The organism is Roseateles chitinivorans (assembly GCF_050632235.1).
Lineage (GTDB): Bacteria > Pseudomonadota > Gammaproteobacteria > Burkholderiales > Burkholderiaceae_C > Roseateles > Roseateles chitinivorans_A.
The window spans coordinates 2602492-2828207 of record NZ_CP192584.1 but is presented as its reverse complement, the minus strand read 5'-3'; the positions used below and the strand labels follow the sequence as shown (position 1 = coordinate 2828207).

Here is a 225716-nt window from a genome sequence, read left to right as displayed (position 1 = left end):
CGCCGCCCCCGCCGACTTCAGCCACCACACGCCGATGATGCAGCAGTATTTCGGCCTCAAGGCCGAGCATCCGGACACGCTGCTTTTCTACCGGATGGGGGACTTCTACGAGGTGTTCTTCGACGACGCCCGCAAGGCCAACGCGCTCCTGGATGTCACGCTGACCACCCGCGGCCAGAGCGGCGGCGAACCGGTCGTCATGGCCGGCGTGCCGGTGCACTCCCTGGAGTCCTACCTCGCCAAGCTGCTCAAGCTCGGCGAGTCCGTCGCGATCGCGGAGCAGACCGGCGAAGTCGGCGCCACCAAGGGACCGGTCGAGCGCAAGGTGGTGCGCGTCGCCACGCCCGGCACCGTCACCGAGTCCGAACTGCTGGCCGACAAGCAGGACTCGATCCTGTTGTCCATCGCGACGCAGGGCAAGACCTTCGGCCTGGCCTGGCTCTCGATGACGCAGGGGCAGATCGGCCTGGCGCAATGCGGCGAGCGCGACCTGCCCTCGTGGATCGCCCGCCTGTCGCCGGCGGAGGTCCTGGTCGACCGCGAGAAGCACCCCCAGGCCGTGCTGGCCGCCAAGCTGCCCATCACCAATCGCCAGAGCTGGCAGTTCGACGCCAATCTGGGCGCCCGCAAGCTCTGCGAGCAGCTCGGGGTCGTCAACCTGCAAGGCCTCAACGCGCAGGACCTGCCCGCCGCCCATGCGGCTGCCTCCTGCCTGCTGTCCTATGCCGAGAGCACCCAGGGCACCCGCGCGCTGAAGCACGTGAAGGGCCTGCGGGTGCTGCGGACGTCGGACCTGCTCGACCTGCCGCCCGCCACGCAACGCAACCTGGAGCTGACACAGACGCTGCGCGGCGAGACCTCACCGACGCTGCTGTCGCTGCTGGATTCGTGCCGCACCGGCATGGGCAGCCGCGCGCTGCGTTTCTGGCTGCTGCATCCCGAGCGCGAACGCACCGTCGCCCGCGAACGCCAGGACGCCATCGCCGAACTGATGAGCACCGGTTTCGAGCCCCTTCGGGAAGCCTTCCGGCAGGTCTCCGACGTCGAGCGCATCGCCGCGCGCGTGGCGCTCCGCCAGGTGCGCCCGCGCGAACTGGCCGGCCTGCGCGCAACGCTGCTGATCCTGCCCGAACTGGCCCAGACCGTCCCCGGCGGCTCGGCCCTGCTCGAGCAACTGTCCGAAGGCCTGCGGGCCTCGCCGCACATCGCCGAGCTGCTGACCCGCGCGATCGCCGAGGAACCCCAGGCGCTGATCCGCGAAGGCGGCGTGATCGCCAAGGGCTTCGACGAGGAACTCGACGACCTGCGCGCCGTGCAGACCGACTGCGACCAGTTCCTGCTCGCGATGGAGGTCCGCGAACGTGCGCGCACCGGCATCGGCAACCTGCGGGTCAAGTTCAACAAGGTGCATGGCTTCTACATCGAGGTCACGAACAGCGGCCTCGAGAAGATCCCCGCCGACTACACGCGCCGCCAGACGCTGACGAACGCCGAGCGCTTCATCACCCCCGAACTCAAGGCCTTCGAGGACAAGTCGCTGTCCGCGAACGAACGCGCGCTGGCCCGCGAAAAGATGCTCTACGAGCTGGTCATCGACCAGCTCACCGAGGAGCTGCCGGCGCTGAGCCGGCTGGCCCGATCGCTGGCGTCGCTGGACGTGCTGGCCGCGCTGGCGGAACGCGCGGCGACGCTGAACTGGTGCCGCCCCGAATTCGTCCCGCATCCCTGCATCGACATCCAGGGCGGGCGCCACCCGGTGGTCGAGGCGCGGCTGCGCGAGACCGGCGCCGGCGAGTTCATGGCCAACGACTGCCGGCTCGACGCCCGCACCAAGCTGATGGTCATCACCGGCCCGAACATGGGCGGCAAGAGCACCTTCATGCGGCAGGTGGCGCTGATCGCGCTGCTGGCGGCCATGGGCGCCTACGTGCCGGCGACCGCCTGCCGGCTCGGCCCGATCGACGCCATCCACACCCGCATCGGCGCGGCGGACGACCTCGCCAACGCGCAGTCGACCTTCATGCTGGAGATGACCGAGGGCGCCGCGATCCTGCATGCCGCCACCGAGCAGTCGCTGGTGCTGATGGACGAGATCGGTCGCGGCACCTCGACCTACGACGGCCTGGCGCTGGCCGGCGCGATCGCGACCCATCTGCACGACAAGTGCCGCGCCTTCACGCTGTTCGCGACGCACTACTTCGAGCTGACGGAGTTCCCCGCCAAGCACCCGCAGGCGGTCAACATGCATGTGTCGGCGGTCGAGAGCGGCGAGGACATCGTCTTCCTGCACGAGATCCAGCCCGGACCCGCCAGCCGCAGCTACGGCGTGCAGGTCGCGCGCCTGGCCGGCATGCCAGGCCCGGTGGTGCGACAGGCCCGCGCGGCGCTGGAAGCCCTGGAGGCACGGGCCAGCGAGGGCGAAGCGCAGATCGACCTCTTCGCGCCGCCGCCCGAACCCGCGCCGGGCGCGGCGGCCGAGGAACCCTCCGAACTGCTGGACGCGCTGCGCGACGCTCGATCCCGACACGCTGAGCCCGCGCGAGGCCCACGCGGCGCTGTACCAGCTCAAGCTGCTGGCCACCGGCCGCGCCTGACCTCGACGCCACGCCCGCCCCATGGACGCCACCAGGACCATCGTCTTCTCGCATGCCAACGGGTTCCCGGCGGGCTGCTATCGCGTGCTGTTCGACCGTTGGCGCGAGGCGGGCTGGACCGTGCACGCGCTGCCGCGCATCGGCCACGATCCGCGGTATCCGGTCACCAGCAACTGGCCGCACCTGCGCGACGAGCTGCTGCACTTCATCCAGGACGAGGTCAGACCGACCGCGCCGGTGATGCTGATCGGGCACTCGCTCGGCGGGCTGCTGTCGCTGCTGGCCGCCTGCCGCAAGCCGGCGCTGGCGCGGGGGCTGGTGATGCTGGACTCGCCGGTGATCGACGGCTGGCGTGCGCACAGTCTGCAGGTCGCGAAGTCGGCCGGTTTCATCAAGCGCGTCTCGCCGGGCAAGGTCTCGCACCAGCGGCGCTACGAATGGCCCAGCCTCGACGAGGCACACGCGCATTTCGCCGCCAAGGGCAAGTTCGCGCGCTGGGATCCGCGCGTGCTGAAGGACTACATCGCCAGCGGCTTCGACGCGCACGAGGACGGCCAGGTGCGCCTGGGCTTCACGCGCGAGATCGAGACCCGCATCTACAACACGCTGCCGCACAACCTGCCACGCATCCTGAGGGGCCACGCGCCCAAGTGTCCGGTGGCGTTCATCGCGGGCACCCAGTCCGAGGAACTCCGGCAGGCCAACGCCGCCGGCTCCAAGGCGCTCGCCAAGGACCTGTTCCGCTGGTTCGAAGGGACCCACCTCTACCCCTTCGAAAGACCCGACGACACCGCCGAACTGGTGCTCCAACTGATGGACACCATCGCCGCCAGAAGGGCCGAACAAGGAGGCCCCTGAGGGCCGACTCATCAAGCGAAGCCCGTGGGTCGGCTCCGCCGAGCCACCGGGCTTGCCCCCTTGAGGGGGCGGGCGGAGCCGGTAGGGGGTGGGCCTATAATCGCGCTTTACCACCACGGCGTTTTCGGTTTCCCGCTCGGAAAACCGGCGCTGCAAGACAATGACCAAGTACGTCTTCGTCACCGGCGGTGTCGTGTCCTCTCTCGGCAAGGGCATCGCATCAGCCTCTCTCGCGGCCCTTCTCGAGTCCCGCGGCCTCAAAGTCACCCTGATCAAGCTGGATCCCTACATCAACGTGGATCCGGGCACGATGTCGCCGTTCCAGCACGGTGAAGTGTTCGTGACGGACGACGGCGCGGAGACCGACCTCGACCTGGGTCACTACGAGCGCTTCATCACCACGCGGATGAAGAAGAGCAACAACTTCACCACCGGACAGATCTACATGTCGGTGCTGGAGAAGGAGCGCCGCGGCGACTACCTTGGCAAGACCGTCCAGGTCATCCCGCACATCACCAACGAGATGCAGGACTTCATCCGTCGCGGCGCCGGTCACGGCACGCCGGACGCGGTGGACGTGGCGATCGTCGAGATCGGCGGCACGGTCGGCGACATCGAGTCGCTGCCCTTCCTCGAAGCCGCGCGCCAGATGAGCCTGAAGATGGGCCCGACGAACGTCGCCTTCGTGCACCTGACCTACGTGCCGTGGATCGCCGCGGCTGGCGAGCTCAAGACCAAGCCCACGCAGCACACGGTGCAGAAGCTGCGCGAGATCGGGATCCAGCCCGACGCGCTGCTGTGCCGCGCCGACCGCCGCGTGCCGGACGACGAGCGCGAGAAGATCTCGCTGTTCACGAACGTGCCCGAGTACGGCGTGATCTCGATGTGGGACGTGAACACCATCTACAAGGTGCCGCGCGTGCTGCACGAGCAGGGCCTGGACCAGCTGATCTGCACCAAGCTGCAGCTCAACACCAAGTCCACCGACCTGAAGCGCTGGGACACGCTGGTGAACGAGGTCGAGAACCCCAAGACCGAAGTCACCATCGCCATGTGCGGCAAGTACACCGACCTGTCGGACAGCTACAAGTCGCTGAACGAGGCGCTGCGCCACGCCGGCATCCACAACCACGCCCGCGTCAACATCGAGTATGTGGACTCGGAGACGCTGGACGCGGAACACTCGAAGCAGCTCGACAAGTACGACGCGATCCTGGTGCCGGGCGGCTTCGGCAAGCGCGGTGTCGAGGGCAAGATCCTCGCTGCCCAGTACGCCCGCGAGCACAAGACGCCCTACCTGGGCATCTGCCTGGGCATGCAGGTCGCGACCATCGAGTACGCACGCCACAAGGCGCACCTGGACGGCGCGAACTCGACCGAGTTCGAACCCGACGCGCCCCACAAGGTGATCGCGCTGATCGACGAATGGCAGGACGCGGACGGCTCGATCCAGAAGCGCACCGCCCAGTCGGACCTCGGCGGCACGATGCGCCTGGGCGCGCAGAGCTCCGACGTCAAGCCGGGCACGCTGGCCTACGAGATCTACGGTCCGGTCGTGAACGAGCGTCACCGCCACCGCTACGAGGCCAACGAGCAGTACCTGGACCAGCTCCAGGACGCCGGCCTGGTGATCTCGGCGATCACGCAGCGCGAGAAGCTGACCGAGATCGTCGAGCTGCCGCGCAACGTGCACCCCTGGTACATGGGCGTGCAGTTCCACCCGGAGTTCAAGTCGACCCCGTGGGACGGCCACCCGCTGTTCATCGCGTTCATCAAGGCCGCGCTGGAACACAAGGCCAAGGCCGGTCACGAGGTCAGCGCCCCCGCGGCGGCCTGAGCCCCTCGGGATCCGGGACGACTTCAGACACCAACGATCAGAGACACCGCCCATGCCCGCCTTCATCATTGCCGACGTGACCGTGACGGACGCCGACCAGATGGCCAAGTACCGCGAATGGAGCACGAAGGCGATGCAGGAGCATGGCGCGGAAGTGCTGGTCCGCGGCGGCGCGTTCGAGGTGCTGGAAGGCCCGTGGACGCCGAACCGCCTGGTGGTGCTGAAGTTCCCCGACCGCGAGGCGGCCAAGGCCTTCTACGCCTCCGAGACCTACCAGCATGCCAAGTCGCTGCGCGAGCACGCCGGCGTCATGCGCATGATCGTGGTCGACGGCGTCTGATCCCCCGCCATGCCCCGCACGAGCCATCGCGCCGCCAGCCTGTCCAGACGGACGGCGAGCGGTCCGGTGGCTTTTTTCGTCCCCCATTCAGGCCGCAGGTTGTTCAGCACAGGTAACCCGTTGCTGGCACCATGCGCGCCGACCGAGTTTTTTCACTTCTGGAGACTGTTCCCATGAGCGCCATTGTTGACATCGTCGGCCGAGAGATCCTCGACAGCCGCGGCAACCCCACCGTGGAATGCGACGTGCTGCTGGAGTCCGGCGTGATGGGCCGCGCCGCCGTGCCGTCGGGTGCCTCGACCGGCTCGCGCGAAGCCATCGAACTGCGTGACGGCGACAAGTCGCGTTACCTGGGCAAGGGCGTGCTGAAGGCCGTCGAGCACATCAACACCGAGATCTCGGAAGCCGTGCTGGGCCTGGACGCCTCCGAGCAGGCCTTCCTGGACAAGACCCTGATCGATCTGGACGGCACCGAGAACAAGAGCCGCCTGGGCGCGAACGCCATGCTGGCCGTGTCGATGGCCGTGGCGCGCGCCGCCGCGGAAGAATCGGGCCTGCCGCTGTACCGCTACTTCGGCGGCATGAGCGGCAACCAGCTGCCGGTGCCGATGATGAACGTCATCAACGGCGGCGCGCACGCCAACAACTCGATCGACCTGCAAGAGCTGATGATCATCCCCGTGGGCGCGCCGTCGTTCCGCGAGGCGCTGCGCTGGGGCGCGGAAGTCTTCCATGCGCTGAAGAAGATCATCGACGCCAAGGGCATGTCGACGGCCGTCGGCGACGAAGGCGGTTTCGCCCCGAACGTCGAGAACCACGAAGCCGCGATCCAGATGATCCTGGAAGCGATCGACAAGGCCGGCTACACCGCCGGCGAGCAGATCGCCCTGGGCCTGGACTGCGCCGCCAGCGAGTTCTACAAGGACGGCAAGTACGTGCTGGAAGGCGAAGGCGGCATCCAGCTGACGGCCGAACAGTGGACCGACATGCTGGCCACCTGGGTCGACAAGTACCCCATCATCTCGATCGAGGACGGCATGGCCGAAGGCGACTGGGACGGCTGGAAGCACATCACCGAGAAGCTCGGCGACAAGGTGCAGCTGGTGGGCGACGACCTGTTCGTCACCAACACCAAGATCCTGAAGGAAGGCATCGACAAGGGCATCGCCAACTCGATCCTGATCAAGATCAACCAGATCGGCACGCTGACCGAGACCTTCGCCGCCATCGAGATGGCCAAGCGCGCCGGCTACACGGCCGTGATCTCGCACCGCTCGGGCGAGACCGAGGACTCGACCATCTCCGACATCGCCGTCGGCCTGAACGCCGGCCAGATCAAGACCGGTTCGCTGTCGCGCTCGGACCGCATGGCCAAGTACAACCAGCTGCTGCGCATCGAGGAAGACCTGGGCGACGTGGCGGTGTACCCGGGCCGCGCGGCGTTCTACAACCTGCGTTGATCCCACGCCGGACGTCCGCTGCGCGGGCGCTCCCCGCGTTCGAAGGGCAGGCCCGAGGGCCTGCCCTTTTTCGTTGCAGCTAAACTCGCGGCCTGTGAAAGCCCTGGCCATCGTCCTCACCGCGTTCCTTGTCGCCATCCAGGCCCAGCTCTGGTTCGGCAAGGGCGGCCTGGCCCGCGGCGTCCAGCTGCGCGCCGAACTGCGCGAGCAGGCCGACGCCAACGAGAAGGCCCGCGCGCGCAATGCGCAGCTGCAGGCCGAGCTGCTCGACCTGCGCGAAGGCCTCGAGATGGTCGAGGAGAAGGCGCGCATGGAACTGGGCATGGTCAAGCCGGACGAGGTCTTCGTGCCGCTGCGCCGCTGAGGCGCCGGGACCACGCGACAATCGCTCTTCCGAACTTCCCCTCCCGCAGCCCCTCCCCGCAATTCCCGCATGCTTTCGCCGATGGATGCCGTGCTCGCCTGGGCGCTCTCGCCCGCCTTCCATGCCCTCGGGAGCCCGATCAGCTGGCTGGAGCTCGTCGCCTTCGCGCTCGCGATCTGGATGGTCGTGTGCAACATGCGCGTGCAGGTCATGGCGTGGCCGCTGGCGCTGACCAGTTCGCTGCTGTACTTCCTGCTGTTCTGGAGCGGCAAGCTCTACGGCGAGGCCTCGCTGCAGCTGCTGTTCGCGGGGCTCGCGCTGTGGGGCTGGTGGCAGTGGATGCGCGGCCGCACCGCGGACGGCGACACCTTGCACGTGCGCACGCTGGGTCCGAAGGGCCGCCTCACCGCCGTGCTGTTCACGCTCGCGGCCTGGCCGCTGCTGGGGCTGTTCCTGCAGCACCGCACCGATTCCCCCTCCCCTATTGGGACGCCCTCCCGACGGTGGCCAGCATCACCGGCCAGTGGCTGCTCGGCCGCAAGTACCAGGAGAACTGGCCCGTCTGGGTGATGGTCAACCTGGTCAGCATCGGGCTGTTCGCGCTCAAGGGCTACTGGCTGACGGTCGTGCTGTATGCGGTGTTCGTGCCGATGTCGGTGGCCGGTTGGCGCGCCTGGCAGCGCCAGTTGCGGCCGGCGGCGATCGCCGCTTGAACGCGCCCGATCTCGCGCCTCCGCCGGCCTGATGCGCTTGCGCCCACGCACTCCGACACCCGCCCCGCCATGACGCTGCACATCGCCCTGGTCGGCGCCGAGAGCAGCGGCAAGAGCCGCCTCGGCGTCGCGCTGCTGGAGCACCTGAGCGCTCAGACGCGGCTGCGCTGCGCGCTGGTCGACGAGTACCTGCGCGAGTGGTGCGAGCGCGAGTTGCGCACGCCGCGCCCCGACGAGCAGCGCGAGATCGCCGAGGAACAATGGCACCGCGCCGAAGCGGCCGCCGCGGACCACGACCTCGTCCTGCACGACACCACGCCGCTGATGACCGCCGTCTACAGCGAGCAGCTGTTCGACGACACCAGCCTCTACCCCTTCGCCATGCAGGTCCAGGCCCGCATGGATGCCACGCTGCTGATGGCGCTGGATCTGCCCTGGATCGCCGACAACATGCGCGACGGCCCGCACGCGCAGCAGCCCACGGACCGCCTGCTGCGCCGCGCGCTGCGCGACGCGGGCCTGGGCTACAGCCTGGTCTCGGGCAGCGGCCCGGAGCGGCTGCAGCAGGCGCTCAATGCGCTCGGCCCGCTGCTGAGGCCCCATCTCGGTCGCGAGGACGGCCTCTTCGGCCGCCTGCTCCAGCGCGAGGAAAGCCTGGGCGGCGATGGACGCTGGCTAGGCTGCGAACTCTGCGACGACCCGGCCTGCGAGCACGCCAGCCGCACCACCGAGCGACGGCCGCGCGCCTGAACGCCGCACTCACGGACCCGCCACAGACGCGAGGCACAATCCGCCGCTTCGCCACCGCAAACATTTGCGGAGCGCTGGCGTTTCGCGATTTCAGAGATTCACGGCGTTCCTGGAGCCTTCCCCGATGAACCGTCCTTCCGTCCGCCGCCCGTTGGGTGCCCTGTCGATGCTGCTGAGCGCGGCCCTGCTCGCCGCCTGCGGATCGCTGAGTTCCTCCGGACCGCAGGCACCCCTGCCGCCGTCGCTGGACGCGCCGGGCGCCGCCAAGACCCTCCAGGCCGCAAGACCTGCCACCGCGACGGTCGCCGTCAAGGTGCTGGCGATCAACGACTTCCACGGCAACCTGCTCCTGCCGGCCGGCGGCATCAAGCTGCCCGACCCGCAGAACCCCGACAAGACGATCACGCTGGATGCCGGCGGCGCCGAGCGCATGGCCACCGTCGTCGCGCAGATCAAGGCGAAGAATCCCAACCACGTGTTCGTGGCCGCGGGCGACCTGGTGGGCGCGAGCCCGCTGCTGTCGGCGCTGTTCCATGACGAGTCGACGATCGAATCGCTGGGCATGATGGGGCTGGACATCTCCTCCGTCGGCAATCACGAGTTCGACCAGGGCATCGAGGAACTGCTGCGCAAGCAGCGCGGCGGCTGCCACCCGAAGGACGGCTGCAAGGGACCGACCGAGTTCAAGGGCGCGAAGTACCAGTACCTTGCCGCCAGCACCATCGACGAGAAGACCGGCCAGTCCGTGCTGCCGGCCTACGCGATCAAACGCTTCGACGGCGTGTCGGTGGGCTTCATCGGCCTGTCGCTGAAGGGCACGCCGGAGCTGGTCAGCCCGACCGGCATCCGCGGCCTGCGCTTCGACGACGAAGCCGAGACGATCAACCGCCTGATCCCCGAGCTGGAGCGCCAGGGCGTGCACGCGTTCGTGGTCCTGATCCACGAAGGCGGCTATCCGACCGGCGGCATCAACGACTGCCCGGCGATCTCCGGTCCGATCGTCGACATCGTCAAGAAGCTGGACAAGCGCGTCGGCCTGATCGTGTCGGGCCACACGCACCGCGCCTACAACTGCCGCATCGACGGCCGGCTGGTCACCAGCGGCGACAAGTACGGCACGCTGGTCACCGAGATCGACCTGACCCTGGACCGCACCACCGGCACGATGACCGAGGCACGCGCCAACAACGTCGTGGTGCGCCCGGAAACCGCGAAGGATCCGCGCCAGACGCTGCTGATCAGCAGCTACCAGCACGTGGCGCAGCCGTTGATCGAGCGCCAGGTCGGCTTCCTCGCGCAGGCGCTGAGCAAGGAAGGCGACGACAAGAGCGACGGCGGCGGCACGACCATGGGCCAGCTCGTGGCCGACGCGATGCTGGCCGCGACGCGCGCGCCGGAGAACGGCGGCGCGCAGGTCGCGTTCCAGAACAACGGCGGCGTCCGCACCGGACTCATCCATCGCGCGGACGACACGGTCACTTTCGGCGATCTCTTCGCGGCGCTGCCGTTCTCGAACGCATTGGTCGTGGTGGAGCTGTCAGGCGCGCAGCTGCAGGCCGTGCTGGAAGAACAATGGTGGGCCAACGACCCGAAGAAATTCCTGCCGCTGCAGACCTCGCAAGGCTTCAGCTACCGCTGGGACAACCGCCGTCCGTTCGGCTCGCACGTGGTGCCCGGAAGCATGACGCTCAACGGCAAGGCGATCACGCCGGACCAGAAGGTCCGCGTCACCATCAACAACTTCCTGCAGGTCGGCGGGGACAGCTTCAAGACCTTCACGACCGCGCGGCTGGTGCAGACCGGGCCGATGGACGTGGAAGCGCTGGAGGCCTACTTCAAGGCCCACGGAAACCAGCGCGTGAAAGCCACGGCGCTGGATCGGGTCGTGCGCGTGGATACGCCCTGACGATCCGGACAACGACTTCGGAAAGCCAAGCGCGGGCTCTCCGCGACGCAGGGGGCATCGCGTCCGCGAACCCCCAGCATCACTCCGGCCCCACAAGCGCTCGCTGACCCCCGTTCTTGGCGCAGCGGCGCTGTGAAGCGTCGTCGTTATTGGACGTTCTTCGAGCCGGGGGCCTGGTTCTGCGGGTCGGTGAAGAGTTCACCGACATCCACCGGGTCGAAGACATAGTGGTTGCCGCAGAACTCGCAACCGATCTCGACACCACCGAGCTCCGCCAGGATCTCGTCGACTTCCTGTCTGCCCAGACCCAGCAGCATGCGGCCCACACGCTCGCGCGAGCAGGTGCACGCAAAGCGCGGGTACTGCGGATCGAAACGGCGGACGTTCTCTTCCCAGAACAGGCGGCGCAGGATGGTGTCGCTGTCCAGCGTCAGCAGCTCTTCCGCCGTCAAGGTCGCGGCCAGCATGCTGATGCGGTTGTAGGCATCCTCCATCTCCTCGCGCGCGACGCCTGACGTGGCCCCCGCCTCGAGGTTGCCCTCGCCCTCGATCGGCAGGCGCTGGATCAGCAGGCCGGCGGCAAGCTGGTCGTTGGCGGCCAGCACCAGCGTGGTCTCGAGCTGCTCCGACTGCCGCATGTAGTGCTGCAGCACGTCGCTGAGCTTCTCCAGCGGCTGCCCCTGCGGTCCGCTCAGCGGCACGACGCCCTGGTAGGGCTGCTGGCCCGGCAGGCGGTCCTTGGGATCGAGCGTGATCGCGACACGGCCCTGGCCGTGCACGTTGAGCATCTGCTGAAGGGTCGCGTCGTCGACCACCGTCTCGCGCGTCTTCGCGGTGGAGCGGAAGCTCGCGTCCGGCTGCACTTCGACGACCGCCAGCTTCAGCGGCCCGTCGCCCATCACCTGGAAGATCAGCGCGCCATTGAACTTGATGTTGGCCTGCATCAGCACGCCGGCCGCGGTCATCTGGCCGAGCAGGTCGCGCACCGCCTGCGCCAGCGGCTCCTTGCGGCGGCCGAGCAGTTCCTTCCAGCTGTCGTCGAGCCGGACCAGCATGCCGCGCACGGGCAGGCCTTCGAAGAGGAATTTGTGGAGCTCGCTCGGAGCGGGCTTGATGGTCGTGGCCATGGGGTTCCTTTGAATTCGAGTTATCTGGGGGCGGATTGAGGATCGTCAATGCGGACGAGTTCCTCGGCGTAACGCTGGCCGTTCCTGACGTAATGGGCGGCGCTCATGGCCAGGCCCTGGATCTGCTGCGGCGTGAGCTCGCGCACGACGCGGGCGGGCGAGCCGACGATGAGGCTACCGTCGGGGAATTCCTTGCCTTCGGTGACCAGCGCGCCGGCGCCGACCAGGCAGTTGGCGCCGATGCGCGCGCCATTGAGCACGACCGCGCCGATGCCGATGAGCGCGTTGTCGCCGACGGTGCAGCCGTGCAGCATGACCTGGTGGCCGACGGTGACGTTGCGGCCGAGGACCAGCGGCATGCCGGCGTCGGCGTGCAGGACGCTGCCGTCCTGGATGTTGCTGCCGGCGCCTATGGTGAGGTGCTCGCTGTCGCCGCGCAGGACGGCGTTGAACCAGACGCTGACGTCGTCCTCGAGCGTGACGCGGCCGACGACCTGCGCGCTCTCGGCGACCCAGACGCCGGTGCCGAGTTCCGGCGTGTGTTCGCCGAGGCGGTAGACGGCCATGCGGTTCTCCAAAAGGGATAATTCTACGAATGGAACTTCGATCCCGCGCGCTGCACGTGCTTCTGATCGCGGAGCCGCAGGCCAAGGCGCTCGCGGCCCGCGAGTTGTACGACGCGGCCATCGCCGCCGAGGCTGAGGCCAGCGAGCGGCAAGAGGCCGGCGACGACGACATGGGCGCTGTCGGCGCTGTCTCGCTCGACACCGCCGCCCTCCTGACTCCGGACACCGAGCCACCCGGCCGCCCGGAGCGGCCGCGGCTGCTCGCGGCACTGCAGGTGGGCTCGCGTTCTCCGTTCACGCCGGAGGGCCGCGCGGCGCTGATCCACGCGATCGCGCACATCGAGTTCAACGCGATCAACCTGGCGCTGGACGCGGTGTGGCGCTTCCCGGGCATGCCGCGCCAGTACTACCTCGACTGGCTGCAGGTGGCGTCCGAGGAGGCGCTGCACTTCACGCTGCTCGACGAACATCTGCGCGGTCTCGGCAAGTCCTACGGCGACTTCGACGCGCACGACGGCCTGTGGACGATGGCCATGCGCACGGCGGGCGACGTGCTCGCGCGCATGGCGCTGGTGCCGCGCACACTGGAAGCGCGCGGGCTGGACGCTACACCGCCGCTGCAAGCGAAGTTCGCCAAGGCCGGCGACGCCCGCGCGGTGGAGATCCTGGACGTGATCCTGCGGGACGAGGTCGGCCATGTGCGCATCGGCAACCACTGGTACCGCCACCTGTGCCGCGAGCGCGGACTGGACCCGCTGACGCTGTATCCCGAGCTCGTCGAGCGCTACGAGGCACCGAGGCTGCGCCCGCCGTTCAACGTCGAGGCGCGCAGCGCCGCCGGCTTCAGCGACGAAGAAATCGCCTACCTGAGCAGCTGACCGCAGCACTGCCTGCCAACTCCGGCTGCTGCTGCTGCTGCTGCTGCTGCTGCTGCTGCTGCTGCTGCTGCTGCTGCTGCTGCTGCTGCAAGCCTCCCCTGCCAGCCCAAGAAGGCTGACCCGCCCGTGCCATCCGGCGCGGGCACCGAGATCCCCGACACTCCCTCCCATGACCCGCATCCAAGCCAACCTGCTGCTGACCCTCATCGCGATGATCTGGGGCTCGGCCTTCGTCGCCCAGGCCCATGGGATGGAGAGCATCGGTCCGATGATGTTCACCGGCATCCGTTTCCTGATCGGCGCGCTGGTCGTGCTGCCGCTGATCGTGCGCGAGCGGCGCGCCCCGGGCGCGACCGTGCTGCGCGGCAGCGACGCGCTGAAGATCATGGGACTGGGCGCGCTGCTCACCACGGGCGCGGCGCTGCAGCAGATCGGCATCCAGTACACCTCGGTGACCAACGCCGGCTTCCTGACCGCGCTGTACGTGCCGCTGGTGCCGCTGCTGGGTTGGCTGGTGCTGCGCCACCTGCCGCACTGGTCGGTGTGGCCGGGCGCGCTGGCTTGCCTGGTGGGCGCCTTCCTGCTGTCGGGTGCGCATGAGCTGAACATCGGCGTGGGCGACGCCTGGGTCATCGCGTCCTCGCTGCCGTGGGCGGTGCACGTGCTGCTGATCGGCATGGTCGCGGACCGGATGAACGCGCCGTTCACCGTCGCGGGCGGGCAGTTCCTCTTCTGCGGCGTCGTGTCGCTGGCGTGGGCGCTGGGCTTCGAGTCGTGGAGCTGGGCCGGCATCGAGGCCGCGGCCGGACCGATCCTCTACACCGGCGTGCTGTCGGTGGGCGTGGCCTTCACGGGCCAGGTCGTCGCGCAGCGTTACGCGCATGCGGCGGACGCCGCGATCATCCTGTCGTCCGAGACGCTGTTCGCCGCCGTCTTCGGCTACCTGATGATGGGCGACCGCCTCAACGGCGCCGGGCTGCTGGGCTGCGCGCTGATCCTCGGCGCGATGCTGCTGATCCAGCTGCTGCCGATGCTGCGCGTGCTGCGGCCGCGCACGGCCTGACCCTCGCCGCCGAGCGTCGATCCGACGCCCAGTCCAACGCTCATTCCAACGGAAACGCGCTCGTCTTCTTGACGGTGCGCAGCACCAGCATCGAGTTCGCCTTCGCCACGCCGGGCAGCTGCATGAGCACGTGCGTGTGCAGGCGCTCGAGGTCCTCGGCGTCCTTGTAGGCGAAGCGCAGCAGGTAGTCGTTGCTGCCGGCAACGTAGAAGCAGTCGAGGATGTCGGGCGCGTCCTTCACCGCCTGCTCGAACTCGGCCAACGCGGCGGGCGTCATGCGCTCGACGTTGACGATGGTCCAGCTGGTGCCGGGCTTGCCGATCGCCTTCGGATTGAGCAACGCGACGACGCGGTCGATCACGCCGGAATCCTCCAGCCGCTTGACCCGCCGCAGGCAGGCCGAGGCCGACAGGTGGACCTGCTGCGCGAGGTCCTGATTCGAGATGCGCGCATCGCGCTGCAAGACCGCGAGGATCGCGCGGTCGATCGCATCCAGTTGCACTTCCTTGATCATGAGCGGCATTCTGTTCGAAGAATTTCGACCCAGGCCGCAGTAGATTGCGCCGCCTCGGGTTTTCCCGCCGCCGGAACGCTCACCGATTGCGCCTGGGCTTGCCTAGACTGGCTGCATCGACCACGCGCGCCGAACGCGCGCTCCGAACACGCTCCGGGAGTCCCCATGTCCACCTCCGCCCGCCCCGACCTCGACGCCTACTGGATGCCGTTCACGGCGAACCGCCAGTTCAAGCAGTCGCCGCGCCTGCTGACGCGCGCCGACGGCATGTTCTTCACCGACGACCAGGGTCGGCAGATCCTGGACGGCGTCGCGGGCCTGTGGTGCGTGAACGCGGGGCACAACCGGCCGCGCATCGTGAAGGCGATCCAGGAGCAGGCGGCGGAGCTCGACTTCGCGCCGCCGTTCCAGATGGCGCACCCGAAGGCGTTCGAGCTGGCGTCGCGGCTGGCGGAGATCGCGCCGGAGGGCATGAACAAGGTGTTCTTCACCAACTCCGGGTCGGAGTCGGTGGAGACCGCGCTGAAGATCGCGCTGGCCTACCACCGCGTCCGCGGCGAGGGCCAGCGCACGCGCCTCATCGGCCGCGAGCGCGGCTACCACGGCGTCAACTTCGGGGGCATGTCGGTGGGCGGCATGGTCGCGAACCGCAAGATGTTCGGCTCGCTGCTGGCCGGCGTCGATCACCTGCGCCACACGCACGACATCGCCCGTAACGCCTTCAGCGTCGGCCTGCCGCCCCACGGCGCGGAACTGGCCGACGACCTCGAGCGCATGGTCGCGCTGCACGACGCGTCGACGATCGCCGCGGTGATCGTGGAGCCGGTGGCCGGCTCGGCCGGCGTGCTGATCCCGCCGCAGGGCTACCTGCAACGCCTGCGCGAGATCTGCGACAGGCACGGCATCCTGCTGATCTTCGACGAGGTCATCACCGGCTTCGGCCGCACCGGCAGCCCGTTCGCGGCGCAGACCTTCGGCGTGACGCCGGACCTGATGACGGTGGCCAAGGGCCTGACCAACGGCTGCGTGCCGATGGGCGCGGTGTTCGCGCAGCAACGCATCCACGACACCTTCATGACCGGGCCGGAGCACCTGATCGAGTTCTTCCACGGCTATACCTACTCGGCGCATCCGCTGGCCTGCGCGGCGGGCCTCGCGACGCTGGACACCTACGCGGAGGAAGGCCTGCTGACGCGCGCGTCGGAACTGCAGGGCTACTTCGCCGAGCAGCTGCATTCGCTGCGCGGTGAGCCCAACGTCATCGACGTGCGCAACCTCGGTCTGGTCGGCGGCGTCGAGCTGTCGCCGCGCGCGGGCGAGCCGACCAAGCGCGCGTTCGAGACCTTCCTCGACTGCTGGCAGCAAGGCGTGCTGATCCGGACGACCGGCGACATCCTGGCCCTGTCGCCGCCGCTGATCGCGGAGCGGGAACACCTGGATCGAATGATCGATGCGATCCGCGTGGCGTTGCGGCGGTTGAAGTGAGGACGCTTTCCACCTTCAACAGCTCTAGCGTTGGCCGCCAGAGCGCAGGGCTGTCAGACCTTCGGTCCTCCAGCGCTCGTCGGCGTCGTTCAGTCCACTGGACTGAACTCGGTCCGCCTCTCCCTTGGCGTCAAGCGCCAAGACCCCGCGCTCTGCCGTCCCCGATCACTTGCTGACTGCCCGCAGTTCCTTGCGGACGACCAGCTTGAGCCCCGACCACACCTCGCTCACCGCACAGACCTTCACGTCGACCCAGCCGAGCGGCAGGCACTCCTCGCGGATGACGTCCTCGGTGATCGTGGTCGGGACCTTCGACGCCTTCTTCGGCCAGGAGATCCACAGCGCCGCGTCGTCCCGCAGCTTGGCGCGCAGCGCCTTGAGCTGATGCGCGATGTCCTGGCGCTCGACGAGAAACACATGCGCGACATCGACGGTCGCCGACGGCTGCTTCACGCGCGTGACGCCCTCGGGCATCGGCGCGAGCCAGTCCTCGTAGCCATCGGGCGCACTCAAGGTCCACAGCGTGCTGCCCGCCTGGATCCCCAGCTTGCGTGCGAGGGGCGTTCCCGAGTAGCCCGCCGCCGTCGTTTCCACCCCTGTCGCCATGCCTGATCCCTCCCTGCGTCGGGCATCATCACCCACCATGTCCAGCGCCACAACCGACCAGAAACCCGCAGCCGTCGAGGGCGCACACGGCCACCACGTCCCGTGGCTCTCCTACCTGAGCCTGGCCGCCAGCACCAGCGTGATCGGCAGCTACGTCGGCCTGTCCAAGCTGCTGGTCGTCGTCTTCCCGGTCTTCCTGCTGGCCTTCCTGCGCTTCGGCATGGCCGCCGTGTTCATGCTGCCCTGGCTCAGGCGCGGACCGGCCGAGAAGCCGCTCACCGGCCGCACGCGCTTCCTGCTCTTCCTCGAATCCTTCTTCGGCAACTTCCTGTTCTCGATCTGCCTGCTGTTCGGGATGAAGCACAGCTCGGCCGTCGTGGCCGGCGTGATCATGGCCGGCATCCCGGCGACCGTCGCGTTGATGAGCTGGCTCTTCCTGCGCGAACGCATCGCGCCGCGGACGCTGTTCGGCATCGCCATGGCGGTCGGCGGCATCGCGATGGTGGCGCTCGACCGCCACGGCGGCGGTGAACACCTGGGCGACACCTCCGCCTGGGGCGCGCTGCTGCTGGTCGGGGCCATGTGTTGCGAGGCCAGCTATGTCGTCATCGGCAAGAAACTCACCGCGGACCTGCCGCCGCGCCGCATCAGCGCGCTGATCAACCTCTGGGGCCTGGTGCTCGTCACGCCGCTGGGTCTGTGGCAGGCCGTCGACTTCGACTTCGGCACCGTCGCCGTCAAGGACTGGGGACTGCTGCTCTTCTATGCGATCGCCGCCAGCACCGTCACGGTCTGGCTCTGGATGAAGGGCCTGCAGCACGTCAGCGCCGCCAAGGCCGGAGTCTTCATGGTGTTCCTGCCGATCTCGACCGCGCTCGTCGGGCTGGTCCTGCTCGGCGAACAGATGAGCGGCATCCAGCTGCTCGCCTATGCACTGGCGCTCGGCGGCGTCGTGCTGGCGACCTGGCCGGGTCGCCCCTCCTCCTGAGCACCAACCGGTCTTGTCGGGGATTACACCGGTCTTCGTCTAGTTTTACTACCAATGTAATACCATTTGCGGAGCCGGCCCGCTAAGATGGGTCGATCGAACTTGCCCGGACGGCTGACGCCCGGGCCGCCAACGCCCCGCCGATGAACGCGAACGCCCCTTCCCCGGCTCCTACGCCTAGTTTTCCGACAACCGTCCGCCCCGCCGCCAGCCAGGCCGACTGGGAAAGCTGGATCGCCAGCTGGTATGCCGTCCTGCGGCAACCCGTGCGTACCGGTGTGAGTCCTTTGGCGCAGACGCCGGTCACGGATGGTTCCGGTACCACCTCCAGCGTTCCTCCTCAGCGTTCGCCGCACGTGCTCGTCTTCGCGCCGCATCCGGACGACGAGTGCATCGTCGGCGCGTTGCCGCTGCGGCTGCGCCAGGAGGCCGGCTGGCGCGTCACCAACATCGCCGTCACACTGGGCAGCAAACAGGACCGCCGCGCCGAGCGCTGGACCGAACTCGGCGCCGCCTGCGACGTGCTGGGCTTCGACCTGCGGCTGCTCGCCGCCGACGGCTTCGAGCAGGTGAAGCCGGAAGCCGCCGCCGCGCGCACGCCGCTGTGGCAGCAGCAGGTCCGGCTGGTGGCCGAACTGCTGGTCGCCGAGAAACCGGCGCTGATCCTCGTGCCGCATGCGGGCGACGGCATCCCGACGCACATCGGCGTCCACCTGCTCGTCAGCGAGGCGCTCGCGCAGGCCAGGATCTCCACCGTCTTCGCCCACACCGAGTTCTGGGCCACGCAGCCGTCGCCGACGACGCTCATCGAGACCGGTCAGCGCGACACCGCGCTGCTGGTGCGGGCGCTGGCCTGCCACCACGGCGAGATCGCCCGCAATCCGTATCACCTGCGCCTGCCGGCCTGGATGGCCGACAACGTGCGCCGCGGCGGCGAGCTGCTCGCCGGTCCGGGCGAGGCGCCGCCGGACTTCGCCTTCGGCACGCTGTACCGCCTGACGCGCTGGGTCGACGGCGTTGCCGTCGGCGAACTGCCGAACACGCATTGGTCCTGCGACGCAGCGCTCGACCCGTCCGCGCTGCTCGGCGGCTGAGCGACCGCCGCTCGGCGCCGCACCGCGCTTCAACTTCAACTCATCGCCGCCCGCGCTTTCGGCATACGCGCCGCGCACGCGGAAGCGACGCGCGGCCTCGTGCAGGCCTATGCTTCGGGTTCCTTCTTCGAGCCCTTCCGCCACGCCATGAGCGACGCCCGCACCGATCACCCGACCCACCTCCGCGTCCACCAGTTCGCCGGCCTCCAGCCCGGCCCCAAGCTGCTGGTGACGGGCGCCGTGCATGGCAACGAGATCGCCGGCGTCAACGGCATCCAGCGCGTCCTGGCGATGCTGGACGAGGGCAAGCTGACGCTGCTCAAGGGCACGCTGACGATGATCCCCATCGTCAACCCGCTGGCCCACCGCCTGCAGCGCCGCGAAGGCGAGCGCAACCTGAACCGCAACCTGCGCGTCAACCCGATCCCGCAGGACTTCGAGGACCGCATCGCCAACCGCCTGTGCCCGTGGATCGCCGCCAGCGACGTGCTGCTGGACCTGCACAGCTTCAACAACCCCGGTCCCGCCTTCGCGATGATCGGCCCGCGCGACAACGACGGCGAGCTGGAACCCTTCCGCCACCAGACCGCCGAGAGCGCGCTGGCGATGGCCGTGGGCACCTCCCGACTCGTCGAGGGCTGGCTGTCCACCTACGCGCTGGGCCTCAAGCGCCGCGCCGATAAGGCCGCGGACGGCTCGCGCAAGATGGCGCTGCAGCAGGATCCGCACTACGGCGTCGGCACCACCGAATACATGCGCAGCACCGGCGGCTACTGCATCACCTTGGAATGCGGCCAGCACGCCGATCCTCAAGGCCCCGAGGTCGCGTTCAAGGCGATCCTGCGCACGCTGGTGCTGCTGGGCATGATCGCGCCCGAGAGCGTCGAGCTCGCCGATCCGAAGCGCCCGGTCGAGCTGCTGCAGCTCTACGAGGTCGTCGACCGAGAGAGCCTGGACGACCGTTTCGAGCGTCCCTGGGCCAGCTTCGACGCGATCGCCGAGGGCGAGCGCATCGGCACCCGCGCGGACGGCACGCCGGTGCTGGCGCCCTCCGGCGGCCGCATCGTCTTCCCCAACAACAACGCGGAACCCGGCCACGAGTGGTTCTACCTCGCAAAGCCCAGCGACCGCGTGTTGTCTTGAGCTTCTGGCTAGAGTCGGCGGCATGAACGACACCACCGCTTCTTCCGCCCAGCCGCTGCAGCCGCTGCGCATCGATTTCGTCTCCGACGTCGCCTGCCCGTGGTGCGCCGTCGGACTGAAGTCGCTGGAGACCGCGCTCGCCCGCGTGCCGGACGTCAAGGTCGACATCCACTTCCAGCCCTTCGAGCTGAACCCGCAGATGGTTCCCGAGGGTGAGGACATCGAGGAGCACCTGACGCGCAAGTACCGCTCCACGCCCGAGCAGCGCAAGGACATCCGCGCCCACCTGAAGCAGCGCGGCGCCGACGTCGGTTTCACCTTCACCGAAGGCGCACGCAGCCGCGTCTGGAACACCTTCGACGCCCACCGCCTGCTGCACTGGGCCGGCCTTCAATCGGCGCAGGCGCAGCGCGACCTGAAGCTCGCGCTGCTGACCGCGTATCACACGAACGGCAAGAACCCGGGCGACCGCGGGACCTTGCTGGAGACGGTGCGCGAGATCGGTCTCGATGCCGCCGAAGCGGCCCGCGTCTTCGACAGCGGCGAATACGCCGACGATGTGCGCGACTCCGAATCGCTGTGGCAGAGCCGCGGCATCACCTCGGTGCCTGCGGTCGTGATCAACGAGAAGTACCTGATCTCGGGCGGCCAGCCGCCGGAGGCCTTCGAGCAGGCGCTGCGCCAGATCGCCTCCGAACAGGCCTGAGCGGATCCCGGTCGGCAGGCAGCGAGTGCCGCTGGGGCCGGAATGGTGCGGGAGGTTCGCGGACGCGAGGCCTCCTGCACCGTGGAGTGCCCGCGCCTGGCCTCCCGAAGTTCATCGGGAAAGGTAACGGTTCCAAACGCAAGGGGGTTGTTCCGCTGCCGTCACCGCCGCCAGAACTGAGACAATCCTCCCATCGTTTGAACGGGGCCCGCGTCCTCCGCGTGGCCCCGTTGTCTTTGCTGTTGCCCTGAAGTTGTCGGGAGATGTCGTCCGTATGTTCAAGAATCTGATCGTTTACCGTCTGTCCACCGACTGGCAGCCCAATGTCGAGAAGCTCGAGGACGCCCTCGAGAACGAGCGTTTCGTCCCCTGCGGCGCCACCGAAGCGCTGTCCGCCGGCTGGGTGCCGCCGCGTGGCGAACCGGGCGCCCGGTTGCTGGAAGAGGTCGGCGACCACTGGCTGCTGAGCCTGCGCATGGAAAAGCGCGTGCTGCCCGGCTCCGTCGTGCGCGAGAAGGTCGACGAGATGGTCGAGCGCATCGAGCTCGAGACTGGCCGCCGCCCCGGCAAGAAGCAGCAGCGCGACATGAAGGACCAGGCCACGCTGGAACTGCTGCCGCGCGCATTCACGCTGCAGTCCCACCTGAAGGTGTGGATCTCCCCAAGCAGGGCTTCCTGATGGTGGACGCGGGCTCGATCGGCAAGGCCGACGAGCTGATCACGCTGCTGGTGAAGGCCGACTCGTCGATCAACCTGCACCTGCTGCAGAGCGCCGAATCGCCGGCCGCCTGCATGGCCGCGTGGCTGATGGACGGCGTGCCGCCGGCGGAGTTCATCATCGACCGCGACTGCGAGCTGAAGGCCGCCGACGAGATGAAGGCCGCGGTGCGCTACGCCCGCCACAACCTGGACACCGACGAGGTGAAGGCGCACCTGACCAGCGGCAAGATGCCCACGCGCCTGGCGATGACCTGGAAGGAACGCGTGTCCTTCACGCTGACGGACACGATGCAGATCAAGGGCATCAAGTTCCTGGACATCGTCTTCGACGGCCGTGACAAGCCGGCCAAGGACGAGGCCTTCGACGTCGACGCGGCCCTCGCGACCGGCGAGCTCTCGCAGCTGATCCCCGACATGATCGAGGGCCTGGGCGGCGAGCTGGACTTCATCGGCCAGTCGGCGAAGATCGCGGCCGAGCACGCGCCGGGCGGCGCGGCGGCCAAGCCGGCTGCATCGGCATCCGCCTCCGACGCTGCCGTGGCGACGACGTCGAAGTCGGCCTCGCCTGCCAAGGACGAAGACCTCGCCGCCGAAGCGGCGCCCTGGGACTGAGCGTCCCGAGCCTGCTGCGTCTGCCATGACACACGCCAGCGCCGCGGACACCGACTGGGTGCGCCACGGCGCAGGCCAGGACGGCCTCGATCGACTCGAGGCCTTTTTCATGGCGAGGCCTACACGCCGCATCGCCATGACACCTATGCCATCGGCAGCACGCTGAGCGGTGTCCAGTCCTTCACCTACCGCTCGTCATTGCGGCACAGCCTGGCCGGGCACACGGTCGTGCTGCATCCCGACGAGCCGCATGACGGGCACGCAGGCACCGACGCCGGTTTCCGCTATCGCATCCTCTACCTGGCGCCTGCGCGGCTGCAGGAGATGCTCGGCGGCGTCGCCCTGCCCTTCGTGCCGGGCGGCGTGTCGACGGATCCTCGACTCGCTCGCGCGACGCGCGCACTGCTGGCGCAGCTCGCCGCACCGCTCGACGCGCTGGAGCAGGACGACGGGCTGCTGGAACTCGCCACCGCCTTGCAGCTCGCGGCCGGCTCGCCGCCGCGACCTGTGCGCGGCGACTACCGCGCCGCCCTGGTCGCGCGCGAATTCATGGACGACCGGCTCGACTGCGCCGTCACGCTGGATGAACTCGCCGATGCCGCAGGGCGCGATCGATGGAGCCTTTCGCGCGACTTCCGCGCCAGCTTCGGCACCAGCCCGTACCGCTACCTCACGCTGAGGCGGCTGGACCTGGCGCGCCGGCTGATGCTCGCAGGACAGCCGCTCGCGGAATGCGCGGTGCAAGCCGGCTTCGCGGACCAGAGCCACCTGACGCGCCAGTTCGCGAGCGCCTTCGGCGTCACGCCGGCGCGATGGCTTCGCATGTCCGGCGCGCCGGCGCCTCGCCGGCTGCCGTAGACGCACGATCGTTCAAGACGGGCCGTCGGCCGGTCGTCAAGATGGGCGCTCCGACAGACTCCTGCGCGCCGATCGCCTTGACCCCCATGACCACCTCGAACGCCACGAACGCCGACAGCACGACTGCTGCCGCCCCGGTCCCGCCGCGGGACTACCGTGCCATCAACCTCGCCGACAAGCTGTCGCTGCTGCATGAACAGTGGTCGCAGCGTGTCGTGGCCGAGATGAACGACTACCAGTTCAAGATCGCCAAGGTCGAAGGCGAGTTCCTCTGGCACGCGCATGCCGAGACCGACGAGACCTTCCTCGTCGTGGCCGGCGAGTTGCGACTGGAGTTCCGCGACGGCGCGGTCACGCTGCGCCCAGGGGAGATGTTCGTCGTCCCGCGCGGCGTCGAGCACAAGCCCAGCGCCGAGCAGGAGACGCACATCCTGGTCGTCGAGCCGCGCGGCGTGGTGAATACCGGCGCGGAAAGCAACGAGCGCACGCAGCCGAACGACCGGTGGGTCTGATCGGAGATCAAGGATCCGATCTCGAAAGACCGGAAGCTCGATCGCCCGGAAGCTCAAAAGCTCAGAAGTTCAGAACAGGTCCTGCTGCTCGCCGACCTGCTGCCCGGTCGCGCGCGCCTCGATCGCGAGGATCTTGAGCTTCGTCACGACGCCGCCCGGCGCGGAGAAGCCGGTGAGGTTCGCCGCCTTGCCGGCCGCGGGCGCGCCCATCACCCGATGGCAGGGCACGATCGGCGGGAACGGGTTGTGGCCTTCGGCGCGGCCGACCGCCCGCGCCGCGCTCGGTTGTCCGAGTCGCGTGGCCACTTCGCCGTAGGTCAGCGTCTGCCCGACCGGGATGCGCCGCGTGAGCGCGAGCACCTCGCGATCGAACGCCGGGACCGCGCTGTCGTCGAGTTCGATCTCGAGCAGGTCGCGCGGCTCGCCGTCGAGCAGCGCACGTACGCCGAGGCACGCCTGCTTCACCGTTTCGGGCAGGCGCTCGAAGTCCGCCTCCTCGCGCGCCGTGGGGAAGCGCACCCACATGCGATCGCGCGTGACGGACAGGCTCTCCTCCGGCAACTGCGACGCGACGATGCCGCGCTCCGTCCACGCGATGCCGCAGTGGCCGAGCACAGTCGGATAGCAATGGAAGAACACCTGCGGCGCCATGGGGCGATGCTGATCCGCGACGCGGTCAGTTCGTGACAGGAGCCGGCTTGACCGGCGAGGCCGACGCGATCGACGCCTCGACCGGCGGCTTGAAGGCGGGATGCTGCATCGCGATCTCGGCCGCCTGCACGCGCGCGTCCGTGGCGAGTTTGGCGACCTCGCGCGGCGCCATCGCCTTGAGCTTGTGGTCCGACCACACCTGGCGCCAGCGGCGTGCGCCCGGCAGGCCGTTCCACAGGCCGAGCGCGTGCCGCATCGCCTGCGACCACGGCCGGCCCAGCGCGACCTGCCTGTCCAGATAGACGAGCCATTGCGCCTCGACCTCCTCGCGGCTCGCGACCGGCGCCTGCGCCTCGCCGAAGAAGCGCTGGTCCCACTGCGCCATCTGCCAGGGCTCGTGATAGGCCTGCCGGCCGATCATCACGCCGTCGACATGGTGGAGCTGTTCCGCGATCTCGTCATCCGTCTTGAGTCCGCCGTTGATGGCGATCGTCAGATGCGGGAACTCGCGCTTGAGGCGATGCACCAGCTCGTAACGCAGCGGCGGGATGTCGCGGTTCTCCTTCGGCGACAGGCCCTGCAGCCACGCGTTGCGCGCATGGACGAGGAAGACCTCGCAGCCCGCCTCGGCGATCTGGCCGACGAAGTCGCGGACGAAGTCGTAGCTCTCGATCCGGTCGATGCCGATGCGGTGCTTGACGGTGACCGGGAGGGCGACCGCGTCGCGCATCGCCTTGACGCCGTCGGCGACCAGCGCCGGCTCGGCCATCAGGCAGGCGCCGAACGCGCCACGCTGGACGCGCTCGCTCGGGCAGCCGCAGTTCAGGTTGACCTCGTCGTAGCCCCACTGCTCGGCCAGCTTCGCGCAGGCGGCGAGGTCGGCGGGCTCCGAGCCGCCGAGCTGCAGCGCGACGGGGTGCTCCTGCTCGTTGAAATCGAGGTGCCGTGGCTTGTCGCCGTGCAGGATCGCGCCGGTCGTCACCATCTCGGTGTAGAGCAGCGTGTGGCGGGTCAGCAGCCGATGGAAATAACGGCAGTCGGCCGTCGTCCAGTCGAGCATGGGTGCGACGGACAGACGCCAGGGAGAAAACTTCGAGGACATGCGGCCGATTATCCCGCCGACGGCGTCATCAGCTGGGCGATGAGTGCTTCCAGGCGCTCCGGGGAGACGGGCTTGACCACGTGTTCATCGAATCCCGCCGCGAGCGCCCGCGCCCGATCCGACGCCAGTCCGTAGCCGGTCAGCGCGACCAGACGGGGCCTTTCGGAGGATCGTCCGCCGCGGGTCTGCGCGCGCAGCCGGCGCGCCAGCTCGTAACCGTCCATCATCGGCAGCCCGATGTCGATGAAGGCCACCTGGGGCTCCCGCTCGTCGAAAAGGCGCAAGGCCTCGTCGGGATGATGGGCGATCCTCACCGTATGCCCGCGTTCGACCAGCAATTGCCCCAGCAGGTTCGCGGCGTCTTCGTTGTCGTCGATGACCAGCAACTCCCTCGAAGGCGCCCGCGGCGCCGGCGTCGGCGTGGCACCGGCCCGTTCCTCGGACGACAAGCGGGAGCGCGGCATCCGCACCACCACCGCCGAGCCCTGCCCGACCCCGCCGCTGCGCGCCTCCACCGTCCCGCCATGCAGCTTCACGATGTTCCTGACGATGCTCAGCCCCAGCCCCAGGCCGCCCTGCGCGCGGTCCAAGGCCTGCCGCCCCTGCGTGAACAGGTCGAAAGCAGTCGTCAGCGCCTCGGCGGACATGCCGATGCCGTTGTCCCGCACGGTCACGACGACGTCATCCCCCTCGGCCGAGGTGACGGCGGTGGTGACGACCGTGATGAGTCCGCCCGGCTCGGTGTACTTCGCCGCGTTCGCCAGCAGGTTGGACAGCACCTGCGTCATGCGTGCGGCGTCGGCATCGATCGCCAGCCCCTCGTCGAGTTCGAGGACCACCCGATGGCGTCGCTGCTCGATCAGGGGGTGCACCATCTCCAGCGCCCGGTGGACGAGCGGCCCGATCTCCGTGCGGCGCAGGGACAGTTCGACCTTGCCGCTGCTGATGCGGGAGACGTCGAGGAGATCGTCCACCAGACGGATCAGGTGCTGCGTCTGTCGGCGCAGGATCTCGAGCGGCCGGTCCGGACCGCCGGCGCGCCGCTCCAGCAGCGTGAGCACCGACACGATGGGCGCCAGCGGATTGCGCAGCTCGTGGCCCAGCATCGCGAGGAACTCGTCCTTCACGCCGCTCGCACGTTCCGCGTCGGCGCGCGCGGCGGTCTCGCCCAGCAGGAGCAGTTTCAACGCGGTGATGTCGCGCACCGTGCCGATCGCGCGATGGGCGCGTCCATCCGCCTCGCGCAGGAAGTAGACATGCTCGCGCACGTGGACGGCGCGGCCGTCCACGTCCCGGAGCCGGTATTCGGCGTTCCAGGCGGAAGCGTCGCCGAGGAGCGCGGCGTCGAAGGCCCGGATCACCCGGTCCGCGTCGTCCGGATGGACGCGCGTGCGACGCCAGTCCGATCGCATCGCGCCGCGGCCCACGCCGCCGAAGAGCTGGTCGACGTGGCCGCCCCACCAGAGGTCGTCGAGGGCCACCTGCCAATCCCAGAGACTCTCCTCCGTGGTCTCGGAGAACAGCTGCATCCGCTCCTGGTCCCGGAGCGCCCCGGCGTGATGCCAGGCCGTCTCCAGCGCGGAGCCCGCGAGCGAGGCGATGGTCTGCAAGGTCTCGTCGGCACCCGTCGTCCCGTCCGGTCCGGCATGCCCCACCACGAGCGCGCCGGTCAGTCGTCCGGCGCGGTTGCGCAGCGGCACGACGCTCAGGCCGGGCGGCCCCTCGGGAAACAGGGCACGGAAGACCGCGGCCGTCTCGTCGCCATGCGCCAGCCGCAGCGGGCCGCCCGCCAGCGACAGCCGGCGATGCAGCGCGTGCAGCGCCGAGCGGACGGCGACCGCCGACACGCCGGCGGTCCCGCCCTTCGCGACGGTCGCCTGCTCCCAACTGCGCCCCGGTTGCAGATGCGAAGCGAAGGCCGGCTGTCCCGCCACCTCGCCGGCCGCGCGGCGGGCGTGCTCCAGCAGGTCCTGCGGGCGCCGCAGCGCCATCAGTTCCTGCACGAAGGACGTCAGCTCGAAGGTCACTGCGTCGCGGCGGGTCAGATCGGACCTGCGGTCGCGCTGCCGGTCAGATTCGCGAGTCGCGCTTCGAGGATGCCGCCGTTGCGATCCACGGCGAGGAAGGCCTGCGGCGGCACGTAATACATCGACGAGTTGTCGATGCCTTCGGTGTCCAGCAGCACGCGGGGGTGGGTGTGCAGCATGTCCAGCATGAGCTCCGCGTCGAAGCGCCGCTGGTCGTACTGGCAGATCGAATAGGTTCTGGCGCCGGTGGCGTAGAACTCGTTGAGCAGCGCCTCGTATTCCACCAGGCGTTCCGACCCCGGGTCGCCGTCCAGGGCCCAGGACATCTCGCCGGTGACGCGCAGCGCGGTATAGCCGGCTTCCAGCGCGCGGGTGGTCTCGCGGCCGAGCATCTCGATCATCATCCGCGGGTCGAAGACCCCGTCGATGAGGTAGACGTCCTTGGCCGCCTGGACGATCAGCTGACCGCTCGCGACCAGGGCGTCGACGTCGATCTCGGCCTCCAGCAGGGTCGCCCGCAGCCGCTCGGCGGTCTGCAGATGCACCAGATAGAGCATCTTCTCGCGGCGCTCGATGCCCAGGCGCACGAAGTCCACCGTGATCCTGCGCTGGTCCGCGTCGCTCCTGAAGATGCCGCAGTAGTGGTCACCCGGCTGCATCTTCTCCAGCGCCGGCAGGATGGACGTTCTGTTGCACATGAGAGCCCCTTGTCAGGCCCATGCGGCCCACGCCAAGTGTATTCGCGCGCCGACACCGGCCTCCCTGGCGCAGGACCGGCGCCCTGTCACCCCTCCTTCGAGGCAGAAGCTTGTTTCCAATTGCTTCAGGGCCCCTGAATGCGGCGACGCCAAACCTTGCGCACGTCGTACCATCCCAGCCGCCCCGCGGTCTCCTGCTCTCCTCGTCCGATGTTCCCGTCCTGTCGCCCGCCTGGCGCTGCCAGCGGCCTTCCGCACCTTCGCGGCCCCGTCCTCGCGCTGCTGATCGCCGCGGGCATGGCGTTGCCGTCGGCGCATGCGACCCAAGGAGCGGCACCGGCAGCAAAGACACCCCGGGCGGCAAAGTCGCCGTCGACGGGCAGCGGACCGGCCTCGAACCTGGCGAAGTCCGAGCTCGCCGACATCGCCGACCTCCGCAAGCGGATGGCGGCGAAGACAGTGGTCGTGACCCGGCATGCGGAGGTCGACGACATCGCCATCCAGGTCTGGGCACGGACGACGCTCCCAAAGAAGTACTACGTCGCCGTGACACAACAGGGCACGGTGCGACGCACGCTCACCGCCAACGACGAGGCGGAGGCCTGGCGGAGCTACGACAGCTTCCGCCGCATGGCCGGCCTGGGCGAGGTCGGGCGGCCGGTGCTGCTGGGCCAGATGACCGTGGAACCCGAGCCGTCGGCGCGCATCCCCTCGGTCATGGCTGCCGGCGCGGTCTTGGCGACCCCGGCGATCTCTTCATCGCCCGTTCCGCCGCAGACCGGCGTCCCCCTGCGGTGCTCGCCACGCCGCCCATGATCCAGTCCGCGATTCCGCCCCTGCCACCGACGCTTCGAGCGAACCCGGCGCCTGAGCTCGACGCCCTCGCGCGCGCACCCGGACCGAAGGCGGATGCGCCCATGGCGGCGCGCGAGATCTCGGCGACGACGGGCGAGGCCGTGATCTCGCGCGGCGATCCGCGCGTGGCTGGCTACGAGGTCGAGACGCTGCGCCGCGCACGCTTCGGCGACGAGGTGGCGCGTCTGGTCTGGAACGCGGAGAGTTCGCAATACTTCGTGTCGCTCACGCGCCAGGGCTCGGTCGTGGCGATGCTGCGCAGCCGCGACAGCGCCGAGGCGACCCGCGCCTACGAGGACTACGTGCGGCAGGCCGAGAAGCGGGCCGCCCTGCTGCCGGGACGTGCGGCGGGGGCGATGTCGTCGGCATCCCGCTAGCGGCAGCGCCTCGTCCTACAGACACCGATCCGGGAACGGCGAAGACTGGACGTCTGCGGCCCACGCGGCCGTCGCGCACCAGGAGCACGCCATGATCCGCAAGCTCAGCAACGGCCAGTACCGCCTGTACTCCCGCAACCCCGATCCCAAGACGGGGAAACGCCGCAATCTCGGCACCTTCGACACCCGCGAGGCCGCCGAGAAACACGAGCGGGAGGTGCAGTACTTCAAGCGGCAGTGAGCCCGGCATCGCCCTTCGGGCGATAGACGCGTTCAACCGGGGTGACCAGTTCCGACGACTCATCGGTCGCCCAAGGCCGCTGCGATGCGACGAACGGCGACATGTCGATCACCTCCAGCAGCCCCTCTTCGGACAGCGCCCTCAAGACCTTGCCACGAAGCCCGAGCTGGACCGCGCGCCGCTGGAGCTTCGCACCGCTCGGCGCGTGATCGGGGTCCCACTGAAGGCGGACATCCGACCGTTGCACCGCCTCCGCCCACGCGTCCCGGTTCGACATGCCCGAGGCGGCGAACGACGAGGCCACGGCCTGTCGCAGGACGTCGTCGAAGAACTCGCGGCGCAGGCGCAGTCCCAGAACGATCTCCTGCCCTTCCTTCATTCCCCAGCCGCAGCGATACATCATCCAGAGGAAGTTGGGCTTGATCCAGCTCATGCGGTCGAAGCTGTAGTCGGGACCGCCGAAGCGGCCATGCGCCAGCGCGTAGCGGCCAATGCTCGGCCGGTAGGCCTGATAGACGACGATCGACCGATCGTCGAAGTGCGCCAGCACATGCGCCCCCTCCCTGGGCCAATGCAGCGCCTGCTGCGTCAGGTGGGCCTCAACGGCCAATGGCGGCGGACTGACGACGGGCGTGGGATTCTTGGCATTCATCTTGTTGTTGTTCTTCGGTTGCTCTGCTCATTTTTCGCATTGACAGTTGTCCAATACAACTCTCAAGGTTGCACAATACAACCTACAACGATTTTCATCAAGTCCTGTTTCATTGCCGCGCGGTCCAACCATCCTGGGGGACAGACGCGACCGGGCCGGCGCTCTATGCTTCGACGGAGACGGCCCGCCCCCGGCGCGCCGACCACCAGAGCACAGGGAGACAAGACATGCGACTTTCCGATCGACGCGGCAGGAGTCCGCTGTATGCAATGACGTTGACGCTGGCCGTGGGATCGGCCGCGCTGCTGGCCGGCTGCGGCGGTGACGACGACAACGGCGATGGCCCCCCGCCTCCAAGTACAGCGCCGAGATCCGCCGCACCGCCATGGGCGTGCCCCACATCAAGGCCGCCGACTGGGGCGGCGCCGGTTACGGCTACGGTTACGCGCAGGCGCAGGACGACCTGTGCACCATCGCCAACTCGATGCTCACCTTCCGCGGCGAACGCGCCCGCCACTTCGGCGCCGACGCCGTCGTGCCCTTCCAGGGCACCATCGGCCAGCCGAAGAACATCGACTCCGACTTCTATCACCGCCACGTCCTCAACGATGACGTGATGCAGCGCTTCATCGCCGCGCAGCCCGACAAGCTCAAGCAGCTGGTCGCCGGCTTCGCCGCCGGCTACAACCGCTACGTCCGCGACATCAAGGCCGGCGCCGAATCCACCGCCCACGCGGCCTGCCGCAACGAGGCCTGGGTCGTGCCGGTCACCGACACCGACATCTTCCGCCGCATGTACGCCGCGCACTTCGCGGCGGGCTACAGCAACTTCGTCGCGCAGATCGCCAATGCGACGGCGCCCGCGACCGCGGCGCCCACGATGGCCTCGGCCGCCGGAACCGCCGGCACTGCCGGCAAGTCCACCGCCGCACGGCGCGCACGCGACGCGGCGCCGCGGCCGCTCACCATCGCCACCGCGCACCTGCCGGACTTCCAGGTCGGCGGCAACGACGGCGTGGGCAGCAACATGATCGGCTTCGGCACCGCGGGCACGGGCGACGCCAGCCCGCTGCTGTTCGGCAATCCGCACTGGTACTGGCGCGGCCCGGACCGCTTCTACCAGGCGCACCTGACCGTGCCCGGCGAACTCAACGTCGCCGGCGCCTCCTTCCTCGCCCAGCCGGTCGTGCTCATCGGCTACAACGACAACGTGGCCTGGAGCCACACCGTCTCCGCCGCGCGCCGCTACGGCCTGTTCCAGCTCACGCTGACGCCCGGTGACCCGACCAGCTACCAGCGCGACGGCGCCGCCGTGAAGATGACCGCCCGCGCCATCACCGTGCAGGTCAAGCAGCCTGACGGCAGCGTCGCGCCGGTCTCGCGCACGCTCTACAAGTCGCAGTACGGCCCGATCGTCAACCTCGGCGCGCTGAACGCGGCACTGGGCTGGAACTCGAACACGGCCTTCGCGATCCGGGACATCAACGGCGACAACTTCCGCGTGTTCCGCGTGTGGCTGCGCTGGAGCCAGGCGAAGACGCTCGAGGAATTCCAGGCCATCCAGCGCGAGGAGTCCGCCATCCCCTGGGTCAACACCGTCGCCGTCGCGCGCGGCGCCGGCCAGGCCTGGTACGCCGACATCGGCGCGATGCCCAACGTGTCGGCCTCGCAGCTCACCAGCTGCGCCACGGCGCTGACCACCGCGCTCAGCGCCGCCCTGCCGCGCACGCCGGTGCTCGACGGTTCCAAGAGCAGCTGCGACTGGCAGAGCGATCCCGACTCGAAGCAGCCCGGCGCGCTCGGCCCGGCCCGCATGCCCAGCCTGCTGCGCGACGACTACGTGCTCAACAGCAACGACAGCTACTGGCTTGCCAACACCGCGGCACCGCTGACCGGTTATCCGGACATCCTCGGGCCGGCCGGCACGGCGTCGATCAGCTTCCGCACCCGGCTGGCGCACCTGCTCACGCAGGGACGTCTGGCCGGCACCGACGGGTATGCCGGCAACAAGGCCACCAGCGAGACCGTCCGCGCCATGGTGCTCAACAGCCGCACGCTGACGTCGGAACTCTTCCGCGACCAGGCGGTCGCGATGTTCTGCGCGCCGCCGACGGCCTTCACCGTGAGCGGCGATCCCGCCACCGGCGAGACCTTCAGCCCGGCGCGCAGCGTCGATCCGACCGAGGCCTGCGCGGTGCTGCAGGCCTGGGACGGCAAGGCGCTGCTCGCGTCACGCGGCGCGCACCTGTGGGACGAGTTCTGGGCGCGCGCCTCACGCATCCCGGAGGCCTCGCTGTTCGCGGTGCCCTTCAGCAGCGCCGATCCGCTGCACACGCCGCGCGACCTGAACCCGGCCGTGAAGACGACGCTGCAGCAGGCCTTCGGCGCGTCGATCCTGCGCGTGCAGGCCAGCGGCTTCGCGATGAACGCGACCCGCGGCGAGACCCTCTTCGCCACGCGCGGCAGCGACAAGATCCCGCTGTTCGGCGGCTGCGGCCAGCCGCAGGGCTACTACACGGTGGCCTGCTCGCTCACCCGGCTGGACCAGGGCGGCTACGACCTCAACACCGCGACCAGCGCCAACAGCTACATGCAGGTGGTGCGCTTCCCCGGCGAAGGCGTCGAGGCCTACACCTTCCTGACCTTCTCGCAGTCGGACGATCCGGCGTCGGCGCACTACGCCGACTACACGCGCGCCTACAGCGCCGGGCAGTGGCAGAAGGTGCCGTTCTCCGAGGCCGACATCACGAAGGACACGGCCTTCTCGACGAAGACCATCAGCGAGTGATCAGCGAGTGATCGGCGGGCGGTCCGCGCGTCGGGAGACGCGCGGGCCCGGAACGACACGGCCGGCCGGCTGCCTCGAGGTCGAGGCGGCACGGCCGGCCGTGGTTCGATGGCCGAGGCGATCCGTCCGATCACCCAGGCGACCCGTGTGACCGCCGAGGCGGTCGGCGCGATCAGATTTGCAGCGCGCGCTCGATCTCGGTCAGCTTGTAGCGGGCCAGGGCCAGATTGCCCTTGTTCTTGTCCAGCACCAGGTACAGGAACAGGCCGGCGTTGTTGGGCACCAGGCGGATCAGGTGGTACTGGTCGGTCAGGGTGATGAGGATGTCCTCGATGCCCTTGCGCAGGCCCAGCGATTCCATCGTCTGCAGCTTGGCGCGCACGACCTGCGTGTTGCCGGCCGCGGCCAGGTCCAGGTTCACTGCGGTGCCGGCCTGGGCCAGGCACATGCCGCTGCGGAAATCGACCAGCGCGGCGGCCAGTGCGCCGTCGATGGTCATGGCGGCGTCGATCGACTGCTTCAGATTGCTCATGGTGTCTTTGTTCAGGGAGGGGGTGGGTTGCAGGGAGGTGAGCCCGAACCGGCTCGTCAGCTTGTTGAATTCCTCGATCAGCACGAACCACAGCGTTTCCGGGCTGCTGTCGGGCAGGCGGTAGAGCACCGTGGAGGGCGTGGCCGCGGTGACCATGGGCACGAGGGTCATCTCCTCGACGATGGCGCTGGGCATCAGCAGCAAGCGCACGGCGGGCACCTCGGCGGCCCACGCGCGGCGCAGCAGGTCCAGCGCGCCGTGGACCGAACCCGGCCCGACGATCACCAGCAGCCCGGCGGGGCCGTCGGCGGCGCCCAGGTCGTCGTTGGGATACGGCGGACGCACCCAGTCGATGGTCGGCATGCCCGGCGTCGTGCTCAGCGCGATCGCCTGGCGGGATTCCGTGGTGGACAAGGTCGCGCCGGTCTGGCCGATGGCCAGACCGCCCAGGCGGGCCGTCATGTCGACGACACGCACACCGGATCTGCTCATGAAGGGGTCCCGAGAGTGGAGGAGACGGCTCTTCGGCCGCTCGGCGCGGAGTGTGAAGAAAGCGCTTGCAAAGCGCGCCCCCATGCTTGGGGGTCAGGGCTTGCTGCAGGCGTCCTGCGTGCCGAAGGTCACGACCCGCGTGGCCGAGCGCGGTGCATCCGGGCGCCCAGCGCCCGCTTTCCCTCGCTGCCCTTGACGCCATTGACGCCCTCCGGACGAAGGGACCTCAGACCTGCAGCGAACGCTCGATCTCGGTCAGCTTGTAGCGGGCCAGGGCCAGATTGCCCTTGGCCTTGTCCAGCACCAGATACAGGAACAGGCCCACGTTGCTGGGCACCAGACGGATCAGGTGGTACTGGTCGCCCAGCGTGATCAGGATGTCCTCGATGCCCTTGCGCAGGCCCAGCGATTCCATCGTCTTGAGCTTGGCGCGCACCACCTGCGTGTTGCCGGCGGCGGCCAGATCCAGGTTCATGACGGTGCCGGCCTGGGCCAGGCACATGCCGCTGCGGTGGTCGACCAGCGCGGCGGCGAGCGCGCCGTCGATCGTCATCGCGGTGTCCATCGATTGCTTCAGATTGCTCATGGTGTCCTCATCAGGGGTGGGGGAATGGTGAAGGGAGACAAGCCCGTGCTGCGCCGACAGCCGGTTGAGCTCCTCGATCAACACGAACCAGAGCGCGTCCGCGCTGCTGTCGGGCAATCGGAGGAGTCGGGTGGACGACCTGTCGGCCGTCACCATCGGCGTGAGGGTCAGGTCTTCGACGATGGCACCGGGCAGGAGCAGCACGCGCACGCTCGGGACGGCCGCGGACCAGGCCCGCTGCACGAGTTCCACGGCGCGCTGGACGAAGCCCGGCCCCAGAATCACGATCAGCGCGACGGGACCGCCGGGTGCCTGGAGGTCGTCATTGGGAAACGGGGGCGGACCCAGTCGATGACGGGCACGCCGGACAGATCGCCCAGCGACACCGCCTGACGCACCGCGTCACGGGACCAGGCTGCACTGATCTGCTGCAGCGCCAGCCCGCCCAAACGTGCGGTGAGGTCGACGACGCGCACGCCATTTCTGCTCATGAGGATGTCCGAGGAGTGGAGGAAACGACCATGGGGTCGTCTTGATGCGGCCTATGTGCCCGCGATCCCGGATCGCGTTCCCTACGCGACGTCCGGCACCGCCCTCCACTCTTCATCCCGTGTCAAGAATCACACGACGCCGGGCGCTCGGCTCGCTGGAGCCGAACCCGTGTCCTCAGATCACAGTCGCTGACCGAAGGTCAGCTTGATGTTGCGCCCCGGCGCATAGACCTGCTCGGCCAGATAGGGTTGCACACTGCGGTTGAAGAGGTTGTCGACCGCGAGCTGCACCTTGGTGTCGGCCCAGGCGCCGCGGCCCTGCCATTGCGCGAAGAGGCCGTGCAGCCCGTAGCCTTTCGCGGGCGGCAGCGCGTACGGCACGATCTCGTCGTCCGGCACCTTGTTCTGCGCCGCGACGAACTTGCCCTGCCAGCCGGCGGCCAGCCCCAGCGACGGCCACTTCCCGCCGATCACGACGACCGCCTTGGGCGCGCCGATGTCGATCAGCGGCTGGTTCTTCACCGCCCAGGGATCGCGGATGGAGCCGCGATGTTCGCCCCGCATCCAGGCCAGCGACAGGCTGGCGAAGCCCCGGCGCTGCTCGTAATGGGTCTCCGCCTCCGCGCCCTCGCTGCGGTAGCCGGGCAGGTTCCGGTAGAACGGCAGGTTGGGCGGACGCTCGGTGCCGGGCGCGACGAAGATGCCGAAACGCTTGTGGATGTTGTCGTGCACCAGGTTGCGGAACACCGTCAGCGTCGCGGCCAGCGCGTCGCCGCTGGCAAGCCAGTCGGTGCGTTCGTGCTTGAGACCGCCGCGCAAGGCGGTGACGCGCTCCTTGCGCAGGCCGCGGCTGGTCGCGGGGGCACTGCTCGCGGCGGACTGCACCTCGAAGATCTCGTCGATGACCGGCGCGCGCCAGGTCCTGCCGGCGTCCGCGAACAGCGCGGTGGTGGCCGTGGCCTGCCACTTCGCCGACAGGTGCTGCGACCAGCCGCTGTGATGGATCGGACGGTAGTCATGGCCGGCGGCCGGGTCGTTGTAGCGCGGCGCGAAGTTCGGCTGCCCCGCCGTGCGGACCTGGTCGTAGCGCAGGCCCGGCGTGATCGTCCAGGCCCCCGCGCGCAGTTCGTCCTCCACCCAGCCGGACACGGTGCGCTGCTCGCCGGACGGCATGTAGTACGGCTGCAGCCAGCCGTAGTTGTAGCTGGCGTCCTTCGTCCGGGTGTGCAGGAACATCAGCGTGTCGCGGTCATGGCGCTGCGCCTGCAGACCGGTGGCCAGCGCGTGCGATGCACCGGCGAAGTCGAAGCGCGCGGTGTTGGTCAGGTCGACCTGCCGGTCGCGGTAGGTCGCGTGACTCTCCTTGCCCAGGCTGGCCGCGAAGTCGCTGGTGATGCTGTCGGGCCGCTGGTCGTCCTGGCGACTGGACGACTGGGTCAGCCGCACCTGCAAGTCCAGCAGCGGCTGGGACGCGGGCGCATAGCTCCACAGCAGCGACTGCGTGCGATCGGTCTGGTCGCGCCACAGCACCTTGCGCAGCCAGGCTTCGCGTTCGCCGTACTTCGCGATCTCGGCGGGCGTCGGCGCGGGCACTTCGTCGCGCTTGGCGGCGAACGGCGCCCAGGCCTTGCTCCGGCCCTCGATGTCGGAGAGCGTCAACCGGCTCTCGCCGAGCTGCAACGTCAGTTTCGCCAGCGCGGAGCGGCTGTGGGTCTCGGAGAACTCGTAGACGGTGTGATCGGCGCGCTCCTGGTTGCCGGAGTCGCGTCCGGTGACCGCGACCAGGAACTGCCACGGCAGCGCGGTGCCGGGCTCAGCGCGCGCGAAGACGCTGCCCGACACGATGCGCTGGTCGTCGTTGCTGGCCCAGCCGACCTTGGCCAGACCGCCGATGCGCTCGCCGGGGCGCAGCAGATCCTCGGCGTCCTTGCTCTCGACCAGCACCGTGCCACCGAAGCCGCCGTTGCCGTAGCGCACCGAGTGTGCGCCCTTGTCGACGGTGATGCGCTTGATCAGTTCGGGCTCGATGAAGATCGATCCCTGCCGGTACTTTTCGAAGCCCTTGTTGGCGCCGTCGAGTTGAACGCGGATGTCCTCGACATCGCCGAAGCCCCACATGTTCAGGCTCTGACCACCGGGGCGGAAGCTGCCGTTGAGGTCGACGCCCGGCAGGTTGTCGAGCAACTGCTGGACGGTCAGCGCCTGCTGCCGCTCGATCTCGTTGGGGCTGATCATGGTCTTGCCCGGAGCGACGCTGCGGACACCGTAGACGGTAACTTGGGACAGCGTGACCGTGGGTGCCGACGCGGCGGATGCAGCGGATGCTGCTGACGCAGGGGCCGCCACTGCGCTCGCGGGACGCTCTGCAGGCGCTTCGTCCGCCCAGGCGGCGGACGCGATCAAGGTGCTCAGGAGGGGAAGAAGGCGGAACCGTTGATGTCTTCGGAATTGACGGAAAGACTGATTTTGCTTTTTAACTTCAAACACTTACATGACAGATGAGAATTATTCTCAACAAAGTGTAGCAGCAGAACTTCCGTCTTGTGAACGAGCCGTGAAGGGCAAAGGGGCTTGTGCGAACAGCGCCGGAGGAGGCCACGGGTCAGGGCTTGCGCCGACCGTCGCAGCAATCGAAGAGTTCTTGTGCAAGACCCACTTGAACGCTGAGTTCCTTCCGGTCCAGGTCCTCAGAAAGCTTGTAGTCGGCCTTCACCCTCAGTTGTCGCAGCAAATCGAGATGTTCGCCAAGCCAGCGAGAGAGTTGCGCCTGTTCCCCGCTGCATCGCTTGTCAGGCGACTGAAGTCGAAGGATCAAGCGCTGATGCACACCGCCGCGTCGCTTCGGTGGAACCCCGCGAGCAGGCAGGGAATGCTCCCACTGGAGGCAACGGTGATAGCTCGCGTAGTAGGCACGACTCGCCAGATTGCGACGGCGCGCCTCCGGCAGCACGAGTGGGCGATCTTTTGCCTGGTGAAGCAGATCGAAACAGGTCACGGACATGATGCGGTCTCCTCACTCAATATCCGCATCAAAGCGATCAATTTCGGCCAGTTCTTCCTCGGTCCATTCGCCGACGAATCCGAACATGAACCCATGCCGAAGCATGTCGCGATCGATCAGACGCAGAATGAACTTGTCGTTAAGCGCCCGAGCAACCTTGTGAGGCGCGTCGACCCGGAGGTCGTAGCTGAAGCCAGGCTCCTCCATCTCCTCCGCGTAGATGTCGACGCGTTCCGGATTGCCTCGACAGATCTTCAGGCTGCTCTCCTCCAGCACCTCTGCAGCGACTTGCAGAATCTCCACCATGCTCGTTGCCGTCATGCCATTCTCGGCAGCCGTCTGCTGAGCAACGTCCAACAACTCTTCCCAGTCGACGCGAGGGCACTTGGCATTCGGATCGACGTCTTTGTCGCTCGGCTCTCCGAACAGCGCGCTCGGCTCTCGCAGGATGGCCATCAGATCGTAGAAATGGAAAGTCTTCCGGGGCGGAAGCCGCGACATGCCGGCAACCACCAGAGTTGCCCGTTCCAACTGCGCATTCATGTTCATTCCACATCTCCTGTTGCCGGGTCCACGACCCGGGAAGACATGCAGTGTCGAATCAGAAGCGCGTTTGTCGATTCCCCTCGAAGAGCGAATCGATGGGGGAAATCACTTCGAGTAGGTGGGTCCTCCTGCACATACTCATGAGGGCCATTGCGAGGGTCACCGCCAGGATCACTGCCCCATTGCTTGCAGTGCTTGTGCCGCCTCAATGCGCGCGGGTTGCGCGTCGCGCAGTACGGTGAGGACGCGTCGCGCCGTTGCCGCATCGCGCGGCGCCAGCGCGATGGCCATCTGCAGCAGCGGGTCGTAGGCGGGCCGGAAATCCGGACTCAAGCGCACGGCATCAAGCAGCGGCTCGCCCACTTGCGCGAGCATCGCCGCAGGATCGGCAACAGGACGGGCCGAACGTCCCGCTGCCAGGAATCGATCGCGCGCCTGCCAGTACGCGGCGACTCGACGCGAATCGTCCGGGGACTGCACACCGACGTCCGACGGAGAGGCGCTCACCTGATGCAGGAACTCGAAGAGCCGCTCCTTCGGCGTCGATGCCGGCGCGTACACGAGACGCGGCGCAAGGTACGCGACGATCGGACGATCGTCCGTGTTCATCGGCACCCGGCCCGCGAAGGCAGCGAGCGATGCAGGTCCCGCCACGACACTGCCGAGCAGCGCGAATTCGTCGTCGAGCCCGAAGTCGGCCAGCGTCCGGCCATCGCGTCGCGCAGGTGCCCCTTCGACGCGCGCGTGCCAGGACGCCAAGGTCGGCATAGAAGTCTGAGTCTGAGTCGACGAAGCCGTCGAACGCGGAGCAGCAGGATCGCGCCGACCGACGAGTCCGATCACCGGCGTTTCCAGGCTGTTCGCCGCCAGCACCGCGATGGCATCGGGGTACGCGGCCACGAAGGCGCGCGTGATGCTGCGCAGGCTGTCGAGGTCGAGCTGGTGCAGCGGCAGCCATTGGCAGAACAACCCCTGAGGCGCGAGGCGCTCGCGCACCGCGACGAAATGCTCGCGCGTGTAGAGCGCGCCGGAGCCGCTGCGTGCCGGGTGGAAGTTGTCCGAGACGATCACGTCGTAGTGCGCCTCGGATGCGCGCACGAACCGCCGCGCGTCCGCAGCGACGAGGCGCGGCATCGCGGCGTCCAGTCCCAGGGCTCGCGTGAAATGCGGCGACGCCTCGATCACCTCGGGCAGCAGTTCCACCGTGTCGACCTGCAGCGACGTGTCCTGCGCCGCGACGCCTGAGGTCGCCCCAGTGCCCAATCCCAGGAACAACACGCGACGCGGCGCCGGGTGCATCAGCACGGGCAGCAAGGCCTGGCGGCCGTCGACGAACAGGCTCGCGCTGCTGCCTTCCTGCTGCCGGTTGTTGATGCGCAGCCGCGCGACGCCCGCCTCGTCCTCTACGACGCTGACTGCGGCCATGCTGCCCTCGGCGTAGCTGACCAGGCGTGAGCCGTCGGGCACATCGACGAATGCCAGCGGGGCGCCGAGGACAGCCATCACGACGAGCGCGATCGTCACGATCGCCGTCATCGCCGTCATTGGCGCCGTCGTCGGACGCCGCCGCGTCTTCAAACCGGCAACGGCCGCGGCCAGGTAGCCGCCGGCGATCAGCAGCAAGGCTGCCTTCGGGCCGCACCAGGGCGCGATGACGACGCCGAACAGTGGCGCGGCCATGGCTGCGCCGAGCGTGTTCACGGCGAGCGCGCGTCCGAAGGCGACGCCCTGCCCCATCGCCCGCGCGCTCAGATGGCTGAACCACGCGCCCATGGCGAGCGTGGGAAGACCGAAGGCGGCGACGGCGAGCAGCGCCTCGGCGCTGAGCGCCGCCGCGAAGCCCGTACCAAGCGCGTTCATCGCGCCGTTCTTCAGCAATGGTGCCGCCCACAGCGCAGCGAGGCCGATCAGACAGGTCGCGCCGAGGACACCGGGCAGCAAGGACGAGAGCCGGTCCTCTTCCTGTTGTTTCCCCCATCGTCGCCACCACCGCTGGTAGCCTGCCGCGCCGAGGGAGGTGCCGACGAGATACACGGCCAACAGCAACGCGAAGGTGTAGACGGTGTCCTCGTTGAGTTGGCTGAGCACGCGCACGACGACGACCTCGTACCCGATGCCCAGCAGGCCGCTGAGCGCGAGCAGCGTCAAGGCCAAGGCCCGAGGCCAGCGAGCGCTGGCGGGACCGGAACGGTGCGTGGAGGTCCCGGACGGGAGCCTCCATGCATCGTGCAGGGCCGCGCTTGGCCGTTCGGCGTGGAGCCACCTCCATGCGCCGATCGCGCACAGGGCGTTCATCCCCACGCAGACGCCGGCTGTCGCCGCGAGGCCGAAGGCGGGCACCAGCCAGAACGTTGCCAGCAGCACGCCGAGCACGGCGCCGAAGGTGTTGGCGGCGTAGAGCCCGGCGATGGAGCGTTTCTCCTCGCCGGACCCGGATCCAGGGCCAGAGCCAGGGTCGGTGTCGATGTGGACGCCGACGATCCGCTCGATCGCCGGCAGCGTCGCCCCCATCGCGGCGGTCGCGGGCAGCAGCAACAGGAAGCTCGCGCTGAAGGTCACCGTCCACTGCCACCACACGGCGGGTTCCGCGCCTATCCAGTGCTCGACGGCGTCCCCCACGGGTTGCATCAGCACGACCAGCGCCAGCCCCCACAGGCCGATCGCCGCCTCGCAGGCGATGTACCAGCGCAGCGGCGACGCCGTTCGCTCGATGCGTCCCCCGAAGGCGACCGCACCGAGCGCGAGCCCGCCGAAGAAGGCGGTGATCACAGCCAGCACGGCCGCGGCTTCGAATCCGAGCCACAGCGCGCATTGCTGGGTCCAGACCATCTGGTAGCCGAGTCCCGCGAAACCCGACAGGCCCATCAGCGCCAGCGCGACGCGGCGCACGCGTGTCGTCATCCGCTGAACCCGACCGTGTAGCCCCAGGAGTTCAGGCGGGCCGGGATCGCGTTGAACGCGAGGCTGATGCGCGTCCCGCCGTCGTTGGGCGGCACCGCGTGCATCAGGTAGCTCGGGAAGAGCACCAGGTCGCCGGGCGACGGCGACGGGCTGATCCACTTCTCCGCGTTGAACGGCCCGGCGACCATGTCCGGATGGTCGTTCTTGAAGCTGAAATCGGTCCCGCCCGGCGACTTCATGAAGACGGTCCGCGCCGAGTCGTCCGTGCCCGTCAGGTACACGATGCCAGAGGCGAAGCTGTTGGCATGGTTGTGCATCGCCTGATGGCCGCCGTGCGCCATCACGTTGACCCAGAGTTCCTTGACGCCCCAGGCCATGCGTTCGCCGAAGAGCAGCGCGCCGAACGCCGACAGCGGCCCGGCCAGCAGTCCCGCGACGTCGACCAGCAAGGGGCTGTCGCCCGGCTGGAGCATGCGCGTGTGGACCAGCTTCGCCGAGCTGTTGTTGTCGCGCACGGCCACCGCGCTGAAGTGGGCCACGAGCGCCGCCACCAGCGGCGGCGGCAAGGCGCCCGGCACGCGCATCACCGGCGTGGGGAACAGGCTGAAGGTTTCAGACGTGGACATGCCCGCTCCTTCACCCGGCGATCGCCGCGATGCGCAGCCACGACCAGTACGCCGCCGCGGAGCCAATCACGTACAGCAGCGCGGTGCGCAGCCGACCGGTCCAGGGCCAGCGGCGCGACACCCGCCACAGCGCCCAGCACGCGCCGACGGTCATCAGCTGGCCGATCTCGACGCCGACGTTGAAGGTCAGCAGCGCGACCAGCAGGTGGTTCTCCGGCAGACCGATCTCGCGCAGCGCCCCGGCGAAACCCAGGCCGTGCACCAACCCGAACAGGAAGGCCACCAGCGCCGGCCAGCGGCGCGCGAGCGTGTCGCCTCCGTTGCCGCTGCCATTGCCCCCAGCGCGGCTCTTCTCGTCCGATCCGTCATCACGTCGACGCGACGGCCTCAGCGCCTCGCACGCGACCAGCACGATGGACAGCGCGATCGTGGCCTCCACCGGCGGCGGGCGCAGTTGCAGCCAGCCCAGCGCGCTCATGCCCAGGGTCAGGCTGTGCGCCGCCGTGAACGCGGTGATGGTCCACAGCAGTTGCCGCCGGAAGCCCACCAGGAACAGCAGCCCGATCACGAACATCAGGTGGTCGATGCCCGCCAGGATGTGCTCGACGCCCAGCAGCGTGTACGCGCGGGCGATCTCGCCCATGCCGCGCCTGTCCTGCGCCGACCCGAACAGCTGCACCGACGGCTGCCCCGCCGTCAGCATGTAGACGCTGGTCTGGCCGTCGACCCAGAACACCTTCACCAGCGCCGCCGAGTACTGCCGGCCGACGCCGGCCATCGTCAGCGTGCCCGTCAGGCCGGCCTTGCCGCAATGCAGGGTCAGGCCTTCCGCGGTGCAGCCGTCCGGCCATGCCGGCGCGAGCACCTCGTCGGCGGCGCGCTTCTCGCTCGCCGTCCATTGCCAGATGAACTCACCGGGCGCGGTTTCGCGCACCTGCATCTCGGCCATGCTCATCTCGTGCGCCTGCGCGCTGCCGCCCACGAACGCAGCCGCCGCCATCAACAGGCCAAGGATCCTTCGCATCCAGCGGCTCATTTCGAATCGCCTCCGACGGTGGCGGTCGGCGTGGCGGTCGTGGGCGTCGCAGCCGTGGCGGATGTCGAGGCGGTCTCCCGTCGGATCGTGTACTTGCGGCTCAACGCGAGCACGGCCGCGCTGCGTTGCTCCGACAAGGTCGCGTCGGTCCAGTCCTGCAGCACCACGCCGCGCAGCACGTTGAAGTCGCCGGGACGCGGCGGCGTCGTCGAGACCAGCCGCATCGCGCGCCACGCCGGATGGCCGCCCTCCATGGTGCGGAACACGCGCCATTCACCGACCGACGACGACTCGATCGCCTTCGCGAAGTCAGCGCCGTAGCTCTGCACAAGGTTGGCGTGCGGCCGCCCCTTGAAGACGCGCAGACCCGCGCCGGCATCGCCGGAACTGCTCGCGGCGGCGCCGCCGTTCAGCTTCGCGACGAAGGCGCGCAAGGCGGCCTCATCAGCATCTCCGGCGAGCACCGCCTCCTCGAAATCGAAGCGCGCGGGATCGTCGTATCTGTCGCGGTGCGATTCGAACCAGCCCCGCAGGTGAGCATCGTCCGCCGGCGGCAGCTTCACGCCGGCGTCGATCATGCTGAGCGATTTGAAGATCACGCGCTCGCGGATCGCGGTGTCGCCCTTGTCGAGCTGAAGCGCGAGGCCCTCGCGGTACAGCACCTCGTTGTCGAGCCAGACCTGCCGCAGCGCGGCGAGCTCCTTCGCATCGGGCGCGCGGCCGCGCGAGGCGGTGAAGACCTGCGTCGCTTCCGCATCGACCTCGGGGCCCACGACGATGCGCATCGGATCGTCCGCACGGCTCACCATCACATGGTCCACGCCGAACAGCACGCCGCCGAGCAGCAGGAAGTGCAGCAGCGGCTCGCGCGTCCACGCGGGCCATCCGCGTCTGGAGGACGAAGAAGTGTTGGACATGGGACGGGCGTCGGTCGCAGGGGGCATCGTCATCGACATGGCAATCGGATCACTTCTGAAAATGGAAATGCGCCGCGCGTCGAAACGCGCGGCGCCGAGGGCTTCAGTGCGACAGGGTTACTTCACACCCGCCACTTGCGTCGAACCCGACACCTCGATGTAGACCGGGTTGCTGTAGAACCAGAGGTCCGACCAGGCCGCCACGTCGTAGGCCACGTACTTCACGCCGCCGACGGTCGGCAGGTGGTTCGGGCAGCCGTCGATCGTCGTGCCGGTGTAGGTCCCGCCGTTGGCCGGGACGTTGGTGCCCACCGTCGCGCAGGCGATGCGCAGCTTGGTCGAGTCGTTGGCGTTGGTGTACAGGTCGGCCAGCGGGTTGCCGCTGCCGTCGGTCTCGAAGGGCACCGACGCCGGCAGGTTGGTGCCGCGCAGGCGCACGTACTGCGACGCGGTCACCGCCGGGATGCGGTAGCTCATCTTCAGGAACTGCGTGCTGTCCGCGCCCGAGTTCACCTTGACCCACGGCGTGGAGCCGGCACCGTTGAAGGTGCGGATCACCGCGGCCGTGGTGTTCTTCGCGGCGGCCGGCACGTTGGCCAGACCGGTGGTCGTGCCGTCGGTGCGCAGCCAGTTGGTGTTGCGCGGCCATTCGCCGGCGTAGTCGGCCGAGCCTGGTGTGCGGTAGCCGCTGACCAGGCCGCGGATCAGGTCGATGTGGTCCAGCACCGGCTGGTTGATCGGCTGCTCGATGCCGACCTGCTTCAGCGACGGGTTCGGGAAGCTGTACGGCGAGTAGTTCGTGCCCGCCGGATCGCGCACCGCGACGGCGACGACGAGCTCGGCGCCCGGACGCACGACCAGCTTCTCGCCCATCGTGGCGCAACCGGTCACGTCGGTGTCGGTGTTGCCGGAGGCGGCGTTCAGCGCGAGCTGCTCCACCGACGCGCTGCTGCGCGCGCCCGGGCCGGCGTACGACGCGCAGACCACCACGGCCAGGCGGTCGATCAGCTGACCGGTCGTCGACCAGGCGTTGCCCGAGCGCAGGCCGTTGACGATGGCCTGCGGACGCAGCTTGTCGCTGCCGTTGCGGACCATCGCGTAGGTGCGCTGGTATTCGCCGGGATAGAAGTCCTGCGTCGAGCGGCGGTCGTCGGGACCGAAGCTGCCGCGGTTGTGCCAGTCGGAGCTGGCGAAGAACCAGAAGTTGCGGCCCTCGCCGAGCAGCGCGTCCCACACGCCGCCGACCACGCCCGCGTACACGCCGGTGCCGCCGAAGGTCGTGCCGCCGACCGAGTCCACCTTCTCGGTGCCGAAGGTGTTGCGATTGACCTGGTACTCGCCGCGGTTGGCCGAGGCGCCGTGACCCGGCTGCGACTCGAAGCCGAAGGCGATGCCCGGGGCGGCGTTGTTGAAGTTGCGCAGGTGCTCGACGTTGAAGCCCTGGTTGCCGTCGGCGTAGAACGGGCCGGCGCGCTCCAGGTGGGCCGGCACGTAGTAGCTGGCGGTCCCATGGTTCTGGGCCATCCACTTCAGCGCCTCGACCGTCTTCAGGTGGCCGCGGGTACCGGTGCCGGCGCCGCCGGCGGGCATCAGCTTCTGGGCCTGCGTGTTCCAGCTCACGTCGGACGCGCTGTTGCTGCCCGACACGGCGCAGTTCCAGTTGTTGCCCACGTTGGAGCCGGTGACGTTGCCGCGGCTGCGGTCGGTGTCGCCGCGGTCGAAGCAGTAGGACCACTGCGCCAGCGCGTCGGCGTTGCCCAGCGCGGAGAAGCTGCCGTTGGCCGGCAGCGTGGTGTTGTCGATGCCGTTGGGCATCTGGCCCGTCACGATGGACATCGAGCTGTGCTCATGGCCGGCGACCACCGATTCCATGCCGATGAACAGCGGCAGGTTCTTGGCGACCGACAGGTACTCCAGCAGCGGGTACTGGAACTCCTGGATCGACTGCCAGCGCCACATGTTGCCGTTGCCGCCGACGCCGCCGCCGTCACCCTTGATCGCGGCCGCGCCGATGCTGGCGGTCCAGGTCGTCGTCGGGCCCTGGCCTTGCACGAAGGGGTAGGCCGGGGTGGACAGCGAGGCGTCCTCCACCAGCGTGCAGTTGCGGTTGCCGTTGCCGCCGTGGCCGGCCTGGACGAACCAGTCCAGGCCCCAGGGGGTGTCCTGCTTGTCGGTGACCTTCTTCACCAGCTTCTGCATCGAGATCGAGCCGTCCGAGCAGGTGGTGTGGTTGTGGAAATCGCCGCTGACGTAGCGGCCGGGCGTCTTGCCCGCGGCGGCGGCCGGCGCGGGGACGGTGCTCAGCGAGAGGGAGCCGAGGGCGGCGAGCGCCGCAAGGGCGACGTCGCGTCGGGCGAAGGGGAAGCGCATGGTGTTTGCTCCAGGAGTCAGCGAGGACCGGATGAGGAAAAAGTCACGCGCAGCGTAGAAAGCCGGCTTGACCGAGCCGTGACAGCGCCGTGGCAACACCCGGAATCGCGTCCCCTGAAACCAGGGACGCGGGAAACCCGTGGAACGAGACATCCGTCACGCGACTGCCTTGGACGGATTCGAGACTGCCGGGCGACGCGTCCCGACGTGCAGGTCCGATCCGCCGGATCCGCACGCGGGAGGCAACCCCTGACCCCCACCGGAGAACCGCCATGAAGCGTGCTGCTTCCCCTTGCTGATGTCCCTGGCCGCGCTGTCGGCCCTCGCCCTGTCCGCGGCGCCGGCCCATGCCGCCAATGCCTGGATCGACTTCGACGGCCCGACGAGCTTCGCCTCGGTCGCCGACTACTACAACGGCGGCACCGACGGCGCCGGCCTGAGCGGCGTCAACCTGGGCGTGTCCTTCAGCGGGTCCATCCTGGGTCTGGCCAACGACGGTCTGGCCGACAGCCCGAGCGGCAACTACTTCAGCAACGCCCCGACGATGGGCGGCGTGATGTTCAACAACATGGGCGAGACCGGCCTGATGAACGTTGCCAAGGGCTTCACCGGCGAGGTGTCGCTGTACTACTCGTCGGCCAGCGCGCTGGCCAGCGCGGTCACCATCTACAGCGGTCTCAACGGCACGGGCTCCATCCTGGGTTCGTTCTCGCTGCTGAACAACGCGCAAGCGGGCTGCTCGGATTCGTCGTACTGCCACTTCGACCTGGCGTCGGTGAGCTTCGCGGGCGTGGGTCGCTCCCTGGTGTTCAACGGCGGCATGAACGGCGCGATCGACAACATCGCCATCACGGCGGTGCCGGAGCCGGGCACCTACGCGTTGATGCTGGCCGGCCTCGCGGCCGTCGGGTTCGTGGCGCGGCGCAAGCGCTCGTCGTGATCGACTGATCCGCGTTGAATCAACCGCTGCACAGGGTGCGGCGGTCGACACTCACCAGTCGCAGGCCGCGAACAGCTTGTGGGCGTCCGCGATCTGGTTCTCGACGTCATTCGGCTTCAAGTCCTCATCGAGAAGGTAGTCGGCGGTGACCCGCCTCTTCCGCTGCCGAAGCATCAAATTGGCAAGTAGTTTTCCTTGACGCCTCTGCTTGGCACTTCCAACGCGACTGCGCGCAAACAGTCGCTCGATCAGTTGTTGGTGAACGCCCCCACCCGGCTGTTTTTCGTTACGGCGAGAGGCCGGCTCGCCCTCCAAAAGAAGGCAGCGGTGGTACGACGCGTAATACGCCCGTGAGATCGCACAGCGCCTGGAAGGCTCATCTTCCTCGGCTGCCTGTTCACTTGCGTGTGACATGAGGGCTTCGGGACTGGTCGTCATCGCCACTCCCCTTCAGCCAATCGGCTTGTCGATGGCGACATCGATGTCGCCGACGACACTTTTTCCGCTGCAGAAGCAAAAGCAGAAGCAGCCGGTATCTTGCGCATCGGCATCGATCACCTGGTCGTCAAGCTCATGATTCAGACTGCTCACCTGCCCAGGTGCCACATCGACGCTCAACTGGATGAACACATGCAAGGGGCCGTCCTCCTCCATGAAGACGATCCAAGGGCCCCCGCGGCAGATCTTGACGCCGTGCTTTCGAAGCACGGCGGCACCCAGGTGCAACTGGAAATGGAGGTCGCTGCAACGACCTTGCCACTGCTGGAAACATTCGGCGAGCTGCTCCGCGACGCAATCCCAGTCCAGCGGCTTCGCATTGGCGTACGCCGGCCGCGCGGAGGGCGGGCCAAAAATCAGTTCCGGATGACGAAGGGCGCGGACCAGCGCCTCAAAACCATCCATGACGTCGTCGCTGGAAAAGTCGACTCCGGCCTGCGCAGGGCCATCGTCGATCGGCTCCTTTCGTTCGATGACCTGCGGTTTCCACGCCGATTCGACTTCAGGTGCGAACACCGATTCACGTTCGAGAATCACCATCCCATCTCTCCTGTCCAACTGCAAGAACCACCGAGCTCACGGCTCGAATGCATGCAGTGTCGGAGCGGAGAGGCGTTTGTCGATTCCCTCCGACGGGCGTTCCGATGGGGGGCGTTGATTGAAGTAGGTCAGTCCCCCTGCGCTGATGCAGAAGAGGTCATTGCTTCGGCGTCGCGTCAGAAGCTGCGGCGCAGGGTCACGCGCAGCGTGCGCGGTTCCGCCGGATGCACGTGGCGGTCGGCGACGGGCGCCGCTTCGCCGGGCAGCTGCGATTCGTAGAAATACTCGATGTCGTTGACCTTGCGGTCGAAGAGATTGAAGACGTCCAGCGTCAGTTCGGTCTTCGTGCCGAAGCGCCGGCTCACGCGCAGGTTGGTCGTCAGCGACGAATGCGAACGGACGCTGTTGTCCTCGATCAGCGCGCCGCTGCCGAGGTAGCGCCATTGCAGGCTCGCCGACCACGGGCCGAGCTCGCGCACCGTCACGCCCATCGAGGCCACCCTGTCGACCGCATTCGGAATGCGATCGCCCGCCGGATCCGCATCGGAGAACCGTGCGTGCGTCCACGCGAGGTCCGCGTCGATCAGCAGCCACGGCAGCGGCACGTAGCGGTTGTTCCACTCGATGCCACGCCGCTTGCTCGGGCGATTCGCCTCGGTCGCGCCGGCGTCGCCGACGTAGACCAGCTCCGAATCGAAGTCGAGTTTCCACAACGCGACCGAGCTCTGCAGCCCGGGCACGATCTCGCTGCGCAGGCCGAGCTCGTAGCCCTTGGCCTTCACCAGGCCCTGCGCCGGATCGACCGCGCTGGTCACGCCGCGCGCGTCGTTGCTGTGGAAGCCTCGACCGGCGTTGACGAACAGCTCCGTCTTCGCCCACGGGCCCAGCACCAGCGAGAACTTCGGCGACACCAGCGTGTCGCGCGCGGTCCCGGAGTGGCCCTCCCCGGCACGGTGGTCCACGCGGAAGCGCCCCTGGTCCGCGCGCAGGCCCAGCACCGAACGCGCCCACGGCGCAAGCTCGACACTGGTCTGGCCGTAGACGCCGGACATCGTCTCGCGCACGTCGTCGTCGCGCGTCGTGTCAGTCTCCAGATCGACGACCGCGCGCGCCACCGTGTTGAACAAGCCGACGCGCGCCCGGTCCCGGCGGACCTGGAAGCCGAACTCCGAACGCGCCGGCAGGCCGGCCAGCGAGTGATCGAACGCGTGACGGCCGCTCAGGCCGTAGACCTTGCGGTCATCCTTCTGCGCGAACTGGTCACCGACCTCGGGACGCTCCATGGCGTAGGTGAAGTTGGAGTACAGCGCCAGCTTGTAGGCCATCGCGTAGGCGGCCAGACGAGTGGTCGCGCCATCCGCATCGCGCTGCCATTCCGCGGACAGGCTGCTGCGACGCGTGTCGCCACCGTCGGTCGGATCGACCGCATCGAAGCGGCCGAACGGCCGACCGTCGAAGAGGCCCGCGTCGATCAGGCGCTGCGGGATCTGGTCCGTCGACGTCCAGTCCGCGCGGTAGTCCATCAGCCCGATGCGCCAGCGGTCGCCGTTCGTCCCCCTGGCACCGCCCGTGCCCCCGGACAGACCCAGCACCAGGTTGCGCCGGCTCAGGTCCTCCGGCAGCTTCCACGGGCCGTCATTGCGCATGGCCTCCACGGCGCCGAGCAGCTGCATGCCGCCGCCGATGTTCGTCGAGCCCGCCGCCAGGCCGCGACGGTACTGGCCTTCCCCCAAGGTGAGCGCGACGAACGGATCGTCGAGCTGGCGGAAGTAGCCGATGTCCGCCGAGCCCGCCGCCGCGAAGTCGCCGTTGCCGGCGAAGTACGGCCCCTTGCGGTAGTCGATGCGCTCGACCAGCTCCGGGATCAGGAAGTTGAGGTCCGAGTAGCCCTGCCCGTGCGCGTGGCTGGGCATGTTGACCGGCAGCCCCATGACCGTCGTGGCGAAGTCGGTGCCGTGGTCGAGGTTGAAGCCGCGCAGGAAATACTGGTTGGCCTTCCCGTCCCCGCTGTGCTGCGTAACGATCAGCCCCGGCACGAACTCCAGCACCTCGCCCGGCCGCAGCGCGGGGCGGCTCTTCAGCAGCTCGGCGCGCACGGCGCCCTGCGAGGCGGCGTCCGTCGTGCCGATGGCGTTGTCGTAGTGGCGGCCGCTGAGCTCGACGCGGTCGAGCGTGACCGGCGCCGCCTTGGCGATCTGGAGCGGCTTGTCGACCGCGTCCCGCGTCGCCACCGGCACCTTGGCGTCCGGAGGCGCGGCGCTCCCTGATATCTGGGCACACGCGGGGCCGCAGACCGCCAACACCACCGCGCCTAAGCGCGCCCTGTTCGCGGCACTGGGCCCTCGCCTGATCGTCATCCGTCCGTCGCTCCGAAATCATTCCGCACTGGGGTGCAGAGTGCGGCGACTCTAGGGAGACGGTGTGAAGGTTCTCTGAAAACGCGGGGCCGGGTGTTGCCCGTCACTCCCGCGAGGGACAGCGCGGGCGATCCTCGACCCCTCGATCAGTCGAGCGCGCGCAGCGGATGCTCGGCCGCCTGCCACGGGCTCTGGAAAAAGGCCTCGACGTCGGCGCGCGTCACGTCCTCGACGCGGGCCGGGTTCCACTTCGGCGCATGGTCCTTGTCGACGGCCAGCGCGCGCACGCCCTCGACCGTTTCGCTGGCCGCGCCGGGCCGCAGATGGAAGCAGTGGTGCACCAGGTCGCGCTCCATGCGCAGGTCGTCGGCCAGGCTCATCGCTGCGGCGCGCCGGATCTGCTCCAGCGTGACCGCCATCATCAGCGGCGAGCGCTGTTTCAGCGTCGCCAGCGTGCGCTGCGCCCAGGGGTCGGCGTCCGCCTCGAGCGACGCGAACAGCGCCGGCACCGAGTCCGCCGCGAAGTGCCGGTTGATGAGCGCGCGGGCGTTCCAGTGCTCGGCGACGGGCGCCAGGTCCACGCGCTCCATCACCGTCGCGACCACGTGCTCGGCGCTGTCCTGCACGCCGGTCCGCAAGCCCTCGACGATCGCCGGCAGCTCGCTGCTGCGGACGAAGACGTCGCCCAGGCCGAGCTCGATCGCGTCGCCCGCGCCGATGACCTGGCCGGTCAGCGCCAGCCACTCGCCGCTGCGGCCGGGGCAGCGCGACAGGAAGTAGCCGCCGCCGACGTCCGGGAACAGGCCGATGTTGGTCTCGGGCATCGCCAGCTTGGAATGCTCCGTCAGCACGCGCAGCCGCGCGCCCTGGCTGATGCCCATGCCGCCGCCCATCACGACGCCGTCCATCAGCGCGATGAAGGGCTTGGGGAACTGGTGGATCAGGTGGTTGAGCGCGTATTCCTCGGTGAAGAACGCGTCCAGCGCGTTGTCACCGGCGAGCGCGGCCTGATGGAAGAAGCGGATGTCGCCGCCGGCGCAGAACGCCGCGGGTTTGCCCTCGCGGCCCGCGCCCATCAGGGCGACGGCCTGGATGGCGGGATCCCGGGCCCACGCGGTCAGCAGCGTGGTCATGTCGCGGATCATGGCCAGCGACAGCGCGTTGAGCGCCTGCGGACGGTTCAAGGTGATCAGGCCCAGGCAGCCGTTGACCTCGGCGAGGACCAGCCCTTCGGATTGCAGCGACGGAATCACAGCGACATTTCTCCACTCGTAGAGGCTGCCGGGCGGCGCCACGCGGCCAGCAGCTCATTGCCTATCAATGCGGCCAGCACCATAACACCCCCGAGCAGCGCGGCCGGCGACGGCGCCTCGTCCGCCAGCAGCCAGGCCCACAGCACGCCCAGCAGCACTTCCATCAGGCCCAGCAGCGCGACCTCCGCGGCCGGCAGCACGCGCGTCAGCCGCACGACGATCAGGCAGGGCACCGCCAGCTGGAACACGCCCAGCCCGGCCAGCATCAGCAGATCGCGGCCCGAGGCCGCGAACGGCCAGGCCAGCGGCAGCATCGCGAGGGCGGACAGCAGTGCGCCCAGCCAGACGGCGGGCAGCAGGTCGGTCTCGCCGTCACCGGCGCGCGCCTGCAGCAGCGTCCAGTTGCTGGCCGCGGCGACCGGCACCGCCAGCGCGACGCCCATGCCCAGCCATGCGGACGGCCCGGCGCTCATCTCGCTCGCGAACATCCAGGCGATGCCGGCGCTCGCGACCCAGATCGCCACCCAGGTGCGCGCGGCCAGGCGCTGATGCAGGAAGACCCGGGCGAACAGCGCCGTCAGCAACGGCCCCAGCGCCATCGTGACCAGCACGTTGGCCACGCCGGTCATCGTGAGCGCCAGCATGAAGGCCGTGTACATCACGGCCCAGCACAGGCCCGAGCCCAGCACGGACGGCGAATGCCGCAGGCGCGGCAGCGCGCGCCGCCAGTAGCCCGCGCCACGCAGCAGCGGCAGCAGCACCGTCAGCGCCAGCGCGTTGAAGGCGCTGCGCCAAAAGGTCACCTCGAAGCCGCGCGCCGAATCCAGGTGGCGCGACACCGCGCCGGCACTGCTCCACAGCAGCGTGACCAGCAGCATCAGCAGGACGGCGGCGCGGTGGCTCATGGCGTCAGTCGGCTCCGTTCGTTGTCGTCCGGTTTCAGCCACACCCATTCAGGCTCACTCATCCCGGTAGACGCCGACGACCGGCACGCCGCCGGCCTCGACCCAGCCGCGGTACATGCCCTCGGTGTTGAAGCCGAGCCAGACGTTGCCCAGCGTGTCGACGGCGATCAGGCCGCCGTCGCCGCCCACCGTCGGCAGTTCCTCGAACACGACGCGGGCGCAGGCCTCCGCCAGCGGCAGGCCGCCGATGCGCATCAGCGCGCCGACCTCGTGCGCGGCCGCGGCGCGGATGAAGGCCTCGCCGGTGCCCGTGCAGGAGACGGCGACGCTGCGGTCGTCCGCATAACAGCCGGCGCCCGGGATCGGCGAGTCGCCCACGCGGCCCGGCCGCTTGTTCGTCATCCCGCCGGTGGAGGTCGCCGCGGCGAGGTGACCCGCCGCGTCGCGGACCACGGCGCCCACGGTGCCGAACTTGGTCTGCTCGTCGATGGGCCCCTCGCTGGTCCGAACAGTCCCGGCCGCACCGCCAGCACCGGCAGCCGCGCCGGCCTGGGCCACCGCCTGCTGCCCGTCGTGATCCAGCACCTGGCCGGAAGCCGACGCCCTTGCCTGTTCCAGCTGCGCGAGCCGCTGCGGCGTGCCGAACCAGTCCGGCGCCACGCGCTCCAGCCCCTGTTCGAACGCGAAGCTGTCCGCCGCCGTGCCGATCAGCAGCACGTGGCCGCTGTGCGCCATCACGGCCCGCGCCGCGAGCACCGGATTGCGCACCCGCGTCACGCCGGCCACCGCGCCGGCGCTGCGATCGCGGCCGTCCATGACGCTGGCGTCGAGCTCATGCCGCTGGTCCGCCGTGTAGACCGCGCCCTTGCCGGCGTTGAAGAGCTCGCACTCCTCGAGCTGGCGCACGGCTTCGACGGCCACGTCCATCGCGGCTTCGCCGCGCGCGAGACGCGCCGCCCCGTCGGCCAGGATCTGCGCGAGCGCGGCGCGGTAGCGCGCCTCCATGTCCGCGCTCATGCTGTCGCGGCGGATCGTGCCCGCGCCGCCATGCAGGGCGAGCACCGGCCGCGGCAGGGAGGTCGGGAACAAGACGGGGGACACGGAGGCGGACAAGGAGGAGGACGGGGTCGGGAGCGAGGCGGTCATGGCGGATCTTCGGAGCCCGGAAGCGGCGCATTCTCCCCCGCCCCCGGGATGGCCCTGGCTTTGTCCCGGTCGGGACAGGAAAAAGCGAACGCTCGTGCTAAAAACCGGCGCAGTCCCCAGACACGCAGCCGACGAGCGCAGGACAAGACATCAAGGACCGCAGGAGACGCGAGCATGGACCTGAACTTCACGCCCGAGGAACAAGCCTTCCGGGCCGACATCCGCCAGTGGGTGGCCGACCATCTGCCCAAGGACATCAGCCACAAGGTGCACAACGCGCTGCGGCTGAACAAGGACGATCTGCAGCGCTGGGCGCGCATCCTGGGCCAGCAGGGCTGGCACGGCTGGGCCTGGCCCAAGCAGTTCGGCGGTCCGGGCTGGAACGCCGTGCAGCGCCACCTGTTCGAAGAGGAATGCGCACTGGCCGGCGCGCCGCGCGTGGTGCCCTTCGGGCCGGTGATGGTGGCCCCGGTGATCATGGCCTTCGGCTCGCGCGAGCAGCAGGAGCGCCACCTCCCCGGCATCATGAGCGGCGACGTCTGGTGGAGCCAGGGCTACAGCGAGCCGGGCTCGGGCTCGGACCTGGCCTCGGTCAAGACCCGCGCCGAGCGCCGCGGCGACACCTACGTCGTCAACGGCCAGAAGACCTGGACCACGCTGGGCCAGTACGGCGACTGGATCTTCTGCCTGGTGCGCACCGACACGAGCGTGAAGCCGCAGGCCGGCATCTCCTTCCTGCTGATCGACATGAAGTCGCCGGGCGTGACCGTGCGGCCGATCACCATGCTGGACGGCGAGCACGAGGTCAACGAGGTCTTCTTCGACGACGTCGTGGTCCCGGCGGAGAACCTCGTCGGCGAGGAGAACAAGGGCTGGACCTACGCCAAGTACCTGCTCGCGCACGAGCGCACCAACATCGCCGACGTCAACCGCGGCAAGCGCGAGCTCGAGCGCCTGAAGCGCATCGCCAAGGCCGAGGGCGTCTACGACGAGCCGCGCTTCCGCGACCAGATCGCGCTGCTGGAGGTGGACATCGTCGCGCTCGAGATGATGGTGCTGCGCGTGCTGTCGGCCGAATCCAGCGGCAAGCAGTCGCTGGACGTGGCGGGCCTGCTGAAGATCCGCGGCAGCGAGATCCAGCAGCGCTACACCGAGCTGATGATGCTGGCCGCCGGGCCGTACTCGACCCCTTCATCCAGGAGGCGATGGAAGCCGGCTGGCAGGGCGACCAGGTCGGCGCGGCCCACTGCGCGCCGCTCGCGAGCCACTACTTCAACTATCGCAAGACGACGATTTACGGCGGGTCCAACGAGGTCCAGCGCAACATCGTCGCCCAGACCGTTCTGGGCTGAGGCAGGAGACACGACATGGATTTCGATTTCACCGAAGACCAGAACTCGCTGCGCGACGCGGTGCGGCGCTACGTCGACAAGGACTACGGGTTCGAGCAGCGCCGGGCGATCGTCAAGGCGGGCGGTTTCTCGCGCGACGCCTGGAACGCGTTGGCCGGACTCGGCCTGACCGCGCTGGCCGTGCCCGAAGCGCACGGCGGCCTGGGCTTCGGCCCGGCCGAGGCGATGGTCGTCATGGAGGAACTGGGCCGCGGCCTGGTGATGGAGCCCTATGCGCAGGGCGGGCTGGTCGCGCCGGCCGTGCTCGCGCAGGCGGATGAGGCCGCGCAGGGCGAATGGCTGCCGCGCATCGCCGGCGGCGAGGCTCTGGTCGTGCTCGCGCATCAGGAGCGCAAGGCGCGCTACCGCCTCGACGTCTGCGACACGGTCGCGACCGCCGATCACCGCTTGACCGGCGCGAAGAGCGTGGTCCCGGCCGGCGACGCGGCCGATGCGTTCATCGTGCCGGCCTGTGCCGGCGGCGCCGGCGCGAACATCGCGCTGTACCTGGTCGCGAAGGACGCCGCCGGCGTCGCGCTGCGCGGTTATGCGCTGCACGACGGATCACGTGCCGCCGAGCTCACGCTCCAGGACACCCCCGCCACGCTGCTGGTCGGGCCGGACCGCGGCCTCGCGGTGCTGGAACACGCCGTCGACATCGCCATCGCCGCGCAGGCGGCCGAGGCCGTCGGCGCGATGGACCGTTTCGTCGCGCTGACGGCGGAATACCTGAACACGCGCAAGCAGTTCGGCGTCGCGATCGCGAGTTTCCAGGCGCTGCGCCACCGCATGGCCGACGTGAAGATGCAGCTGGAGCTGGCGCGCTCGATGAGCTACTTCGCCACGCTCAAGCTGAACGAGCCGGCGGACGCCCGCCGCCGCGCGATCTCGCAGGCCAAGGTGCAGCTGGGGCAATCGATGCGCTTCGTCGGGCAGCAGTGCACGCAGCTGCACGGCGGCATCGGCGTGACCGACGAGTACATCGGCAGTCACTACTTCAAGCGCCTGGCCGTCATGGAAATGCAGTACGGCGACTCGCTGCATCACCTGGGCGAGGTCAGCGCGCGCATGCAGGACACGGCCGGCGTATTTGCGTGACACCGCCGCGGGCCGGGCTGACCGGCTCGCGGCTGCGTACACTGGCCATCGCTCGCCGACCCCTCCGGCGAGGGAGCCTGCCATGTCCCTTGCGCCCTCCTCCTTTGCGTCCGCCTTCGCCCCCTCCTCCCTGATCGCCGGCGTGCTGCTTGCGGCCGCCGCCATGACCGCCTCCGCCCAGGACTTCAAGCCCGGGCTGTGGGAGATCAGGCAGAAGCCGCAGCTCGATCCGCAGCGCCAGGCGCAGATGGAGCAGATGCAGAAGCAGATGGCGGCGCTGCCGCCCGAGCAGCGCAAGCAGATGGAATCGATGATGTCGCAGCACGGCGTCAGCATGAACTTCCAGGGGGCGAGCTGACGCTGAAATCCTGCGTCACCAAGGAACAGGCCGACCGCGCCGCCATGCCGCGCACCGACGGCAAGTGCGAGCACGACAGCAAGCGCACCGGCGACACGATGCTGGTGAACTTCCGCTGCACCAACCCCGCCTCGGAAGGGACCAACGAGATCACCTTCCTCGGCCCGGACCATTACAAGACCAAGAGCGAGATCCGCGCGCAGCGCGACGGCAAGACCGAGGTGATCCGCTCCACCGGCGAGGCGCGCTACCTGGGCAGCGACTGCGGCTCGCTGAAACCGCAGGGCGCCAAGCCTTGAGTGCCGCCAGCGGCGACGACGCCGGCGCCCTCTGCGACGTCGCCGGCCTGAAGGTCGGCCACTTCACGCACCCGTCCGTGCCCACCGGCTGCAGCGTCGTGCTGTGCGAGGCCGGCGCGACGGCCGGGGTCGATGTGCGCGGCGCCGCACCGGGCACGCGCGACCTCGAACTCCTGCGCCCGGAGAACACCGTCCAGCAGGTCCACGCGATCCTGCTGACCGGCGGCAGCGCCTTCGGCCTCGCGGCCGCGGACGGCGTGATGCGCTGGCTGGCGGAACGGGGCCACGGCTTCCCTGTCGGCCAGGTGCGCGTGCCGATCGTGCCGGCGGCCGTGCTCTTCGACCTGTGGCGGCACGGCGCGTCGACCGCGCCCGATGCGGCCGCCGGCCGGGCCGCCTGCGAGACGGCCTCGGCGGACGAGCGCTCGCGCGGACGCGTCGGCGCCGGCACCGGCGCGACCGTCGGCAAGCTGCTGGGCGTCGAGCGCTCGATGCCGGGCGGGCTGGGCATGGCGACCGTCCGCATCGGCGGCGCGACGCTGTCGGCGATGGTGGCGGTGAACGCGGTGGGCGACGTGGTCGATGCGCGCGGCGAGGTGCTCGCCGGCTCGCGCGGTGCGGACGGCCGACCTCGCTCGACCGTGCAGGCGCTGCTCGACGGCGAACGGCCCGGCGGCGCGCTGCAAGGCAGCGCCACGACGATCGGCGTCATCGCCACCGATGCCCGCCTGACGAAGGCGCAGGCCACCAAGCTCGCCCAGATCGCGCACGACGGCCTGGCGCGTGCGATCCATCCGGTGCACACGGTGATGGACGGGGACGTGATGTTCGCGCTCGCCACCGGCGCCGCGGACATCGACGGCGACATGACGCTGCTCGGCGCGGTGGCCGCGGAAGTCGTGGCGCGTGCGATCGTGGACGCGGTCGGAGCCCGCTCCCCCTGAGAGGCCCCACGGCGCAGCCACCCACGCCCGAAAGTCGGCGGCCGGTGAAACGCCTGCGACATGACGGCGACAATCGGGGCCATGAGTTCCGATTCCTCCTCCACCTCCGGCGAACGGGCGAAGGCTTCAAAGCCGGTCGCCATAGCCCAGATCCTCTTCAGCCAGGGCTTCGGCACGCGCCGGCATTGCGCCGCGCTGCTGCGGCACGGCCTGGTCTCGGTCGGCGGCACCGTCGTCGAAGATCCGGACGAGACCTTCCTCACCGCCGGCCTCGTCTTCGAGGTGGAAGGCCAGACCTGGCCCTTCCATGAGAAGGCGCTGATCCTGCTGTACAAGCCGGCCGGCTATGAATGCTCGCGCAAGCCGAGCCACCATCCGAGCGTGTTCTCGCTGCTGCCCGAGCCGGTCCGCAATCGCGACATGCAGCCGGTGGGCCGCCTGGACGAGGACACCACCGGCCTGCTGCTGCTGACCGACGACGGTCCGCTGCAGCACAAGCTGACCAGCCCGAAGTACCACGTGCCCAAGCTCTACCAGGCGGTCTGCAAGGCCGAGGTGGACGAGGCCCAGCTGCGCCAGCTCGTCGCGGGCGTCCTGCTGGAGGAACGCAATCCGAAGCTGGCCGAGGAAGCGGTGCGGGCGGTGTCCGCCGAGCGGCTGCCGGACGGCCGCTTGCAGATGGCGCTCACCGAGGGCCGCTACCACCAGGCCAAGCGGATGGTCGCCGCGGTCGGGAACCGGGTGCTCAGCCTGCACCGGCAGCGCATCGGCGCGCTGGAACTGCCGGCCGACCTGAAGGAAGGCGGCTGGATCTGGCTCGACGAGCGTCAGCGCGCGCTGGCGATGTCCGATCCGTCGGCGGGCCCGTCCTCCGGTCCCGCCCCGGCCGGCTGAACCCGGTCCCGGACTTCCGGGAAGTCCCCGAGTCCATTTGTCACCATCCTTGGGTAGAAACGCCCACCAAAGCGCCGCCTGCGCAGCGGCGCATCCACCTGGAGGGCGCATCGGTCGGACCCTCGCCGGCCGTGTCGTATGGGAATCTCAGACATCGAACCTCACGAGGACACCGCCATCAGCGTGGCGACCCAGGTCCGGGCGGAACGCCTGAGCAGCCTGCAGGCCCGCGTGGCCATGCCGGCGGCCGTGGGCGCCGTCTTCGGTCTGCTGCCCGTGGTGCTGCTGTGGCCGCACCTGCCCGCCGTGGACCTGCTCGGCTGGCTGGGCGCGCGCTGGATCATCTCGCTGTGGCGCACGGTCCAGGCCCGGCGCTTCCCCGCCCTGCCGCTCCAGGAACGCGCCTCGACGCGCGAGGAGCGCCGCTACCTGGCCTTGCTCGGACTGGACGGCCTGTCCTGGGGCGTGATCGGCGCCCTCTTCGCCACCCCCAACCTGCCGGAGATCGACGGCGCGGTCATGACGACCCTCGTCGGCCTGGTCGCGTTCACGATGGTGTCGCTGGGCCAATGGGCGCGGGGTCAGGCGCTGTTCGCCTCGCTGGTGATCGCGCCGCTGGCGATCCGGCTCGCGCTGCAGGGCGGCGTGACCGGCTGGCTCAGCGTCGGCGGACTGGTCATGTTCTGGCTGCTGACGGTGCTGGAATCGCGCCGCATCGAGGCCGGCACGCTGGAACTGCTGCGCCTGCGCTTCGAGCAGGCGCGCCTGGCCGAGCAGCGCCGCCTGGCGCTCCATGCGGCCGAGGAGACCAGCAGCAGCAAGAGCCGCTTCGTCGCGGTGATGAGCCACGAGATCCGCACGCCGCTCAACGGCATCATCGGCATGACGCAGCTGCTGGAACGCGGCGACCTCAGCGCGCAGCAGCGCGAGCAGGTGGAGATCGTGCGCCGCTCCGGCCGCCATCTGCTGACACTGGTCAACGACATCCTGGACCTGGCGCGCATCGAGTCCGGCAAGCTGGTCGTGGAGGCCCGGCCGTTCGACCTCCGCGAGATCGCCGGCGACGTCGCCCGGCTGCTGGGCGAATCCGCACGTTCCAAGGGACTGGACTTCACGCTGGCCGTCGCGCCCCAGTTGCCCGCCCGGGCGATGGGCGACGCGTCGCGCATCCAGCAGGTGCTGCACAACCTGGTGGGCAACGCCATCAAGTTCACCGATCACGGCCAGGTCGGGCTCGAGGTCTCGTCGGTGCTGGACATGCGCGCCGGCACGCTGCTCCGCTTCGCAGTGCGGGACACCGGCGACGGCATCCCCGCGGACCAGCTGGAACGCATCTTCGCGCCCTTCGAGCAGGCGGACCGGACGGGCGCCGACCGGGCCCGCCGCGACGGCGCCGGGCTGGGCCTGACGATCTCCCGCGAGATCGCCCGGGCGATGGGCGGCGACCTGCGCTGCGCATCGGCGCCGGGCCAGGGCTCGGTGTTCGAGTTCACGCTGCCGCTGCAGACCTGCGCGGCCGAGGCCGCCGCCCCCGTGCGCGCGCCGTCCGCCGGCGTGCCGCCGGGGCCGCTGCCGCAACTGGCGGGTCGCGTGCTGCTGGTCGACGACAACCCGGTCAACCTGCTGGTCGCCAGGACGATGCTGGAGCGCTGCGGCCTGCGCGTGGTGCCGGCCGAACACGGGCGCGAGGCCCTGGAACAGCTGCGCGCGCAGCGCTTCGACCTCGTGCTGATGGACTGCCACATGCCGGAGCTGGACGGCTACGCGGCCACGACCGCATGGCGGCAGGAGGAGGCGCGCCGGCTGCTGCCGCGCACGCCGGTGGTGGCGCTGACCGCCAGCACCATCGAGGACGACCGGGCCCGCTGCCTGGCCAGCGGCATGGACGGCCACCTGGTCAAGCCGTTCGAGATGGAGGAGCTGCTGGACGTGGTCACGCAACACCTGCCCGCCTCGCCGGCCGCGGCGGCGGCCTGATCCCCGTGATCGCGGCGCCGTCCCGCGCGGCGGCTGATAATCCCCGCCCATGCAGGTTTTCCGCGGCTTCCACCATCCCGGCATCGCGGCGCAGTGCGCGCTGACGATCGGCAACTTCGACGGCGTCCATCGCGGCCACCAGGCCATGCTGGCGCTGCTGCTGTCGGAGGCCCGCCACCGCGGCCTGCCGACCTGCGTGCTCACCTTCGAGCCGCACCCGCGCGACTTCTTCGCGCACAAGCTCGGCAAGCCCGAACTGGCCCCGGCGCGCATCGCCACGCTGCGCGACAAGCTCCAGGAGCTGGAGCGCTGCGGCATCGACCAGGTCGTGGTGCTGCGCTTCGACGAGGCGCTCGCGTCGCTGCCGGCGCAGGACTTCATCCAGCAGGTGCTGGTCGACGGCCTCGGGACGAAGTACGCGCTGGTCGGCGACGACTTCCGCTTCGGCGCCAAGCGGCAGGGCGACTACGCGACGTTGGACGCGGCCGGGCAGCGCCTGGGCTTCGACGTCGCGCGGATGATGAGCTACGAGGTGCACGGCCTGCGCGTGTCCAGTTCCGCCGTGCGCGAGGCGCTGGCCGCCGGCGACATGGACGGCGCGGCCCGGCTGCTGGGGCGGCCGTACGCGATCTCCGGCCATGTGATCCACGGTCAGAAGCTGGGGCGGCAACTCGCGGAGACCGCGCCCGGCCGCGGCGACGGCTTCCGCACGCTGAACCTGAAGTTCGACCACGACAAGCCGGCCGCGCACGGGATCTTCGCGGTGCGCGTGCATGGGCTCGACGGCCAGGACCGTCTGGACGGTCCTGGCGGCATGGCCGGCGGGATCGTGCTGGACGGCGTCGCCTCCCTGGGCGTGCGTCCGACGGTCGAGGACGCCGGACGCGTGCTGCTGGAGGTCCATGCGCTGGACTGGCCGGCGGCGCTGGCCGAGCGCCTGGGGCCGGGCGAGGCCTACGGTAAACTCGTGCGCGTGGAACTCCTGCACAAACTGCGTGACGAAGCCCGTTTCGACGGTCTGGACGCCCTGACCGCCGCGATCCGCGAGGACGTCCGCCAGGCACGCGCGTACTTCGCCGAACCGGCGACGACCCACGCCGCCGTCCGCCGCCAGACCACCCGCGACCGAATTTGAAGGGCTGAGCACCCGACTGCTCATCTCGACCGCTCAGCCGGCACGCGGCCCTGCCTCCCCGGCACCCCGCCCAGCGCGCCACCCCCTCTTCTCTCGCGGCCCCCTCCTTGGCCGCCCCTTCGATTGCCGCCGCCATGACCGACGCCTCCAAGTCCAACACCCCCTCGACACGACAGTCGACGCGAAAGCCGACTACCGTTCGACGCTCAACCTGCCCGACACCCCGTTCCCGATGCGCGGCGACCTGCCCAAGCGCGAGCCGGGCTGGGTCCAGGAATGGGAAGACCAGGGGATCTACCAGCGCCTGCGCGTGGCGCGCCAGGGCAAGCCGAAGTTCGTGCTGCACGACGGCCCGCCCTACGCCAACGGCCAGATCCACATGGGTCACGCGGTCAACAAGATCCTCAAGGACATGATCGTCAAGGCGCGCCAGCTCGAGGGCTTCGACGCCGCCTACATCCCCGGCTGGGACTGCCACGGCCTGCCGATCGAGAACCAGATCGAGAAGACCTTCGGCCGCGGCCTGCCGCGCGACGAGGTGCAGGCCAAGAGCCGCGCCTACGCCGGCGAGCAGATCGACCAGCAGCGCGTCGACTTCAAGCGCCTGGGCGTGCTCGGCGACTGGGACCATCCGTACCGGACGATGGACTTCAAGAACGAGGCGGGTGAGCTTCGTGTGCTGAAGCGCCTGTTCGAGCGCGGCTTCGTCTACCGCGGCCTGAAGCCGGTGTACTGGTGCTTCGACTGCGGCTCCTCGCTGGCCGAGTTCGAGATCGAGTACGCCGACAAGGACTCCCCGGCCGTCGACGTGGCCTTCCTGAGCGCGGAGCCGGAGAAGCTCGCCGCGGCCTTCGGCCTCGGCCCGCTGAACAACGAGATCTTCACAGTCATTTGGACTACCACTCCGTGGACGATCCCAGCGAACCAGGCGTTGAACCTGAACCCTGAACTGCCTTATGCGCTGGTGCAGACCGACCGCGGCTACTTCGTCGTCGCCGAGGCGCTGGTCGAGAAGTGCCTGGCCCGCTGGGGCATCGAAGGCAAGGCCGTCGCGGTCACGCCGGGCAAGTCGCTGGAACTGCTGAAGTTCAAGCACCCGCTCGCGCACGTGCATCCGGGCTTCGATCGCGAAAGCCCCGTGTATCTGGCCGACTACGCCACCGCCGACGACGGCACCGGCGTGGTCCATTCGGCGCCGGCCTACGGCGTGGACGACTTCAACTCGTGCATCGCGCACGGCTTGGCGTTCAAGGACATCCTGAACCCGGTGCAGGGCAACGGCGTCTATGAGGCCGAGCTGCCGCTGTTCGGCGGCCAGCACATCTGGAAGGCCAATCCGGTGATCGCCGCGGCGCTGCAGGATGCCGGCCGCCTGATGGCGCACAGCAAGATCCGCCACAGCTACCCGCACTGCTGGCGCCACAAGTCGCCGGTGATCTACCGCGCGGCGGCGCAGTGGTTCGTCCGCATGGACGAAGGCGACGGCGTGTTCACCGTCGACAAGGCCGACAAGACCCTGCGCCAGCTGGCGCTGGACGCGATCGAGCAGACCAGCTTCTATCCCGAGAACGGCAAGACGCGCCTGCACGACATGATCGCCGGCCGGCCCGACTGGTGCATCTCGCGCCAGCGCAGCTGGGGCGTGCCGCTGCCGATCTTCCTGCACAAGGACAGTGGCCAGCCGCATCCGAAAACGCTGGAGTTCATCGAGCGCGCCGCGCAACTGGTCGAGGCCGGCGGCATCGAGGCCTGGTCCAAGCTGGATCCAGCCGAGTGGCTGGGCGCCGAGGCCGAGCAGTACTCGAAGGGCCAGGACATCCTGGACGTGTGGTTCGACTCGGGCTCGACCTTCCAGCATGTGCTGAAGGGCTCGCACGCCGGCGCGGCGCACGAGACCGGTCCGGAAGCCGACCTCTACCTTGAGGGCCATGACCAGCATCGCGGCTGGTTCCACTCGTCGCTGCTGATCTCCTGCGCGCTCAACGGCCGCGCGCCTTACCGCGGTCTGCTGACCCACGGCTTCACCGTGGACAGCAAGGGCCGCAAGATGAGCAAGTCGCAGGGCAATGGCGTCGACCCGCAGGAGACCAGCAAGAAGCTGGGCGCCGAGATCATCCGCCTGTGGGTGGCGGCGTCCGACTACTCGGGCGACATCGCCGGCGACGAGAAGATCCTGGCGCGCGTCGTGGACGGCTACCGCCGCATCCGCAACACGCTGCGCTTCCTGCTGGCCAACACCTCGGACTTCGATGCGGCGACGGACGCCGTGCCGCTGGACCAACTCCTGGAGGCCGACCGCTATGCACTCGCCCGCGCGGCGCAGTTCCAGGAGGAGATCCTGGCGCACTACCAGCGCTACGAGTTCCACCCGGTCGTGGCCAAGCTGCAGGTGTACTGCTCCGAAGACCTGGGCGCGTTCTACCTGGACGTGCTGAAGGACCGGCTGTACACGAGCGCGCCGAAGTCGGCCGCGCGTCGTTCGGCGCAGACGGCGCTGTGGCACATCACGAACGCGATGCTGCGCTGGATGGCGCCGTTCCTGAGCTTCACCGCCGAGGAAGCATGGAAGGTCTTCGCGGGCAAGCAGGCCGGCGACACGATCTTCACCGAGACCTACTGGTCGACGGGGTCGCGCACGACGATGGCCTGATCGCGAAGTGGAACCGCATCCACGAGATCCGCGACGCGGTGAACAAGGCGATCGAGGAAGTTCGCACCACCGGTGCGATCGGCTCGTCGCTGCAGGCCGAGGTCGCGCTGGGCGTGAACGCCGAGGACCTGGCCCTGCTGCAGAGCCTGGGCGACGACCTCAAGTTCGTGCTGATCACGTCCGCGGCGAGCGTCACGCTGGCCGGCGAGCTGAGCATCACCGTGACGCCGTCGTCGCACCAGAAGTGCGAGCGCTGCTGGCACTACCGCGCGGACGTCGGCGCCAACCCGGCGCACCCGACGATCTGCGGCCGCTGCGACAGCAATCTCTACGGAGCCGGCGAGACACGCGTCATCGCCTGACCCGAGGCCGCGAAAGCGGTCATCCACACCAAGCCGGCGCTGGTTCCTCCGGGAACCGCGCCGTGCCGTGGCCAGTACTCGCAGCCGATCCAGCCCTCCCATCCCGTCGCCGCCGCGATCGCGTCGATCGCCGCGAGCGCGCCTCGCCAGTCGAGCGCCCCCTCGTCCGGCTCATGCCGGTCCGGCACGCCCGCGATCTGGAAGTGCCCGACGCGTCCCGTCGGCAGCCAGCGCCGCAACTGGGCGACGGCATCGCCTTCCACGCGTTCACAGTGGTACAGATCCATCTGGACCTTCAGGTTGGGCGCACCGACGCGCTCGACGATCGCATGGGCCTCGTCCTGCCGTTGCAGCAGGTAGCCAGGCATGTCGTGCGGATTGATCGGCTCGATCATCAGGTCGATGCCTGATCGAGCGGCCTGCGACGCGGCCCAGCGCAAGCGTTCCTCGTAGCGCGCGATCGCCGCGTCGCGCTCGTCTCCGGCTTCCAGCAGGCCGGCAAGCACGTGCACGCGCGGCGATGCCACCGCCGAGGCATAGGCGAGCGCTCGCTCGATGGATTCGCGGAAGTCCCCGTCCCTGCCTTCGACAGACGCGAGACCGCGCTCCCCCGCCGCCCAATCCCCCGGCGGCGCGTTGATCAGCACGATGCTCAAGCCCAGCGCCGTGGCACGAGCGCGCACTTCAGTGGCCGGCACGTCGTAGGGGAACAGGCATTCGACGCCAGCGAACCCGTCCCGGGCTGCGGCGTCGAAGCGATCGAGGAATGGCAGCTCCTGGTACAGGAAGCTGAGGTTGGCAGCAAAGCGGGGCATGCGGCGTAGTGTCACCGAGCCCGGCGCAAGGTCGCCCGGGGCCGGCGGAGTGGCCTCGCCGGGGCGCCAACTCGCGCCGTTCACCTTCGGTTCACTCTGCTCGAACAGACGGCGCCCCAAGTCAGTCGGGGGCTCGGCCACTCCGCCGGCCCCGGGCGACCTCGCGCCTCTCGCGAGGCTCAGCAGCAGCGGCCGGTGCGGGAGCTGTAGCGCGCCTCCTGGCGTTCGCGGAAGAAAGCCTCGTAGCTCAGCGGCGGCTGGTCGGGGTGGGTGCGGCCCATGTGCGCCAGGTAGGCGCCGTAGTCCGCACCGATCAGTTGCTGGCGCACGCCGCGGGCCATGTAGCGGCCCGCCTGCAGCACGTCCGAGGCCGCCGACAACGCAGCCTGGGCCGCTTCCGCCGCCTGCTTAAGCATGACCGCCCGCCGTCGCGCCTTCAGGCATGCGCTCGAACGGCGTCTCGCTGACCGACGGCTTGCGTTCGGCACGCGCCTTCAGGACCGCCTTCACGCTGTACACGAGCACGCTGACGACCACGAACATGAACAGCGCGCACAGGCCCGCGTCCAGGCGGTCGTTGAAGATCACGCGTTCCATCGCCTCCAGGCTCTTGGCCGGCGCCAGCACCTTGCCCGCCGCCAGCGAGTCCGCGTACTTCGCGGCGTGCGCCAGGAAGCCCACCTTCGGGTCTTCGCTGAAGATCTTCTGCCAGCCCGCCGTCATCGTGCAGATCAGCAGCCAGGCCGCCGGCAGGATCGTCGTCCAGGCATAACGGTCCTTCTTCATCTTGAACAGCACCACCGTGCCCAGCAGCAGCGCCACCGCGGCCAGCATCTGGTTGGCGATGCCGAACAGCGGCCACAGCGTGTTGATGCCGCCCAGCGGATCCACCACGCCCTGGTACAGGAAGTAGCCCCACGCGGCCACGCACAGGCCGGTGGCGATCAGGTTGGCCGGCAGTGATTCGGTGCGCTTCAGGGCCGGGACGAAGGTGCCCAGCAGATCCTGCAGCATGAAGCGGCCGGCGCGCGTGCCGGCATCGACGGCGGTCAGGATGAACAGCGCCTCGAACAGGATCGCGAAGTGGTACCAGAAGGCCATCATCGCCTTGCCGCCGACCACCTGGTGCAGGATGTGGGCCATGCCCACCGCCAGCGTCGGCGCGCCGCCGGCGCGCGCGAGGATGGTGTTCTCGCCGACGTCCTTGGCCGTCTGCACCAGCATCTCCGGCGTGATCACGAAGCCCCAGGTGGACAGCGTCGCGGCGACCTGGTCGGGGGTCGAGCCCACCAGCGCGGCCGGGCTGTTCATCGCGAAGTAGACGCCGGGCTCGATGCACGAGGCCGCCACCAGCGCCATCACCGCGACGAAGGATTCGGCCAGCATGCCGCCGTAGCCGATGAAGCGGGCGTTGACCTCGTTGTCCAGCATCTTGGGCGTCGTGCCCGAGCTGATCAGCGCATGGAAGCCCGACACCGCGCCGCAGGCGATGGTGATGAACAGGAAGGGGAACAGGTTGCCCGACCACACCGGACCGTTGCCGGCCGCGAACTGCGTGAACGAGGGCATCTGCATCGGCGGGGCGACGATCACGATGCCGATGGCCAGCGCGATGATGGTGCCGATCTTCAGGAAGGTCGACAGGTAGTCGCGCGGCGCCAGCAGCAGCCACACCGGGATGCTGGCGGCGACGAAGCCGTAGCCGATCAGCATCCACGTCAGCGCCTTGCCGTCGTAGGTGAACAGCGGCGCCCAGGCGGGGCTCTCATGCACCCACTGGCCGCCGATGATGGCCAGCATCAGCAGCACGAAGCCGATGATGGAGACCTCGCCGATGCGGCCCGGGCGGATGAATCTCAGGTACACGCCCATGAAGAGCGCCACCGGGATGGTCGCCGCCACGGTGAAGGTGCCCCAGGGCGAGCCGGCCAGCGCCTTCACGACGATCAGCGCCAGCACCGCCAGGATGATGATCATGATCATGAACGCGCCGAACAGCGCGATCACGCCGGGCACCGTGCCCATCTCCTGCTTGACGAGGTCGCCCAGCGAGCGGCCGTCGCGGCGCGTCGAGATGAACAGCACGATGAAGTCCTGCACCGCGCCGGCGAAGATCACGCCGGCCAGGATCCAGAGCAACCCCGGCAGGTAGCCCATCTGCGCGGCCAGGACCGGGCCGACCAGCGGGCCGGCGCCGGCGATCGCGGCGAAGTGGTGGCCGTACAGCACGTACTTGTGGGTCGGGACGAAGTCCAGGCCGTCGTTGTGCTTCCAGGCGGGCGTCTTGCGGGTGGGATCCAGCTCCAGGACCTTGGTGGCCAGGAACAGGCTGTAGTAGCGGTAGCCGATCAGGTACACGCAGATCGCCGCGACGACGACCCACAGCGCGCTGACCGCTTCGCCGTTGGCCAGCGCGACGGTGGCCAGGGCGAAGGCCCCGAGGATGGCCACGCCCGCCCAGGCGAGGTGGCGACTCATGTTCGACATCGATGTCTCCTTTTATGGTCGCGCGCCCGCCGCCCCGAAGGACGACCCGACACGCAAGCTGTCTTGCGGCGGCAGTTTCCGTTCCTGTGCGGTTTCGCACATCCGTCGGGTGGACTAGTTGGCCGGCGTAGGAGCGCTTAAGTGGAAACCCTCGACACCGACGGCGCGACACCCCGGGAACTGCCTGGCGAGGCGTCCGGCATGGCCCCGCGGTCCATGGCGCAGGCCGCCCCTCAGACGTCGTCGCGATGCAGTCCGCGGGCGTGTTCGACCGCGTAGCGGATCAGTTCGGCTTGGCCTTCCAGGTCGAGCTTGCGCTTGATGTTCTGGCGGTGCGTCTCGACGGTCCTCACGGACAGGTCGAGCGTTCTGGCGATCTGCTTGCTGGATTCGCCTCTGGCGAGCGCGGAGAGGATCTCGCTCTCGCGCGGCGAGAGGATGGGCCGCGGCTGCTGGCTGCGGAACATCCGCTTGGAGACGCCGGGACTGAGGAAGGTGCCGCCCGCCGCGACCGCGTCGATCGCGGCGACGATCTCGGCCGCCGGCGCGTCCTTGAGCACGTAGCCGCGGGCGCCGGCCTGCAGCGCGCGCTGCACGTACTCCGGGTTGTCGTACATGCTGTACATCAGCACGCGCAGGTCGGGCACGCGCTCCAGCATCGTCTGCGCGAGCTGGATGCCGTTGTGTCCCTTCAGACCGACGTCCAGCAGTACCACCTGGGGCTGCGTGGCGATCAGCATCATCATCGCCTCCTCCGCGGCGCCGGCCTCGCCGACCACGAGGTAGCGCGCCTCGCCCTGCAGCCGCGAGCGCACGCCCTCGCGCACCAGCGGGTGGTCGTCGACGAGCAGGATGCGCACGGGCGCGGCGGCGCCGGCCGCGGCGGCACTGGAGGAGGGATCGGCGCTCATGGCACGGGATTGTCGCGCGCCAGGCGGCGGATCGCCGACGCCGGCACGACGGCCTCGACCTGCGTGCCATGGCCAGGGCTGGACTGCAGGTCCAGCAGGCCGCCGACCGAGGCCATCCGCTCGCGCATGTTGCGCAGGCCGATGCCATGGCGCGGATCATCCCGTTCGGCGAGTTCGGCCTCCTCGGGATCGAAACCGGCGCCGTCGTCGAGCACGCGCAGCAGCACGTCGCCGGGCTCGCCGCGCGCATCGTCGGCGGCGAATTCGAGCGCCATCTCCACGCGCGCCGCGCCGGCATGTTTGGCGACATTCGTCAACGCCTCCTGCGCGACGCGGAACAGCACCGTGTTGAGCAGTTCCGGCAGTTCGCGCGGCGCGCCGGCCACCCGCATGGACACCGGCACCGCGCCGGCCTCGTCGAATTCGCGCGCCAGGTGTTCCAGCGCCGCCGGCAGGCCCAGCGTGTCGAGCAGCGCCGGGCGCAGCCGGTGGGACAGCCCACGCACCTCGCTCAGGCTGGCGTTGAGCCGCTCCAGCGCGCGCGGCAGCAGCGCGGTCGATCCCGCCTGCTGCGCCGATTCGATCAGCAGCTTGGTCGACACCAGCGTCTGGCTGACACCGTCGTGCAGTTCGCGCGACAGGTGCGCGCGCTCGTCCTCCTGCGACCGCACCACGTCGTGCGCCAGCGCCCGCAGCCGGGCCTCGGACTGGCGGTGCTCGCTGAGGTTCAGGGCCAGCGCGCAGGCGCTGATCAACGCGACGCCGAATACCGCGATCGCGGCGATGCCCCACATCGTCCGCGCGATGTTGGCCTGCGCCTCGTGGTCGAGCTGCTCCAGCGTCGCGCGGATGCCGTCGAGGTACAGGCCCGTGCCCAGCATCCAGTTCCAGCGCTCCATCGCGACGACGTAGCCCAGCTTGGGGGCCATCTCGCCGCTGGACGGCTTGCGCCACAGGTATTCGACATAGCCGCCGCCGGCCCGGGCCTGGCCGACCAGCTGCTGGATCGTCGGCCGGCCCAGCGGATCGTGCAGACCCCACAGGTCGCGGCCCAGCAGTTCCGGCTGGCGCGAGTGCATCAGCACCCGGCCCTGCAGGTCGTAGACGAAGAAGTAGCCGTCCTCGCCGTAATCAAGCGACGACAACAGTCGCAGCGCCTCGCGCTTGTCGCGTTCGACGTCGGCATCGCTGGTCTGGCCGGCGAGCGCGGGCGAACGCTCGTACAGCGGCTGCAAGGTGCTGACGGCCAGTTCGACGTAGTGGCGCAGCTCGTCGCGGCGCGCGTCCATGTAGGCGCGCTGCACGGCGGCGTGCTCGCGGGCAAGCAGCTCGCGCTCCTGCTGGCGCACCGCCACCGCGATCAGCAGCAGCGAGGCAACCAGCGGCAGCAGCGCCAGCAGCAGGATCTTCAGGCGCAATCTCATCGGGTCATCATCGGGTCATCGTGGGGCAGTCACCGGACAATCATCGGTGCCTCGTCGGCGGCCCGCACTGTAGCCGCACGGCGCCGGCGCGGCGGGCGCTACAGTTGCGGGTTCCGCGCTTCCCTCCGTGCAGCATCCATGGCCACCAAGTCCCCGTCCTCGTCGAACAACCGCCTGATCCAGTGGCTGGCGATCGCCCTGCTGGTCATCGTGGCCGATCAGTTCACCAAGGTCCTGATCCTGCACAGCTTCCAGTACGGGGACAGCCACTACGTCCTGCCCTTCTTCAACCTGGTGCGGGTCCACAACACCGGCGCGGCGTTCAGCTTCCTGGCGGGCGCGTCGGGCTGGCAGCGCTGGTTCTTCGTCGGGCTCGGCGTCGCGGCGACGATCTTCATCATCTGGATGCTGCGCCGCCACGGTCACCAGACGCAGTTCGCCTGGGCGCTCAGCCTGATCCTGGGTGGCGCGGTGGGCAACATCGTCGACCGCCTGCTGCACGGCTATGTCGTCGACTTCATCCAGCTGCACTGGGCCGGCTGGTACTACCCGTCCTTCAACATCGCCGACAGCGCCATCACCGTCGGCGCCGTCCTGCTGATCTGGGACGAGTTGCGCCGCGTCAAGCGCGGCTGAGCACCGGGCGCGCGGGAGCGCGATGGCCCCTTGCGCCCTTTCCTGCGGCCCTTCCGGCCGTTGCGCCCCCTCCCGACCGAGGGTTCCTCCGGAGAAACGAGGCTGGCTTTCGCACGCCCGTCTGCGTAGCCTTGTCCTGAAGAGGGAGGCCGTCACGCAGACGCGGGCGGTTCGGCACGCGTGGGGCTTCGACGTGACGAAGTGGACATCGCGACCATGGACATGACACGGGCCACGGCGACAATCCGCTGCGACCAAACGTAACCAAGAACAGGGCCGACAAGGGCCTCGCTCCCATGCTCGACTTCTCCTGCCTGACCCACTATGACTGGCTCGATGTGCCCATGTGGGTCTACGACCAGGAGCGTCAGCGCAACCTCTGGGCCAATGCCGCCGCGCTGGGGTTCTGGCGCGCCGACAGCGCCGAGGAATTCCTCTCCCGCGACCTCAGCGACATGAGTCCGTCGGTGGCCGAGCGGCTGGCGGTGACCGCCGCCGACCACACGCAGGGCAAGCTGGTCCGCGAGCAGTGGACGCTCTATCCGAAGGGCCAGCCGGCGACGGTGATGCTGGTCTCCCGCGGCATCCGCACGCCCGACAAGCGCCAGGTGATGCTGTTCGCCGCCGACTCGCTGGTCAGCGGCGTCGACAAGAGCCTGCTGCGTGGCGTCGAGGCGCTGCAGCACACCTCGGTGCGGATCGCGGTGTTCTCGCTGCGCGACGGCAGCACGCTGATGCGCAATCCCGCCGCGGCGATGTGCTTCAACGGCCTGCGCAAGACGATCGGCGCGACCGACTTCAGCGCGATCTTCCCGGAACCCGACCTGGCGCGCCGCATCGTCACGCAGGTGCGCGGCGGCCAGACCTTCGGCGCCGAGCTCGAGATCAACACCGCCAACGGCCGCCGCTGGCACGCCGTCGACGCGCGCCCGATGCGCGACCCGGTGAGCGGCGAGGTCGTGCTGCAGCTCAATGCGCGCGACATCGGCGACTTCAAGGCCACGCAGGCCCAGCTCGAGGCCGCGCGCGAAGCCGCCGAAGCCGCCAGCCAGGCCAAGAGTTCCTTCCTGGCCAACATGAGCCACGAGATCCGCACGCCGATGAACGGCGTGCTGGGCCTGACCGAGCTGGTGCTGCAGACCGAGCTCAACGAGCGCCAGCGCAAGTTCATCGAGCTCGCGCACAGTTCGGCCAAGGGCCTGATGGTCATCATCAACGACCTGCTGGACATCGCGAAGATCGAAGCCGGCCGCGTGATCATCGACCAGGCGCCCTTCAGCCTGCACGACTGCCTGCGCGAGGCGCTGCATCCGCTGCTGCTCCAGGCCCATGAGAAGGGGCTGCAGCTGCATGCCCGCGTGCAGCCCGGCGTGCCGCAGCATCTGCTGGGTGACGCGCTGCGGCTGCGCCAGATCATGGTGAACCTGGTCGGCAACGCCCTGAAGTTCACCGAGAAGGGCGAGGTCCGCGTCGACATCCAGCGCGTGGACGCAGGCGGCGACGAGCCGGCCCACGCCGGTCCGCTGCGTCTGCGCATCGCGGTGCACGACACCGGCATCGGCATGACGCGCGAGCAGATCGCGCAGATCTTCAGCCCGTTCACGCAGGCCGACGGCAGCATCACGCGCCGCTACGGCGGCACCGGCCTGGGCCTGACCATCGTCAAGCGCCTGGTGGAGCTGATGGGCGGCGAGGTGCAGGTGGAGAGCCAGCCGGGCGCCGGCTCCTGCTTCAGCTTCGAGGTCCGGGTCTCGCAGCCGCTGGTGCTGGACGAGGTGCTCCGCACCGAGACCGTCGACGTGGACGTGCACGAGACGACGGCGGGCTCGCTCGACGGCGGAGCCGCGACCGATTTCGGCGCCGACACGGTGCCCGCGGACCTCGACGACCTGCCCGCACCGCGGCGCGTCGTCACCGACGAAGGCGCACCGGCGCCGCGCAACGACGCCCGAGCGGACGACAGCGCCAACGACGCGCTGCTGGATGCCGAGACGGTGGCGGCCGACCTGGATCCGCCGCTCGCCACCCCGGCCGGTTCAAACCAGCAGCACGCCTGAACCCGTCGTCGTGCGGGCTTCCAGCTCGCGGTGTGCGCGCTGGACCTCGTCGAACGGATAACGCTGTTCGACCTCGATCTTCACCGCACCGCTCTCCACGGCCTGGAACAGCGCGCCCGAGATCTCCTGCGTCGCCTCGAGCGACGACAGATGCACGAACAGCGACGGCCGCGTGAGGTAGAGCCCCGACGCCGCCAGCGCCTTCAGCGAGATCGGCGGCACCACGCCGGACGCGTTGCCGAAGCTGACCATCAGGCCGAACGGCCGCAGGCTCGCCAGCGAGCCTTCCCAGGTCGACGCGCCGACCGAGTCGTAGACGACCTTCACGCCCTGGCCACCGGTGATCTCCTTGACGCGCTCGGCGAAGTTCTCCGTCGAGTAGTTGATCGCGAACTCGGCGCCATGGTCCAGCGCGAGCTGGCACTTCGCGTCGCTGCCGGCGGTGCCGATCAGCTTCAGGCCGAGCGCCTTCGCCCACTGGCACGCGATCAGGCCGACGCCGCCGGCCGCCGCATGGAAGAGCACGTGGTCGCCGCGCTGCAGCCCGCCCTGCGGCAGCGTGCGCTGCAGCAGGTACTGCACCGTCATGCCCTTGAGCATCATCGAGGCGCCCTGCTCGAAACTCAGGAAGTCCGGCAGCTTCACGACGCACTTCGCCGGCATCACGCGGGCGGTCGCGTAGGCGCCGATCGGCTGACTCGCGTACGCGGCACGGTCGCCGGCCTTCAGATGGGTCACGCCCTCGCCCACCGCCTCGACGATGCCGGCGCCCTCCATGCCGATGCCCGTCGGCAGCGGCAGCGGATACACGCCGCTGCGGTGGTAGATGTCGATGTAGTTGAGGCCGCAGGCCGCGTGGCGGATGCGGATCTCGCCGGGACCCGGGTCGCCGACCTCGACGGATTCGATCGTCAGGACCTCCGGTCCGCCAGGTTGCGAGATGCGCACGGCTCGGTCGCTCATCAGGGTTCTCCTCAGTAGGGGATGTCGCTCGCGCGTCGCCCGACGCGCCGATCGCGGCTATCGTGCCAGTCTCGCGACTCCGGCGCTTCGTCGCAATGACGTTGACCCCACGACTGGCCCTGATGCTGACGCTGCCTCCGCTGCTGTGGGCGGGCAACGCGGTCGTCGGGCGCTCGGTCGCGGCGCTGGTGCCGCCGCTGCTGCTCAACGCGACGCGCTGGACGCTGGCCTTCGTGCTGCTGGTGCTGATCGCGCGCCCCGCGCGCGCCCTGCTGCAAGACCTGGCCCCGCTGCGCGCGCGGTGGGGCTACTTCGCGCTGACCGGCGTGCTGGGCATGGGCTGCTACAACGCGCTGCAGTACCAGGCGCTGCACAGCTCGACGGCGCTCAACGTGACCCTGATCGCCGCGAGCCTGCCCGTGTGGATGCTGGCCGTCGGCGCCCTGCTCCACCGCGTGTGGCCGACCCGCCGCCAGCTCGCCGGCGCGGCGCTGTCGCTGGCGGGTGTGGCGCTGGTGATCTCCCGCGGCCACCTCGAGCGGCTGGCGCAGGTCCAGTTCGTCGCCGGCGACCTGATGATGCTGCTGGCCGTCCTCAGTTGGGCCTTCTACAGCTGGCTGCTGGCGCGACCGCCCGCGCACATGCAGGGCGAGCGCCGGCCCGACTGGGACTGGTCCGCGCTGCTGATGGCCCAGATGCTGTTCGGACTGGCGTTCGGCTGGGTCTCCGCAGGCGTGGAGCAGGCCGTCGGCGTGCCGACGGTGCAATGGGGCTGGCCGCTGGCGGCCGCGCTCGTCTACGTCGCGATCGGACCGTCGCTGATCGCCTACCGCTGCTGGGGCCTGGGCGTCGCCCAGGCGGGGCCGACGCTGGCCGCCTTCTTCGGCAACCTCACGCCGGTCTTCGCGGCGCTGATGTCGGCCGCGCTGCTGGGCGAATGGCCGGCGTGGTTCCACGGCGCGGCCTTCGCGCTGATCGCGGCGGGGATCCTGGTGTCCTCGGCCAAGCGTTGAAGGTCTTGGCTGAGGTCCTCCCCGCCAACCCTCAGAACGTGCCCGGGTACGAACCGCCGTCGAGCAGGATGTTCTGCCCGGTCAGGTAGCCCGCGTGGGAAGAGCACATCAGCGCGCAGATCGCGCCGAACTCCGCCGCGCTGCCGAAGCGTTGCGCCGGGATCGCCGACATGCGCTTGGCGCGCACGTCGTCGACCGGCTGGCCCGACTTCTGCGCGCCGGCGGCCATCGTCTTCTGCAGGCGCTCGGTGTCGAAGGCGCCCGGCAGCAGGTTGTTGATGGTCACGTTGCGGCCGGCGATGCGCGACTGCCGCGCGATGCCGGCGACGAAGCCTGTCAGGCCCGAGCGAGCGCCGTTGGACAGGCCCAGCACGTCGATCGGCGCCTTCACCGCGCCGGAGGTGATGTTGACGATGCGGCCGAAGCCGCGACCCGCCATCTGGTCCACCGTCGCCTTGATCAGCGCGATCGGCGTCAGCATGTTGGCCTCCAGGGCGGCGAGCCATTGCTCGCGTTCCCAGTCGCGGAAATCGCCCGGCGGCGGGCCGCCGGCGTTGTTGATCAGGATGTCCACCTGCGGCGCGGAGGCCAGCGCGGCGGCGCGGCCGGCTTCGGTGGTGATGTCGCCGGCCACGGCCACGACCTGCACGGCGGGGTTGATCCCGCGCAGCTTCGCGGCCTGCGCCTGCAGCGCCTCCTCGCCGCGCGCGGTGATCACCACGTTCACGCCTTCAGCGGCCAGCGCCTCGGCGCAGCCCGCGCCCAGGCCCTTCGACGCCGCGCACACCAGGGCCCACTTGCCCGTCAGTCCCAAGTCCATGTCGATCTCCGTTCTTCATTGCAAGAGGGCTTGCGCACTGCCGCGGCCGCTGGCCCTCACCCCTGCCCCCGCAAGCGGGAGAGGGAGAAAGAGGCGCCCGCGCGGCGACGCGACGGCGCGTCAGCGGCGTTGGCGCGCGAGCAGCCACACGCCGCCCAGCACCAGCACCGTGCCCGCGACGACCCAGCCGGTGAGCGGCTCGTCGAGGATCAGCACGCCCATCAGTATCGTGGACATGGGGCCGACCATGCCCGTCTGCGCGGCGACACCCGCCCCCATGCGCTCGATCGCCATCATGACCATCAGCACCGGCGCGAAGGTGCAGACGAGCGCATTCAGCACCGACAACCACCACACCGCCGGCGCGAGGTCCGCGAGACCCGACACCGGCCGCGTCAGCAGGAACTGCGCGATGCAGAAGCCGCACGCGACGGAGGTCGCCAGCCCGGTGAGCCGCATGGCGCCGAGGCGCTTGACCCATTCGCCGCTGTAGACGAGGTACAGCGCGTAGGCCACCGCGCTGCCGAAGACCAGCCCACCACCGAGCCACACGTTCGCGCCGGCGACCTGCAATTCGTGGCCGAAGACCAGCAGCACGCCGGCGTAGCTGACGGCCAGCGCGCCCGCCTGGCGCAGCGTCACGCGGCGTCCGAACATCGCCCACGACAGCAGCAGCACGATGGTGGGGTTGAGGTACAGGATGAGGCGTTCGAAGCTGGCGCTGACGTAGGCCAGTCCGGCGAAGTCCAGGAAGCTGGCGAGGTAGTAGCCGCTGAAGCCCAGGCCGAGGATGGCGAGCTTCTCGCGTCCGGTGAGCGCGGGTTTGCCGCGGCCGGCCCACCAGGCCAGCAGCAGGAACAGCGGCAGCGCGAGCAGCATGCGCAGCATCAGCAGCGTGATGGCGTCGACGCCGTGGCGATAGGCGAGCTTGACGATGATCGCCTTGCCGGAGAACGCGATCGCGCCGCCCACCGCCAGCAACAGCCCGCTGAGCGGCACGCGCGCCGATGCCGGCTCCGAGGAGGCGACCGGCGTCGCGGTGGGGGAACTGCTCATCCGGCCGATTCTAGGAATCGACGGGCGGACCGCATTCGCGAAGGGGCAATGCACGCTTGCCGCCCCGGTGCGCGCTCCGCCCCGCCATCGACGACCGACGGCTTCACCTCCCGACACCTGGGTGCGTGGGTGCGTGGGAGTGTGGGTGCGTGAGAGTGTCGGCGGCTCGGTGCGTCGAAGCCGGCGGAGCCGGTGCCCCTCGAAGCGAACCCTGAGCGAAGCGAAGACTGTGAGCGCCGAGGGGCACCGGCTCCGCCGGCTTCTGCTCGGTCCAACCCGCATGTCCCTTCCCCTGTCCCTTGCTGCGTGAATAGTTGCGGCCCTCATCGCCGATGTGCGCCGGCGCCCTCAAGACCTGGCCCCGCCGCGCCGAAGTCCGGAAGCGCCAGCCGCCTCGAAGCGGCCGGTGGTAGTGGGGAAAAGGAAACGACAAGGGACCGCGCGTCGACGGACGTGACAGGTTCCGGACCTGAGAGGGACCCTGCCGATGAGGTACACCGAGAGCATTGCCGCCAGCGCCCAGGCGCTGCGCACCGCCTTGCCGCTGATGTCCAGACAGCGGGCTGCGCTGCATCCGGTCACGTATGCCGTCTGGTACGAGCACGTGACCGCGATGAACGGCGCGCTCAGCCGCGAGTTGATGGGCTTGACCCAGGACGGGGCGACGCTGGACGAGTCCCAGACCTGGGCGCTCTACCGCAAGCACATCGCCGAGCTGGACGAGCAGATGGCGGTCACGCTGGCGCAGGACGTCGGCGAGGTGCTGCGCGGCGTGTCCGACTGCACCGACCAGGCGGGCCAGCAGGTGCAGCAGTACGCGCGGGCGCTGCAGGGCTGGGAGCGCTCGCTGCGCGACGCGGCGCCGGGTCAGCATGTCCAGGTGCTGGCCGCCGCGTTGCAGGGCACGCAGGACATGGGCCACGCGGTCCACGGCCTGGTGGCGAAGCTGGAAGCGAGCCGCCAGGAGGTCGCCTCGCTGCGGCAGGAGGTCCACCGCGCCCGCAGCGAGGCGACGGCCTGGTGGCGAAGCTGGAAGCGAGCCGCCAGGAGGTCGCCTCGCTGCGGCAGGAGGTCCACCGCGCCCGCAGCGAGGCGCTGCTGGATCCGCTGACGGGTCTGAGCAACCGTCGCGGCTTCGACCGCGCGCTGGCCGACTGCGTGCACAGCCCGGAGGCCGGCACGCCGACGGCGCCCTGCCTGCTGCTGGGCGACATCGACGACTTCCCGGCGCTGCGCGAGCGCCTGGGCGAGGCGCGGCTGAACGACGCGTTGCGGCAGGTCGCCAACACCGTGCGCAGCATCGCGCAGAGTCACCACGTCGCCGCACGCATCGAGGACGACGAGTTCGCGCTGCTCATCCCGGGCGCCGGCCTGCACGAGGCCTACACCCTCGCCGAGCAGTTGCGCCACGGCGTCGCGCAGTTGCGGCCCGATACCGAACGACGCCTGAGCCTGTCGGTGGGCGTCACGCAGCTCGGCCTGGGCGAGAGCGCGCGCGATTTCATCGGCCGCGCGGACCAGGCGCTGCAGACCTCGCGCGCCCAGGGACGCAACCGGGTGACGGTGCTGGCGGCGGATGAGCGTTTCGCCGCATGAGTCCGTCATCGCCGACTTGCATAATCGGCCGTCACAAGGGTGGAGAGGGACGGACGTGGCCCTGATGAAGACTTCTCTGCGCAGCGCCGTGATCCTGGCGCTGCTGGCGGGCCTGGCCCTGCCGACCGGCGGCGTGCTGCTGTACGAGCAGCAGCTGAGCCGCCGCGTCGTGATGGAGGACCTCCAGCGCGACCTGTCGCGCGTGTCGGAGGTGCTGGCGCTGTCGCTGGCCGAGCCGATCTGGCAGGTCTCGCCCGACCTGGCGGAGCCGATGGTCAAGGCGCAGGTCGACGATCCGCGCTTCGTCTCCGTCGTCGTGACCGAGAACGCCGCGCAGCAGGCCTTCGTCGAGTTCCATCGCGGCACGCCCGACGACGCGATGACGCTCAGCGAGACGCGTCCCGTGATGCGCGACGGCCGCGAGATCGCCAAGCTGACCGTCGTCATGAGCGCCGAGCCGCTGATGGCGCGCAAGCGCGACGATCTCTGGAACGCGCTGTGGCGCAGCCTGCTGACCTTGACGGTGTCGCTGGGACTCATCCTGATCGTGATGCAGCGCCGCGTGCTGCGACCGATCGCCCGGCTGTCCGAGGCCGCCGACGAACTGGCGTCCGGCCAGCTCGACCAGCCGCTGGCGTTCGGCGGCGAGGACGAGATCGCCCGCGTCGGCAAGGCGATGGAGCGCATGCGACTGGCGCTGCTGAAGGCCTTCGACGACCTGCGCGGCCACGCCAGCACGCTCGAGGACCAGGTCGCGCAGCGGACCGTCCAGCTGACCGAGTCCAACGCCGAACTCACGCAGGCGCTGGCCAACCTCAAGACCGCACAGCGCGAGCTGGTCGAGTCGGAGAAACTCGCCTCGCTCGGCCGGCTGGTGGCCGGCGTCGCGCACGAGCTGAACACGCCGCTGGGCAACGCGCTGACGGTGGTCTCGGCGCTCGAGGACCGCTGGGGCAAGCTGGACCGCATGCTCACCGACAACACGCCGATGCGCCGCAGCCAGCTCGAGGAACTCGTCAAGGACACGCGGCGCGGCCAGGACATCCTGCACCGCAACGTGCAGAAGGCGGCCGATCTCGTGCGCGACTTCAAGCAGGTCGCCATCGACCAGACCAGCGACACCCGGCGCGACTTCGAGCTGGCGCAGGTGTGCGAGGACGTGCTGGTGATGGTCGAACCCAGCTTCAAGCACACGCCCTTCCGCATCGTCACCGACCTGCAGCCGGACCTGCGCATGAGCAGCTATCCCGGCGCGCTCGGCCAGGTGCTGACCAACCTGCTGATGAACACGCTGGTCCACGCCTTCGAGGGCGAGACGCAGGGCGAGGTGCGGGTCAGCTGCCACCGGCTCGACGACGCGATGGTGGAGCTCTGCGTCGACGACAACGGGCTCGGGATGGACGCATCGATCGTGCGCCGGATCTTCGACCCCTTCTTCACGACCAAGCTCGGCAAGGGCGGCTCGGGGCTGGGCATGCACATCGTGCACAACATCGTGACGAACGTGCTGGGTGGTCAGATCGAGGTGATCTCCCGGCCGGGCGAAGGCACCTGGATGATGATGCGCCTGCCGGTCGACGCGCCGCTGCGCGCCGCCAGCGAGGACCGGATCGGCTGACCGGTCCCCTGGACAGGCGACGCGCGGTGCGCCGCCGATGACGTCTCGAACGACGTCATCCGGGTCGTCGCGCAGGACGGCCCCGGGGAAGCTCGCTTACTGCGAAGCGCCCGATGCGGCCACCGAGGCCGCTTCAGCCGGCAGCGCCGCGGAAGCCGCCGCCATCGCCGCCGACGCCGCATCGCTCGCGGCCTGGTCGGCGTGGCCGCCGGTCACGTCGTGCTTCTCGCCCGTCAGGTCGATGTTGCCGCCGCTCTTCATCAGCACGAACAGCGCGAGCGCGGCGAAAACGATGAATCCAAGGACGATTTTCCACATGGTTCCGAAATCCTCTTGAGGTTGCCGGTCGCGACAGACTGACCGGGTCGGAGGCCATTGTGGGAAGCAAGCCTGACAGCAGGCTGAGCGCCACCGCGGTGTGGGCGCGATGCCGGTGCGGCTCAGCCGATCTGCTCGATCGCATAAGCGATCGCGCGCCAGGTGGGATCGCTGCTGGTGGACAGCACCCGCTCGACCAGCGGGCGCCACTCGTGCTGGCCGCCCGCCAGACGGTCGACCATCGCGAACACGAGCGTCCCGGCATCGGCCTCGCCGGAATGCTGCTCGCTCGCGAGTTGCGCCCGGCCGACGGAGGCATCCCCGCCCAGCAGTGCGCCGACGGCCATCAGCACCCTGACCGCCCGCTCGTCGCCCAGGTCCTGCGCCAGCGCCGCCCCGATGAGCGCGCCCTCGTCGTGACGACCGATCCGGCAAGCCAGCAGCAGGCACGCCGACAGGATGCGTCGTCCGGTCCAGGAGGCCTCCGGCGCGGGCAGCACGGAAGGGAACCCGCCGCCGCTGCCCGACATGGGATCGAACGGGGCGGTGCTGTCGAAGAAAGGCGGGGACTGCAGGTACATGGCGGAGGTGCTCGCGGTGGCCGTTCTCGATGAGCCTTGCACACGGCGCGCTCGGTCGACGCTTGACCTGCGAAGTCCCGGCCCGCCATGCGAAGACGCGAGGCGCGACACGGCCGGCGCGAGGCGCGACTCGCCCTTCGCGGTTCCGGACGCTGCTTCGGATCTGGCCTGCGGCGTGCGGACGAGTGCCCAAGATGGCCTTTTGTCCGTCAGCAACCCACGAAGGAGACCTGCCATGTCCGTGAGCTTACAGAATCAACCCCTCGGCGGCCTGGGAGGCCCCGGGGGCCTCGGCGGGCTCGATGCCCTCGGCCCCGGCGGCCTGCAAGGGCTGTCGTCGCAAGGTGCGGGCGGCGCCGCCGAGATCCAGGCCAAGCTGACCGAGGTCATTCTCCAGATCCTCAACCTGCTGATCAACGAGCTCATGAAGGCGCTGCAGCAACAGCAGCAAGGTGCGCAGGGCGGCGGTGGTGGTGGTGGTGGCAGCCCGTCGGCGGCCGGCGGACCGTCCGGCGCCTCCGGCGCGGGTGCGCCGCAAGGCGTGGGCGCGCCCCAGGGCGCGTCGGGCCCCTCGGGCGCTGGCGGCCCGCAAGGCGCCTCCAACGCCTATCAGCCGAACAACGCCTACCAGGCCCAGCAACCGTCCTATGCGCCGCCGGTGGCCAACGCCGGCTCGCCGTCGGACGTGGGCGACGTGTCCTCGGCCAGCGGCGGCAAGGGCCCCGCGGGCATGCCGGCGGAACTCTGGAAGGACTGCCAGGAGGCCGGCAAGAAGACGGGCGTCGACCCCTACATCCTGGCCGCGCAGATGGAGAAGGAAAGCCAGTTCGGCAAGGGCCTGAACGGCAGCCCGAGCGCGGGTGACGGCCTGATGCAGGTCGAGCCCGGCACGCGTCAGGCGTACGCCGGCAAGTTCCAGGAAAAGATGGGACACGCCTACGACCACAACGACCCGAAGGACCAGGTCGCGATGGCCGGCGTGATCCTGGCGGACAAGGGCGGCGACGCCACCAACATGCTGCAGAAGTACAACGGCGGCGACAACTGGGCGCCGGGCGCGACCGACTCCTACGGCCGGGAGATCAAGGCCGCGGAATACGCGTCCTCCGTGCTGGCGAAGGCGCAGCAGATGAAGGCCGCCGGCTGAGGCGGATCGGCGCCGCGACGCGCGGCACCGGAAAGGAACAAGGGCGGCCGAAAGGCCGCCCTTGTCGTTGCGGGGTCAGCGCCGGAGCGCCGATCCCCTCGGTCATCCGCTCGCTCAGTCGCGGGCGTAGATGTCCACGTCCTTGGTTTCGCGCACGAACAGCAGGCCGATCACCAGGGTGACCGCGGCGATGCCGATCGGGTACCAGAGGCCGTGATAGATGTTGCCGTTCTGCGCCACCATCGCGAAGCTGATCGAGGGCAGCAGGCCGCCGAACCAGCCGTTGCCGATGTGGTACGGCAGGCTCATCGAGGTGTAGCGGATCCGGGTCGGGAACAGCTCCACCAGCATCGCGGCGATCGGGCCGTAGACCATGGTCACGTACAGCACCAGCACCGCGAGGATCGCGATCACCAGCGGCGTGTTGACCTTGGCCGGGTCGGCCTTGGCCGGGTAGCCCGCGGACTTCATCGCGTCGGCCAGGTCCTTCTTGAACGCGGCGATCTTCTTCGCGCTGTCCTCGTCGAACTTGTGGCCGCCGGCGGTCAGCGTGGCGGTCGGCGCCTCGATGACCTTGTCGCCGATCTTGACCTGGCCGCTGCCGGCCGCGCCGGGCACCGTCTCGTAGTTCGCCGCGGCTTGCGCCAGGGCGCGCTTGGCGATGTCGCAAGGCGTCGTGAAGTCGACGTCGCGCGCCACCGGGCTGCCCTGGAACGAGCACTGCGCCGGATCGGTCACCAGCGAGATCTGCGCGGTCTCCTGGGCCTTCGCCAGGTCCGGGTTGGCCGCGTTGGTCAGCGCCTTGAACAGCGGGAAGTAGGTCAGGATCGCCAGCAGCAGGCCCGCCATGATGATGGGCTTGCGGCCGATCTTGTCGGACAGCGTGCCGAACACGACGAAGAACGGCGTGCCGATCAGCAGCGCGACGGCCACCATGATGTTGGCCGCGGCCGGATCGACCTTGACCACGCTCTGCAGGAAGAACAGCGCGTAGAACTGGCCCGTGTACCAGACCACGCCCTGGCCGGCCACGATGCCGAACAGCGCCAGCAGCACGACCTTCAGGTTCTTCCACTGGCCGAAGGACTCGGACAGCGGCGCCTTGGAGGTCTTGCCTTCGGACTTCATCTTCTGGAAGGCGGGCGACTCGTTCATCGACAGCCGGATCCACACGCTGATGGCCAGCAGCAGGATGGACACGATGAACGGGATGCGCCAGCCCCAGGCCGCGAAGGTCGCCTCGCCGAGCGCCGTGCGGGTGCCCAGGATGACGATCAGCGACAGGAACAGGCCCAGCGTCGCCGTGGTCTGGATCCACGAGGTGTACGCGCCGCGCTTGCCGTGCGGGGCGTGCTCGGCGACGTAGGTCGCGGCGCCGCCGTATTCACCGCCCAGTGCCAGGCCTTGCAGCAGGCGCAGGCCGACCAGGATCACCGCCGCGGCGGGACCGATCGTCTCGTAGGTGGGCAGCACGCCGACGATGAAGGTCGACAGGCCCATGATCAGGATGGTCACCAGGAAGGTGTACTTGCGGCCGATCATGTCGCCCAGGCGGCCGAACACCAGCGCGCCGAACGGACGCACGATGAAGCCCGCCGCGAACGCCATCAGCGACGCGATGAACTGCGCGGTCGGATCGAGACCGGTGAAGAACTGCTTGCCGATGATCGCGGCGAGCGAGCCGTACAGGTAGAAGTCGTACCACTCGAACACCGTGCCCAGCGAAGAGGCGAAGATGACCTTCTTCTCTTCGGCCGTCATCGGCGCATTGGTGGTCACTGCGCTTGCAGTTGCCATGGGATTGTCTCCTCGGGATTTCCCAGAGCCATCGACCGATGGCCCTTGGGGCGCGACTATCCGAGCGCGCTCTGACCCGTTTCTGACGACTTGCTTGCCTCTGGCTGACAAACCCGGTGGCAACCCTCGCTTCGCATTTCTCGATGCGGAATTTCGGTCCCTGTGCGCCGCAGCAGAGGGTATGTCCCTACGGCGACATTTGAGGGGAGAACGCCCCTGCCCTCTCCGGGCGGCGCGCTCGTCGACCCCTCATCGCCGCCTCATTGCCGCCTCATCGTCGTCACGACGACGGGCCGCGCTCAACCGCGCTGCACGCCCACCGGCAAGGTCCGTGCGGCGTCCCAGGAAGGACCGTCGAACCAGGGGTCGCCGTCGAGGCAGCCCGTCAGCATGTCGATCGCGTCGAGCCCCCAGAACAGTTTGTCGCCGATGGCCATCGTCGGCACGCCGAAGACGCCGCGCGCGACGGCCGCATCGGTGGCCTCGCGCAGCGCGGCCTTGACCTCAGCGGCGCCAGGATCGCGCATCGGCGCGAGATCCGCCGTCAGCTCGGCGAGGCGCTGAGGATCCGCCGCATCGAGCCCGCCACGCCAGATGTGATGGAGGACGCGTTCGACCGCGTAGCGGCCCGGCGTCTGCCCGGCAGGCGCCGTCGCCCACAGCAGGCGCAGCAGCGGTAGCGGATTGAACGGGTGCGCCGCCGGCAGGTCCAGCGGCACGCCGAGCCGGTGGCCGAGCCACGACACCTGGCGGTAGGTCCAGTCGCGCTTGCCGGGGATCTCGGCGGGGCCCTTGTTGTCGAGCGACTTCAGCACGGCGCCGAAGAGGATGGGCACGTAGCGGACCGCGACGCTGCGACCGGCCAGCGCCTCGGGCAGGCGCTCGAAGGCGAGCGCCGCGTACGGCGAGATCGGGTCGAAGTAGAAATCGATCGTGACCATCGTCGCTCCGATCAGACCTTGGGCAGCGGCTCGGTGGCGAGCGCGCCGTGCGCGATCAGCAGCGCGCGACGTTCCGGCAAGAGGTTGAGCAGGCGAATCCGCGACTCGTCGTCGGACTTGCTCCAGCCGGCGATCTCGGGGATCGTCCGCGCGCAGCCGCGGCACAGCGCGGTCGGCTCGTGCATCTTGCAGATGTTGATGCAGGGCGAGGCGACGCGTCCTTCCGGCGTGCGCGCGACGTTGTCGGCGGTGACAGGGGTCCAGGTCGAAGCGCTCATGACTGGGCCACCTCGATCACGGGCGCGCCGGTCAGCGCGACGAGCTGCTGCGGCGTCATCAGGAACACGCCGTTCGGATGACCGGCCGCGGCCCAGATCGCGTCGAAGCGGAACAGCTCCTGGTCGATGAACAGTTGCGGAGGTCCGCCCTCCTCCGCCGGCTGGAAGCCCAGCGGCGACACGCCGCCGATGGAGAAGCCGGTGCGCGCCTTCACGTAGTCGGCGTCGGCGCGGCCGAGCTTGCCGGTGTGGGCTTCGAGCTTGCGCTCATCGACGCGCCTGTCGCCGGAGGCGATCACCAGCACGGCGGCGCCGTCGGCCTTGCGCTTGAACACGACGCTCTTGGCGATCTGCCCGAGCGCGACGCCGAGCGCGTCGGCCGCTTCCTGCGAGCTCCGCGCGGAGACCTCGAGCCAGCGCGGCTCGTGTTCATGGGACAGCGCGCGCAGGGCGGCGCTCACACGGAGGAAGCCGTCGGGGCGGGCGGCGTCGGTCGCTGCGGCAGTCGCGGGGGTTGCGGCAGTTGCGGCAGTCGCGGGGGACGTCGCGGAAGAAGTCGTGTCGCTCATGCCGCGCATTGTGCCAAGGCCATCGGTGCGCGAGGGGCGCATGGTCGCCAGACCGCAGCTCGCGCACGTCGCCGTGGTGCGAAGGTATCGTGCGACGGTCCCCGGCCCGCCGGGAGCGTCCCGCATCACCGGAGATCGAGTCGTGGAACTGCGCCAGCTGAGGTACCTGATCGGCGTCGCCGACGCCGGCAGCCTGCTGAAGGCGTCCAAGCTGCTGCACCTGGCGCAGCCGGCGCTCGGGCAGCACATCGTCGCGCTGGAGGAGGAACTCGGCGCGACGCTGTTCGTGCGCTCCAGCCGCGGCATGGCGCTGACCGACAACGGCCGCCGCTTCGTCGAGCATGCGCGCAAGGTGCTGGCAGAACTCGAAGCCGCCAAGGCCTCGGTCCAGGCCGAGGGACAGCACCTCACCGGCGAAGTGATCCTGGGCCTGCCCACGACGGTCGCGCTGGCGGCGACGGTGCCGCTGCTGCGTCTGGTGCGCACGCGGCTGCCGCTCGTGCGGCTGCGCATCGTCGAGAGCCACAGCGGCTTCCTGCGCGAGTGGCTGCAGACGGGGCGGCTGGAACTCAGCATCCTCTTCGAGGACCGCCAGGAGCCGTGGTTGTCGCAGCGCCAGCTGTTGACCGAGCAGCTGGTCCTCGTCGGTGCCGCGGGCGCAGGCGGCGCCGGAACGCCGCCGATGGCGCGCGAGGTCCCGCTGCGCGAGTTGAGCCGCCTGCCGATGATCCTGCCCAACACCGAGCACGGCCTGCGTCGCATCATCGACGCCGCCTGCCGCGCCAACGGCGTCGAGCTCGATGTGGTGGCCGAGATCGACTCGCTGCCGGCGGTGAAGACCGCCGTCGCGGCAGGACTCGCGTACACGATCCTCTCGCCGGGCTCGGTCAGCGAGGAGTTGCGTCAGGGTCATCTGCGCCAGGCCGTGATCCGCGACCCCGAGATCCGGCGAACCATCTGCAGTTGCTTCGCGCTCACGCGCTCGCCGGGTCCCGCGGCGCGCGCGGTGAGCGACCTCGTCGACGAAGTCATCCGGGAGCTCGTGCTGACCGGGCAGTGGCCGGCCACGCTGGCAGAGCAGCGGGTCGAGCCCTGACACCCAAGGGCCTGGGGGCATAGACGCATAGGGGCATAGACGCCTAGACGGCGCCGAGCGTGGAGCCCGCCCCCGTCGTTTACATCGTCTTCATCGTCCCGCGCTCGCCGGCTTCGATCGGGCATTCCGCAGGAAGAAGCCCAGCACCAGCAGCAGCACGAGGACCTGCGCCGTCAGGCCGATCACCGACGGGTAGATGCCCAGCAGTTCCAGGCGCGGCGCGGACAGCGCGCTCGGCGCGATCCAACCCGCCTCCTGCAATGCGGCCACGCCCTTGCCCGTCAACACCACGGCCAGCACGGCCACCAGCCACGAACTCACCGAGAAGAACTTGCCGATCGGCAACCGGGCGCTATAACGAAGCAGGAGCACCGTGATGACCACCAGACAGATCACGCCCACGCCCAGACCGGCGAGGATCGCGCCGTCATTGCCCTGGCCCCACAGCGCCGCGTAGAACAGGATCGTCTCGAACACCTCGCGGTACACCGCCACGAAGGCCAGCCCGAACATGAAGAAGGCGGAGCGGCGGCCCAGCGCCGCGGACATGCGCTCGCGCAGGTAGGCCTGCCACTGACCGGCCACGCTCTTCTGATGCATCCAGACGCCGACGCTCAGCAGCACGACGGCGGCGAACAGGCTCGACAGTCCTTCCGTGACCTCGCGGTTGGCGCCGCTGATCGAGACCGCGTAGGTCGCGATCGCCCAGGTGACGCCGCCCGCGGCCAGTGCGCCGATCCAGCCCGCATGGACGTACGGCAGCACGTCCGGACGCTTGGCCTGTCGCAGGAACGCGATCATCGCGACGACGACCAGCAGCGCCTCGATGCCTTCGCGCAGGAGGATCGTCAGGCTGCCGAAGAACGCCGCCGTCGCGTCGGCACCGGAGGCCGCCAGCACATGGTCCGCATCATTGAACAAGCCGTCGATGCGGGCGGCGGCCGCTTCGACATCCGATGCCGGCGCCTGCGCGGCGATCAGCGAACGGTACTGGCCCATGGCCACTTCGATCTGGTCCTTCAGCGCGCCTTCACGGGCCGCCAGCGCCTGCTCGTAAGGTTCGACGCCGTCCAGGTAGGACGACAACGCCAGCTCGGCGGCCTCCTTGGGATGACCTGCCTTGAACGCGGCGACGCTCTCATGCAGCCGATCGCGGGCCAAGGTCAGGCGGTTCGCACGGGGCGCGACCAGCGCCTCGGGATGCGCATGGAGCCAGGCCATCGTGGCGGCGGCCTGGTCGTCACCAAGCGGGCCGGCGAGCTCGGATTCCGTGAGGCGGACGAAGTGGTCCATCCCGGTCACCTCGTCGCGGACCTTCTGCGAGTCCTTCCAGAGTTGCTGCCCCTGCTCGCGCTGCTTGTCGTCATGCGCGAAGCTCCCCAGATACATCGCGACCGCCCACCGATCCTCCTCGGAGAGCTGACCGAACGCCGGCATGGCCGTTCCCGCGATCCCCTGGCTCACCGCCTGGTACAGCGCGAACACGCTGCGCTGGCGCGCGCGGTCGCGGTCGGTGAACGCGATCGGTTTGGGATCGAGCTGCTTGGCCAACGGGCCGTCGCCGTTGCCCGACGCGCCATGGCAGGCCGCGCAATTCGCCGCATAGACGGACGCGCCCAGCTTCAGGTCGGGCAGCGCCGTCGGCGCGAGCGGGACGGGGTAGACCGCGATCAGATGATTCGCCAGGGCCTTGGCCAGGCCACCGACCTTGGCGACATCGGACTTGGCCGCGATCTCGGCTTGAAGCGCCTCACTCTCGCGCAGCAGCGCGGCGCGTTCGGGCTTGTCCTCCAAGGCGGCGATCTTGTCGTGCGCGGTCTGCGCGAACTCGCGCATCTCGTCGTACTCGGACTGCGCCACGATCTTGCCGTCCTGCACCGCGCCCGCGTAGTCGACGGCCAGGTAGTCGAGGATCTGCCACACGCGCCGCACGTCGGCTTCCGCGGCGCTCGCCGTGCCGCCGGCGACCAGGCCGATGAAGAGCAGGCAGGCCGTGAGGAGCTGGCGCACGATCCGGTGTGCGGTCCGCGGATCGTCGTGAGTGCGACTCATTGTTGTTCCCGAACAAAAAGATGGCCCGTCGTCCGGGCCCGAGGTCAGCGTCAAGCGCAGCGCGGCTCCAGAAGCCGCGCCGCCGTCAGGAGACCGAGTATGTCCGCCTCTCGAGCCGGAAGGTTTCAGCAAGCTTGCAAGGCTTGACCTTCGTCAGGGTCTTCATCGGGTCCTCGTGAGCGTCTTCGCGAGGCGACTGCAGGCTGGAGCGTCGCCGCTAGTCCGGTTCCGACTAGCGCCTAACCGACATCCGTATTTCCCAGCGGCGGCGTGCGTCCGTAGGCTGCTTCCATGAAAGGAAGCGCCGCCATGAGTTCTCCGCAGTCCCTCCCCGACGAGCGCCAGCCGCTGTCGGACGTCCTCGTGATCGACCTGTCGCGGCTGGTGTCGGGCAACGTGCTGACGCACGTGCTCGCCGACCTGGGCGCCTCGGTCGTGAAGGTCGAATCGCCCGAGCGCGGCGACGACCTGCGCGCCTGGCAGCGTCAGGGCGTGAGCACCTACTGGATGGAGTACAGCCGCAACAAGGACAGCGTCGCGCTGGACCTGCGCTCCGACGACGGCATGGCCTCGCTGCGGTCGCTGATCGCGCGCGCCGACATCCTGGTCGAGAACTTCCGGCCCGGCACGCTCGAGAAGATGGGGCTGGGGTACGACGCGCTGCAGCGCCTGAATCCCAAGCTGATCGTCGTGCGCATCTCCGGCTGGGGCCAGACCGGCCCGTTCGCGAAGAAGGGCGGCTTCGGCTCGCTGATCGAGGCGATGAGCGGCTTCGCCGCGATGAACGGCCATGCGGACCGGCCGCCGGTGCTGCCGCCCTTCTCGCTCGCCGACTCGGTCGCGGGCCTGCATGGCTCGACGGCCGCGCTCGCCGCGCTGCATCGTCAGCGCGCGAATCCGTCGCCCACGGTCCAGGAGATCGACCTCTCGCTCTTCGAGCCGCTGTTCTCGATGCTGGGCCCGCAGGCCTCGGAATTCCAGCTCACCGGTCAGGCCACGCAGCGCTCCGGCAGCCGCTCGCCCACGCATGCGCCGCGCAACGTCTACGCGACCAGGGATGGCCGTTGGGTCGCGTTGTCCGCCGGCATGGCGGGCACGCTGCAGCGGCTCTTCGCCGGCATCGGCCAACCCGACGCGCTGAAGGACGAACGCTTCGCCACGCACGAGGCGCGGCTGGCCAACATCGATGCCCTCGACGATCTGATCCAGGGGCATCTGTCGACGCTCACGCTGGCCGAGGCGCTGGTCTTCTTCGAGGAGCGCGACATCACCGCCGGCGAAGTCTGCGACATCGAGGACCTGCTCCAGCATCCCTACATCCAGGAGCGCGAGCTGCTGCTGGACACGCCCACGCCGGACGGCCGCACGGTGTCCGTGCATGCGGTGCCGTTCAAGATCAACGGCGCTCGGCCGCCCGTGCGTCGACCCGCGCCGGCGCTCGGCCAGGACAACGACAAGTGGCTGAAGGATCGATGATGAGCGCCGCCACCCGCATCGATCCGCGCTCGCATCGCTCCCGGCGCGCTTACCGCTCCTACCTCTTCGTCCCCGCCGACAACGAACGGCTGCTGCAGAGCGCGCTGAACAAGACGCCCGACGTCGTGATCCTGGACCTCGAGGACGGCGTGCATCCAGGCCGCAAAGCGGCAGCCCGCGCCGGCGTGGCGGCCGCGATCGCCCGCGTGCATGCCAGCGGCAAGGTCGGCGCGGTGCGCATCAACGGCGCGTTGAACACCGCGGTCGATGACCTGCGCGCCGCCGTGTCGCCGGGCCTGCGCCTGCTGGTCCTGCCGAAGGTCGAGCACGCCCGCGATGTCCAGCTGCTGGCCGGCGTCATCGACGAACTCGAACGTGCGGCTGGCCTGCCGTCAGGCGAGATCCGGTTCCTGCTCCAGATCGAGTCCGCCGCGGCGCTGCCCCGGCTCCACGAGATCGCCGCCGCGTCGCCGCGCGTGCATTCGATGATGCTCGGCAGCGAGGACTTCTCACTGGACGTCGGCGGTCTGCCGACGCCGCAGGCACTGCTCACGCCCAGCCTGATGGTGCTGTACGCGGCTCGCGCGGCCGGCGTGCTGCCGGTCGGTTTCGTCGGCTCCATCGCCAACCTCGGCAGCGTCGAGGCATTCGACGGCCTGTTGCAGGAGGCGCGCACGCTCGGATTCCGCGGCGCGGTGGTCGTTCATCCGAAGTTCGTCGACGCGATCAACGCCTGCTACACGCCGACGCCCGAGCAGGTGGCGCAGGCGCGGGCGATCGTCGCTGCCTTCGCGGTGGCTGATCGCGAGGGCCTCGGCGCGACCAAGCTCGGCGATCTGATGATCGACAAGCCCGTGGTGCTGCGCGCGAAGGCCCTGCTCACCGAGGCGGGACTCGATCCCGGCGGCGAGGACTGAGTCCCGCGACACATCGGATCCCCGAGTCCGGACCCCAAACAACACCAGGAGACAAGGTCATGCTGACGAAGCGAGAGTTCTGCGCCTTCACGGCGCTCAGCGCGGTCCTGCCCGCGGCGCGCGCGCAGGGGTACCCCGGCAAGCCGGTCACGATCGTCGTGCCGCAGGCACCCGGCGGCACGAACGATGCGGTGGGCCGGATCCTGGCGCAGAAGCTCACCGAGAAATACGGGCAGGTCTTCAACATCGACAACCGTGCCGGCGCGGGTGGCAACATCGGCACGGAGCTCGCCTCCCGCGCGCCCAAGGACGGCTACACGCTGCTGCTGACGATCAGCAGCACGCAGGCGATCAATCCGGCGCTGTACCGGCGCACCGGCTTCGACCCGGTGAAGGACTTCGATCCCATCGCGCCGATCGGCGTCGTGCCGAACGTACTGGTGGTCCATCCGAGTTTCCCGGCGAAGGACCTCAAGGGCTTCATCGCGGCGGCGAAGGCGAAGAGCCCGTCCTACCAGTACGCCTCGGCGGGCAACGGGTCGCTGAACCATCTGCTCGGCGAGATGCTCAACCGCTCCGCCGGGCTGCAGCTCGAGCATGTGCCGTACAAGGGCGTCGGGCCCGCGTTGACCGACATGCTGGGCGGCCAGGTCTCGGTCGGCTTCGCGAGCCTGCCGTCCTGCCTCGAGTTCGTGCGCGCCGGCAAGCTCGTGGCGCTGGGCGTGAGTTCGCCCAAGCGGTCCTCGGCGCTGCCCGACGTGCCCGCGATCGGCGAGGTCATCCCGGGATTCGCTGGCGAGCTGTGGGTCGGACTGTTCTCGCTCCACCGCACGCCCGACGCGATCACGAAACAGTTGGCCGACGACGTCACCTTGGTGATGAACGCGCCCGATGCGATCGCCAAGCTCAAGGCGCTGGGCGTGGAGCCGCTCAGCGGCGGCCCCACCGCGCTGGCGGCCATGCTCAAGCAGGACATCGCCAGGTGGGAGCCCATCGTGAAGGGCTCGGGCGCACGCGTGGACTAGGCCCTCGCCCCGACGGCAAGACCGAGACCGAGACCGTCAGCCCGCCTCGGGTATGGTTCGACCTGAAAGGATCCTTCGATGATCGACCACCTGGATCACCTCGTCCTGACCACCTCCCATGAGGCGGACTGCGTCCGCTTCTACACCGAGGTCCTCGGCATGCGGCTCGAATCCTTCGTCGGCGGTACGCCGCCCGTGACGCGCCGCGCGTTCCAGTTCGGCCAGCAGAAGATCAACCTGCATGTGAAGGGCGCCGAGTTCGAGCCCAAGGCGCACACGCCGGTGCCCGGCGCGCTGGACCTGTGCTTCATCGCCAGCCTGCCGCTCGACGAAGTCGTCGCGCGTCTCCAGGCCGCGGCGGTGGCGATCGTCGAGGGCCCGGTGATCCGCACCGGCGCCACGTCGAAGCTCCGCTCGATCTACGTGCGCGACCCCGACCTGAACCTGATCGAGATCTCCGAAGCCGTGGCTTGATCCGTCACGGCCGGCCGCGGCGCCGCGGATTAGGGCGAGCGCTCTCCTGCCGCGCGCGCCCTTGCGTTATGGTCCGCGCCCATGACCGACGTGAGGACCGACGTGAGCATCGACGTGAAGAGCCCTTTCGAGCCCGAGTTCACCACCGCGCTGTGCGAGATCTTCGAGAACCTGATCACCTTCAACCAGGTGCTCGGCGTGAAGATCGACGAACTGCAGCACGAGATCGTGCGGGCGCACATCCCCATGCGGCCGGACCTGGTCGGGCACTACGCCCACAACCGCCTGCACGGCGGCGTGATCAGCGCGACGCTCGATTCCATGGGCGGTCTGGCGGTGATGGCGGCGATCGGTGCGCGTCACCTCGACGAGCCGCCGCAGCAGCGGCTGCAGCGCTTCGCCAAGCTCGGCACGATCGATCTGCGGGTGGATTACCTGCGCCCGGCCATCGGCGCCCTCTTCCGCTGCGAGGCCGAGGTGATGCGACTGGGCAGCCGCGTCGCCAACACGCGCATGGCCTTCACCGATGAACAGGGCCGATTGCTGGCCACCGGGGCGGCGGCTTACATCGTGTCGTGACAGTGGCCGCCCTTCTTGCTCCCTCTCCCGCTTGCGGGAGAGGGCGGGGTGAGGGCCAGCGGCCTGTGCAGTCCACTACACGGCGCTGATCCGATAGGCACAGCGCCTCGCGCCGGCCAGCAGATGCTCGGTGCGCTCGACGGTGAGTCCAGGCCCCAGGCATCGCTCGAACAGCGCCAGCTCCGAGCGGCAGAACCCTTGGCAACTCTGCGCGGCGGCGCAGATCGGGCAATGGTCTTCCACCAGCAGCCAGTCCTTGCCGACGCGCTCAGCACGCGCCATGTAGCCCTCTTCGGCGCGCAGCCGCGCGAGTTCCCGCACACGGTCGCCGGTCGTGCGGCAGCGGTCGATCGCCGCGCGATAACGCAGCTCGCTGTCGCGCTCCCGCGCGAGGATCAGCTGATCGAGCCCCGCCTCACCGAAAACCGCGCGCGCCTGCTGGATCAACTGCACCGTGAGATCCGCATGCCGATCGGGGAAACGCCCATGCCCCGCCGCCGTCAGCGACCACAGCTTGCGCGGCCGTCCGGCCTCGCCGCGCTGGTCGTCCTGCGCCTCGACCAGCCCCTGCTCCTCCAACCGCGCCAGCAGCTTGTGCGCCCCCATCGGCGTGATGGCGGCGGTCGCCGCCAGCGCCGCGGCCGCCTGCGGACCCCGGCTCTTGAGCTCGAACAGCAGCCGGTCCTCGTTGCCCTGGCTCATGAATGGCGCCTCGCAAAACGGATGAAACCGATCGCCGCGCCCAGGCACATCGTGCCGCCCAGCAGCATGATCCAGCGCGCCGACAACATGCCCAATGCGCCGCCGATCAGGGCGATCAAGGTGTTGGACAGGCAGAACACCGTCGTCAGCAGGCCCATCACGCGACCCTGGCCATACGCCGCGAAGCGGTCCGACATCCAGGCCGGCATCAGCGCGTTGTAGAACGACAGCGGAATGCCGAGCAACGGAATCAACGCCAGACCCATCCACGACGGCGCCAGACTCAACGCCAGCAACCCGATCGACGCGACGACCGCGAAACGTGCCGCGCGGTGCAGCGGCGTCGGCCCGGAGCCGATGCGCGCGGCGAAGATGCTGGCCGCCGTCATCGCGGCGCACTGCACCGCGGTGACCAGCGCGATGCCGCGGCTGTCGAGCCCGGCCTGCTGCAGCATCCACAGCGGCGCGAATTCGTAGAGCGCGTTGACGCCCAGCGTGTAGGCCAGCTGCAGCAGCGCGAGGTGACGCAGCACCGGGTCCTGCGCGATCAGCCCCAGCGACTGCTGGCGACGCATCGCGGCGAGCATCCCGCCTTCGGGCTTGGCCGCCGGCCGGTCGTCCGGCAGTCCGAAGCCGAGCAGCACCAGGCAGGGCAGCATCACGGCAGCGGCGACGATGAACGGCACCGCCTCGCCCCACGGCAGCGTCAGGCCGCCGAGCAGCGGTCCGACCAGCCAGCCGATGTACAGGCTCGCGTTGAGCCACGCGAAGCTCCGCGTGCGCTCGAGCTGCGGATGCCAGTCGGCCAGCAGGGCCCGCACGACGGCGACGTTGCCTTCGGTCAGGCCCGTCGCGAAGCGCGAGAGCACGAACAGCGGATAGTCGCGCGACGCCAGCGCGAAGGCGCTCAGCCCGTAGCCGACGAGCGTCGCCGTGATGGTGACACTCAGCACGCGGCGCCGGCCGTAGCGGTCGGACATCGGCCCGATCACCAGACTGCCGACCAGGATGCCGGCGGGGTTCACCGCCAGCGCCAGGCCCATCAGCAGTTCGGGCCGCAGGCCGAGGAAGTGGGTGAAGTCGTCGACCGGACCGCCGACGAAGATCGGCGCCAGGATCGGGTACGGCAGCGCGACGCCGGCGGTGCTCATCAGCGCGAGCGCGCAGACGGCCCAGAGCAGCAGGTGCGGGTGGCGCAGCGGCGCGGCGTCGGCGGCAGCCGCGGCGGTCGCGGAGGACTTGGTGGTGGATAACACGGCGCTCATTTTGCGGCCCCTTCGGCGCGCAGACACAAGGCATAGCCGGGCCAGCCTCGGTGGCGCCATTCCTCGCGCGCGGCATCGGCGACCTTGATGCGATGATCGTTCATCGATGCGTGCAGCGACGGCAGGGCGCGGGCCCAGTCGTCCTCCGTCGCCTGGCCCGCATGCACGAGTGCCCAGGCCGGCGCGGGGCGGAGTTCGGACAGATACGTGCCCAGCCACGCGCGCCAGACGTTGTGCAAGACCTGGCCCTCGTCGACCGCCACGCCGCGCGAGGCGGCGGCCTCCAGCAGCACGCGCACCGCGTGCGTGCCGGTCACCAGGTGCAGCGAGGCGAACTGGTGCCGGGACAGGTAGGCCGCCAGCGAGGCCTCGGCCAGCGCATCCAGCGTCAACCGGGGGCGCTCGACGTAGCCGTCGAAGCCCGGCAGCGCCAACGCGCGCTGCATGCGTGTCGTGATCAGCGTGCCCGGCATCGGCGGCATCGCCAGCGCCGGATCGGCGCGCACGGCGTCGATCACCTCGCGCAGGGACTCACGGCCCTGCCCCGCCGCCACCGGCGCGCCCAGCGGACTCTCCAGGCCGATCGTCGTCTTCAGCGCCGCGTCGAGTTCCCCGCGATGCCCCGACTGGAGGGCGTAGGCGAGCCGGATCGCGACATGGAAGGCCTGCGCCTCCGGCGCGGCCAGCACGCTGCGCAACGCGTCCTCCACGGAAGGCGGCGGCTCGTCGTCGTCGTCCGCGAGCCGCGACAGCGGTGCCCAATGGTCGATGTGACGCTGCATCGCGTCGCGCGGCGCGTCCAGCCGGGCCAGCGCGCCGAGCGCCATCGGCAGGTGGTTGAAGAGCGGCAGCGCCTCGGTGCCGTACATCGGGCCGAACTTCACCGACTGGTCCAGCGCCTCGTGCAGTCCCGCCGGCCAGGGCGGTCCCTTGAGCTCGAGGGCATTGCCGTCCGGATCGGACAGGTACAGCGACGGGCCTTCGCCGTCGGCGCCGTAGCGCGAGCCGTACGTGTCGACGGCGACGCCCTGCGATGTCAGCCAGCGGCGCAACGCGGGCTCGTCGAGCGTCTCGACGCGCAGGCAGAAGTGGTCGACATTGCGCCCCTCCGCGCCCGGCCCCGCACCACCGAGGCGCCCCAGCTTGCCGTCCAGCGGCACGAGGTCGATCAACTGCGCGCCGGCACGCAACTGCACCAGCCCGATCTCCTCCTGACGCCGCTCCACGGTGCACCCCAGCAGATCCACGTAGAAGTGCAGTGCGGCCGGCAGATCGCGCACGCGCAGCACGAGATGGTCGAGTCCCTGGATCCTGATCATGGCGAGCTCCTTCTGCTTGCTTTGTTGTGGCGTCGAGCGCTGCGTCGGGCATCGCTTCGAACGGGGCGCCGAGCGCCGTGCCGCCATGATCGCGCCGTCCGCCAAATAAATAAACTTTTAGTTGATTAACATCGCCTCCAGAAGGGAGACGCGACAATCGGGGCATGGCTTTCCGACCCCTCCCCCTCCCCGACGCCATCCCGGGCCGGCTGTGGCTGCAGTCGATGCCGGGCCGCCGCGAGTCCTGGGGCGCCTTCCTCGACGAGGCGCGCCTGAACCAGCTCAACGTGGTGGTCTGCCTCAATCCGCTCGAGGAAGTGGCCGAGCTGTCGCCGCCGTATCACAAGGCGATCGCCGAGGGCCGCCTGCCCTTCCGCTGGCTGCACGTGCCGATGCGCGATTTCGGCCTCGCGTCGGACAGCGCGGCCTTCCGGCAGGGCGTGGAGCACATCGCGCAGGGCCTGCGCATGGGCGATCGCGTGCTGCTGCACTGCGCCGCCGGCATGGGCCGCACCGGCACCATGGCCGCGTGCGTGCTGAAGCGGCTCGGCGTGCCCGCGGCGGAGGCGCTCGACACGGTCACCGCGGCCGGATCGAATCCGCAGTCGGCGCTGCAGTCGGGCTGGATCCACCAGTTCTGAAGCGCCCGCGTCCAGCGGCGCGCTTCAGCGCTCCGGCCAGCGCCAGGGCGGCGTCTCGTCCAGCGGCACGTCGGGCAGGCGCGTCTCGCCGAACTCCTTGCGCAGCTCCCAGGAGCAGCACTCCGGCTGCTCCTCCAGCGCGCCGATCAGCCGCTTCGCGTGCGACACCACGATCATCTGGCTGTGACGGCTGGCCGTCGCGATGAGCCGGCCCAAGGCCGGCAGCAGGTCCGGGTGCAGGCTGTTCTCGGGCTCGTTGAGGGCCATCAGCTCCGGCGGACGCGGGCTCAGCAGCGCGGCCAGCAGCATCAGGTAGCGCAGCGTGCCGTCGCTCAGTTCGGCGGCGTCCAGCGGGCGCAGCAGGCCGGGCTGGCGCATCGACAGCCGGAACCCCGCCTCGGTGCGGTCGACCTCGACCGAGGCGCCGGGGAACGCGTCCTGCAGGCAGCGATGCAGCCGCTCGGCGTCGCCGATGGCGACGATGGTCTGCCAGGCGGCCGCCAGGTCGGCGCCGTCTCCCGCCAGCACCGGCGTGAAGGTGCCGACGCGCACGCGCCGCGCCGGCGCGTCGGCGTCGGTGCGCAGGCTGTCGTAGAAGCGCCAGCCGCGCAGGCGCTCGCGCATCGTGATCATCTCGGGTGCCTGCGATGGATCGGCGTGTTGGGACAACATGCTGTCGAAGCTCGCCAACGGCGTGTCCACCACGACCCATTCGCGGCCGTCACGCACCTGGAGCAGCACGTTGCGCCGCTCGACCAGCGCGGAAGCCGGCCGATACAGCGTTCCGGCCCACAGCGCCTCGCGCTTGATCTGCGGATCGTCCTCGAACAGCGCCGGCGCACCCGGCTGCGGCAGGCCGAGCTCGATCGAATAGCCGAAGTCGTCGCCGGCGATGCCGAGCCTGAGCGCAACGGGTCCCTTGCGCACGGTCGCTTGAACCGGTTGGTCCCCGGCGCGCATCGCGCGGCTGATCTCCTCCGGACCGGCCCAGCGCGTCGAGGCGAAACCGCCCTCGTTCGCCAGCGCGGGCAAGACCCGGTTCTGCGCCGTGTCGGCCAGCAGCCGCAGCGCGCGATAGAGGCTGGACTTGCCGCTGCCGTTGGCGCCGGTGATCAGCGTGAGCTGCCCCAGCGGCAGGCGCAATTCGCGCAGGGAGCGGTAACCGGAGACGGCGAGGACTTGCAGCATGGCTGCCGATGATACGGAGCCGACGCGACAATGCGGCCATGCAGGCGTCCATGCTCCCGCCCTCCTTCCACCAGCCCGTGCGGCATGCCGATGCAGGGTGCGTCGTCGTCGACAAGCCGTCGGGTCTGCTGTCCGTCCCCGGTCGCGGCGAGGACAAGCAGGATTGCGCCTGGGCTCGCGTGGTGGCCGAGTTTCCCGACGCGTTGATCGTGCATCGCCTGGACCAGTCGACGTCCGGCCTGATCGTCTTCGGACGCGGCCAGGCGATGCAGCGCGCGCTCAGCGAGGCCTTCGCCTCCCGGCTGGTCGACAAGCGCTATGAGGCGGTCGTGGCGGGCCTCGTCGAGCGCGATGCGTTCGAGATCGACCTGCCGCTGATCGTCGACTGGCCGAACCGGCCGCGGCAGATGATCGATCACGAGCGCGGGAAACCCAGCCTGACCCGCGTGCGGGTGCTGCATCGCGACGTCGCGGCAGGCACCACGCGCGTCGAGCTGGAGCCGGTCACCGGGCGCTCACACCAACTGCGCGTGCACCTGCTGGCCGCCGGTCATCCCATCCTCGGCGACGCGCTGTATGCGCCGCCGGAGGTCCTCGCGCAGGCCCCTCGCCTGCTGCTTCATGCGCGGGACCTCAGGCTGCCGGCGGTGCTCGACGCGCCGGCGCTCTCACTGCATTCGCCGCCCGGTTTCTGAGCGCGCCGAACGCCCCTTCCATCCGACCAAGGAGCATTGCCTCATGTCCACGACCATTCCCGACGACGCTTCCCGGCCCCGTTCCCTCACTGTCATCACCGGCAGCTCGCGTGGCCTGGGCGAGGCGCTGGCGCGCCAGTCGCTCGAGGCCGGCCATCTGGTCATCGGCATCGCCCGCGGCCGCAGCGAGGCGCTGGAGCGCTTCGCCCACGAGCGCGGCCTGCCGCTGCAGCAATGGCAGGCCGACCTGTCGGATCCACTGGCGATCGCCCAGCGCCTGGCCGGCTGGCTGCGCACGCAGCCCGGCGGATGGACGACGGCGACGCTGATCAACAACGCCGGCGTCGTCACGACACCCGGGCCCATCGACGGCGAGTCGCTGGAGACGCTGTCTTCCGCACTGCGCGTCGGCCTGGAGGCCACGGTGCTGTTGACCGCGGCCTTCCTGGATGCCACACGCTCTTGGCCAGCTGATCGCAAGGTGCTGAACATCTCCTCCGGGCTGGGCCGACGCGCGATGGCCGGCAGCGCGCTTTACTGCGCGGCCAAGGCCGGCATGGACAACCTCAGCCGTGCGGTGGCGCTGGATGAGGAGCACAAGGGAGCCCAGGGCGAACGCGCCGCGCGCGTCGTCTCCCTGGCTCCCGGCATCATCGACACCGACATGCAGGCGCAATTGCGCGGGGGCGATGCGTCGAAGTTCCCGGACCGCGACCTGTTCGCCACCTTCAAGGCGGAGGGGCAGTTGGTCAGCGCCGAAGATACGGCGGCCAAGGTGCTCAGGTTCCTCGACAGAGACGACTTCGGCCAGCAGGTGCTGGCCGACGTGCGGGACGCTTGATCCTGTCGATGAGGCGTGCGCCGAGCTCGGCCGGGGCCGGCGGCTCACGCCTGGCGGGGTCGCGCCAACTCGCTTTGTTCGCCTTCGGCTCACGCCGCTCAGACAGACGGCGCTCAAGTCAGTCTTGGACGCCAGGCTTCGCCGCCGGCCCCGGCCGAGCTCTCGGAACCGTCAGCCGACGAGGTTGGCCAGCGTCAGCAGCGCCAGCAGCAGCATCCACAGCGTGACCGAGCGCCACACCAGGCCCACCACGCTCTGCAGGTGACCCAGTTGTGGCGGCACGCCAGCGGTGGAACCCTCCGCGCGGGTCGCATCCATGTCGCCACCGGATTCGAAGGTCTTGCTGCGGTCCGGTGTCACACCCGGCGCGGCGCTGCCGCCCAGCTGCACGCCGACGGCGCCCGCGGCGGAGGCGAGGATGATGCCCTCGTTGTCATGCGCCCACAGCGCCGAGTCACGGCGCCAGGAACTCACCGCCTCTTCGAAGTTGCCCACGATCGCGAAGCCGGTCGCCGTCATGCGCGCCGGGATGTGGTCGATCATCCCGAACAGCTTGCGCGAGAGTTCCATCAGGCGCTCGTTGGTCGGGGCGTCCAGCGTGCGGCTCTTGAAGGCCCAGTAGCGGCCGGCGAATTCGGCCATGCGGTACAGCACCGCGCCGGCCGGGCCCAGGCCCAGCGTCGAGAACAGCACGAACCAGAAGAACACCCCGAAGACGTGCCGGTGCGCCGCCAGCAGCGAGTGCTCCAGCACATGCCTCAGCAGCTCGGTGCGCGGCAGCTCGCTGGCATCGAGGTGACGCCACTCGGCCAGCAGGCGGCGGGCTTCGAGCTCGTCGCCGCGCTCCAGCGCGTCACGGATGTCGGTGAAGTAGTGGCTGAACTGGCGGAAGCCCAGCGTCAGGTAGAGCACCAGCACGTCCATGGCCAGCGACAGCAGCAGGCTGTAGGGCCGCACGAGCATGTAGATCGCCCCGACGAGCAGGGCCGGACCGACGACGGTGATCGTCCACACGACGGCCGCATGGTGCGACCGGCCCGCGTCGAAGTTGCGCCCGGTCCAGCGCACCCAGGCAATCATGCCTTGGTGGACCGGATTCCCGTGCGGCAGAGGCTTGAGCTGCTCGCACACGAGCGCAAGCAAGACCGCGAAGAAGTTCATGGCCCGGGATGATAGCGGCCCTCACACCCTCCGAAGGGGGATCGGTGTCCCGCCGGGTCACCAATGGTCAGCCTTGCAGGAAGCGGTAGAGATTGCGCAACATCGCGGCGGTCGCGCCCCAGATGAAGAACTCCTTCGACGTGGTGGCGCCCAGCGTCCCGTCCGGGTCCACCTTAGACACCGCAAGACCTGGCCCCGTCCAGGGCATCGACAGAAACTGCCGACGCCCCTTCAGGGGACCCTCGTCGCCCGCAGCCTCGGCGGCCACGTCGTACTCGAAGGTGTGGCGCTGGTGGTGCGCGGGGTTCATCAGGAATTCGAGCGGCACCTCGAACGCTTCCGCCACCTCGAAGGCATCCAGCCGTAGCGAGAAGCCCGGACGGATCAGGCCCACGACCGGCGTGACCTCGTAAGCCGTCACCGTGCGATAGACCGGCAACTGGCCGATCAGGTCCACATGACGTTCGTCGAGGCCGATCTCCTCCTCGGCCTCGCGCAGCGCGGTGCGCTCGGGCGAGCCGTCCTCCGGTTCGGCGCGGCCGCCAGGGAAGCTGACCTGCCCGGCATGGTCCCGCAGGTGCGCGGTGCGCTGCGTCAGCAGCACGTGCAGGCCCTCGGCGCGCTGCACCAACGCGATGAGCACCGCGGCCTGCGTGGTCGTGCGGCCCGGGAAGATGCCGCCGTCGCCGGGCAACTCCGGTTCGACGACCGTCGGATGCAGGAAGCGCTCGCGCAACCAGGCCGGTGTCAGATGCTCGCGGGGAATGGCGGGAAGGTGCGCGTCGGTGCCGGTGACGGGGATGAGGCGGGGATCCTGGATCGCGGGACGGCTGGCGGGACGGCTGGAAGGAAGCGTCGGCATGCGGCAGGAGCGTCCGGTGCGCCGGACTTGTTCGTGGGCGCCCAGGGCGCGAAGCCTCGATTGGACGCCAGAATCGACAAAGCCGCTCCGGGCAGGGCCTTGGAGCGGCTTTGGGTGGCTGACGCCGAGGATCAGGCCGACTTGATCGCCAGCTTTTCCTTGATACGTGCCGACTTGCCCGAACGCTGACGCAGGTAGTACAGCTTCGCGCGACGGACGTCGCCGCGGCGCTTCACTTCGATCGAAGCGATCAGCGGGCTGTACAGCTGGAACGTCCGCTCAACGCCTTCGCCGCTCGAGATCTTGCGGACGATGAAGTTGGAGTTCAGACCGCGGTTGCGGCGGGCGATGACCACGCCTTCGTAGGCCTGCACGCGCTTGCGGGTGCCTTCGACGACGTTCACGTTCACGATCACCGTGTCGCCGGGGGCGAAAGCGGGGATGGTCTTGTTCAGGCGAGCAATTTCTTCTTGCTCAAGGGTCTGGATCAGATTCACGAGGATCTCCTGTGATCTTGCCGGCGCGAATCAGGATGATTCCAGGACAGGACACCTTCGAAGGAATTCTTCGGCGCCGCCCGCGTGGGGATTCAACCAACGGTGTCAAAGCACCGCCCTTGCCCCATCAGCCCAGTAGAGGATCGGAAAACCGAAGATTATAGACGGGGTTGGGCGATCGTCAAACTTCGCCCGAACCGCCGCCCCTACTACCGCCCTATTTGCGGGGCGCCTTGCCAGGCGCAGCCTGCAGCGAGGCGAGGAACTTCTCGTCCTTCTTGTCGAGCTTGCCCTCGCGGCGCGCGGCCTCGATCAGCTCGGGCCGGCGGCTCAGCGTCAGCGCCAGCGACTGCTCGCGGCGCCAGCGGGCGATCTCGGCGTGGTGCCCCGACATCAGCACCGGCGGCACCGGCATCGGCCCCTCGGGCGTCTCGAGAACTTCGGGACGGCTGAAGTGCGGGCAGTCCAGCAGTCCATCCGAGAAGCTGTCCTGCTGGTGCGAGGCGGCGTCATTCAGCACGCCCTCTTGAAGTCGGGCGATCGCATCGAGCATCGCAATCGCCGGCAGCTCGCCGCCGGACAGCACGAAATCGCCGAGGCTGATCTCCATCGTCACGTGGCGGTCCAGCACGCGTTGATCGATGCCTTCGTAGCGACCACAGAGCAGGATGGCGCCCTCGCCTTGCGCCAGCTCACGCGCCAGCGCCTGATCGAGCTTGCGCCCGGTCGGACTGAAATGGATTACCGCCGGAGCACCGGGATGTGTGGTCGCGCGGTCGGCCTTCACCGCCGTCAACGCGCGCTCCAGCGGCGCGGCCAGCATGACCATGCCCGGGCCGCCGCCGAAGGGGCGGTCGTCGACACGGCGGTAGTTGTCTTCGGCGTGGTCGCGCAGTTGCCACAGGCGAACGTCGACCTGCTTGCTCTCGTACGCGCGACGCGTCACGCCGACCCGCAGGAAGGGGTCGAAGAGCTCAGGGAACAGGGTGAGAACGTCGAAGCGCATGGACATCGGGCCTGGCCAGGCCCGGCGGCTTCAATAGTCCAGATCCCAATCAACCGGGATGATCTTCGCGGCCTTGTCGACGTCGCCGACAAACGCGTTCACGAACGGGATCAGGATTTCCTCGTCCGGCTTGACCGGCGCGGTCTTGCCGGCGGGCAGGATGCGCAGCACGCAATGCGGGCCGGTATCGATCAGGTCGATCACCTCGCCCAGCGTCTGGCCGTCCTTGTTGACGACGCTCATGCCGATCAGGTCGATCCAGTAGAACTCGTCCTCGTCGGTCTCGGGGAACACGCTGCGCGAGACGAAGATGCGGGCGCCCTTGAGCGCCTCCGCACCGTTGCGGTCGGCCAGGCCTTCGACCTGGGCGACGATGCCGTCCGCGTGGTCGCGGACGGACAGAACCTTGAGCACGGGGGCACGACATGCGGCTTGCCCGGCAATGCCTTCTCGCTCGGTTTCATGAACCAGCGGCGAGAGGCGAAGAGCGCCTGGGCATCCGGGGAATGGCTGAGGATCTTCAGCCAGCCCTTGATGCCCCAGGCGTCCAGCACGCGCCCGACTTCGATGGCGTCCTCCGGAAAGGCCGGGGAACCCTCGATCACGTCGTCAGGCGCTTGCTTCATCGACTGCGATCCGGAGGATTAGGCAGCGACAGCGGCGGCCGGAGCGGCAGCCGACTTCTTGGCGACGTCGACCAGGCGGGCGACGGCCGGCGACAGCTGGGCGCCGGTGCCGACCCAGTAGGCCACGCGGTCTTGCGAGACGCGCAGGCCTTCGGCGTTGCCGGTGGCCACGGGGTTGTAGAAACCGACGCGCTCGATGAAGCGGCCGTCACGGCGATTGCGGCTGTCCGTCACGACGAGGTTGTAGAACGGACGCTTCTTGGAGCCACCGCGGGAGAGTCGAATAACGACCATGATCTATCCTTCAGGTTTTGAGCGTTCCACCGCACCAGGGAGACACACAGGGGCAAGCAGAGATTGAATCGACTTTTCGTCGGGTACGCGTGCGTCGCGCATCGATTCCCCACGGCAGGTCGACAGCTGGCTCCGTAGATACGCCCCCGGTCCGTCCTTCGCCCGCATGCTCCGTTTCAGGGAGCTTCGAAGCGTGACAGCCACACCCAGGGGCCAGCGCCAAAACCAAGCATTATAAACTCGCGTTTGACGCTTTGTCCTCCTCCCCCAATGACGACGACCACCAGCAGTTCCTCCCCTCTCCTGATCCGCCCCAGCCTGGAGGGTGACATCGCCGCCATCCAGCAGATCTACGAGCATGCGGTGCTGCACGGCACCGGCACCTTCGAGACCGATGTGCCCGACCGCGCCGAGATGGGACGCCGCCGCACCGAGGTGCTCAGCCGCAGCCTGCCCTACCTGATCGCGGAGCGCGACGGGCAGGTGCTCGGCTTCGCGTACGCCAACTATTTCCGCCCGCGCCTGGCTTACCGCTACTTCGTCGAAGACTCGATCTACCTCTCGCCCCAGGCGCAGGGCCAGGGCGTCGGCCGGCTGCTGCTGGCCGAACTGATCGCCCGCTGCGAAGCCGCCGGCGCCCGCCAGATGGTCGCCGTGATCGGTGACTCGCAGAACCTCGGTTCGATCGGCGTGCACCGCAGCCACGGCTTCGAGGACATCGGCGTGATGAAGTCCGCCGGCTGGAAATTCGGCAAGTGGCTCGATGTCGTGCTGATGCAACGGCAACTGGGTCAGGGCGACACCAGTTCCCCCACCGGAGCGACGCCCGCAGCTGCGGCGACCGCTTCGCCCGCGGCCCCCTCCGCGCCTGCCGAGACGCCGGCCGCATGAGCGCCGTCGCCCCCGACGCCGGCGGCGCGGCGGACCTCAAGTCCAAGACCGTCGCCACCTGGCTGAGCTTCGCGCTCGGCAGCCTCGGGGCGCATCGTTTCTATCTGCACGGGTTCAGCGACAAGCTGGCCTGGCTGCATCCGCTGCCGACGCTGCTGGGCTTGTACGGCGTGCACCGCATGGACACGCTGGGCCAGGACGACGTCACCGCGTGGTTCCTGATCCCGCTGCTCGGGTTGATGATCGCCCAGAGCATGCTGGCGGGCATCGTCTACGGCCTGATGCCCGACGAGCGCTGGGCTGACCGCTTCAACCGCGGGACGCTGCGCAAGACCGGCTGGTTGCCGATCCTGGGCGTCATCGTGTGCCTGATGGTCGGCGGCGCCTGCCTGATGGCGACGATCGCCTTCTCCGCGCAGCGCTACTTCGAATCGCAGGTCGAAGCCGCCCGCGAGATCAGCCAGTAGTCGCGGGAACGCCTCCGTACTTCCACCGCCGCTGGCCCTCACCCCTGCCCTCTCCCGCAAGCGGGAGAGGGAGCATCCTCCACCGCGGCCTCTCCCAGGGAGAACCTCCACCGCTGCCTGCGTTTGACACAGTTGCTCTCCCGCAAGCGGGAGAGGGCGAAAGAGGAGCCTGCGCTGCGAGTGGATCCGATCGGGCTCCCTCTCCCGCTTGCGGGAGAGGGCGGGGGTGAGGGCCAGCAGCGGCCTCAGAACAGCGTGAAGCTGATCCAGTAGAACAGTCCGGCGATGAACGCCGACGCCGGGATCGTGAAGATCCAGGCCCAGACGATGTTCCCGGCCACGCCCCATCGCACCGACGACGCGCGCTGCGTCGAGCCCACGCCGACGATGGCGCCGGTGATCGTGTGCGTGGTGGAAACTGGCACGCCCAACGCCGTAGCGAGGAACAGCGTCATCGCGCCGCCGGTCTCCGCGCAGAAACCGCCGACGGGTTTGAGCTTGGTGATCTTCTGTCCCATCGTGCGCACGATGCGCCAGCCGCCGAACATGGTGCCCATGCCGATCGCCAGGTAGCAGACGACGATGACCCAAGTGGGCGGCGAATGCTCGCCGGCGCCCGCGTAGCCCGAAGCGATCAGCAGCATCCAGATCAGGCCGATCGTCTTCTGCGCGTCATTGCCGCCATGTCCCAGGCTGTACAGCCCGGCCGAGACCAGCTGCAGCCGGCGGAACCAGTTGTCCACCCGCAGCGGCGAGCTGCGCCTGAACAGCCAGGCCACCGCCACCATCAGCAGCGAGCCCAGGAGGAAGCCCAGCAGCGGCGAGACGAAGATGAACAGCACCGTCTTGCCGATGCCACTCATGATCAGTCCCTTGGTGCCCGCCTTGGCGATCGCCGCGCCGACCAGGCCGCCGATCAGCGCATGCGACGAGCTCGACGGGATGCCGTAGAACCAGGTGATCACGTTCCACGCGATCGCGCCGATCAGCGCGCCGAAGATCACGTGGTGATCGACGATGGACGCGTCGATCGAGCCCTTGCCGATCGTCGCTGCCACCTTCAGCTCGAAGAACAGCACCGCGATCACGTTGAAGAAGGCCGCGAACAGGACGGCCTGCTGCGGCTTGAGGACGCCGGTCGACACGACCGTCGCGATCGAGTTCGCCGCGTCGTGGAAGCCGTTCATGAAGTCGAAGGCGACGGCCAGCACCACGAGCATGGCCACGACCCAGAAGGCCACGTGCATCGTTCCCATGGGAGACGCTCCGCGACCGGATCAGGAATTCTCGAGGACGATGCCCTCGATCAGGTTGGCGACGTCTTCGCAGCGGTCGGAGATGGACTCCAGCTGCTCGTAGATCGCCTTGAGCTTGATCAGCTCGCGCACGTCTTCCTGTTCGCGGAACAGCTTGGACATCGCGGCGCGCATCACGCGGTCGGCATCGGACTCGAGCTTGTCGATCTCCTCGCAGGCCTTGATGGCGGCTTCGGCGGTCTGCGGCTGGCTCAGCTTGGGCAGCAGCGTGACGGCGTGCTTGACGCGCTCGCAGCACTTGGCCGACAGCTCGCCCAGGCGCAGCACTTCCTCGGGGATGGAGCGCACGTCGTACAGCTGCATCGTCTCGCTGGAGTCCTGGAGCAGGTCCAGGATGTCGTCCATCGCGTTGATCAGGCCGTGGATCTGCTCGCGGTCGATCGGCGTGATGAAGGTGCGATGCAGCAGCCGGTTCACCTCGGCGGTGACGCGGTCGGCGTGGTGCTCGGCCTTGTCGACCTCGGCGGCGTACTTCTCGCGCAGCGTGAGGTCGTTGTAGTTCTGGATCATGAGCATGAAGGCGCGCGCGCCTTCGACGATCTGCGTGCCGTGCTCATTGAACAGTTCGAAGAAATTGCCCTCTCGGGGCAGCAGCTTGCCGAAAAACATGGGGAGGCTCCGCGCCGTGCGATCCACGCCGGATCGTCACAAATGGTTCATTTCCGTGTCACGGAAAACCCGCGAGTGTAGCCGCCCATGGCCCGTTGGAGCCATTTCAGCCGCTTTCCCGATCTCAGCTGCGGAAGATGAAGTAGACCGCCCCCATCAGGCACAGGCCGGCCCAGATGAAGTCCGTCTTGAACGGCTGGTTCATGAACAGCATCGAGAACGGGACGAACACGCCCAGCGTGATCACCTCCTGCGTGATCTTCAGCTGGGCGAGCGTGAAGCCGCCGTCATAACCGATGCGGTTGGCCGGGACCTGCAGCAGGTACTCGAACAGCGCGATACCCCAGCTGATCAGCGCGGCGACGTACCACGGCTTGGACGCCAGCTCTTTCAGATGGCCGTACCAGGCGAAGGTCATGAAGACATTGGACAGCGTCAGCAGGGCGACCATCTGCCAGCCGGCGGCGGTTGCGAACATGGGTCGGACTCCCGGAAGAGGTTGAAGGTGGAGGGCGGGTCGTCAGGGCAGACGCAGCGGCGCGTCTTCGCGCTCGACGATCTGATCGGCGACCGATGGCAAATGGCTTGCCAGTCCGCCGAGACCAGGCGCTTCCAGCGTCGGGGCCAGCTCCAGCAAGGGGCGCAGCACGAAGGCGCGCTGGTGCAGCCGAGGATGCGGAACAAGGAGCCGGTCCAGGGCGACGGTCTGGTCGCCGTAGAGCAGCAGGTCGAGGTCGAGTGTCCGCGGCGCGTTGACGAACGGGCGCTCGCGCCCGTGGCGCGATTCGATGGCCTGCAACGCAGCGAGCAGTGTCAGCGGCGGCAGCGTCGTCGTCACGCGGGCGACGGCGTTCAGGTAGTCAGGCCCCTCGCATCCGACCGGCGCGCTGCGCCAGGCGGAAGAGACGGCCTCCAGGGTCACGTCGGTCACGTCGGCGAGATCGGCCAACGCCGCCTCCAGCGTGCGCCGCAGGTCGCCGAGGTTGGCGCCCAGGCCGACGTAGGCCGTGATCATTCGCCGAGGATGCTGCGACGGCGTTACTCGTCGCCGGACGGGCCGGCTTCCGTCGACGCCCCCGCACCGCCGGCGCCACCCGCCGCCTTCGGCTTGCGACGACGACGGCGCTTCTTGGCGGGATGGCCGACGCCGCCCTCGCCTTCCGCGACCTCCACCGCTTCGGCATCGATCGGCAGCGCGGCCGCCGATTCACCGCTGACCGGCATCGTCGAGGACGTGCTGACGGCGCCGCGCGGCACCGAGTGCACGCGTCCGCCGCCTGCCTTGGGCTTGCTGCGCGGGCCGCCCTGGCGTTGCGTCTCGCGCGCCAGGTCCAGCAGCGCGCGGCGCTCGTCCTCGGTGCCCAGCGCGAAGTCTTCCCACCAGTCGGCCAGGGCCGGATCGATCTCGCCCGCCTCGGCGCGCAGCGCCAGGAAATCGAAGCCGGCGCGGTAGCGCGGCTGCTCGATCAGTCGGTGCGGACCGCTGCCGGTGCGGCGCTCGAAGCGCGGCTGCATCATCCAGATCTCGCGCATGTCCGCCGCGAGCTTGCCGCGGCCGGAGATGTCGCCGACGCGCGCGTCGAAGACCAGGTCGATCGCCTGCTGCAAAGCCGCCACCGCGCCCTCGCCGCCGTCGATCAGGCGCGTCCAGCGCTGCTGGACCTCGCCCCACAGCATGCAGGCGAGCATGAAGCTCGGCGCGACCGAGCGCCCCTCTTCGACCCGCTTGTCGGTGTCTTCCAGCGCCAGCCGGACGAACTTGCCGTGCACGTTGTCCGGCAGCGCGCCGTCCTTGTCGAGCACCGCGTCCAGGATCGGGAACACGCCGCGCGCCAGGCCCTGCTTGCGCAGTTCCTCGATGCTGGCCAGCGCGTGGCCGGTCTGCAGCAGCTTGATCATCTCGTCGAACATGCGCGACAGCGGCACGTTCGCCAGCAGCGGCGCCATCGCGGCGATGGGCGCGCGCGTCTTGGGCTCGATCGTGAAACCCAGCTTCGCGGCGAAGCGCACGGCGCGCAGGATGCGGACCGGGTCTTCGCGGTAGCGGCTCTCCGGGTCGCCGATCATCCGCAGCACCTTCTTGCGCGCGTCGGCCAGACCGCCGTGGTAGTCGACCACCAGCTCGCGTTCCGGGTTGTAGTACATCGCGTTGACGGTGAAGTCGCGTCGCGCGGCGTCCTCGATCTGCGGGCCCCAGACGTTGTCGCGCAGCACGCGGCCGGACGCGTCGACGACGTGCGACTTGCCCTCCAGCGCGCCCTTGGACGTCTTCTCGTTGCCCTGCACCTGTTCGGCGTCGTCTTCCTTGAGCAGCGCGCGGAAGGTCGAGACCTCGATCACCTCGTGCTCGCGGCCGCGGCCGTAGACCACGTGGACGATGCGGAAGCGCCGGCCGATGATGAAGGCACGGCGGAACTGGTTCTTGACCTGTTCCGGCGTAGCGTCGGTGGCGACGTCGAAGTCCTTGGGCCGGCGACCCAGCAGCAGGTCGCGCACGGCGCCGCCGACGATGAAGGCCTCGTAGCCCGCGTCGGTCAGCCCCTTGACGACCTTGACGCCGCGCTCGTCGAGCAGGGCCGGGTCGATGCGGTGTTCCTCCGCGGTGACTTCCACGCGCTTGCCCAGCGGCGTGGCGGTGCTTTCGGGCTTGCCCAACAACTTGTTGATGAATTTCTTGATCATTCGAACAGCTTCAGTATCGGCCAGCCGCGCTCGCGCGCCAGCGCCTCGAGGGCCGAGGTGGGGTTGGTCGCCACCGGATGACTGACCCGCTCCAGCAGCGGCAGGTCATTCATCGAGTCGCTGTAGAAATGCACGCGCTCGAAATCCTCCCAGCGGCGCCCCTGCGCCGCCAGCCATTCGTTCACGCGCACGATCTTGCCCGCCTGGAACGACGGCGTGCCGTGCACGCGCCCGGTGAACGACCCGGTCGCGTCGCGCTCCAGCTGCACGGCGATCAGGTGATCGATGCCGAAGGCCTTGGCGATCGGCGCGGTCACGAATTCGTTGGTCGCCGTCACCACGACCACCAGATCCCCGGCGTCCAGGTGGCGCTGCACGAGTGCGCGCGCATTGTCGCGCAACATCGGCGCGACGATCCGGGCCATGAAATCGGTGCGTGCCGCCTCGGCCTCGGCCAGCGGCCGGGCGCGCCACACCGAGGTCGCGAACTCGACGTACTTGTCCAGGTCGAGGTCGCCACGCTGGTAGTCGGCGTAGAACTCGTCGTTGCGGGCAGCCCAGGCGGCGCCGTCGGCCCAGCCGATCTCCACCATGTAACCGCCGAAGGCGTGGTCCGAGTCCTGCGGGATCAGCGTGCCGTCGAGGTCGAACAGGGTCAGGTCCACGTCGAAATCCTTGAAAGATCTTGAAAGCGAAGCAACCGGCGGCATCACGCCCTCAGGCGAGCGCCCCCTGGTCGGCGAGCATCTGGCGCAGCAGCGGCACGGTGACCGCCCGCTTGCTGGCCAGGGCGAATTCGTCCAGCCCGTCCAGCAGCGTCATCAGGTGCTTGAGGTCGCGGGCGTAGCGGGTCAGCAGGTAGTCGATGACCTCGTCGCTCAAGGCGATGCCGCGGCGGTCGGCCTCGCGGCGGAGCACGGCGCGGACCTCGGCCTCGGACAGCGGCTGCAGCGCGAAGGTCGGTCCCCAGCCGAGCCGGGTGCGGAGGTCCTCGCGCAGGTCCAGGTCCACCGGCGGCGCGGTGCCGGTCGAGACGACCGCCAGGCCCAGCGTCGCCGCCTCGACGAACAGCGCGAAGGCCGCATGCTGCTGGCCCGGGTCGAAGCGCTGGGCGTCGTCGAGCAGCAGCAGGCTCGGGTGGGTGGGCAGTTCCCAGGGCAGCGGCGTGTCGGCGTCGTACCAGCCGACCTGCGCGCCGGCCTGCTGCCAGTGGCGCGCGAGCGCGCGCAGCAGGTGCGTCTTGCCGCTGCCGGGCGGCCCCCACAGGAACACCGGCGGCGAGCCCGTCCCGAGCGCCAGCACATGCGTGAGGGCGGCGGTGTTGGCACCGGTGAGGAGCGTGTCAAAGGTGTAGTCGGGCTCGGGACCGAGCGACAGCGGGATCTGCTTCAAACCACTTCAGCGTTGGATGGCGGGGCGACGTCGGCGACGCGGAGGTCGCACCCTCGGGAAGAGGGAGATTCTAAGCGTCGTCCGACGCTCCTCCCCATTCCGCACCCTCAATGGAGGGTGGCCGGTCCGCCACCCGCATCGCGCAGCTGCTGCAGGCACTGTTCGAGTTCGGCGCGCTCCACGCGGTCGTCGGGCAGCAGCGCGACCAGCTTGCGCTGGACGGCCAGCAGCCGGGGCAGGTCCTGCTGGTCCATGTGGATCTGCTTCAGGTTGCGCAGCATTCGGGCCAGGATCTGCCGCGGCGGCGCGGTCCCGAGGAAGGCATCCAGCGACATCGGCTCCTGAGGCATCAGGCCGGCGCGCTCGCGCCAGGGGCTGAGGAACTCGTCGAGCTCGCCGCGCCCCAGGGAACGTCCGCTGAACGGGTCCAGCACGACCTCGCCCTGCGGCAGTCGCAGCTTCATCAGGAAGTGGCCGGGAAAGCTCACGCCCTTCACCTGCAAGCCGACGTGCGATGCGAGTTCCATGTAGATGATCGCCAGCGAGATCGGAATGCCGCGACGCGTCGCCAGCACCTGGTGCAGGTAGCTATTGCCGACGGCGTAGTAGTCGTTGACGTTGCCCGCGAAGCCGAGCTCGCCATGGAAGTACTGGTTGAGCATCCGCAGCCGGTGGCTGGGCGGCGCGTCGGCCGGCAGGCGGTGGCGCAGCCGCTCGCCCAGGCGGTCCAGCTCGGCCATCACCTGCTGGACGTCCAGCCGGGGCACTTCGTCCAGCGCGATCGCGATGGCGGCCTCGGCCAGGTTCAGCGTGTCGTCGTCGGCAACCAGCGTCGAGAAATACTCCAGCGCCGACGGCACCGTCCACTGCAAGGGCGAACTCATGCGTCCGAGTCTACGCCCGGCGCGCGAACTGGCGCAGCTTCACCCCCAGCAGCAGCAGCACGCCGAAATACAGCAGCGCCGACGCCCCCAGGCTCAGCGCCATCCAGCCGGCACGCACCAGCTCGAAATGGAAGCCCTTGCCGCCCACCCAGGCGAAGTGCCCGGCCAGCCACCATTGCAGCGCCCCCATCGCGGCGCTGGCGAGGGACACGCGCAGCAGGAACAGCGGCCAGCCGGCCTCCGGCGTGTAGCTGCCGAGCTTGCGCAGCCCGCGCAGCAACAGCAGCGCGTTGACGACGGCCCCGAGGCCGATCGACAGCGACAGCCCGGCGACGCCGACCTTCAGTCCGAACACGAAGATCAGGTTGAACACCTGCGTCAGCACCAGCACGCCGACGGCGATGCGCACCGGCGTGCGCATGTCCTGGCGCGCATAGAAGCCGGGCGCCAGCACCTTGATCGACACCAGGCCCATCAGGCCGAGCCCGTACCCCATCACCGCGTGCGCCGTGCTGGCGACGTCGCGGGCGTGGAACGCGCCGCGCTGGTAGAGCACGGCCACCAGCGGCTCGGCGAAGACCAGCAGCGCCACCGCGCAGGGCAGCGCCAGCAGGAAGGTCAGGCGCAGGCCCCAGTCGAGCAGGCCCGAGTACTTCTGCGTCTCGCCCTTGGCCGTGCTGGCCGCCAGCTGCGGCGTCAGCACGACGCCCAGCGCGACGCCGAGCAGCGCGATCGGGAACTCCATCAGCCGGTCCGCGTAGGTCAGCCAGGAAGCGGCGCCCTCGCCCACCGCGATCGCGATCTGCGTGTTGACCAGCAGCGAGAGCTGCGCCACGCCGACGCCCAGCAGCGCCGGGCCCATCTTGCGCAGGACCTGGCGGACGCCCTCGTCGCCGGCGGCGCGGCGCAGGCCGGCGAAGTCCAGCGCGAACCGCGGCATCAACCCGACGCGCCGCAGCGCCGGCACCTGGACCGCCAGCTGGAGGATCCCGCCGATCATGACGCCCAGCGCCAGCGAATAGATCGGTTCGTAACCGTAGTGCGCCAGGACCGGCGTGAGCCCGTAGCCGCAGGCCAGGGAGGCGAGGTTCAGCAGCACCGGCGTCACCGCCGGCACGATGAAGCGCTTCCAGGTGTTCAGGATGCCGGCCGACAGCGCCACCAGCGACATGAAGCCGATGTACGGGAACATCCAGCGCGTCATCACGACGGCCGCCTCGTGGGCGTCCCGGGACAGGCCCGCCCCGAGCGCCCAGACCAGCACCGGCGCGCCGATCACGCCGATCACGCAGGTCGCCAGCAGCGCCCACAGCAGCACGGTCGCGACGGCGTCGATCAGGTGGCGGGTGGCCTCGTCGCCGTCCTTGGCACGGGCGGCGGCCAGCGAGGGCACGAAGGCCTGCGAGAACGCACCCTCGGCGAACAGCCGGCGCAGCATGTTGGGGATGCGGAACGCCACGTTGTAGGCGTCGGTCATCGCATTGGCGCCGAACAGGCCCGCCACCATCTGTTCGCGGACCAGCCCCGTGATGCGCGACAGCAGCGTGAAGACCGAAACGACGGAGGCGGTGCGGAGCAGGTTCATTCAGGCGGCGCGGAGGCGATGCGGGGACAATGCAGCCAGGACGGACGCCCCGGCGGGAGACCGCGCATTATGGGTGTCCCGGTGCGGCCGCAATACTGCGGATTTGGTTTTTCAAATCCTGGCTGCTATACTCGCCGTCTTTGCACCAACTGGACAAATAACACAATGGCAAGCTCTTCCAAAGCCAAGAAGAAAACCGTGCGTCTGGCCTCGGGCCGCAAGCGCGCACGTCAAGACGTCAAGCTGAACGCCGCCAACTCGGCGCTGCGTTCGAAGTTCCGCACGGTCATCAAGAACGTGCAAAAGGCGATCGTCACGGGTGACAAGGCCAAGGCCGCTGACCTGTTCAAGACCGCCCAGCCCGTCATCGACTCGGTCGCCGACAAGGGCATCTTCCACAAGAACAAGGCTGCTCGCCACAAGAGCCGCCTGTCTTCGAAGATCAAGGCGCTGGCCGCCTGATAGACAGATCCAGCTCTGGTGCAGAAAAAGCCCGCCGAAAGGCGGGCTTTTCATTCCCGCCACGGCCCTGAGGTGCCGCTTTGGGCGCTCCGCGTCGTTGCGAATCCTCGCCATGGCCGGACCATGGCTACGGTTCGCGCCTAGCGGGGCATCCCAAATCGACACCTCATGGCCGCGTCGGCTGGAGCGGACTCTATAGAGGCATCGGCGTCGTGATCTGTCCGACGACCTCGCGCACGTGGAGCCAATCCGCGACGTTGCGCGCCACCCAGTCCCCATCATCGAGTGGCAGGTCGTGCCCCGCATGCCGGTGCAGCCGCAGCGGCGCACCCCATGCCCGGCTGATGGCCTGCGAGCAGCGCCAGTCCACGAGCGAATCCCCCTGGCTGCACAGCAGCAGCATCGGCGGCTGCGGCTTGGCGAGGCTGGCGCGATAGCGCGCCGCCGCCAGCAGCTGCCGCAGCGCATTGCGGCGCCGCACCGGATGCTCACGCTGGATCGAGACCCAGTCGTCGATCACCTGGTCCGGCTGACGCTGCATCCGCGTCGTCATCTGCAGCACCTTGGCCTCGCGCCGGCGCAGGCTCAGCCGCGTCAGGCTCAGCAGCAGCAGGGACCAGTAGTTCGACGGCCGCAGCCGCCGGAAGAAGGCACTGAAGGGCCGCAGGCTGGTGTTGATCAGCACGACGCCGTCGAGTTCGCCCGGGTGGCGCGCCGCCCATTCGCTGGCCACCATCGCCCCCAGCGACATCGCCAGCACCTGGTACGGCGGCGGAACGCCGCGACGGCGCAGCTCCGCGCGGCACGACTCCATCATCGCGTCGACATGGGTCGGGCTGCTCTGACGGTGCTTGTCGCCGTTGCCGGGCAGGTCGAGCAGTTCCAGCCGGGCCTCCGGCTGCTGCACCCGGAGGGCACGCAACAGGCGTGAGGGGAAGTCGCCCCAATGGCCGCTTTCGCGGGTCAGCCCGCGCAACAGCACCCACGTGTGGACGCTCATCCAGCCGTCCTCCGATACCAGCGAATCAACGCCTGCTCCCCGTGATCGATTCTTGTGTCCGGCCCTGGCAACCACCGCGACGCGCTCTGCGTCGCACGGGTCATGAAGTCCATCCAGGCCATGTGCCGTCGCAACACGCGCTGCTGCCGGTGGGCGATCAGCGGGTTGAACATGCCGTGCCGGGAGAGTAGCTGGCGCGGGTTTTTCTTCACCCACAGCCATGACCCCATTTCGAGCGTCATCGGCAGGAAGATCCCTCGATCAAGGGAGAGGGACTCGTCGTACAGGTGGTCCCACAGGTCGCCGTGGGTCAGGTAATGCCGGCTCTGCGGCTCCATCACGTAGGGATGCGGCGAGAGGCATTGATCGAGCACCTCGCACAGCGCGTGGATCTCGGCGAGGTGATGCATCGGATGGCGGGTCCGCGCATACGGGAACCAGATCCGGTCGCGCAGGCCGAAGCCGCTGTGGAAGTCGATGGCCATGGAGACCGGGCGTCCGAGCAGTTCCTCGCGGACGAAGCGGCACAGCGCCTCGCTCTCGGCTTCGAGCGGCGCGCCGGCCCGCCCCCGGTAGTACGGCAGATGCCGCGTCAGCCGATGGCCGCCGACGAGGAAAGGCACGCCCCGGTCCGCGTCCTGCGGCGCATTGCGCATCAGGTCGACGCCGCGCGGATTCGCGCGCGAGCCCGCCAGCACGCCTCCCGGATTGACGACCGGCAGGAACACGAGCCGCAGCGACTCGAGCTGCTGGTGCAGGCTGAGGTCCCAGCGCAGCCGGCGCACCAGGCTGCCGAGGTAGGCCAGCACCACCTGCGCCCCGATGCGCTCCAGCCCGTGCACGCCGCCGATGAAACCGAGCGCGGGCACGGCGGGATCCGGATTGCCCAGCGTCAGGCCGATCACCGGCAGCGGGCCGCCGACGCTGTCCACCGTCGCGAGTTCGCGCGCCTGCAGCAGCGACCCGCCCTGGTCGATCAGGCGCAGCAGCTGCTGCATTTCCGGCAGGACGGCCGCGGCCCGGGAGCCCGCGTCGGCGGTGAAGACGGCCATGTCCAGGGAACCCGGTGGGGAGGTCGCGGCGAACCGGTCAGCGTAGACGCAAGGGCGCCGGCTGGCGATGGCCCGATCGGGCCAGCGCGGTCATCCGTTCAGGGGAGCCCCGGGAAGAAGGTGGGGTGTCAGGCCTTGCCGGCCTCGCGGCCGTCGGGCAGCAGGCAGGCGTCGACGACCTGCAGCTTGTTGTCGCGGGCGAAGTTCATGACGAACTCCCAGGCCATCGGCTCGACGGACTTCAGCGCCTCGTTGACGATGACGCACTTGATGCCGTCGATGACACGCGGCACGCAGTAGGGGAGTAGCCGAGGTAGGCGTCGCGGCCGCTGCGGGTGCCGCCGGGCCGGAAGCAGGACATCGCGCCAGCCAGACGTTCGGCCCAGTCGCTCGGGCGGAAGGTGCGGCCATCCGTGGTGATCCCCTGGATGAACACTTCTCGCGGCTTGGGCTGCTCAGTCATTGGCTACGGTCTCACGCGTCCCGGCAAAACCGCTATTGTGCCTTGGATGTGTTGCGGCGCAGCACACGTGGGCTTCTGCTCGCCCCGTCGCTCACCGGGTCCGCAGGGCTCCCGCTGGTCAGCGGGACTGCCATGGCTGTGCAGGAGGAATCTCCTCGCACCCCAGGGTCGACCCGTAGAATCGTCCGGCTCCCCCACCCCGGTCCCGGACCGGGGATTGCCGGGAGCCTCTGGAGATTCTTCCCCCACCCCTCCCACGCTTTGGAGACTTGATGAACGCCCCGGACTCCTCGTTCGCCGCCCCGACCGAACCCCACGTGATGCACACCTACGGCCGCCTGCCGATCGCCCTGTCGCACGGCGAAGGCGCCTGGGTCTGGGATACGGCCGGCCGACGATACCTGGACGGCCTCGGCGGGATCGCCGTCAACACGCTCGGACACAACCATCCGAAGCTGGTGGCGGCACTGCGGGACCAGGTGGGCAAGCTCATCCACACGAGCAACTACTACCACGTCCCGCTGCAGGAGCAGCTCGCGGCCAAGCTCTGCGCGCTGTCGGGGCTGACGAACGCCTTCTTCTGCAATTCCGGCCTGGAGGCCAACGAGGCCGCGCTCAAGATCGCGCGCAAGTACGGCCATGACCGCGGCAACGACAACCCCGAAGTCATCGTGTTCGAGAAGGCCTTCCACGGCCGCTCGATCGCGACGCTGTCGGCGACCGGCAACCCGAAGGTGCAGGCCGGTTTCGGTCCGCTGGTGCCGGGCTTCGTCCGCGTGCCGCTGAACGACATCGAGGCGATCCGCAAGGCCATCGCCGAGCACCCGAACGTGACCGCGATCTTCCTGGAAACCATCCAGGGCGAAGGCGGCATCAACCCGGCGCACATCGATTTCCTGAAGGCGCTGCGCAAGCTGTGCGACGAGCACGACCTGCTGCTGATGCTGGACGAGGTGCAATGCGGCATCGGCCGCACCGGCAAGTGGTTCGCGCACCAGTGGGCCGGCATCGTGCCGGACGTGATGCCGCTGGCCAAGGGCCTGGGTTCGGGCGTGCCGATCGGCGCGGTCGTGTGCGGCGAGAAGGCCGCCAAGGTCTTCGGACCGGGCAACCATGGCACGACCTTCGGCGGCAATCCGCTGGCGATGCGCGCCGGCGTCGAGACGCTGACGGTGATGGAGGAGGACGGCCTGCTGGCCAACGCCGCCACCGTCGGCGCCGAGCTGAAGGCCGCGATCGAGCACGGCCTGGCAGGCGAATCGGGCCTCGTCGAGGTGCGCGGCCACGGCCTGATGATCGGCATCGAGCTGGACCGCCCCTGCGGCGTGCTGCTGACGCAGGCGATGGAAGCCGGTCTGCTGCTGAGCGTGACGGCCGACAAGGTCGTCCGCCTGGTGCCGCCGCTGATCCTCACGAGCGAGGAAGCCGCCGAGATCGCCGCGCGTCTGGTGCCGCTGGTGAAGGCCTTCCTGGCCGCACCTGCGTCCGCGCCATGAAACCGGGGAACACGCTCATGCGTCACTACCTGCAGTTCAAGGACCTGCGCACGGAGGAGTACACCCACCTGTTCGAACGGGCGGCGACGATCAAGCGCCGCTTCAAGAACTACGAGAAGTACCAGCCGCTGCAGGACCGCACCCTGGCGATGATCTTCGAGAAGGCCTCCACGCGGACCCGCGTGAGCTTCGAGGCGGGCATGTACCAGATGGGCGGCTCGGTGGTGCACCTGACCACCGGCGACAGCCAGCTCGGCCGTGCGGAGCCGATCGAGGACAGCGCGCGCGTGATCAGCCGCATGGTCGACATCGTGATGATCCGGACCTACGAGCAGACCAAGCTGGAGCGCTTCGCGGCGCACTCGCGGGTGCCGGTGATCAACGGGCTGACCAACGAGTACCACCCGTGCCAGATCCTGGCGGACCTGTTCACCTTCATCGAGCAGCGCGGGATGGACCGACGCGGCGCGATCGACATGGACTGCCTGAAGGGACGCGTGGTGGCCTGGGTCGGCGACGGCAACAACATGGCCAACACGTGGTTGCAGGCGGCGGAGATCCTCGGGTTCACCGTGCACGTCAGCACGCCCAGCGGCTACGAGATCGACCCGGCCGTCGCGGGCATCAAGGACACGCGCTGCTACAAGGTCTTCAAGGACCCCAAGGAAGCCTGCCGCGACGCGGACCTGGTGACGACGGACGTCTGGACCAGCATGGGCTACGAGGCCGAGAACGAGGCGCGCCGCACGGCGTTCGCGGACTGGTGCGTGGACAAGGACATGATGGCGCAGGCCAAGCCGGATGCGCTCTTCATGCACTGCCTGCCGGCGCACCGTGGCGAGGAGGTCGCGGCCGACGTCATCGACGGTCCGCAGTCGGTCGTCTGGGACGAGGCCGAGAACCGCATGCACGTCCAGAAGGCGCTGATGGAGTACCTGCTGCTCGGACGCATCGGCTGAGCGCACTGCCCCGCCAAGACCTCGAGGCCCGCCACGCGCGGGCCTTGTTCCGTCCGGGCGCCGTCGCGGCCGCTACTTCGGCGCCCCCAGCGCCTTCAGGCCCTCTTCGTACGATCCCGCCGGGTAATGCTTCTGCAGCGTCTTCCAGACGGTGCCGGAGCGCGAGTTCCGCTCCAGCGCGTCGCCCAGCACCTCGCGGTCCTTGGCCGGCAGGTGCCGCGACAGGTAGATCCCGCTGTCGGTCCAGGTGAGTTCCGCCATCGCCTCCAGCCGCAGCCGGTCCAGCAGCGGCCGCGTCTTCGAGTCCTGCAACAGCGTGCCCGCCAGGATCGACGGCGCCATCACCGTCACGTCGGCCAGGTTGCGCTCCAGCGCGCGCACCACCGCCGCCACGTCCGCTTCGACGACCAGCCGGCGCTGCGCCTTCAGCGTCCTCAGCAGGTCCTGATACGGCTCGCCGTAGTCGAAGCCGCGCACCACCGCCACGCGCAACTCGCGCCGCTCGCCGAGCTCGGCCAGACTCTCGACCGGCGCGCGGTCCGACGAGAGCGAGATCAGCATCGGCCGCGCCTTCATCATCGGGATGAAATCGCCATGCAGGTCCCGCTGCGAGGTCCGCGTCGCCGGCACCAGCACATCGGCCCCGCTGGCGGCGAACATCGCCTCGACCCGCGCCCGGGGCACGACGACGAACTCGAACTGGCAGCCGGTTTCCGCCGAGACCTTGCGCAGCAGGTCCGGATAGACCCCCCGACCTCGCCGCCCGAGGTCACCACGCTCATGCCGATGGGCGCCACCGGCACGCGGATCGGCCGCGAGCAGTCCGCCGCCGCGGACTGCGTCGCCGACGCCAGCATCAGCCCCAGGACCCAGCCGGCCGCGACGCGCGCGGCCGGCCACCCGAAATACGTGCTCATCTTTTTCTCTCCCGTGCCGGAACTGCCGGTGACTCTGCGCGCTCGTCACGTCGTCCTCCTGGCGTTCCATGTCGCCGGCCAGAGTAGCAAAGCGCCGGACGATCACAACGCGTCAAACCCGCGAGTTCGCCAGCGTTTCACCCATCCAGAGGGGGCGAGCCCCTCCCTTCGGGGGGATCGCCGTTCGCCACTCGCCATCTTGCGAAGGTTGACGTCAGCCACCCGTGGCATCCTTGCTGTCCGCACCCTGCCGTTGCCATGAAGACTGCCCTGATTTCCGACCTGCACGCCAACCGGCAAGCCTTCGAAGCCGTGATCGACCATGCCCGGCGGGAGGGCGCCCAGCATTTCGCCCTCCTGGGCGACTATGTCGGCTACGGCAGCGATCCGGGCTGGGTGGTCGACCAGGTGCGGGCCCTGCGCGCGGAGGGCGCCATCGTCGTCGCCGGCAACCACGACCTGGGCGTGACGCAAGGCCCCCGCCCCACGATGAACGAGGACGCGCGCGCCGCCATCGCCTGGACGCGCGCGCGGCTCACCGACGATCAGATCGCCTTCCTGGCCGGGCTGCCGATGTCCGAGGAAGAGGACGACTGCCTCTACGTTCACGCCAACGCCTTCGACCCGACCGGCTTCGCCTACGTGCAGGGCCGGCTGGAGGCGATGCGGAGCCTGCATGCGACCGAGTGCCGCTACACCTTCTGCGGACACATGCACGAGCCGATGCTGTACCACCTCTCCGGCACCGGCAAGGCGGGCGACTTCAAGCCGCAGCCCGGCGTGCCGATCCCGCTGCTGCCCAACCGCCAGTGGCTCGTCATCCCGGGCGCCTGCGGCCAGCCGCGCGACGGCAACCCGGCCGCCGCCTACGCGCTGTTCGATCACGACAGCGAGGAACTCAGCTTCCAGCGGGTGCCCTACGATGTCGACGCCGCCGCCGCCGCGCTGCGCGCCGCGCCCGGCCTGCCCGCGGGCCTGGCGGACCGCCTCGCGCAACGCCTGGTCGCCGGCCGCTGAGTGCCACTGATGGTCGTCGACGGCCACCCTCTTACTCCCTCTCCCGCTTGCGGGAGAGGGCGGAGGTGAGGGCCAGCGGCGGTAGAAGTGCCAAGGAATCGATGAACGACGCCCACTCGACGCACGCTTCAACTTCAATCCCGGTCCCGATCACCTCGCCGCTGCAGCCGGGCCAGGTGCTGGACGGTTTCGTGCTCGAGGCCCGCCTGCACCAGGGCGGCATGGCCAACCTCTGGCAGGTGCGACGGCAGGATCCGACGGACCCCGCGCACCCGGCCGAAGACTTCCCCCTGATCATGAAGGTCCCCCGCATCAAGGGCGGCGAGGACCCGGCCAGCATCGTCGGCTTCGAGGTCGAGCAGATGATCATGCCGGCGCTCAAGGGGCCGCACGTGCCGCGTTTCGTCGCGCGCGGCGACTGGCGCCGCCAGGCCTACATCGTCATGGAACGCATCGAGGCCGAGAGCCTGCGCCCGCGCCTGGACCAGGCGCCGCTGCCGCTGGTGGAGGTTGTCGAGATCGGCATCCAGGTCGCGCACGCGCTGACCGACCTGCACCGCCAGCACCTGGTCCACCTCGACATCAAGCCCAGCAACATCCTCCTGCGCCCGGACGGCACCGTGGTGCTGGTCGACTTCGGCCTGTCGCGGCACGACTTCCTGCCCGACCTGCTGGAAGAGGAGTTCTCGCTGCCCATGGGCACCGGCCCGTACATGTCGCCGGAGCAGGTCCAGTTCGTCCGCAACGATCCGCGCAGCGACCTCTTCGCGCTGGGCGTCATGCTCTACCACCTGTCCACCGGCGAGCGCCCTTTCGGCCAGCCGACCTCGGTGCGGCAGCTGCGGCGCCGGCTCTACGTCGATCCGATCCCGCCGCGCGCGATCCGGCCCGAGCTGCCGCCGTGGTTCCAGGAGATCGTGCTGCACTGCCTGGAGGTGCGCGCGGAGCGCCGCTACCAGAGCGCCGCGCAGCTCGCGCTGGACCTGCAGCGTCCCGACGCGGTGCCGTTGACGGCGCGCGCGCACAAGCTGCAGCGCAGCGGCATGGTGCGCCGCTTCAAGCGCTGGTTCCTGGCGATGGGCGAGGAGCCGCACGCCCCGGCCTCGGTCGGCGCGCAAGTGGCCCGCAGCCCCGTGATCATGGCCGCCGTCGACGTGCTCGGCGCCACGCCGACACTGCTCGAGGAACTGCGCGAGATCGTCCGCCGCCTGATGCAGACCGAACCCGGCGCTCGACTGGCCTGCGTCTGCGTGATGAAGACCAACCGCATCGGCATGGACGAGCTCACCGACGCGCACGGCCGCAGCCATCACGTGCAGCAGCTGATCGCGCTGAAGAACTGGGCGCATCCGATGACACGGGAACTGGCGCTCGAAGACGGTCGGCTGACCTTCCACGTGCTCGAGGCGCCGGACGCCGCCGATGCGCTGATCGAGTTCGCGGCCAAGACCGGCGTCGACCACGTCGTGATGGGCGCGCGCGCCAGTTCGATGATGCGGCGCTACCTGGGCAGCGTGTCGGCGCAGGTCGTGTCGCAGTGCGCCTGCACCGTCACCGTCGTGCGCGAACCCGTGCTGCCCGACGACCCGCCGCCGCCTGACAGCACGCTGATCAGCCCGTCGGCGTCGAACTGAACGCCATGTCCGCCTTCGCCGACAACCCCTGCACCCGTTGCGGCGCCTGCTGCGCGAGTTTCCGCGTCGACTTCTCGCGCCAGGAACTGCTGAGCGAAGGCGGCACGGTGCCGGACGGGTTGACGGTGGAGGTCACGGACTCGACCTGCCGGATGCGCGGCACCGACCACGCGCGGCCGCGTTGCGCCGCCTTGCAGGGGAAGGTCGGCGAGCGCGCCGGCTGCGGCATCTATGAATGGCGCCCCTCGCCCTGCCGCGAGTTCAGTCTGCGCTCACCGCTGGGCATCGGCGACGACGCCTGCGCGCGTGCCCGCGCCCGCCAGGGCCTCCCGCCCCTCACCGCGGCCTAGCGGAGGACCTTCGCGGGCTGCATCCTGGCCTTCAGGCTCTCCAGCTTGGCCGCGTAGAGCTGGCGCTGCGGCCCGGTGACGCTGAACTCCTGCGCCTTGGCGAGCTCCGTGCGCACGACGTCCCACTTGCCCAGACCCACGTTGGCCAATGCCATCCAGAAGTGGAACTCGTGGTAGTAGGCCGAGCGGTCGATCTCCTTGGCGAAGAGGTCCCTGGCCTTGGCGTACTCGCCCGCCTTCATCGCGGCGATGCCGAGGTCGAAGAACTTGAACGGCGGATACGGCTGGAGCAGCGCCAGCTGCGCCTCGAGCTGCTGCGCCTCGGCGAACTGCCCCTGGAAGCGCAGCGCCTGGGCCAGGTTGGACATGGATTGCACGTTGGCCGGTTCATGCGCCAGCACGTAGCGGAAGGCGCGCTCGGCCAGCGCGGTGTCGCCGTGACGGCGGTAGATCACGCCCAGGGTGTTGAGCGCCGTCAGCAGCCGCGGGTCGTGCAACCAGGCCGCCCGGGCCCACCAGTAGGCGCGGTCGATCTGGGCCTGCGACATCAGCTCCGCGGCGCGGTTGTTCATGTACATCGCGACGATCGCGCGCTCGTCCACCGGCATCGCGCGCTGCCGCGAGATCTGCGCGCCGGGCAGGAAGTCAACCACCAGCGAAGGCTCGTCGTTGCCGAGCACCCGGAAGTCGGTCTTGCGCCGGCCCAGCGCGATGTTGACGTGGCCGGAGACGACCTGCAGGTCGCCGACGCGGCTCCACTGCTCCTCGTCGTAGATCTGCCGGAAGACGAACGGCAGGCCCATCTCGCGCGCGAAGGCCGCCGTCATCATCGCCAGCGACAGGCAGTTGCCGGCCTTGGCATCGAAGGCCTCGGCGGCGGTGCGCGTGCTCTCGGCGTCGTATTCGAGCTGGAGCTCGTTGCGGTTGTAGAGCGCGTCCAGCAGCAGATGGCGCATGTCGCGCGCATCCATCGTCAACGAGACGCCATTGTTCGCGTTCGGAATCCGGCTGTGCAGGAACTCGCGCATCCTGGGCGTCATCGCGATGACCTGGGCGGGGTCAATGACGTCGCGCGACGGCGGGAAGAGCTCGTCGTGGATCAGGGCATGCGTGTCGACCGCAGGCGGCGCTTCCGGCGCCGTGGCGCATCCCGTCATCGCCAGCACGAACAGCAGCGCCGCGCCGCGCCTCAGCGCCCTGCGGGCCGGATGGAGGGCAGGAGTCGCCTGCGTCACCTGGATCGTTCCCATGACCGTCTCCGATACGGCCTCTGACGGGGCCGCTGACGAATCATGCTACTCCGCCGCACGGGGGGCGTTGCCCGTGCGACGGACGGGGTAATCCCGGGCGTGAAAGCGGCCCGGCGAGGGCCCGGACCGGCGGCGCTCAGCGTCGTTCGACGACGAACACCGCGACGCTGCGCGCCGGCACGCGGAAGCGCCCGTGAATGCCGTCGGCCCGCGCCTCGGACCGCACACGCGCATCCGCCGCACCAGCCGCCCGCTGCACCGGATGCAGGCGCCAGGCGACACCGGCTTCGGCCGGCACGGTCAGCGCGGCAGGTTCGGCCGAGGCATTGACGACGAACAACACGCGCTCGAAGACGGCGTCCGCGCGTCCGGCCCCGTCCAGTCGACCGACGATCACGCCGGCCTGCTGGTCCGGTCCGGTGTTGTGGAAGGCAAGCCGGCGGCGGATTTCCTGCGGGTCGGCGAGCCGGAACAGCGGCGTGCTCGCGCGGATCCGCAACTGATCGAGAAACACGCGCCGCGTCCAGTCGATCTGTGCCGGCCCGGGCTTGATCGCGGGATCGGCCAGCAGCGGCCGCAGCACCGCGTCGTCCGGCCCGCCCGCTGGCCCCGGCGGAAGCCCGGCGCCGAAGCCGTTGTCCCGGCCGCGCCAGTCCAGCCGGTTGAACCAGTCGCCCGAGTCGTAGCTGTTGCGATCCATCGACTTGGAGCGCAGCAGTTCGCCGCCGGCGTGGAAGTAGGCGACACCCTGGCTCAGCGCATTGATGCCGAGCGCCACCGCCTGCGTGCGGGCGCGGTCGTCGGCGCCGGTCGCGCGCGGCAGCTTCAGCACGAGCGCATCGAAGAGCGTCTGGTTGTCGTGGTTCTCCACGTAGTTGACGACCTCGGCCGGCACCGATGCGTAGCCGGCGGGCTGATCGCCGTAGGGCAGCGATTCGCCGGCGACGCGGCGGCCGTCGGCGGTCTCCAGCTCAAAGCTGCGCAAGGTCCCGGCCATCGCCAGCTTGAGCAGATCACCCTGGTGCAGCAGCTCCTCGCGGCGGGCGGCATCGCCGGCGGTCGCGGGCACGACGAACCCGGGCCGGCGCGCCGACGTGGCGGCGTCGTCGCCCGCCGCGCCGCCGCGCACCGCGTCGCGGCCGCGATCGCTGAAGGTGCCGATGCCGGTGCCGTTCAGCGACAGCTGCGAGGCCTGCACGAAGCGCGCGCCGTGGGCGACCTCGCCGAAGTTCCAGCCCTCGCCGATCAGCGGCACGTCCCGGCCCAGCTCGCGCTGGAGTCGCGCCTGCAGCCGCTCCATCACCTCGCGCGGCTGGTGGCCCATCAGGTCGAATCGGAAGGAGGCGATCTTGTACTCGCGCGCCCACAGCACGATGGAGTCGATGAGCAGCTTGCCCATCATCCGGTGCTCGGTGGCCGTGTTGTCGCAGCAGGTCGAGCGCTCGACGCGGCCGAGCGCATCCAGGCGCTGGTAGTAGCCGGGCACGATGCGGTCCAGCACCGAGTGCGGATGCTGACCCGAGGCGGTCGTGTGGTTGTAGACGACGTCCATGCCGACCCGCAGCCCGGCCGCGTGCAGGCCCATCACCATCGCGCGCAGCTCGCGCACGCGGACCGCGCCGTCGTTGGCATCGCTGGCGAAGCTGCCTTCCGGCGCGCTGTAGTGGAACGGGTCGTAGCCCCAGTTGAAGCAGTCACGGTCGGCGGCGGCCATCACGGCCGCCCGCTGCGCGTCGCTGTCGGGCGCGGCCTCGGGCACGCGAGGCACCACGCAGTGGCGCTCCGGCACGGTGGCCAGGTCGAAGACCGGCAGCAGGTGCACGTCGGTCAACCCGGCGGCGGAGAGCGCGCGCAGATGGCGCATGCCAGCCGATCCGGCTTGCGTGAACGCCAGGTACTTGCCGCGCATCGCGGCGGGCACGCTGCGATCGTCGCGCGAGAAATCACGCACGTGGAGTTCGTAGACGACCATGTCGGTCGGTGTCTTCACGCGATCGGGGATGCGGCTGGCCGACCAGCCGCGCGGCTGCAGGCGTGGCTCGGACAGGTCGGCGACGTAGCTGCGCGCCGAGTCGGCCGACAGGCTCACCGAGTACGGATCGGTCACCAGGTTGCGCACGCGGCCGACGCCGGGCACGAAGACCTCCACCAGGTAACGGTAGTAGGCGCCGCTGCGCACGCCAGACGCGCCGGACAGGCGCGCCGTGTCGACGGCCCAGATCCCCGCACGATCGTCGCGGGCCAGTGGAAGGCGCGCACGCGCCGCGCTGTCGGGTCCGTCGTAGACGCAGAGCTCGACGCGGTCGGCCGTCGGCGCCCACAGCTTGAAGGCAGCCCCCTTCGGCGCCACCGTCACGCCGAGCGCGGCTTCGCTCTCGGCGGCGACAAAGAGGGCGTCGAGCGCGCGGGCCGTCTGTGCAGGACTCCAACGCCGCACGCGCCCTTGCGCGTCCTCGACAGCGATCAAGGCCTGACCGCGCTGCCACGCTGCGGGATCGCCCCCTCCTCCAATGCGAACTCCGCGCCGGCGCCCAGATAGGCGGCCTGCGCGGCGGTCTCCGCACTCAATGGCTCGCGTGCCGTGTCGACAACCCGGAGCGTGGCGCTGCGATCGGCCCCGGAGATCCGTCCATCGTTCAAGGTCAGTCCACCGGCGGCCGAGTGGTGCCAGCGCACCACCTCGCCCGCCGCGAGGACCAGACCCGGCCAACGCAGACGGCGGGCGTCGAGCCACACCGGCTGCGGCGCCGCCGGCGTGGCCGCCGCCAGCAGGGGCGATTGCGGATCGAGCACCGTCGCCGCCCCGGCGTCGCAGGCTGCCAGGGACGGCGCCCCCGCGGGAGCGGCCGGACCGTCGGCCGCGAGGGCGACCGGCATGCCGGCCAGGCCGCTCAGCATCAATGCCGTCAGACGCGGCCAGGCGCGGGACAAGGTCGAGCGGACGCCCATCGGATCTCCATCGAGGTGTTGTTCTGCCGCCGGCCCCCACCGCCTGAGGGTGAAACCGGACTTCGCATTTGATGGTAGCAAAACTACAAACAGGAACGATCAGGACTTCCCTTCATAGGCCATACCTTCTATGCTGCGGCGCGACGGCGCCTTGAATGAAACTTCAGGTCGCGCCAGAATTTGTACTTTTGCTACACGCACAACAACAAGATCCGGAGACCGCGAGATGACCCGTCGCCCCATCGCCCTCACCGCCGCCACGATGCTGGCCGTCGCGATGGCCGCTGGCGGGCTTGCGCCGGTGGCGGACGCCGCGCCGGTCGATCTCTCGCCCGTGAAGGAGGTCCGCGGGCGCAGCACGCTGCCCGAGGGCTGGCAGCACGGCGCGTTCATCGAGATCTTCGTGCGCGGTTTCCAGGACAGCGACGGCGACGGCATCGGCGACCTGCGCGGCGTGACGCAGCGGCTGGACTACCTGAAGGACCTCGGCGTCAAGGGCATCTGGCTGATGCCGATCACCGCGAGCGCCGACCGCGACCACGGCTACGCGACGACGGACTACCGCGCGATCGAGCCGCAGTACGGCACGCTGGCCGACTTCGACGAGCTGATCCGCGAGGCCCACCGGCGGGGCATCGGCGTCGTCATGGACTACGTGATCAACCACAGCGCGCGCGAGCATCCGCTGTTCAGCGCGGCGGCGGCGGATCCGGCGAGCCCGTGGCGCGACTGGTTCGTGTGGACCTCGCAGCCGCTGGGCGAGCTGAAGGACTGGGACATCTGGGGCAAGACGCCGTGGTACCTGCCCGGCGAGGAAGTGCCCGACGTGCCGGAAGGCGCCAGCGCGCCGCCCAAGCCGGCATCGACGCCCCAGTCGCCCGCCGGCTCGCCGCGCTACTTCGCCGTGTTCGGGCCGCACATGCCTGACTTCAACATGCGCAACCCCGCAGTGGTGAAGTACCACGAGGACAGCCTGCGCTTCTGGCTCGACCGGGGCCTGGACGGATACCGGCTCGACGCCGTGCCCCACCTGTTCGAGAACAGCGCGAAGGAGTGGAACGACCAGCCGGAAAGCCGCGCGCTGACGGGTGAGTTCACGCGCCTGATCAAGCGCTACCCGCGGCGCTTCGTCGTCTGCGAGGCGACCGCCGAGCCCAAGGTCTACACGCGCGACGACATCTGCGGCAGCGCCTTCGCCTTCGGACTGGAACGCGCGGTGATCGATGCGGCCAAGGGCGGCGACGGCTCCGTCGAGGCGGTCGCCAAGGTCGCGCGCTTCTTCACCGAAGCGCCGCTGTCCATGGCCACGATGCTGAGCAATCACGACATCTTCGCGGGCAAGCGGGCGTGGGACCAGTTCGACGGCGACGAGGCGCGCTACAAGCTCGCCGCCGCGACCTACCTGCTGCTGCCGGGCACGCCCTTCATCTACTACGGCGAGGAGATCGGCCAGGCCGGTGTCGCCGGACTGCCGGGCGACGCGCCGCTGCGCGCGCCGATGAGCTGGACGCCGGCGTCCGGCGGCTTCTCGACGGGCACGCCGTTCCGGCCGGCCTCGCCCAACATCGCCACGCACAACGCGCAGGCGCAGGCGGCGGATCCGGGGTCGCTGCTGAACTTCTACAAGCGGATGCTGGCGCTGCGCAACGGCCAGCCCGCGATCGCGCGCGGCAGCTACGAGGCGCCGCTGGCACAGGGTCGACTGCTCAGCTTCCAGCGCGTCTACCAGGGCCAGCGCGTGCTGGTCGTCATCAACTACGGACAGGACACCGTCGACGTGACGCTCCCCGGCCTGCCGCCGAAGGCACGGCTACGCCCGCTGCTCCAGACCGCGCCCGACCTGTCCACGGCTCTTGCCGCGCTCCCCGCCCACGCGCCCCTCGCCACCGACGCCCGGGGTCAGGTCTCGCTGACCGCCGCGCCGCGGTCGGTGCAGGTCTTCCGTGTTCGCTGAAGGGCGGGCAGGATGTCGGCTCTGACACGCTCCTTCGCCTCCCCCTCTCCCTCGCCCTGAGTCTTCTCGTCATGACGCAAACTCCCGCCGCCGCGACGGCCACGCCCGTCTCCTCGTCCGCCCCGGTGACGCTCGCCCACGTCGAGCCGCCGGACTGGTGGGTCGGCATGAAGTCGCCCGATCTGCAGGTGATGCTGCACGGCACCGGCATCGGCGCGCTGCAGGCGGAACTCGTGCCGGCGCCGGGCGTGACACTGGTCGGCACGCACCGCGGCGACAGCCCCAACTACCTGTTCGTCGATCTGCGCATCGACGCCGCCGCCCGCCCCGGCCCCCTGACGCTGCGCCTGAAGCGCGACGGGCAGGTCGTCGTCGAGCATCGCTACCTCCTGCGCGAGCGCGCGGCGGGCTCGGCGCAGCGCGCGAGCTTCGGACCGAAGGACGCGATCTACCTGGTGGTGCCGGACCGCTTCGCCAACGGCGACCCGCGCAACGACGAGGTGCCCGGCCTGGCCGAGGGCCTGCGCCGCGATGATCCGGGCGGCCGCCACGGCGGCGACCTCGCCGGACTCACCGCCCACCTCGACTACATCGCCGCGATGGGCTTCACGATGCTGTGGCCGACGCCGCTGTCGGTCAACGACAGCCCGAAGTGGAGCTACCACGGCTACGGCGCGACGGACTTCTACCAGGTCGATCCTCGCTTCGGCAGCAACGCCGACTACGTGCGGCTCGGTGAAGAAGCCAGGCGCCACGGCATCGGCCTGATCCAGGACATCGTGCTGAACCACATCGGCGTGCACCACTGGTGGATGGCCGACCTGCCGACGGCGGACTGGGTCAACACCTGGCCCCAGTACACCGAGACGCATCACGCGCGCATGTCGCTGCAGGATCCGTACGCCGCGCCCAGCGACCGCAAGCGCTTCAGCGACGGCTGGTTCAGCCCGGGCATGCCCGACCTCAACCAGCGCCAGCCGCTGATGGCGACCTACCTGACGCAGATGAGCCTGTGGTGGATCGAGACCGCCGGTCTGGCGGGCGTGCGCACCGACACCTACAGCTATTCCGACAAGGACTTCCTGGCCGCGTGGTCCCGGCGCCTGAAGGACGAGTACCCCCAGCTGAACATCGTCGGCGAGGAATGGAGCTCGCATCCGGCGGTGGTGTCGTACTGGCAGGCGGGCAAGCACAACCACGACGGCTACGTGTCGTCGCTGCCGAGCCTGATGGACTTCCCGCTGCAGGAGGCCCTGCTGGCCGGCCTGAACCAGCAGGACGCGCACGACGGCGGCTTCTCCAGGCTCTATGAGGCCCTGGCGCACGACTTCGTCTATCCGGACCCGGCCAACCTGGTGCTGTTCGAGGGCAACCACGACACGCCGCGCGTCTACAGCGTGCTGCACGACGACCTCGAGCTGACGAAGATGGCCTGGGCCTACCTGTCCTTCGTGCGCCGGATCCCGCAGTTCTTCTACGGCTCGGAGATCCTGATGACCAGCCCGCGCCATCGCGACGACGGCGCGGTGCGGGCCGACTTCCCCGGCGGCTGGGCCGGCGACGCGGTGAACGCGTTCACCGGCGCCGGACTGGGCGAGCGCCAGGCCGGCGCGCAGGCCTGGCTGAAACGGCTGCTGAACTGGCGCAAGGCGGAGACGCTCGTGCACGACGGCGCGCTGATGCAGTACGCGCCGCTCGAGGAGAGCTACGTGCTGTTCCGCTACGACGCCGCGAAGGGCTTGGCCGGCAAGCGGCTGATGCTGGTGATGAGCAAGTTTAAGACACCGCGAGAGCTGGACCTGTCCCGCTTCCCCGAGATGGTCCGCGAGGGCGACACGGCGGTGGACATCCTGACCGGCGAGCGCAGGACGCTGGGCAGGACGCTGACGCTGCCGGCGCGATCGGTGACGCTGCTGTCGATCGAGTGACCGCCCCGTCGGCGGGATGCGTTCACACGTAGCAGCTGCACCCCATCGCGCCCCAGAACGCCTGCGCCGACGTCGCATCGCGCGCCGCGCTCGCGACCGCCGTGTGATCGTGGCCGTGCACGCCGCAGCCGCTGGCGCAGGCGCACTGCGCGGCGTACTGGTAGCGGCGCTCGGCATCGCTCAGCGATGAGGCCACCGACGACTTCCGCGCCTGGTAGCCGCCGTAGGTCTTCACCGGCGACCAGTCCGGCATCGCCGGCGGCAGCGCCGGCGCGAGCGACGCATACGCGCCGCTGCCGTGCACCGGCTTGCCCGCCACCACCGTCAGCACGGATGTGATGTCCTGGATCTGGTCCTCCGGCACGGTCAGGAAATCGCGGTCCAGCACCGCCAGGTCGCCGAACGCGCCCGGCTTCAGCACGCCCTTCTTCCCGGTCTCGCGCGAGAACCAGGCGCCGTCGGCCGTCATCAGCCGCAGCGCGGCGATGCGGTCCAGCCGCCGCTCCTCCGGATACAGCAGCGTGCCGCCGATCGTGCGTCCCGACACCAGCCAATACAGCGCCTGCCACGGGTTGTAGCTGTTCACCCGCGTCGCGTCGGTGCCCAGCGAGACGGGGATGCCCATCTCCAGCATGCGCTTGACCGGCGGCGTCTCGGCCGTCGCCTTCAGCCCGTAGCGGCGGATGAAGTACTCGCCCTGCATCGACATCCGGTTCTGCACCGCGATGCCGCCGCCCAGCCGCTTGATGCGCTCGAGGTTCTGCGGGGTCACCGTCTCGCAGTGGTCGAAGAACCAGCCGAGCTTGTCGATGGGGTGGTCGCGATGGACCTTCTCGAACACGTCCAAGCTGCGCGAGACCGTCTCGTTGTAGGTCGCGTGCATGCGCCACGGCCAGCCGTTGCCGGCGAGGAAACGCACCACGCCTTCGAGGTCGTTCTCCATCGCCGCGGGCATCTCCGGGCGCGGCTGGAGGAAGTCCTCGAAGTCCGCCGCGCTGAAGGCCAGCATCTCGCCGGCGCCGTTGAGCTTGTAGAAGTCGCTGCCGTCGCCGGGCCGGCCCATCTTCGCCCAGCGCTGGAAGTCCGCCAGCTCCTGCTTCGCCTTCTGCGGGAACAGGTTGTAGGCGATGCGCACCGTGAGCCGGTTCTCCTTGGCGAGCTTGTCGATGATCGCGTAGTCGTCGGGGTAGTTCTGGAAGCCGCCGCCCGCGTCGCCGACCGAGGTCACGCCGAGCCGGTTCTCCTCGCGCATGAAGTGCAGCGTCGAGTTGAGTTGCTGCTCGGGATCGAGCTTGGGACCGAGGTTCAGCGTGTTGTAGAGGATGAAGGCGTTGGGCTCGGCCAGCAGCAGGCCGGTGGGTTCACCGCGCGCGTCGCGCTCGATGATGGCGCCGACGGGCTGCGGCGTGTCCTTCGTGTAGCCGACGGCGCGCAGCGCCGCACGGTTCAGGAAAGCCTGGTTGTAGAGGTTGAGCACGAACACCGGCGTGTCCGGCGCGGCGGCGTTGAGCTCCGCGATCGTCGGCATGCGCTTCTCGTCGAACTGGAATTCGTTCCAGCCGCCGACCACCCGCACCCACTGCGGCGCGGGTGTGCGCGCGGCCTGGTCCTTGAGCATCTGCAGCGCCGCGCCCAGCGAGCGCACGCCGTCCCAGCGCAGCTCCATGTTGAAGTTGAGCCCGCCGCGGATGATGTGCATGTGGGAGTCGGTCAGCCCCGGGATCACGCGGCGCTTCTCGAGGTCGACGACGCGGGTCTTCGCGCCGGCGAGCTTCGCGATCTCCGCGTCCGTGCCGACGGCCATCACGACGCCGTCTCGCAGCGCGATCGCGGTCGCCTCGGGCCGGGCGGGATCCATCGTCGTGATGCGCCCGTTGCGCAGGATGAGATCGGGCGCGCCGCCCTGCCCCGTCTGCGCGAGCACCGGCCCCGCCATCACGCTGATCCCGAGCGCGGCGGCCGCCTCCATGAAGTCACGGCGGTTGCCCTGCGGCGCGTCTTCGCGTCCGGTGCGGATCAGGTCGGTGAACATGGCGGGCTCCTGTCGATTCGAACCGGCCGATTCTTCGCCTGATCGAGGCGCTTCGCTTCTCCCAAAATGGGGACACCGACGCGAGGCCGGTGTCTTCGACGCCGCGTGAGCGACGGTTCAAGGGCGCTTCAACGCCGCTTCAAGGCCGGTCGCGCTTCGGCACCCGGGTCTCGACCGCCTTCACCTGGTACTTCGGCTCGAAGCGGCAGGTCTGCCCCAGCGTCTCTTTCGCCTTCTCGCAGCCGGCGGCGACGGACTCCGGCGTCGGCTTCTTCCCTTGCGTGGCCCAGCTCGTCAGCGCCTCCATCAGCGCCGCGTAGGTCGGGTCGCTGAGGTAGCTGTGGTCCTTGTCGCCGGTGAAGGTCTGCACCAGCGCATCACCGCGACCGGCCGCGGCCATCGTGCGACCGAAGCTCTCCTGCAGCTCGACCATCGCCGTCGGGTCGTGGATCGCGTGCACCGTCAGCACCGGCACCGGGATCCTGCCGCCCAGGTCGGCGTCGGCGGACAAGGTCGCCACGGCCTTCGCGTCGGCCTTGTAGCGCAGCACGCCGGCGTTCAGCGCCGCGTCGTCGCTGGAACCCGCATACACCGCGCCGACGTTGCCGAAGGGACTGGCGCCGCCGGTGCGCTTCTGCGCGATGTCCTGGAAGTGCCACGTCGCCCAGTTCAGATGCGACTGGATGCTGCGCTCCGGGATGTGGATCACGTCGACGATCGTCTTGATCTTCGCCGTCTGCGCCGCCGAACGCTCCGCCGCCGGCTTGTTCAGGCCCAGGCAGTCGTCGACACGCTTGGCGAGGTCCGCCTGCTTCAGCGGCGAGTCCGCCGGCAGCCCGATGTTGAGCGGGTACTGCGGCTCGCTCGGCAGCGGATGGTTGTGGCAGAGGTACTGGTAGACGACGCGCAGGTCCAGCCGGAAGTCGTAGCTCCGCGTCCCGCCGCCCAGCACGCCCGAGGTCAGCAGCACCGCGTCATAGGGCTTGCCGTCGGCGAACAGCTCCGCGCCCTTCGCGGCCACGCTGGCGCCCCAGGACTGGCCGTGCAGGTAGACGTGCCTGGGCTTGGCGACCTTGTCGATGAACAGGCGCCGCAGGCGCTCGTTGTCCTCGGCCGCGGCGCTCACCGCGACCCCGCCCTGGCGGTAGCTCGACGACGCGAAGGCGTAGCCCAGGCGCGGCATGATGGTCCAGCGCTCGACGTCCTCGGTCACCCGCTTCATCGTGGGCGCGCCGAGGAACGGTCCGCCGTGCGCGTGCACGACCAGGTCGCCGTTCCATTGCCTGGGCATCACGATCATGTAGATCGCGCCGGCGCTGTCCGTGCCGGACAGGCAGTTCGCGCCCTCACCGACGCCCGACGGACAGGCCGTCGGGGTCGGCGCGGCTTCCCGCGCCATGTCGAAGCCCGGACCCGCCGGCTTCTTCGCCACGGCGACGGGCGCGCAGCCCGTCAGGCCAAGAACGCCCAGCGCCAACGCGGCTGCGGCCGCCATCGTCGCCGTCCGTGCGGTCGGTGTCCACGCGCCGCCACCGGCCCCTTGTGTCATCAGCATCCTCATCTCCCTAAAGGAATCACGCCCGGACCGCGGTGGCGGTCAGACGGGCACCACGGGCATCGCGCCCCCTGCCGGCAGTCGCTCCTGGCGACCGCGGCGCATCATCCACAACAGACCCAGGCCCAGGCCGGCCAGGGCGAACGAGGCCGGCTCCGGCACCGCCGCGGCGAAACCGAGCTGGTCGCTCGCCACGCGCTGCAGCAGCAGGGCCTGGGCCGCGCTGATGCCGAGGTCGCGCGCGGCGGTCTCGTTCAGGCCCAGCATCGCCGGATCCAGCCCGGTGATCGTGCCGAACAGCGTCAGCGCGCTCAAGTAGGACCCGTACTTGCTCGCATGGGTGCCGTCGTCGAACCACAGGTCGAGCAGTCCGTCCGTGGCCGCCGTCGACGCATACATGTCGGGCGTCGCGACGCCCGCGGCGATCGCGCGCATGAAGGTCTCGCCCACCGGCGCGATGCCGGCGATGCCGCCCGAGCCGTCCGCGCCCGCCATCAACGCGGCGTTGGCATAGGCCTGCTTCAGGTCGTCGGTCATCGCCTGCAGCGTCGGATAGAAGGACGGCGCCGGCTGCCCCGTCGGCGTCACCGCGCCGGTGTTCTCGTCGGTGACCGTCGTGCTGGGCGCGTTGACCAGGTTGGGCCGCGCCCAGGTCTGGTACAGGTAGACGTCGGCGTTCGCGTTGGCATTGACGTTCGCCGGCACGTTGCGCAGCAGCGAGCAGGTCCCCGTCGACGCGCCGGTGATCTCCGCGCACTTCGCGTTCGTGCCGCCGATCAGGTCGCGCTCGCGGTAACTCAGCGCGTTGCCCTGATGGATCCAGTTCTCGATCAGGTTGCTGTAGGTGTTGAAGTAGGCCGGGTTGGACGCCAGGCCCGGCTGCTTGGTGAGCGGCTCGTCGCTCTGCTCCTGCAGCACCACCTTGTCCCAGGGCTGCGAGCCGATGTTGCCGCGCAGGTCCCACCCGGCGTTGTTGGTGTTGAGGAACTGCCCGCGCAGCGACGCCGCGTTGCGCGCCGAGATCGAGACGTCGTAGTCCAGCCCGACCTGCACGGTGAACTGCTTGAAGATGCCGGCGACGCCGCCCCACGGATGGGGCTCGAAGCTGTTGGCGCCGCTCGGGTTGCTGGCGTACATCGCCGCCGTCAGGTCGTGGACGTTGGCGGCGTTGTAGCTCATCACCGGATCGACGCGTCCGAAGGTGTAGCTGTTGCCGACGAAGAGGATCTTCGTCGCCTCCGCCCGCGCGGCGAGCGGCACCGCGGCGCCCAGCGCCGCGAAGGAAAGCAGGACCGCGCCGGCCAGGCGCGAGGTCCGTCGTGAAGTGCCGGAGAACATGGTGGTCGACATGGTCGTGCTTCTTCGTTGCTGCTGGTTGAAGCCGAGGTCAGGCGGAGGTGAGGCTCAGAAGTTGTGGCGGACGCCGGCCTCGAAGCCGCCGCTGTCGCCGCCGGGCTGCGTCGTCGCGAGACCGACGTTGAAGCGCACGCCGCGGGCCTTGTTGTCGACCTTGGCGAGGTTGGTGTACAGCGCCGTCCGCTTGGACAGGTCGTGCACGTAGCCGATCGCGATGTGCGTCGCGTCGCTGGCCACATTCTTCGCCTTCAGCCAGGTGTAGGCGAAGCGGATCTCGCCCTGCGGCGAGATCTGCCACTGCGTGCCCAGCATCGTCGCGGTGGTGCTGGTGATGCCGACCTCGTTGCGCCCCCACAGCGCCATCAGCTTGGCCGGCCCCCAGGTGTAGGCCATGCCCACGTTGCTCTGCGTGTAGTCGCCGGTGGCGTAGCGCGTCTTGGAGATCGCCGCCGAGCCGTTGAAGGTCTCGTTGCGCCAGCCGATGCGCACGCCGGTCAACTGGCCGTCCTTGTGCGTCGGGCCCGCGCCCTGCTCGCCCAGCGCCAGCATGGCGTGGCCGTAGAAGCCGTTGAGGCCGGACGGCGTGAAGTAGCCGATCGAGTTGGACGCCCGCACGTTGGTACGCGCCGTCGTGCCGTTGGCCGGCACCGGGTAGTACATGATCCCGGAGCTGCCCACGCCGTTCGTCCCGAACGGGTGCATCGACGTGGTCAGGTTGCCGAAGGACGGCACGTAGTCGCGGCCCAGCCGCAGCTCGCCCCAGTCGGCCGACGAGATCTGCACCGTCGCGCGCCGGCCCCAGGTCAGGCCGCCGCTGACCGAGTCCTTGTTGTTGGTGCTGGTCGCGCCGCTGGTGCCGTCGTCGACGGCCACCGCCGACTCCAGCCAGAAGCCGACCTTCAGCCCGCCGCCCAGGTCCTCCGTGCCGCGCACGCCGAAGCGGCTCGACGTGTTGCCGTCGCTGTTCACGAAGGAGCGCGTGTCGCTGCCGCTGGCCTTCAGCGCCTGCACGCCGATGTCCAGCAGGCCGAACACCTGCACGCTGCTGCCGCTCTGCGCCTGCACGGCACCGGCTGCTCCCACCGCGGCGGCGGCCAAGACGAAAGCCTTGCGCGCATTCCCCGCGTTCCTCGAATGTCGTTTCGTGTTCATCAACGTTGTCTCCGTCTGGTTGTCGTCGTGTCCTCGTTCGGGACCGCTCGTCGTACTGCTCACCCGACCGCAGTGGGACCGTTCTCGGACGGTTCTTGGATTGCCTTCTCGGCTCGTTTCTTCGGTATCCGGGCCGGACCTTAGTGACCGCCCTCCATAGCGTCAAATACACTGATCCGCAGAGTCCGAGACGTTTTGAATATGGGACGTACGTAGCTTCCGCAGGGAGAGCGACGGCGAGCCCGAGGACCAGGAGACAACGCAGACATGGACCTCCGACATCTGCGCTATTTCGTGACGGTCGCGGAGACCGGCCACATGACGCGCGCCGCGGCGCTGCTCGGGATGCAGCAGCCGCCGTTGAGCCAGCAGATCAAGACGCTGGAGCAGGAGCTGGGCATCGCCCTGCTGCACCGCCACCCGAAGGGCGTGAGCCTGACCGACGGCGGCCGCCAGTTCCTGGACGAGGCGCGTCGGCTGCTGCGCGATTACAACGACATGCGCGACCGCATGGACCGGCTGGCCGGCGGCCAGCACGGGCTGCTCGCGATCGGCTTCACGAGCTCGGCGGCAGCACACGCGTTCACGCCGGCGGTGTTGCGCGCCTGCCGCGGCGAGCATCCGGGCATCGCGCTGACGATGACCGAGAACCACGCTGCGGGGCTGATCGAGGCGATCGTGAAGTCGCGGCTGCACTGCGCCTTCCTGCGCGTGCCGGTCGCGCAGCCGGAGGGCGTCAGCTTCGAGACGCTGCTGACTGAACCCGCGCTGCTGGCGCTGCCGCTGGACCACCGGCTCGCGACGGCACCGCGCGCCGGGTCGACGCCGGTGCCGCTGGCGGAGCTCGAGGACGAGGACCTGATCCTGGTGCGCCGCCCCGGCGCGCCGGGCCTCTACGCCAACCTGCTGGCGCTGTGCGAGCGCGACGGCGTCAAGCCGCGCAGCTTCGTCGAGGTCGACCGGATGATGATGAACCTGAACCTGGTGGCGGCCGGCGCCGGCATCACGGTCGTGCCGGCGTCGATGCGCGGGGTGCATGCGCATTCGATCGTGTTCCGGCCCATGGAGAAACATGCGCGGCTGGAGGCGCCGCTGACGATCGCGTATCGCTCGCACGACCAGGAGGGGCCGACGGCGACCTTCCTGGCGCTGGCCCGGCGCATCGCGATGGAGCACCGCGATGCGTAGGCGCGACCTGCTGAAAGCCGGCGTCGTCGGCGCGGGCCTGGTCCGCGCGGCGCAGGCCCAGACGACGGGCGCCGCGGCCGACTCGTGGCCGACGCGGCCCGTCCATCTCATCGTCGCCTACCCGCCCGGCGGCGTCAGCGACGAGACCGCGCGAGCGCTCGCGCAGCAGATGAGCATGCGGCTGAAGGTGCCGGTGATCGTCGAGAACCGCGCCGGTGCCGGCGGTTTGACCGCCCTGGAGTCACTCGCCCGCGCCGCGCCCGACGGCCACACGCTGGCGTACTGCGCGATCTCGCCGCTGGTGTTCGTGCCGGCCTCGAGTACCGTGCCGACGCCCGACGTGGCGCCGGTCGTCAGCATCATGGACACGCCGGTGCTCGTGCTCGCGCACCCGACGTTCAAGCCGAAGGACTTCGCCGCGATGATCGCCGCCGCGCGTCGCGCGCCGGGCCGGCTGCGCTGGGCGACCTCGGGGCACGCAACGGTCGGGCACATGGTGCTGGCGCAGGTGCGCGCCGCGGCCCGCGTCGACATCATCCACGTGCCCTACAAGGGCGGCGGACAGCAGCTCACCGATGCGATCGGCGGGCAGTTCGAGCTGCTGTCCTCGAATGTCGCGTCACAGCAGCTCCAGTTCGTGCGGCAGGGCAAGCTCAAGGCGCTGGCGATCGGCTCGCCGGTGCGGCTGCCGGTGCTGCCCGACGTGCCGACCCTGGCCGAACTCGGGTTCCCCGACGCGAACCTGGTCTCGACCTTCGGCCTCTTCGCGCCGCGCGGCGTGCCCGAAGACCGCCTGCGTCTGATCAACGTGGTGATCAACGAAGCGCTGCGGCTGCCCGAGATCCGCTCGAAGATCCTCGACGTCAGCAACCTGCCGACCGGTGGATCAGCGGCGGACTTCGCCGCGCGCATTGCGAAGGAACGAGACCGCGCGCTGCGCGTGCCGGCGGACTAAGCCAGGGCCATTCCACCTTCCCTGACTCAGCGCTTGGCCGCCAGAGCATGAGGCCCGGCCGGCAAGCGTCCAAACCTCACGCCCTGCCGTCCCTGCACGATCGCAGACTCACTGGAGACCGCTGCGTGCGACGACTTCCTCGGCGATCGCCAGCGCACTCGTGAGACCGGGCGACTCGATGCCCATCAGGTTCACGAGACCTTGCACCCCGTGCTCAGCAGGACCGTCGATGCGGAAGTCGGACGCGGGCTCGTTCGGTGCGTGGATCTTCGGACGCACACCGCTGTACGCGGGCTGCAGCGCGCCGTCCGGCAGCGCAGGCCAGTAACGGCGCACGTCGTCGTAGAAGACGTCGGCGCGCGTGGGATCGACGGCGTAGTCGATGTCTTCGGGGCTCGTGACATCGAGCCACTGCGCATCCGGCCCGAAACGCGCTTGGCCGCCGAGGTCCAGCGTCAGATGCACACCCAGCCACGCGTCCTGCGGCATCGGATACACCAGCCGCGAGAACGGCGCCCGCCCCTGCAGCGCGAAGTAGCAGCCCTTGCTGAAGCGTGCGGCGGGCGGGGTCGGCAGGTCCTCGATCGCGGCGGCGACCATTGGCGCATGCAGCCCGGTCGCGTTGACGACGAGGCGGGCACCGAGTGTCATGTCGTCGGTGTGGACCACGTGCCCGGCGCCGTCTCGACGCACTGCGGTCACCGCTGCGCCGAAGGCGACCGCGCCGCCGTGGCGCTCCAGATCGCCCTGGAGCGACAGCATCAGGCCATGGCTGTCGACGATGCCGGTCGACGGCGAGAGCAGCGCGGCCTCGCACTGCAGTTGGGGTTCCAGCGCGAGGGCTTCCTCGCGCGTGAGCCAGAGCAGATCATCGACGGCGTTGGCGGCCGCCTTCGCCTGCAACGCATGCAGACCGGGCAACTGGTCCGCAGCCGTCGCGACGACGAGCTTGCCGCAGCGGCGATGCGGCACGCCATGCGATTCGCAGTGCGCGTAGAGCAGCCGCTTGCCGCGCACGCACAGCCGCGCCTTCAACGATCCCGCCGGGTAGTAGAGCCCGGCGTGGATGACTTCGCTGTTGCGCGAGCTCACGCCGGTACCGATGGCGAGCTCGCGCTCGAGCACCAGCGTTTCCAGCCCGCGCATCGCCAGCGCCCGGCCGACCGCGAGGCCGACGACGCCGGCCCCGATCACCACTGCATCGACTTGATCCATGCCGGCGATTGTGCCGAGGCCGCCGCGCTCAGGCGCGCAGGTCGGCGAGTGCGTGCGAATGCTGGAGACCGAAGGCGCTCACTGCGGCGGCGTCGTGGCTGAACTCGCCGCCGGCGAGCCGATGCGCGAGGGTCTCCAGATCCAGCGTCAGGAATTCGCAGACCTCGCCGTCGCCATTGCGCGGCGAGAAGCCGGCGGGCAGTTGAAGGCTGAAGATGTGCAGCACTTCGTCGTGCAGGCCCTCGACTTCCATGCGCGTGCTGCGCAGCGCGCCGCGCGCCTGCACCGCGGCGCTGAGGGCCATCGGCACGCCTGCCTCTTCGAGCAGCTCACGACGCGCGCAGTCGATCAGGTCTTCATCGGCGGTCAGACCGCCGGCGGCGAGGTTGTCGAGCTTGCCCGGGTCGGTCGCCTTCGACAGCGCGCGCCGGCCGCACACGAGCCGCGCCCCCGGCAGGAAGCCGTTGATGTGCACCGCGCGGCTCATCAGCCCGAAGAAACGGAAGGCGGCGCGCTCCAGGCGGAACAGCACCTCGCCACGCTCGGTGCAGGGATCCTCGACAGGCCGCTCGCAGGCGTAGCGCTCGCCGCGCCAACCGGTGATCGCGCCGCGCTCCTTCAGCGCGAGCGCAACCTCGCCGATGCGCTGCGATCGGGCCTCGACATCGAGCGCCTCCGCATCCCAGCACAACGCGCCATCTCGGCGCTCAAGTTCGGGCCAGAGCTCGGCTAGCAAGACCTGGCGCATCGGATGCACGCGGCCGATCGTGACGTCCCCCGATCGCAGCGGAATGAGTCCGGCCGGCACCGGCTGACTCGCCAGTTGCAGACAGCGTGGAACGACGGCGACGAGCGAGGGCGGCAGCAGCGACGGCATGGGCTGATTCTCTCCGCGACGGACCAAGAAAAAACCCCGCCAACTTGCGTTGACGGGGTTGATCTGGTGGGCGGTGCAGGGTTCGAACCTGCGACCCCTGCCGTGTGAAGGCAGTGCTCTACCGCTGAGCTAACCGCCCGGTATCTGGACCGGGTTTTCTCCGAATTTCAACAAGAACAAAGTGACTTCGATGAAGAGACTTTGGTGGGCGGTGCAGGGTTCGAACCTGCGACCCCTGCCGTGTGAAGGCAGTGCTCTACCGCTGAGCTAACCGCCCGGTCTTGTCGTCCTCAACCACCGCTGGCATCGCTGCTTGCACTGCGGTTTTGGATGTCCGGGAAAGTCGAAGATTATGCCATGAGAATTTGACGCGATTCAAGAACTGTTTGACTCTCTTCGCTCGCGTCGTCGCACAGGCTTCGATTCAGTCCGACGTTCAGGCCGCCGCCGGCACCTGCCAGATGCGCTTGCCGCCACTGGCCTTGTCCAGATCGGCCAGCGCCTTGTCGTGCAGGGCCAGTTCCTCGGCCGTGGCCGCGATCACCGGCAGGTCGAATGCGCTGAAGTCGATGGCCACGACCTCCAGCTGACCGCCTTCGCCCGACGACGACGCGCTGTCGTCGATGACCAGCGAGTCCTGACCCCGCGTCAGGCGGATGAAGACTTCCGCCAGCAGCTCCGCGTCCTTCACCGCGCCGTGCAGGCCGCGGTTGCTGTTGTCGACCTCCAGCCGGCGGCACAGCGCGTCCAGCGAGTTCGCCTTGCCCGGGAACATGTCCCGCGCCATCAGCAGCGTGTCGCGCACGCTCTCCACGCATTCGTGCAACGGCGCCTTGCCGCAGCGCTTGAGTTCGGCATTGATGAAACCGACGTCGAAGGCCGCGTTGTGCGCGATCAGCTCCGCGTCGCGGATGAAATCGAGGAACTCGTCGACGATCTGCGCGAACTTCGGCTTGTCGGACAGGAACTCGATGCTCAGGCCGTGGACGCGGAACGCCTCCTCCGGCATGTCGCGCTCGGGGTTCAGGTAGAAGTGCAGATGGCGGCCCGTCAACTGACGGTTGACCATCTCCACGCAGCCGATGTCGACGACGCGGTCGCCCGATTCAGGATTCAGGCCGGTGGTTTCGGTATCGAAGAAGATCTGACGCATGTCGGGTCTCGAAGGTGGATCGCGCGCCGCTCAGCGGGTCGCCGGCGATGCCTGCAGGCGTGCCGCGCGCCGGTAGGCCCACAGCATCATCAGGAGGCCGATGACGATCATCGGCGCGCTCAGCCACTGGCCCTGGCTCAGGTGCAGCGGCTGCTTGTCGAGGGTGAGGAAGCTGTCAGGTTCGCGGAAGTACTCGGCGACGAAACGCGCCACGCCGTAGCCGACCAGGAACAGCCCCGACACCGCCGCCATCGGCCGCGGCTTGCGCGCGAACAGCCACAGCACGATGAACAGCAGCACGCCCTCGCCGAGGAACTGGTACAGCTGCGACGGATGGCGCGGCGTGATCACCGCATCATGGGCCTGCGGGAACACCATCGCCCACGGCAGGCCGGGATCGGCCGCGCGGCCCCACAGCTCGCCGTTGATGAAATTGCCCAGGCGTCCCGCGGCCAGGCCGGTGGGCACGCACGGCGCGACGATGTCGCCGACCTCGAGGAAGTTGAAGCCCCGCCGCCACGCGAAGAAGGCCAGCGCGACGATCACGCCCAGCAGCCCGCCGTGGAAGGACATGCCGCCCTGCCACACCGCCAGGATCTCGCCCGGATGGCTCAGGTAGTAGGCCGGCTTGTAGAAGAACACATAGCCCAGCCGGCCGCCCAGCACCACGCCCAGCACGCCGTAGAACAGCAGGTCGTCGATGTCGCGCCGGGTCCAGCCGCGCGCCGCGTTCCAGGGCTTGCGGACCATGCGGTTGCCCAGCCACAGGAACAGCCCGAAGGCCGTCAGGTACATCAGCCCGTACCAATGGATCGGCCATCCGAAGATGTTGATGGCGACAGGGTCGAACTGGGGATGGACCAACATGAAGGAGCTTTACCGCGTCGAGAAGGCGCGAATCATAAAGCTGAGCGTCAGTTCCCCAGTGCGGCCAGCTGCTTGCGGCAGTCCTCGATGTCGCCGTTGCTGCCGCGGCGGTTGTCCACGCAGCGTTGCAGCGCGACGCGCGCGCCGGCCTTGTCGCCCTTGCCCGCCAGCGCGCTGCCCAGGCGCCGGTCCAGGCCCAGCTGCTCGGCGCCCGTCATGCCGCGGGCGCGCTCGAAGGCGGCCACCGCCTTGTCGTACTGGCCCAGCGCGTCGTAGGCACGGCCCAGGCCGTAGGCGCCCATCGCCTGCTGGGGCTGGCTCTTGAGCAGCTCCTCGAACCACGGCACCGCCCGCTCCTTCTGCTCGCCGAAGAACAGGTTGCGGCCGTAGTCACTCCACAGCACGCGTTGCTCCAGCAGCAGTTCGGGCCGTTGCGTGCGCACCGCGCGCAGCGCCTTCTCCATCGCCGGCCAGTCCTTCTTCGACGCCGCCACCCGCGCGCGCATCAGGCCCAGCTGCGCCGGATCCTTCACGTCCTGTTCGAGCGCCCGCGCCTTCGACTCCCCGCCCCCGATGAAGCTGGGCAGCGCCAGGTAGTACTGCTGCAGCGCGCTGCGCGGCTCCGGGGCATCGGGCAGCAGCGTCATCGCCCGCTGCGCCAGGTCGCTGACCCGCCCCAACGAGCCCAGCGCCTTGAGCTTGCTGCCGCCGCGCGCCTGCATCACCAGCGCCAGCGCCAGCGCGTAGTGGCAGGCCCCCTCGTTCGGCGTGTGCTGCACGCATTGCTCCAGCCGCTGCGTGTTCTGCTTCAGCACCGCGCCGTCGGCCAGATCCAGCTGCGCCAGCGCCAGCGCGGCCGCCGCCTGCGGATCGTCCGGATCGGCCTTCACACGTTGCGCGGCGAGTTTCTCCAGGTCGTCCGCGCGGCCGGCGTCGAGCAGCGCCTGCAGCTCCGCGTCCTTCAGCACGGCCGCCTGGGCCGGCGTCGCGAAGGCCACGCTCAGGACCATCGAGAACCCGGTCACGACGCAGATCGCACCGATCAGGCGTCGCCAGGTGCCGCGGCGGCGGTCATCGTCGTTCTTGCGGGGAGCGGTCACGGAAAACGTCCTTTCATCGGCGCATGGTCGCAGAAGTCCGCCGGCCCTGCATGCCCACCGCATGCCGGAAACGGAACTTCACCTTCGTCTTTCCTGCCGGCAAGCCGCAGGCCGGACCTGCCCCTTTCGAGGCCGCTCCGCGCGGGGTCACGCCTTGACTTTCACCTGCCCGCGGACATGGTCGACGAAGCGGTGCACCACCGGCGACGCGTCCCGGCGCCAGATCAGGCTGGTGTCGCAGGCCGGCACGCGGGCCGACGGCCACGGCCGGTAACGCACGCCGGGCCGCTGCAGCGCGCAGACCGACTGCGGCACCCAGGCCACGCCCATGCCGGCCGACACCAGGTTGACGATGGTCTGCATCTGGATGGCCTCCTGGGCGATGTGCGGCGTGGCGCCGTGCGCGCGGTAGAAGCCGAGCAAGGCATCGAAGAGCGACGGCGCGATCTCGCGCGGGAACACGACCAGCGGTTCGCGCAGCACGTCCTCCAGCGACGGACCGCCGCGGCGCGCCAGCGCCCAGTCTTCGGCATGCGCGAGCACCAGCGGCTCGGTCGACACGGTCAGGCACTCGAAGCCGGCCGGCTCGGCGCCCGGCGCGTGGATCGCGAAGCCGGCGTCGAGCTCGCCCGTCTCGAAACCGCGCAGCTGGACGTCGAGCGTCGCCTCCCGCAGCGCGAGCTGCACGTCCGGCAACGCTTCGCGGAACAGCCGCAGCCAGCGCGGCATGTCGCCGTAGCCGACGGTGGAGACGAAGCCCAGGCTCAGCCGGCCCGCCTCGCCGCTGGCGGCCGCGCGGACGCGGGCAGGCAGCTGGTCCGCCTGCTCGATCAGCCGCGTGGACGCCTCGACGAGGGCCACACCCGCCGCCGACAGCGCGACGGTCCGCCGGCCGCGCTCCAGCAGCTGGACACCCAGTTGCGCCTCCAGCTTCTGCACGGCCAGGCTCAGCGGCGGCTGCGTCATGTGCAGCCGCTCGGCGGCGCGGCCGAAGTGCAGTTCCTCGGCCAGCATCAGGAACTGGCGCAAGGGGCGGAGCTCGATCATCGATACATCACATGAATCAAAACGCCGTCAACTATATATTGGACCCGCAAGAACGCGCGTCGCATACTGGCGCGCTCCAAGCCTCGCTCGCCAGGACGACACCATGACCGATCCGAAGAACAACGCCTCCGCCAGCGCGACAGCCGCGCCTCATGACGACGCGCCCAACCGCCGTTCGAAGAACATCACCGAGGGCGTCGCGCGCGCGCCCAACCGCTCGATGTACTACGGCATGGGCTACGAGGAGGGCGACTTCGGCAAGCCGATGATCGGCGTGGCCAACGGCCACTCGACGATCACGCCCTGCAACTCCGGCCTGCAGAAGCTGGCCGACGCCGCCGTCATCGGCCTGAAGGCCGCCGGCGCCAACGCGCAGCTCTTCGGCACGCCGACGATCTCCGACGGCATGGCCATGGGCACCGAGGGCATGAAGTACTCGCTGGTCTCGCGCGAGGTGATCTCCGACTGCGTCGAGACCTGCGTCGGCGGCCAGTGGCTGGACGGCGTGATGGTCATCGGCGGCTGCGACAAGAACATGCCCGGCGGCATGATGGGCATGCTGCGCGCCAACGTGCCGGCGATCTACATCTACGGCGGCACCATCAAGCCCGGCCACTACAAGGGCCAGGACCTGAACATCGTCAGCGTCTTCGAGGCGGTCGGCCAGTTCAGCGCCGGCAAGATGAGCGAAGAGGACTTCTGCCAGATCGAGAAGCGCGCCATCCCCGGCAGCGGCTCCTGCGGCGGCATGTACACCGCCAACACGATGAGCTCGGCCTTCGAGGCGCTGGGCATGTCGCTGCCCTACTCGTCGAGCATGTCCAACGTCGAGGACGAGGTCGTCGAGAACACCAAGCGCGCTGCGGATTACCTGGTCGCCGCCGTCAAGGCCGACCTGAAGCCGCGCGACATCGTGACCAAGCAGGCCATCGAGAACGCCGTCGCGGTCATCATGGCCACCGGCGGTTCGACCAACGCGGTGCTGCACTTCCTGGCGATCGCGCACGCGGCCGAGGTGGACTGGACCATCGACGATTTCGAGCGCATGCGCACCAAGATCCCGGTGCTGTGCGACCTCAAGCCGAGCGGCCGTTTCCTGGCCGTGGACCTGCACAAGGCCGGCGGCATCCCCGCCGTCATGAAGCAGCTGCTGAAGGCCGGCCTGCTGCACGGCGACTGCATCACGATCACCGGCAAGACCGTGGCCGAGAACCTGGCCGACGTGCCGGACCTGTCGCCCGACCAGCAGGTCATCCGCGCCGTGGCCGATCCGATCTACGCGCAGGGCCACCTGGCCATCCTGAAGGGCAACCTGTCGCCCGAGGGCTGCGTCGCCAAGATCACCGGCCTCAAGAACCCGGTCATCACCGGCCCGGCGCGCGTCTTCGACGACGAGCAGTCGGCGCTCGCCGCCATCATGGCCAACCAGATCAAGGCCGGCGACGTGATGGTGCTGCGTTACCTGGGTCCCAAGGGCGGCCCGGGCATGCCCGAGATGCTGGCGCCCACCGGCGCGCTGATCGGCCAGGGCCTGGGCGAAAGCGTCGGCCTGATCACCGACGGCCGCTTCTCGGGCGGGACCTGGGGGATGGTGGTCGGCCACGTCGCGCCGGAGGCCTATGCCGGCGGCACCATCGCGCTGGTGCAGGAGGGCGACTCCATCACCATCGACGCGATCCAGCTGCTGCTGCAGCTCAACGTCGACGACGCCGAGATCGCGCGCCGCAAGGCCGCCTGGAAGCAGCCCGCGCCGCGCTACACGCGCGGCGTGCTGGCGAAGTTCGCGAAGAACGCGTCGAGCGCCAGCTCCGGCGCCGTGCTCGACAAGTTCGAGTGAGTGCGCCGGCGCCGGCCTACCCGGCGCCGCCTCATCGCAGCGGACGGCAGATGCAACAGCGGGGCCCTCGAGGCCCCGCTTTGCATGGCACGTCGAGGGATCAGCGCTTCTTGCGCGTCTTGTCGCCCATGCCGATGGCGTCGAGCTGCCGCTGACGGCGGACTTCCTTCTTCGCGTCCATCTTGTCCATCTCCCGCTTCTTGGTGTAGCCCGTCTTGTCGGCGATTTCCCACCAGACGACGGCCACCGGGAAGGGCGACAGCACCCACCACCAGCTCAGCGTTTCAAACGGGCCGACATCGCCCAGCTTGAGAAGAATCAACAAGACACCGATCACCATCAACCACATCGTCGTTCTCCTCGTGCGCGCCCCCGGGCGCCGCATCCCCCACCACTACAATCGCGCGAGCCCGGAGATTTCCCCAGCCACTCGTCGACCCGCGTCGCGACCCTTGATGTCACGGCGGCGATTGTGGCGCCGAATCTGCAGATCCGATTGTGACGCGGATGGGAAGCCCGGCGACACCTGAAAGGATGCCATGAGAAACGCCTTGTTCATCGCCGCGGCCCTCGCCGCCCTGCTGAGCGCCCCCAGCGCCTTCGCCAGCCCGGAACTGGCGCAGAAGAAGAACTGCATGGCCTGCCATGCCGTCGACAAGAAGCTGGTCGGCCCGGCCTACAAGGATGTCGCGGCCAAGTACGCCGGCGACAAGGACGCGGTGAAGAAGCTGTCCGAGAAGATCATCAAGGGCGGCTCCGGCGTCTGGGGTCCGGTGCCGATGCCGGCCAACACGCAGGTCAATCCGGCGGAAGCCGAACAGCTCGCCAAGTGGATCCTGACGACGAAGTGACCGTGGACCGGGCATCGCGCGATGCCCGCCAACGACGAGGCCCCTGTCGGGGCCTTTTTCATGGGGCTTCCCGATGGGCGGGAAGCCCTCGGGAGCAAGCCCCGCGCAGAGGCGGGGCTCACTGCCTCGACGGGCCTCGGCAGGCCCCGACAGGGCTCAATAGGCCTGTCCGAGCTGCTCCAGGATCGCCGGGTTCTCCAGCGTGGAGGTGTCCTGCGTGACGCTCTCCCCTTGGCGACCGAGCGCAGCAGCCGGCGCATGATCTTGCCGCTGCGGGTCTTGGGCAGGTTGTCGCCGAAGCGGATGTCCTTGGGCTTGGCGATCGGACCGATCTCCTTGGCCACCCAGTCGCGCAGCTGCTTGGCGATGGCCTTGGCCTCGTCGCCGCTCGGCCGCGCGCGCTTGAGGACGACGAAGGCGCAGATCGCCTCGCCGGTAGTGTCGTCCGGACGGCCGACCACCGCCGCCTCGGCCACCAGTTCGGTGCAGCTGACCAGCGCGGACTCGATCTCCATCGTGCCCATGCGGTGGCCCGACACGTTCAGCACGTCGTCGATGCGGCCGGTGATCGTGAAGTAGCCGTTGTCGGCGTCGCGGATCGCGCCGTCGCCGGCCAGGTAGTAGCCCTTGAGCTCCGGCGGGTAGTAGCTCTTCTTGAAGCGCTCCGGATCGCCGTAGATGGTGCGGATCATCGACGGCCACGGCTTCTTGACGACCAGGATGCCGCCCTGCCCGTTGGGCACGTCGTTGCCGGTCTCGTCGACGATGGCCGCGGTGATGCCGGGGAACGGCAGCGTGCAGGAGCCCGGCACCAGCGGCGTCGCGCCCGGCAGCGGCGTGATCATGTGGCCGCCGGTCTCCGTCTGCCAGAAGGTGTCGACGATGGGGCAGCGGCCGCCGCCGACGTGCTGGTGGTACCACTCCCACGCGGCCGGGTTGATCGGCTCGCCGACCGAGCCCAGGATGCGCAGCGAGCTCAGGTCGTAGCGCTTCGGATGCACGGCCTCGTTCGCCTCGGCCGCCTTGATCAGCGAACGGATCGCCGTCGGCGCCGTGTAGAAGATGGTGACCTTGTGCTTCTCGATCATCTGCCAGAAGCGGCCGGCGTCCGGGAAGGTCGGGATGCCCTCGAAGACGACCTCGGTGCCGCCCAGCGCGAGCGGGCCGTAGGTGATGTAGGTGTGGCCGGTCACCCAGCCGATGTCGGCGGTGCACCAGAAGATGTCGGAGTCCTTCAGGTCGAAGGTCCACTTGGTGGTCAGCGCGGCATGCAGCAGGTAGCCGCCGGTGCTGTGCTGGACGCCCTTGGGCTTGCCGGTCGAGCCCGAGGTGTAGAGCAGGAACAGCGGATGCTCGGCCTCGACCCATTCCGGCTCGCAGCTCGACGATTGGCCGGCGACCGCGTCATGCAGCCATTCGTCGCGGCCGGCTACCCAGGCGATGTTGCCGCCGGTGCGCTTGTAGACGATGACGTGCTTGATCGTCGGGCAGCTGTTGTCGGCCAGCGCCTCGTCGACGATGGCCTTGAGCGGCAGCGACTTGCCGCCGCGCGCCTGCTCGTCGGCGGTCAGCACCATCACGGCGCCGGCGTCCTGGACGCGGTCTCTCAGCGATTGCGCCGAGAAGCCGCCGAACACCACCGAGTGCGTCGCGCCGATGCGCGCGCAGGCCTGCATCGCGACCACGCCCTCGACCGACATCGGCATGTAGATGACGACGCGGTCGCCCTTCTTCACGCCGCGCGCCTTCAGCGCATTGGCCAGCTGCGCGGTCTTGGCCAGCAGCTCGGCGTAGGTGACGCGGGTCGTGGTGCCGTCGTCGGCCTCGAAGAGGATCGCGACGCGGTCGCCGCGGCCGGCCTCGACGTGGCGGTCCAGGCAGTTGTAGGAGACGTTGAGCTTGCCGTCCTCGAACCACTTGAAGAACGGCGCGTCGGAGTCGTTCAGCACCTTCGTGAAGGGCTGCTTCCAGCTCAGCAGCTCGCGCGCCAGGCGCGCCCAGTAGCCCTCGTAGTCCGTCTCCGCTTCCTTGCACAGCGCCTCGTAGGCGGCCAGGCCGGACACGTGGGCGCCCTGGACGGCGGATGCGGGGGTTGTAGATCTTGTCACTCATGGCCTATGTCTCCGTACAGGCAGGGATCTTCGAACTCGGGTTCAGACTGGGCCGAACTCTCCACTTTCACACTGACGATGTGCTTACTCTTGTAGAAGAGCTGCTGGACACCCAGCGTGAGCTTCCCGTGAAGCACGCGGCATGCTCTCACTAAAATCGCGTGGTTTGGCGGTTCCCGCCAGTTACGACTTGAAGGACTTACCCCGATGACCGACCGCCCGACGCCCACGGCCGACACCGCACGCCAGCGCATGCATCCGCTCGCGCACCTGATGTTCGGGAGCCGCTGGCTGCAGTTGCCGCTGTACATCGGCCTGATCCTGGCGCAGGCGGTCTACGTGTTCCAGTTCTGGACCGAACTCGTGCACCTCGTCGAGGCCGCCTTCGGCAACCAGGAGGCGCTGAAGCTGCTGGTCAGCAGCGTGGGCTACAACCCCGGCGTCACGGTCACCAAGCTCAACGAGACCATCATCATGCTGGCCGTGCTGGCGCTGATCGACGTGGTCATGATCTCCAACCTGCTGATCATGGTGATCATCGGCGGCTACGAGACCTTCGTGTCGCGGCTGCACCTCGAGGGCCACCCCGACCAGCCCGAATGGCTGGACCATGTCAACGCGTCGGTGCTGAAGGTCAAGCTGGCGACGGCCATCATCGGCATCTCGTCGATCCACCTGCTCAAGACCTTCATCAACGTCGAGAACCTCAGCGAGAAGACGCTGATCTGGCAGACCGGCATCCACCTGGCCTTCCTGCTGTCGGCGCTGGCGATCGCGATGACGGACAAGCTGCTGTCGCACGGCCCGGCCGAGAAGCACTGACCCGCGCGCCGCACCCGGCGCACGAGCGCACGAGCGCACGGGCGCAACAACGACGAAAGGGCCCTCGGGCCCTTTCTTCATGGCGGGATCGAGTCCTCAGCCGCGCCTGCGCATCAGGATCAGCGTCCCCGCGATGCCTGAGAGCAGGGAGCCGCCGATCACGCCCAGTTTCACGCGGGTTTCGTAATCCGGGCCCTGGCCCTCGAACGCGAGGCCGCCGATGAACAGGCTCATCGTGAAGCCGATGCCGCACAGCACGCAGACGCCGAAGAACTGGATCCAGTCGGCGCCGCCGGGCTTCTGCGCCAGACCGGAGCGGATCATCAGCCACGAGCTGCCGAACACGCCGATCGCCTTGCCCAGCAGCAGGCCCAGCGCGATGCCCAGCGACACGGGATGGAGCAGGTCGCCGGCGTTGAGGCCGAGCAGCGACACGCCGGCGTTGGCGAAGGCGAACATCGGCAGGATCAGGAAGGCGACCCACGGATGCAGCGCATGCTCGAGCGCCTCGGCCGGCGAGTGCCCGTGGCCGTCGTCGTCGGACGGGATGAAGAGCGCGGTGGCCACGCCCGCCAGCGTCGCGTGCACGCCGGACTTGAGCACGCAGGTCCACAGCACCAGGCCCACGACGATGTAGAGGTCGACGCGTCTGACCTTGGCGCGGTTCAGCGCGAAGAGGATCGCGAGGCAGGCCGCCGCGCCGGCAAGCATCGCCAGCGACAGCTGGCTCGTGTAGAAGAGCGCGATGACGACGATGGCGCCGAGGTCGTCGATGATGGCGACCGCCGTCAGGAAGACCTTCAGCGAGGCCGGCACGCGGCTGCCCAGCAGCATCACGATGCCGATGGCGAAGGCGATGTCGGTCGCCGCGGGAATCGCCCAGCCTTGCAGCGCCACCGGGTCGGCGTGATTGATGGCGGCATAGATCAGCGCCGGCACCGCCATGCCGCCCAGCGCGGCGACCATCGGCAGCGCGGCCTGGGACCGTTCCGACAGCTCGCCGCTGACGAACTCGCGCTTGATCTCCAGGCCGACGAGGAAGAAGAAGACGGCCATCCACAGGTCGTTGACCCAGACCAGCAGCGGCTTGGCCAGCACCAGCCAGTCGCCGCCGATGCGGACCTCGCCCTCGATGCGGGTGAAGGCGGCGTAGACCTCCCGCCAGGGGAGTTGGACAGGATCAGCGCGGCGACCGCGGCGATGGCGAGCACGATGCCGCCGGCCGATTCGCTGGCGAAGAAGCGTTTGAGTCCCGGTGTCAAGAAGGCGTCCTCCAAAAGAGCGGCCCCGCCCGGTCGGCGGGCCCGGCAGTACAGCAGAGCGGGCATGTCGCGTCCATGACTCATCGGGCAGGACACGCCGTGAAGACCGGATCATCGCCGCTGCGCGCCGATCGGAGGAGAAGACGCGGCTTCGCACAAGCGTGCGCAGGGCGCCTGCCAGGCGGTGCCGGCGACGGGGATTTCATCGGGTAACGGGATAAAAAGGATAATCGCGGTCTCCCGTGACCAGCCTGTCCACGACCATGACCACCATCCGCTACGCCGACCTCGTCGAAAGCGTCGCCGCCGCGCTGCAGTACATCAGCTACTACCACCCGGCCGACTACATCCAGCATCTGGCGCGCGCCTACGAGCGCGAGCAGAGCGTGGCCGCGAAGGACGCGATCGCGCAGATCCTGACCAACTCGAAGATGTGCGCCGAAGGCCGCCGTCCGATCTGCCAGGACACCGGCATCGTCAACGTGTTCCTGAAGATCGGCATGGACGTGCGTTGGGGCGACTTCCCCGGCTCCATCCAGGACGCCGTCAACGAAGGCGTGCGCCGCGCGTACAACCATCCCGACAACAAGCTGCGCGCCTCGGTGCTCAGCGATCCGATCTTCGAGCGCAAGAACACCAAGGACAACACGCCCGCGGTGATCTTCATGGAGGTCGTGCCCGGCAACACCGTGGACGTGATCGTCGCGGCCAAGGGCGGCGGCTCGGAGAACAAGAGCAAGGTCTACATGCTCAACCCGAGCGAGAACATCGTCGACTGGGTGCTCAAGACCGTGCCGACGATGGGCGCGGGCTGGTGCCCGCCGGGCATGCTGGGCATCGGCGTCGGCGGCACGGCCGAGAAGGCCGCGCTGCTGGCCAAGGAAGCCCTGATGGACGACATCGACATGTACGAGCTGCTGGAGCGCGGTCCGAAGGACAAGCTCGAGGAGCTGCGCATCGAGCTGTACGAGAAGGTCAACGCGCTGGGCATCGGCGCTCAAGGCCTGGGCGGCCTGACCACCGTGCTGGACGTCAAGATCAAGACCTACCCGACGCACGCCGCCTCCAAGCCGATCGCGATGATCCCGAACTGCGCGGCCACGCGCCACGCGCACTTCGTGCTCGACGGTTCCGGCCCGAGCTACCTGACCCCGCCCAGCCTGGACCTGTGGCCCGACGTGAAGTGGGCGCCGGACTACAACAAGAGCAAGCGCGTCGACCTGAACACGCTGACCAAGGACGAAGTCGCCAGCTGGAAGCCGGGCGACACGCTGCTGCTCAACGGCAAGATGCTGACGGGCCGCGACGCCGCGCACAAGCGCATCCAGGACATGCTGGCCAAGGGCGAGACGCTGCCGGTGGACTTCACCAACCGCGTCATCTACTACGTCGGCCCGGTCGATCCGGTGCGCGATGAAGTCGTGGGACCGGCGGGCCCGACGACCGCGACGCGCATGGACAAGTTCACCGACATGATGCTGGAGAAGACCGGCCTGATCGCGATGATCGGCAAGGCCGAGCGCGGCCCGGTCGCGATCGAGTCGATCAAGAACCACAAGTCGGCCTACCTGATGGCGGTCGGCGGTTCGGCGTACCTCGTGTCCAAGGCGATCAAGCACGCGACGGTCGTCGGCTTCGAGGACCTCGGCATGGAAGCGATCTACGAGTTCGACGTGGTCGACATGCCGGTGACGGTGGCGGTCGACGCCGGCGGCACCAGCGCCCACATCACCGGCCCGGCCGAATGGCAGCAGCGCATCGCCGCGGGCAAGCCGATCAAGATCCCGGTGGCGGCGGGCTGAGCCCCTCCTCCGCGCGAACGACAAGGCCACCCTCGGGTGGCCTTTTCGTCGCCGCCCCGTCAGCCGTACATCTTCGACAGCTTGTCCACCAGGCCCTGCTTCTGGCCGAGACCGGACATCGAGGTGTCGAGCGCCGTGTACTGCCGGCGCAGCCGCTTCTCGTAGTTGGCGACGCGGTCCTCGAGCGCATCCACCCGCTTGCCGTTGGATTTCAGGTTGTCCTGCAGCCCCCGGGTGCGGGTCGTCAGCGCTCCATCCATGCCCAGGATCTGGTCCGTCAAGCTGCGCAGCTTCACCGCGATGCCGCTGTTGTCGGCGTGATCCTTGTCGATGCCCATGAACAGCTGCTTCAGGTCGGCGCGCTGGGACAGGGCCTTGTTGAACTTGCTGTCGTTGATCGTGATCGCGCCGTTGACGCCCATCGTCAGGCCGATGTCGGGCAGGTGCGCAAACGCGCCCGGCAGCGTCGTTCCCGCCGCGACCGCGCCGCGCAGGCGGCTGGTCAGGCCCACCGCGGTGCTGTCACCCTGCAGAACGGCCGCGGTCTTGTTCTCCGCGTCGTACTTGGTGTTGTCGCGCAGCAGGCCGATCGTCGCGTTGTAGGCGGTGACGAACTCGCTGACCGCCTTCTTCAGCGACTCCTTGTCCTGGCTGGCCGTCACGGTCGCCGCGCCGGCCTTCTGCACGGTGAAGCTCACCCCGTCGATCGCGGTCTCGATGGTGTTGGTCGCCGACGTGATCGCGAGTCCGTTCACCGTCAGCCTGGCGTTGCCCGCGCGCAGGTCTTCGGTCATCCGGGAGGGTTGTCCCGCCCCGCCGAAAGACAGGTCGGCCAAGGAGGGCCGCCCCTCTTCGGGCGGACCCGACGGCGCGGCCGTCATGCGGAAGCCGTTCTCGGCGCCGGTCTCGCGCGAGCGGATCACCAGCCGCGAGCCGGTGACGTCGTTGACCAGCGAGGCCACGACACCCGCGCCGGAGGCATTGAGCCGGTCCCGCACGTCCTCGAGCGAATCACGCGGCGGTTCGATCGTGATCGTCTTCGGCGACGCGCCGGACTTGGAGGTGAAGCTGGTGCGATCGGCGCTCCACTCCCCCAACTCCAGCGTGAGCGCGCCGCCGCCGAGCTTGTCCCCCTTCTTGAAGGTCGGACTGGAGAGGCTCTGCGCCGCGGCCAGCCGTTCGACGTTCAACACGTAGCTGCCTTCCGCCGCGCCGGCGCCGCCGGTCACCGACGCCACCGTGGCATCCGAGGACGTCGCCGTCACGCCCTGCCACGTGTCGGGCTTGGTGAGCTTGGCCGCCGCGTCGCGCAGCGCGCTCAACGACGACTGGATCTTTCCGAAGACGGAGATCTTGGTCTTGATCTTGTCGCTGGCCGCATGCAGGTTGTCGATGGGCGTGCGCTCCACCGACACCAGCTTCTGGACGATCGCCTCGACGTTGAGATTGCTTCCCAACCCTGTTGAACTGATTCCCATCGCTTCCTCCCCTGGTTGACCACGCCTGGTTCTCGGCGCCGTTCATGCCAGGAAGGTTAAGCAATGTTTCTGCTTTGCGAATCCACGGGCATCGCGAGGTTCACGCCCCAACTGGGTGCCTCGGTGACGCCGTTCACCCGAGAGAGGGGGACATCGCGCAGGAGGCGCCGGCCACCTCTCGGCCTGCCATCAAACGGCGGGCGTGGCGCCGGGCGCGGAACCCGAGGCCGACGCGGACAGCGGGTCGGACACCAACCCGGTAGCCGCAGGCCCCGCGGCACCGTCCACCACCGTCCGCACCACCCGTTGCGGGAACGGGATGTCGATGTCCAAGCGGTTCAGCAAGCGCAGGATCGCCAGGTTGACCTCCGAGCGCACCCCGCCCTGCCCGTTGTGCGGGTCGGAGATCCAGAAGCCGATGGTCAGCTCCAGTCCGTCGGCGGCGAAGTTGCTCAGCGACACCGACGGCGACGGCTCGGACAGCACGCGAGGCACGCGTTTGATCGCTTCGATGAGTTGCGGGAACAGCGCGTCCAGGTCGGTGCCGTAGGCCACCTGCACCACCGTCGACACGTTGACCTGCGGGTCGGCGAGCGAGAGGTTCTCGACCCGTGTGGTGATCAGCGACTCGTTGGGCACGATGGCCTCGCGGCCATTGAGCGCGCGGATCACCGTGTAGCGCGTCTTGATGTCGCTGATGCGGCCCTCGAAGTTGTCGACCTTCACCATGTCGCCGATCCGCAGCGAGCGCTCGGCCAGGATCATGAAACCGGAGACGTAGTTCGCCGCGATCTTCTGCAGACCGAAGCCCAGGCCCACGCCGACGGCGCCGCCCAGCCAGGACAGCGCGCTCAGGTTCAGGCCCAGCGTGTTCAACGCCACCATCGCGCCGGCAACCAGCAACGCCGTGCGGGTCAGGTTGACCGCGATCTTGCGCATCGACAGGTCGAGCACCGACTTGCCCCGCAGCAGCCGCGATTCGATGACCGAGGACAGCCACAGCACGACCAGCAGCACGGCGCCGACCTGCAGCACGCCCAGGAGGACGTCGTAGACCGTGATGTAGGCCTTGCCGTTCTTCGGCAGGAAGGTCAGGTCCGCGTCCTGCAGCTCGTCGATCAGGATCGGCAGCACGCCGACGATCCAGAGGATCGAGCCCAGCCACGCGATCCAGGACACGCTGCGCTCGAGCAGCTTGATGCCGAGGAATCCGGCATCGTCGCCCGCAGCACCCGGGCGACGAGCCGGATCACCACCAGCGACAGCAGCACCGGGATGACGACGCGGAACAGCGCGACCGGCTCGCCCAGCAGCGGCATCACCCGCCGCGCGCCCAGCGCCAACAGCAGCGCGATGACCGGGAACAGCACGCCGTCGAAGACGCGGTGGCCCAGCAGCACCGAGTGATGCCCCGGCGCGGCGGTGACGTGCTTGCTGATGCGGTGGACGATCAGCCAGGACAGCGCCAGGCAGGCCAGCACCAGGCCGACCTCGATCAGCGCCTGCGGCCGCGCGAGCGCCGTCAGCAGCGACTCCAGTTCGCGCAGGCTCAGCGTGTGGTTCAGGGATGCGGTGCTGCCCAAGGTGGTGCCCAAGGTGGAGTTCAGGGAGGAGATCAAGTCGGCATCCGGCGCGGGCCGGGTCGTTCAGTCGGAGGGAATTCTGTGGGACCGCCGGCGCGCCGGTGGTCGTGGCCCCGATTGTGGCGCCGGCTCAGAGGCCGGCCAGCGTGCGCAGGTGCACGCCGACGCTGCGCGCCAGCGCGCCCAGGTCGTAGCCGCCTTCCAGGCAGGACACGATGCGGCCCTTCGCATGGCGCCGGGCCACGTCCATGATGCGCAGCGTGATCCATTCATAGTCGGCCTCGACCAGCCCGAGCTGCGCCAGTTCGTCGTCGCGGTGTGCGTCGAAGCCGGCCGAGACGAAGATCATCTGCGGCTTGAAGCGCTCCAGCGCCGGCATCCACAGCGACTCGATCATCTCGCGCACCTCGGCGCCGCGCGTGTAAGGCGGCACCGGCACGTTCAGCATGTTCGCGCCCTTGGGCTCGCTCCCGGAATACGGGTACAGCGGGTCCTGGAAGATGCTGACCATCAGCACGCGGTCGTCGCCGGCCAGGATGTCCTCGGTGCCGTTGCCGTGGTGGACGTCGAAGTCGATGACCGCCACGCGGTCCAGGCCGCGCACGTCCAGCGCATGGCGCGCCGCGACGGCCACGTTGTTGAAGAAGCAGAAGCCCATCGCCTGGTCGCGCGTCGCGTGGTGTCCGGGCGGACGGACCGCGCAGAAGGCGTTCTCGGCCCGGCCGTCGACGACCAGGTCGGTCGCCTGCACCGCCGCGCCCGCCGCGCGCAGCGCCGCTGACCAGGTGAACGCGTTGGCGCAGGTGTCGGGGTCCAGCGCCTTCATCGGATGGGGCACGCCCTGCTTCGCCTGCTGCTCCAGCGCTTCGAGTTCCGACTTCAATTCGGCGACGTAACGGGCGGAGTGCGCGCGCTCCAGCGACTGGAGCTCGGCGCGCGGCGCCTCATGGCGGTCGAGCGCGACATCGACGCCGTGCGCGATCAGCCAGTCCTCGATCGCGCCCAGGCGCTGCGGACATTCCGGATGGCCGGCGCCCATGTCGTGGCGGTGGCAGTCGGGGTGGCTGATGAAGGCGGTGCTCATGGTCGGGGCTGGCGCGGTCGAGGGCACATTCAGGGCACGGTCGGGACACGTTCAGCGAGCGGTCGGGGCATGCACGGCGCTCCAGCGGAGCGAACCGATTCTGAGATATCGTGCGCCGATGAGTTCCGACGCGCCGACCTTCGCCTCCCAACCGCTGGCCGACCTGCGCCGGCAGATTAGCACGATCATCAAAGGCAAACAGGCGCAGACGGAGGACTGTCTGGCCTGCCTGCTGGCCGGCGGCCACCTGCTCATCGAGGACCTGCCCGGCGTCGGCAAGACGACGCTGGCGCATGTGCTGTCGATCTCGCTGGGACTGCGGTTCTCGCGGGTCCAGTTCACGACGGACCTGATGCCTTCGGACCTGCTCGGGGTCAACATCTACCAGCCGGGCGCGCAGGCGGCCGGCGGCAGCGCCTTCCAGTTCCACCCGGGTCCGGTGTTCAGCCAGGTCCTGCTGGCCGACGAGATCAACCGCGCCGGCCCGAAGACCCAGAGCGCGCTGCTCGAGGCGATGGAGGAGTACCAGGTCAGCGTGGACGGCACGACCCACCCGCTGCCGCTACCCTTCTTCGTCATCGCGACGCAGAACCCGAGCGAGCAGCTCGGCACGCATCCGCTGCCGGAGTCGCAGCTGGACCGTTTCCTGATGTGCATCAGCCTCGGTTACCCGGACCGCCAGGCCGAGCGCGAGCTGCTGATGGGCGGCGACAGCCGCGAGCTGCTGCGCGCGCTCAAGCCGGTGATGACGCCGGACCAGTTGCGCGAGCTGCAGCGCGCGGTCCTGGCCATCCATGTCTCGCCGGCGCTGCTGGACTACCTGCAGGCGTTGCTGGAGGCCACACGTTCCGGCGAGTGGTTCCAGGAAGGCCTGAGCCCGCGCGCCGGCCTGGCGTTGCTGCGGGCGGCGCGCGCGAAGGCGCTGCTGAGCGGGCGCGACTACGTGTCGCCCGACGACGTGCAGGCGATCCTGCCGCAGACCATCGCGCACCGCCTGCGGCCGCGCGGCGGCAGCGCCCGGGGCGCGCGCGAGCAGGTGCGCGCGATGATGGCTGCGGTGCCGCTGCCCTGATCGCAGCGCCACGACTCGCCGAACACCATCGACCGCGCTGACCGTCCACCGGATACCGCCGTGCGCCTCCCTTCCTGGAAGCCGTCCCTGCCGAAGCTGCCGGCGGTGCGCTGGCCGTGGCAGCGTCGCTGGGAAAAATGGTGGCAGGGCCGCCATCCCGCCAGCGACACGACCGCGCTGACGCAGCGCAACCTGTACATCATCCCGAGCCGGCCGGGTGCCGCTTTCGTCGCGACCTTGCTGGTGCTGCTGCTGGCGTCGATCAACGACCAACTGAGCCTGGGTTACCTGCTGACCTTCGTGCTGGCGGGCGCCGGCATGGCGTCGATGAACGCGACGCACGCCAACCTCCGCGGCCTCAAGCTGGACCTGAAGACGCCGCCCGCGACCCATGCCGGCCAGCCGCTCGCGCTGGACATCCGGCTGCACAACACCGGCGCGGCACGATTCGGCGTCGGCCTGAGACTGCCTGACGCCAAGGCCGCAGATACCGCCCATGCCGACGTCCCCGAGCAGGGTCACGCCCTGCTCCACCTCCAGGTGACCTTCGCGACCCGCGGCCGGCATGCGCTGCCGCGGCTGCGCATCGAATCGCACTTCCCGTTCGGCCTGTTCGTGACCTGGAGCTACTGGCGCCCGGCGGCGCAGGCCTGGGTCTATCCGACGCCGGAGCTCGACGCGCCGCCCGCCGCCGCCGTCGAGGAAGGTCTGCCGCAGGGCCAGGGCCAGCCCGGCCTGGGCGATGACCCGGGGCTGCGGCCCTACCGGCACGGTGACTCGCCGCGCCAGATCCTGTGGAAGAAATCGGCACTCGCGCTGGCACAGCCGCAGCCGCCCTCGGGCAGCGGCGGAGGCGGCGCGGCGCTGCTGGTGCGCGAGCGCCTGGGCAGCCGCGCCAGCGAACAATGGCTGGACCTGGCCGCCACGCGCGGCCTGCCGTTCGAACTCCGCGTGTCTCGACTGACGGCCTGGGTGCAGCGCGCCGAGGAGGAAGGCCTGCCCTACGGCCTGAAGCTGCGCGACATCGCGATCGAGCCGGACCTCGGACCAGAACACTTCCGTGCGTGCATGGAAGCGTTGGCGCTGATCCAGGAATAGTTCGAGCTCGTTGCGCTGGGAAGCGCGAGCGGTCTCATGACGACAAGAACTAGCTAGTCAACCCAATAAATCTGTTGGCAAACGCCCGCACCTTGGCTTGAACAGGCAATTGCAGGCAAGACCTGACCCCGAAAAACTTCACCTCAATCCTGTTGCTCGTGGTGCGCTTGTGAGCGGATCGCTGCAACAGGACTGGTGTTCGAGCGCCACCTCTCTTGCGCTTGTCCTGGAGATTGAAATGCAAGAGCTTGAACTTCATGAAATCGAGCTGGTGTCCGGTGGCGATGCCGCAGCGACGCGGATCGCTGGAACCAACTCGTGGGGCGAAATCATCAATCGGAAATACTTTGACGGTGCCCAATGCAAGGCGGCAGGGACTTGGAGCATCCCCTGCTTCGACTACGCCCTGAAGTACAGCAGCTGGTAATCGCTGAAGCCCGCGCCATGCTGATGAGACGGAAACTGTCCGCCCTGGCGCGGGCGCTTGTTGGCCTCTACCTCGTTGGCAACGTCACCTACCGCTCGAGCCAGTGGTTCTGGGAGGTTGTCATCGGGCTCAACACGATCCATGTGCCGCTGGCGGCTTCGATTCTGAAGTCGATCCTGGACCTGTTGATCATGAGCGTCCTCTTTGGCCCAGCATTCTTCGGCGTGCTCCAGGGACATCGAGGCCGATGGCATGCCGTGTCCCTCGGCGCGTTGATCGCCATCGGCATCGTCATGGCGATGCTGCTCGGAACGGCTTGCGGCCAGATCACCTGGAGCGCCCTTCACATGAGAGGGCTCCAGTGGATCTATCTGTTGGGCTTCTCCTGCTATGCAGCAGTCGCCGAGGAACTCATCTGCCGGTTCCTCGTGCTCGATCGCCTGGGGCAGGTGGTCGGCACGGTGGCGGCCTTCCTGTTGCAGGTCCTGATCTTCGTTTATCTCCACATGTTCGGTCCGCGCCTCAACGCGCAGACGGCAAGCCACCTGGCCTTCGGCGCCGTCCTCATCGGTGCCTTCTACCTGTGGAGCGAATCGTTGCTCGGCGCCATGGCCCTGCACCTGACCTACGACCTCCTTGTGATCCCCCTCTTCGGGGGCACGCTCGACGACTTGGCCATCTACCCGATCGTCTCCGGCGACAACTACGCCAACGCTTACAGCCATCGGGCAGCAGCGACGTTCATGCTCGCGGTGTCGTCCTGGTTGTTGTGGAAGGTCTGGAGACGACGCCGCCGCCCAGGTGCGCCGCTGCCCTTGATCTGAGCGTGCCCCACAGGAATTCTCTGCCGTCCCGTCTCAGTCATCCCGAGATCCCGTCCCGGCGGCTCCGTTCCAGGTGTGCTACGTTGCGTCCTTCCAAGCCATTCCCTTGAAAGGCCGCCGCGAGTGCTCGCGAGGCGGTCGCCGACGCGATGAGCGCCTCTCTCTCCCCGACCGCCGCAGGCGGCGCGATCAAGCACCGCAGCCCCCTGCCCCGCGAAGCGCGCGACACGCTGTTCCTGCTCGCGATCATCGCGGCCACGCTCGTCCCGCATGCCGGCCACCTGCCGTGGTGGTGCAGCCTGCTCACCGCGCTGATGCTCGGCTGGCGCGCGCGCCTGGCCTGGCGCAGCGAGGCGCTGCCCGGCCGCTGGAGCCTGCTGGCCGTGCTCGCGCTCGTCATCGGGCTGACCTTCGCCACGCACAAGACCATCCTCGGCCGCGAAGCCGGCATCACGATGCTGGCGATGCTGATGGCGCTCAAGACGCTCGAGTTGCGCGCCCGGCGCGATGCCTTCGTCGTCTTCTTCCTCGGCTTCTTCCTGGTGTTGACGCAGTTCCTGTATTCGCAGTCGCTGCTGATCGCGCTCTGGATGATCGGCTGCGTCTGGGCGCTGCTGTCGGCGCTGGTGCTGGCGCAGATGCCGCAGGGCGTCCCCAGCCTGAAACTCGCCGCGCGCATCGCCGCCCGCAACACGCTGATCGGGCTGCCGGTGATGGTGGCGCTGTTCGTCCTCTTCCCGCGCCTGCCGCCGCTGTGGGGACTGCCCAAGGACGCCGGTGCGCGCACCGGGCTGTCGGACACGATGAGCTTCGGCGCTTTCTCGGAGATCGCCTCCGACGACACCATCGCGATGCGCCTGCGCTTCGACGGCGCGCCGCCGCCCCAGCCGCAGCTGTACTTCCGCGCCCAGGTGCTGTCGCGCTTCGACGGCATCACCTGGACCGTGCCCCGGGTCAGCTGGGCGCCGGCCGACGACGCGCCCACCCTCCAGGGGCCCGTGTTCCGCTACGAGGTCACGATGGACCCGCTGCGCGTGAACGTGATCCCGCTGCTGGAGTTCAGCCCCGGCGCCACGGGGGCGCATCTGGCGCTCGGACGCCTGACGGCGACACGCGCGCCTCAAGGTCAATGGCTGGTCGCGGCGCCTGTCGCCGAGACGCTGCGCTTCCGTCACGAGGCCTGGCCGCGCGCGGCACCCAGCACGCAACTCAGCCGCGCCGACCGCAATGAATCCCTGAGCCTTCCGCCGGGCCTGAACCCGCGCGCGCGCGCCTACGGCGCATCCCTGCGCGAGCGCTTCGCCACACTCGACGAGGACGCGGTCAGCCAGGCGGTGAACCGGGAGCTGCTGACGCAGATCCGCCGCGGGGGTTCGGCTACACGCTGACGCCGGGCGTCTACGGCGAAACGACCCGCGACTCGATCGACGAGTTCTGGTTCGACCGCAAGCTCGGCTTCTGCGAGCACTTCGCATCCGCCTATGTCGTGCTGATGCGCGCGGCCGGCATCCCAGCCCGCGTGGTCACCGGCTTCCAGGGCGCCGATCAGAATCTGCAGGACGGCGACCTGATCGTGCGTCTGAGCCAGGCGCACGCCTGGGCCGAGTTCTGGACGCCCACCGGCGGGTGGCAGCGCGCCGACCCGACCGCCGCGATCTCGCCGGACCGCGTCCAGGGCCGCCCGCTGCGGCCGCCACCGGGCCTCTTCACCGGCGCGATCGACCAGTTCCGCCCCGGCCTGCTCACGGAGCTGCGCGCCGTCTGGGAGCGGATCAACAACCGCTGGCAGCAGTCGGTGCTGAACTTCTCGACCGGCGACCAGATGAGCCTGCTCAAGCGGCTCGGCTTCGACAACCCGGACTGGACCACCCTGGGACAGGTCGCGGGCGCGCTGCTGACGGCGACGGCCGCGATCGGCGCCGGCGTGGCCGCGTGGCAGCGGCGGCCCCACGACCCCTGGTCGCGCCAGCGCCTGCGGGTGCGGCGCGAGCTCGACCGACTCGGCCTCCCGACCCGCGACGACGAGACGCCGCGGCGCTGGGCGGCCTCGCTCGTCGAACGCCATGGCGCACACGCCGAGGCCGTGGCGGCATCGCTGTTGCAATTGGAAGCGCAACGCTATCGCCAGGACCTCGCCGCCGCCACGTCACAATGGCAACGCCAGTTCGCGGCGCAATGCGCCGAGCTCCGGCAGGTGCTGGCCCGCTGATTCCGTCGCTTCTGCCGGTACGCTTCTGCCGGTGCCACTGATCCACCGCCCCGCGCCTCCGTGCCCCACCGCCGCTCCCGCGGCGCTTCCGCCCGCATGACCGCCCGCATGACCGATCTCCGTCGTACCCGTCGCTCCTCTCCCCGTCGCGCGTTCCTCCGCACGCTCCTGCAGGCCTCGATGGCCGCCTCGCCGCTGGTGGCCCTGCTGGGCACGGCCCCGGCGATGGCGCAGGACCCTGCCCCCGCCCGATCGCAAGCCGCGGCCAAGGCCGCGTCCGCAGCGAAATCCGTCAAGAAGCCGGTGAAGAAACCGGCCCGCAAGCCGGCGGTGCTCCCCGAGTACGGCGATCGCGCCGACGTGATGGCCTTCGCCGACGCGCAGGCCGAGTCGCTCGGCTACCGGCGCGAGGAGCTGCGCGCCGTGCTGGCGCTGGCGCGCCCGCAACCCACGGTCCAGCGCCTGATCCTGCCCGGACCGCCGGGACAGGCGAAGGACTGGGGCGCCTACCGGCAGCGCTTCGTCGAGCCGCAGCGGCTGCAGGCGGGCCTGGCGTTCTGGGCGACGCACGAGGCGGCCCTGGCGCGCGCGGAGGCGACCTACGGCGTTCCGGCCGAGGTGATCGCCTCGGTGATCGGCGTGGAAACCTTCTACGGCCGCATCATGGGTACCTTCCGCGTGCTGGACGCGCTGGCGACCTTGAGCTTCGACTACCCGTCGCCGCTGCCCCCGGGCGCGCGCGACCGCAGCCCGTTCTTCCGGGAGGAGCTGCGCCAGTTCCTGATCCTCGCGCGCGAGAACGGTCTGGATCCGATGGCGATGAAGGGCTCGTACGCCGGCGCGATGGGCTGGGGCCAGTTCATGCCGGGCAGCTGGCGGCGCTACGCGATCGACTTCGACGGCGACGGTCACGTGGACCTGATCAACAGCCCGGTCGACGCGATCGGGTCGGTGGCCAACTTCCTGAAGGAGCATGGCTGGCAGCGCGGCATGCCGACGCATTACGAGGTGCAGGTGCCCAACGACACGGCCGCGCGCGCGCAGCTGCTGATCAGCGACGTGCTGCCGCAGCTGGACGCCCGGCAGTTCGAATCGGTCGGCGCGCAGCTGTCGCCGCAGGGGCGCGCCCACACCGGGCCGCTGGCGCTGATCGAGCTGCAGATGGGCGGGGCCGCGCCGGTGTACGTCGCCGGCACGCAGAACTTCTACACGGTGACGCGCTACAACCAGAGCAGCTACTACGCGATGGCCGTCATCGAATTCGCCAACACGCTGGCCAGCTGGCGCAAGGCGACAGGGGCGACGCCCGCCTCGGGGGCAGCCAGCGGCAGCTGACGATCGACGAGGGGTGACGATCGACGGGGGATGGTCGGCGGCACCGCTTCGCGATAGCGTTGTCGCATGCGACCTCCTCCGCTCCGCCTTCCTCGCCGTCCGTTGTGCATCGCGCTCCTGGCGCCGGTGCTGGCATTCGGACAGACACCGCCCCAGGCGGCGGCGCCACCGGCCTCTTCGGCCTCCGCGCCTGCATTGACGCCGATCGCCGCGAGCCTGCGCTACGACTCGCGCCTGGCTGAATTCAAGAAGCCCTTCGGCGCCTTGCCCGCCAAGTCCTGGGTCGACTTCCAGCTGACCGCTTTGCCTGGCGTGGAGAAGCTCGAGCTCGTCGTCGAGCGTCGCCGCGTCGAGGGCAACGAGGACCTGATCGCCTACACCGAGGAAGCGCGCGTGCCGCTGCACAAGGCCGGTGCCGCCGCCGGCCGCGAGCTGTGGAAGGCGCGCCATCGCTTCGGCGGGCCGGGCGTCTACGGCTACTACTTCGTCGCCACCGTCGGCGGCGAACGCTTCGTCGTCCAGAACAACGCCGACACCATCTACTGGACCAAGGAGAAGGGCTCGATGGGCCCGGCCACCGTGGCGCCGATGGCCGCGCTCCCCGGTATCGCCGAGGGCAAGGGACCGGTCCCGCCGTTCGCGATCCGCCGCTACCGGCAGACGATCCATGCGTCCGACTTCGCCGTGCCGGACTTCGCCCGCGACCTCGTCTATTACTACGTCTTCCCCGAGCGTTTCCGCAACGGCGACAAGACCAACGATCCGCAGGTCGGCCAGGCCAGGTACCAGGACCACGGCATCGAGCGTCACCCGCGCTGGCTGGACCGGCCCTACAAGCCCGGCAGCGGTGACGGCTCCGACGCGGTCTACAACAACGACTTCTTCGGCGGCGACCTCGCCGGGATCATCGACAAGCTCGACGACCTCCGGGACCTCGGCGCCAACGCGCTCTACCTGACGCCCATCTTCCAGGCCGCCAGCAACCACAAGTACGACACCGGCGACTACAAGCGCATCGATCCAGCCTTCGGCAGCAACGCCGACTTCGAACGCCTCACCAGCGAGGCCGGCAAGCGCGGGCTGCGCGTGATCCCGGACACCTCGCTGAACCACGTGGGCGCGGACTCGCCCTACTTCAACCGCTTCGGCAACTTCCCCGCCGGCGGGGCGTTCGACAACGGCAAGCCCAATCCCGCATCCCCCTACGCCAGCTGGTTCAAGTTCGACCTGACGAAGACGACGCCCGACGACCAGTACGCGGCCTGGATCGGCATCAAGGACCTGCCCGAGATCGACAAGTCCAGCCGCGCGTTCCGCGACTACGCCTTCGGCCGCGACGGGGTGATGCAGTTCTGGCTGGACCGCGGCGCGGCGGGCTGGCGCATGGACGTGGCGCCGTGGGTACCGGACGATTTCTGGCGCGCCTGGCGCGTCGCGGTGAAGCGGCACCAGCCGCAGGCGCTGACGATCGCGGAGACCTGGTTCGACGCCAGCAAGTTCTTCCTCGGCGACACCTTCGACGCGACGATGAACTACATCTTCCGCAACTCGGTGCTGGACTACGCGGCCGGCGGCAACGCGGAGCGCCTCTACCAGAACCTCGAGCTGCTGCGCGAGTCCTACCCGGCGTCGTCGCTGTTCGCGTCGATGACGCTGCTGTCCTCGCACGACCAGCCGCGCGCGCTGCATCACTTCGGCGTGCGTGACGACAGCCCGCCGGAGCAGGTCGCCGACGGCAAGCGCCGGCTGCTGCTGGCGGTCTTCTTCCAGATGACCTATCCCGGCGCGCCGACGATCTACTACGGCGACGAGGTGGGCCTGGGCGGCGGCGAGGACCCGTACAACCGCGCGCCCTATCCGTGGGCCGACGAAGGCGGCCAGCCGGACCTCGCGCTGCGCGACCGGGTCAAGCAGCTGGTGGCGCTGCGGCACGCGCAGCCGGTGCTGCGGCACGGCACCTTGTCGGCGCCGCTGTGGCTCGACGAGCACGTCATCGTCCTGCTGCGCCAGGACGGCCAGCGCAACGCGATCGTCGCGATGAACAACGCCGCCGAGCCGATGCGCGTCGAGCTGACGTTGCCGCCCGCGCTGCGCGGCACGCCCTTCCTCGATGCGATGACACCGGGCGCGCCGATGAAGGCGGCGGCCAACGGCAAGCTGCTAATGGAAATCGCCCCGATGACGGGGCGAGTGCTGGTGGGGGATTGAGCGCGCAGCAAGAATCGATGGTCCGCCGCACCACTGACGTGGTGCCGCGGTGCCGATTTGGGATGCCCCGCTAGGCGCGAACCGGAGCCATAGCAGCGCTATGGCGAGGATTCGCAACAACGCGGGGCGCCCAAATCGGCGCCGCGGCGCCGCGTCAGAACTTGTAGGTGGCGCCGATCAGGTAGGTACGACCCCACTTGATGTATTCCAGCGGGCGGTCCTTGGTGGCTGCGTAGGTGCGGTAGGCCTCGTCGGTCAGGTTGTTGACCTGCGCCAGCAGACCCAGTCCCTTCAGCGGACCTTCGGTGAAGTTGTAGCCGATCTGCGCGTCGACGATGCTCTCGCCGACCACGTAGCGCAGCGTGCGCGCCCCGTTGAAGTTGCCGATCTCGCCGATGAAGTCCGAGCGCTTGCGCTGGCTGACACGGGCCTCGAAGCCGTTGGCCTCGTAGTACGCAGTCAGGTTGTACACGCGCTTGGACAGGCCCGGCAGCGTGATGAAGCCCGAACCCACGCTGCTCGCGCTCTCAGGATCCTTGATCTCGATGTTGCTGCTGTTGAAGCTGGCGCTCGCGATGATGCCGAAGCCGTTCAGCGACTTGCTGATCAGGTTGAACGGCAGTGACGCCGTCAGCTCCATGCCGCGGAGCTTGCCGCCCTGGCCGTTGTACGGCGCGGTGTAGGTGCCGACCGGCAGCGCGTCGGGCTGGCCCGGCTGCGGCTTGTAGCCGGCGACGAAGCGCGAGAAGTCGTAGCGGTCGTTGCCCTGCGTGTAGATGTAGCTGCGCAGGTCCTTGTAGTAGCCCGCCACCGAGACATAGGCCTTGGAGCCGAAGTATTTCTCCCAGGACAGGTCGACCGCGTTGGCGCGCCACGGGTCCAGTTCCGGGTTGCCGCCGCTCGCGCCGGGCTTGCCCGTCGACGAATCGACGCCGAAGTCCAGCGCCGAGCGCAGTTGATCCACCTTGGCGCGGGCCATCTGCTTGGCGATCGCGAAACGCAGCGTCTGGTCATCCGTCAGCGACCAGGCCAGGTTCAGCGCCGGCAGGTAGTCGGTGTACTTCTTGCCGCCGTTGAGCGGCTTGACCTGCTGGCCCACCGGGGCCGTGCCGTCGAAGTAGTTCGACTGCGAGGACTGGTCCGTGTGCACCACCTGCAGGCCGACGTTGCCGCGCATCGGGATGCCGAAGGTCGACGCGTCGATGTTGCCCTTGAAGAACAGCGTCGCGACCTTCTCCTTCACGTCCCAGGCCTTGGAGATCAGGTAGCTCTCCGTGTCCGTCGGGTTGAAGGTCATGTAGCGGCCGACCGCGCCCGGCACGTTCCACGCCGGGATCATGCCCAGGCCGGCGAAGCTCAGGTCCACCGGGCTGTACTGGTACTCCGCACCGATCGGGGTGTACTTCGTCGGGTCGATGTTGATGCCGCCTTCCGGCTGGCGCTTCTTCTTCGAACGATCCGCGTAGTTCACGCCGACGTCGAAGTCCGAGAACCAGCCGTTCACCGCCGCCGGCGCCGGCATGTTGCCCACCAGCTTGAAGCCGGTCAGTTCGTCCTTGACGCTCGGCGTCTTGCCGTAGCCCGAGCCGTAGATGGTGTTCTGCAGGTAGAGCTTGGTCGGGTCGGAATAGTTCAGGCCCGGGCTGATCTGCGAGAAGTCACCCGAGTTGAAGGCCAGCTTGACGTTGTCCAGCGGCCAGCCCCCACGCGGCTGAGCTGCGTGTTGTTCTCGAGATTGATCTCGCTGCGGGTCGCACGCGAATAGTTGACGTCGGCCGTCAGCGACAGGCCGCTCTCGAACTTCAGCTTGTTGTTCCAGCCCGTCGCCACGATCTTGTCGTCGCGCTTGTTGTACATGCCGCGCACCAGCGGATACGCATTGAGCAGCGTGCCGCCGGTCTGCGTGCCATTGGCATTGGTCGTCGGGTTCGACCAGTTCAGCCCGGCTGGCGCATCGTCGCCCCCGTTCCAGGTCATGCTCATCTCGAACTGGTTGGCCGTGTCCTCGGCCTTGGCCTTGGTCCAGAAGCCGTCGACGACGCTGGTCCAATTCTTGGTCGGGCGGAACTCGATCGTGCCCATCAGCGCGTCACGTTCGGTCTTGCCGGTGCGGCGCAGGGCCTTGATGCCGCCCGAGTTGTAGGTACCGGCGGCCAGGCCGGTGCGCGCCGACTGGTCCCAGGGCTCGTACAGGCCGACTTGCTCTTCCTGCGTCGGCGTTTCCTGGTGCACATAGCCCAGCGAGACACCGATGGTGCGGTCGGCGAATTGGTCGATGTAGCTGGCGCTCAGCCGGTTGCCGGTGGCGCTGGCGTTGGCTGCCGAGCCCAGCGAGTTGCGCTGGCCGCGCGCGTTCAGCGTCACCACGCGGTTGCTGAAGTTGAGCGGGCGGACCGTCTGCATGTCGATCGTGCCCGACAGGCCCTGACCCACCAGGCCCGCGTCCGGCGTCTTGTAGACGACCACGCCGCTGAGCAGCTCGGACGGGTACTGGTCGAACTCGACGCTGCGGTTGTCGCCGGTGGAGACCATTTCCCGGCCATTGAGCAGCGTGGTCGCGAAGTCGGGCGAGAGGCCGCGGACCGAGATCACCTGCGCGCGGCCGGCCACGCGCTGGGCCGACAGGCCGGGCAGGCGCGCGATCGATTCGGCGATGGACACGTCGGGCAGCTTGCCGATGTCCTCGGCAGACACCGCTTCCACGATGGAGTCGGAGTTCTTCTTCACCGAGATCGCGGCCTCGATGCCGCGGCGGATGCCGGTGACGGTGACGGTTTCCAGTTGGCGGTCGGCGGCGGCCTTCTCCGCGGCCGCCTTGTCGGCCTCGGTCTGGGCCTGCTGCGCGTGCGCGGCGCCGGCCATCAGGGCCAGCGTCACCAGGCAACCGGCAGCGACCGGCTGCACCCGGAACAACTCGCGCGAGGCGTGCGATGTCTTCATCTCTTTGTCTCCTGTAGCTCTTGCTGTTCTTGGGCACCTGTCGGCGCCCGGCTTCGGCTCGCCCTGCGGGAACTGCGATCTGGAGGTTCGCGTGGCAGGGACGACGGAACCCAACGTTCGAAAAGAATTCTGTACTAAAACTAGATCACGAACCAAGCTCTCGCAAACCCTGGACGTCGTTTGTCTTGCATGTCATGGTGGAAAAACGACGAAGTTACTTCGGGTTTATACGAATAAAACTGCAAATTAGGGACGAGAAATGAAAAACGGCGACCGCAAGGGCCGCCGTTCACAGGGCGTTATGTAGCTTGACTACAACCGTTCTGCGTCTTCAGCGCACCGACTGCTGGAGCGCGAACGCTGCCCCCGCCAGCGCGGTCAGCGTGTCGGTGATCAGGACGCAGGGCACCGAGGCCAGATAGGGCGTGAAACGCCCCTTGGCCTCGAAACTCGCCCGGAAGCCCGACTGGAAGAAGCGCTCCCCCAGCCGCGGCACGATGCCGCCGCCGATGTAGACGCCGCCCCGCGCGCCCAGCGCCAGCGTGACGCTGCCGGCGAAGCTGCCGAGGAAGGCGCAGAACTGGTCCATGGTCTTGACGCAGATTGCGTCGCCGGACAGCGAGCCCTCGACGATCTGTTCCGCCGTCAGCCGCTGCGCCGACGGCTGGCCGGCGACCGCGGCCACCGCCGCATGCAGGGTCGGCAGGCCGACGCCCGACAGGAAGCGCTCGGCGGAGACATGCGGGAACTCCTTGCGCGCGGCGGCGAGCAGCGCGCTCTCGTAATCGTTGGTCGGCGCCAGCGTCATGTGGCCGCCCTCGCCCGCCAGCGCAACCCAGCCGCCGGACGTCTCGATCACCCCGCCGACGCCCAGGCCGGTGCCCGGGCCGATCACCGCCAGCGTGCCGCGCGGCGAGGCCAAGGCCGGTCCCGGCACCGCCGCGACCTGGTCCGCCCGCAGGCCCGGCAGCGACAGCGCCAGCGCCTCGAAGTCGTTCAGCAGCCGCAATTCGTCCAGTCCCAGCTCGGCCTGCAGCTGGCTGCGCGAGAAGGTCCAGTGGCTGTTGGTCAGCTCGATCCGATCGCTGTTGATCGCCGTGGCCAGCGCCAGCGAGGCCCGTTTCGGACGCGCCGTCACGCCCAGGCCGGCGAGTTCCTTCAGATAGGCCTCCGCCGCGGCGCGCAGCGAGTCGTATTGCGCCACCGGCAGCTTGCGGACGTGGTCCACGGCCTTGCCGGGGCCGTCGACCCACGCGAAGCGGGCATTGCTGCCGCCGATGTCCGCCACCAGCCACGGATAGCCCGCGGCATTCACACCCTGATCTGCTTGCACTGTTCTTGTCCTGCTCTCTGACTGGGGGACGCGCCGTGGCGGCGCGTCCGGGACCGCGTCCGCGGCGAATCCGCGCAAGGTAGCAAAACTACATCACTCGCACAAGAGAGGTGTTGCCAAGTCCCTCCAAGGCCACTTCTCCGCCGAATCCGCCGTTTCGCATCTCGCGTTCAATTGCTTGTCGCTGAACGAGTTTTTCGTTCAGCGATGACAATTCTCGCCTGATTTACAAGCTGTAGTCACGCTACACATCCAAACGCCGCCGCACCATCGCGCCGCTAGGGCGAACCCTTCCGGAAGGCGCGGGGCGGCGCGCCATAATCGCGGCTTCATGCGTGAATTCGACAGTCCCCGGCTCATCGCCGACATCGGCGGTACCTTCGCCCGCTTCGCCCTGGAAATCACCCCGGGAGAGTTCGAGCACATCGCCTTGCTGCGCTGCGCCGAGCACGCCGACTTCCATGCCGCGGTGCGGTCCTACATGGACCGGCTGCCGCGCCAGCTGAAACCGGCGCACGCGGCGATCGCGATCGCCAACCCGGTCGAGGGCGACCTGGTGCGCATGACCAACTACCACTGGCAGTTCTCGATCGAGGAAGCGCGCCAGCGCCTCGGCCTGGACACGCTGGTGGTCGTCAACGACTTCACCGCGCTGGCGATGGCCCTGCCCCGGCTGCGCGGCAGCGAGATCCGCCAGATCGGCGGCGGCGAGGCGCGCCCGCACAGCGTCATCGGGCTGCTGGGCTCGGGCTCCGGTCTGGGCGTGTCGGGCCTGATCCCGGCCGGCGAGGGCTGGATCTCCCTCGGCTCCGAAGGCGGCCACACCAACTTCGCGCCGCGCGACGAACGCGAGATCGCCCTGCTGCGCTTCGCCTGGAACGAGTACGAGCACGTCTCCTTCGAGCGGCTGCTGTCGGGGCCAGGTCTTGAGCTGATGCATCGCGCGATGGCGGACTACCTGAAGCGCCCGTCGGAGCCGCTGACGGCGCCGGACATCACCGCACGCGCGCTCGAGGCCGCCGACCCTGTCTGCGAAGCCACGCTGGACCTGTTCTGCACGCTGCTGGGCACCGCCGCGGCCAACCTGGCGGTGACGCTGGGCGCGCTGGGCGGCATCTACATCGGCGGCGGCATCGTGCCGCGGCTGGGCGAGTACTTCGACCGCTCGCGCTTCCGCGCGCGCTTCGAGGACAAGGGCCGCTTCTCCGACTACGTCACCGCGATCCCGACCTTCGTGATCACGGCCGAGCACGCCACCTTCAAGGGCGCGTCCGCGATCCTGGAGGCGCAGCTGCGCAGCCTGCAGAACAGCGGCGGCGCCTCGGCGATCGTCGGCCAGATCCGGCGCGCGCGCGACGGCCTCTCGCCGGCCGAGCAGCGCGTCGCGGACCACGTGCTGGCGCACTCGCGCAAGGTGCTGAACGACCCGATCGCCGAGATCGCCCGCGCGGCCAGCGTCAGCCAGCCGACGGTGATCCGTTTCTGCCGCTCGCTCGGATGCGAGGGGCTGTCCGACTTCAAGCTGCGGCTGGCCTCGGGCCTGACCGGCACGGTGCCGGTCAGCCACACGCAGGTGACGCAGGACGACTCGATGGTGGAGCTGGGCGAGAAGGTGCTGGGCAACACCGCCTCGGCGATCCTGCAGGTGCGCAGCCAGCTCAACCGCGACATGATCGACCGCAGCATCGAGCTGCTGCTGAACGCCTCGCGGATCGAGTTCTTCGCGATCGGCCATTACGGCGTCGTCGCGCAGGACGCGCAGTTCAAGTTCCTGCGGCTGGGCGTGGCGTGCAACGCTTACGTCGAGCCGCGGCTGCAGCTCCTGGCGGCGCAGACGCTCAAGGCAGGCGACGTGGCCGTGCTGATCAGCAGCAGCGGCAAGCTGCCCGAGCTGATCGCGGTGGCGGATGCGGCACGCGAGCGCGGCGCCCACGTGCTGGCGATCACCGCCAGCCAGTCGCCGCTGGCGAAGAAGGCCGACGCGGCGCTGATCGTCGATCACGTCGAGGATGTCGCCACCCACCTGCCGATGATCAGCCGCATCCTGCACCTGCTGGTGATCGACATGCTGGCGGTCGGCGTCGCGATGCGGCGCGACCACGCGGGGCCGGCCGGACTGGCGCTCGGCGCCGCGCATCCGGACCTCGACGAGACCGACGAGAACGGCCGCCCGAGCGCGCGCCGCGCCGCGCCCGGCATCAGCCTGGCCTCGCCGCTGGCGAAGCTGACGGCGCACAGCCGCTGAGATCGCGGCGACGCCGGCGCACCGCCGCACGCCGGTGCCGCGGACGGCGGTTCACATCAGCCGCCGCCTCCAGCTCACCACCCCGCCAGCACCTCCTCGGCCAGCCCGAACGCCGTGCTGGCGCCGGTGCCGCTCGTGACCATCACCAGCCGCGTGCGCTCGTCCGGCGCCTCCACCAGGCACGGCGCCGACGCGCTGACCGGATAGACGCCGGTCCAGCGCTCGACCACCTCCAGCGAGGGCAGCACCAGCTGGCGGTGCAGCTCGTCCAGGATCAGTCGGTCCACCGCCTCGCTGCCGAACGGCGGCAGCACCGGACCGTAATGGTGCGAGTCGCCGACGACCAGGGTGCCGTCGGCGCTCTGCACCGCGATCAGATGGATGCCGTGGGCCAGCGCGTCATGGCGCTCGGCCGACAGCCGCCGCAGCAGCGGCTGGGCCTCCGGCAGCGCCGAATACCCTTCGTAGCGCACCAGGCTGAGGTCGGCCATCAGGGCGGCGTTCAGGCGGAAGCCCGACGGCGGCCGCACGCGCAGCATCTGCAGCTGGCACAAGGACAGCGCGTGCGGCACCCAGCGGTCGGCGAAGAGCCCGTGCAACTCGGCGCCCGAGCAGACCGCGACACGCTCGGCGCGATAAGTCGCGCGGGAGGTGCGGACGTGCGGCGTCTCGATCTCGAGGACCGACTCGCCGAAGCGGAGCTCGACGCCGTGCCGTTCCGCAAGCCACGCGGCGATGCGCGGGATCGCATCGCGTGATTCGACGCGCAACTCGTGCGGGCTGTACAAGGCGCCGCGGAGGCGGTCGCCGGTCTCCCCCATCGTGCGCAAGCCTGGCTGGCGTGCCATCGCGCCATCGGCGCCGAGGCGCTCGCAGCCCTCGCCCATCTCGGTGGCGAGGAAGGCGTCGAGCAAGGCTTCCGATTCTTCGCGACGCGCGGCCAGCAGCAGGCCGGCGTGCTCGATGCGCAGCCCGGCCTGGGGCGCGAGCTCGGCCCAGAGATCGCGCGACCGTTTCGCGCGGCGCCAGTGCGCGCCGCGTTGCTGGCCGGTGACGGTCACGAAGCCGAAGTTGCGGATCGACGCGCCGATGCAGGCCGCGTCGCGTTCGACGACGACGACGCGCCAGCCGCGCTTCGCGCCGGCCCAGGCATGGGCCAGGCCGACGATGCCGGCGCCGACCACGAGGAGGTCATGGGTCATGGGAATTCAGGAAGCAAGAGGGTTTGAGCACTTCCACGTCAGCTGGCCCTCACCCCTGCCCTCTCCCGCAAGCGGGAGAGGGAGTCGTTGCACCGCGTGTTGCCGTCTGCCGCGAGCGAGAGGGAGAGGGAGAGGGAGCGGGAGAGGGAGAAAGAGGAGCGATTGCTGCGAGTGGAGCCGGTCGGACTCCCTCTCCCGCTTGCGGGAGAGGGCGGGGGTGAGGGCCAGCGGCGGTGGAAGTACGGAAGTGCGAGCGCTACCTCGCGCGCCACCGCTGGGTGCGTTGTATGAGCACATGCCCGACCAGCCCGATGACACCGCGTCCCACCGCCGCCGTGACGAACAGCAGCGTCGCCATTGCCGCGGCCGGCGCGGTGTCCCCGGCATCGTCCATCGCCAGCACCGCGATCGCGGCCAGCGTGGTATCGGGCGAATATAGGAACACCACCGCCGACACCGTCGTCAGCGCGCTGACGAAGAAGTAACCCGCCACCTGCACCAGCGTCGGAATCGCGATGGGCAGGTGCACGCGGCGCAGGTGCGTCCAGAACGGCAGGCCGAGCGATTCGGCGACGCGCTCGTATTCCGGATCCAGCTGGCGCAGCGCGCCCAGCTGCGTCAGGTGCGCGACCGAGTAGTAGTGCGCCACCGTGCACAGCACCAGCAGCCCCAGCCCCCGTACCAGCCGCGCAGCGGATTCCACGGCGCGTTGAAGAACAGGATGTAGCCCAGGCCGAGGGCAAGACCCGGCACCGCCATCGGCAGCGTCGCCAGCGCGTTGAGCACGCCGCGCGCGGCGACGAAGCCGCGCGGCTTGTCGACCAGCCAGGCCAGCAGGAAGCTCAGCGTCGCGCCCGCGAGCGCCGTCCACGCGGCCAGGCGCAGCGAGTTGCCGTAGCTGGCCCAGCCGCCGCCGTCGCTCATGTCGAACTGGTAATGGGACAAGGTCGGCGCGAGCTGGTACGGCCAGTACTGCGCGAAGGACGCATACACCGCGATGCCGAAAACGCCGACCAGTGCCACCGCGACCAGCGCGCAATACAGCAGCGCGCCGAGGTCGCGCGCCACGACCGGCGTCGGCACGTGCGGGACGGCGCGCAGGCTCAGCACCGCGCGCTGGCGGGCGCGCAGCCGCTGCTCCAGCGCGAAGGCACCCAGCGCCGGCAGCAACAGCAGCAACGCGACGACGGCGCCGCGGTCCAGACGCTGCTGGCCGACGACCTCCTTGTAGATGTCGGTGGCCAGCATCGCCGTCTGTCCGCCGACGACCTTGGGCACGCCGAAGTCGGTCAGCACCAGCACGAACACGACCACCAGCGAGATCAGCAGGCCGTAGCGGCTGGCCGGCAGCGTCACCGTGCGGAACACGCGCCAGCCGCCGGCGCCCAGGCAGCGCGCCGCCTCGATCGTGCGGGCGTCACTGCTGGACAGCGTGGTGACGAGGATCAGCATCGCGTGCGGGAAGGTCCACAGCACCGAACCCAGCACGATGCCGGCGGGTCCGTAGATGCTGTCGATGCCGAGCGCCTGCATCGGCCCTTTCAGCAGACCCTGGTTGCCGAAGGCGTAGACCAGTCCGATGGCGGCCAGCAGCGAGGGCGCGAGCAGCGGCAGCAGCGCCAGCGCGCGCCACAGCCCCTTGGCCGGCAAGGCCGTGTGCGTCAGCGCCCAGGCGTAGCCGTAGGCCAGCGCGACGCAGACCACGGCGGAGGCGGCCGAGAGGGCGACGCTGTTCCACAGCGCGCTCCAGCGGCCGGTCGAGAAGTACGCGACGAAGTGCGACACGCCCACGAAACGGCCCTGACCGTCGAGCACGCTCTGCGCCAGCAGCGATATCAGCGGCAACAGGATGATCACGGCCAGCGTGACGAGCCCGGCGGCCAGCAGCGCGCGCAGCACCCAGGCTTCGACCTGCCCGCGACGGAGACGCGGAAGCGGCACCTGCGGCGCCCGGGACGCGCGGTCGAACACCAGGCTCACGCGGCCCTCCGCATCGACAGCGGCGCATCAAAGAGATGCAAAGCCTCGGCCGGCAGCCGCAGGCCGCGGACCTCGCCTTCGCTGAGCCCAGCGGCTTCGCCGCTCGGAAGCTCCATCGTCATTCCACCACCCAACGCCTCGCAGCGCAGCAGCACCTGCGTGACGGCGCCGTGGAACTGCAGCGTCTCGATGCGGGCGCGCAGCATCGCGCCCTCCCCGTCCATCAGGCGGATCGCCTCGGGACGGATGCCCAGGCGCACGACGCTCCCTGTCTTGTAGACGCTGGTGTCGCAGCCGAGCAGCGTGGTCCCCACGCGCACGCGTCCCTCGGCGACGACCTGCCCCTCCATCCAGTTCATCCGGCCGACGAAGCCCGCCACCAGCGCGCTCGCCGGACGGTCGTAGAGCTGCCGCGGCGCGCCCTGCTGCGCGATCTGGCCCTTGGCCAGCAGCACCACGCGGTCCGACATCGCCAGCGCCTCGTCCTGGTCGTGCGTCACCATCAGCGTGGTGATGCCCAGCCGCTGCTGCAGCGCGCGGATCTCGGTGCGCAACTCCTGCCGGACCTGCGCGTCGAGCGCCGACAGCGGCTCGTCGAGCAGCAGCAGCTTCGGCCCGGGCGCCAGCGCGCGGGCCAGCGCGACGCGCTGCTGCTGCCCGCCGGACAGCTGCGCCGGGAACTTGCCGGCCTGGTCGAGCAGGCCGACCAGCGCGAGCATCTCCTCGGCGCGCTCGGCGGCCTCGCGGCGAGGCAGGTCGTCGAGGCCGTAGCGGACGTTCTCCCGCGCCGTCATGTTGGGGAACAGCGCATACGACTGGAACACCACGCCGAAACGCCGCTGCGACGCGGGCCAGGCGGTGATGTCCAGCCCGTGCATCAGCACCTGGCCGGCCTCGGGCGTCTCGATGCCGCAGACGATGCGCAGCAACGTCGTCTTGCCGCAGCCCGACGGGCCCAGCAAGGACACGAACTCGCCGGACCGCAGGTCGAGGTCGATGCCTTGCAGCACCGTCTGCGTGCCGAAACGCTTGGTGATCTGGCGCAGATGCAGCATGGGAAGTTCCGGTCTCAGGCTCAGGCTCAGGGTTGGATCACTTCTTCTCGGCCTTGGCCTCGTAGCGGCGCGACCACTCGGCGAGGATGCGGTCGCGGTTCGCGGCGGCCCAGTTGAAGTCGTTCTTCGCGAGCAGCTTGTCGAGGTCGGAGGGCACGAACTCCAGCTGCTCCTGCACCGACGGCAGCGCCAGCACGGCGAAGTTCTTCGCATAGAGCTCGTTGGCCTTGCGCGTGACGGACCAGTCGGCCAGCGCCTTGGCGGCCTCCAGCTTTCTCGTCGTCTTCATGACGGCGGTGGCCTCGACGTCCCAGCCCAGGCCTTCCTTCGGGAAGACGATGTCGATCGGCGCGCCTTCCTTCTTGGTCTTGTTGGCGCGGTACTCGAAGGACAGGCCGACCGGGAACTCGCCGGCGCCGGCCTGGCGGCAGGGCTTGGAGCCGCTGTGCGTGTAGACGCCCATGTTCTGGTGCAGCGCGTCCATGAAGGCCCAGCCCTTGGCTTCGCCCATCATCTGCAGCCAGGCGGAGACCATCAGGTAGCCGGTGCCGCTGGAGGCCGGGTGCGGCATCGTCAGCAGGCCCTTGTAGACGGGCTGGGTCAGGTCGTTCCAGGAGGTCGGCTTGGGCAGGCTGCGCTTGGCGGCCTCCGCCGTGTTGAAGCAGACGGCCGAGGACCACAGGTCCATGCCGACCCAGGTCGGTTGCGGACGCGGGTCGCGCATCGTGGCGCGGACCTGCTCCAGCCCCTTGGGCGCGTACGGCGCGAGCATGCCTTCCTTGTCCAGCAGCATCAGCGAGGTCGCCGCCAGGCCCCAGACGACGTCCGCCTGCGGGTTGGCCTTCTCGGCCAGCAGCCGGGCGGTGACGATGCCGGTGGACTCGCGGACGAACTTCAGCTCGATGGCGGGATGGTCCTGCTCGAAGGCGGTCTTGTAGGCCTTGATCTGGTCGGCCTCGAGCGCGCTGTAGACCAGCAGCTCGGTCTTGCCTTGCGTTCCCTGCGTGCCCTGGGCGTGGACCTCCGGGCTGGTGAGCGCGGCGATCGCGGCCAGGGCCAGCGCCGCGGCGGCGTGCAGGACGGTGGACAGGGGGCTCGACCGGGTGGTCGACAGGGAAGTGATCGGCATGGGCGCTCCATCGGGCGGTGGTCGTTGGGGGACACTGTAGGAATGGCATATGTCATTGACGCGTCAAACGCCCCAAGTTCCCGGAACCCGGTATTGGCCGATTTGGGGGACCCGCGGTGCTCGTGAACCAGCTCAAGGCCTTTTTCGCGGTGGCGCGGCTGGGGTCGATCACCGGCGCGGCGAAGCAGCTGGGCCTGTCCCAGCCGACGGTGACGACGCAGATCCGCGCGTTGGAGGAGCAGTACGGGGTGGAGCTCTTCCACCGCGGCGGCGGGCGGCTGACCCTGAGCGACGCGGGCCGGCGGCTGATGCCGCAGGTGGACGCGCTGCTGCAGCAGGAACTGGACATCGAGTTCGCGCTGCGCGATTCGGCCGAACTGCGCGGCGGCACACTGCGGCTGGGCGCGACGGCGCCGTACTACACGCTGACGCTGGCGCAGCGCTTCAGGACGCGGCACCCGCGGGTCGAGCTCAGCATCGCGGCCGGCAACTCACGGCAGATGGTGGACGCGCTGCTGGCCTACGAGGTCGACTTGGCGACTTCCAGCCACCTGGTGGACGACGCGCGCCTGCACCGCGTCGAGCTGGGCGCGGATCCGCTGGTCCTGCTGCTGCCGCGCGGTCATGCGCTGGCGCGACGCGCGACAGTGCCGCTGGCGGCGTTGACGGAGGAAACGTTGCTGGTGCGCGAGCGCGGCTCGATGACCCGCGCGCTGGCCGAACAGGCGCTGGACGCCGCGGGCGTGCGCCCGAAGGCGCAGATGGAGATCGCGAGCCGCGAGGCGCTGCGCGAGGCCGTCGTGCGAGGCCTGGGGCTCAGCATCTTCGCGGCGCACGAGACGGGGCAACATCCGGGCCTGATCGCCCTGCCCTTCGAGGAGGACATGCCGCTGGTGCGGGAGTACCTCTACTGCCTGCGGGAGCGGCAAGGGGCGACGCTGGTGGCGGCGATGCTGGGATGCGTGGGGGTGCCATGACAACGCTCCTTCGCCCCTCACTCGGCACCCTCCTCATCGGCGCCCTCAGCGCCGCGTTCTTCTTCTGGCTCGCGGCGGTCTCCTTCGCCACCGGCAAGCATCCCGCGACCACGCTCGGCACGGCGCTCTGCTTCAGCCTGCTCGGGCTGATGGCGCTGCCCATGGTCGCCGACTACTTCTTCGCCCGTCATCGGCTGTCCGACGAGGCCATCGACTTCGGCCGCCGCTTCGGGGGCCGCGGCACGATGCGGTGGGCCGACGTGCGACGCGTCCGCTTCTCGCCGACGATGAAGTGGTTCGTGCTCGAGGACCAGGCGCGCATCCGGGCGCGCGTGTCGGCGAACCTCACAGGCCTGCCGGAGTTCGCGAGACTGGTGCTCGCTCACGTGCCGTCCGAGGCGATCGACAAGAAGACGCACAAGCTGCTCGTCGACGCCAGCGTCGGCCGCCGGCCGCGAGTCTGGCTCTGAGGGCCAGTCCGCGCGCGGACCGCAGGCACCCCCTGCACCGCGTCGGCGATACCGGCGCGGCGTCGCGGCTCAATCTGCCGTGATCCCCCGCTCCTTCACCAGCTTCGCCCACTGCGGCAGCTCCTTCTCCAGGCGCGCCCGCGCCTGCGCCGCCGTCGACGGCGTGGCCTCGAAGCCTTCCTTGGCCATCCGGTCCTTGACCGCCTGCGACGTCAGCACCGCGTGCAGCGTCGCGTTCAGCTTGTCGATCACGGGCCGCGGCGTGGCCGCCGGCGCGAAGACCATGAACCAGGTCTCGAAGGCGTAGCCCGGCACGCCCGCCTCCGCGATCGTCGGCACGTCCGGCATCAGCGGCGAGCGCTTCGGGCCGGTCACGCCCAGCGCGCGCAGCTTGCCCGACTGCACATGGCCCTGCGCCGCGGACAGCACCGGGAAGGACATCTCCACCTGGCCGCCGATGGTGTCGCTGAGCGCCGGGCCGCCGCCCCGATACGGGATGTGGACGATGCTCACGCCCGCGACCGCCTTGAACAGCTCGGCCGACATGTGGAAGGTGCTGCCCGTGCCGGCGGACGCATAGGAAAGCTTGCCGGGCTTGCTCTTCGCCAGCGCGATCAGTTCCTTGACGGTCTTCGCAGGCACCTGCTCGTTGACGACAAGCACGTGCTGCGAGCTCGCGACCATGCCGATCGGTGCCAGGTCCTTGAGCGTGTCGTAAGGCATCTTCGGCGTCAGCGCCGGATTGATCGCGAGCGAGACCGTCTGCAGGCCGATCGTGTAGCCGTCGCCCGCGGACCTCGCGACCTCGGCCACGCCGACGTTGCCGCCCGCGCCGGCCTTGTTCTCGACCACCAGCGGCCTGCCGAGCGCCTTCCCCCATTCGTCGGAGATCAGCCGCGCCACGATGTCGGCGCTGCCGCCGGGCGCGTAGGGCACGATCAGCCGCACGGGGCGGTCCGGGTAGGTCTGCGCGAAAGCGCCCGCCGGCAGCATCGCCGCGGCCAGCGCGGCCGAGCCCGCCGCGATCAGGGATCTGCGAATCATCTTGTCTCCTGTGAGGCCCCGATCGTGCGCCGGGGTCCTCCGATGCTAGGTGCGGCAACGCCTCGCGGAATGTCGACGCGGATCATTCTTTCGTTCCTGGAGGTTATGAAACCCCGGCGCAAGGACTGGCCCCTCAGCGCGTGCCGAAGCTCTTCCTGTAGGCGCTCGGGCTGACGCCGGCGATGCGCTGGAACTGGCTGCGGAAGTTCGCGGCCGATCCGAGGCCCACGGCTTCGACGATCTGCTCGATGCTCGAGGAACCGGTCTCCAGCAGCTCTTGGGCCCGGCGCACCCGCGCCTGAATGAGCCACTGCACCGGCGCGATGCCGAACTGCTCCTGGAACCGCCGGTGCAATGTGCGCGGGCTGACGCAGCCTCGGTCCGCGAGCTCGGTCATCGCGATCGGCCGGTGCAGCTGTCGCAGCGCCCACGCGATCACCGGCTGCAGGTCGCGGTCCGGCGGCAGATCGGCGGGCTGGATGAACTGGGCCTGGCCGCCCTCGCGCTGCAGCGGCACGACCGACAGCCGCGCCATGCGGGCCGCGACGGCCGTTCCATGGTCGCCGCGCACCATGTGCAGACAGAGGTCGATCCCGGCAGCCGCACCGGCGGAGGTGAGGATCCGCCCGTTGTCGACGAAGAGCACCGAGGGATCGAGATCGACGTCGGGATGGAGCTGGGCCATCAACGGCGCGGCGGCCCAGTGCGTCGTGGCGCGCAGGCCGTCGAGCAGGCCGGCCTGCGCGAGCACGAACGCGCCGGTGCAGATCGACGCGATCCGGGCACCGCGTTCATGCGCCGCCCGCAGCGCGCGCCTGACGGCCGGGGTGATCGGCGTCGCTGGCGATTCGATGCCGGGCACGACGATCGTGTGCGCGCCCTTCAGCGTCGCGAGGCGGCGCTTCACACCGATCGTGAAGCCGCCGGCGTCGATCTCGTCCTGCTCGGCGCAGACCGTGACCCGATAAGCCTTGCGACCGCCGTCCAGCGTGACGCGGCCGAAGACCTCGCCCGCGATCGTCAGGTCGAAAGGCACCACGCCGGGCAGGGCGAGCACGGCCACCTGGGTCTGGCCCTCGCCCTCCGCCCTCTCCCGCGTCGCGGGAGAGGGCGTTCGGAGCGACGGGCGAAGAGATCGCGAGACGGGCATGGCAGGCACTCCGGGCGGGGATCATCAACGATCCGTCATTCTCCACGCATTTGTCCGAAAACAGTCGAAGGAAGTCGATTCAGCCACTTTCGGTGCGGTCATCCGATCGGAAGAATCCACGCTGTTCCTCGAACCTCCGGAGCTCCTGTTGCCTCATTCGTCCCGGTCCCGCCCTCCCGGCCCCGGCGCCCTCCCACGTCTGTCGACGCTACGACGTCTGTGCCTGCTGGAGGCCTTCACACTGCTGGCGCTGGTGCTGGTCGCGGTGCCGCTGAAGCACCTGGCCGGTCTGCCGATCGCGGTGTCCGTCATGGGCCCGGTGCATGGCATGGCCTTCCTCGTCTTCTGCTGGCAGCTCGCCCAGGCCACCGCGGAGGGCGTCGTCGGTGGCGCGACCGCGGGACGGCTGCTGCTCGCCGCCGTCATCCCGCTCGGCGGCTTCTACAGCTGGCGCCAGCTGGGCCGCGGAGCCCAGACGTGATCTACCTCTGGCTCAAGGGGCTGCACCTTGCGATGGTGCTGACCTGGGTGGGCGGGCTGGTGCTGCTCGGCGTGACGGTGGCCGCGCTGCGCCCGGTGAAGGAGGCCGTCCTGCTTCCGCATGAGAAGCGTCTCGCGACGGCCCTCCTGCGCTGGGACCGCCGCGTGACCACGCCAGCGATGCTGGCCGCCTGGGCGCTGGGCATCGGACTCGCGAGCTGGGGCGGCTGGTTCGGGGCGCTCTGGCTGAGCGCCAAGCTGCCGATCGTCGTCGGCCTGTCAGGCCTGCACGGCGTGCTGTCGGCGACGCTGCGCCGCCACGTCGAGCAGGCCGGGCGCCCGGCTCCGGCCTGGATCCGTCATGCGCCGCTCATCGCGATCGTCGGCGTGGCCGCGATCGCGCTGCTCGCGGTGGTCAAGCCCTGACGGGCGCCGCCCGGTCTTCAGACGTCGAAGCCGGGACACTGTCGCTGTGCCTGCCGCAGCAGCGTCGGCCACACGAAGGCGCCGCCCAGCCCGCCGGTCTGCACGCGCATCGATTCAGCGGTACCGCGGATGATCTCGTCGTGCACGGGCGTCAGTTCGACGCCGCCGGCCTGCGCCGCGATCTGGATCTGGCAGGCGCTCTCGAAGGTGTACATCGACAGGAAGGCATCGCCGATCGTCTTGCCGACGGTCAGCAGCCCGTGGTTGCGCAGGCAGTAGAAGATCTTGTCGCCGAGGTCGTCCTGCAGCCGTGGCTGCTCCTCGGGACGGATCGCGACGCCTTCGTAGTCGTGGTACGCGAGCGAGGCCAGCACGAAGGTCGACTGCTGCGAGATCGGCAGCACGCCGCCCCGCTGCGCCGACACCGCCACGCCGGCCCGCGTGTGCGTGTGCAGCACGCAGCCCACGTCGGGCCGCGCCGCATGGATCGCGGAATGGATGATGAAACCGGCCTGGTTCACCGGGAACGGCGTCTCCTGCCGCTTGTTGCCCGTCGCATCGACCTTGATCAGGCTGGAGGCCGTGATCTCGTCGAACATCAGGCCGTAGGGATTGATCAGGAACTCATGCGCGTCGCCGGGCAGCCGCGCGCTGATGTGCGTGAAGATCAGGTCGCTCCAGCCGTAACGCGCGACCAGCCGGTAGCAGGCGGCGAGGTCCACGCGCAGCTGCCATTCGGCGTCGCTGACCTGGCCCTTGAGCGAAGGGATGCGGGCGGTGATGTCGTCCATGGTTGTCTCCGGATCGCGCCGGACCATCGAACGGGTCCGGTCAGTGGCGGATCGTGCGCCAGGAGCCCGGGGGTCGATGTCGCTTTCAGGACAGCGAGTCCCCTCGACACCGCGGGTGACAATCCCCGCATGGATCAACTGCACTCGATGCGCGTCTTCGTCGCGGTGGCGGAGGTCGGCGGATTCGCCGGCGCGGCGCGCAAGCTCAATCTCTCGCCGGCCACGGTCACGCGGGCCGTCCTCGACCTGGAGGAGCACCTGGGCGCGTCGCTGTTCACGCGCACGACCCGGGTCGTGCGGCTGACCGACGCCGGCAGCGGCTACCTCGAGGACTGCAGGCAGCTGCTGGGCGACCTCGAGGAAGCGGACGGCGCCGTGGCCAGCGTCCACGGCACGCCGCGCGGCCGCGTCACCCTCACCGCGCCCGCGATGTTCGGCAATCTCTATGTCGCGCCGGTGGTGGCCGACTACCTGACCCGCTACCCCGAGACCCAGGCGGTGTGCCTGTTCGTCGACCGGGTCGTCAACATGGACGATGAGGCGGTCGACGTGGCCGTGCGTCTCGGCGACCTGCCCGACTCGTCGCTGAAGGCGGTGCGCGTCGGCTCGATCCGGCGCGTGGTGTGCGCCTCGCCGGACTACCTGGCACGGCGCGGCACGCCGCAGCATCCTGAGGAACTGGCGCAGCACACCATCATCTCCGCCACCGGCCTGACGCCCATCACCCGCTGGCACTTCGCCGAGCAGGACGAGGCCCGCGTCTGCGAGTTGCGTCCGACCTTGATGACGACCACCAACGACGCGGCGATCACCGCCGCCGTCGGTGGCCTGGGCATCACGCGCCTGATGTCCTACCAGGTGCGCGAGCCGCTGAAGGACGGCCGCCTGCAGACCGTCCTCTCCGCCTACGAGTCCGGTCCCGTGCCCATCCATGTGCTGCATCGGCAGGGCCGTCGCCCGAACGCGAAGGTGCGCGCGCTGCTCGACCTGCTGATCGATCAGCTGCGCGCCGACCCGTCGCTCACTTGAGCTGGCGCGCCAGGAAGTCCTTCATCAGCGCGACGATGGTGGCGCCGTCTTCCTCCAGCGCGAAGTGCCCGGTGTCCAGCAGGTGCAGCTCGGCCTTGGGCAGGTCGCGCAGGTACGGGTGCGCGCCGGCGGCCGGGAAGATCTTGTCGTTCTTGCCCCAGACGATCAGCATCGGCGGCTGGTGCTTGCGGAAGTAGGCCTGCCACGACGGGTACAGCGGCGGGTTGGTGCCGTAGCTGTAGAACAGCTCGAGCTGGATGTCCTTGTTGCCCGGCCGGTCCAGGTAGGCCTGGTCGACGGTCCACGCATCGGGGCTGATGTGCTGCACGTCGCGCACGCCCTCGGTGTACTGCCACTTCGTCGCGGGCAGCTCGAAGTTCGGGCGCAGCTGCTCACCGTTGGCGGTCGACTTGTCGGCCCAGTACTTCTTGAGCGGCGCCCAGAAGTCGTTGTCGATGCCCTCGTCATACGCGTTGCCGTTCTGCACGACGATCGCGGTGACGCGCTCCGGGTGCGCCGCGGCGATCCGGAAGCCGACCGGGGCGCCGTAGTCCTGCACGTACAGCGCGTACTTCTTCGCGCCGACGGCCACGGTGAACTTGTCGACCACCTTGGCCAGGTTGTCGAAGCTGTACTGGAACTTGTCCATCGGGGGCATGTCGCTCTGACCGTAGCCGGGATAGTCCGGCGCGATGACGCGGTAGCGGCCGGCCAGTTGCGGGATCAGGTTGCGGAACATCTGCGAGGACGTCGGGAAGCCGTGCAGCAGCAGCAGCACGGGCGCGTCCTTCGGGCCGGCCTCGCGGTAGAACACCTTGACGCCGTCGATGACGACGGTGCGGTACTGGATGTCGACGCTGGCCGGCGCGCGGACGGCGGTGGCGGCGGGGGTGCCGCGACGGCGACCTGCGCGGGGAACTGCGCGGCGATGGAGACGACAAAGGCGGCGCCGATGGCGCGGATGAGGCGGGAGGTGTTCATGGTGGTGGTCTCAGCGGTGGTTGGAAGGAGCGCCGTCGTTGTGAACGGCGCGGGAATCGAAGGCATGGCGGTTCGCCTGCATGTACTCGTCGGTCAGTCGCGCGACGTCATCGAGTCGCGTGTCCATCACGAAGTGGCCGCCGTCGAGGATCTCGACGCGCGCCTGCGGCAGATCGCGCTTGAACGCCTGAGCGCCGGGCACGGTGAAGGCGGTGTCGTACTTGCCCCAGACGACCAGCGTTGGCGGCTGGTGGGCGCGCAGCCACCGCTGCCACTCGGGGTAGCGCGCCAGGTTGATCCGGTAGTCGAAGATCAGTTCGGACTGGATCTCCGCCTGGCCCGGGCGGTTCAGGTAGGCGTGCTCGTCGGTCCACAGATCGGGGTCGTAGGCTTCGACATCAGGGTCGGTGCCGACATGACGTGCGCGGGTCGTCGCGAGGGCGAGGTGGCCGGTGCGGACCTCCTGCTCATGCGCGGCGCGGTCGGTCCAGAACGCCTGGCGTCCGGCCCAGAGCGGACCGAGCCCCTCCTCGTAGACGTTGCCGTTCTGGAACACCATGCCCTGGATCGCACCGGGGCGCGCGGCGGCCAGGCGCATGCCGACCGGCGCACCGTAGTCCTGCATGAAGAGCACGTAGCGGTCGAGCTTCACCGCGTCGGCAAACTTGCCGACGACCTCGGCGAGGTGGTCGAAGGTGTAGGTGAACTGCGCCGGCGACGGCGCGTCGCTGTGGCCGAAGCCGGGATAGTCCGGCGCGATCAGGTGGTAGCGATCACCCAGCCGGCGCATCAGTGCGTCGTACATGCGCGAGGAGCTCGGCACGCCGTGCAGCAGCAGGATTGCCGGTCGGCTGGCGTCGCCGGCCTCGCGGTAGGCGATCTGCACCCCGTCGATGGTCACCGACCGGTAGGCCACCGGGGCGGCGGACACCGCCCCGCGGCGGCGGCCGAGGCCACGGCGAGTACCGCGGTGGCGCCGTGTGTCGCGATCTGTCTGCGATTCATGGAGGCACCTTCGTCTGAAGAGGAGGAACTCTTCGGACCGGTCTGAAGGTGCGTCAGGGGTGGTGGCCTGGCACGGCCCGCCCCCGATCGACTCGCTGTTCAAACCCGTCCGATCGATGGGTTTGATCCTCGTCGAGCGAGGTCAGCAAGAGAATCCAGGCGAGGTCGAAAGGACTATTTCGAGAAATGAAATGGTGGGGCCACGCATCCCGCGCGGCACCGCGCCGGTTCCCCAGCGACACTCAACTGACGATGGCCTCTCCACCATGGCATCCGTCCCGCTCCACCTATTCGGCGAGGTACTTCAGAAGATGGACCCAGAAGTTCAGCTTGCTGCCGAACACCAGAACGACAAGCAGGATCGAGACCGCGGCTGCGATCAGATTCGCGATCACCAGCATGCTCATCGCCTCAGTTCGGTACGCCTCGACCTGCGAAGGCAGATTCATGCCGAGCACGAAGCCATGCACATCCCTGTCGGGATGGGTTTTCATGAAATCGAGCTTGTCGGCCTTGTAGAGCGCGTACGCGATCAGACCTGCGAGGTCCTGTCGGTTGTCGACAAAGGTTTGGAAGGTTTGGTGGAGCATCAGGCGATGACCTTGGCTTTCGCCAACCATCGCTCGTAGGCATTGTTTGCGGCCTTCACGATCTCTTCCCTGCTGGGCATCAGTGCGCGCACGGCTGGGGACGGCTCATAGTCGCGCCCACGAGCCATCAGCCGCTGATTCGCGCGCCTGATCGTGTGAACGGTGATGTACTTGCGAGCGGCCGAGTTCTTCATGAAGGGCAATGCCGCAGCCGCGAGGCTGCCGGAGTGAGGTGGGCGTGATTGGGCTTGTCAGACCTGAGGATTCCAGTCGTCCGGGGACGTTGGTCAGGAGAGGAAGCGCTGCAGCTTCGCACCGGCGAAATGCTCGATCAATGACCCGTATCAGTAGCCGTTGCTGAAAGTCTTCACCCCTCCTGCCTCGATGCTTCAACAGCCATATCCCCAATCGGGGGGAATTGCCCAACCCATAGGCGGAAAGATGCGGATCTGCATCGTTCTGCATATGACTCGGGAACGAAAAAGGGCGCCGAAGCGCCCTTCCCTGCAGAGCAGACGCAGCGCCTCAGAACGCCGCGATCCCCGTCTGCGCGCGCCCCAGGATCAACGCATGGATGTCGTGCGTTCCCTCGTAGGTGTTGACCACCTCCAGGTTGACCAGGTGTCTGGCGATGCCGAACTCGTCGCTGATGCCGTTGCCGCCCAGCATGTCCCGCGCCGTGCGCGCGATGTCCAGCGACTTGCCGCAGCTGTTGCGCTTCATGATGGACGTGATCTCCACCGCCGCCGAGCCCTCGTCCTTCATCCGGCCCAGCCGCAGGCAGCCCTGCAGGCCCAGCGTGATCTCGGTCTGCATGTCCGCGAGCTTCTTCTGCACCAGCTGGTTGGCCGCCAGCGGCTTGCCGAATTGCCGGCGGTCCATCGTGTACTGCCGCGCCGTGTGCCAGCAGAATTCCGCCGCGCCCAGCGCCCCCACGCGATGCCGTAGCGCGCGCTGTTCAGGCAGGTGAACGGGCCCTTCAGGCCGCGCACGTCGGGGAAGGCGTTCTCCTCCGGGCAGAAGACCTCGTCCATGACGATCTCGCCGGTGATCGAGGCTCTCAGGCCCACCTTGCCGTGGATGGCCGGCGCGCTCAGGCCCTTCCAGCCCTTCTCCAGCACGAAGCCGCGGATCTGCCCGCCGTCGTCCTTGGCCCAGACCACGAACACGTCCGCGATCGGGCTGTTGGTGATCCACATCTTGCTGCCCGTCAGCGCATAACCGCCGTCGACCTTGCGCGCCCGCGTCACCATCGAGCCCGGGTCCGACCCGTGGTCCGGCTCCGTCAGGCCGAAGCAGCCGATCCACTCGCCGCTGGCCAGCTTGGGCAGGTACTTGCGCTTGGTCGCCTCGTTGCCGAATTCATTGATCGGCACCATCACCAGCGAGCTCTGCACGCTCATCATCGAGCGGTAGCCGCTGTCCACGCGCTCCACCTCGCGCGCGACCAGGCCGTAGCAGACGTAGTTCAAGCCGGCACCGCCGTATTCCTCCGGGATCGTCGGGCCGAGCAGGCCCAGCTCGCCCATCTCGCGGAAGATCGCCACGTCGGTCTTCTCGTGCCGGAAGGCCTCCAGCACGCGCGGCGCCAGACGGTCCTGGCAGTAGGCCGCCGCGGCGTCGCGCACGGCGCGTTCGTCGTCGGTCAGCTGCTGATCCAGCAGCAGCGGATCGTCCCAGTGGAATGCCGCCTTCGCGGCCTTGGATGCGTGGCTCATGTGTCTCTTCCGTTCTTGAATGCGTGGAGGCTGGCGGTGCGCGCTGGCCGGATGCCGTCGTTCGCGGCGGGTCGATGTCGATCCTAGTCCCGTGCCGGCACCACCGCTGTCACTTCGATTTCAACCTTCGCACGGTCTTCGATCAGACCCGCGACCTGCACCGCGGTCATCGCGATGCCGTACTCGCTGCCGAGTACCTCGCGATAGGCCTGGCCCACCTCGCGGCCGCGCGCGACGTACTCGCGCTTGTCGAGCAGGTACCAGGTCATCCGCACGATGTGCCGCGGCTCGGCGCCGGCTTCGGCCAGCACCGCCTTGATGTTGCGCAGCGCCTGACGGCACTGGTCGATGAAGTCGTCGCTCTCGAACTGGCATTGGCCGTTCCAGCCGATCTGCCCCGCCACGCTGACCAGCGTGCCGCTCGCGGCCACGCCGTTCGCGTAGCCGCGCGGCGGTGCCCAGCCCGCGGGCTGCAGCACGCGTTTGCCGGCCGCTGTCTTCTCGTTCTCGTGGCCGTTCTTGTTGTCGTTGCTCATCGTCGTGACTCCTCTACTGCTCTGACGATTGATGGGATTGCTGCTGCTGGACTGCCCGCACCAGCGCGGCGCGGACGTCCTCGGGGAAGGGTTGGGACTGGTGCGTCTCCAGCGAGGTGCACACCAGCACTTGGCCGAAGCTCACGCGCGGACCGTCCGCGCCGTCGAAGCTCACGCGCAGCGACAGCGAGCTGCGCCCGACGCGCTCGATCCACAGGCGCTGCGCGAGCCGCTCGCCCTGGCGGCTGATGCGCTCGAAGTTGGTCTGCAGCTGCACCGTCGGCAGGCCGACGCGGCGCGGGCCGAGCAGCTCGGCGTACGGCACGCCCAAGCCCTCGTTGAACCAGTCCTCGACGAAGGCGTTCAGCATCTCGAAGTAGCGCGGGAAGAACACGATGCCCGCCGGGTCGCAGTGCCCGAAGCGGATCAGCACCTCGCGTTCGAAAGCAGCCGTCATGTCGTCCTCCTGGTCATGTCGTGTCGTGTCCGGTCCTGTGCGGTGGGGTCGCTGCGCATCGCGTTCGTCATACGCCAAGGTGCCGGTGCCACAGCCCGTGGTCGGCCGCCAGCGCCACCGAGTCGCCACGCCACACGACCTGTCCGCGCGCCAGGATGCTGTGCCGGTCCGCGAGCCTGATCAGGCGCTTCACGTACTTGTCGACCACCAGGATCGTCTGGCCACCCTGACGCAAGGTGTCCAGGCAGCGCCAGATGTCCTCGCGGATCAGCGGGGCGAGGCCCTCGGTCGCCTCGTCCAGCACCAGCAGCCGCGGGTTGGTCACCAGCGCGCGGCCGATCGCGAGCATCTGCTGCTCGCCGCCCGACAGCTGCTGACCCATGTTGGACGCGCGCTCCTTCAGCCGCGGGAAGAGCGCGAAGACGCGGTCGACGGTCCACGGCTCCGAGGCACGGCAGCGGTTGGCCTCGAAGGCCTTCAGATGTTCCAGCACACTGAGATTGGGGAAGATCTGCCGCCCTTCCGGCACGATCGCCAGCCCCAGCCGCGCGATGCGGTCGGCGCGCCAGCCGGTGACGTCCTCGCCCGCGAAGCGGATGCGGCCGCCGCTGGGCGCCAGCCAGCCGGTCAGGCAACGCAGCGTGGTGCTCTTGCCCATGCCGTTTCGGCCCAGCAGCGTCGCGACCTCGCCCGGGGCGATGCACAGGTCCAGGCCGAACAGCACCTGGCTGTCGCCGTAGCCGGCGCGCAGGCCGTCGATCTCGAGCAGCGCGTCGCTCATGCGGCCTCCTCCGCCTCGTCGCCGAGGTAGGCCTGCTTGACCGCCGCATCGGTGCGGATCTCCTCCGGCGAGCCGGTCGCGATCACACGCCCGCCCACCAGCACCGACACGCGGTCGGCGAGCTTGAACACCGCGTCCATGTCGTGCTCGACCAGCAGCAGCGTCAGGTGTTGCGCCTTCAACGCCGACAGCAGCGACACCATGCGCGCGGATTCGTCCGGGCCCATGCCGGCCATCGGCTCGTCCAGCAGCAGCAGGCGGGGCCGCGCAGCGAGCGCGAGAGCGAGTTCCAGCTGGCGCTGTTCGCCGTGGGCCAGGCTGCCCGCGACGCGGTCAGCCATTGCCGCGAGCCCGACGAGCGTCAGCATCGCCTCGGCGTCGGCGTAGGCCGCCTCATCGGCTCGCGCCACGCGCCACCACGGCGGCGGCTTCGGTCGCCGCGCGAGCACGGCCAGCACGGCGTTGTCCAGCACCGTGAAGCGCTTGTAGATGCTGGTGATCTGGAAGGAGCGCACCAGGCCCTCCTGCACGCGGCGCGGCATCGACAGCGCGGTCACGTCCTCGCCGTCGAAGAAGATGCCGCCGCTGTCGGGCGGCAGCGCGCCGGAGATCTGGTGGATCAGCGTGGTCTTGCCGGCGCCGTTCGGACCGATCAGCGCGTGGGTCTCGCCGGCACGGACGTCGAAGCTGGCCTCGTCGGTCGCCGTCAGAGCGCCGAAACGCTTCACCAGGCGATGGACCTGGAGCAGCGAGAGCGCGGGCAGCGCGGAGGGCAAACCCATCGAGGCGGTCGCGCCGTCACGCATGCGCGGCTCCCTTCGACTTCGCGGCCGACGCCGGCGCGGTCTGCCTCGCGCCGAAGCGATCGAGGAGGCCCGTCAATCCGCGCGGCGCGAAGAGCACCACGACGAGCAGGATTGCGCCGAGCGCGAACTGCCAGTGGATGGTCACGCCGGACAGCAGTTCCTCGAGCAGCAGGAACACCGCCGCGCCGAGCGGCCCGCCCCACAGCGCGCCGGCGCCGCCCAGGATCACCATCACCATCAGCTGTCCCGACTGCGACCAGTGCATCAGGTGCGGCGATACCAGGCCGTTGAGATTCGCCAGCAGCGCGCCGGCCAGTCCCGCGATCGCGCCCGCGACGACGAAGGCCGTCCACTGCACGGCGAACACCCGGCCACCGGTCGCGGCGACGCGGGTCTCGTTCTCGCGCGCGCCCTGCAGCAGCCAACCCAGCGGTGAGTTGACCAGCCGCCGCAGCCCCGCGAAGACCAGCGCGAACAGCACCAGCGCCACCCAGAAGAAGGAGGCGTCGTCCGTGAGCGCCACCGGCAGGCCGTTCAACACCGACCGCGACGGCACCGGCAGGCCGTCGTCGCCGCCGTAGGCCTTCAGCGAGACGGCCAGGTAATGGAACATCTGCGCGAAGGCCAGCGTGATCATGATGAAGTAGACGCCGCGGGTGCGCAGGCTGATGGCGCCGATGACAGCCGCCGCGATGCCGGACACGGCCATCGCCGCCGGCCAAGCGATCCACGCCGACGCCACGCCCGCGTCCGCCAGCACGCCCACCGTGTACGCGCCGATCCCGACGAAGGCCGCGTGGCCGAAGCTCACCAGCCCGCCGAAGCCGAGAATCAGGTTCAGGCTCGCCGCCGCGATCGCGAAGATCAGCACGCGCGTCGCGACCACCGTGTAGAACTCCAGGCCCAGCGCCTGCAGCAGCGGCGGCAGCGCCGCCAGCGCGATGAACACCGCCCAGATCCAGGCGCCGCCGGCGCGGTGATGGAGCAGCGTGCGTCGCGGACGCAGGGACTCGGTCATCGGATCAGCCTCTCGCGGGGAACAGGCCGCGCGGTTTCCAGAACAGCACCGCCGCCATCAGCACGTAGATCAGGATGGCCGCGATCGACGGCCCGAGCGTGGACGCCACTTCGGGCGACGCGATCTGCCTCAGCGCCGCGGGCAGCAGCGTGCGCGAGCCGGTGTCCACCAGCCCCACCAGCAGCGCGCCGACCAGCGCGCCGCGGATCGAGCCGATGCCGCCGATGACGATCACGACGAAGGCCAGGATCAGGATGCTCTCGCCCATGCCGACCTGCACCGCCAGCAGCGGTCCCAGCAGGGATCCCGCCAGCGCGCACAGCGCCGCGCCGATGCCGAAGACCGCCGTGAACAGCCGGTCGGCGGGCACGCCCATCGCCGTGGTCATCGCGCGGTTGGACGCGCCGGCGCGCACCCACATGCCCCAGCGCGTGCGCGTCACCAGCAGGTAGAGCGCGACGGCCACGGCCAGCCCCACGCCGATGATCAGCAGCCGGTAGGCGGGGTACATCAGACCGGGCAGCAACTCGACGGGCCCCGACAGCGCGGCCGGCGTGTTGAGCATCAGCGGCTGCTCGCCCCAGATCATGCGCACGCCCTCGTTGAGCATCAGTATCAACGCGAAGGTCGCCAGCACCTGGCTCAGGTGATCGCGCTGGTAGAGCCGGCGCAGCAGCGTCACTTCGAGCAGCATGCCGAAGATCGCTGTTCCCGCGACCGCAGCGATGACCGCGACCAGGAAGGACGCGCCCGCCGCGATCGCCGCGGCGGCGAGGTAGGCGCCGACCATGTACAGCGAGCCGTGCGCGAGGTTGATCAGGTCCATGATGCCGAAGACCAGCGTCAGGCCGGCGGCCAGCAGGAACAGCATCAGCCCGAACTGCAGGCCGTTGAGCGCCTGCTCGGCGACGAGGATCAGATCCATGACGACGACGTATTCCGCTCAGGTCACTTCATCTTGCACTGCGGCGCGTACGCGTCCGCGTGCTGTTCGAAGATCTTGCCCAGCGTCCGGTTGGTCACGCGGCCCTGCGGGTCCTTGGTGATCACGCGCAGGTAGTAGTCCTGCACCGGGTACTGGTTGTGGTTGAAACGGAAGGCGCCGCGCACGGACTCGAACTTCGCCGCCTTCAGCGCCTTCAGCAGCGCGGGCTTGTCCTCGATCTTCCCCTTCACGTCGCGCACCGCGGCCCCGATCAGCAACGCCGCGTCGTAGCCCTGGCTCGCGTACAGCGACGGCAGGCGGCCGTAGGCCTTGACGAAGTCCGCGACGAAACGCTTGTTGGCGGCGTTGTCCAGGTCGTGCGCCCAGTGCGAGCTGTTGAACATGCCCAGCATCGGCTCGCCGACGGCCTTGATCACGTCCTCGTCGGCGGAGAAGCCCGGACCGAACAGCGTCACGTCCTTGGACAGCCCCGCGCCGACGAACTGCTTGATGAAGTTGATGCCCATGCCGCCGGGCAGGAAGATGTACATCGCGTCGGGCTTGGCCGCGCGCGCCTGCGCCAGCTCCGCCGAGTAGTCGAGCTGGCCGAGCTTGGTGTAGATCTCGTCGGCGACGACGCCCTTGTAGTAGCGCCGGAAGCCGGCCACCGCGTCCTTGCCCGCCGGGTAGTTGGGCGCGAGCACCACGACCTTCTTGAAGCCCTTGTCCATCACCGTCTTGCCGATGGCCTCGTGCAGGTTGTCGTTCTGCCAGGCGACGTTGAAGAAGTAGGGGTTGCACTGCTCGCCCGCGTACTGCGACGGGCCGGCGTTGGCGCTGATGTAGGGCACCTGCGCGGCGAAGACGCCGGGGCCGACCGCCAGCATCACGTTGGAGAACACGATGCCGGTCATCACGTCGACCTTGTCGCGCTTGAGCAGCCGCTCGGCGGACTGCTTGGCGACCTCGGGGTTCTGCTGGTCGTCGGCGATGACGGTCTCCACCGGCAGGCCGCCGAGCTTGCCGCCGTTCTGCTGCACCGCGAGCGCGAAGCCGTCGCGGATGTCCACGCCCAGACCGGCGCCCGCGCCGGACAGCGTGCTCAGCATGCCGACCTTGAGCTTGTCGGCCGCCTGCGCGGCGGGCATCGCCGTGCCCAGGGTGGCGATCAGGGCAAGCAGGAACGCGGGGGACTTCGACGGCTTCTTCATCGGCTTCTCCGGAGAGGAAAGGGACGGTCGGTCGGAAGACTGCGGTTACTGCTCACGCAGGCGGAAGCGCTGCAGCTTGCCCGTTTCGGTGCGGGGCAGGCTGGCGCGGAACTCTATCGCACGGGGGTACTTGTACGGGGCGATGGTGGCCTTGACGAAGTCCTGGATCGCCTTGATCAACACAGCCTCGTCGGCGGCATGGGCGGCGGCCGCCGTGTCCGCCGTACCGATCGCACCCGGCTTCAGGACGACGAAGGCTTTCACCACCTGACCGCGCTCGTCGTCGGGCACGCCGACCACCGCGCATTCGGCGACCGCCGGATGCGCGAGCAGCGCGGACTCGACCTCCGGGCCGGCGATGTTGTAGCCGCCGGAGATGATCATGTCGTCGGTGCGCGCCTGGTAGACGAAGTAGCCGTCGGCATCGATGACGTAGGCGTCGCCGGTCAGGTTCCAGCCGTGCTTCACGTACTTGAGCTGGCGATCGTCCGCGAGGTAGCGGCAGCCCGTCGGCCCCAGCACCGCCAGCTTGCCGACGCTGCCTTGCGGCACGTCCTTGCCCTCGTCGTCGACGACGCGCGCCCGGTAGCCCGGCACCGGCTTGCCGGTCGCGCCGGGGCGCGCCGTCTCCTCGGTGTGCGAGACGAAGATGTGCAGCATCTCGGTGGCGCCGATGCCGTCGATCATCTCCAGGCCGGTCGTGTCCTTCCAAAGCTGGCGCGTCGCGGCGGGCAGCGCCTCGCCGGCGCTCACGCACTTGCGCAAAGAGGACAGGTCGTGCGACGCGGCCTGTCCCGCCATCGCGCGGTACGAAGTCGGCGCGGTGAAGCACACCGTCGCGCGATGCTTCGCGATCGCCGGCAGCAGCGCGTCCGGCGACGCCTTCTCCAGCAGCACCGCCATCGCGCCGACGCTCAGCGGGAAGAGCAGCAGCCCACCGAGACCGAAGGTGAACGCCAGCGGCGGGCTGCCGATGAACACGTCATCAGCGCGAGCGCGCAGGCAGTGCACCGGCCAGCAGCGGCAGATCGCGATGACGTCGCGGTGGAAGTGCATCGTGCCCTTGGGCTGTCCCGTCGTCCCCGACGTGAACGCGATCAGCGCGCAGTCGTCGGACGCGGTATCGATGTTGTCGAAGTTCGCTGACTGGCGCTCCGCCAGCGCTTCCAATCCATCGGGCGCTTCGCTGCGGAACAGGCAGACCTGCTTCAACACGGGGAACTGCGATCGTGCGGCCTCCAGTTCCTCGGCCAACGCGGCGTCGCACAGCGCGTGCGAGACACGCGCCTTCTCGATGACCTGGCCCAGTTCCTTGGCGCGCAGCAGCGGCATCGTCGCGACCGCGATCGCGCCGGCCTTCATCACCGCGAACCAGCAGGCCGCCATCTGCGGCGTGTTGGCGCCGCGCAGCAGCACGCGGTTGCCGGGCACGACGCCCAGCTCGTTCACCAGCACGTTGGCGATGCGATTCGCCTGCGCCTGCAGTTCGGCGTAGGTCCAGCGGAGTTCGCCGCCGCGGCCGTCGCCGCCGATCACGGCCGTACGACCGCCCTGCCTTTCGTCCACCCATCGATCCAGCAGATCCCACGAGCAGTTCATCCGCTCCGGGAACTGCAGCTCCGGCAGGTCGAAGACCAGATCCGGCCACCGGTCCTGCGGCGGCAGGTTGTCGCGGGCAAAGGTGTCCTGGTGGGCGGTGCGGTGCATGAGCGCGTCCTTATCCGTTCTTCAACAGGTCTCGGCCGATGATCAGCTGCTGGACCTCGCTGGCCCCTTCGTAGATGCGCAGCGCGCGGATCTCGCGGTAGAGGGACTCGACGATCTCGCCGCGCCGCACGCCGCGGCCGCCGTGCAGCTGCACCGCCGCGTCGATGACGCGTTGCGCGCCTTCGGTGGCCATCAGCTTGGCCATCGCGGCTTCCCGCGTGATCGTGCGGCCCTGGTCGCGCTCCCACGCGGCGCGGTAGACCAGCAGCGCGCTGCTGTCGACGGTGCAGGCCATGTCGGCGAGCTTGGCCTGCGTCAGCGGCAGGTCGGCCAGCGTGGCGCCGAACATCGCGCGCTCCTTGGCCTGGTTCAGCCCCTCTTCCAGCGCCCGTCGCGCGAAGCCTAGCGAGGCCGCGGCGACCGAGGTCCGGAACACGTCCAGCGTTCGCATCGCCACCTTGAAGCCCTCGCCGGGCGCGCCGACCATCGCGGTCTTCGGCACGCGGCAGCCGGTGAAGCGCAACCGCGCCAAGGGGTGCGGCGCGATGACATCGATGCGCTCGGCGATCTCGAAGCCCGGCGTTCCAGCATCGACGATGAACGCGCTGATGCCGCGCGAACCGGGCGCCTCGCCCGTGCGCGCAAACACGACGTAGAAGTCCGCGATGCCGCCGTTGGAGATCCAGGTCTTCTCGCCGTCCAGGATGTAGTGGTCGCCGCCCTGGTCCAGGCGCGCGGCGCATTGCATCGCTGCGACGTCCGATCCGGCCTCCGGCTCGGAGAGCGCGAACGCGGCCAACGCCTCACCCCGCGAGACGCGCGGTAGGTAGGCCTCGCGTTGCGCGGGTGTGCCCATCAGCGAGATCGCGCCCGAGCCCAGCCCCTGCATGGCGAACGCGAAATCCGCCAGGCCGTCGTGGCGCGCGAGCGTCTCGCGCAGCAGGCAGATGGCGCGGGTGTCGATGGCCTCGCCCTCGCCCGCCACAGCGTGCTTCAACCAGCCGCCGGCGCCGAGCGCCTTCACCAGCGACTTGCAACTCGCGTCGACATCCTCGTGATCGACCGCGCCGTGCGCCAGGTTGCGCGCGCACCAGCCGTCCAGCTCGCTCGCGAGCGCTCGGTGCTTGTCCTCGAAGAACGGCCAGTCCAAATGCTTCAGATGATTCATGGCCGTCCTCAATCGCCCTTGAACTCGGGGCGCTGCTTCGCGACGAACGCGTGGTACGCGCGGTGGAAGTCCTGCGTCATCATGCAGATCGCCTGCGCCTGCGCTTCAGCCTCGATGGCCTCGTCGACGCCCATGGTCCATTCCTGGTGCAGCATCCGCTTGGTCATCGCATGCGCGAAGTTCGGACCGGCGGCGATGTCCGCGGCCCAGGCCACGGCTTGCGCCTCCAGCGCGTCCGGCTCCGCGACGCGGTTGAGGAAGCCCCACTGGAGCGCTTCTTCACCGCCCAGGCTGCGGCCGGTATAGAGCAGATCCGACGCGCGTCCCTGTCCGACGATGCGCGGCAGCAGCGCGCAGGCGCCCATGTCGCAGCCGGCCAGGCCGACGCGCGTGAACAGGAAGACCGTCTTGCTGCGCGCCGTGCCGACGCGCAGGTCCGAGGCCATCGCCATGATCGCGCCGGCGCCGGCGCACACGCCATCGATCGCCGCGACCACCGGCTGCGGGCAGGCGCGCATCGCCTTCACGAGGTCGCCGGTCATGCGCGTGAACGCCAGCAGGTCCGGCATCGCCATCTTCGTGAGCGGGCCGATGATCTCGTGCACGTCGCCGCCGGAGCAGAAGTTGCCGCCCGCGCCCTGCACGACGATCGCGTTCACCTCGTCCACGTAGGCCAGCGTGCGGAACAGGTCGCGCAGCTCGGCGTAGGACTCGAAGGTCAGCGGGTTCTTGCGCTCGGGACGGTTCAGCGTGACGACGCCGACGGCACCTTCCTGGCGCCAGCTGAAGTGCTTCGGTTCGAAGCCCTTCAGGCTGCGCGTGTTGCCGCTGATGAGATGGCTGTCCATCGATGGGTACTCCTTCAATCGTTCATTTGCGAGCGGCGTCGAGTTGCGCGAGGTGGCCCTTCAGCCCCGCGAGCAGCTCGTACACCTGGGTCTTCTGTTCGGGCGGCCAGCCGGCCAGCAGCTCGACGATCCAGCCCTCGTGCGTCGCGGCCATGCGCTTGAACTGGCGCCGTCCGGCCGGTGTCAGCCGCACCGTGACGCTGCGCCGGTCCGACGGATGCGGCTCGCGCACGACGTGGCCCTCGGCCTCGAGCTGGTCGGTGATGCCGGTGACGTTGCCGCCGGTGACCATCAACCGCTGCGACAGCTCGCGCATCGTCAGGCCGTCGGGACTGCGCTCGAGCTGCGCGAGCAGGTCGAAGCGCGGCAGCGTCGTGCCGAAGTCGTTGCGCAGGCGCTGACGGATCTGGTCCTCGATGCGCGTGGTGCAGGCCAGCAGGCGCAGCCAGACGCGCAGCGCCTGGTGATCGCCGTCGTGCATGCGGGACTCGAGGTCCGGGCCGAATTCCGCGCCCGGATCGTCGACGAGGTCCTGAAGCGTCCCCTTCGCGGCGTCGCGCATCACATCACCTCCCCGCCGGCGACGGCGATCGCCTGTCCGGTGATCGAGCCGCTGTCGCGACGCGCCAGCCAGGCCACCGAGGCGGCGACCTCGGCCGGATCGACCAGCCGTCCCTGCGGATTGACCGAGGCGAGCTCGGCGCGCGCCTCGTCCGCCGTGCGGCCGGTCTTGGCGACGATGGTGTCGATGGCGCCCGCGACGATGTCGGTCTCGGTGTAGCCCGGGCAGACCGCGTTGACGGTCACGCCCTTGCGCGCCGTCTCCAGCGCCAGCGCGCGCGTGAGGCCGAGCACGCCGTGCTTGGCCGCGCAGTAGGCGGCGACGTAGGCGTAGCCCTTGAGCGCCGCGGTGCTCGCGACGTTGACGATGCGGCCGAAGCGGCGCTCGGTCATCGCGGGCAGCACCTCGCGGCTGCACAGGAAGCTGCCGGTGAGGTTCACGTTGAGCAGGCGCTGCCAGGTGTCCAGCGAGGTCTTTCCGAGCGGCGACGTCTCGACCTGCCCGGCGTTGTTCACCAGCAGGTCGACCGGACCGGCCGCGGCGACCGCCGCCGCGAAGGCCTGGCGCACGCTGGCCTCGTCGCCGACGTCGCAGACCTGCAGCTCGACGGACGGACCGCCATCGACGTTCAGCTTGTCGCGCTGTTCCTTCAGCTTCTCGATGCGCCGGCCCATCAGCGTGACGCGCGCGCCGTCGGCGATGAGTGCCTGCGCGATCGCCGCGCCTATGCCGGAGCCGCCGCCGGTGACGACGGCGTGCAGTCCTTCGAGCGGATACCTGTTGCTCATGGGGATCCCTTGACGCTGTTGCTTCTCGCGCTGTTGCTCGTCGTCATGACCGCCGCCTCAGACGCCGAGCGCCTTGTTGGCCTGTTCCTGCGCGGCCGCGCCGCCGCCCGTGGCGCGCTGGCGTTCGAACTCGCGCTCCATCTGGCTCTTGCCGGAGAGGTACTGGACCGGCCAGTCGAGCCCCGGACCTGACAGGTAGCCGATCTTCGCGGCCTCCGTCAGTGTCCACGCCGGATTGGCCAGGTGCGGACGCGCGATCGCGCACAGGTCCGCGCGGCCGGCCGCGATGATGCTGTTGACGTGGTCCGCCTCCGAGATCGCACCCACCGCGATCGTCGCGATGCCGGCGCGGTTGCGCACGCTCTCGCTGAACGGCGTCTGCCACATGCGGCCGTAGGTGGGCCGCTCCTGCTTGCTGACCTGCCCCGAGGAGACATCGATCAGGTCGGCACCCGCGGCCTTGAAGGCCTCGGCCATGGCGACCGCATCCTCGGTCGTCGTGCCGCCCGGCACCCAGTCGTTCGCGGAGATCCGCACCGACATCGGCCGGTCCTGCGGCCACGCCGCGCGCATCGCGGCGAAGACTTCGATCGGATAACGCAGGCGGTTCTCCAGCGAGCCGCCGTAGTCATCCCCGCGCCGGTTCGTCAACGGCGACAGGAAACTCGACAGCAGATAGCCGTGCGCGCAGTGCAGCTCCAGCCAGTCGAAGCCGGCATCGGCCGTGCGCCGCGTCGCGGCGACGAACTCGGCCTTGACGCGGTCCATGTCGGCGCGGGTCATCTCGCTCGACCACTGGCTGACACCTTCCAGATACTGCTGCGGCGACGCCGAGATCAACGGCCAGTTGCCGTCGTCCAGCGGCTGGTCGATGCCGTCCCAGGCCACGCGCGTCGAGCCCTTCGCGCCGGCGTGGCCGAGCTGCATGGCGATCTTCGCGGTCGAGCTGCGGTGCACGTGATCGACGATGCGCTTCCAGCCGTCGCGTTGCGCGTCGTTCCACAGGCCTGGGCATCCCGGCGTGATGCGGGCCTCCGGCGACACGCAGGTCATCTCGACGAACACCAGCCCCGCGCCGCCCATCGCGCGCGCGCCGAGGTGGGCCAGGTGGTACTCGGCGGGCTGGCCGTCCTCGCAGGAATACTGCGCCATCGGCGACACGACGACGCGGTTCTTCAGCCTCACACCGCGCAGCGTGAACGGCGTGAACATCGGCGGCGCGGCGCGGTCCAGGCCCGCACGCTGCGAGAGCCACGACTCGTACTCACCGACGTAGCGCGCGTCGCGCAGCCGCAGGTTCTCGTGCGAGATCCGCTGCGAACGCGTCAGCAGCGAGTACGCGAACTGCTCCGGCGCCAGGCGCGCGTGGCGCTCGACGTTCTCGAACCATTCCGTCGAATTACGCGCGGCGTTCTGGATGCGCAGCACGTCGATCGAGCGGGTGGCTTCGTATTCCTCCAGCGCGGCGGGCAGGCTGTCCACGCCGCCGCCGTGGCGCTCGATGTCGCGCGCCAGCGCGATCGCGTCCTCCAGCGCGAGCTTGGTGCCCGAGCCGATCGAGAAATGCGCCGTGTGCGCCGCGTCGCCCATCAGCACGACCGGCGCGCGGCCGTTGTGATGAACCCAGCGCTTGCAGACCACGCGCGGGAATCGGATCCACTGCGCCGACCCGCGCAGATGCGACGCGTTCGAGATCAGCGGATGGCCGTCGAGCACCTTGGCGAAGAGCTTCTCGCAGAAGGCGATGCCCTCTTCCTTGCTCATGTCCTCCAGGCCGGCGTCCTTCCAGACCTGCTCCGGCGTCTCGACGATGAAGGTCGAATGCGTGTCGTCGTACCGGTAGGCATGCGCCTGGAACCAGCCCCACTCGGTCTTCTGGAAATCGAAGGTGAACGCGTCGAAGAGCCTGGTCGTGCCGAGCCAGACGAAGCGGCAGTTCCGCAGGTCGACGTCGGGCTGGTAGGTCGCGGCGTACTTCTGGCGCAGCCGGCTGTTGAGGCCGTCGGCGGCGATGATCAGGTCGGCATCGATGTCGGCGTCGTCGCTCACATCCGTTTCGTAGCGCAGCACGACGCCCAGCGCTTCGCAGCGCTCGCGCAGGATGTCCAGCAGCTTGCGCCGGCCGATGCCGCAGAAGCCGTGCCCGCCGGACACCATCGTGCGGCCGTCGATATGGACCGCGATGTCGTCCCAGTGGTTGAAGGACTGCAGGATCTGCTCGGCGGTCTTCGGATCGGCCTCGCGCAGCGCGGCCAGTGTCTGGTCCGAGAACACCACGCCCCACCCGAACGTGTCGCCGGCGCGGTTGCGCTCCAGCACCGTGACCTCGTGCGCCGGGTTCTGCCGCTTCATCAGCAGCGCGAAGTACAGGCCGGCGGGACCGCCGCCGATGCAGGTGATACGCATGGTGGGAAGCCCGGCGAGCGTCGGGCGAGGACTGCTTGACGGGATCACTTTAGGCCTGGATAGTTGAGGTGTCAACGATCTGGATAACCCTGAGCCGGTGTGAGCCGGCGCGCGGGGCGCCTTGCGGAAACGCCCCGTCCTTGTTGGAATTAACCGACACCACGGTCCAGGACCCCGCGCTAAGGTGCGCGCCGTCGTGCCGAGGGCCCGGCAGGAGCAGCAGATGAAGTCAACAAGCCAATCCCCGCAGCGCGCGTTGTGGGACATCTCGCCGGTGGTGGCGCCCGACGCGCCGATCTTTCCCGGCGACGAGCCCTACTCGCTGACATGGACCGCGCGGCTCTCGCCGGAGTGCCCGGTGAACCTGAGCGCGATCACGATGTCGCCGCACGTGGGCGCGCATGCCGATGCGCCGCTGCATTACGCGGATGGCGTCGCGAGTGCGGCGGAGGTGACGCTCGATCCCTACCTCGGTCCCTGCCGCGTGATCCATGCGATCGGCTGCGGACCACTGATCCACATCGAGCATCTGGAACACGCCGCCCAGGACCTGCCGGCGCGCGTGCTGGTGCGCTGCAATGAGCGCGCCGACACCGTCTGGAATCCCGAATTCAGCGCCTACGCGCCCGAGACCGTCGAGTGGCTGGCCGCGCGCGGCGTGAAGCTGATCGGACTCGACACGCCCAGCGTCGATCCCGCGACCAGCAAGACGCTGGACAGCCACCAGCGGCTGCTGCGGCTGGACCTGCGGGTGCTGGAGAACCTCGTGCTGGACGAGGTGCCCGAAGGCGACTACGAATTGATCGCGCTGCCGCTCAAGCTCGCCGGCGCCTGCGCATCGCCGGTGCGCGCGGTGCTGCGTTCGCTGTGACCCTTCTTCCGAATTCATCTGGAACATCGATGACGACAAGACAAGACTGCCTGGCCCTGGACGCCGCCGATCCGCTGGCGCCGCTGAAGGACCAGTTCTCGCTGCCCGCGGGCACGCTCTACCTGGACGGCAATTCGCTGGGCGCGATGCCCAAGTCCACGGCCGCCCGCGTGCAGCAGGTGATCTCCGAGGAATGGGGTCGCGACCTGATCAAGAGCTGGAACACCGCCGGCTGGATGGACCTGCCCTCGCGCATCGGCAACAAGATCGGCCGGCTGATCGGCGCCAAGCCCGGCGAGACGATCGTCGCGGACTCGACCTCGCTCAACCTCTACAAGGTGCTGAGCGCGGCGCTGCGCATCGTCAGGGCCGGCGACACGGACAGACGACGCACGGTCGTCGTCTCCGAACGCAGCAACTTCCCCACCGACCTCTACATCGCGGAGAGCCTCGCCGAGCAGTTCGGCATGACGCTCCACCTCGTCGACCACGTCGATGAGATCCCCGGCCAGCTGAACGACCGGCTCGCCGTGCTGATGCTGACCGAGGTCAACTACCGGACCGGCCGCAAGCACGACATGAAGGCGGTGACCGCCGCGGCCCATGCGGCCGGCGCGCTGACCGTGTGGGACCTCGCGCACTCCGCGGGCGCGATCCCGGTCGACCTGAACGCCGCGGATGCGGACTTCGCCATCGGCTGCGGCTACAAGTACCTCAACGGCGGCCCCGGCGCACCGGCCTTCGTGTGGGCACATCCGCGCCACGCCGACCGCTTCTGGCAGCCGCTGTCGGGCTGGCTGGGCCATGCGTCGCCGTTCCAGTTCACCTCGAACTACGCGCCCGCGCCGGGCATCAAGCGCTACATCTGCGGGACGCCGGCGATCCTGTCGACGGCGGCACTGGAATGCGGCGTGGACACGCTGCTGGCGGCCGAGCCCTTCGGCGGCATGGCGGCGCTGCGCGAGAAGTCGATCGCGTTGACCGAGCTGTTCGCGCGTCTGGCCGAGCAGCGCTGCGGCGGGCAAGGCGTGTACGTCGTCTCCCCGCGCGACGCCGCGCAGCGCGGCAGCCAGGTCTGCCTGGCGCTGAAGGCGCCGTTGCATGAGACGGCCGGCTACGCGGTCGTGCAGGCGCTGATCGAGCGCGGGGTGATCGGCGACTACCGCGCCGGCGATCCGACGCGACTCGACGAGGTCCCGCACATCCTGCGCTTCGGCTTCACGCCGCTGTACATCGGCTTCGCCGACGCATGGGACGCGGTCGAGCAACTGCACCAGGTGCTGGCCACCGAAGAATGGCGTGAGGCGCGTTTCAACAAGAAGGCGGCAGTGACATGAGTTGCCCGATGGGACACGGATCCGGCGCAGCCCCCGACAGCGTCGACAGCGGCGCGGCGACCGCCGGGCAAGGCACCGGGGCCGGCGAGGCGATCGTCCGCGATGAAGGCGCGCAGCTCGATTTCTCGAAGGACATGAGCTACGGCGACTACCTGCGCCTGGACCAGGTGCTGAGCGCCCAGCATCCGCTCTCGCCCGACCACAACGAGATGCTCTTCATCATCCAGCACCAGACCTCGGAACTGTGGATGAAGCTGATGCTGCACGAGCTCCATGGCGCGGTGACGCACGTGGCCTCGGACCAGTTGCCCGAAGCCTTCAAGATGCTGGCGCGGGTGTCGCGGATCATGGAGCAGCTCGTCCACGCCTGGGATGTGCTCAGCACGATGACGCCGCCGGAGTACTCGGCCATCCGCCCTTATCTCTCCAACAGCAGCGGCTTCCAGAGCGCGCAGTACCGTCGCATCGAGTTCATGCTCGGCAACAAGAACGCCGCGATGCTCAAGCCGCACGCGCATCGCGCCGACCTGCTGGCCGATGTTCAAGCGGCTTATGAAGCGCCCTCGTTGTACGACGAAGTTCTGCGTCTGCTGAAGCGCCGCGGCATCGACGTGCCCGCCACCGCGCTCGATCGCGACTGGACGCAGCCGCGTTCCGCCGACGACGGCGTCAAGGCCGCCTGGCTCGAGGTCTACCGCGATCCGAAGGCGCACTGGGACCTGTACCAGATGGGCGAGGAACTCGTGGACCTCGAAGACGCGTTCCGGCTCTGGCGGTTCCGCCACGTGACGACCGTAGAGCGCGTCATCGGCTTCAAACGCGGGACGGGCGGGACCGGCGGCGTCAGTTATCTGCGCAAGATGCTCGACGTCGTGCTGTTCCCGGAGTTGTGGGCGTTGCGGACGGAGCTCTGAATCCAGGGACGGAGCACTCGCAGGGCAACCAGGCCCCCTTGACTCCATCTCCCCCTTTGTCGGCCGCCCCGGCCGACAAATTCCCTCCTTAAGTTCCGTCAAGGGGGCCTGGTCGCCCTGCTCCGGACGACCTCGCACGCTCGTTGGAGGGATGCGGGCGCGCGCTTCTACAATTCGGGGACTCGATGTGGGTGACCTATCCGGTGACCCACGGTCCGCTCGCCAACCCGCCGAGGCCCACCATGGATACCCGCCTTTCCCAGATCAAGCTGCGCATCTCCAGATTGCGCGACGCGCTGCGCAACGCCGGCGCCCACGCCATCCTGGTGCCTTCGGCCGACCCCCATCTCTCCGAGTACCTGCCTCGCCGCTGGCAGGCCCGCGAAGTCTTCTCCGGCTTCACCGGCTCCATGGGCACCCTGGTCGTCACGCAGGATGACGCCCAACTCTTCGCCGACAGCCGCTACTGGACCTCCGCCGAACGCGAACTCGCCGACAGCGGCATCGCGCTCTTCAAGATCCCCACCGGCGCGTCCAGCCAGCACATCACCTGGATCGCGGACAAGCTGCAGAGCGGCCAGACCCTGGTCGTCGACGGCCAGGTCCTGGGGCTCGCCGTCGCGCAGCAGCTGCGCGCCGCGCTCGGCGCCAAGGGCGTGCTGATCAACACCGCCATCGATCTGATCGACCAAGCCTGGGACGACCGCCCCGGTCTGCCCGACGCCCCCATCTACGAACACGCCTCGCCCCAGGCCACCGTCAGCCGTGCCGACAAGCTCCAGCAGGTGCGCGAAGGCCTGGCGAAGCACGGCGCCTCGCATCACCTGATCTCCAGCGTCGACGACATCGCCTGGCTGTTCAACCTGCGCGGCTCGGACGTGACCTACAACCCGGTGTTCCTCGCGCACGCGCTGCTCGACAAGCACGGCGCGACGCTGTTCGTGCAGCCCGGCAAGATCGACGCGGCGCTCGAGCAGCGCCTCGTCGCCGACGGCGTGCGTCTCGCGCCCTACGCCGACGCGCGTGCCACGCTGGGCGCCCTGCCCGCGGATGCGAAGGTGTTGATCGATCCGCGCCGCGTCACGCTCGGCCTGCGTGAGGCACTGCCTGCCTCGGCGAGCGTCGTCGAGGCCATCAATCCCAGCACGCTGCTGAAGAGCCGCAAGAACGCCGCGGAAGCGCAGTTCATCCGCCAGGCCATGGAGCAGGACGGCGCCGCGATGTGCGCGTTCTACGCCTGGTTCGAGGCGGCGCTGGCGCGCGGCGAGGCGATCTCCGAACTCACCGTCGACGAGCGCCTGACCGCCGAACGCGCCAAGCGGCCCGGCTTCGTCGGCCTGTCGTTCTCGACCATCGCCGGCTTCAACGCCAACGGCGCGATGCCGCACTACCGTGCCGTGCCCGAATCTTTCTCCCAGATCGACGGCAACGGCCTGCTGCTGATCGACTCGGGCGGCCAGTACCTCGGCGGCACGACCGACATCACCCGCGTGTGGCCGATCGGCACCATCACCGACGACCACAAGCGCGACTACACGCTGGTGCTCAAGGGCACGATCGCGCTGTCGCGCACCGCATTCCCGCGCGGCACGCTGAGCCCGATGCTCGACGCGATCGCCCGTGCGCCGCTGTGGGCCCACGGCCTGGATTACGGTCACGGCACCGGCCACGGCGTCGGGTACTTCATGAACGTGCATGAAGGCCCCCAGAGCATTTCGAAGGCGGTGCCCGACGCGAACATGGCCATGGAGCCCGGCATGATCACGTCGATCGAACCCGGCCTCTACCGCCCCGGCCAATGGGGGTGCGGATCGAGAACCTGGTGCTGAACGTGGCCCTGGATACCCCCGAGAAGGGGCAGTTCGGCGAGATGCTGGCGTTCGAGACGCTGACGCTGTGCCCCATCGACACGCGGTGCATCGCGGTGGCGCTGCTGTCGGAAGACGAACTCGCGTGGCTGAACGCCTATCACGCCGAGGTGCGCCGCCGCTTGGCGCCGCTGGTCGACGGCGAGGCACTGGCCTGGCTGAACACCCGCACCGAAACGCTGCATCGTTGAGCCTTTGACCGTCCATGCGACGGACAGCGGAAAAGCGCGGCTGAGCCGCGCTTTTTACGTCCGGCCTCGCTGGAAGCACTCCGGGCCGCGACCTAGACTTGATCCAGGTTGTCGACGAGGAGCAGAGACCATGGACACCCGACTCTCTCAGGCGTGGAACGGCTGGCGCGCACTGGCACGGCACAAGCCGTCGGCCAACGATGAGCGCGAGATGCACCGTTTCTCCGACGGTGCGATGCACACCGCGTTGATGGTGGCGATCATCGCCGTGGCCGTGATGGCCGTCGTGCAGATGGTCAATGTCGCGGCGCCGATGTGGCAGCTGGAACCGGTGGTCGTGCAGGGCAAGGCACAGCAGGTGCCGCTGCCCGCCGCGCCCCAGCCGCTGGAAAAGGCGCAGCCGGGCCGCTGAACGCCAGGGACCGAGGACCGGCACGCGCCGGTCTTCGCCCGAGGGCCTCTCACATCTGCCGGAACAGGTGCAGGTAGCTGCGGCTGACCGGCAGCACCTCGGGGCGGGCCTTCAGGTGCAGGTCCGCCGTTTCGTTGGGACCGCGCGTGACGTGGCTGATCGCGTGCAGGTTCACGACCACCGAGCGATGCACCTGCACGAAGCGCTGCGCGTCGAGCCGCTCGATCAGCTCGCGGATCGGCGTGCGGATGAGCGCCTCCCCTCGGCGGTGACGACCAGCGTGTACTTCTCGTCCGAACGCAGGAACAGGATCTCGTCGACCGGGATCAGCTTCAGCGTCGAGCCCACCGAGGCACGGATCCACTGCAGCGGCCCCGTGTCGGTCGCCAGGCCACCGGCCGCCGGTGCAGGGGCGCCCGGCGGGCGGGCCATGCGCCGGGCGAGTTCGTCGATGACGGCTTCGAGCGCCGCCTGACTGCCCTCGCCGCGCGGATGGCGCGGGCGTTCGGTCAGACGTTCGGCAAGACGATCCTTCAAGCGGCCCACCGTGTCGGCCAGCCGGGCTTCGTCGACCGGTTTGACCAGGTAGTCGATCGCGCCACGCTCGAACGCCTGCAGCGCGTATTCCTCGAAGGCGGTGACGAACACGACCTGCGCCTGGCGCGCGATCTGGCGCGCCGCCTCCATCCCGTTCAGGCCCGGCATGTGGACGTCCAGGAAGGCGATGTCGGGCCGGTGCACGTCGAACATCTCCACGGCCTCGCGTCCGTTGCGCGCCTGCGCGACGACGCGCAGTTCCGGCCACAGCAAGGCGAGGCTGCGCTGCAGGCTGTCGCGCAGCAGCGGTTCGTCGTCGGCGATCAGGGCGGTCGGTGCAGGGCTCATGTCATTGCGGGGTGAAACGCACTTCGGCGCGCAGGCCGTGCGGCAGATTCTCGGTCAGCGTCAGCGTGGCGCCGAGCCCGTAGAACAGCGTCATCCGTTCGCGCAGATTGCGCAGCCCGGTGCCGCTGCCCATGCTCTGCGTCATGCCGACGCCGGTGTCACTGACCCAGAGCCGGACCTGCCCGTCATGCAGCGCTCCGCCCACCTCGATGCGCCCCCCTCCTCGCTCGGATCGACGCCGTGGCGCACCGCGTTCTCGACCAGCGTCAGCAAGGCCATCGGCGGGAAGCGCAGGCTGCCGAGCTCCGGCGGGAGATCGACCCGGTAGTCCAGCCGGTCTGGCATGCGCAGGTGCATCAGTTCGAGGTAGGCACGCACCAGCGCGACCTCGTCCGACAGCATCGTGGCGTCGCCTTGCAGCCGCGGCATCGCCGCGCGCAGATACGCGATCAGGCTGCGCAACACCGGCGCGGCCTGCGGCGAGCCGGTCTCCACCAGCGCACGGACGTTGGCCAGCGTGTTGAACAGGAAGTGCGGCTCGACCTGCGCCTGGAGCAGCCGCAGTCGGGCGTCCAGGGCCTGCCGCTCCAGTTCGCTGCGCTCGAGTTCGAAGCTGAGCGCTTGGTTGCGGGCTTCGGCGTCCCGCTGGCGGTAGAGCGCGCCCATCGCGAGCAACGGGCCGACCACCAGACCGGAGCCCGCGATCCAGAGGAAGCCGAGCATCCGGGATTCGGACTCGACAAAGCTGGAAAAGTCGCCACCGACGGCCACCATGTAGACCGCGAGCGTGGCCAGCGGCACCGCCGCCGCAACGACGACGACCTGGAACAGCCAGCGCGCCCACCATCGGGGCAGCCGGCGCGGCCACTGCCCGGCCGCCGAGAACGCCAGCAGCGCCAGCATCCCCACGAACATCGTCCGCCCCAGCAGGACCGGGAACGGCGTGATGAAGATCGGTTGCAGCGCCAGCGCGAAGACGGTGGCGAGCGCCAGGGCCAGCAGGACCCGCTGCGGCGTCAGGTAGGAGACGAACCCATGCCAGGCCGGATGCGGGGGCTCTGGCGGGCTGACAGGGAGGACCGGGGTCGACATGGCCGCACGATAGCGGCCCCGAGGCGGCGATCCAAGCGCAGGCGGGCGCCGACGCGACGAAGCACGGGATGAGCCGCTTGAGCCACGACAACCGGGCCGGCAATCGCCCGCCGCTGTGGGGTGGGCGCCGCATGGACCCGGGGCAGCGAGGCGAGGAAGTCCTCGAACAGGTCGTCCTCCTCAGCCATGGACACGGGGACCGAGCCTTCCGCGCCGATGTCGGCGCGCACCTCGGCGCTGCGGTGCAGCGCGCTCATGCGTACATCCCGATCCGGCACATCACGGCTTCCTTGCCGGCATTGATGGCGAAGCGCAGCGCTTCCGCCGGCGTCGCCCAGCCGTATCCACCGGCCAGGTTCTCGTCACGGAAGGCCTCGCGCTTGTTCATCGCCTCGCTGAGGCTGGTGCGCACCACGACGACCGCCGCCACATAGCCGAACTGGCGCGGGCGCTCGATCGCGCCAGCGTAGATGCGGTAGTCCCCGGTTTCGATCTCGGCGAAGTGCATGGCTGACTCCTTCAACGACAGGCAGCTCGTCGGGAGCTGCGATGGAGTCCACTTTGCGCGCTGGAACGCGAGATGCATACCCGACTGAGGAGGGCCCTCGGAAGGGGAGACCCTCCCGGATCCCCCTATCGGGCGATATCGAGCGGCGGGCTCAGAACCGGTTGTTGGCGATCGAGGTGTACTCGCGCAACTCGGCATCGACGACGCGCTTGGGCGGCACGTCGGCCGGGCGCTGGCCCAGCGTGGGGTGGAGGACGTCGTACGCCCGGCGCTCCGACGGCGAGATGACACCGTTCTGGTCCGAATCGGCCTCGGCATAGACCAGGTTCGGCACCAGACTGACCGGCTCGGGGAACTTTTCGTCCTGGGACACCACGGCGGCCCGGGCATTCGATGGCTGGAAGGAGGTGCTTTGCGCCGTCACCGTGGCGGGACCGGCAGGCGCTGGAGCGGCCGGTGCGGCTGCGGTGGGTGCGGGGGCCTGGGCCGCCGCCAGTTGGGCGGCGGGCGCGGCGGGTGCGGCGGTGACCGGCTGTGGCGTCGCGGTCCTTACCGCCGCCGCGGGTCCGGTGGCCGCCTGGGCGGGTGCGGAAGCGCCGGGCTGGCTGGACGCGGCCAGACTCGCCGCCTGCGGCGACAGGCTCACCACGGCGGAGGCCTCGACCTGGGACGCGGTCGAGGGATCGTCGACGCCGGCCTCGCGCACGCGCGCCGACTGCCCGGTGGTCGCACCGGGACCGTTCAATGTCGTTGTGTTGTTGGAAACAGGAATCATGGCGAGCCTCCCGCGAGGTGTCCGCACATTTCGGCCAGCGGTTGCCGGGTCCGGAACACGGTTCCGGGCCAACGCCCTTCCAGGGCATGTTCGGTTTATCGGCGGGCGATCTCCGGACTTTAGGCCCCGATCCGACTGTTTCGCATTTTCTTGATAGGGACAAACCCCTAAACCGGGGCCTGAAGGAGGGTCGAGGCCGCATGTCCACTCGCCGGAAACCCCTGGCGCCATCGGTTAAATTGCACCGCATGGGTCTCCGCTCCTTCGCAACCGCTCACATTCCAGGCCTGACCGGGCTGGCCGGCCCCAAGGCCACGCCGGACACGGCCGGCGAGGCGTCCTCGTTCGACGCGCTCGTGGACCGCCTGCACTATCTGCCCAAGGCCGACGTCAAGCGCATCCGCGAGGCCTACAAGTTCGCCGACGAGGCCCATCTGGGCCAGTTCCGGGCCAGCGGGGAGCCCTACATCACCCATCCGATCGCCGTCGCCGGCCTGTGCGCCGACTGGCGCCTGGACGCGCAGGCCATCATGGCCGCGCTGATGCACGACGCGATGGAGGACTGCGGCGTCACCAAGACCGAGCTGATCGAGCGCTTCGAGGCGCCGACCGCGGAACTGGTCGACGGCCTGACCAAGCTGGACAAGCTGCAGTTCTCGACCCGCGAGGAGTCCCAGGCGGAGAGCTTCCGCAAGATGCTGCTGGCCATGGCGCGGGACGTCCGCGTCATCCTGATCAAGCTGGCCGACCGCCTGCACAACATGCGCACGATGCAGCACATGGCGTTCGACAAGCGCCGCCGCATCGCCCGCGAAACGCTGGACATCTACGCCCCGATCGCCCACCGGCTCGGCCTCAACGAGATCTACCGGGAACTGCAGGAACTGTCGTTCCAGTACATCCACCCCTGGCGGCACGGCGCGCTGGCCAAGGCCGTCGGGAAGGCCCGCGGCCACCGGCGCGACCTGGTGTCGCGCATCGAGCGCGACGTGCAGAAGGCCTTCTCCGAGGCCAACCTGCGCGTCGAGATCCAGGGCCGCGAGAAGACGCTGTTCAGCATCTACAAGAAGATGAGAGAGAAGCACCTGAGCTTCGCGCAGGTGAGCGACATCTTCGGCTTCCGCGTGATCGTGCAGGACCTGCCCCAGTGCTACTGGTCGCTGGGCGTGCTGCACCAGCTCTACAAGCCCCAGCCGGGCCGCTTCAAGGACTACGTCGCCATTCCCAAGCCCAACGGCTACCAGTCGCTGCACACGACGCTGGTCAGCCCGCTGGGCACACCGGTGGAATTCCAGATGCGCACCGAGGCGATGCACATGGTCGCCGAGAAGGGGGTGGCGGCGCACTGGCTGTACAAGAGCAAGGGCGACGCCAAGGGCGCGCAGCAGCTGGGATCGCGCTGGCTGCAGTCGCTGCTGGACATCCAGGACGAGACCCGCGACGCGACCGAGTTCCTGGAGCACGTCAAGATCGACCTGTTCCCCGACGCGGTCTACGTGTTCACGCCGAAGTCCAAGATCATGGCCCTGCCCAAGGGCGCGACGCCGGTGGACTTCGCCTACGCCATCCACTCGGACGTCGGTGACCACTGCGTCGCCGCCAAGGTCAACGGCGAGCCGGTGCCGCTGCGCACCGAACTGCGCAGCGGGGACGTGATCGAGGTCGTCACCGCCGCCGGCGCGCGACCGAATCCGGCGTGGCTGAGTTTCGTGCGCACCGGCCGGGCGCGATCCAAGATCCGGCACTTCCTGAAGAACCTGGAGCAGGAGGAGTCGCGCGAACTCGGCCACAAGATGCTGGCGCAGGCGCTGCGCGCGGAAGGCCTGGCGCTGCCCAGTCTCCGGCCCGAGGACGAGGCCGCCGCCGCGCTGTGGCAGGACCTGGCACGTTGGGCGGGCAATCGTCAGGTCGACGAGCTGCTCGTCGAGATCGGCCTGGGCCGCAAGATCGCCACGATCGTGGCGAAGAAGCTCGCGCGCACGCTGTCCGACCAGGGCCAGCGACCCGATGCCGTGCTTCTGACGATGGGGCGGTTCGCCACCGACGACGCGCCGTCGCAGGGCCAGGTGCTGATCGACGGCAGCGAAGGCGCGTCGGTGCGGCTGGCCACCTGCTGCCGGCCGATTCCCGGCGACGACATCAAGGGCTACCTGGGCCGCGGCGAGGGCCTGGTGGTGCACACGGCCGAATGCTCGGTCGGCAGACGGCTGTTCCAGCGCGACAGCGAGCACTGGATCGCCGTGGGCTGGGGGAGGAGCTGACCCGCAGCTTCGAGGCCGAGGTCGGCGTGCTGATGCGCAACGGCAAGGGCGTGCTGGCGCAGATCGCGACGGCCGTCAGCAGCGCCGAGGCCGACATCACCCACATCGCGATGAGCGACGACTCGCAGCAGCGCGAAACGGCGGAGATGACCCTGCTGCTGGCCGTGCGCGACCGGCTGCATCTGGCCGACGCGCTGCGCACGCTCAAGCGCTCGAGCGCGGTCATGCGCGCCTGGCGCGTCAAACCCTGATCGTCCGGATCAGCCGGGTTCCGGGTAGCGCACCTCGACGACCTCGATCGGCTCGACACCGACCGGTGTCACCAGCTGCAGTTCGTCGCCCTCCCGCGCCTTGAGCAAAGTGCGCGCGATCGGAGACACCCAGCTCACTTCGCCCGCCAGACTGTCCGATTCGTCGATGCCCTTGATGGTGATGGTCCGCTCCTCGCCCTTTGAATTGGCATAGGTCACCGTCGCGCCGAAGAACACCTGGTCGCTGCCGTGATGGGCGCTGGGATCGACGACCTCGGCGATGTCCAGGCGCTTCGTGAGGAAGCGCAGGCGGCGGTCGATCTCGCGCAGGCGCTTCTTGCCGTAGAGGTAGTCGCCGTTCTCCGAGCGGTCGCCGTTCTTCGCGGCCAAGGAGACGATCTCGACGATCTTGGGCCGCTCGACGTCCAGCAACTGCATGAACTCGGCGCGCAGCCGCGCGTATCCCGCCGGCGTCATGTAGTTGCGCGAGCCCTGCGGCAACGCGGGCAGCGACGGGCCTTCGTCGTCATCGTCACCGCTGTCGGATTCCTTCGTGAATGCCTTGCTCATGGCGGCTATTGTGTCGCGCGCCAGCGGCGTCCTCGCTCAGACGCACAGAGCCCCCAGCGCCGACGCGCTATGGTGTGACGATCCGGGATTCCCGGGAAAGGATGGGCATGAGCGACACCCTGGATGCCGGCGCGAGCGGTCCGTTGAGCGGGCTGAGGATCCTGGAGTTCGCCGGCATCGGACCCGCGCCGTTCGCGGGGCTCATGCTGGCCGACTTCGGCGCCGAGGTGACTGTCGTCGAGCGCCCGGGCGGCGAGACCCGGCTCGGCGGCGGCCCGGCGCTGAACCGCGGCAAGACCGTCGTGCAGGCGGATCTGAAGTCGCCCGCCGGCCTGGCCCGGGTACGCGACCTGGTTGCGCGCAGTGACGCGCTGATCGAAGGCTTCTGCCCCGGTGTCATGGAGCGCCTCGGGCTAGGTCCGGACACGCTGCTCGCCGCGCATCCGACGCTGGTATACGCCCGGCTCACCGGATGGGGCCAGACGGGGCCGATGGCGCACAGCGCCGGCCATGACATCAACTACGTCGCGTTGAGCGGCCTGATGCCCTTTGCGGCACGTCCGGGCCAGCCGCCCGCGCTGCCTGCCACGCTGCTCGGCGACATCGGCGGCGGCGCCCTGACGATGCTCTTCGGCCTGATGTGCGCCCTGTGGGAGTCGCGCCGCTCAGGACGAGGCCAGGTCGTGGACGCGGCGATCCTGGATGGCGTCGGCTACATGGGGACGCTCATCCAGGCCCTGCGGGCCGGTGGCCGCTGGGACGACGACCCCTCGCGCAACCTTTTCCTGCACCGCTCGCACTTCTACGACTGCTTCGAATGCGCGGACGGGCGCTGGTTGTCGCTCGGCGCCATCGAGGCGCCCTTCCAGCAGGAGCTCATGGCGCGGCTGGACCTCCCGGCACCGCCGCAGGACGATCCCGCGGCGTGGCCCGCCCTGCGCGACGCGGTGGCCGCACGTCTCCGGCAAGAGCCGCTCGCGCACTGGGCGGCCGTCTTTGAAGGGACAGATGCTTGCGCGGCGCCGGTGCTGACCGCCGCCGAGGCGCCTTTGCATCCGCATCAGCAGGCTCGCCGCAACTTCTTCATGCAGGACGGCCAAGCGTGGCCGATGCCGGCGCCGAAACTGTCACGGACGCCGGCGAGACCAGGCCCCTCGACGATCGGCAACGATATCCAGCAGGAGTTATCACGCCCGGACGATATTCGCCCGGAATAACCGGAGGCGACGATTCAAACCAGTTCGGGAATGCGGCCCGAAATCATTCAGGCAAAGAAAAAGCCAGCGTCTTTCAACGCTGGCTTTCTATTTGGTGCGGCTGGCAGGATTCGAACCCACGACCCCTTGGTTCGTAGCCAAGTACTCTATCCAACTGAGCTACAGCCGCTCGACTTTTACTGATCAGGAACCGCCGTCGTGGAAGCGATCCCAGGTTTTTGTTGTTACTTCTTCTTTTGCTTGCCGAATCTCCGGTCACCCGGAGATTCAACAGTTTTTCTGGTGCGGCTGGCAGGATTCGAACCCACGACCCCTTGGTTCGTAGCCAAGTACTCTATCCAACTGAGCTACAGCCGCTGAAAGACTGCGACTATAGCATGCGTTTTTGAGGGTCTGCAAGTATCTCGACAAAAAATTCATTCTTGCGCTGGTCGCGGCAGGATGAATCCCCTTCCCCGGGCACCTCGACGGCCCTCCAGGCCGTCATCCGAGACGCGCAGCGGCCTCGTAGCACCGGGCCCGGCGTTCCGAGTCTTCGTCCTGGTCGGCCATCTCTGCCAATCGCAGCCAGCTGCGGCGGCGGGCGTTGAGGGTCAGTTCGCGATCCTCCGCCGCCTGCTCGAGCATCAGACGCGCCTTGCCCCACAACTGACGCTCCGCCAGCGCGTGCCCCAGTGCGAAGGCCATCGTGCCGTCGCGCGGGAACCGCTGCACCGCGCCTTCCAGCCGTTGCAGCCATTCCGGTCCCAGGCCCGGCATGCACAGCACCAGCGCCTCGGCCAGCGCCTGGCGCTCGTCGGCGCCCTGCTCGGCGATCGATTCCCAGAAGGGCCGCAGCCAGCCACGACCATCTTCAGGCGCGCCCAGGCCCGCCGCGCAGTTCGCGGCGCGCGAGGCCACGAACACATCGCGCCGGTCCGAAGCATCCAGCTGCTGCCAGATCCCGCGCAGTTGATCGATGTCGCGCGCGGCGTCGAGCGCCTCGCAGGCGAGCGAGCGCAGCAGGCCCTGCGCGGCCGCCTTCGAGAAGCCCTGGTGCTTGGCCAGCAGGCGCGCGGTGCGCAGCGCCTCGAGCGGCTCGTGCGCGAGCCGGCTGGCCTGCAGCTTCAGCCGCAGGGCCTGCGTGCGGCGCGCCACGCCCGGGGTCAGTTCACCCAGCAGGCCGAGCGCGCGGGCGGCATCACGGTCGTCGAGCGCCCATTCGGCGGCCAGCAGTCTCGCGCCCTCCTCCTGGACGCGGGCGCCCGCCGAGGTGGCGGCCACCTGCAAGGACTGGCGCAGGTGCTCGTCGCGGTTGCGCCGGTCCTGCAGCCGGTGGGCGCTCTGGGCGGCCACCAGGTGCGCCAGCGCCATGAAGGCACCGTCCTGCGCCAGGTCGGGCGTCTGCGCCTGGATGGCGAGCGCGCGCTGCGCGGCCTTCTGGGCCCGGCTGTAGCGGGCGCCGAAGTATTCCGCCCAGGCCTCGCGCAAGGCGATCTGGGCGCTGCGCTCGCGCTGCGCCATGCGCCACAGGCGTGCCCGCTTGGGCAGGGTCAGCAGCGCGTCCAGCGTCTGCATCAGCGTCATCAGCGCGAAGCAGCCCGCCACCAGCAGCAGGAGGAAGAGGTTGAGCGACAGGTCCATGCGCCAGCCGCGCCAGTAGAAGCTGGCGAGGCCGTCGTTGTTGCCCAGCGTGAGCGCCGCCACGACGGCGGCGACGAACAGCAGCACCAGCCAGATCACCATGCGCATGGCGATCTCCTCAGCGCGCGACCGCGCTCAGCGCGGCCAGCGTGTCGTCGGGGCGCGGCACGCTCACCTGCCGGGACTGGCCCTGCACCTGCCGCAGCAACTCCGTCGTCTGGGTCAGCTTGCGCGAACGCGCGTCGAAATAGCGCTCCAGCATCGCCTGCGCCTCGCGCAGGTCGACCTGTGCGGTGTCGAACTGCCGGCTCAGCAGCGCCAGCCGGGCGTTCAGCAGCCGCAGCTTGAGGTTCTCGCGGAGGAAGAAGGCCTGCTCGGGCGCGATCAGCGCGGCTTCCGGATGCTCGATGCGGGTCACGCGCAGCAGTCCGCGGGCCTCGCGCCAGATGTCGCCGGACAGCGTCGTCCAGCGATCGCCGGCCTGATCCCAGAGGTGGGTCCACCAGCCGGTCTCGCCGTCCGTGCCGGCCTGCGAGGCGCCTGCAGACGCCGCGGAGGCGGGCTTGCGCGGGGCAGCGGTCTTCGTGCCGGCGGACGCCGGGGTCGGGTGTTGCGTGGCCGGGGCCGCGGAGGCGCCGGACGGATCCTGCCCCGGCTGGGCGACGGCCAGCAGCGGGAGATCGTCGACCTGCCGCACCACCTCGTCCAGCTTGATCGTCAGCGTCGACACGTCCACGACGCTGACCGCCTTGATGCGTTCGAGATCGCGCGTCACGGCGCGGCGGACCCCTTCCAGGCGCGGCTGCTTGTAGCGGGCCAAGCGCACGTCGGACTGGTTCAGCGCGGCCACCAGCGGCTCGACGCTGCCGGTGATGGTGCTCTGCTGCATCGCCACGCGCAGCGAGGACTCGATGTCGCCGACCACGTTCTCGTCACGCGACCGGTTCATCGACTGCATCAGCGTGTCGAGCTGCTCCCGCTGCACGGCGACCTCGCCCAGGCGCGCATCCAGCAGCGCGACCTTGGCCGCGGTGTCGCGGCTGAGGTCCTGCGCCTGACGCGCCTGGTCGCGGGCGATGTTGGCCTCGCTCTGGCTGCTGTCCTGGCGCCGGACGAGTTCCTGCTCGACCTGCTTGAGCCGTTGCTGGCTCTGCCAGGCCAGACCGAGGGCCAGCAGGGCCACCAGACCGACGCAGGCCACGACGGCCTGGGTCAAGGTGGCGCCGGATTGCCGGGCGGGCTTGTGGGGCGACGGAACGTCGGCCGCTGGGGTGGTGGTCTCGCTCACGTCGGCGATTCTAGGGTGGACCCTGACAGCATCCGGAACCCGGCGGCGACGGCCTCCGATTCCGGTCGCACCAAAACCACATGCCCCACGCCGAGGGCCTGTGCTCGGGCGGCGATGCGTTCGTGGGTGGCCAGGGCGCGGACAGGTCCCCAAATGGCGGGGGACGGGTCCTCGCGGCTGTCATCGGCGCCCGGCTCCCGCGCGCTGCACGTCCCCTTTTCGAGGGCCTCCAGATGGCCGATCGCCTCCGAACTGCTGAAGAGCCAGACATGGCGCTCCGGCGCCTGCAGCGCCTCGCGCAGCAGTGCGGCGGTGTCCGCGGACAACGGGGGACAGGCCCGGCGATAGACGCTGACGGCGGCGACCTCGGCGCCGGCATCGCGCAACCGGTCGCCCAGCCATTCGCGTCCGCCGTCGCCGCGCACCAGCAGGGCGCGGCGGCCGGACCAGTCCGCGCCCGTGACGCGGACCAGCTCCGGCCACAGATGCTCCGAGTCGAGGCTGTCCGACCCTGCTGGCGGCTGGACGAGGCGCTCCGATGGCACGCCGCGCTCGATCAGCGCCCGCGCGCTGCCCGGACCGACGGTCGCCGCCCAGGTCCGATCCGGCCAGGATGCCGCGGCGGGCCGGCGGTCGAAGAAGTGCTCGACCGCATTGGGACTGACGAACATCGCCAGGTCCATGGTCGGCAAGGTCGACCAGGCGGCTTCGATGGGGGCGGGATCGCCAGCCGGTTCGATGTCGATCAGCGGCAGCGAGGCGGTGGGCACGCCCAAGGCGGCCATGCGTCTGGCCCAGTCGTCGGCCTGGGCCCGGGGGCGGGTCAGGAGCAGGCGGACCGGGGCGACGGCGCCCGGCATCAGACGTCCTTCAGGTACTCGGTGGCACCGAGCTCGCGCAGCGCCGCGGCAGCGGCGATGCCCAACGCTTCGGCCGCGGCGAGATCCCCCACCGCCGCCCGCGAGCCCGCCCGCAGGAGGGCCCGCTCCGGTTCGATCGGGTGGCCCAGGGCCACGGAGAGCGCCAGCCGCCCATCGGCCGCCCAGACCGCGTGCGCGGCCAGCGGCATCGAGCAGCTGCCGCCCAGCTCGCGGGACACCGCGCGCTCGGCCGCCGCGGCCAGCCAGGTCGGCCGGTGCGCCAGCGCTTCCAGATGCGCCGTCAGCGGCGCCTGGCCGGCACGGATCTCGATGCCCAGAGCGCCCTGCCCCGCGCACGGGATCATCTCGTCGACGTCGAAGTACTGGCTGATGCGGCCGTCCAGCTGCAGGCGCTTGAGCCCGGCGGCGGCGAGCACGATCGCGTCGTACTGGCCCTCGTCGAGCTTGCGCAGCCGGGTGTCGAGGTTGCCGCGCAGCGGCTCGATGCGCAGGTCCGGACGCAGGTTCTTCAGCTGCGTCACGCGGCGCAGGCTGGACGTGCCCACGCACGCCCCTGCGGCAGCGCCGCGAGGTTCCCGTAGGTCGGCGACACGAGCGCGTCGCGCGGGTCCTCGCGCTCCAGCACCGCCGCGAGCACGAAGCCCTCCGGCAGTTCCATCGGCACGTCCTTCAATGAATGCACCGCGAGCTGCGCGCGGCCGTCCTCGAGCGCCGTCTCCAGCTCCTTCACGAACAGCCCCTTGCCGCCGACCTTGGACAGCGTGCGGTCCAGGATCTGGTCGCCGCGCGTGGTCATCCCGAGCAGCCGCACCCCGAGGCCGCGCGCCTGCAGCAGGGCCTGCACATGTTCCGCCTGCCAGAGGGCCAGGCGGCTCTCGCGGGTGGCGATCACGAATTCTTGGTTCATGGGGCGGCATGCTAGCCGAGCGGCGCCCGCTGTCGTCCCTCGGTGGAGGGAAGCTCGTTTGCCGCGAAGCGTGGCTTGTGCGATCCCGGAGCTTGTCGCGGCGCCCGCGCCACGTCACGCCACCCCGACGGGCGAGCCGCGCACGAAGAAACTGCTAAAGTCAACCGAAGGTAACTTCGTTACATCACCCCTCCCCCTGGTCCCTGACGAACCTCTGACGCCCGCCATGCCCGCCAGTACCTCCTCCGCCCGCTCCGCTTCCTCGAAGTCCCGCGCCAAGGCCAGTGCCAAGCCGGCCGCAACACCTGTCACCCCGTCGAGCCGGAAGCCGGCCACGAAGGCCGGCGCCAAGCCCGCCGTCAAGGCGGCCGACCGCACCCGATCGATCAGGACGATCAAGGACAAGAACCAGCCGCTGATGGACGACATCCGCCTGCTGGGCCGCATCCTGGGCGAGGTGATCCGCGAGCAGGAAGGCCGCGAGGCCTACGAACTGGTGGAGCGCGTGCGGCAGCTGTCGGTCGCCTTCCGCCTGAAGCGCGATGCGCAGGCCGGCAAGCAGATGGACAAGCTGCTCAAGGGCCTGTCGGGCGAGCAGACGGTGAGCGTGATCCGCGCATTCAGCTATTTCTCGCACCTGGCCAACATCGCCGAAGACCGCCATCACGTGCGCCGTCGCGAGGTGCATGAGCGCGAGGGCTCGCTGCAGCCGGGATCGCTGGCGTATGCGCTGGAACGCCTGTTCGATGCCGGGGTCCGGCCGGCGGAGGTCGCCAAGACGCTGGCGCACGGCTTCGTGTCGCCGGTCTTGACGGCCCACCCGACCGAGGTGCAGCGCAAGAGCATCCTGGACGCCGAGCGCGCCGTGGCCGAGCTGGTCGGCGCGCGCGACCGCCTGCACACCGAGCGAGAACTGGCCGCCAACGAGCACCTGATCCGCGCCCGCGTCACCCAGCTGTGGCAGACGCGGATGCTGCGCTACTCGAAGCTGACCGTGGCCGACGAGATCGAGAACGCGCTGAGCTACTACCACGCGACCTTCCTGCGCGAGATCCCCAAGCTCTACACCGAGTTGGAGGAAGCGCTGCCGGGCGAGGACGTGCCGCCCTTCCTGCGCATGGGCCAGTGGATCGGCGGCGACCGCGACGGCAACCCGAACGTCACCGCCGACACGATGCGCCTGGCGCTGCGCCGTCAGAGCGAGCTGGCGCTGCGCCACTACCTGACCGAGCTGCACGAACTGGGCGCGGAACTGTCGATCTCGCTGCGACTGACGGGCGTCACGCCGGCGATGCAGGCCCTGGCCGAGCGCAGCCCTGACCAGAACGAGCACCGGATGGACGAGCCCTACCGGCGCGCGCTCACCGGCATGTACGCGCGCCTGGCCGCGACGCTCGAATCGCTGACCGGCACCGAGGCGCTGCGCCACGCGGTCGCGCCGCAGGATCCCTACCTGTCCCCCGAGGACCTGCTGGCGGACCTGCGCGTGATCCAGGACTCGCTCGAGAGCCACCATGCCCACGCGCTGATCGCGCCGCGGCTCAAGCCGCTGATCCGCGCGGTGCAGGTCTTCGGCTTCCACCTGGCAACGCTGGACCTGCGCCAGAGCAGCGACCAGCACGAGCTCACCATCGTCGAGCTGCTGAAGAACGCCCGCGTCTGCGAGGACTACTCGGCGCTGGGCGAGCAGGAGCGCCGCGCGCTGCTGGTGGACCTGCTGAACCAGACACGCCCGCTGCGGGTGCTGGGCGCCGAGTACAGCGAGCGCGCGCTGGGCGAGCTCGCGATCTTCGAGACCGCGCGCGAATCGCTGAAGCGCTTCGGCCGCGAGGCGCTGCGCCACTACATCATTTCGCACACCGAGGACGTCAGCGACCTGCTGGAGGTGCAGCTGCTGCTGAAGGAAGTCGGCCTGCTGCGCGGCACGCTAGACGGCAACGCGGTCAGCGACCTGATCGTGGTGCCGCTGTTCGAGACCATCGCCGACCTGCGCAACGCGCCCGGCATCATGCGCGGCTTCTACGAGCTGCCCGGCATGGCGGCGCTGGTGCGCCGCTCCGGCGGCGAGCAGGACATCATGCTGGGCTACTCCGACTCCAACAAGGACGGCGGCGTGTTCACCAGCAGCTGGGAGCTGTACCGCGCCGAGATCGCGCTGGTGCAGCTCTTCGACGAGCTGCGCCAGCAGGGGCCGCTGACGCTGCGCCTGTTCCACGGCCGCGGCGGCACGGTGGGCCGCGGCGGCGGTCCGAGCTACCAGGCCATCCTCGCGCAGCCCCCGGGCACGGTGAACGGCCAGATCCGCTTGACCGAACAGGGCGAGGTCATCAACTCCAAGTACGCCAACCCGGAGATCGGCCGGCGCAACCTGGAGACGCTGGTCGCCGCCACGCTGGAGGCCACGCTGCTGCATCCGACCAAGACCGCGCCGCAGTCCTTCATGACCGCGGCGCAGGCGCTGTCGGACGCGAGCTTCGCGGCCTACCGCGGGCTGGTCTACGACACGCCCGGCTTCGCCGACTTCTTCTTCGCGACGACGCCGATCCGCGAGATCGCCGAGCTCAACATCGGTTCGCGTCCCGCCTCGCGCAAGGCCACGCGCGCCATCGAGGACCTGCGGGCGATCCCCTGGGGCTTCAGCTGGGGGCAGTCGCGCATCACGCTGCCGGGCTGGTGCGGCTTCGGCTCGGGCGTCCAGGATTTCCTCGGGAAGGGCAATGGCAAGGACGGGGCGGCCCGCGACGAGAAGCTGGCGCTGCTCAAGCGCATGCACAAGCAGTGGCCCTTCTTCAAGACACTGCTGTCCAACCTGGACATGGTGCTGGCCAAGGCCGATCTCGACATCGCGCGCCGTTATCTGGAGCTGGTCGAGGACAAGCGCCTCGCGAAGAAGATCTTCGGCGCGATCGAGGCCGAGTTCGCCCGCACCGAGGAAGCCATCGCGCTCATCACGGGCGAGAGCGGCCGCCTCGCGGCCAATCCGGCGCTGGCCCGCTCGATCGAACACCGTTTCCCGTACATCGATCCGCTGAACCACCTGCAGGTCGAGCTGATGCGACGTTATCGCGCAATCCCGGCCGAGAAGCGCGCGGAGGATCCTCGACTGGAACGCGTCCAGCGCGGGATCCACCTGTCCATCAACGGGATCGCCGCCGGCCTGCGCAACACCGGCTGAGCAACACAGGCCGAGGCGTCGGGCGGGAACGGGTCAGCGCTTCAGCGCTGCCCCGCCAGCGCCTCGCGCACGGCCGCCACCTGCCGCCGCGAGACGGCGAGC

At 69.3% G+C, this 225716-nt stretch carries 196 protein-coding genes, 4 tRNA genes and 17 pseudogenes (2 of these 217 only partly in view); 87 read left to right on the top strand and 130 right to left on the bottom strand.

All coding sequences use genetic code 11. The annotated features are described in order from the left end of the window. The 9 genes and pseudogenes from mutS to ACQ859_RS12850 all read left to right on the top strand — a co-directional run. Nucleotides 1-2594, top strand: a pseudogene (gene mutS, locus ACQ859_RS12890) (DNA mismatch repair protein MutS) (it extends 8 nt beyond the left edge of the window). 21 nt (nucleotides 2595-2615) lie between these two features. After that, a complete protein-coding gene (locus tag ACQ859_RS12885) occupies nucleotides 2616-3452 on the top strand; it encodes an alpha/beta fold hydrolase (RefSeq protein WP_431266106.1) in 837 nt (278 codons plus the stop codon). 160 nt (nucleotides 3453-3612) lie between these two features. Next, entirely contained in the window at nucleotides 3613-5289 is a 1677-nt protein-coding gene (locus ACQ859_RS12880; protein WP_431266105.1) for a CTP synthase, read from the top strand. A 52-nt stretch (nucleotides 5290-5341) separates the two neighbouring features. Next, complete coding sequence (locus tag ACQ859_RS12875) at nucleotides 5342-5629, top strand: DUF1330 domain-containing protein (RefSeq protein ID WP_088405490.1); 288 nt, start codon at nucleotides 5342-5344, stop codon at nucleotides 5627-5629. Between the two features lie 173 nt (nucleotides 5630-5802). Further along, nucleotides 5803-7089 carry a phosphopyruvate hydratase gene (gene eno / locus ACQ859_RS12870; RefSeq protein ID WP_088405489.1) on the top strand — a complete coding sequence of 429 codons (1287 nt, stop codon included), beginning with the start codon at nucleotides 5803-5805 and terminating at the stop codon, nucleotides 7087-7089. A gap of 94 nt (nucleotides 7090-7183) precedes the next feature. Continuing rightward, the gene (ftsB, locus tag ACQ859_RS12865) at nucleotides 7184-7453 is read left to right on the top strand and encodes a cell division protein FtsB (protein WP_431047403.1); all 270 of its coding nucleotides are present in this window, start codon (nucleotides 7184-7186) and stop codon (nucleotides 7451-7453) included. Between the two features lie 69 nt (nucleotides 7454-7522). Continuing rightward, a pseudogene (gene pnuC, locus ACQ859_RS12860) lies at nucleotides 7523-8166 on the top strand (nicotinamide riboside transporter PnuC). A gap of 69 nt (nucleotides 8167-8235) precedes the next feature. Further along, nucleotides 8236-8916, top strand: coding sequence for an AAA family ATPase (locus ACQ859_RS12855; protein ID WP_431266104.1), 681 nt, complete (start codon nucleotides 8236-8238; stop codon nucleotides 8914-8916). 124 nt (nucleotides 8917-9040) lie between these two features. Further along, nucleotides 9041-10822, top strand: coding sequence for a bifunctional metallophosphatase/5'-nucleotidase (locus tag ACQ859_RS12850; RefSeq protein WP_431266103.1), 1782 nt, complete (start codon nucleotides 9041-9043; stop codon nucleotides 10820-10822). A gap of 146 nt (nucleotides 10823-10968) precedes the next feature. On the opposite strand, the gene ACQ859_RS12845 is transcribed toward ACQ859_RS12850, so the two are convergent. Both ACQ859_RS12845 and ACQ859_RS12840 read right to left on the bottom strand, forming a co-directional pair. Then, nucleotides 10969-11949: an Hsp33 family molecular chaperone HslO gene (locus tag ACQ859_RS12845; protein WP_431266102.1), complete on the bottom strand. Its 981-nt coding sequence runs from the start codon at nucleotides 11947-11949 to the stop codon at nucleotides 10969-10971. A 20-nt stretch (nucleotides 11950-11969) separates the two neighbouring features. Then, nucleotides 11970-12515, bottom strand: coding sequence for a gamma carbonic anhydrase family protein (locus ACQ859_RS12840; RefSeq protein ID WP_431266101.1), 546 nt, complete (start codon nucleotides 12513-12515; stop codon nucleotides 11970-11972). Between the two features lie 29 nt (nucleotides 12516-12544). On the opposite strand from ACQ859_RS12840, the gene ACQ859_RS12835 reads away from it, so the two are divergent. Both ACQ859_RS12835 and ACQ859_RS12830 read left to right on the top strand, forming a co-directional pair. Then, entirely contained in the window at nucleotides 12545-13393 is an 849-nt protein-coding gene (locus tag ACQ859_RS12835; protein ID WP_431266100.1) for a ferritin-like domain-containing protein, read from the top strand. Between the two features lie 169 nt (nucleotides 13394-13562). Beyond that, nucleotides 13563-14456, top strand: coding sequence for a DMT family transporter (locus tag ACQ859_RS12830; protein WP_431266099.1), 894 nt, complete (start codon nucleotides 13563-13565; stop codon nucleotides 14454-14456). Nucleotides 14457-14496: 40 nt separating this feature from the next. On the opposite strand, the gene ACQ859_RS12825 is transcribed toward ACQ859_RS12830, so the two are convergent. After that, the gene (locus tag ACQ859_RS12825; protein WP_431258205.1) at nucleotides 14497-14970 is read right to left on the bottom strand and encodes an Lrp/AsnC family transcriptional regulator; all 474 of its coding nucleotides are present in this window, start codon (nucleotides 14968-14970) and stop codon (nucleotides 14497-14499) included. Nucleotides 14971-15135: 165 nt separating this feature from the next. Between ACQ859_RS12825 and ACQ859_RS12820 the strand changes: the two genes are divergently transcribed. Beyond that, the gene (locus ACQ859_RS12820; protein ID WP_431266098.1) at nucleotides 15136-16455 is read left to right on the top strand and encodes an aspartate aminotransferase family protein; all 1320 of its coding nucleotides are present in this window, start codon (nucleotides 15136-15138) and stop codon (nucleotides 16453-16455) included. Nucleotides 16456-16620: 165 nt separating this feature from the next. Here ACQ859_RS12820 and ACQ859_RS12815 read toward each other — a convergent pair whose 3' ends face one another. Further along, nucleotides 16621-17061 (bottom strand): DUF3052 domain-containing protein, encoded by a 441-nt coding sequence (locus ACQ859_RS12815; RefSeq protein ID WP_431266097.1) that lies wholly within the window; start codon nucleotides 17059-17061, stop codon nucleotides 16621-16623. A 37-nt stretch (nucleotides 17062-17098) separates the two neighbouring features. Between ACQ859_RS12815 and ACQ859_RS12810 the strand changes: the two genes are divergently transcribed. From ACQ859_RS12810 to ACQ859_RS12780, 7 genes and pseudogenes are all read left to right on the top strand, one after another. Beyond that, complete coding sequence (locus ACQ859_RS12810; RefSeq protein ID WP_431266096.1) at nucleotides 17099-18049, top strand: DMT family transporter; 951 nt, start codon at nucleotides 17099-17101, stop codon at nucleotides 18047-18049. 356 nt (nucleotides 18050-18405) lie between these two features. Continuing rightward, complete coding sequence (locus ACQ859_RS12805) at nucleotides 18406-19143, top strand: PIG-L deacetylase family protein (RefSeq protein ID WP_431258210.1); 738 nt, start codon at nucleotides 18406-18408, stop codon at nucleotides 19141-19143. Between the two features lie 147 nt (nucleotides 19144-19290). Further along, nucleotides 19291-20286, top strand: a complete 996-nt coding sequence (locus tag ACQ859_RS12800; RefSeq protein ID WP_431266095.1) for a succinylglutamate desuccinylase/aspartoacylase family protein — start codon at nucleotides 19291-19293, stop codon at nucleotides 20284-20286. Nucleotides 20287-20308: 22 nt separating this feature from the next. Continuing rightward, nucleotides 20309-20992, top strand: coding sequence for a DsbA family oxidoreductase (locus ACQ859_RS12795; RefSeq protein ID WP_431266094.1), 684 nt, complete (start codon nucleotides 20309-20311; stop codon nucleotides 20990-20992). A 274-nt stretch (nucleotides 20993-21266) separates the two neighbouring features. Next, a pseudogene (locus ACQ859_RS12790) lies at nucleotides 21267-22324 on the top strand (recombination-associated protein RdgC). 25 nt (nucleotides 22325-22349) lie between these two features. Next, nucleotides 22350-23182, top strand: a pseudogene (locus ACQ859_RS12785) (AraC family transcriptional regulator). An 86-nt stretch (nucleotides 23183-23268) separates the two neighbouring features. Beyond that, a complete protein-coding gene (locus ACQ859_RS12780; protein WP_431266093.1) occupies nucleotides 23269-23694 on the top strand; it encodes a cupin domain-containing protein in 426 nt (141 codons plus the stop codon). Between the two features lie 69 nt (nucleotides 23695-23763). Here the strand turns inward: ACQ859_RS12780 and ACQ859_RS12775 are convergent, their stop codons facing one another. Genes ACQ859_RS12775 through ACQ859_RS12760 form a run of 4 tightly spaced genes read right to left on the bottom strand, consistent with a single transcriptional unit; the run spans nucleotide 23764 to nucleotide 28172 of the window. Further along, nucleotides 23764-24345, bottom strand: a complete 582-nt coding sequence (locus tag ACQ859_RS12775; protein WP_431266092.1) for a methylated-DNA--[protein]-cysteine S-methyltransferase — start codon at nucleotides 24343-24345, stop codon at nucleotides 23764-23766. A 25-nt stretch (nucleotides 24346-24370) separates the two neighbouring features. After that, a complete protein-coding gene (gene dusA, locus ACQ859_RS12770; RefSeq protein WP_431266091.1) occupies nucleotides 24371-25447 on the bottom strand; it encodes a tRNA dihydrouridine(20/20a) synthase DusA in 1077 nt (358 codons plus the stop codon). Nucleotides 25448-25455: 8 nt separating this feature from the next. Then, a complete protein-coding gene (locus ACQ859_RS12765) occupies nucleotides 25456-27474 on the bottom strand; it encodes an ATP-binding protein (RefSeq protein WP_431266090.1) in 2019 nt (672 codons plus the stop codon). Between the two features lie 14 nt (nucleotides 27475-27488). Next, nucleotides 27489-28172, bottom strand: a complete 684-nt coding sequence (locus tag ACQ859_RS12760) for an MEDS domain-containing protein (RefSeq protein ID WP_431266089.1) — start codon at nucleotides 28170-28172, stop codon at nucleotides 27489-27491. 297 nt (nucleotides 28173-28469) lie between these two features. Here ACQ859_RS12760 and ACQ859_RS12755 point away from each other — a divergent pair, with 297 nt between their 5' ends. The 3 genes from ACQ859_RS12755 to ACQ859_RS12745 all read left to right on the top strand — a co-directional run bounded on the left by ACQ859_RS12755 (nucleotide 28470) and on the right by ACQ859_RS12745 (nucleotide 29645). Next, nucleotides 28470-28988, top strand: a complete 519-nt coding sequence (locus tag ACQ859_RS12755; RefSeq protein WP_431266088.1) for a hypothetical protein — start codon at nucleotides 28470-28472, stop codon at nucleotides 28986-28988. Nucleotides 28989-29089: 101 nt separating this feature from the next. Beyond that, nucleotides 29090-29404: a DUF2968 domain-containing protein gene (locus ACQ859_RS12750; RefSeq protein WP_431266087.1), complete on the top strand. Its 315-nt coding sequence runs from the start codon at nucleotides 29090-29092 to the stop codon at nucleotides 29402-29404. 91 nt (nucleotides 29405-29495) lie between these two features. Next, nucleotides 29496-29645: a hypothetical protein gene (locus tag ACQ859_RS12745; RefSeq protein ID WP_431266086.1), complete on the top strand. Its 150-nt coding sequence runs from the start codon at nucleotides 29496-29498 to the stop codon at nucleotides 29643-29645. On the opposite strand, the gene ACQ859_RS12740 is transcribed toward ACQ859_RS12745, so the two are convergent. Further along, on the bottom strand, nucleotides 29632-30297 hold the full coding sequence (locus tag ACQ859_RS12740; protein WP_431266085.1) for a DUF4291 domain-containing protein: 666 nt from the start codon (nucleotides 30295-30297) through the stop codon (nucleotides 29632-29634). The two genes, ACQ859_RS12745 and ACQ859_RS12740, sit on opposite strands and share 14 nt — an antisense overlap. Before the next feature lie 227 nt (nucleotides 30298-30524). Here ACQ859_RS12740 and ACQ859_RS12735 point away from each other — a divergent pair. Continuing rightward, a pseudogene (locus tag ACQ859_RS12735) lies at nucleotides 30525-33085 on the top strand (penicillin acylase family protein). A gap of 172 nt (nucleotides 33086-33257) precedes the next feature. Here the strand turns inward: ACQ859_RS12735 and ACQ859_RS12730 are convergent. From ACQ859_RS12730 to ACQ859_RS12680, 11 genes are all read right to left on the bottom strand, one after another. Further along, nucleotides 33258-33617, bottom strand: a complete 360-nt coding sequence (locus ACQ859_RS12730) for a hypothetical protein (protein ID WP_431266535.1) — start codon at nucleotides 33615-33617, stop codon at nucleotides 33258-33260. Between the two features lie 718 nt (nucleotides 33618-34335). Continuing rightward, on the bottom strand, nucleotides 34336-34695 hold the full coding sequence (locus tag ACQ859_RS12725; protein ID WP_431266534.1) for a hypothetical protein: 360 nt from the start codon (nucleotides 34693-34695) through the stop codon (nucleotides 34336-34338). A 287-nt stretch (nucleotides 34696-34982) separates the two neighbouring features. Next, nucleotides 34983-35186 carry a hypothetical protein gene (locus tag ACQ859_RS12720; RefSeq protein ID WP_431266084.1) on the bottom strand — a complete coding sequence of 68 codons (204 nt, stop codon included), beginning with the start codon at nucleotides 35184-35186 and terminating at the stop codon, nucleotides 34983-34985. A 180-nt stretch (nucleotides 35187-35366) separates the two neighbouring features. Then, on the bottom strand, nucleotides 35367-37532 hold the full coding sequence (locus ACQ859_RS12715; protein WP_431266533.1) for a TonB-dependent receptor domain-containing protein: 2166 nt from the start codon (nucleotides 37530-37532) through the stop codon (nucleotides 35367-35369). 256 nt (nucleotides 37533-37788) lie between these two features. Continuing rightward, on the bottom strand, nucleotides 37789-38187 hold the full coding sequence (locus ACQ859_RS12710; RefSeq protein WP_431258223.1) for a hypothetical protein: 399 nt from the start codon (nucleotides 38185-38187) through the stop codon (nucleotides 37789-37791). Between the two features lie 12 nt (nucleotides 38188-38199). After that, the gene (locus ACQ859_RS12705; protein WP_431266083.1) at nucleotides 38200-38736 is read right to left on the bottom strand and encodes a hypothetical protein; all 537 of its coding nucleotides are present in this window, start codon (nucleotides 38734-38736) and stop codon (nucleotides 38200-38202) included. A 168-nt stretch (nucleotides 38737-38904) separates the two neighbouring features. Continuing rightward, nucleotides 38905-41634, bottom strand: a complete 2730-nt coding sequence (locus tag ACQ859_RS12700; protein WP_431266082.1) for a fused MFS/spermidine synthase — start codon at nucleotides 41632-41634, stop codon at nucleotides 38905-38907. Further along, nucleotides 41631-42260, bottom strand: coding sequence for a putative 2OG-Fe(II) oxygenase (locus ACQ859_RS12695; RefSeq protein WP_431266081.1), 630 nt, complete (start codon nucleotides 42258-42260; stop codon nucleotides 41631-41633). The genes ACQ859_RS12700 and ACQ859_RS12695 overlap by 4 nt, the downstream gene beginning before the upstream one ends. Nucleotides 42261-42270: 10 nt before the next feature. Further along, nucleotides 42271-43284 (bottom strand): HupE/UreJ family protein, encoded by a 1014-nt coding sequence (locus tag ACQ859_RS12690; protein ID WP_431266080.1) that lies wholly within the window; start codon nucleotides 43282-43284, stop codon nucleotides 42271-42273. An 8-nt stretch (nucleotides 43285-43292) separates the two neighbouring features. Further along, complete coding sequence (locus ACQ859_RS12685; RefSeq protein ID WP_431266079.1) at nucleotides 43293-44213, bottom strand: peptidyl-prolyl cis-trans isomerase; 921 nt, start codon at nucleotides 44211-44213, stop codon at nucleotides 43293-43295. 117 nt (nucleotides 44214-44330) lie between these two features. After that, entirely contained in the window at nucleotides 44331-46583 is a 2253-nt protein-coding gene (locus ACQ859_RS12680) for a hypothetical protein (RefSeq protein ID WP_431266078.1), read from the bottom strand. A 298-nt stretch (nucleotides 46584-46881) separates the two neighbouring features. On the opposite strand from ACQ859_RS12680, the gene ACQ859_RS12675 reads away from it, so the two are divergent. Next, nucleotides 46882-47523 carry a PEP-CTERM sorting domain-containing protein gene (locus ACQ859_RS12675; RefSeq protein WP_431266532.1) on the top strand — a complete coding sequence of 214 codons (642 nt, stop codon included), beginning with the start codon at nucleotides 46882-46884 and terminating at the stop codon, nucleotides 47521-47523. Between the two features lie 51 nt (nucleotides 47524-47574). On the opposite strand, the gene ACQ859_RS12670 is transcribed toward ACQ859_RS12675, so the two are convergent. The 6 genes from ACQ859_RS12670 to ACQ859_RS12645 form a co-directional block, all read right to left on the bottom strand. Then, nucleotides 47575-47961 carry a hypothetical protein gene (locus ACQ859_RS12670; RefSeq protein WP_431266077.1) on the bottom strand — a complete coding sequence of 129 codons (387 nt, stop codon included), beginning with the start codon at nucleotides 47959-47961 and terminating at the stop codon, nucleotides 47575-47577. Nucleotides 47962-47973: 12 nt separating this feature from the next. Beyond that, entirely contained in the window at nucleotides 47974-48561 is a 588-nt protein-coding gene (locus ACQ859_RS12665) for a hypothetical protein (RefSeq protein WP_431266076.1), read from the bottom strand. A 176-nt stretch (nucleotides 48562-48737) separates the two neighbouring features. After that, nucleotides 48738-50798, bottom strand: a complete 2061-nt coding sequence (locus ACQ859_RS12660) for a TonB-dependent receptor (RefSeq protein ID WP_431266075.1) — start codon at nucleotides 50796-50798, stop codon at nucleotides 48738-48740. Between the two features lie 266 nt (nucleotides 50799-51064). Continuing rightward, nucleotides 51065-52159 carry an enoyl-CoA hydratase/isomerase family protein gene (locus ACQ859_RS12655; RefSeq protein WP_431266531.1) on the bottom strand — a complete coding sequence of 365 codons (1095 nt, stop codon included), beginning with the start codon at nucleotides 52157-52159 and terminating at the stop codon, nucleotides 51065-51067. 8 nt (nucleotides 52160-52167) lie between these two features. Next, entirely contained in the window at nucleotides 52168-53076 is a 909-nt protein-coding gene (locus ACQ859_RS12650; RefSeq protein WP_431266074.1) for a DMT family transporter, read from the bottom strand. A gap of 54 nt (nucleotides 53077-53130) precedes the next feature. After that, on the bottom strand, nucleotides 53131-54093 hold the full coding sequence (locus ACQ859_RS12645; protein ID WP_431266530.1) for an isoaspartyl peptidase/L-asparaginase family protein: 963 nt from the start codon (nucleotides 54091-54093) through the stop codon (nucleotides 53131-53133). A 303-nt stretch (nucleotides 54094-54396) separates the two neighbouring features. On the opposite strand from ACQ859_RS12645, the pseudogene ACQ859_RS12640 reads away from it, so the two are divergent. The 9 genes and pseudogenes from ACQ859_RS12640 to ileS all read left to right on the top strand — a co-directional run bounded on the left by ACQ859_RS12640 (nucleotide 54397) and on the right by ileS (nucleotide 65330). Beyond that, nucleotides 54397-55574: pseudogene (locus ACQ859_RS12640) on the top strand (acyl-CoA dehydrogenase family protein). A 15-nt stretch (nucleotides 55575-55589) separates the two neighbouring features. Further along, nucleotides 55590-56711, top strand: coding sequence for an acyl-CoA dehydrogenase family protein (locus ACQ859_RS12635; RefSeq protein ID WP_431266073.1), 1122 nt, complete (start codon nucleotides 55590-55592; stop codon nucleotides 56709-56711). Nucleotides 56712-56793: 82 nt separating this feature from the next. Next, nucleotides 56794-57069 carry a hypothetical protein gene (locus ACQ859_RS12630; protein WP_431266072.1) on the top strand — a complete coding sequence of 92 codons (276 nt, stop codon included), beginning with the start codon at nucleotides 56794-56796 and terminating at the stop codon, nucleotides 57067-57069. Further along, nucleotides 57018-57368 carry a DUF3617 domain-containing protein gene (locus tag ACQ859_RS12625; RefSeq protein WP_431266529.1) on the top strand — a complete coding sequence of 117 codons (351 nt, stop codon included), beginning with the start codon at nucleotides 57018-57020 and terminating at the stop codon, nucleotides 57366-57368. The genes ACQ859_RS12630 and ACQ859_RS12625 overlap by 52 nt, the downstream gene beginning before the upstream one ends. Further along, a complete protein-coding gene (locus tag ACQ859_RS12620; protein ID WP_431266071.1) occupies nucleotides 57365-58312 on the top strand; it encodes a P1 family peptidase in 948 nt (315 codons plus the stop codon). The genes ACQ859_RS12625 and ACQ859_RS12620 overlap by 4 nt, the downstream gene beginning before the upstream one ends. A gap of 81 nt (nucleotides 58313-58393) precedes the next feature. Then, entirely contained in the window at nucleotides 58394-59206 is an 813-nt protein-coding gene (locus tag ACQ859_RS12615) for a pseudouridine synthase (protein WP_431266070.1), read from the top strand. A gap of 138 nt (nucleotides 59207-59344) precedes the next feature. Further along, nucleotides 59345-61183 carry an ATP-binding protein gene (locus ACQ859_RS12610; RefSeq protein WP_431266069.1) on the top strand — a complete coding sequence of 613 codons (1839 nt, stop codon included), beginning with the start codon at nucleotides 59345-59347 and terminating at the stop codon, nucleotides 61181-61183. 49 nt (nucleotides 61184-61232) lie between these two features. Continuing rightward, a complete protein-coding gene (locus ACQ859_RS12605) occupies nucleotides 61233-62318 on the top strand; it encodes a bifunctional riboflavin kinase/FAD synthetase (protein WP_431266068.1) in 1086 nt (361 codons plus the stop codon). Nucleotides 62319-62550: 232 nt separating this feature from the next. Continuing rightward, nucleotides 62551-65330, top strand: a pseudogene (gene ileS / locus ACQ859_RS12600) (isoleucine--tRNA ligase). Here the strand turns inward: ileS and ACQ859_RS12595 are convergent. From ACQ859_RS12595 to ACQ859_RS12575, 5 genes are all read right to left on the bottom strand, one after another. Continuing rightward, the gene (locus ACQ859_RS12595; protein WP_431266528.1) at nucleotides 65297-66145 is read right to left on the bottom strand and encodes a hydroxypyruvate isomerase family protein; all 849 of its coding nucleotides are present in this window, start codon (nucleotides 66143-66145) and stop codon (nucleotides 65297-65299) included. The pseudogene ileS and the gene ACQ859_RS12595 sit on opposite strands and share 34 nt — an antisense overlap. A gap of 179 nt (nucleotides 66146-66324) precedes the next feature. Continuing rightward, the gene (locus ACQ859_RS12590) at nucleotides 66325-66561 is read right to left on the bottom strand and encodes a YbdD/YjiX family protein (RefSeq protein WP_431266067.1); all 237 of its coding nucleotides are present in this window, start codon (nucleotides 66559-66561) and stop codon (nucleotides 66325-66327) included. Beyond that, nucleotides 66554-68632 carry a carbon starvation CstA family protein gene (locus ACQ859_RS12585; protein ID WP_431266066.1) on the bottom strand — a complete coding sequence of 693 codons (2079 nt, stop codon included), beginning with the start codon at nucleotides 68630-68632 and terminating at the stop codon, nucleotides 66554-66556. Before ACQ859_RS12585 ends, ACQ859_RS12590 begins: the two co-directional genes overlap by 8 nt. Before the next feature lie 233 nt (nucleotides 68633-68865). After that, the gene (locus ACQ859_RS12580) at nucleotides 68866-69543 is read right to left on the bottom strand and encodes a response regulator (protein WP_431266065.1); all 678 of its coding nucleotides are present in this window, start codon (nucleotides 69541-69543) and stop codon (nucleotides 68866-68868) included. Continuing rightward, entirely contained in the window at nucleotides 69540-70967 is a 1428-nt protein-coding gene (locus ACQ859_RS12575) for a cache domain-containing protein (protein ID WP_431266064.1), read from the bottom strand. Before ACQ859_RS12575 ends, ACQ859_RS12580 begins: the two co-directional genes overlap by 4 nt. A gap of 138 nt (nucleotides 70968-71105) precedes the next feature. Between ACQ859_RS12575 and lspA the strand changes: the two genes are divergently transcribed. Further along, complete coding sequence (gene lspA, locus ACQ859_RS12570) at nucleotides 71106-71603, top strand: signal peptidase II (RefSeq protein WP_099862258.1); 498 nt, start codon at nucleotides 71106-71108, stop codon at nucleotides 71601-71603. 296 nt (nucleotides 71604-71899) lie between these two features. Beyond that, the gene (locus ACQ859_RS12565) at nucleotides 71900-73660 is read left to right on the top strand and encodes an ATP-binding protein (protein ID WP_431266063.1); all 1761 of its coding nucleotides are present in this window, start codon (nucleotides 71900-71902) and stop codon (nucleotides 73658-73660) included. On the opposite strand, the gene ACQ859_RS12560 is transcribed toward ACQ859_RS12565, so the two are convergent. Next, a complete protein-coding gene (locus ACQ859_RS12560) occupies nucleotides 73640-74623 on the bottom strand; it encodes a quinone oxidoreductase family protein (protein WP_431266062.1) in 984 nt (327 codons plus the stop codon). The genes ACQ859_RS12565 and ACQ859_RS12560 overlap by 21 nt on opposite strands. A gap of 122 nt (nucleotides 74624-74745) precedes the next feature. Here ACQ859_RS12560 and ACQ859_RS12555 point away from each other — a divergent pair, with 122 nt between their 5' ends. Further along, a complete protein-coding gene (locus ACQ859_RS12555) occupies nucleotides 74746-75636 on the top strand; it encodes a DMT family transporter (protein WP_431266061.1) in 891 nt (296 codons plus the stop codon). A 31-nt stretch (nucleotides 75637-75667) separates the two neighbouring features. Here the strand turns inward: ACQ859_RS12555 and ACQ859_RS12550 are convergent, their stop codons facing one another. Both ACQ859_RS12550 and ACQ859_RS12545 read right to left on the bottom strand, forming a co-directional pair. Next, entirely contained in the window at nucleotides 75668-76456 is a 789-nt protein-coding gene (locus ACQ859_RS12550) for an SDR family oxidoreductase (protein WP_431266060.1), read from the bottom strand. A gap of 120 nt (nucleotides 76457-76576) precedes the next feature. Further along, on the bottom strand, nucleotides 76577-77512 hold the full coding sequence (locus ACQ859_RS12545) for a DMT family transporter (protein WP_431266059.1): 936 nt from the start codon (nucleotides 77510-77512) through the stop codon (nucleotides 76577-76579). A gap of 487 nt (nucleotides 77513-77999) precedes the next feature. On the opposite strand from ACQ859_RS12545, the gene ACQ859_RS12540 reads away from it, so the two are divergent. From ACQ859_RS12540 to ACQ859_RS12530, 3 genes are all read left to right on the top strand, one after another. Beyond that, a complete protein-coding gene (locus tag ACQ859_RS12540; RefSeq protein WP_431266058.1) occupies nucleotides 78000-78623 on the top strand; it encodes a hypothetical protein in 624 nt (207 codons plus the stop codon). Next, nucleotides 78533-79108: a GGDEF domain-containing protein gene (locus tag ACQ859_RS12535; protein ID WP_431266057.1), complete on the top strand. Its 576-nt coding sequence runs from the start codon at nucleotides 78533-78535 to the stop codon at nucleotides 79106-79108. Before ACQ859_RS12540 ends, ACQ859_RS12535 begins: the two co-directional genes overlap by 91 nt. Nucleotides 79109-79172: 64 nt before the next feature. Further along, complete coding sequence (locus tag ACQ859_RS12530; RefSeq protein WP_431266056.1) at nucleotides 79173-80726, top strand: sensor histidine kinase; 1554 nt, start codon at nucleotides 79173-79175, stop codon at nucleotides 80724-80726. Nucleotides 80727-80822: 96 nt separating this feature from the next. Here ACQ859_RS12530 and ACQ859_RS12525 read toward each other — a convergent pair whose 3' ends face one another. Together ACQ859_RS12525 and ACQ859_RS12520 are read right to left on the bottom strand one after the other, a co-directional pair. Next, nucleotides 80823-81044, bottom strand: coding sequence for a hypothetical protein (locus ACQ859_RS12525; RefSeq protein WP_431266055.1), 222 nt, complete (start codon nucleotides 81042-81044; stop codon nucleotides 80823-80825). Between the two features lie 122 nt (nucleotides 81045-81166). Beyond that, entirely contained in the window at nucleotides 81167-81625 is a 459-nt protein-coding gene (locus tag ACQ859_RS12520; protein WP_431266054.1) for a hypothetical protein, read from the bottom strand. A 235-nt stretch (nucleotides 81626-81860) separates the two neighbouring features. Here ACQ859_RS12520 and ACQ859_RS12515 point away from each other — a divergent pair, with 235 nt between their 5' ends. Further along, nucleotides 81861-82772 (top strand): transglycosylase SLT domain-containing protein, encoded by a 912-nt coding sequence (locus tag ACQ859_RS12515; protein ID WP_431266053.1) that lies wholly within the window; start codon nucleotides 81861-81863, stop codon nucleotides 82770-82772. Nucleotides 82773-82886: 114 nt separating this feature from the next. Here the strand turns inward: ACQ859_RS12515 and ACQ859_RS12510 are convergent, their stop codons facing one another. From ACQ859_RS12510 to ACQ859_RS12495, 4 genes are all read right to left on the bottom strand, one after another. Beyond that, nucleotides 82887-84569: an MFS transporter gene (locus tag ACQ859_RS12510; protein WP_431258259.1), complete on the bottom strand. Its 1683-nt coding sequence runs from the start codon at nucleotides 84567-84569 to the stop codon at nucleotides 82887-82889. Between the two features lie 299 nt (nucleotides 84570-84868). After that, the gene (locus tag ACQ859_RS12505) at nucleotides 84869-85510 is read right to left on the bottom strand and encodes a 2-hydroxychromene-2-carboxylate isomerase (protein ID WP_431266052.1); all 642 of its coding nucleotides are present in this window, start codon (nucleotides 85508-85510) and stop codon (nucleotides 84869-84871) included. A gap of 11 nt (nucleotides 85511-85521) precedes the next feature. After that, a complete protein-coding gene (locus tag ACQ859_RS12500; RefSeq protein WP_431266051.1) occupies nucleotides 85522-85788 on the bottom strand; it encodes a DUF1289 domain-containing protein in 267 nt (88 codons plus the stop codon). Next, complete coding sequence (locus ACQ859_RS12495; RefSeq protein ID WP_431266050.1) at nucleotides 85785-86249, bottom strand: YbaK/EbsC family protein; 465 nt, start codon at nucleotides 86247-86249, stop codon at nucleotides 85785-85787. Before ACQ859_RS12495 ends, ACQ859_RS12500 begins: the two co-directional genes overlap by 4 nt. Nucleotides 86250-86397: 148 nt before the next feature. Between ACQ859_RS12495 and ACQ859_RS12490 the strand changes: the two genes are divergently transcribed. Beyond that, nucleotides 86398-87453 carry a LysR substrate-binding domain-containing protein gene (locus ACQ859_RS12490; protein ID WP_431266049.1) on the top strand — a complete coding sequence of 352 codons (1056 nt, stop codon included), beginning with the start codon at nucleotides 86398-86400 and terminating at the stop codon, nucleotides 87451-87453. A 90-nt stretch (nucleotides 87454-87543) separates the two neighbouring features. Here the strand turns inward: ACQ859_RS12490 and ACQ859_RS12485 are convergent, their stop codons facing one another. Next, nucleotides 87544-89505 carry an FTR1 family protein gene (locus ACQ859_RS12485; RefSeq protein ID WP_431266048.1) on the bottom strand — a complete coding sequence of 654 codons (1962 nt, stop codon included), beginning with the start codon at nucleotides 89503-89505 and terminating at the stop codon, nucleotides 87544-87546. A gap of 309 nt (nucleotides 89506-89814) precedes the next feature. On the opposite strand from ACQ859_RS12485, the gene ACQ859_RS12480 reads away from it, so the two are divergent. The 5 genes from ACQ859_RS12480 to ACQ859_RS12460 all read left to right on the top strand — a co-directional run bounded on the left by ACQ859_RS12480 (nucleotide 89815) and on the right by ACQ859_RS12460 (nucleotide 93976). Beyond that, on the top strand, nucleotides 89815-90981 hold the full coding sequence (locus ACQ859_RS12480; RefSeq protein ID WP_431266047.1) for a CaiB/BaiF CoA transferase family protein: 1167 nt from the start codon (nucleotides 89815-89817) through the stop codon (nucleotides 90979-90981). Further along, the gene (locus ACQ859_RS12475) at nucleotides 90981-91898 is read left to right on the top strand and encodes an HpcH/HpaI aldolase/citrate lyase family protein (RefSeq protein WP_431266046.1); all 918 of its coding nucleotides are present in this window, start codon (nucleotides 90981-90983) and stop codon (nucleotides 91896-91898) included. The genes ACQ859_RS12480 and ACQ859_RS12475 overlap by 1 nt, the downstream gene beginning before the upstream one ends. A gap of 59 nt (nucleotides 91899-91957) precedes the next feature. After that, nucleotides 91958-92923: a Bug family tripartite tricarboxylate transporter substrate binding protein gene (locus ACQ859_RS12470; protein ID WP_431266045.1), complete on the top strand. Its 966-nt coding sequence runs from the start codon at nucleotides 91958-91960 to the stop codon at nucleotides 92921-92923. A gap of 78 nt (nucleotides 92924-93001) precedes the next feature. Then, on the top strand, nucleotides 93002-93397 hold the full coding sequence (locus ACQ859_RS12465; protein WP_431266044.1) for a VOC family protein: 396 nt from the start codon (nucleotides 93002-93004) through the stop codon (nucleotides 93395-93397). 81 nt (nucleotides 93398-93478) lie between these two features. Further along, on the top strand, nucleotides 93479-93976 hold the full coding sequence (locus tag ACQ859_RS12460; protein WP_431266043.1) for a thioesterase family protein: 498 nt from the start codon (nucleotides 93479-93481) through the stop codon (nucleotides 93974-93976). A 75-nt stretch (nucleotides 93977-94051) separates the two neighbouring features. On the opposite strand, the gene ACQ859_RS12455 is transcribed toward ACQ859_RS12460, so the two are convergent. From ACQ859_RS12455 to ACQ859_RS12440, 4 genes and pseudogenes are all read right to left on the bottom strand, one after another. Next, nucleotides 94052-94678, bottom strand: coding sequence for a helix-turn-helix transcriptional regulator (locus tag ACQ859_RS12455; protein WP_431266042.1), 627 nt, complete (start codon nucleotides 94676-94678; stop codon nucleotides 94052-94054). After that, a complete protein-coding gene (locus ACQ859_RS12450; RefSeq protein WP_431266041.1) occupies nucleotides 94675-95934 on the bottom strand; it encodes an MFS transporter in 1260 nt (419 codons plus the stop codon). Before ACQ859_RS12450 ends, ACQ859_RS12455 begins: the two co-directional genes overlap by 4 nt. A 5-nt stretch (nucleotides 95935-95939) precedes the next feature. Next, nucleotides 95940-96389 (bottom strand): questin oxidase family protein, encoded by a 450-nt coding sequence (locus ACQ859_RS12445; RefSeq protein WP_431266527.1) that lies wholly within the window; start codon nucleotides 96387-96389, stop codon nucleotides 95940-95942. Nucleotides 96390-96854: 465 nt separating this feature from the next. After that, nucleotides 96855-97262 (bottom strand): annotated as a pseudogene (locus ACQ859_RS12440) (VOC family protein); the annotation flags it as partial. Nucleotides 97263-97426: 164 nt separating this feature from the next. Between ACQ859_RS12440 and ACQ859_RS12435 the strand changes: the two are divergent. Continuing rightward, nucleotides 97427-97903 (top strand): protein-tyrosine phosphatase family protein, encoded by a 477-nt coding sequence (locus tag ACQ859_RS12435; RefSeq protein ID WP_431266040.1) that lies wholly within the window; start codon nucleotides 97427-97429, stop codon nucleotides 97901-97903. A gap of 24 nt (nucleotides 97904-97927) precedes the next feature. On the opposite strand, the gene ACQ859_RS12430 is transcribed toward ACQ859_RS12435, so the two are convergent. Further along, the gene (locus ACQ859_RS12430; protein ID WP_431266039.1) at nucleotides 97928-99091 is read right to left on the bottom strand and encodes an AAA family ATPase; all 1164 of its coding nucleotides are present in this window, start codon (nucleotides 99089-99091) and stop codon (nucleotides 97928-97930) included. A 50-nt stretch (nucleotides 99092-99141) separates the two neighbouring features. On the opposite strand from ACQ859_RS12430, the gene ACQ859_RS12425 reads away from it, so the two are divergent. Together ACQ859_RS12425 and ACQ859_RS12420 are read left to right on the top strand one after the other, a co-directional pair. Continuing rightward, nucleotides 99142-99786, top strand: coding sequence for an RluA family pseudouridine synthase (locus tag ACQ859_RS12425; protein ID WP_431266038.1), 645 nt, complete (start codon nucleotides 99142-99144; stop codon nucleotides 99784-99786). 43 nt (nucleotides 99787-99829) lie between these two features. Then, nucleotides 99830-100627 carry an SDR family NAD(P)-dependent oxidoreductase gene (locus tag ACQ859_RS12420; RefSeq protein WP_431266037.1) on the top strand — a complete coding sequence of 266 codons (798 nt, stop codon included), beginning with the start codon at nucleotides 99830-99832 and terminating at the stop codon, nucleotides 100625-100627. A 171-nt stretch (nucleotides 100628-100798) separates the two neighbouring features. Here the strand turns inward: ACQ859_RS12420 and ACQ859_RS12415 are convergent, their stop codons facing one another. The 7 genes and pseudogenes from ACQ859_RS12415 to rpsP all read right to left on the bottom strand — a co-directional run bounded on the left by ACQ859_RS12415 (nucleotide 100799) and on the right by rpsP (nucleotide 105073). Beyond that, complete coding sequence (locus ACQ859_RS12415; RefSeq protein ID WP_431258274.1) at nucleotides 100799-101788, bottom strand: CobD/CbiB family protein; 990 nt, start codon at nucleotides 101786-101788, stop codon at nucleotides 100799-100801. Between the two features lie 67 nt (nucleotides 101789-101855). Then, nucleotides 101856-102650: an NUDIX hydrolase gene (locus ACQ859_RS12410; RefSeq protein ID WP_431266036.1), complete on the bottom strand. Its 795-nt coding sequence runs from the start codon at nucleotides 102648-102650 to the stop codon at nucleotides 101856-101858. 131 nt (nucleotides 102651-102781) lie between these two features. Beyond that, entirely contained in the window at nucleotides 102782-103147 is a 366-nt protein-coding gene (gene rplS, locus ACQ859_RS12405; RefSeq protein WP_297523974.1) for a 50S ribosomal protein L19, read from the bottom strand. Nucleotides 103148-103364: 217 nt separating this feature from the next. Next, nucleotides 103365-104153 carry a tRNA (guanosine(37)-N1)-methyltransferase TrmD gene (trmD, locus tag ACQ859_RS12400; RefSeq protein ID WP_431266035.1) on the bottom strand — a complete coding sequence of 263 codons (789 nt, stop codon included), beginning with the start codon at nucleotides 104151-104153 and terminating at the stop codon, nucleotides 103365-103367. A 30-nt stretch (nucleotides 104154-104183) separates the two neighbouring features. Further along, nucleotides 104184-104567 carry a ribosome maturation factor RimM gene (gene rimM / locus ACQ859_RS12395; RefSeq protein ID WP_431266034.1) on the bottom strand — a complete coding sequence of 128 codons (384 nt, stop codon included), beginning with the start codon at nucleotides 104565-104567 and terminating at the stop codon, nucleotides 104184-104186. A gap of 86 nt (nucleotides 104568-104653) precedes the next feature. Next, nucleotides 104654-104779 (bottom strand): annotated as a pseudogene (locus ACQ859_RS12390) (ribosome maturation factor RimM); the annotation flags it as partial. An 18-nt stretch (nucleotides 104780-104797) separates the two neighbouring features. Continuing rightward, complete coding sequence (gene rpsP / locus ACQ859_RS12385; RefSeq protein WP_067269890.1) at nucleotides 104798-105073, bottom strand: 30S ribosomal protein S16; 276 nt, start codon at nucleotides 105071-105073, stop codon at nucleotides 104798-104800. A 270-nt stretch (nucleotides 105074-105343) separates the two neighbouring features. Here rpsP and ACQ859_RS12380 point away from each other — a divergent pair, with 270 nt between their 5' ends. Next, entirely contained in the window at nucleotides 105344-105964 is a 621-nt protein-coding gene (locus tag ACQ859_RS12380) for a GNAT family N-acetyltransferase (RefSeq protein ID WP_431266033.1), read from the top strand. Then, entirely contained in the window at nucleotides 105961-106431 is a 471-nt protein-coding gene (locus ACQ859_RS12375; RefSeq protein WP_431266032.1) for an NINE protein, read from the top strand. Before ACQ859_RS12380 ends, ACQ859_RS12375 begins: the two co-directional genes overlap by 4 nt. A gap of 245 nt (nucleotides 106432-106676) precedes the next feature. Here the strand turns inward: ACQ859_RS12375 and ACQ859_RS12370 are convergent, their stop codons facing one another. The 9 genes from ACQ859_RS12370 to murJ form a co-directional block, all read right to left on the bottom strand. Beyond that, entirely contained in the window at nucleotides 106677-107687 is a 1011-nt protein-coding gene (locus ACQ859_RS12370) for an inorganic phosphate transporter (protein ID WP_431258279.1), read from the bottom strand. 21 nt (nucleotides 107688-107708) lie between these two features. After that, nucleotides 107709-108356, bottom strand: a complete 648-nt coding sequence (locus ACQ859_RS12365) for a DUF47 domain-containing protein (protein WP_431266031.1) — start codon at nucleotides 108354-108356, stop codon at nucleotides 107709-107711. A gap of 124 nt (nucleotides 108357-108480) precedes the next feature. Next, nucleotides 108481-108834: a DMT family protein gene (locus ACQ859_RS12360; protein WP_067269881.1), complete on the bottom strand. Its 354-nt coding sequence runs from the start codon at nucleotides 108832-108834 to the stop codon at nucleotides 108481-108483. Nucleotides 108835-108876: 42 nt separating this feature from the next. After that, nucleotides 108877-109371 (bottom strand): 2-amino-4-hydroxy-6-hydroxymethyldihydropteridine diphosphokinase, encoded by a 495-nt coding sequence (gene folK, locus ACQ859_RS12355; RefSeq protein WP_431266030.1) that lies wholly within the window; start codon nucleotides 109369-109371, stop codon nucleotides 108877-108879. 23 nt (nucleotides 109372-109394) lie between these two features. After that, entirely contained in the window at nucleotides 109395-111038 is a 1644-nt protein-coding gene (gene pcnB, locus ACQ859_RS12350) for a polynucleotide adenylyltransferase PcnB (RefSeq protein ID WP_431266029.1), read from the bottom strand. Next, nucleotides 111035-111703 carry an HAD family hydrolase gene (locus ACQ859_RS12345; protein ID WP_431266028.1) on the bottom strand — a complete coding sequence of 223 codons (669 nt, stop codon included), beginning with the start codon at nucleotides 111701-111703 and terminating at the stop codon, nucleotides 111035-111037. The genes pcnB and ACQ859_RS12345 overlap by 4 nt, the downstream gene beginning before the upstream one ends. 52 nt (nucleotides 111704-111755) lie before the next feature. After that, nucleotides 111756-112430: a DnaA regulatory inactivator Hda gene (gene hda / locus ACQ859_RS12340; protein ID WP_431266027.1), complete on the bottom strand. Its 675-nt coding sequence runs from the start codon at nucleotides 112428-112430 to the stop codon at nucleotides 111756-111758. Between the two features lie 107 nt (nucleotides 112431-112537). After that, entirely contained in the window at nucleotides 112538-113314 is a 777-nt protein-coding gene (locus tag ACQ859_RS12335; protein ID WP_431266026.1) for a SirB1 family protein, read from the bottom strand. A 10-nt stretch (nucleotides 113315-113324) separates the two neighbouring features. Beyond that, nucleotides 113325-114899, bottom strand: coding sequence for a murein biosynthesis integral membrane protein MurJ (gene murJ, locus ACQ859_RS12330; protein ID WP_431266025.1), 1575 nt, complete (start codon nucleotides 114897-114899; stop codon nucleotides 113325-113327). Nucleotides 114900-115064: 165 nt separating this feature from the next. Here murJ and rpsT point away from each other — a divergent pair, with 165 nt between their 5' ends. Then, the gene (gene rpsT / locus ACQ859_RS12325; RefSeq protein WP_067269869.1) at nucleotides 115065-115361 is read left to right on the top strand and encodes a 30S ribosomal protein S20; all 297 of its coding nucleotides are present in this window, start codon (nucleotides 115065-115067) and stop codon (nucleotides 115359-115361) included. Nucleotides 115362-115554: 193 nt separating this feature from the next. Here the strand turns inward: rpsT and ACQ859_RS12320 are convergent, their stop codons facing one another. From ACQ859_RS12320 to ACQ859_RS12310, 3 genes and pseudogenes are all read right to left on the bottom strand, one after another. Beyond that, a complete protein-coding gene (locus ACQ859_RS12320) occupies nucleotides 115555-116361 on the bottom strand; it encodes an alpha/beta fold hydrolase (protein WP_431266024.1) in 807 nt (268 codons plus the stop codon). Beyond that, a complete protein-coding gene (locus ACQ859_RS12315) occupies nucleotides 116358-117413 on the bottom strand; it encodes a M14 family zinc carboxypeptidase (protein ID WP_431266023.1) in 1056 nt (351 codons plus the stop codon). The genes ACQ859_RS12320 and ACQ859_RS12315 overlap by 4 nt, the downstream gene beginning before the upstream one ends. Before the next feature lie 128 nt (nucleotides 117414-117541). Continuing rightward, nucleotides 117542-117876 (bottom strand): annotated as a pseudogene (locus ACQ859_RS12310) (DUF3579 domain-containing protein). A 272-nt stretch (nucleotides 117877-118148) separates the two neighbouring features. Here ACQ859_RS12310 and ACQ859_RS12305 point away from each other — a divergent pair. Further along, the gene (locus ACQ859_RS12305) at nucleotides 118149-119372 is read left to right on the top strand and encodes an aspartate aminotransferase family protein (RefSeq protein WP_431266022.1); all 1224 of its coding nucleotides are present in this window, start codon (nucleotides 118149-118151) and stop codon (nucleotides 119370-119372) included. Beyond that, on the top strand, nucleotides 119369-120331 hold the full coding sequence (gene argF / locus ACQ859_RS12300; RefSeq protein WP_067269860.1) for an ornithine carbamoyltransferase: 963 nt from the start codon (nucleotides 119369-119371) through the stop codon (nucleotides 120329-120331). The genes ACQ859_RS12305 and argF overlap by 4 nt, the downstream gene beginning before the upstream one ends. A 72-nt stretch (nucleotides 120332-120403) precedes the next feature. On the opposite strand, the gene ACQ859_RS12295 is transcribed toward argF, so the two are convergent. After that, nucleotides 120404-121318, bottom strand: a complete 915-nt coding sequence (locus tag ACQ859_RS12295; RefSeq protein ID WP_431266021.1) for a substrate-binding periplasmic protein — start codon at nucleotides 121316-121318, stop codon at nucleotides 120404-120406. Nucleotides 121319-121506: 188 nt separating this feature from the next. On the opposite strand from ACQ859_RS12295, the gene ACQ859_RS12290 reads away from it, so the two are divergent. The 3 genes from ACQ859_RS12290 (at nucleotide 121507) to ACQ859_RS12280 (ending at nucleotide 124249) form a co-directional block, all read left to right on the top strand. Then, a complete protein-coding gene (locus ACQ859_RS12290; protein WP_431266020.1) occupies nucleotides 121507-122265 on the top strand; it encodes a metallophosphoesterase family protein in 759 nt (252 codons plus the stop codon). Nucleotides 122266-122366: 101 nt separating this feature from the next. Then, nucleotides 122367-123899 carry a protein kinase domain-containing protein gene (locus tag ACQ859_RS12285; RefSeq protein ID WP_431266019.1) on the top strand — a complete coding sequence of 511 codons (1533 nt, stop codon included), beginning with the start codon at nucleotides 122367-122369 and terminating at the stop codon, nucleotides 123897-123899. Between the two features lie 5 nt (nucleotides 123900-123904). Next, nucleotides 123905-124249: a YkgJ family cysteine cluster protein gene (locus ACQ859_RS12280; RefSeq protein WP_431266018.1), complete on the top strand. Its 345-nt coding sequence runs from the start codon at nucleotides 123905-123907 to the stop codon at nucleotides 124247-124249. Here ACQ859_RS12280 and ACQ859_RS12275 read toward each other — a convergent pair. The 3 genes from ACQ859_RS12275 to ACQ859_RS12265 form a co-directional block, all read right to left on the bottom strand. Beyond that, on the bottom strand, nucleotides 124246-125499 hold the full coding sequence (locus tag ACQ859_RS12275; protein ID WP_431266017.1) for a tetratricopeptide repeat protein: 1254 nt from the start codon (nucleotides 125497-125499) through the stop codon (nucleotides 124246-124248). The two genes, ACQ859_RS12280 and ACQ859_RS12275, sit on opposite strands and share 4 nt — an antisense overlap. Nucleotides 125500-125635: 136 nt before the next feature. Next, nucleotides 125636-127966 carry an alpha-1,6-glucosidase domain-containing protein gene (locus ACQ859_RS12270; protein ID WP_431266016.1) on the bottom strand — a complete coding sequence of 777 codons (2331 nt, stop codon included), beginning with the start codon at nucleotides 127964-127966 and terminating at the stop codon, nucleotides 125636-125638. Beyond that, nucleotides 127963-128448, bottom strand: coding sequence for a hypothetical protein (locus ACQ859_RS12265; protein ID WP_431266015.1), 486 nt, complete (start codon nucleotides 128446-128448; stop codon nucleotides 127963-127965). The genes ACQ859_RS12270 and ACQ859_RS12265 overlap by 4 nt, the downstream gene beginning before the upstream one ends. 226 nt (nucleotides 128449-128674) lie before the next feature. Between ACQ859_RS12265 and ACQ859_RS12260 the strand changes: the two genes are divergently transcribed. Together ACQ859_RS12260 and ACQ859_RS12255 are read left to right on the top strand one after the other, a co-directional pair. Continuing rightward, entirely contained in the window at nucleotides 128675-130402 is a 1728-nt protein-coding gene (locus ACQ859_RS12260) for an alpha-amylase family glycosyl hydrolase (protein ID WP_431266014.1), read from the top strand. Between the two features lie 71 nt (nucleotides 130403-130473). Beyond that, nucleotides 130474-132330, top strand: coding sequence for a glycoside hydrolase family 13 protein (locus ACQ859_RS12255; RefSeq protein ID WP_431266013.1), 1857 nt, complete (start codon nucleotides 130474-130476; stop codon nucleotides 132328-132330). Between the two features lie 22 nt (nucleotides 132331-132352). Here the strand turns inward: ACQ859_RS12255 and ACQ859_RS12250 are convergent, their stop codons facing one another. The 4 genes from ACQ859_RS12250 to ACQ859_RS12235 all read right to left on the bottom strand — a co-directional run bounded on the left by ACQ859_RS12250 (nucleotide 132353) and on the right by ACQ859_RS12235 (nucleotide 138425). Continuing rightward, on the bottom strand, nucleotides 132353-134266 hold the full coding sequence (locus ACQ859_RS12250; protein ID WP_431266526.1) for an amidohydrolase: 1914 nt from the start codon (nucleotides 134264-134266) through the stop codon (nucleotides 132353-132355). A 235-nt stretch (nucleotides 134267-134501) separates the two neighbouring features. Continuing rightward, on the bottom strand, nucleotides 134502-135857 hold the full coding sequence (locus ACQ859_RS12245; protein WP_431266525.1) for a hypothetical protein: 1356 nt from the start codon (nucleotides 135855-135857) through the stop codon (nucleotides 134502-134504). A 102-nt stretch (nucleotides 135858-135959) separates the two neighbouring features. Continuing rightward, nucleotides 135960-137267 (bottom strand): PEP-CTERM sorting domain-containing protein, encoded by a 1308-nt coding sequence (locus tag ACQ859_RS12240; protein WP_431266012.1) that lies wholly within the window; start codon nucleotides 137265-137267, stop codon nucleotides 135960-135962. A gap of 54 nt (nucleotides 137268-137321) precedes the next feature. Beyond that, entirely contained in the window at nucleotides 137322-138425 is a 1104-nt protein-coding gene (locus tag ACQ859_RS12235) for a porin (RefSeq protein WP_431266011.1), read from the bottom strand. A gap of 267 nt (nucleotides 138426-138692) precedes the next feature. Here ACQ859_RS12235 and ACQ859_RS12230 point away from each other — a divergent pair, with 267 nt between their 5' ends. Together ACQ859_RS12230 and ACQ859_RS12225 are read left to right on the top strand one after the other, a co-directional pair. Beyond that, nucleotides 138693-139613 (top strand): LysR family transcriptional regulator, encoded by a 921-nt coding sequence (locus ACQ859_RS12230; protein WP_431266010.1) that lies wholly within the window; start codon nucleotides 138693-138695, stop codon nucleotides 139611-139613. Continuing rightward, nucleotides 139606-140568, top strand: a complete 963-nt coding sequence (locus ACQ859_RS12225) for a Bug family tripartite tricarboxylate transporter substrate binding protein (protein ID WP_431266009.1) — start codon at nucleotides 139606-139608, stop codon at nucleotides 140566-140568. The genes ACQ859_RS12230 and ACQ859_RS12225 overlap by 8 nt, the downstream gene beginning before the upstream one ends. Before the next feature lie 108 nt (nucleotides 140569-140676). Here the strand turns inward: ACQ859_RS12225 and ACQ859_RS12220 are convergent, their stop codons facing one another. The 8 genes from ACQ859_RS12220 to ACQ859_RS12185 all read right to left on the bottom strand — a co-directional run bounded on the left by ACQ859_RS12220 (nucleotide 140677) and on the right by ACQ859_RS12185 (nucleotide 146827). After that, nucleotides 140677-141783, bottom strand: coding sequence for an NAD(P)/FAD-dependent oxidoreductase (locus ACQ859_RS12220; RefSeq protein WP_431266008.1), 1107 nt, complete (start codon nucleotides 141781-141783; stop codon nucleotides 140677-140679). A 28-nt stretch (nucleotides 141784-141811) separates the two neighbouring features. Continuing rightward, entirely contained in the window at nucleotides 141812-142660 is an 849-nt protein-coding gene (locus ACQ859_RS12215; RefSeq protein ID WP_431266007.1) for a DUF4743 domain-containing protein, read from the bottom strand. A 64-nt stretch (nucleotides 142661-142724) separates the two neighbouring features. Beyond that, nucleotides 142725-142799: transfer RNA gene (locus ACQ859_RS12210), tRNA-Val, on the bottom strand. 63 nt (nucleotides 142800-142862) lie between these two features. Next, nucleotides 142863-142937, bottom strand: a tRNA-Val gene (locus tag ACQ859_RS12205). Between the two features lie 159 nt (nucleotides 142938-143096). Continuing rightward, nucleotides 143097-143813, bottom strand: coding sequence for a DNA polymerase III subunit epsilon (gene dnaQ / locus ACQ859_RS12200; protein ID WP_431266006.1), 717 nt, complete (start codon nucleotides 143811-143813; stop codon nucleotides 143097-143099). Between the two features lie 30 nt (nucleotides 143814-143843). Further along, nucleotides 143844-144680, bottom strand: coding sequence for a prolipoprotein diacylglyceryl transferase (lgt, locus tag ACQ859_RS12195; RefSeq protein WP_431266005.1), 837 nt, complete (start codon nucleotides 144678-144680; stop codon nucleotides 143844-143846). Between the two features lie 47 nt (nucleotides 144681-144727). Continuing rightward, nucleotides 144728-145780, bottom strand: coding sequence for a tetratricopeptide repeat protein (locus ACQ859_RS12190; RefSeq protein ID WP_431266004.1), 1053 nt, complete (start codon nucleotides 145778-145780; stop codon nucleotides 144728-144730). Between the two features lie 147 nt (nucleotides 145781-145927). After that, on the bottom strand, nucleotides 145928-146827 hold the full coding sequence (locus tag ACQ859_RS12185; protein WP_431266003.1) for a LysR family transcriptional regulator: 900 nt from the start codon (nucleotides 146825-146827) through the stop codon (nucleotides 145928-145930). A 103-nt stretch (nucleotides 146828-146930) separates the two neighbouring features. Between ACQ859_RS12185 and ilvD the strand changes: the two genes are divergently transcribed. After that, complete coding sequence (ilvD, locus tag ACQ859_RS12180; protein WP_431266002.1) at nucleotides 146931-148664, top strand: dihydroxy-acid dehydratase; 1734 nt, start codon at nucleotides 146931-146933, stop codon at nucleotides 148662-148664. A 100-nt stretch (nucleotides 148665-148764) separates the two neighbouring features. On the opposite strand, the gene ACQ859_RS12175 is transcribed toward ilvD, so the two are convergent. Further along, on the bottom strand, nucleotides 148765-149013 hold the full coding sequence (locus ACQ859_RS12175) for a TIGR04438 family Trp-rich protein (protein ID WP_431266001.1): 249 nt from the start codon (nucleotides 149011-149013) through the stop codon (nucleotides 148765-148767). Between the two features lie 190 nt (nucleotides 149014-149203). On the opposite strand from ACQ859_RS12175, the gene ACQ859_RS12170 reads away from it, so the two are divergent. Then, nucleotides 149204-149515 (top strand): c-type cytochrome, encoded by a 312-nt coding sequence (locus ACQ859_RS12170; RefSeq protein WP_431266000.1) that lies wholly within the window; start codon nucleotides 149204-149206, stop codon nucleotides 149513-149515. Nucleotides 149516-149671: 156 nt separating this feature from the next. Here the strand turns inward: ACQ859_RS12170 and acs are convergent. Beyond that, nucleotides 149672-151623 (bottom strand): annotated as a pseudogene (gene acs, locus ACQ859_RS12165) (acetate--CoA ligase). Between the two features lie 255 nt (nucleotides 151624-151878). Between acs and ACQ859_RS12160 the strand changes: the two are divergent. Further along, complete coding sequence (locus ACQ859_RS12160) at nucleotides 151879-152448, top strand: TIGR00645 family protein (protein WP_431266524.1); 570 nt, start codon at nucleotides 151879-151881, stop codon at nucleotides 152446-152448. Nucleotides 152449-152544: 96 nt separating this feature from the next. Here the strand turns inward: ACQ859_RS12160 and nhaA are convergent. Beyond that, nucleotides 152545-153725: pseudogene (nhaA, locus tag ACQ859_RS12155) on the bottom strand (Na+/H+ antiporter NhaA). Between the two features lie 248 nt (nucleotides 153726-153973). Between nhaA and ACQ859_RS12150 the strand changes: the two are divergent. After that, entirely contained in the window at nucleotides 153974-155512 is a 1539-nt protein-coding gene (locus tag ACQ859_RS12150) for a fumarate hydratase (RefSeq protein ID WP_431265999.1), read from the top strand. Between the two features lie 59 nt (nucleotides 155513-155571). Here ACQ859_RS12150 and fliD read toward each other — a convergent pair whose 3' ends face one another. The 4 genes from fliD to ACQ859_RS12130 form a co-directional block, all read right to left on the bottom strand. Next, nucleotides 155572-156990, bottom strand: a complete 1419-nt coding sequence (gene fliD, locus ACQ859_RS12145; protein ID WP_431265998.1) for a flagellar filament capping protein FliD — start codon at nucleotides 156988-156990, stop codon at nucleotides 155572-155574. Between the two features lie 189 nt (nucleotides 156991-157179). Beyond that, nucleotides 157180-158169, bottom strand: coding sequence for a mechanosensitive ion channel family protein (locus ACQ859_RS12140; protein WP_431265997.1), 990 nt, complete (start codon nucleotides 158167-158169; stop codon nucleotides 157180-157182). Beyond that, entirely contained in the window at nucleotides 158109-158609 is a 501-nt protein-coding gene (locus ACQ859_RS12135) for a hypothetical protein (RefSeq protein WP_431265996.1), read from the bottom strand. The genes ACQ859_RS12140 and ACQ859_RS12135 overlap by 61 nt, the downstream gene beginning before the upstream one ends. A 94-nt stretch (nucleotides 158610-158703) precedes the next feature. Further along, entirely contained in the window at nucleotides 158704-159657 is a 954-nt protein-coding gene (locus ACQ859_RS12130) for a histone deacetylase family protein (RefSeq protein ID WP_431265995.1), read from the bottom strand. 118 nt (nucleotides 159658-159775) lie between these two features. Here ACQ859_RS12130 and ACQ859_RS12125 point away from each other — a divergent pair, with 118 nt between their 5' ends. The 8 genes from ACQ859_RS12125 to ACQ859_RS12090 all read left to right on the top strand — a co-directional run bounded on the left by ACQ859_RS12125 (nucleotide 159776) and on the right by ACQ859_RS12090 (nucleotide 168830). Beyond that, the gene (locus tag ACQ859_RS12125; protein WP_431265994.1) at nucleotides 159776-160729 is read left to right on the top strand and encodes an AAA family ATPase; all 954 of its coding nucleotides are present in this window, start codon (nucleotides 159776-159778) and stop codon (nucleotides 160727-160729) included. Between the two features lie 60 nt (nucleotides 160730-160789). Beyond that, nucleotides 160790-161827: a DUF58 domain-containing protein gene (locus ACQ859_RS12120; RefSeq protein ID WP_431265993.1), complete on the top strand. Its 1038-nt coding sequence runs from the start codon at nucleotides 160790-160792 to the stop codon at nucleotides 161825-161827. A 97-nt stretch (nucleotides 161828-161924) separates the two neighbouring features. Continuing rightward, on the top strand, nucleotides 161925-162254 hold the full coding sequence (locus ACQ859_RS12115; protein ID WP_431265992.1) for a hypothetical protein: 330 nt from the start codon (nucleotides 161925-161927) through the stop codon (nucleotides 162252-162254). A gap of 17 nt (nucleotides 162255-162271) precedes the next feature. Further along, nucleotides 162272-163078 (top strand): lysostaphin resistance A-like protein, encoded by an 807-nt coding sequence (locus tag ACQ859_RS12110; RefSeq protein WP_431265991.1) that lies wholly within the window; start codon nucleotides 162272-162274, stop codon nucleotides 163076-163078. 149 nt (nucleotides 163079-163227) lie between these two features. After that, complete coding sequence (locus ACQ859_RS12105; RefSeq protein ID WP_431265990.1) at nucleotides 163228-164466, top strand: DUF3488 domain-containing protein; 1239 nt, start codon at nucleotides 163228-163230, stop codon at nucleotides 164464-164466. Continuing rightward, nucleotides 164361-165287: a transglutaminase-like domain-containing protein gene (locus tag ACQ859_RS12100; protein ID WP_431266523.1), complete on the top strand. Its 927-nt coding sequence runs from the start codon at nucleotides 164361-164363 to the stop codon at nucleotides 165285-165287. The genes ACQ859_RS12105 and ACQ859_RS12100 overlap by 106 nt, the downstream gene beginning before the upstream one ends. Nucleotides 165288-165512: 225 nt before the next feature. Beyond that, nucleotides 165513-166622, top strand: coding sequence for a lytic murein transglycosylase B (gene mltB, locus ACQ859_RS12095; protein WP_431266522.1), 1110 nt, complete (start codon nucleotides 165513-165515; stop codon nucleotides 166620-166622). Nucleotides 166623-166724: 102 nt separating this feature from the next. Further along, entirely contained in the window at nucleotides 166725-168830 is a 2106-nt protein-coding gene (locus ACQ859_RS12090) for a glycoside hydrolase family 13 protein (protein ID WP_431265989.1), read from the top strand. Nucleotides 168831-168984: 154 nt separating this feature from the next. Here the strand turns inward: ACQ859_RS12090 and ACQ859_RS12085 are convergent, their stop codons facing one another. From ACQ859_RS12085 to glk, 3 genes are all read right to left on the bottom strand, one after another. Next, nucleotides 168985-170478, bottom strand: coding sequence for a TonB-dependent receptor (locus tag ACQ859_RS12085; RefSeq protein WP_431266521.1), 1494 nt, complete (start codon nucleotides 170476-170478; stop codon nucleotides 168985-168987). Further along, nucleotides 170463-171770 carry a TonB-dependent receptor plug domain-containing protein gene (locus tag ACQ859_RS12080; protein ID WP_431265988.1) on the bottom strand — a complete coding sequence of 436 codons (1308 nt, stop codon included), beginning with the start codon at nucleotides 171768-171770 and terminating at the stop codon, nucleotides 170463-170465. The genes ACQ859_RS12085 and ACQ859_RS12080 overlap by 16 nt, the downstream gene beginning before the upstream one ends. A 331-nt stretch (nucleotides 171771-172101) precedes the next feature. Further along, nucleotides 172102-173103 carry a glucokinase gene (gene glk / locus ACQ859_RS12075; RefSeq protein WP_431265987.1) on the bottom strand — a complete coding sequence of 334 codons (1002 nt, stop codon included), beginning with the start codon at nucleotides 173101-173103 and terminating at the stop codon, nucleotides 172102-172104. A 331-nt stretch (nucleotides 173104-173434) separates the two neighbouring features. Between glk and ACQ859_RS12070 the strand changes: the two genes are divergently transcribed. Beyond that, entirely contained in the window at nucleotides 173435-175348 is a 1914-nt protein-coding gene (locus ACQ859_RS12070; protein WP_431265986.1) for a glucokinase, read from the top strand. Between the two features lie 74 nt (nucleotides 175349-175422). Here the strand turns inward: ACQ859_RS12070 and ACQ859_RS12065 are convergent, their stop codons facing one another. The 4 genes and pseudogenes from ACQ859_RS12065 to ACQ859_RS12050 all read right to left on the bottom strand — a co-directional run bounded on the left by ACQ859_RS12065 (nucleotide 175423) and on the right by ACQ859_RS12050 (nucleotide 180714). Further along, nucleotides 175423-176550 carry a TIGR03364 family FAD-dependent oxidoreductase gene (locus ACQ859_RS12065; RefSeq protein WP_431265985.1) on the bottom strand — a complete coding sequence of 376 codons (1128 nt, stop codon included), beginning with the start codon at nucleotides 176548-176550 and terminating at the stop codon, nucleotides 175423-175425. Between the two features lie 256 nt (nucleotides 176551-176806). Continuing rightward, nucleotides 176807-178530, bottom strand: a pseudogene (locus tag ACQ859_RS12060) (putative 2-aminoethylphosphonate ABC transporter permease subunit). Then, the gene (locus ACQ859_RS12055; RefSeq protein ID WP_431265984.1) at nucleotides 178527-179585 is read right to left on the bottom strand and encodes an ABC transporter ATP-binding protein; all 1059 of its coding nucleotides are present in this window, start codon (nucleotides 179583-179585) and stop codon (nucleotides 178527-178529) included. Before ACQ859_RS12055 ends, ACQ859_RS12060 begins: the two are co-directional and overlap by 4 nt. A 37-nt stretch (nucleotides 179586-179622) precedes the next feature. Beyond that, nucleotides 179623-180714 (bottom strand): putative 2-aminoethylphosphonate ABC transporter substrate-binding protein, encoded by a 1092-nt coding sequence (locus ACQ859_RS12050; RefSeq protein WP_431265983.1) that lies wholly within the window; start codon nucleotides 180712-180714, stop codon nucleotides 179623-179625. A 116-nt stretch (nucleotides 180715-180830) separates the two neighbouring features. On the opposite strand from ACQ859_RS12050, the gene ACQ859_RS12045 reads away from it, so the two are divergent. Further along, nucleotides 180831-181691 carry a LysR substrate-binding domain-containing protein gene (locus ACQ859_RS12045; protein ID WP_431265982.1) on the top strand — a complete coding sequence of 287 codons (861 nt, stop codon included), beginning with the start codon at nucleotides 180831-180833 and terminating at the stop codon, nucleotides 181689-181691. Further along, complete coding sequence (locus ACQ859_RS12040) at nucleotides 181688-182161, top strand: hypothetical protein (protein ID WP_431265981.1); 474 nt, start codon at nucleotides 181688-181690, stop codon at nucleotides 182159-182161. Before ACQ859_RS12045 ends, ACQ859_RS12040 begins: the two co-directional genes overlap by 4 nt. 69 nt (nucleotides 182162-182230) lie before the next feature. Here ACQ859_RS12040 and ACQ859_RS12035 read toward each other — a convergent pair whose 3' ends face one another. Both ACQ859_RS12035 and ACQ859_RS12030 read right to left on the bottom strand, forming a co-directional pair. After that, entirely contained in the window at nucleotides 182231-183205 is a 975-nt protein-coding gene (locus tag ACQ859_RS12035; protein WP_431265980.1) for a tripartite tricarboxylate transporter substrate binding protein, read from the bottom strand. A 133-nt stretch (nucleotides 183206-183338) separates the two neighbouring features. After that, nucleotides 183339-184268 carry a GlxA family transcriptional regulator gene (locus ACQ859_RS12030; RefSeq protein WP_431265979.1) on the bottom strand — a complete coding sequence of 310 codons (930 nt, stop codon included), beginning with the start codon at nucleotides 184266-184268 and terminating at the stop codon, nucleotides 183339-183341. A 235-nt stretch (nucleotides 184269-184503) separates the two neighbouring features. Between ACQ859_RS12030 and ACQ859_RS12025 the strand changes: the two genes are divergently transcribed. Both ACQ859_RS12025 and ACQ859_RS12020 read left to right on the top strand, forming a co-directional pair. Beyond that, nucleotides 184504-184836: a DUF3817 domain-containing protein gene (locus tag ACQ859_RS12025; protein ID WP_431265978.1), complete on the top strand. Its 333-nt coding sequence runs from the start codon at nucleotides 184504-184506 to the stop codon at nucleotides 184834-184836. Next, nucleotides 184833-185261, top strand: coding sequence for a CopD family protein (locus tag ACQ859_RS12020; protein ID WP_431265977.1), 429 nt, complete (start codon nucleotides 184833-184835; stop codon nucleotides 185259-185261). Before ACQ859_RS12025 ends, ACQ859_RS12020 begins: the two co-directional genes overlap by 4 nt. Nucleotides 185262-185278: 17 nt before the next feature. On the opposite strand, the gene ACQ859_RS12015 is transcribed toward ACQ859_RS12020, so the two are convergent. Then, on the bottom strand, nucleotides 185279-186052 hold the full coding sequence (locus tag ACQ859_RS12015; protein ID WP_431265976.1) for a class II aldolase/adducin family protein: 774 nt from the start codon (nucleotides 186050-186052) through the stop codon (nucleotides 185279-185281). Nucleotides 186053-186181: 129 nt separating this feature from the next. Between ACQ859_RS12015 and ACQ859_RS12010 the strand changes: the two genes are divergently transcribed. Beyond that, on the top strand, nucleotides 186182-187081 hold the full coding sequence (locus ACQ859_RS12010; RefSeq protein ID WP_431265975.1) for a LysR family transcriptional regulator: 900 nt from the start codon (nucleotides 186182-186184) through the stop codon (nucleotides 187079-187081). Here ACQ859_RS12010 and ACQ859_RS12005 read toward each other — a convergent pair. The 18 genes and pseudogenes from ACQ859_RS12005 to ACQ859_RS11920 all read right to left on the bottom strand — a co-directional run bounded on the left by ACQ859_RS12005 (nucleotide 187074) and on the right by ACQ859_RS11920 (nucleotide 204588). Further along, entirely contained in the window at nucleotides 187074-187895 is an 822-nt protein-coding gene (locus ACQ859_RS12005) for an alpha/beta fold hydrolase (protein WP_431265974.1), read from the bottom strand. The genes ACQ859_RS12010 and ACQ859_RS12005 overlap by 8 nt on opposite strands. Nucleotides 187896-188072: 177 nt before the next feature. Further along, complete coding sequence (locus tag ACQ859_RS12000) at nucleotides 188073-188993, bottom strand: alpha/beta fold hydrolase (RefSeq protein ID WP_431265973.1); 921 nt, start codon at nucleotides 188991-188993, stop codon at nucleotides 188073-188075. Nucleotides 188994-189354: 361 nt separating this feature from the next. Then, nucleotides 189355-189657: a hypothetical protein gene (locus tag ACQ859_RS11995; RefSeq protein WP_431265972.1), complete on the bottom strand. Its 303-nt coding sequence runs from the start codon at nucleotides 189655-189657 to the stop codon at nucleotides 189355-189357. After that, nucleotides 189657-189851: a hypothetical protein gene (locus tag ACQ859_RS11990; RefSeq protein ID WP_431265971.1), complete on the bottom strand. Its 195-nt coding sequence runs from the start codon at nucleotides 189849-189851 to the stop codon at nucleotides 189657-189659. The genes ACQ859_RS11995 and ACQ859_RS11990 overlap by 1 nt, the downstream gene beginning before the upstream one ends. A 331-nt stretch (nucleotides 189852-190182) precedes the next feature. Then, nucleotides 190183-191375 (bottom strand): annotated as a pseudogene (locus ACQ859_RS11985) (acyl-CoA dehydrogenase). Between the two features lie 83 nt (nucleotides 191376-191458). Beyond that, nucleotides 191459-191911, bottom strand: coding sequence for a RidA family protein (locus ACQ859_RS11980; RefSeq protein ID WP_431265970.1), 453 nt, complete (start codon nucleotides 191909-191911; stop codon nucleotides 191459-191461). Nucleotides 191912-191924: 13 nt separating this feature from the next. Continuing rightward, nucleotides 191925-192368: an acyl-CoA thioesterase gene (locus ACQ859_RS11975; protein WP_431265969.1), complete on the bottom strand. Its 444-nt coding sequence runs from the start codon at nucleotides 192366-192368 to the stop codon at nucleotides 191925-191927. A 67-nt stretch (nucleotides 192369-192435) separates the two neighbouring features. After that, nucleotides 192436-193149, bottom strand: coding sequence for an ABC transporter ATP-binding protein (locus ACQ859_RS11970; protein ID WP_431265968.1), 714 nt, complete (start codon nucleotides 193147-193149; stop codon nucleotides 192436-192438). Continuing rightward, a complete protein-coding gene (locus ACQ859_RS11965) occupies nucleotides 193146-193931 on the bottom strand; it encodes an ABC transporter ATP-binding protein (protein ID WP_431266520.1) in 786 nt (261 codons plus the stop codon). Before ACQ859_RS11965 ends, ACQ859_RS11970 begins: the two co-directional genes overlap by 4 nt. Nucleotides 193932-193947: 16 nt before the next feature. Next, nucleotides 193948-194973 (bottom strand): branched-chain amino acid ABC transporter permease, encoded by a 1026-nt coding sequence (locus ACQ859_RS11960; RefSeq protein WP_431265967.1) that lies wholly within the window; start codon nucleotides 194971-194973, stop codon nucleotides 193948-193950. A 4-nt stretch (nucleotides 194974-194977) separates the two neighbouring features. Beyond that, nucleotides 194978-195898 (bottom strand): branched-chain amino acid ABC transporter permease, encoded by a 921-nt coding sequence (locus ACQ859_RS11955; RefSeq protein WP_331615584.1) that lies wholly within the window; start codon nucleotides 195896-195898, stop codon nucleotides 194978-194980. 23 nt (nucleotides 195899-195921) lie between these two features. After that, complete coding sequence (locus ACQ859_RS11950) at nucleotides 195922-197109, bottom strand: ABC transporter substrate-binding protein (protein ID WP_431265966.1); 1188 nt, start codon at nucleotides 197107-197109, stop codon at nucleotides 195922-195924. A 45-nt stretch (nucleotides 197110-197154) separates the two neighbouring features. Continuing rightward, on the bottom strand, nucleotides 197155-198816 hold the full coding sequence (locus tag ACQ859_RS11945; RefSeq protein WP_431265965.1) for a benzoate-CoA ligase family protein: 1662 nt from the start codon (nucleotides 198814-198816) through the stop codon (nucleotides 197155-197157). A 10-nt stretch (nucleotides 198817-198826) separates the two neighbouring features. Continuing rightward, on the bottom strand, nucleotides 198827-199984 hold the full coding sequence (locus ACQ859_RS11940) for an acyl-CoA dehydrogenase family protein (protein ID WP_431265964.1): 1158 nt from the start codon (nucleotides 199982-199984) through the stop codon (nucleotides 198827-198829). An 8-nt stretch (nucleotides 199985-199992) separates the two neighbouring features. Next, nucleotides 199993-200832 (bottom strand): enoyl-CoA hydratase family protein, encoded by an 840-nt coding sequence (locus tag ACQ859_RS11935; RefSeq protein ID WP_431265963.1) that lies wholly within the window; start codon nucleotides 200830-200832, stop codon nucleotides 199993-199995. A gap of 22 nt (nucleotides 200833-200854) precedes the next feature. Beyond that, on the bottom strand, nucleotides 200855-201394 hold the full coding sequence (locus ACQ859_RS11930) for a MarR family winged helix-turn-helix transcriptional regulator (RefSeq protein WP_431265962.1): 540 nt from the start codon (nucleotides 201392-201394) through the stop codon (nucleotides 200855-200857). Then, complete coding sequence (locus ACQ859_RS11925) at nucleotides 201394-202182, bottom strand: SDR family NAD(P)-dependent oxidoreductase (RefSeq protein WP_431265961.1); 789 nt, start codon at nucleotides 202180-202182, stop codon at nucleotides 201394-201396. Before ACQ859_RS11925 ends, ACQ859_RS11930 begins: the two co-directional genes overlap by 1 nt. Before the next feature lie 57 nt (nucleotides 202183-202239). Next, complete coding sequence (locus ACQ859_RS11920; protein WP_431265960.1) at nucleotides 202240-204588, bottom strand: bifunctional salicylyl-CoA 5-hydroxylase/oxidoreductase; 2349 nt, start codon at nucleotides 204586-204588, stop codon at nucleotides 202240-202242. Between the two features lie 223 nt (nucleotides 204589-204811). Between ACQ859_RS11920 and kynB the strand changes: the two genes are divergently transcribed. From kynB to ACQ859_RS11895, 5 genes and pseudogenes are all read left to right on the top strand, one after another. Next, a complete protein-coding gene (gene kynB, locus ACQ859_RS11915; RefSeq protein ID WP_431265959.1) occupies nucleotides 204812-205459 on the top strand; it encodes an arylformamidase in 648 nt (215 codons plus the stop codon). Nucleotides 205460-205488: 29 nt separating this feature from the next. Beyond that, nucleotides 205489-206796, top strand: a complete 1308-nt coding sequence (gene kynU, locus ACQ859_RS11910) for a kynureninase (RefSeq protein WP_431265958.1) — start codon at nucleotides 205489-205491, stop codon at nucleotides 206794-206796. An 8-nt stretch (nucleotides 206797-206804) separates the two neighbouring features. Then, a complete protein-coding gene (kynA, locus tag ACQ859_RS11905) occupies nucleotides 206805-207710 on the top strand; it encodes a tryptophan 2,3-dioxygenase (protein WP_431265957.1) in 906 nt (301 codons plus the stop codon). 242 nt (nucleotides 207711-207952) lie between these two features. Beyond that, nucleotides 207953-209769: pseudogene (locus ACQ859_RS11900) on the top strand (aminopeptidase P family protein). Nucleotides 209770-209899: 130 nt separating this feature from the next. Then, entirely contained in the window at nucleotides 209900-210181 is a 282-nt protein-coding gene (locus ACQ859_RS11895) for a hypothetical protein (RefSeq protein WP_431265956.1), read from the top strand. Between the two features lie 49 nt (nucleotides 210182-210230). Here the strand turns inward: ACQ859_RS11895 and ACQ859_RS11890 are convergent, their stop codons facing one another. The 6 genes from ACQ859_RS11890 to ACQ859_RS11865 all read right to left on the bottom strand — a co-directional run bounded on the left by ACQ859_RS11890 (nucleotide 210231) and on the right by ACQ859_RS11865 (nucleotide 213441). Beyond that, nucleotides 210231-210407: a LytTR family DNA-binding domain-containing protein gene (locus tag ACQ859_RS11890; protein WP_431266519.1), complete on the bottom strand. Its 177-nt coding sequence runs from the start codon at nucleotides 210405-210407 to the stop codon at nucleotides 210231-210233. Then, complete coding sequence (locus tag ACQ859_RS11885; protein WP_431265955.1) at nucleotides 210407-211066, bottom strand: LytR/AlgR family response regulator transcription factor; 660 nt, start codon at nucleotides 211064-211066, stop codon at nucleotides 210407-210409. Before ACQ859_RS11885 ends, ACQ859_RS11890 begins: the two co-directional genes overlap by 1 nt. A 1-nt stretch (nucleotide 211067) precedes the next feature. Next, on the bottom strand, nucleotides 211068-211211 hold the full coding sequence (locus ACQ859_RS11880) for a hypothetical protein (RefSeq protein ID WP_431265954.1): 144 nt from the start codon (nucleotides 211209-211211) through the stop codon (nucleotides 211068-211070). Beyond that, a complete protein-coding gene (locus tag ACQ859_RS11875) occupies nucleotides 211208-212158 on the bottom strand; it encodes a sensor histidine kinase (protein WP_431265953.1) in 951 nt (316 codons plus the stop codon). The genes ACQ859_RS11880 and ACQ859_RS11875 overlap by 4 nt, the downstream gene beginning before the upstream one ends. A 253-nt stretch (nucleotides 212159-212411) precedes the next feature. Further along, nucleotides 212412-212666 carry a hypothetical protein gene (locus tag ACQ859_RS11870; protein ID WP_431265952.1) on the bottom strand — a complete coding sequence of 85 codons (255 nt, stop codon included), beginning with the start codon at nucleotides 212664-212666 and terminating at the stop codon, nucleotides 212412-212414. Nucleotides 212667-212817: 151 nt separating this feature from the next. Then, nucleotides 212818-213441: a hypothetical protein gene (locus ACQ859_RS11865; RefSeq protein ID WP_431265951.1), complete on the bottom strand. Its 624-nt coding sequence runs from the start codon at nucleotides 213439-213441 to the stop codon at nucleotides 212818-212820. 248 nt (nucleotides 213442-213689) lie between these two features. Between ACQ859_RS11865 and ACQ859_RS11860 the strand changes: the two are divergent. Continuing rightward, a pseudogene (locus ACQ859_RS11860) lies at nucleotides 213690-215953 on the top strand (RelA/SpoT family protein). A gap of 9 nt (nucleotides 215954-215962) precedes the next feature. On the opposite strand, the gene greB reads toward ACQ859_RS11860, so the two are convergent. Further along, a complete protein-coding gene (greB, locus tag ACQ859_RS11855) occupies nucleotides 215963-216523 on the bottom strand; it encodes a transcription elongation factor GreB (protein ID WP_431265950.1) in 561 nt (186 codons plus the stop codon). Nucleotides 216524-216630: 107 nt separating this feature from the next. Here greB and ACQ859_RS11850 point away from each other — a divergent pair, with 107 nt between their 5' ends. Next, nucleotides 216631-217740, top strand: a complete 1110-nt coding sequence (locus tag ACQ859_RS11850) for a CaiB/BaiF CoA transferase family protein (RefSeq protein ID WP_431265949.1) — start codon at nucleotides 216631-216633, stop codon at nucleotides 217738-217740. 92 nt (nucleotides 217741-217832) lie between these two features. Here ACQ859_RS11850 and ACQ859_RS11845 read toward each other — a convergent pair. The 6 genes and pseudogenes from ACQ859_RS11845 to hemC form a co-directional block, all read right to left on the bottom strand. Beyond that, nucleotides 217833-217909, bottom strand: a tRNA-Arg gene (locus ACQ859_RS11845). Nucleotides 217910-218020: 111 nt separating this feature from the next. Continuing rightward, nucleotides 218021-218097: transfer RNA gene (locus tag ACQ859_RS11840), tRNA-Arg, on the bottom strand. A 126-nt stretch (nucleotides 218098-218223) separates the two neighbouring features. Further along, nucleotides 218224-219471 (bottom strand): heme biosynthesis HemY N-terminal domain-containing protein, encoded by a 1248-nt coding sequence (locus ACQ859_RS11835; RefSeq protein WP_431258368.1) that lies wholly within the window; start codon nucleotides 219469-219471, stop codon nucleotides 218224-218226. A gap of 10 nt (nucleotides 219472-219481) precedes the next feature. Then, on the bottom strand, nucleotides 219482-220651 hold the full coding sequence (locus tag ACQ859_RS11830) for a uroporphyrinogen-III C-methyltransferase (protein WP_431265948.1): 1170 nt from the start codon (nucleotides 220649-220651) through the stop codon (nucleotides 219482-219484). Beyond that, nucleotides 220648-221511 (bottom strand): uroporphyrinogen-III synthase, encoded by an 864-nt coding sequence (locus tag ACQ859_RS11825; RefSeq protein WP_431265947.1) that lies wholly within the window; start codon nucleotides 221509-221511, stop codon nucleotides 220648-220650. Before ACQ859_RS11825 ends, ACQ859_RS11830 begins: the two co-directional genes overlap by 4 nt. Continuing rightward, nucleotides 221511-222439: pseudogene (hemC, locus tag ACQ859_RS11820) on the bottom strand (hydroxymethylbilane synthase). Before hemC ends, ACQ859_RS11825 begins: the two are co-directional and overlap by 1 nt. A 418-nt stretch (nucleotides 222440-222857) precedes the next feature. On the opposite strand from hemC, the gene ppc reads away from it, so the two are divergent. Beyond that, complete coding sequence (gene ppc, locus ACQ859_RS11815; RefSeq protein ID WP_431266518.1) at nucleotides 222858-225614, top strand: phosphoenolpyruvate carboxylase; 2757 nt, start codon at nucleotides 222858-222860, stop codon at nucleotides 225612-225614. A 41-nt stretch (nucleotides 225615-225655) separates the two neighbouring features. Here the strand turns inward: ppc and ACQ859_RS11810 are convergent, their stop codons facing one another. Continuing rightward, nucleotides 225656-225716, bottom strand: partial view of a LytR/AlgR family response regulator transcription factor gene (locus ACQ859_RS11810; RefSeq protein WP_431265946.1) — the 3' end only. The gene runs 767 nt beyond the window's last position; the window shows 61 of its 828 coding nt (coding positions 768-828); the start codon falls outside the window, past its right edge; it ends in the stop codon at nucleotides 225656-225658.

What these genes read in the sequence shown, in the direction of transcription:
- dnaQ (WP_431266006.1), bottom strand. Translation starts at nt 143,813, where the DNA reads ATGCGTCAGATCTTCTTCGATACCGAAACCACCGGCCTGAATCCTGAA.
- ACQ859_RS12705 (WP_431266083.1), bottom strand. Translation starts at nt 38,736, where the DNA reads ATGAACATGAATGCGCAGTTGGAACGGGCAACTCTGGTGGTTGCCGGC.
- ACQ859_RS12445 (WP_431266527.1), bottom strand. Translation starts at nt 96,389, where the DNA reads ATGCAGCGCGCGTTGGCGCTGCCGGGCTTCGACGGCTACGTCGAGCGC.
- ACQ859_RS12730 (WP_431266535.1), bottom strand. Translation starts at nt 33,617, where the DNA reads ATGAGCAATCTGAAGCAGTCGATCGACGCCGCCATGACCATCGACGGC.
- ACQ859_RS12265 (WP_431266015.1), bottom strand. Translation starts at nt 128,448, where the DNA reads ATGGGCGTCCGCTCGACCTTGTCCCGCGCCTGGCCGCGTCTGACGGCA.
- ACQ859_RS11895 (WP_431265956.1), top strand. Translation starts at nt 209,900, where the DNA reads ATGGACACCCGACTCTCTCAGGCGTGGAACGGCTGGCGCGCACTGGCA.
- ACQ859_RS12380 (WP_431266033.1), top strand. Translation starts at nt 105,344, where the DNA reads ATGACGACGACCACCAGCAGTTCCTCCCCTCTCCTGATCCGCCCCAGC.
- ACQ859_RS12160 (WP_431266524.1), top strand. Translation starts at nt 151,879, where the DNA reads ATGCATCCGCTCGCGCACCTGATGTTCGGGAGCCGCTGGCTGCAGTTG.
- ACQ859_RS12530 (WP_431266056.1), top strand. Translation starts at nt 79,173, where the DNA reads ATGAAGACTTCTCTGCGCAGCGCCGTGATCCTGGCGCTGCTGGCGGGC.
- ACQ859_RS12645 (WP_431266530.1), bottom strand. Translation starts at nt 54,093, where the DNA reads ATGAGCGCGGACATGGAGGCGCGCTACCGCGCCGCGCTCGCGCAGATC.
- ACQ859_RS12235 (WP_431266011.1), bottom strand. Translation starts at nt 138,425, where the DNA reads ATGAACACGAAACGACATTCGAGGAACGCGGGGAATGCGCGCAAGGCT.
- ACQ859_RS12185 (WP_431266003.1), bottom strand. Translation starts at nt 146,827, where the DNA reads ATGATCGAGCTCCGCCCCTTGCGCCAGTTCCTGATGCTGGCCGAGGAA.
- ACQ859_RS12565 (WP_431266063.1), top strand. Translation starts at nt 71,900, where the DNA reads ATGCTCGACTTCTCCTGCCTGACCCACTATGACTGGCTCGATGTGCCC.
- ACQ859_RS11995 (WP_431265972.1), bottom strand. Translation starts at nt 189,657, where the DNA reads ATGCTCCACCAAACCTTCCAAACCTTTGTCGACAACCGACAGGACCTC.
- ACQ859_RS11935 (WP_431265963.1), bottom strand. Translation starts at nt 200,832, where the DNA reads ATGGACAGCCATCTCATCAGCGGCAACACGCGCAGCCTGAAGGGCTTC.
- ACQ859_RS11975 (WP_431265969.1), bottom strand. Translation starts at nt 192,368, where the DNA reads ATGACGGCTGCTTTCGAACGCGAGGTGCTGATCCGCTTCGGGCACTGC.
- ACQ859_RS12500 (WP_431266051.1), bottom strand. Translation starts at nt 85,788, where the DNA reads ATGAGCGCTTCGACCTGGACCCCTGTCACCGCCGACAACGTCGCGCGC.
- ACQ859_RS12740 (WP_431266085.1), bottom strand. Translation starts at nt 30,297, where the DNA reads ATGAATGCCAAGAATCCCACGCCCGTCGTCAGTCCGCCGCCATTGGCC.
- ACQ859_RS12485 (WP_431266048.1), bottom strand. Translation starts at nt 89,505, where the DNA reads ATGAGTCGCACTCACGACGATCCGCGGACCGCACACCGGATCGTGCGC.
- ACQ859_RS11925 (WP_431265961.1), bottom strand. Translation starts at nt 202,182, where the DNA reads ATGAGCAACAGGTATCCGCTCGAAGGACTGCACGCCGTCGTCACCGGC.
- ACQ859_RS12590 (WP_431266067.1), bottom strand. Translation starts at nt 66,561, where the DNA reads ATGCTTAAGCAGGCGGCGGAAGCGGCCCAGGCTGCGTTGTCGGCGGCC.
- ACQ859_RS12465 (WP_431266044.1), top strand. Translation starts at nt 93,002, where the DNA reads ATGATCGACCACCTGGATCACCTCGTCCTGACCACCTCCCATGAGGCG.
- ACQ859_RS12055 (WP_431265984.1), bottom strand. Translation starts at nt 179,585, where the DNA reads ATGCTGCATCTGCGCCAGATCACCAAGCGTTTCGGCACGCAGACGGTG.
- ACQ859_RS12070 (WP_431265986.1), top strand. Translation starts at nt 173,435, where the DNA reads ATGCGTGAATTCGACAGTCCCCGGCTCATCGCCGACATCGGCGGTACC.
- dusA (WP_431266091.1), bottom strand. Translation starts at nt 25,447, where the DNA reads ATGTCCTCGAAGTTTTCTCCCTGGCGTCTGTCCGTCGCACCCATGCTC.
- ACQ859_RS12425 (WP_431266038.1), top strand. Translation starts at nt 99,142, where the DNA reads ATGCTCCCGCCCTCCTTCCACCAGCCCGTGCGGCATGCCGATGCAGGG.
- ACQ859_RS11965 (WP_431266520.1), bottom strand. Translation starts at nt 193,931, where the DNA reads ATGGGTTTGCCCTCCGCGCTGCCCGCGCTCTCGCTGCTCCAGGTCCAT.
- ilvD (WP_431266002.1), top strand. Translation starts at nt 146,931, where the DNA reads ATGACCGATCCGAAGAACAACGCCTCCGCCAGCGCGACAGCCGCGCCT.
- ACQ859_RS12780 (WP_431266093.1), top strand. Translation starts at nt 23,269, where the DNA reads ATGACCACCTCGAACGCCACGAACGCCGACAGCACGACTGCTGCCGCC.
- ACQ859_RS12080 (WP_431265988.1), bottom strand. Translation starts at nt 171,770, where the DNA reads ATGAAGACATCGCACGCCTCGCGCGAGTTGTTCCGGGTGCAGCCGGTC.
- ACQ859_RS11870 (WP_431265952.1), bottom strand. Translation starts at nt 212,666, where the DNA reads ATGCACTTCGCCGAGATCGAAACCGGGGACTACCGCATCTACGCTGGC.
- ACQ859_RS12810 (WP_431266096.1), top strand. Translation starts at nt 17,099, where the DNA reads ATGTCCAGCGCCACAACCGACCAGAAACCCGCAGCCGTCGAGGGCGCA.
- ACQ859_RS12335 (WP_431266026.1), bottom strand. Translation starts at nt 113,314, where the DNA reads ATGAGTTCGCCCTTGCAGTGGACGGTGCCGTCGGCGCTGGAGTATTTC.
- ACQ859_RS11990 (WP_431265971.1), bottom strand. Translation starts at nt 189,851, where the DNA reads ATGAAGAACTCGGCCGCTCGCAAGTACATCACCGTTCACACGATCAGG.
- ACQ859_RS12880 (WP_431266105.1), top strand. Translation starts at nt 3,613, where the DNA reads ATGACCAAGTACGTCTTCGTCACCGGCGGTGTCGTGTCCTCTCTCGGC.
- ACQ859_RS12885 (WP_431266106.1), top strand. Translation starts at nt 2,616, where the DNA reads ATGGACGCCACCAGGACCATCGTCTTCTCGCATGCCAACGGGTTCCCG.
- ACQ859_RS12815 (WP_431266097.1), bottom strand. Translation starts at nt 17,061, where the DNA reads ATGGCGACAGGGGTGGAAACGACGGCGGCGGGCTACTCGGGAACGCCC.
- ACQ859_RS12475 (WP_431266046.1), top strand. Translation starts at nt 90,981, where the DNA reads ATGAGCGCCGCCACCCGCATCGATCCGCGCTCGCATCGCTCCCGGCGC.
- ACQ859_RS12105 (WP_431265990.1), top strand. Translation starts at nt 163,228, where the DNA reads ATGAGCGCCTCTCTCTCCCCGACCGCCGCAGGCGGCGCGATCAAGCAC.
- ACQ859_RS12275 (WP_431266017.1), bottom strand. Translation starts at nt 125,499, where the DNA reads ATGGGAACGATCCAGGTGACGCAGGCGACTCCTGCCCTCCATCCGGCC.
- ACQ859_RS12725 (WP_431266534.1), bottom strand. Translation starts at nt 34,695, where the DNA reads ATGAGCAATCTGAAGCAATCGATGGACACCGCGATGACGATCGACGGC.
- ACQ859_RS11865 (WP_431265951.1), bottom strand. Translation starts at nt 213,441, where the DNA reads ATGATTCCTGTTTCCAACAACACAACGACATTGAACGGTCCCGGTGCG.
- ACQ859_RS12575 (WP_431266064.1), bottom strand. Translation starts at nt 70,967, where the DNA reads ATGAGATTGCGCCTGAAGATCCTGCTGCTGGCGCTGCTGCCGCTGGTT.
- ACQ859_RS12825 (WP_431258205.1), bottom strand. Translation starts at nt 14,970, where the DNA reads ATGATCAAGGAAGTGCAACTGGATGCGATCGACCGCGCGATCCTCGCG.
- ACQ859_RS12305 (WP_431266022.1), top strand. Translation starts at nt 118,149, where the DNA reads ATGAACGCCCCGGACTCCTCGTTCGCCGCCCCGACCGAACCCCACGTG.
- ACQ859_RS12295 (WP_431266021.1), bottom strand. Translation starts at nt 121,318, where the DNA reads ATGGAACGCCAGGAGGACGACGTGACGAGCGCGCAGAGTCACCGGCAG.
- ACQ859_RS12510 (WP_431258259.1), bottom strand. Translation starts at nt 84,569, where the DNA reads ATGGCAACTGCAAGCGCAGTGACCACCAATGCGCCGATGACGGCCGAA.
- ACQ859_RS12420 (WP_431266037.1), top strand. Translation starts at nt 99,830, where the DNA reads ATGTCCACGACCATTCCCGACGACGCTTCCCGGCCCCGTTCCCTCACT.
- ACQ859_RS12245 (WP_431266525.1), bottom strand. Translation starts at nt 135,857, where the DNA reads ATGGCGGCCGCAGCCGCGTTGGCGCTGGGCGTTCTTGGCCTGACGGGC.
- rpsT (WP_067269869.1), top strand. Translation starts at nt 115,065, where the DNA reads ATGGCAAGCTCTTCCAAAGCCAAGAAGAAAACCGTGCGTCTGGCCTCG.
- ACQ859_RS12700 (WP_431266082.1), bottom strand. Translation starts at nt 41,634, where the DNA reads ATGACGACACGCGTGCGCCGCGTCGCGCTGGCGCTGATGGGCCTGTCG.
- ACQ859_RS12280 (WP_431266018.1), top strand. Translation starts at nt 123,905, where the DNA reads ATGTCCGCCTTCGCCGACAACCCCTGCACCCGTTGCGGCGCCTGCTGC.
- ACQ859_RS12555 (WP_431266061.1), top strand. Translation starts at nt 74,746, where the DNA reads ATGCTGACGCTGCCTCCGCTGCTGTGGGCGGGCAACGCGGTCGTCGGG.
- ACQ859_RS12800 (WP_431266095.1), top strand. Translation starts at nt 19,291, where the DNA reads ATGAGCGACGCCCGCACCGATCACCCGACCCACCTCCGCGTCCACCAG.
- ACQ859_RS12480 (WP_431266047.1), top strand. Translation starts at nt 89,815, where the DNA reads ATGAGTTCTCCGCAGTCCCTCCCCGACGAGCGCCAGCCGCTGTCGGAC.
- argF (WP_067269860.1), top strand. Translation starts at nt 119,369, where the DNA reads ATGAAACCGGGGAACACGCTCATGCGTCACTACCTGCAGTTCAAGGAC.
- ACQ859_RS12595 (WP_431266528.1), bottom strand. Translation starts at nt 66,145, where the DNA reads ATGCCCCGCTTTGCTGCCAACCTCAGCTTCCTGTACCAGGAGCTGCCA.
- ACQ859_RS12035 (WP_431265980.1), bottom strand. Translation starts at nt 183,205, where the DNA reads ATGATTCGCAGATCCCTGATCGCGGCGGGCTCGGCCGCGCTGGCCGCG.
- ACQ859_RS12515 (WP_431266053.1), top strand. Translation starts at nt 81,861, where the DNA reads ATGTCCGTGAGCTTACAGAATCAACCCCTCGGCGGCCTGGGAGGCCCC.
- ACQ859_RS11875 (WP_431265953.1), bottom strand. Translation starts at nt 212,158, where the DNA reads ATGTCGACCCCGGTCCTCCCTGTCAGCCCGCCAGAGCCCCCGCATCCG.
- ACQ859_RS12435 (WP_431266040.1), top strand. Translation starts at nt 97,427, where the DNA reads ATGGCTTTCCGACCCCTCCCCCTCCCCGACGCCATCCCGGGCCGGCTG.
- ACQ859_RS12225 (WP_431266009.1), top strand. Translation starts at nt 139,606, where the DNA reads ATGCGTAGGCGCGACCTGCTGAAAGCCGGCGTCGTCGGCGCGGGCCTG.
- ACQ859_RS12845 (WP_431266102.1), bottom strand. Translation starts at nt 11,949, where the DNA reads ATGGCCACGACCATCAAGCCCGCTCCGAGCGAGCTCCACAAATTCCTC.
- ACQ859_RS12610 (WP_431266069.1), top strand. Translation starts at nt 59,345, where the DNA reads ATGGGAATCTCAGACATCGAACCTCACGAGGACACCGCCATCAGCGTG.
- fliD (WP_431265998.1), bottom strand. Translation starts at nt 156,990, where the DNA reads ATGGGAATCAGTTCAACAGGGTTGGGAAGCAATCTCAACGTCGAGGCG.
- ACQ859_RS12685 (WP_431266079.1), bottom strand. Translation starts at nt 44,213, where the DNA reads ATGTCCAACACTTCTTCGTCCTCCAGACGCGGATGGCCCGCGTGGACG.
- ACQ859_RS12255 (WP_431266013.1), top strand. Translation starts at nt 130,474, where the DNA reads ATGACGCAAACTCCCGCCGCCGCGACGGCCACGCCCGTCTCCTCGTCC.
- rpsP (WP_067269890.1), bottom strand. Translation starts at nt 105,073, where the DNA reads ATGGTCGTTATTCGACTCTCCCGCGGTGGCTCCAAGAAGCGTCCGTTC.
- ACQ859_RS12835 (WP_431266100.1), top strand. Translation starts at nt 12,545, where the DNA reads ATGGAACTTCGATCCCGCGCGCTGCACGTGCTTCTGATCGCGGAGCCG.
- ACQ859_RS12615 (WP_431266070.1), top strand. Translation starts at nt 58,394, where the DNA reads ATGAGTTCCGATTCCTCCTCCACCTCCGGCGAACGGGCGAAGGCTTCA.
- ACQ859_RS12040 (WP_431265981.1), top strand. Translation starts at nt 181,688, where the DNA reads ATGACAACGCTCCTTCGCCCCTCACTCGGCACCCTCCTCATCGGCGCC.
- ACQ859_RS12585 (WP_431266066.1), bottom strand. Translation starts at nt 68,632, where the DNA reads ATGTCGAACATGAGTCGCCACCTCGCCTGGGCGGGCGTGGCCATCCTC.
- ACQ859_RS12240 (WP_431266012.1), bottom strand. Translation starts at nt 137,267, where the DNA reads ATGTCGACCACCATGTTCTCCGGCACTTCACGACGGACCTCGCGCCTG.
- ACQ859_RS12250 (WP_431266526.1), bottom strand. Translation starts at nt 134,266, where the DNA reads ATGGCGGGGCCGGTGCTCGCGCAGACGGGGCAGGGCGGCGCGCCCGAT.
- ACQ859_RS12125 (WP_431265994.1), top strand. Translation starts at nt 159,776, where the DNA reads ATGAGTTCCGACGCGCCGACCTTCGCCTCCCAACCGCTGGCCGACCTG.
- ACQ859_RS12710 (WP_431258223.1), bottom strand. Translation starts at nt 38,187, where the DNA reads ATGTCCGTGACCTGTTTCGATCTGCTTCACCAGGCAAAAGATCGCCCA.
- ACQ859_RS12525 (WP_431266055.1), bottom strand. Translation starts at nt 81,044, where the DNA reads ATGTGGAAAATCGTCCTTGGATTCATCGTTTTCGCCGCGCTCGCGCTG.
- ACQ859_RS11885 (WP_431265955.1), bottom strand. Translation starts at nt 211,066, where the DNA reads ATGAGCCCTGCACCGACCGCCCTGATCGCCGACGACGAACCGCTGCTG.
- ACQ859_RS11825 (WP_431265947.1), bottom strand. Translation starts at nt 221,511, where the DNA reads ATGCCGGGCGCCGTCGCCCCGGTCCGCCTGCTCCTGACCCGCCCCCGG.
- kynB (WP_431265959.1), top strand. Translation starts at nt 204,812, where the DNA reads ATGAAGTCAACAAGCCAATCCCCGCAGCGCGCGTTGTGGGACATCTCG.
- ACQ859_RS11940 (WP_431265964.1), bottom strand. Translation starts at nt 199,984, where the DNA reads ATGAATCATCTGAAGCATTTGGACTGGCCGTTCTTCGAGGACAAGCAC.
- ACQ859_RS11950 (WP_431265966.1), bottom strand. Translation starts at nt 197,109, where the DNA reads ATGAAGAAGCCGTCGAAGTCCCCCGCGTTCCTGCTTGCCCTGATCGCC.
- ACQ859_RS12775 (WP_431266092.1), bottom strand. Translation starts at nt 24,345, where the DNA reads ATGGCGCCGCAGGTGTTCTTCCATTGCTATCCGACTGTGCTCGGCCAC.
- ACQ859_RS12285 (WP_431266019.1), top strand. Translation starts at nt 122,367, where the DNA reads ATGAACGACGCCCACTCGACGCACGCTTCAACTTCAATCCCGGTCCCG.
- ACQ859_RS11980 (WP_431265970.1), bottom strand. Translation starts at nt 191,911, where the DNA reads ATGAGCAACGACAACAAGAACGGCCACGAGAACGAGAAGACAGCGGCC.
- ACQ859_RS12520 (WP_431266054.1), bottom strand. Translation starts at nt 81,625, where the DNA reads ATGTACCTGCAGTCCCCGCCTTTCTTCGACAGCACCGCCCCGTTCGAT.
- ACQ859_RS12315 (WP_431266023.1), bottom strand. Translation starts at nt 117,413, where the DNA reads ATGGCCGTCTTCACCGCCGACGCGGGCTCCCGGGCCGCGGCCGTCCTG.
- ACQ859_RS11920 (WP_431265960.1), bottom strand. Translation starts at nt 204,588, where the DNA reads ATGCGTATCACCTGCATCGGCGGCGGTCCCGCCGGCCTGTACTTCGCG.
- folK (WP_431266030.1), bottom strand. Translation starts at nt 109,371, where the DNA reads ATGATCACGGCCTACGTCGGCCTGGGCGCCAACCTCGGCGACCTGCGG.
- ACQ859_RS12670 (WP_431266077.1), bottom strand. Translation starts at nt 47,961, where the DNA reads ATGACGACCAGTCCCGAAGCCCTCATGTCACACGCAAGTGAACAGGCA.
- ACQ859_RS12110 (WP_431265991.1), top strand. Translation starts at nt 162,272, where the DNA reads ATGCTGATGAGACGGAAACTGTCCGCCCTGGCGCGGGCGCTTGTTGGC.
- ACQ859_RS12690 (WP_431266080.1), bottom strand. Translation starts at nt 43,284, where the DNA reads ATGCGAAGGATCCTTGGCCTGTTGATGGCGGCGGCTGCGTTCGTGGGC.
- ACQ859_RS11945 (WP_431265965.1), bottom strand. Translation starts at nt 198,816, where the DNA reads ATGCACCGCACCGCCCACCAGGACACCTTTGCCCGCGACAACCTGCCG.
- ACQ859_RS12755 (WP_431266088.1), top strand. Translation starts at nt 28,470, where the DNA reads ATGGCGTTGCCGTCGGCGCATGCGACCCAAGGAGCGGCACCGGCAGCA.
- ACQ859_RS11880 (WP_431265954.1), bottom strand. Translation starts at nt 211,211, where the DNA reads ATGACGCAGAGCATGGGCAGCGGCACCGGGCTGCGCAATCTGCGCGAA.
- lgt (WP_431266005.1), bottom strand. Translation starts at nt 144,680, where the DNA reads ATGTTGGTCCATCCCCAGTTCGACCCTGTCGCCATCAACATCTTCGGA.
- ACQ859_RS12320 (WP_431266024.1), bottom strand. Translation starts at nt 116,361, where the DNA reads ATGAGCGTCCACACGTGGGTGCTGTTGCGCGGGCTGACCCGCGAAAGC.
- ACQ859_RS12545 (WP_431266059.1), bottom strand. Translation starts at nt 77,512, where the DNA reads ATGAGCAGTTCCCCCACCGCGACGCCGGTCGCCTCCTCGGAGCCGGCA.
- ACQ859_RS12360 (WP_067269881.1), bottom strand. Translation starts at nt 108,834, where the DNA reads ATGTTCGCAACCGCCGCCGGCTGGCAGATGGTCGCCCTGCTGACGCTG.
- ACQ859_RS12370 (WP_431258279.1), bottom strand. Translation starts at nt 107,687, where the DNA reads ATGGGAACGATGCACGTGGCCTTCTGGGTCGTGGCCATGCTCGTGGTG.
- kynU (WP_431265958.1), top strand. Translation starts at nt 205,489, where the DNA reads ATGACGACAAGACAAGACTGCCTGGCCCTGGACGCCGCCGATCCGCTG.
- ACQ859_RS12875 (WP_088405490.1), top strand. Translation starts at nt 5,342, where the DNA reads ATGCCCGCCTTCATCATTGCCGACGTGACCGTGACGGACGCCGACCAG.
- ACQ859_RS12455 (WP_431266042.1), bottom strand. Translation starts at nt 94,678, where the DNA reads ATGAGCCAGGGCAACGAGGACCGGCTGCTGTTCGAGCTCAAGAGCCGG.
- ACQ859_RS11955 (WP_331615584.1), bottom strand. Translation starts at nt 195,898, where the DNA reads ATGGATCTGATCCTCGTCGCCGAGCAGGCGCTCAACGGCCTGCAGTTC.
- ACQ859_RS12460 (WP_431266043.1), top strand. Translation starts at nt 93,479, where the DNA reads ATGACCGACGTGAGGACCGACGTGAGCATCGACGTGAAGAGCCCTTTC.
- ACQ859_RS12630 (WP_431266072.1), top strand. Translation starts at nt 56,794, where the DNA reads ATGTCCCTTGCGCCCTCCTCCTTTGCGTCCGCCTTCGCCCCCTCCTCC.
- kynA (WP_431265957.1), top strand. Translation starts at nt 206,805, where the DNA reads ATGGGACACGGATCCGGCGCAGCCCCCGACAGCGTCGACAGCGGCGCG.
- ACQ859_RS12760 (WP_431266089.1), bottom strand. Translation starts at nt 28,172, where the DNA reads ATGTGCAACAGAACGTCCATCCTGCCGGCGCTGGAGAAGATGCAGCCG.
- ACQ859_RS12855 (WP_431266104.1), top strand. Translation starts at nt 8,236, where the DNA reads ATGACGCTGCACATCGCCCTGGTCGGCGCCGAGAGCAGCGGCAAGAGC.
- ACQ859_RS12170 (WP_431266000.1), top strand. Translation starts at nt 149,204, where the DNA reads ATGAGAAACGCCTTGTTCATCGCCGCGGCCCTCGCCGCCCTGCTGAGC.
- ppc (WP_431266518.1), top strand. Translation starts at nt 222,858, where the DNA reads ATGGACGACATCCGCCTGCTGGGCCGCATCCTGGGCGAGGTGATCCGC.
- ACQ859_RS12580 (WP_431266065.1), bottom strand. Translation starts at nt 69,543, where the DNA reads ATGAGCGCCGATCCCTCCTCCAGTGCCGCCGCGGCCGGCGCCGCCGCG.
- ACQ859_RS12550 (WP_431266060.1), bottom strand. Translation starts at nt 76,456, where the DNA reads ATGGACTTGGGACTGACGGGCAAGTGGGCCCTGGTGTGCGCGGCGTCG.
- ACQ859_RS12490 (WP_431266049.1), top strand. Translation starts at nt 86,398, where the DNA reads ATGGTCGCCAGACCGCAGCTCGCGCACGTCGCCGTGGTGCGAAGGTAT.
- ACQ859_RS12560 (WP_431266062.1), bottom strand. Translation starts at nt 74,623, where the DNA reads ATGAGCGACCGAGCCGTGCGCATCTCGCAACCTGGCGGACCGGAGGTC.
- ACQ859_RS12840 (WP_431266101.1), bottom strand. Translation starts at nt 12,515, where the DNA reads ATGGCCGTCTACCGCCTCGGCGAACACACGCCGGAACTCGGCACCGGC.
- ACQ859_RS11850 (WP_431265949.1), top strand. Translation starts at nt 216,631, where the DNA reads ATGAGCGACACCCTGGATGCCGGCGCGAGCGGTCCGTTGAGCGGGCTG.
- ACQ859_RS12680 (WP_431266078.1), bottom strand. Translation starts at nt 46,583, where the DNA reads ATGCGCTTCCCCTTCGCCCGACGCGACGTCGCCCTTGCGGCGCTCGCC.
- pcnB (WP_431266029.1), bottom strand. Translation starts at nt 111,038, where the DNA reads ATGATCAAGAAATTCATCAACAAGTTGTTGGGCAAGCCCGAAAGCACC.
- ACQ859_RS12010 (WP_431265975.1), top strand. Translation starts at nt 186,182, where the DNA reads ATGGATCAACTGCACTCGATGCGCGTCTTCGTCGCGGTGGCGGAGGTC.
- ACQ859_RS12230 (WP_431266010.1), top strand. Translation starts at nt 138,693, where the DNA reads ATGGACCTCCGACATCTGCGCTATTTCGTGACGGTCGCGGAGACCGGC.
- ACQ859_RS11930 (WP_431265962.1), bottom strand. Translation starts at nt 201,394, where the DNA reads ATGCGCGACGCCGCGAAGGGGACGCTTCAGGACCTCGTCGACGATCCG.
- ACQ859_RS12130 (WP_431265995.1), bottom strand. Translation starts at nt 159,657, where the DNA reads ATGAGCACCGCCTTCATCAGCCACCCCGACTGCCACCGCCACGACATG.
- ACQ859_RS12665 (WP_431266076.1), bottom strand. Translation starts at nt 48,561, where the DNA reads ATGGTGATTCTCGAACGTGAATCGGTGTTCGCACCTGAAGTCGAATCG.
- ACQ859_RS12150 (WP_431265999.1), top strand. Translation starts at nt 153,974, where the DNA reads ATGACCACCATCCGCTACGCCGACCTCGTCGAAAGCGTCGCCGCCGCG.
- ACQ859_RS12650 (WP_431266074.1), bottom strand. Translation starts at nt 53,076, where the DNA reads ATGAGCCACCGCGCCGCCGTCCTGCTGATGCTGCTGGTCACGCTGCTG.
- murJ (WP_431266025.1), bottom strand. Translation starts at nt 114,899, where the DNA reads ATGAACCTGCTCCGCACCGCCTCCGTCGTTTCGGTCTTCACGCTGCTG.
- ACQ859_RS12365 (WP_431266031.1), bottom strand. Translation starts at nt 108,356, where the DNA reads ATGTTTTTCGGCAAGCTGCTGCCCCGAGAGGGCAATTTCTTCGAACTG.
- ACQ859_RS12795 (WP_431266094.1), top strand. Translation starts at nt 20,309, where the DNA reads ATGAACGACACCACCGCTTCTTCCGCCCAGCCGCTGCAGCCGCTGCGC.
- ACQ859_RS12745 (WP_431266086.1), top strand. Translation starts at nt 29,496, where the DNA reads ATGATCCGCAAGCTCAGCAACGGCCAGTACCGCCTGTACTCCCGCAAC.
- ACQ859_RS12175 (WP_431266001.1), bottom strand. Translation starts at nt 149,013, where the DNA reads ATGTGGTTGATGGTGATCGGTGTCTTGTTGATTCTTCTCAAGCTGGGC.
- ACQ859_RS12750 (WP_431266087.1), top strand. Translation starts at nt 29,090, where the DNA reads ATGGCGGCGCGCGAGATCTCGGCGACGACGGGCGAGGCCGTGATCTCG.
- ACQ859_RS12065 (WP_431265985.1), bottom strand. Translation starts at nt 176,550, where the DNA reads ATGACCCATGACCTCCTCGTGGTCGGCGCCGGCATCGTCGGCCTGGCC.
- trmD (WP_431266035.1), bottom strand. Translation starts at nt 104,153, where the DNA reads ATGCGCTTCGACGTTCTCACCCTGTTCCCTGAGCTCTTCGACCCCTTC.
- ACQ859_RS12290 (WP_431266020.1), top strand. Translation starts at nt 121,507, where the DNA reads ATGAAGACTGCCCTGATTTCCGACCTGCACGCCAACCGGCAAGCCTTC.
- ACQ859_RS12015 (WP_431265976.1), bottom strand. Translation starts at nt 186,052, where the DNA reads ATGGACGACATCACCGCCCGCATCCCTTCGCTCAAGGGCCAGGTCAGC.
- ACQ859_RS12675 (WP_431266532.1), top strand. Translation starts at nt 46,882, where the DNA reads ATGTCCCTGGCCGCGCTGTCGGCCCTCGCCCTGTCCGCGGCGCCGGCC.
- ACQ859_RS12375 (WP_431266032.1), top strand. Translation starts at nt 105,961, where the DNA reads ATGAGCGCCGTCGCCCCCGACGCCGGCGGCGCGGCGGACCTCAAGTCC.
- ACQ859_RS12605 (WP_431266068.1), top strand. Translation starts at nt 61,233, where the DNA reads ATGCAGGTTTTCCGCGGCTTCCACCATCCCGGCATCGCGGCGCAGTGC.
- ACQ859_RS12850 (WP_431266103.1), top strand. Translation starts at nt 9,041, where the DNA reads ATGAACCGTCCTTCCGTCCGCCGCCCGTTGGGTGCCCTGTCGATGCTG.
- ACQ859_RS12695 (WP_431266081.1), bottom strand. Translation starts at nt 42,260, where the DNA reads ATGTCCACGTCTGAAACCTTCAGCCTGTTCCCCACGCCGGTGATGCGC.
- ACQ859_RS12505 (WP_431266052.1), bottom strand. Translation starts at nt 85,510, where the DNA reads ATGGTCACGATCGATTTCTACTTCGACCCGATCTCGCCGTACGCGGCG.
- ACQ859_RS12415 (WP_431258274.1), bottom strand. Translation starts at nt 101,788, where the DNA reads ATGAACTTCTTCGCGGTCTTGCTTGCGCTCGTGTGCGAGCAGCTCAAG.
- greB (WP_431265950.1), bottom strand. Translation starts at nt 216,523, where the DNA reads ATGAGCAAGGCATTCACGAAGGAATCCGACAGCGGTGACGATGACGAC.
- ACQ859_RS11835 (WP_431258368.1), bottom strand. Translation starts at nt 219,471, where the DNA reads ATGCGCATGGTGATCTGGCTGGTGCTGCTGTTCGTCGCCGCCGTCGTG.
- ACQ859_RS11960 (WP_431265967.1), bottom strand. Translation starts at nt 194,973, where the DNA reads ATGACCGAGTCCCTGCGTCCGCGACGCACGCTGCTCCATCACCGCGCC.
- ACQ859_RS12820 (WP_431266098.1), top strand. Translation starts at nt 15,136, where the DNA reads ATGTCCACCTCCGCCCGCCCCGACCTCGACGCCTACTGGATGCCGTTC.
- ACQ859_RS12540 (WP_431266058.1), top strand. Translation starts at nt 78,000, where the DNA reads ATGAGGTACACCGAGAGCATTGCCGCCAGCGCCCAGGCGCTGCGCACC.
- ACQ859_RS12220 (WP_431266008.1), bottom strand. Translation starts at nt 141,783, where the DNA reads ATGGATCAAGTCGATGCAGTGGTGATCGGGGCCGGCGTCGTCGGCCTC.
- ACQ859_RS12260 (WP_431266014.1), top strand. Translation starts at nt 128,675, where the DNA reads ATGACCCGTCGCCCCATCGCCCTCACCGCCGCCACGATGCTGGCCGTC.
- ACQ859_RS12215 (WP_431266007.1), bottom strand. Translation starts at nt 142,660, where the DNA reads ATGCCGTCGCTGCTGCCGCCCTCGCTCGTCGCCGTCGTTCCACGCTGT.
- ACQ859_RS12050 (WP_431265983.1), bottom strand. Translation starts at nt 180,714, where the DNA reads ATGCCGATCACTTCCCTGTCGACCACCCGGTCGAGCCCCCTGTCCACC.
- ACQ859_RS12430 (WP_431266039.1), bottom strand. Translation starts at nt 99,091, where the DNA reads ATGCTGCAAGTCCTCGCCGTCTCCGGTTACCGCTCCCTGCGCGAATTG.
- ACQ859_RS12720 (WP_431266084.1), bottom strand. Translation starts at nt 35,186, where the DNA reads ATGAGCAGAAATGGCGTGCGCGTCGTCGACCTCACCGCACGTTTGGGC.
- eno (WP_088405489.1), top strand. Translation starts at nt 5,803, where the DNA reads ATGAGCGCCATTGTTGACATCGTCGGCCGAGAGATCCTCGACAGCCGC.
- ACQ859_RS12470 (WP_431266045.1), top strand. Translation starts at nt 91,958, where the DNA reads ATGCTGACGAAGCGAGAGTTCTGCGCCTTCACGGCGCTCAGCGCGGTC.
- ACQ859_RS12635 (WP_431266073.1), top strand. Translation starts at nt 55,590, where the DNA reads ATGGATTTCGATTTCACCGAAGACCAGAACTCGCTGCGCGACGCGGTG.
- ACQ859_RS12830 (WP_431266099.1), top strand. Translation starts at nt 13,563, where the DNA reads ATGACCCGCATCCAAGCCAACCTGCTGCTGACCCTCATCGCGATGATC.
- ACQ859_RS12410 (WP_431266036.1), bottom strand. Translation starts at nt 102,650, where the DNA reads ATGCCGACGCTTCCTTCCAGCCGTCCCGCCAGCCGTCCCGCGATCCAG.
- ACQ859_RS11970 (WP_431265968.1), bottom strand. Translation starts at nt 193,149, where the DNA reads ATGAGCGACGCGCTGCTCGAGATCGACGGCCTGCGCGCCGGCTACGGC.
- lspA (WP_099862258.1), top strand. Translation starts at nt 71,106, where the DNA reads ATGGCCACCAAGTCCCCGTCCTCGTCGAACAACCGCCTGATCCAGTGG.
- mltB (WP_431266522.1), top strand. Translation starts at nt 165,513, where the DNA reads ATGGCGCAGGACCCTGCCCCCGCCCGATCGCAAGCCGCGGCCAAGGCC.